Below are 229,026 nucleotides of genomic sequence, written 5' to 3' on the forward strand. Positions count from 1 at the left end.
CATTCCGGGAGCAAGTTACCCGCCGGCTCGTTGTCGGAGCTGGCACCTCTGCAGCAATGCGCGAGAGGCCGTCCCAACTCGGGACACTGGAACGCCCCAGCGGAAGGGAATATGCCATGCCATGCCATGCCATGCCGGGCATGGCGCAGCCGGAGCGAGCGACTGGCGACGAGGCCAGCGGGGACCACCTGTCGACATGTGGGGCCGACTGAAGAGCTGGTTTGCGCTGTGCTGTGTTCCAAGGTGGGACGCCAAATCGGAAGGCTCGCCGTCGTTGCCAGCCTCCGCGGTAGGACACGCGGTGCCGTCCCAAGTTGGGACACTCGACGTCACGAACGCGAGCCCAGCCACCGGTTGTAATCGTGACCCTCCTGTCGGCTTCGATCGCTGCGCGAAGCCCAGCACTTGCTTTCCAGATCCGGCACATGACGGTGAAGAGATTGGCGATAGCCAGGACAGCGGTGCCCCGGGAGCGTGCCCGGCAGCTCAGGTCTGTCGGAGCTAGCGGGCCGAGGCCGGCAGCGGCAATGGCAGCGAAGCCATGGCGGCAAAGGAGAAGGCGCACGCGCCAGCAACCGGGTAAGGGCTGGCTGCCTTGCGGCAGTTCGCTAACTTGGGTCGCCGTAGAGCTTCGCGACCGCTGCGATGCCGCGCGCGCGCTCCGCGCGGACATACAGCGATGTCGTTTGCAGCGAGGCATGGCCCAACAGCCGTTGGAGGACGTCCACGGGCATCTCGTTGGCCACCGCATGCGTGGCGAACGTATGCCGCAGCGCATGGGGCGCGACGTGGCGCAGCAGACCCCGCTCTGCCTCGGCCAGGGGTAGTGTAGCGTCGTCGGCGATGCGCAGCAGCGCCGTCGTCAGCAGCTGGTACAGCCCATCCGGTGAGAAGCCCCTGCCGGTCAGCACAGGTGCGTCGTCCCCCGGGCTGAGGTGCTTCGCCTGGGCCGTGCGCGTGGACGGCACTACTACCGGGGAGAGCAACGCCAGCGCCTGATCGGCGTTCTCGAAATCGTGGCCGCGATCGGCCCAGTGCGCGCGCAACGCCGCAATGACCCGTGGCGGCAGGAACACGGTGCGCCACTTGTTGCGCTTACCGAGCAGCGCCAGTTCCCACAGGCCAGCGGGAATGCCGGCCTGCTCCGGCACCGGCTGGAGGTGGCAGCGCAGTGCGCGGGCCGCCTCCTCGCGCCGCGCGCCACTGCACCCCAACAGCAGGACGGTCGCACGCGCCAGACGGTACTGCGCCCCCGGAGTGTCGGCATTTTTCGCGCCCAGCGGCGCCTCCAGTGACGACACGGGCCACTTCGCACAGAGCAGATCGAGGATGCCATTGGGCCGCACCAGCGCTTCCCACAGTCGCGCCGGCAAGGCTTTCTCGACCGCGAGCGGCACTTCGCGCTGCGTCGTCACGGGATCCGGAACCAGCAGCCACGGGTTGCCGCCGAGGTAGCGCACGCCCACCAGCCAGGCAAAAAAGCCCCGGAGCACCAGCACCGCATAGCGCTGGGATTCCGGCTTCAGCGCGCCGGCGAAGGGGCGCCAGCGGGTCGAGGTGCGTGGCGCCTTGGGGCCGATCCAGGACGGATCCGGCTGCGCCAGGAACTCCTTGTAGCGCTCGCAATCGTCGGCGCCCACGTTGGACAGCGCGATGCGGCGCACGCCCACGCACCAGAGCAGGAAGCGCTCCAGCTCCTTCTGGTAGGCGCGCGCGGTCTTGTCCCGGTCCCGGAAGCGGGAGAGGTAAGCGCGGATGGCCTCCAGATCATCGCGCGCGGCAATCAAGCAATAGCCTGGCACCCGGTTGCGGCCCTGGCTGCCGTCGAGCGCGCGCATGACCCGCCCTACCTGCTCCAGCGGTACCAGCTGGCGCGCGAGCTCCGGGCCCAGCTCGACCAACGCCGTCTGCGGCGTCTCGTCGGGCAGCACGAGCGGACCCAGCGTGGCCGCATGGGCTTGCAGCCAGCGTTCGATGGCGCGCGCCTTGCCGGCGCCGAGCCGCGGCACGGGCAGATACCAGCGCCGGCCCCGCAGCGCGATATAGGCGTGCAGCTGGGCCATTGTCAGGATGTGCTCGTGCCGCAGCGCCCGGAACACGATCGGACGTAGCCAGGCCGACACCGGGTCGTCGGGTTCCGGCGCCGAGAAATCCTGGTCGGCCGCGCGCACCAGGTAGTCGATGGCGGTCTTGGGCCAGCGATTGAAACGGCGCGCGTCCGCGAGGCTCGCCGACAGATACGGATTGCTCAGGCAGACGCGCTCGACCAGATGGTCGCGCATGGCATCGAGCCGGGCTTCCAGTTGCGCCGGGGTGTCAATGCCGGCGGCGTGCAGCGCGTCTTCGTCATAGACACGCGACAGGATCTGCTCGGTCGGAATCCGGTTGAGGCGGAAGCGTAGTGCGGTGAAGTCGGCCCGGGTGTAACGCGGGGTGTCGGCAGCGACGCGGTTGTGTTGGGCCATGGCAGGGAAGGTGGGCGGCTGCAGTGACCGGCATCTTACCTGATAATAATAGATGGATGGCGCTTCCCGCGCGGCGCGTGCGTGGACGGGAAGACCGACACGGAAGCGGCGAGGTGGCGTCGCGGGCAGGGCAGCGAAGTCATTTTCGGCTACACTGTAGCGAACATGCCGCGCCCGTGGCGGGTTTCAAGCGGTGTCAGCGCCGCGTCCGCCGGCCTCTTGGCGCCGGTTCCGGCACCTCCGCCGTCCCCGATCTCCCCAAGTGCATTTGGAAAAACCCGGCAAATCCCCTAAAAATTCAAGCCTGATAATGGGGATTATCAGGTAAGGCTGAATGCCCTTGGGAATATGTAGTAAACATCACATTTCACCCTTGGGGTTCGGGACACGCGGCTGGCGATCGCGCCCGCGACGCCGCCGACCGACGGACGCCCGAACCCTCCATTAATATAGACGGCCGCCGGCCTCGGGGCCACCGCCGCTGGGTGTTGCCCGGCCCGTGACTTCCGCCGTCTCGTTGGGGCAGGTCCCCCACCCACGCCCCTTGGCGCTAATGGAGCGTCGCTTCATCATCGCCCCGTGCTGCTCAACGGCGCCGGCGCGTCACCCCGCCCGCGCAGGCGTACGGGCAGTCCGGGCCGGTGCCAGGCCAGCGCCTGCGCGATGTGGTGCCAGGCCCGCGCCCGTACTGCCGCCAAGTGCGGAAGACTTGTTGGACTAATCTAAGTAAAATTTACGGCTAATATTTTATTAGCGATTGACGGTAGTTAAGTCGCCCTTACTTAGGCGAAGCCTGCCGACGACTTGTCGGCCTAAGGCGGCGGCTAAGATTGCTACCGCCCCCTCGGGGAAGCGACTTGCTGTCTCGGGACAAGCCTCTGAGTAAAATTGGAGGCCAAGAATTTTATTAATTCGCACCGCTCGTTAAGCAACCTTTACTAGCCAAGCGCCATGCCAACAGACGACACCGCCCTGGTCCCCGCACCGCCGAACCCAAGAATCGGCCGCTACGTGTCGACCGTGGCCTTCGACGAGACGGTGAATGCCTACGTCCCGCCGCCGCTGCCGCCTGAGCCACCGCTGACGCTCGCGCCGCAACTGCTCCAGCGACTGAGTGAGGCGGACCGAGCCATCGGCCGTCTCGATGGCGTGGCGATGCTGCTGCCGGACAAGGCGTTGTTCCTCTACATGTATGTCCGCAAGGAAGCGGTGTTGTCCTCGCAGATCGAGGGAACGCAATCGACGCTCGATGATTTGCTGCAGTATGAGAACGCGGCGCTGGCCGGGAAGCCGCTCGACGACATCACCGAGGTCTCGAACTACGTCGATGCGATGATGTACGGGCTGAGCGTCCTGCGCGATCCGAAAGGGCTGCCGCTCTGCCTGCGTTTGCTTCGGGACATGCATGCCCGCCTGCTGCAGAAAGGCCGAGGCGAAGCCAAGAATCCCGGCGAGTTCCGACGCTCGCAAAACTGGCTCGGCGGGACCCGGCCGGGGAACGCCCATTACGTACCGCCCCCCGTCAATGAAATGCAGGCGTGCCTCAGCGACCTCGAACGCTTTCTGCAGGACGACTCCGCCCAGATCCCGCCGCTCATCAAGGCCGGATTTCTGCATGTGCAATTTGAATCGATTCATCCGTTTCTGGATGGCAATGGCCGCCTCGGCCGGCTGTTGATCGCCCTGTTCCTGGTGGAAAAGAAGGTCCTCCAAGAACCACTGTTGTACCTCAGCCTCTACCTGAAGACGCACCGAGAGCAGTACTACCGCCTCCTTCAAGACGTCCGGCTGCGCGGAGACTGGGAAGTCTGGACAGAGTTCTTCCTCACCGGTGTCGCTGAAACCGCAAACAACGCGCATGAAAGTGCCATGCGTATCGTCACCCTGTTCCAGGCCGACAGAGAACGCATCTCCGCGAGCGGCGAACAGATCAATTCCATGCTGCGGATTCACGAATTGCTCCGGACGCACCCGTTCCTCAACGCCGCACAAACGCAGCAGAAGACCGGACTCAGCGCCCCCACCGTTAATAAAGCGTTCGAGGCATTGGAGAAGCTGCAGATTGTCAAGGAAGTCACCGGGAAGCAACGCGGGCGAGTGTTCGCTTATACCGAGTTCCTTAGCATTCTGGACAGCGGAACGGAGGTGCAGGCACCGCCGCGGCAATGATCGAACCAGCAAACGGCAGCGACGACAAGCGAAGCGGCCCCCAGTCTTCAAGGCCCTTTGGCGCGGTGCCATGTCGCTAGCGGTCGGAGCGGTGTCGACGTTGCTGCCATGCGAGGGCGCGGGGCGCCACCGCTGCTTGACTGGGTAGTCGAACCGGCCCCACCTACTGATCCTATGCAAATGAACACCTCCTATTCATACCCTGTCAGCCAGCTTCTTACCCTGGGCCAATCGTTCGAGGAGGTCGACGGGAGACCTGAAACGTGGAAGGGGTATGCAAGGCTCGGCATTGACCACCGCCACATCCCCGAGTTGATTGCGGTCGTCGCTGACGAAGCGCTACACACCGGATACGGGCTTGTGCCATTCGCCCCCGTACATGCCTGGCGAATACTGGCGGCACTCAAAGCGACCGAAGCCTTGCCTGCCTTGGCTTCGCTGTTGCGCCGTATTGACGATGACTTTGACGATTGGATTTCCACCGAATTGCCGTGCGTCTTCGGCCAGATGGGCGGCCAGTCAGTGGATGTGCTCGCGCCATTCGCAGCGGAAGGTCATAACGGGAGTTATGCCAGGGGTGGTGCATGCCGGGCAATGGGGGAGGTCGCGTCCGCCCATCCCGATCAGCGTGGGCGTTGCCTGCAGATACTGATGACCCTTCTCCGATCCTTCGAGGACAACGAGCAGACGCTCAACACGGAGATTGTGTCCGTGCTCCTCGATTTGAATGCGGTGGAGTCCATCGACCTGATCCGCGAGGCCTATGCCAAGGATTGTGTCGATCTCGACTGTGTTGGCGACGTTGAAGACGTCGAGATCGCGCTTGGCTTGCGCACCGAACGCGATACGGCACCCAAGAGAGGAAAGCTCTTTCAGCGGCTGCTCGAGCTGTCCCAGCTTCAGGAGGCGACGCGCCCCCGTACCGCTGGGCCAAAGACCGGAAGAAATGACCCTTGCCCGTGCGGAAGCGGGAAGAAGTACAAGAAATGCTGCCTGGAGGTGTGACCGGGAGTCAGGATGCCCCCCGGCGTTGGCAGGCTTCATTAAGACCCGGAGGTCGAGGTGATGGAGCACCGTGGCCGCATTTTTGACGTGCCATGGGTCGCGCGCGGCTTGCGTCCAACGTTATCCCAAAACACTGCCACCACCTGCGGTGGGATTGCCGATCGTCACGTGCCACGGCTAGCTTTGCCGGTTGCACTGCCACCACAACGTCGCCTGCGTCCATGGCAAATCCTCGAGTGGGGCCGTTGAAACCACGAGAGGATCACAATGAACGATAGCGCAGCGTCGGCAGAGAGCAAGGCAGCGACTGGCCGATGCGTTGGGAAAGGAACAAAATTGCTTCAATCGTCGGGCGAAGGAACAATATCCTGCAAAATTTGTTGAAGCAATATTGTTCCCGGTGCCTCGCAAACGGCGAGCTGGCGGGGGGGCAGCAGGAACAAATTTGTGCAAACCAACGGTAGAGCGACATACGGTGTGCGCCGCTACGCTGGCGATCTTGCCCCACCCCACAGGACAGCCGCCGACCGCGCAAGCTGAGCACCGCAACTCATAGAGGGCCACCGCAGCTTGGCTGCGAGCGACACGTCACCAGGGGCACTCCGCCCTACCTGGGCCACCGGGCCCGGGGAGCGCAGACCCCGGCGCTTGGCGGGTCGTCGCTGGCAATCCGAGAGCCGCGACGGCCTTGCCACCCGCGGCAATTGCGCCTGTAATGAGGGCGTAGCGGCCCACCGCTGCCAAGGGGACGAGATGCGCTGCACCCATTGCCAGGCGGAGAACCCCGCAGGCGTCCGGTTCTGCGAGACCTGTGGGCAACGGCTGGCGCAGCGCTGCCCGCAATGCGGCTACGCCGCGAGCGCCGACGCGACCTTCTGCGGCGCCTGTGGGGTGCGCCTGGCCACCACGGCTTCCGCGGCACCGCCGCCGCCGGTTGCGCCCCCGGTGCCGGCGCCCATTCTCTACACGCCCCCACACCTGGCCGAGCGCATCCGTGCCGAGCGGGCCGCCATGGAAGCCAAGGGCGCCGACGCCGGCGGCGAGCGGAAAACGATCACCGCGTTGTTTGCGGACATGGCCGGCTCGACCGCGTTGATCCAGGACCTGGATCCCGAGGAGGCCCGCAGCCTGATCGATCCGGTGGTGGCGCTGATGATGGAAGCCGTGCACCACTACGAGGGCTACGTGGCCAAGTCGCTCGGCGACGGCATTCTCGCGTTGTTCGGCGCGCCGATCGCCCACGAGGATCATGCGCTGCGCGCCCTCTTTGCGGCGCTGCGGATGCAGCAGGCCATGCGTGTGCATAGCGACAAGGTCCGCCTGGAGCAGGGCATCCCGTTGCAAATCCGGGTCGGTGTGCATACGGGAGAAGTGGTGGTCCGCTCGATCCGCAAGGACGACCTGCGCACCGACTACGATCCGGTGGGCCATACGATGCACATCGCGGCGCGGATGGAAGGCGTCGCGACGCCTTCCTCCATCCTCGTCAGCGAATCGACCCACCGGCTGGCGGAAGGGTATTTCGAGTTCAAGGCGCTCGGGCGCACTCAAATAAAAGGCCTGCGCGAGCCGTTGGCGGTGTATGAGGTGCTTGGCCTCGGGGCATTACGCACACGGCTGCAGGTGGGCGCGCACCGCGGCCTGGCCCGATTTGTCGGCCGCGAGGCCGAACTCGAACGCCTCGGCGCGGCGCTGGCCATGGCCAAGGAAGGTCGTGGGCAGATCGTTGGCGTGGTGGGGGAGGCGGGCGTTGGCAAATCGCGTCTGTTCCATGAGTTCAAGGCGCGCTCGGGGCAAGGCTGCCTGGTGCTCGAGACCTTCTCGGTGTCGCATGGCAAGGCCTTTCCTTACTTGCCGCTGATCGACCTGCTGCGGAATTATTTTCAGATTACGGCACAGGATGACGAACGCCGGTATCGCGAGAAGGCCACCGGCAAGGTGCTGATCCTGGATCGCTCACTGGAGGAGCCTCTGCCCTACCTGCTTTATCTGCTCGGTATTGTCGAACCAGGTTCGGCCTTGCCGACGATGGATCCTGCGATCCGACGCCAGCGCACCTTTGAGGCGATCGCCCGGCTGCTGGTGCGCGAAAGCCAGAACCAGACCCTGATGGTCCTGTTCGAAGATCTGCAATGGCTGGACAGTGAGACCGAGGCGTTCCTCAATGTCCTGATCGAGGCGGTGCCGACCGCCAGTGTTCTTCTGCTCGTCAACTATCGTCCCGAGTACCGGCATGAGTGGGGCCGCCAGTCCTGCTATACCCAACTGCACCTGGAGCCGCTGGGACAGGCCGAAGCCGAAGGTCTGCTGTCGGCCCTGCTGGGCGATGATCCCTCCCTGGCGCCGTTGAAACCACTGATCCTGTCCAAGACCGAAGGGAACCCGTTCTTCATGGAGGAAGTGGTCCAGACCCTGGCCGAGGAGAATGCGTTGGTTGGCCAGCCCGGCCGCTACCGGGTCGAGCAGGCCCCGCAGACGCTCCATCTTCCGACCACCGTACAGGGGGTGCTGGCCGCCCGGATCGACCGCTTGCCGCTTCTCCAGAAGGAACTGCTGCAGACGCTGGCGATTATCGGAAAGGAGTTTCCTTCCAGCTTAATTCGGCGCGTCACAGGGCAGGCCGAGGATTCCCTACACCCCCTGTTGGCGGATCTCCAGGCGGGGGACTTTATCTATGAGCGTCCCGCATTTCCTGAAGTGGAGTACGCGTTCAAGCATGCGCTCACACAGGAGGTAGCGGGCAACTCGCTGCTTTCGGGGCAGCGTAGTGTTCTGCACGAGCGCACGGCCCAGGCCATCGAGGCCCTGTTTCCGGACCGGCTGAACGAGTACGGCAGCGAGCTGGCGCACCACTACAGTCAGAGCGGCAATGTACCGAAGGCGGTCGAGTACCTGCAGCTGGTCGGCAAGCAGGCCATGCAGCGTTCGGCGCAACGCGAAGCCATCGGGCATCTCAGTCTGGCCCTGGATCTGTTGAAGACGCTGCCGGACACGCGGGAGCGCCTGCGTGAAGAGCTGACGCTGCGCCTGACCCTGGGTCCGGCTTTGATTGCCGCGCGCGGCCACGGGGCACCAGAGGTCGAGGCCAACTACACCCGGGCCCTCGCGCTCGGCGAGCAAGGGGGAGACGCGCCGCAATTCTTTTCCGCGCAACTCGGCCTGTGGTCCTTCTACCTGTTGCGTGCCCAACTCCACACGGCGCAAGCCGTGGGGGAGCGGTTGCTCAGCCTCGCGCAGGGCGGGCAAGACCCGGAGCAGCTCGCCGAGGCGCATCGTGTGCTGGGGGCGACCCTGTTTCGTCTGGGCGAAATCAATCAGGCCCGTACCCATCTGGAGCAGGCGCTGGCTTTGCACCGACCCGACCGCCAGTCATACGGCCACTTTCTACGTTATGCGCGAAACCCGGCCGTCAACATGCGCAGCACCTTGAGTTGGATCCTCTGGTATCAAGGCTTGCCGACGCAGTCCCTACACCGCTGCGAAGAGGCACTGGCTCTGGCCAGGGAGGCTTCGGATCCCTTCGCCCTGGCCCTGGGCCTGATCTTCGCAGCCGAACTGCATCAGCGACGAGGCGAGGTGGAACAGGCGCTGGAGTATGCCAACGCTGCGCTCGCACTGTCGAGTGAGCAGGGGTTCCCGCTCTACATAGGCTGGGCGACGATCCTGCGCGGTTGGGGGCTCGCCAGGCAAGGCAGCCCCGAAGAGGGGATTGCACTGATCCATCAGGGCCTTCGCGCCCACGAAGCCACCGGAGCCGCGCTGGGACGACCCTCCCTCCTGGGACTGCTCGCCGACGCCTATGGAAGGGCAGGGCAGCGGGAAGCAGGGCTGCGCGTGCTGGGTGACGCGCTGGCGCTGGTGGACGTTACCGGCGAGTGCTTCGATGAGGCGACGCTGCATCGACTCAAGGGAGAGTTGATGCTGGAGTGGCCTGGCGAGCGTGATCATTCCTCTGCCATGGAGGAAGCTGCGCAGGCGTGTTTCCAGAAGGCAATCCTCCTTGCCCGTCGGCACGGCGCCAAATCCATGGAATGGCAGGGCGTGCTAAGCCTCGCGAGGCTTTGGCACCGGCAAGGCAAGCACGACGCTGCGCGGCAAACGTTGATCGAGATCCAGGACGCCTTCCCCGAAGGGACTGACACCGTCGAATTTCGTCAGGTAAGCGCGCTGCTGGAGCATTTGTCGTAGGACACGGAGCGGTTGGCCATCGTGATGGCGAGCGTGCAAAATCTATGGTCCACCGCCATTTTTGCCACCCTGGTCTTCGATGTCGAGTTGGCTTGCCAAAATCTATTCGGCGTCGTTGTGGGGGACTGCTCCCCCGCGCCACGATGAGATTCGCGCCTGACGGTTCTTAACACTTGGTCGGCTTCGTGAAGATTAAAGATGGGTCTTCCGCACTTTGTGTGACGAAGATGTCCTGGCGTGGAAGATGTTTTTGCGTAGAACGCCACCGCTCACCACCACGCTTCTTTCTGTGAATGAAACGCGTGCGAGCCAGCCTCGTGCCGGCCGCCCGAGCTTGCCCGCATGGGATGGCGATTTTCAACAGTGCGCGACAACGTTGGCCCTGCTCGATTGCAACCACGAGCGCGTACCCGCACAGCGAGGAGGATGCGCGTCACCAGGCGACGCATGAGCCACATCAAATTGGATGGAGCCGACAAGCCATCAGGAGGCCAACGTATCTACTTGTTGAAACAATTGATGGGCACGTTTAAACTTGTATCAACATAGCGAGGAGTATCCATCATGCGCAAAAGTGCAACCCTGACGATTCAAATGTGGGGCAACAGCCTGGCCGTCCGCATCCCCGCGGCGGTGGCTCGTTCCGCGCACTTTGCTGAAGGACAGCAAGTCGAGGTGTCGGTCGACGAGATCGGTGTCACGGTCAGGCCTGTCGGCCGCCGTGCTCTCACGCTCGCGGAAAAGCTGGCGCTATTCGACCCGAATCAGCACGGTGGGGAAGCCATGGTCACGCAGCGTGTCGGTGCGGAGGCCATGTAATGGCGGGTAAGCTGTGGGTGCCGGAACGACGTGACATTATTTGGATCGACTGCAATCCGCAAGCTGGCCGGGAGATGAAGGACATGCATCCCATGCTGGTGCTCTCACCGCGGCCGTTTAATGAACGGACCAGTATCGTCATTGGCTTGCCAATGACAACGGCAGCCTATAACGAGACCAATCCATTTGCCATCAAGTTTCAGGGGCCGAAGGGAAAGAACAGCTACGTCTTGGCTCACCAACCGAAGTCGTTCGACTGGCGAGCCCGCAATGCCAAGGCCCACGCTTGGAAGCAGGCTCCCTTGGACGTCTTTGCCGCTGCTTGTGAGCAACTGAACCAGATCATCGCCATTGCAGAGTAAGGGCGTGCCTGGCGGTACAAGCACCTCAAGCGCCAAATGTATGGCCGCGCGAATATCGAGCTTCTGCGACTGCGGGTGTTGAAGCCGAACTAAATGACCGGCCTGCTTGTACTGCTGGACCCGCAAGTCCAGTCGCCATCGCAGGCGCGTGAGTTCGTGTGGCCGGGACCAGCTGTGGGGCTCGCCCAAGTCTATAAGAAGTATGGTGGTAGTGGGTCGGCAAAGACGACGGCAACGGTCCTCCACGCGAATTCGCCGTCGTCACACAAATTGCGGAAGACCCGGTGTTACTACACTTCACGACACTCGAAGCAATTTCCTTCGTTCTACGCGATCTGGTATGCGAACTCACGCACGCGGCGCACGCCACGCGGCCTGGTCATGGGCTTCGCGAACGTCACCGATGCGAGGGAAGCGTCCCGTCTCGCGCGAACCTTGCGCGGGTGCCTCGACGGCTAGGCTGGCGCCGAACTGAAGAAGCGCACCGACACTGCGCGGCCGGGCGTCGGCGTGAACTGCGCGTCGCTGAACACGCGCGCCACACCGTCCGCATCCCCCAGTTGCACGAGCGCTGGGCGCCAGTGCGGGGTACCCGTCTGAGCGCGGACGGCGCCAGCGTATTGCCCCACAGGCGGCACGCAGATGCCCTGCGGGAGGCGAATCTCTGCCGCGCCGCTGGCTCTGGCAGGCGCCTTGGTGACTACCATCGCGTGGATCTCATGCGGGCGCTCGAGCAGCGCGGCCGCGGCGCGCACGTCGCCACTCTGGATCAGGCGGCGGGCTTCCGTGGACGAACAGCGTACATCGGTCCCGCTTGCATTGGTGGCATGCAGCTGCACGGGCTCGACGGCATAGCCCTGCGCCTTGCCAAGCTGGCCGAGATAATCGACGTCGCCCTGGCGTCCCCGACCGCAGCGGAAATTCGCGCCGACCACCAGCCGCCGCATGCCCAGACGCGCCAGCAGCAAACCACGGACGAAGTCATCTGCACTGGCTTCACTGAGGGCACGGTCAAAAGGCAGCACCAGGCAGTGGTCGACGGCGCCGCTTTCAGCCAGCAGCGCGATACGGTCATCGACCGTGGAAATCATGCGCGGCGCGTTCTGCGGCTGCAGGAACGCGCGCGGATGCGGGTCGAAGGTCAGCAATACGGTCGGCAGCCCGAGCGCACGCCCGCTAGTGCGTAATGCGGCCAGGACGGCGCGGTGCCCGCGGTGCACGCCATCGAAAGTGCCGATCGAAACGACGGATGCTGCCAGACGCAGCGCGTCTGCTTGCCTTGTCACCTGCATGGTGCTCTCCTCCTCTTGTCATGCACCGCATGCTAGGAGGCGATGGCGCAGGACGCCAATCCTTTGCCTTCATGGTGACTATAACCAGCGCTCATTGCTCCATGTCCGCCCCGGCAGCCGCGCCCGCCACGGCATCGTGCCGGGCAAACAGCCTGTGCACCAGCGCGCGGATCCACTGATTGCCGGCCTCACGATGCACGCGGTCGTGCCAGTGCTGGGCGATGTCCATGCCGGGCAGCGTCAGCGGTGGCGTTACCACGGTGAGATCGAGGTCCTTGCAGAGCGCACGGGCGAGTGTCAGCGGCAAGACCGCTACGGCGTCCGAGTGCTTGGCGATCAGGCCCGCGGTGGCGAAGCTCGGCACGCGGCAGATGATGTTGGTATGCGGCACGGCGGCTTCGATCGCGCGTTCAATGCTCAGGTGCTGGTGGCCGGTACCGACCGCGGAAACCAGCACATGCTTCTCGGCGACGAAGGCATCCAGATCGCCCAGCTGTGCGAGCCGCGGATGGTCCTTGCGCACGACGGCGCCGTAGGTTTCGTGCCATAGCAGTTGCCGGCGGATGCTCTGCGTCAGTCCCGGGAACGAGCCGATGGCCAGGTCGACGAGGCCGTTCTCCAGCCAGATGTCGAGATGCGTGGCATCGGCGTTGACCGCCTGCACCAGGATGCCCGGCGCTTCTTCCGCCAGCCAGCTCAGCAGCGGCGGCAGCATTTGCGAGGCGCCGGCATCGAGCAGGAAGAAGCTGAAGCTGCGCTGGCTGGTGCGCGGGTCAAAGCCGACATGGTCCGAGCGCAGCGCACGCACGCTCTGGAGAATGCCCCGCACCGGCTCGGCAAGCTCCAGTGCCTTGGGTGTCGGCTCCATGCGCAGGCCGACGCGGACGAACAGCGGATCGCCGAAATACTGGCGCAGTCGCGCCAACGTCTTGCTCAACGCAGGCTGCGTCAGGTTGAGCACGCGCGCCGCCTTGGTCAGGCTGCGCTCGCTCAGCAGTACATCCAGCACCAGCAGTTGATTCAGGCTGAGTTCGTCTTCATGACGCTGGGGAATAGTGTCCATGATGCGAGGTGATTAGCAAACGGGCCGGCTCGGCTGTAGTCTAGTTTCACACAGCTGACACAGATCAGAAAGCAGGTTTCCAGAGACAAAGCTTCATCCAAGCCCTGTCGCAGGGCAACGAAGAAGGCCCCCAACAAGGAGGAGATCGCCATGTCGTCCGCAGTCTTCATCGAAGCCGGTGCGAGCCGCATTACCGACGCCGCCATCGACGCCACCCGCTTCCGCGACGCCTTGTCGCGTGCGGTCACCGCCGTGACCGTCATTGCCACCGACGGCGCCGGAGGCCGCGCTGGCGTCACGTGCTCGGCCGTCTGTTCCGTGAGCGATTCGCCGCCCACCGTGCTGTTCTGCATCAATCGCCGCAGCGCCGCAAACAGCGTGATCAAGTCCAACGGCGTGGTCAGCATCAACTGGCTGCACGCCAGCCAGACTGCGGTGTCCCAGCTGTTCGCCGGGGCCGGCGCGGTGCCGATGGCCCAGCGCTTCGACGGGGACGGCTGGGGCGTGTTCGGCACCGGCGCGCCATACAGCAAGTCCGCCATGGTCGCGCTCGACTGCAAGGTCGTCGACCAGCTCGAGATCGGCACCCACAGCGTCTTCGTCGCGCAGGTGCTCGGCAGTTCCGGCGCTGAGAGTAGCAACAACACGCCGCTGGTCTACTGCCGCCGCAGCTACGCCACTACGCAGCCGGTCGCGGCTTAGCACGACTTGAAGCGGCCTGGCCGGCGCCAGGCGAAACCCCAAATTCGTATCAGTGTCCGTATGCCCTTCTCCAGGGCAGGGACTGTCACACCCCGAAAACCCACCAAGGAGACCTCGCGATGATTCGCACTGGCAAGCAGTACCTGGAATCGCTCAACGACGGCCGCAACGTATGGGTCGGCAACGAGAAGATCGACAACGTCGCGACGCACCCCAAGACGCGGGACTACGCGCAGCGCCACGCCGATTTCTACGACCTGCACCATCGTCCCGACTTGCAGGACGTGATGACCTTCGTCGACAAGGATGGCGAGCGCCGCACCATGCAGTGGTTCGGCCACTTCGACAAGGAACAGCTGCGCCGCAAGCGCAAGTACCACGAGACGATCATGCGCGAAATGGCAGGCGCGTCGTTTCCGCGCACCCCGGACGTCAACAACTACGTGCTGCAGACCTATATCGACGATCCATCGCCGTGGGAAACGCAGACCATCGGCGCTGAAGGCAAGGTCAAGGCAAAGAACATCGTCGACTTCGTCAACTTCGCCAAGAAGCACGACCTGAACTGCGCGCCACAGTTCGTCGATCCGCAGATGGATCGCTCCAACCCCGATGCCCAGCAGCGTTCGCCTGGGCTGCGCGTGATCGAGAAGAACGAGAAGGGCATCATCGTGTCAGGGGTCAAGGCGATCGGCACCGGCGTTGCCTTTGCCGACTGGATCCATATCGGGGTGTTCTTCCGCCCCGGTATCCCGGGCGACCAGATCATCTTCGCGGCCACGCCGGTCAACACCCCGGGCGTGACCATCGTCTGTCGCGAGAGCGTGGTCAAGGAAGATCCCATCGAACACCCGCTGGCCTCGCAGGGCGATGAGCTGGACGGCATGACGGTATTCGACAACGTCTTCATCCCGTGGTCGCACGTGTTCCACCTGGGCAACCCCGAGCACGCCAAGCTCTACCCGCAGCGGGTGTTCGACTGGCTGCACTATCACGCGCTGATCCGCCAGTCGGTGCGCGCCGAGCTGATGGCTGGCCTGGCAATCCTGATCACCGAGCATATTGGCACCAACAAGATCCCCGCGGTGCAGACGCGGGTAGCCAAGCTGATCGGGTTCCACCAGGCCATGCTCGCGCACATTGTCGCGAGCGAAGAGCTGGGCTTCCATACGCCAGGCGGTGCCTACAAGCCGAACATCCTGATCTACGACTTCGGCCGCGCGCTTTACCTCGAAAACTTCTCGCAGATGATCTACGAGCTGGTCGATCTCTCCGGGCGCAGCGCGCTGATCTTCGCGAGCGAAGACCAGTGGAACGATGAGGCGCTCAACGGCTGGTTCGAACGCATGAACAACGGTCCGGTGGGCCAGCCACACGACCGCGTCAAGATCGGCCGCGTGATCCGCGACCTGTTCCTGACCGACTGGGGCAACCGCCTGTTCGTCTTCGAGAACTTCAACGGCACGCCACTGCAGGCCATCCGCATGCTGACCATGCAGCGCGCCGAGTTCTCCGCCGCTGGCCCCTATGGCACCCTGGCCCGCAAGGTCTGCGGCATCGAACTGAGCGAAGGCCACGAGAGCGAATACAAGGCCACCGCCGGCTACGCCCAGGCACTCGATTCCGCGCGTTACCAGGAAAAGCTTGCCCTGAGTGGCACGATGACTGTGTGACCGGCAGACATCCGGCCAGCCTCGTCTGGCCGGAACACCCGAAACATGCAAGGAGTGAACGATGCAAACCAATGAACTGCTCGATAAGATTTTCCGCGGCGCGCGCAGCCAGAACGGCTGGCTGCCCACGCTGGTGCCCGACAGTAAGCTTCGGGAACTGTATGACCTGATGAAGTTCGGCCCGACCTCGGTCAACTGCTCGCCGGCCCGGCTGGTGTTCGTGCGCACGGAGGAGGGCAGGGCCAAACTGCGCCCGGCACTGGCGCCGGGCAACGTCGAAAAGACCATGGCAGCGCCGGTCGTCGCGATCGTCGGCTACGACACGCGCTTCTACGAGCAACTGCCGGCGCTGTTTCCGCACAACCCCGCAGTCAAGGCATGGTTCGAGGGCGACGAAAAGGTGGATTTCGCCAACACCACGGCGTTTCGCAACGGCACGCTGCAAGGCGGCTATCTCATCGCCGCGGCGCGCGCGCTGGGCCTGGATTGCGGCCCGATGTCCGGCTTCAACAACCAGGCCGTCGACCAGGCCTTTTTCGCCGGCACGAGCATCCGCTCGAACTTTATCTGCGGCCTTGGCCACGGCGACCCCGAAAAGGTGTTCGCTCGCAGTCCGCGCCTGTCGTTCGAGCAGGCCTGCCAACTCGCCTAGCGGCCGGGAGTCCAGCGATGCAAGAGTATGACCAGCATAACCTGACCAGGGCCGTCATCGCGCGCCTGGCCGATACGCCCAATGCGCGCACCAAAGAGATCATGACCAGCCTGGTGCGGCACCTGCACGACTTCGCGCGTGAGGTCAGGCTGACCGAGGCCGAATGGAAGCACGGGATCGACTACCTGACCGCCACCGGCCAGATGTGCGACGACAAGCGCCAGGAGTTCATCCTGCTCAGCGACGTGCTGGGCCTGTCGATGCTGACGGTGGCCATGAACCAGGAGAAGCCGGAAGGCTGTACCGAGGCTACCGTGTTCGGTCCCTTCCACGTCGAAGGCGCGCCGTACTACGAGCATGGCGCGGACGTGGCGAACGGCGCCAAAGGCGAACCCTGCATGGTCTATGGGCGGGTCACGGGCGTGGATGGCCGGCCGGTTGCCGATGCCGTGGTGGAAACCTGGCAGGCGGACGCTGATGGCCACTATGACGTGCAGTACGAAGGGCTTGAAGTGGCGCAGGGCCGCGGCGTGCTGAAGTCGGGCGAGGATGGCCGCTTCCATTTCCGCACCATCGTCGCGCAGGCCTATCCGATTCCTGACGACGGCCCGGTCGGCGAGCTGCTTCGCGCCACCGGCCGCCATTCATGGCGGCCCGCGCACCTGCACTTCATGATCAAGGCGCCTGGCTACGAGACGCTGGTTACGCACGTGTTCCGGCGCGGCGACAAGTATCTCGACTCCGATGCCGTGTTCGGCGTGCGCAAGTCCCTGATCGGCGACTGGGTCCGCCAGACTGACGGCACTTACCGGCTCGACTTCGACTTCGTGCTTAATCCAACCCGCTAGCGCTGGAAAGCGCCGCGCGGCCCTTTGGGGGCGGCGCGGCTGCAACCACGCACCGCGCCAGCCGGCCCGGTGTTCCACGCGGTATTTCGGAGTGGCAAATGGGTTCGACAGATGGCATGAAGGTCCGGCGGGCGCGCGCAGCGCTGCCGGTTCAGTTTGGGCGGCTGGCGCTCGCCGCCGCATGCGCGGCGGGCAGCATGCCGGCACGCGCCACGGAGGGTGGCGGCAATTCCTACCCCATCGGGGTCGACAATCTGTATTCCGGCCTGATGCTGCCCGAGGGCGCAAACTGGCTGCTGTTTTACCAGCATTACGATGCGGGCAGTTCCAAGGACAATGCCGGCAACGACAATCCCAAGCTGGCCAGTTTCCATCTGCGCCTTGATGCGCTTGCGCCGCGGCTGTCGTATGTCTGGCCCGGCGTCAGGGTGTTCGGCGCCAATCTGGAAACGCGCATCGTGGTGCCGATCGTGTCGGCGAACCTCGACATGCCGGTTGCCAGACCGGTACCGCTGCCGCCGCTCGACAAGGGCGGCAACAAGACCGGCCTGGCCGACATGACGTTCGCGCCGGTGATCCTCGGCTGGCACAACGGCGCATTTCACCAGATGGCAGGCGTCGAGTTCCATCTCAAGACTGGTGCCTACGATGTCCATGACCCGGTCAATATCGGTCGCAACTACTACCAGATAGCCCCCAGTTACGCCTTCACCTGGTTCCCGACACCTCATGTCGATATCAGTGCCAAGTTCCGTTACGGTTTTAACACGCGTAACGAAGCCACCCAGTACCAGTCGGGTGACGAAGCCACCATCGAGTTCAGTGCCGGCTATCACGTCACGCCGAGGCTGACGCTGGGCCTGAACGGCTATTACTACGTGCAGACCACCGACGACACGCAGAACGGCGTGCGCGTCAACGGCAATGGCAACCGTGGTCGCGTCACTGCGCTGGGACCGGACATCTGCTTCCAGCTCAACGACAAGGTCAGCTTCTCGCTCAAAGGGCAGTTCGAGTTCGGCGCCCGCAATCGGCCGGAAGGCAACCGGATCTGGGCCATGGGCCGCATATCGTTCTGACGGTTCCGAACCGTCCCGAGCAGCATGGAGACTCTACGATGAAAGCATTCCAGTACGCCGCCCGTGCCCAGCGCATCGTCTTCGGCGCGGGCACGATCCGGCAGGTTGGCACGGAAATCGATGCGCTCGGCGCATCCAGTGTCCTGGTGCTCAGTACTCCGGAGCAGCGACAGCTGGCCGAGCAGGTGACGGACCTGCTCGGCGCCCGCGCGATCGGCATCTTCGATCGAGCCGTGATGCACGTACCGGTCGAGACGGCGCGCGCGGCCTGCGCGATGGCATTCGAGTTGGGCGCCGACAGCGTGGTGGCGATTGGCGGCGGCTCGACAACGGGTCTTGCCAAGGCCATCGCCCTCGAGATGAGCCTGCCCGTGCTGGCGATTCCCACCACCTATGCCGGCTCGGAGATGACCACGATCTACGGCCTCACCGATGCGGGCCTGAAGCGCACGGGCACGGACGTGCGGGTGTTGCCGCGCACCGTCATCTACGACCCTGAACTGTCGTACTTGCTGCCGGTGGCGACAAGTGTGACCAGCGGCATCAACGCGCTGGCGCACGCGGCCGAAGGCTTGTACGCCCATGACCGCAGCCCGATTTCTGACCTAATGGCAAAGGAAGGCATACAGGCCATGGCGGCGGCGCTGCCGGCGCTCGTCAGCGAACGGGATACGGCCAGGTTGCGCGAGGCGCGCGCGCAAGCGTTGTATGGAGCGTGGTTGTGCGGAGCAGTGCTTGGCAGTGTGGGCGTAGCGTTGCATCACAAGCTTTGCCACACGCTTGGGGGCAGCTTCAACCTGCCGCATGCCGAAACGCACACCATCATCCTGCCGCACGCGCTGGCCTACAACGCGAAGGCGGCGCCGGGCGCCATGGCCTCCATTGCGCAGTCCCTGGGCACAGACAATGCGGCACACGGGGCTTTCGATCTGGCGCGTACGACCGGTGCGCCTTTGGGGTTGCACCAGATCGGCATGCGCGAGGACGAACTTGACAAGGCGTGCGAGATTGCCCTGCAGAACCAGTATCCGAATCCGCGCCCACTCGAATCCGGCGCGATCCGCGAACTGCTGCAGAACGCCTGGGAGGGCCGCCGGCCCGTCTAATGCGGTTGGGGTTCCTGCTGGCGCGGGTTCGGGCCGCGCCCATCGCTACTACAAATCGGAAGGCACAAGATGTGGAAGATTCCAAGGCAATACAGCCATTTTGCATTCGGCGCGATACAGGCTGGCGTAACGTGCGCGGTGGCATCGGCCATCGCAAGCATGCAGTTTGTCGCCGAGGGGACGTTCGTTTCGCACTGGCTGCGTGCGTATTTGTTTTCCTGGGCTGCAATGTTGCCCGTTGTCATGGTCGCGGCACCGGTCATTCACTGGCTTGCAAACCGGATCACGCGTTGAACGTGATCGGCTCAGGGCCGATTGTGACTATGTTCTTGCGGTGACCATGTCATAGAGCAGTTGAGCCGCTGGCGCCAGCGGGCGTCCGCGCCGTGATATCAGTCCGAGGGTGCGGGTGATGGCCGGTGCCTCAAGCGGAACCGCGGCCAGTCCGCCCCGATTGTCCGGGGGTAGCGCCATGCGTGGCACTACGCCAATGCCCAGGCCGGCCTGCACGAGGCTTACCAGGGCAGGGACGTGATGGACCTCGCAATACCAGCGAGGCCGCGAGGCCAGGCGCGCCAGTGCCTGGTCGATCAAGAACCGGTTGCCACTACCTTGGGCGAGCGTGATGTAGTCGTACTCGCCCAGTTCTTCCCACTTGATGTGCGCACGTCCGGCCAGCCGTGCAGTGAAGTAAAACTTCCTTTCGCTCTGACTACGCGGCTCCTCATGCGCCTGGCCTCCGGCAGAATGCGGTACAACGCACTGAAGCGCCAGCTTGGCGGCATCTCGCAGCGGATGCTGACACTGACGTTAAGGGGATTGGAACGGGATGGACTCGTCGCCCGAACCGTATATGGTATGGTCCCGCCTCGCGTCGACTACGCGTTGACCTCGCTCGGTCACTCGCTGACGGTACCCTTGGCGGAGCTTGGCCTTTGGGCCGTCACGCATCTCCCGGACATTGAACAGGCAAGGCAGGAGTTTGACCTCCGTAGCCATGCAAACCCAGAATGGAAGCATGGCTGAACACAACCGGGCGCTCCTCCCGGACCGGCCCGCGTAGGGCAGGGGGCGACCCTTCTGCACCGTTCGAGTCTTCTTCAACACGATGACGGCTATCCGAGTCCAACGGTCATCCGCCCCAATGCTGCTTCGGCAGATGGTCGCCATTTCAGTCATTCGGTAATCCGCGCGCCAACGGCAGAAAAGGATCGGCGCAACTGTCACAGGTTGCCATGCTTACGGCCGCTTACCACCGCGGATTCAGCCGACCATGATCCGAAATTACCCTGTTCTCATACTTGTCCGGCGCCATCACCCGGCCACTAGCTCCATTTCCGCCCTGCGCCCCTCCGTAAGGCCGCCCAATACATGACCCGAAGTTCCGAAGACAACTCTGCATCTTCGATCCTGCATCCAGGTGGGAAGCCGCTCAAGTCAATGCCAATTTCCACCGCCGCAGCTAGACAGATCACCATGCGCCTCGGGCACGCTGAACGCATCTCCGCGCGATAGAGGAAGAGCAGCGCGGCCTGGTAGCCGATACCGTGACGCCTGGACAGATGCCGTGCCTGCCGTGCGGTAGCACCGCGCCAGTCACGCATCTCGCGCAAGATGTCGCCAAGGCGGTCGATCAACCGGTCTTCGCTGCCAATGCGATGCCGGACACGAGTCTTCTGCTCCGCCACGGCCGGGCGCTCACCGATACCCCGAATGTGAAGAGCAGGCTCGGCGGGCCACCGAAACACATTCACGGGCGAACTCACGCCGGTACGTGGCCGGGCCAGGAAGCGTCGGAGCTTGCTCGTTGCCTGAGGAGGAACTTCTGGATCTTGCCGGTCGACGTCCTGGGAAGGGGGCCGATGACCACCTTCCTCGGCGCCTTGAAGTGCGCCAAGTGGGCGCGGCAATGTTCGATCAGTTCGCGCTCGCCAACCCTCGCGCCATCGACGACTTCGACAAAGGCGCATGGCGTCTCCCCCCAACGCTCGTCCGGCTGGGCGACGACTGCTGCCACGCACACCGCAGGGTGCCGGTAGAGCACCTCCTCCACCTCCAGCGAGTTGATATTCTCTCCGCCCGAAATGATGACGTCCTTGGAACGGTCCCGGATCTGTACATAGCCATCCGGGCAGACGACTGCGAGGTCACCCGAGTGGAACCAGCCGCCGGCAAAAGCTTCCGCCGTGGCCTCGGGGTTCTTCAGGTAGCCCTTCATCGTCATGTTTCCGCGGAACATGACTTCACCGATGGTCTTCCCGTCCCACGGCACCGGCACAAGGGTTTCGGGATGCAGCACGGCCATGCCTTCCTGCGCGGTGTAGCGAACGCCCTGCCGTCCTTTCCGTTCCGCCAGCGCAGCGATGCCGAGGTCGTCCCATTCGGGCTGCTCCACGCAAACCGCCGCGGGGCCGTAGACCTCGGTCAGCCCGTAGATCTGGGTGATCCTGATCCCCATGCGCAGCAGGCCCTCGATCACCGGCATCGGCGGCGGCGCGCCGCCGATGAGTCCGTAGACCGGATGGTCGATGCCCGCCCTCCACGCTTCGGGTGCGTGGGCAAGCATCGCATGCACGATCGGCGCCCCGCAGTAGTGCGTGACCTGGTGCTCGCGAATCGCATCGAGCACGGCGGCAGCATCCACCCCCCGCAGGCAAACGCTGGTACCGGCGTTGGCCGCCAGCGTCCAGGCGAAGCACCAGCCATTGCAGTGGAACAGCGGCAGCGTCCACAGGAAGACGGCGTGCCGGGGCATGCCCCAGTCCAGCATGTTCGACAGCGCAGCCAGATAGGCACCGCGATGGTGGTAGACCACGCCCTTTGGGTTGCCCGTGGTGCCGGAGGTGTAGTTGAGGGCGATGGCCTGCCATTCGTCGGCGGGCTCGCCGCCCTCCCAGTGCGGATCGCCCCCGGCCAGGAAGCCCTCGTATTCGATCTCAGCCAGCCTGCGGCCCCCTTCGACGGCGGGATCGACGATGTCGATCACCAGCGGCTTGTCGTCGAGCAGCGCCAGTGCGGCTTCAACTACGTCCGCGTACTCCGTGTCGGTGACCAGCACCTTCGCATCCGCGTGCCTGAGCATGAAGGCGATGGCGGCCGCGTCCAGGCGCACGTTAAGCGTGTTCAGCATGGCGCCGCTCATGGGCACGCCGAAATGCATCTCCAGCATCTCCGGCGTGTTGGCGGCCATCACGGCCACCGTATCGCCAGTCCTGACGCCGGCGGCCGCCAGCGCCGACGCGAGGCGGCGGCTGCGGTCCAGCATTGCCCGCCAGCTCGTGCGGCGCTCGCCGTAGACGATGGCTGTACGCTCAGGGTAGACCTCGGCCGTCCTGCGCAGGAAGGAGATCGGCGTCAGGGGCACGAAGTTGACCGGGCTACGCTCCAGCCCATCCGCGTTGTGTTCGACCTGTTCCATGGATTGCCTCACTGGCTGCAGCCGTGCGTCAGTGCATTACGTCGCGGGAGATGATCATCCGCTGGATCTCGGAGGTCCCCTCAACGATCTCGAGCACCTTGGCATCCCCGAACGCGCGCGATACCGCGTACTCCGTCATGATCCCGTTGCCGCCGTGGATCTGCACGGCCTGGTGAGCCGCCTCCATGGCCTTCTCGGTTGCGAAGAGCTTTGCCATCGAGGCCTGCCGATCGTAGGGCCGGCCCTCGTCCTTGGCCACTGCGGCGTCGTACAGCATCAGGCGGGCAGCGTGCGCGTGGGTCGCCATGTCGGCCAGCTTGAACTGCAGCGACTGGAACTGGTTGAGCGTCTTGCCGAACGCTGTGCGCTCGCTCATGTAGCGGACGGAGCGTTCCAGCGAGCCCTGCAGGATGCCCAGGCCCAGCGTTCCGATCAGGATGCGGCCGGTACTCACCTGTGACAGGGTCTGCCTGAGGCCGGCCCCGACCTCGCCGAGCAGGTGGTCGGCAGGAATGGCGCAGTCCTCGAAGAACAGCTCGAATGTGGTCGATCCGCGCCAGCCGATCTTGTGCAGCTTCTTGCCATCGCTGAAGCCGGGCGTGCCGTTCGGCACGATGAAGTTCGAAATCTCCTTGCGGCCATCGGGCCGGGTTCCCGTCACCGCCGCAATGACGATCGGGCCGGTGATCTCGGAACCCGAGTTGCTGATGAAGGTCTTGGCGCCATTGATGACCCAGCAGCCATCCTTCAGCACGGCGCGGGTCTGGATATTGGCGGCGTCGGAGCCGGCGTTCGGCTCTGTCAGGCCGATGCAGCCGACCTGCGCGCCCGCCAGGATCGGCCGCAGGAACCGCGCCTTCTGGCCGTCGGTGCCGTAGTTGTTGAGCAGGCTGGCCGCCGTCGAGTTGGCCATGATGGCCACCGCCACGGCGCAATCGACGCGGGCGATCTCTTCCAGCGCAATGGCGAAGCCAAGCCAGTCGCCGCCGCTGCCTCCCCAGGCTTCGGGGTACGGCAGCCCGATATAGCCCAGTTCGCCGGCCCGGCGCCAGATCTCGTAGGGAAAACTCTCCTCTTCCCACAACCGGTGGGCGACCGGTGCGATCTCTTCCTCGGCGAAGCGGCGCACCGCCTCGCGGATCATCTCGTGGTGTTCTGCGACGTATGACATCGTCTTCCTCCTCAATACGATTCCTGCAGCATCGCCAAGTAATCGTCGACCGTGGCAATGCGGGGATTGGTGGCGTGGCAGTGGTCCTTCGTGGCGGCGACAGCGATGTCTTCCAACACGTCACGCGGCACGCCCATGGCGCCGAGACCGGCCGGCAAGCCGAGACGGGCGTTGAGGTCGCTGATGGCCTGAACCGGGTCCCCGCCGGCGGGCAGGCCCATGGCCTGCACCAGTGCGGCCTGCTTGGCTTCGGTCGCCGGCTTGTTGAAGCGCAGCACGACCGGCAGCAGCACGGCGTTAAGCGTGCCGTGGTGCAACGAGACGTCCGGCACCGCGCCCAGCGGGTGCGACAGGGCATGCACCGCGCCCAGCCCCTTCTGGAAGGCCAGCGCACCTTCCATGGCGGCCATCATCATGTTCCAGCGCGCGTCGCGGTCGTGGCCGTCGGCGGTGGCCTTGCCGATATTGGCCATGCCGCGGCGCAGGCCGTCCAAGGCGATCGCCTCGGCGGGCGGGTTGATGGCCGGCGCCAGGAAGGTCTCGATGCAGTGAGCGAGGGCATCCATGCCTGTCGCGGCGGTCAGGGCCGGAGGCAAGCCCAGCGTCAGTTCGGGGTCGCAGATGGCGAGCTTCGGCAGCAGGAACGGACTCAGCAGGCCGAGCTTGCGGCCGGACTCCATGACGATGACCGCGCCCCGGCCCACTTCGCTGCCGGTACCGGCGGTCGTCGGGATGGCCACCAGCGGGGCGACACGGCTGGTGATCAGGCTCGCGCCGCCCTCCACCGCCGCGTAGGTCTGCAGCGGTGCCGGGTGGGTTGCCAGCAGCGCAGTGGCCTTGCCCAGGTCGATGGGCGACCCGCCGCCCACGGCCACGATGCCGTCGCAGCCATTGCCGAGGTAAAGGCCGGTCGCGGCGGACACGGCGGCTTCCGTCGGGTTGGATGGGGTGTCCTCGAAGACGGTGGGCGTGCAATCCGGGCCCAGGGCGTCGAGCACCTTGTCGGCGATACCGGCGGCGCGGATGCCGCGGTCGGTGACGATCAGCGGTCGCTGGATGCCCAGGCGCTGCAGCTCGACCCCCAGCATCCGGATGGCGCCGAAGTCGATGTGAACGGTAGTCAGGTAGTTGATGACAGCCATGTTTTCCTCGTAGATATGTCGATGCGTCAGGCGCGGAATAGCGTCGGGTCCATGCGCGGAAGCGGCTCCGCCACGCGCACCGGCGGGAAGGCCATCAGGTCTAGCACCTGCGACCTGATGTCAATACCGGGCGCAACCTCCTCCAGCACCAGTCCGTCGGGCGCCACCGAGAAGACTGCGCGCTCGGTGATGACCTTGGCCTCCTGGCCGCGCTCGGCCACGTTGCGCCCGAGCGGATAGGTGATCTCATCCACGCGCTCGACGAACTTGCGCACGCTCCCCTCACGCCCGACCGACAGGAAACCGTCGGTGGTGTCGGCGGCGAGGCCGCCGGTGGTGAAGGTGCCGGTGAACAGCAGCTTGCGCGCGTTGTAGGCGATGTCGATGAAGCCGCCCGGCCCCGGATTGGCCGCGCCGAAGCGGCTGACGTTGATGTTCCCGGCCCGGTCGAACTGGGCAAAGGCCAGCGCCGCCATCGGGCAGTTGCCGCCGTCAATGAAGTCGAACTGCGAGGGGCCGTCGATCAAGGCCTCCGGATACTTGTTGGCGGAGAATTGCCAACCGCTCATCACGACGCCGCCGAAGGGGCCGTGCTCGGTGGTAAAGCTGTAGCGATGCAGGCCGCCGTCGGCGAACAGGCCGTCTTCCATCATCACCGTGGGCACGTCGGACGAAGCGCCGAAGCCGAAGATGCTGACCTCGCCGGGCCTGATTTCCCGGGCCGCCCGCCGAGCGATCACCTTGTCGGCGCCGGGCGTCAGGCGGTCCGAGGCGCGACCGTCGAAAAGCTGGCCGCCGAGATAGGCATCGTCGTACCGGATGTCGGTGGTCATCATGGCGTCGGGTTCCACCACGACGCGATCCACCAGCACGCCGGGAATCCGCACCGCATGCGCCGGCCGGGCGTGGCGCGGCACCAGCTTGCGCACCTGTGCGATCACGGTGCCGCCTGACGCCTTCACCGCCAGCGCCATGGCCAGCGCGCACGACGTGATCGGCTCGTCCTCGAAGCTCAGGTTGCCGTGCTCGTCGGCGCTGGTGGCACGCAGGAACGCCACGTCGAGCGGCCAGCTCGGATAGAAGAGGTATTCCTTGCCGTCCAGCTCCTGCATCCGCACCAGGTCGTCGGTGGCGCGCGCCGTGTACTTGCCACCCTGCTGGCGCGGATCGATGTAGGAGCCGAGGCCGATGCGGGTCAGGTAGCCTGGGCTGCGCCGGGCGACTTCGCGCAGCCAGTGCATGGTGGCGCCGATCGGCCAGCAGTAGGCTTCCACCCGATTCTCGCGGATCAGGCGCATGAACTCGGGGCGCTCGCCGGTGGCCGGATTCACCGCATTGGTAAAGTTGCCCGACACGATCCGCTTCATCAGCCCTTCGACTGCCACGTGATCCATGCCGCGGATGCCCATGCCGTCGCCGACACTGACCGGGAAGAAGAAGGTCAGGTCACGAGGCGATCCAGTCTCATGGAAGCGTTGCGCCAGCGCCTGGAACAACGCGTCCGGCGTCAGCCAGCCGATCACGCCGACGCTGCCCACGCTCTGGCCGGGCCGGATATCCGAAACGGCCTGCGCCGCAGTACAGATCTTGCTCATGCGATCTCTCACCTTTCTCGCCGCTCGCAGCCCGGGCTCAGGCCTGGAAATGGATAATGTGGGTACCGACGCAGACCGTCTCGCCCCGCTGGTTGAGTAGCGTTGCCTCAGCCCACAGGCGCTTCTTCTCGTCGTCGGCGCGGGCAATGCGGTAGTTCACGGTGAGGGTGTCTCCGATGCGAACGGGCTTGGTGAAGCGCACGTTGTCGTAGCCGTAGGAGACCGCCGGGCGCTGGATCATGTCGAGATACTTGGTCACGGCGCCGGCGATGAAACCGACCATCATGGCGCCCTGCGCGATGCGGCCGCCGAAGCCCATGCGCTTGCAGTATTCTTCGTCCATGTGATTGGGGTGGTTGTCACCGCTGATGCCGGCGAAGGCATAGATGTCGTACTCGCCGAGGGTGCGCGTGTAGCTGGTGTGCGTGCCAATAAGGGTGGATACGTTGCCTTCGTGCGGGATCTTGATGTCGGACACTTGGTTTCTCCGGGAGTGGGTTGGGTTCAGACCTGGGTGGCGTCAATCCTGCCCGCGAGGATGAGCAGAGATTCGAAGAGAAAGTAGTCGCCCCAGACCAGTTCGTTATCCATGGCGACGCCATTGCGCTTGTTGAAGCAGCCGCCGGTGAGGATGCCCGCCTGCCGTACATCGCCTGGGCTGACCGGGGTCAGGAAGCGGATCACGAGTTGCTCGATGCTCTCGACGGCGGCCTGGCGGTAGACTTCCGCCCGCTCCGGGATGTGCGCAGCCAGTTTGAACAGGCTGGCGGCGGCGATGGCAGTGGCCGAGGTGTCGCGGTTAGTGTGCGGGATGGCGGGATCGTCGAAATCCCAGAAGGCCACGCAGTCGGCGGGCAGGTGCGCGACCCACCAATCGGCCACGCGGATCGCGTCGGATTTGAACGCCTGCTCGCCGCACGACAGCGCCTGTGCGAGGCCGAGCATGCCCCACGCCTGGGCGCGGGCCCAGGTGCTGCTGTCATGAATGCCCTTGTGCGTGTAGCGCTTCACGAGCGAACCATCGGCAGCATTGAATGTGGCGGACTGGCAAACCGAGCCATCCTCCCGCACGCATAAGGCAATGTGCTGGCGCAGGTGCTGGCGGCCGATCTCGCCCGTGCCGAGCGCGGCGTCGTGCCGCAGCAGCAGCGCCACGGTGCCCGGAATCGCATCGATGTTGACCTCGCACGCCCCCACGCTGGAAGCCTCCTCAGCCTCGGTGCCGAGCGGGATCAGGCGGGCTGCTTCGCTGTACATTTCCGCCAGGCCACGCGAGCCGTCGAGGGCGAGCCCCGCGGCCTGCGGATCGGCCAGCAGCGAGCCGCCGAGTTGCGCGCCGTACCAGAAGAGGAACCCTTTGAACACCGACTTCGACACCACCCGCGGCGCCAGCCGTGCGGACCACATGCGGGCGCTGTCGCGGTACTTCTGCTCGCCAGTGCGCAAGGCAGCCAGCCACAGCATCCCGACCCAGAACCCGCCGGTCCAGTCGCCGGCCGGGGTGCGTGTCCAGGTGCCGTCGGCCGGATTGCCATAGTGCGGAAAGCCCACCTCGTCCTGCGCGATCGTCGCATCGATGCGTTGCAGGATGCGATCGAGCGCATCATCGATCAGTCTGGAATCCATATGTTTGTCTCCATGCGTACATTGGCTTGTCCGGCCTCCGGTGCCAGCCTTGCGGACCGACTGGGGTGGCGTGCGGAGCGGGGTATGCATGGAATCCTAGGGATTGCACAAACTAGTGTCCAATATATAATTAATGGATCTTTGATACTCAATGGATATAGTGATGGACCTTCGCCACCTGCGGTACTTCATCGCCATCGCTGAGGAACTTAATTTCACGAGAGCGGCCGAGCGACTGCACATCGCACAGCCTCCGCTGAGCATGCAGATCCGCCAACTCGAGGAGGAGATGGATGTCACGCTGCTAAATCGCTCGCGTCGGCACGTGGAGTTGACGGAAGCGGGTCGCATTTTCCTTGAGCAAGCGCGGCAGATCCTGCGAGCTACCGAGAGGGCAGTCGTGCAGGCGCAACGCGCGCATCGCGGCGAGACGGGTCGGCTGACGGTCGGCTTCTTCGAACACACGTCCTACACGCTGCTGCCGCCCATTCTGCGCGCCTACCGAGAACGTTTTCCTTCCGTCGAAATCCTGCTGCGCTGGTTTCCGGTCGTCAAACAGGCGGAAGCTCTGCGCCGGGGTGACGCGGATATTTCCTTCATGCGGCCGGTGCCAGACCTTGAGGAAGTGACATGGGAGACCATCCTGGAAGAGCCGTTCGTGCTGGCCGTGCCGGCAAGACACCCGTTGGCGAACGCTGAGTCGATTTCTCTGAAGAAATGTGCGCAGGAGCCCTTCATCATGTACATACCAGAGATGGCGCCGGACTTCCACGCCATGAACATGCGCATGTGCGCGTCGGCGGGTTTTGTACCGAAGGTCATCTCGGAAGTGGGGCAGGTCTATACGCTACTCGGCCTGGTCAGCTCCGGTGCGGGCATCGGCTTCGTGCCAGCGTCAGTCCGGAAGGTGAAGTTCGACCACGTGGTTTACAAGCCGATCGAAGGCCGGCAGCCGACAATCGAGATCATGCTCGGCTATAGCCAGCGCACCCCAACGCCGCTCATGACGGCGTTCATCGAGACGGCCAAAAGCATGCTGTGAGGGTTCCCCCGACCTCGCCCGCTGCAACATGGGCAAGGTGGAGGATGGCGCGGGTGTTCAGTCGCGACGGGAGGTCGGCGACAGGCTACCGTCGACGTGGCGGTCGAGCGCCAGTGGGTTGAAGTCGGCCAGCGCGGCCGGCAACAGGCTGGATGGGAAGTTCTGATAGCACACTGGGCGCAGGAACCGCTCGATGGCGGCACTGCCGACCGACGTGCTGCGCCCATCGGACGTGGCCGGGAACGGTCCGCCGTGGACCATGGCGTGGCTCACTTCCACGCCGGTCGGGAAGCCGTTTACCAGGATTCGGCCCGCCCGGTCTTCCAGCCGCGGCAGCAGTTCGGCCGCGAGAGCTTCGTCCGCCGGCGCCATCTGCAGCGTGGCGGTCAGTTGCCCTTCCAGCCCGTCGAGCACCGCCGCCACATCCGCCGCCGAGCGGCATCTGACGATCAGCGAGCAGGGACCGAATATCTCCTCACCCAGTTCGGGAAAAGCCAGAAAGCTGGCCGCGTCGGTGGCGAACAGATGGGCCGTCGCCGCGCAGGCGCCGCTGCTGCTCTCGCCGGTGGCCACGCTTCGTACTGCCTCATGCGCCCGCAGGCGCGCCACCCCGGCGGCGTAGGCGCGGCCGATGCCGGGCGTCAGCATCGTACCCGCCGGCTTGCCTTGTACGATCCGCCCGGCTTCGGCCTCGAAGCGATCACAGTCGTCCCCTTCCAGCGCGATCACCAAACCGGGGTTGGTGCAAAACTGGCCGACGCCCATCACGAGCGAATCGACAAATTCCCGCGCGATGCCTTCGGCACGATCTGCCAGCGCATGTGGCAGCAGGAGCACCGGGTTGACGCTGCTCATTTCGGCGTAGACCGGAATCGGCAACGGCCTGGCCATCGCCTGCCGCGAGAGCGCGAGGCCACCGGCCCGGGAGCCGGTGAAGCCGACCGCCCGGATGGCGGGATGCCCGACGAGCGCCTGTCCTACGTCATTGCCAACGCCAAAGAGCAGGGAGAACGTCCCCTCCGGCAGCCCGTATTCGGCCACCGCCGCCTGGATGACCCGGCCGACCAGTTCGGAAGTGCCGGGATGCGCTGGGTGGGCCTTGACGACCACCGGGCAGCCCGCCGCGAGGGCCGACGCCGTGTCGCCGCCGGCTACCGAGAACGCCAGCGGGAAATTGCTGGCGCCGAAGACGGCCACCGGGCCCAGCGGGACGTTGCGTCGGCGCAGGTCGGGGCGCGGCAGCGGCGTGCGATAGGGCAAGGGCGTATCCAACGTCGCCCCATGCCAGTGCCCGGCCCGTACAACCCCTGCGAACAGCCGCAACTGGCCCGCCGTGCGCGCCTGCTCGCCCTGCAGACGCGCTCGCGGCAGAGCCGTCTCGGCCATGGCGCGCTCGATGAGGGCGTCGCCGAGGCCTTCGATGCCGGTGGCGATTGCTTCCAGGAAGCTGGCGCGGGTCTCGGGCGTCGTCTCGCGATACCTCGCAAAGCTGCTCGCAGCGAGGCGGCAGGCCTGATCGACGTCGGCGGGGCCGGCGCCGCCGAACGCGGGCTCGATGTCGGCGGCAAGCGCCGGAGAAAACGCCTTGAACGCGCCGGCGGTGCCGCTGACGCTGCTCTGCCCGATCAGCATATGTCCGGTGATCCTCATGACGCCTTCTTCCCAATGAGCGGGCAGCCACCTTCTTCCATCGGCCGGAACGCCTCGTTGGCGGGAATGGTGGCGATGAGCTTGTAGAAGTCGCCCGCGTACTTCGATTCCGACGGCTTCTTCACCTCGAAAAGATAGAGCGGGTGGATCTTCCGGCCGTCTTCGCGGATGCTGCCCTTGCCGAACAGCTTGTCGTCGGTGGGCATCGCCTTCATCTTCGCGACCACGGCAGCGCCGTCGCCGTCCGCCTTCATCGCCGCCATTGCCTTCAGGTAGTGGGTCACCGCCGAGTACGTGCCTGCCTGCGCCATGGTTGGAAACTTGCCGTTGTTCGCGGCGGCGAATTCCTTGCCGAACTTGCGGTTCTCGTCGGTCATGTCCCAGTACCAGGTCTCGCTCAGCAAAAGGCCTTGGGCGGCTTTGAGGCCGAGCGCCTGGACATCGCTGCTGAAGACGAGCAGGCCTGCCAGCTTCTGACCGCCGGCGGTCACGCCGAACTCGGCGGCCTGCTTGACCGCGCCGATGGTGTCCCCCCCGGCGTTGGCCAGGCCCACTACCTGCGCCTTGGAGGCCTGAGCCTGAAGCAGGTAGGAGGAGAAATCGTTGCCCGGGAAAGGATGCCGGACCTTGCCGAGGACCTTGCCACCGTTCTTGACGACAACGGCCTCGGTGTCGCGTTCGAGCGAGTGGCCGAAGGCGTAGTCAGCAGTCACGAAGAACCAAGTCTTGCCACCCGACTTGACAACCGCCTTACCAGTCCCATTCGCCAGTGCCCACGTGTCGTAGGCCCAGTGGATCGCATTGGGCGTGCAGGCCTTGCCGGTGAGGTCGGAGGTGCCGCCGCCGGTGACAATCATCACCTTGTTCTTCTCCTTGGCCACCTGGTTGACCGCCAGGACGACCGACGAGGTCGGCACGTCGACGATAGCGTCCACCTTGTCCACGTCGAACCAGCGGCGGGCGATGCTCGCCCCGACGTCCGGCTTATTCTGGTGGTCGGCGGCCACGATCTCCACCTTCAGACCATGCTTCTCGGGCGCAAAGTCCTGGACTGCCTTCTTCGCGGCCCAGACCGAACCGGGACCAGCCAGCCCGGCATAAACGCCGGTCTGATCGTTGAGCACGCCGATCCGGACCACGCCGTCCGTGATCTCGGCCTGCGCCGTCGAGGCCGTCAGCAGCGCGGCGAGCGAAAGCAGCTTGATGCGATTGTTCATCATGTGTCTCCTCTACTGTGGGGATAGATATGGGGTGTTCCGTTCAGCGCCAGATTTCATGCCTTTCCTTCCACGCGCCGGCCAGGCACGCCTGCTCCGGCGGGCGTTTCGTCATGACTTGGTGCCGGCACGGCAGCGTGGCACGGTGCGGGCCGGCCGCGGCGGTTGCCTACAATGTTCTGGCACGACGCGTTCAACTCGCCGACGATGCCGCGGCGGAACGCCAGCACGCACACGACGAAGATGCTCCCCATGATCACGGTGATCATGGAACCGACCTTGTCGGCCAAGGCGTTCTGGATGGCGACCACGATGCCCGCGCCCACCACCGGGCCGAAGGCCGTGCCAAGGCCGCCCAACAGCGTCATCAGCACGACTTCGCCGGAGGTGTGCCAGTGCGCGTCGGTCAGCGTGGCAAACTGGAAGACCAGGGTCTTGGTGGCCCCGGCAAGGCCGGCCAGGCCCGCCGAGAGGACGAAGGCCAGCAGCTTGTAGCGCGCGACGTCGTAGCCCAGCGAGGTGGTGCGCGCCTCGTTCTCGCGGATCGCCTTCAGGATCTGGCCGAAAGGCGAATGGATGATGCGGTGGATCAGCCAGAAGGCGAACAGGAAGATCGCCAGCACGAAGTAGTACATGCGCAGGTCCGACGCCAGGTCGATCAGGCCGAACAGCCTGCCTCGCGGAATGGCCTGCATGCCGTCCTCGCCGCCGGTGAACGGCGCCTGCAGGAACAGGAAGTAGAACATCTGTGCCAACGCAAGCGTGATCATCGCGAAGTAGATGCCCTGCCGGCGAATAGCGAGCGCCCCGACGACAAAGCCCGCGGCAGCCGAGACGGCCGTGCCGAGCAGCAGGCCGAGTTCCGGGGTCAGCCCCCAGGTCTTCATGCCGTAGCCCGACATATAGGCCGCCGTGCCGAGGAACGCCGCATGGCCGAACGAGAGCAGGCCGGTATAGCCGAGCAGCAGGTTGAAGGCGCAGGCGAACAAGGCGAAGCACAGCACCTTCATCAGCATCACCGGATAGAGCACGGCCGGGGCCGCCAGCGCGCCCAGCAGCAGGACACCGTAGCCAAGATTTCTCATTTTCATACTCGCCTCACTTTTCCTTGCCAAACAGGCCTGCCGGCCGAACCATCAGCACGATGACCATGATCACGAAGACCACCGTGGCCGACGCCTCCGGATAAAACACCTTGGTCAGTCCTTCGACCACGCCCAGCCCCAGCCCGGCGACGATCGCGCCAAGGATGGAACCCATGCCGCCGATCACCACCACCGCGAACACGACGATGATCAGGTTCGACCCCATCAGCGGACTTAGTTGCCCCGTCGGCGCTGCCAGCACGCCGGCCAGCCCGGCCAGGCCCACGCCGAAGGCATAGGTCAGCATCACCATCACCGGCACGTTGATGCCGAAGGCCTGGGTAATGCTCGGGATCTCGGTGGCGGCGCGCAGGTAGGCGCCGAGGCGGGTCTTCTCGATCGTGAACCAAGTCAGCAGGCACACTGTGAGCGAGGCGCCGATGACCCACGCGCGGTATTTCGGCAGGATCATGAAGCCGAGGTTGAAGGCGCCGGCCACCTCGTCGGGAATCGAATAGGGCTGCCCCGAGACGCCGAATTGGAAGCGGAACAGGCCTTCGATAATGAGCGCAAGCCCGAAGGTGAGCAGCAGCCCGTACAGGTGGTCGAGTTTGTACAGCCACCGCAGCAGGCCGCGCTCGATGGCGATACCCGCCAGCCCGACCAACGCCGGCGCCGCCAGCAGCGACCACCAGTAGCTGATGCCGAGATACTCCAGGCCCGCCCAGGCGACGAATGCGCCCACCATGAACAGCGCGCCGTGGGCAAAGTTGATGATGTTGAGCATGCCGAAGATCACGGCAAGCCCGAGGCTGAGAATCGCGTAGAACGAGCCGTTCACCAGCCCGAGCACGAGTTGCCCCAACAGCCCCTGTAGCGGGACTCCCAGAATCGTTGTCATGTTGTCTCCTCCGCAGCGGTCTCAGACACCCAGGAGTTCCTGGAGCAGGTGCTGCTTCTCGTGAATCTCGTGCTGGTGGATCTCCGCGGCGATTTGGCCGTGCTCCACCACGTACATGCGGTCGGCCAGCGGCGCGGCGAACCGGAAGTTCTGCTCCACCAGCACGATCGTGTAGCCCTTCGCCTTGAGGTCGCGGATGACCTGGGCGAGCTTCTGCACGATCACCGGCGCCAGTCCCTCAGAGATTTCGTCCAGCAGCAGCAACCGCGCCCCGGTGCGCAGGATGCGCGCCATCGCCAGCATCTGTTGCTCGCCGCCCGAGAGCCGCGTGCCCTGGCTATGCCGCCGCTCGTAGAGGTTGGGGAACATCGCGTAGATCTCATCGAGGCTCATCCCGCCGCCACCCAACTGCGGCGGCAGCAGGAGGTTCTCCTCGCACGAGAGGCTGGAATAAATCGCCCGCTCTTCCGGGCAAAAGCCGACGCCGAGACGCGCGATGCGATGGGCCGGCATGCCGATTGCCTCGCGGCCGTCGATCATAACCGAGCCGGCGCGCCGCCCCGTCAGGCCCATGATGGCGCGCAGGGTGGTGGTACGGCCTGCCCCGTTGCGGCCGAGCAGGGTCACGCACTCTCCCTCGTTCACCAGCAAGTCGATGCCGTGCAGAATGTGCGATTCGCCGTAGAAGGCATGGAGGTCAGTGACCCGCAGATATTCCGTCGCCATGATCAGTGCCCTCCCGGCGCAGTGAGCGCGGCATCAGCGCTGCCCATATAGGCCTCGATGACCTGCGGGTTGGCGGAGACTTCCGCGTATGTGCCCTCGGCCAGCACGCTGCCGCGCGCCAGCACCGTGATGGCGTCGCAGATGCCGGACACCACTTTCATGTTGTGCTCCACCATCAGGATGCTGCGATTGGCCGAGACCTTCTTGATGAGCTGCATGACGCGGTCAACGTCCTCGTGGCCCATGCCCTGCGTGGGCTCGTCGAGCAGCATCAGCTCGGGGTCGAGGGCCAGCGTGGTGGCGATTTCCAGCGCGCGCTTGCGGCCGTACGGCATCTCGGCGGTCGTCATGTCGGCGAAGTCCTCCAGTCCGACGTCGGCGAGCAATGCCATGGCCCTGTCGTCGAGCGATGCGAGGACTTTCGGTGAGCGCCAGAACTGGAAGGAAGTCCCGAGCCTGCGCTGCAGCGGGATACGTACGTTCTCGAGCACGGTCAGGTGCGGAAACACCGCCGAGATCTGGAAGGAGCGCACCACACCCCTGCGTGCGACCTGCGCCGGCTTCTCGCCGGTGATCTCGGCACCGTTGAACCGTATGGTGCCGCGCGTGGGATCCAGGAACTTGGTAAGGAGGTTGAAGCAGGTGGTCTTGCCTGCACCGTTCGGACCAATCAGCGCGTGGATGTGCCCACGCCTGACCTTGAGACTGACGTCGTTTACGGCGACAAATCCCTTGAATTCTTTCCTCAATCCGACTGTTTCAAGAATGAGATTGCTTGCCATGGTCATTTCCGCGCCCGTTGTTGGGTCTGCTGGAGAATATGGCCGCAGCTAGATCACGTCCAATATATTATTGATTATTCATTGACACTTTTTGTGTATATGACGGATGCGCCAGCCAGTCGGGCGCTACTCGCGAATTGTCGGGGACGTCACAGGACACGAAGGCGTGTCGAAGTGCCACAAGGCGACAGAAGCGATTGGTATCTGCACCCGACTTACGCGGTAACGCCAGCGCGCGAACCGCTGGGCATGCTTGACGCCTACATGTGGGCGCGCGAGCCCAAGGGTCCGGATGGCGTGCGGCCCGGCATCAAGGAGAGTACCCGCTGGACCGAAAGGTATGAGCGGGTCGCCGAACAAGCGGCCACACTGCCTGCCACGCGACTCGTCTATCTGGCTGACCGGGAGCCGGACATCATGGCGCTGATGGTCAAGGCAAAGGAGTTGGGCCACCCGGCGGATTGGCTACTGCGCTCGCAGCACAATCGCACCTTGCCTGGCGGCGGCAAGCTGTGGGACCGATCGCGCACTCTCCGCTGCTGAAGCGCTGCGCGCGTTACGTGAGGGACTCCGCTGACTTATGTATAAAGATATGCCCTGAACGGCCTGTCGAATCAACGAATTGAATGGCCGCTTTCCAAAGGCTGACGAGGTCGCTGGCCAACTCACTTTGTTGACTCTCAACGCACAGACAGCGCGCGAGCGTCATTTCCGTTTGGCGCCTTCACAAACGCAGCATAAATTCAGCAAAGGCTTCTGAGTTAAGCGGGCGGCTGATCAGATAACCCTGAATGGAGTCGCATCCGGCGTCCTTCAACTCTGCGGCCTGGCGCTGGCCGCGAGTCCTTCTTACCTTTGAGGGCGGGCAGTTCAGCCCCGCCCGCGCATACGGTCAGCTACCGCGAAATGCAGGTTTGCGCTTCTCGTGGAACGCTTCCACGCCCTCGCGAAAGTCGTCCGAGCTACGCAGACGGCTGTAGCAGTGCCCTTCGAGTTCGATGGCGATCGACAGCGGCGCGTCCTCGGTGTCATTCAGCAGCTTCTTGGCGGTGCGCTGGGCCAGCGGCGAGAATGCACGCAGTTCGTCGGCCAGCGCGTCGGTGGCCGCTTCCAGTTCGGCGTCAGCCACGCAGTCCACAACGATGCCCCAGTCGTACGCCTGTCGGCCGGGAATGCGGCGCGAGCGCATGACGATGTCCTTGGTGCGGCCGACGCCCACCATCTTCTGCAGCCGCGCGGAGCCGCCCGAGCCCGGAATCTGGCCGAGCTTCTGTTCCGGCAGCGCGTACTGGGTGGTGTGGGTGGCGATGCGGAAGTCGCACGCCAGCGAGAGTTCGAAGCCAACGCCGAAGCAGTAGCCCCGGTTGGCGGCAATCACCGGCTTGCTGCAACGCGCCGGCGCCGCAATGTTCCCCGCCAGCTTCGATACGTGCTCGGGCGATGCCTCCAGCAATCCCTTGATATCGCCCCCGCTTGAGAAATGTTCACCTAGCGAGCGCAGGACGATGACGCGCACGCGGTCGTCGGCGTCCAGCGTCTCGAACACGGCGCGAATCTGGTCGCGGGCAGCCATCGAGATCACGTTGTAGGGCGGGCGGTGCAGGATGATGTCGGCCCGCTCGCGCGCAGGGTCGATCTCGACGGAAAAGCCGTCGAGGTTCTGGAGTCGCTGCTGGTCGGGATGGGTCAATGCGAAGGCTTGTGTCACGTCGTTACTCCTTGGTCGGGACGTTGGAAGAAGGGCTGGAAAGCGAGGTGTATTCACCGGCCGACAGTTTGCGGCGCAGGATCTTGCCGACCGGCGACTTCGGGAGGTCGGCCACGAACACGTAGTCGCGCGGGCGCTTGAAATTGACGAGGTCGGAGCCGCGGCAGAAGGTGTCGAGCGCCTGGGCGTCGACGCAGCCGCGTGGCTTGACGAAGGCCACTACCTTCTGACCCCAGCGGAGATCCGGCAGGCCGGCCACGGCCACCTCATCCACGGCCGGATGCAGGGAGAGAACCGACTCGATGTCGGCGGGCGAGATGTTCTCGCCGCCGCTGATGATCATGTCATCCACTCTCCCCGTTACGAAGAGATCGCCGTCGGCGTCGAAGTAGCCGATGTCGCCCGTGAAGTACCAACCCTCGTGCAGCGACTTTGCATTGGCGTCGTCGCGGTTCCAGTAGCCTTCGAACGCTTCATCGCCGCGCAGGTCGGCGATGATCTGACCCTCTTCGCCGGGAGTGGTCACCGCCTCAGGCGAAGTGGCGTCCAGCCGTACCACGCGCAGCCGTGTATTGAGGCCGGCGCGACCGGCGCTGCCCGGCTTGCGCCCCGCGCGCTGCTCGATGCTGAATGTGTACACCTCGGATGAACCGTAGTGATTGACGAACAACTCCGGGCGGAATGCTTGTTCGAGCCGTGACAGCAAACCGTCGCTCATCGCCGCGCCGGCGAAGCCAAGCTTGGTGACCGTGCGGACACCCATGCTGTCGAAGCCCGGGTCGGCCAGCAGGTCGTGGTACAGCGTAGGTACAAGATAAAGGCAGCTCACGTGATAGTCGGTGATGGCCTGCTGCGCCTGCGATGGGCTCCAGCGCCGCACGCAGACGAACAGGCCGTCCACCAGCGCCATGGCAAGCAGCGAGCGCGCGCCCATCGTGTGGTACAGCGGCATCACGCCGAGCGTGCGCTCGCCGCGCCGATACAGGTTCTGCGCGACGTGAGCCAGGGCGGCGGCGCGCTCCTGCCGGTGGCGGCGCGGCACGCCCTTCGGCCTGCCGGTGGTGCCGGAGGTGTACAGCATCAGCGAGATGTCGTCGGCTGCGGCCAATGTGCTGTCGAGCCGGGGTGTGACGTCGAGCAGGGTGTCGAATGACAGCGAGCCGCCTGGCGCATGGTCCAGTGCGAAGCAGGGTATCTCCTGCGCGGCGGAGCTCTCCAGCACGGCGTCGGCGCTGACGGGCTCGAACACCAGTGCCCTGGCGCCGGCATCGCGCACGCAATAGTCCAGCTCGTCCGGCTTGGCGCGCCAGTTCAGCGGGACGATGACCACACCGGCGAACTGGCAGGCCCAGTGCAGCGTAGCCGCTTCCCAGCGGTTCTGCAGGATGGCCAGGAGGCGATCGCCGGGGCGCAGGCCGAGGTCGTGCAGGCCGGCGGCCACGCAGCGGATGCGCGCGAGCCATTGCTCGTAGGTCAGCAGCAGGTCGCCGTCGACGATGGCGGGGGCGCTGGGGCTGCGCTCCACGCTTTGCAGGAAAGTGCGGCCGAGATCAAGCATCGCAGGTCTCCCCGACTGTCGTCGCTTCGACGTGGCGTGCCCGCGCCCGGCTGGCCGCGACATCAAGGACCGCGGCGACGATCGGCGTGTAGCCCGTACAGCGGCACAGGTGGCCGGACAGCATGTCGCGCACCTGCGCCTCAGTCGGCTCGGGCACCCGTTCCAGGTAGTCCGCGCACGACATCAGGATGCCTGCCGTGCAGAAGCCGCACTGCAGGGCGTGGTGGCGTCGGAAGGCTTCCTGCAGGTCGCCCAGGCCTTCGCGCGGCGCGAGGCCCTCGACGGTGTCGATGGCGCGGCCGTCGGCCTGTACGGCCAGCATCAGGCAGGATCGCGCGGCTACGCCGTCCACGCGCACCGTGCAGGCGCCGCAGACGCCGTGCTCGCAGCCGACGTGCGTGCCGGTGGCGCCGAGTTCATGACGCAGGAAGTCGGACAGCAGCTCGCGCGGAGCGCACAGGCCGCTGCGCTCGCTGCCGTTCAGGGTCAGGGCGACGCGATGGCGCTCGTCGCGCCGCATCACTGAGAGCGTGCCGGCTGGCGCGCCACGTATGGTCTTGCTCATCTTGCCTCCTCGATTACGCGCATGCCCAATTGCCGCACCAAGTGGCGGCGGTACTGCGCGCTAACATGGGCGTCGTCCTGCGCGCCCAGCTTCCAACTGAAATCGTTGATGGCCTCGGCCAGCGCCTTGCCTTGCAGGCGTGGCCAGCTCTCCAGTACTGGCCGGTCGGCCACGCCGCCCACGGCCAGTGAGATGGCGTCGTCGGTGACGATCGCAGCGCACGCGACCAGCGCGAAGTCGCCATGCCGGGCCGAGAACTCCATGAAGCCGTAGCGCGCGCCAGGCCGCCTCAGCGGGAAGCGCACGGCTTCCACCAGTTCGTCTGGCTCGCGCGCGGTCATCAGCATTCCCTGGAAGTACCCGGCGGCCGGCAGCACGCGGCGGCGGCGCAAGGAGCGCAGCACGACTTGGCCACCGAGCGCCGTGAGCACCAGCGGCAGTTCTGCGCTGGGGTCGGCGTGCGCGACGGAGCCGCACACCGTGCCCCGGTTGCGGATCTGGAAATGCGAGATGTGCGGGAAGGCGAGCGCGAGCAGCGGTACCTCGTCGGAGAGCGATGCGCGCCATTCGACGCTGCCCTGCGTCACGGCGGCGCCCACCACGAGATGGCCGTATTCTACGCGCACGGTATTGAGGTCGGCGGTGCGAGAGATGTCGACCAGCAGTTGCGGCTGCGCGAGCCGCATGTTGAGGACGGCCATCAGCGACTGGCCGCCGGCCAGAATGCGGGCGTCCTCGCCGGCACGGGCCAGTGTCTCCAGCGCGTGCTGTGTGGATTCGGCGCGCAGGTAGTCGAACGCGGCGGGATTCATCGACGGACTCCCAGGAGCGCCAGCAGGCGAGCGATCCAGCCGGGACTGCGCACCGGCTTGCCGCCTGCCTGCCGGCCGAGCGATTCGAACAACTGGCGCAGCACCACTTTGGCCGCGCCTTCGAGCATGCGGCCGCCGACGGCCGCCACCTTGCCGGACACCTCGGCCTCGTAGTCGTACGCGAGACGGGTGCCGTCGCCGTGCGGGGTCAGCTCTACCATTCCGGAGCCGCGTGCGCTGCCGAGCGAGGACAGGCCGGCGCCTGCCAGCCGTAGCCGGTGCGGCGGCTCCAGGTCGGACAGCGCGATCTCGGCTTCGTAGCGCGCCTTGATCATGCCCACGCCCACGGTTACGTCCGCGCGGTAACGGTTCTCGCCGATGCGTTCGAGCGCGTGGCAGCCGGGCACGACCTGGGCCAGCGCCTTCGGGTCGAGCAGGACGGCGAAGACGGCTTCCGGTGTGGCGTCGAGATCGACCGTCCCGCGTGCGCTCAGGGCCTTCGCGGCCTTGCCGCCTTTGCCGTTTGCAGGTGCTGCCTCTTTCGCCGCTTCGGCCAGTTCGGGGCGCGACGGCGGCGGATCGTCAAAGCCGATCATCGCCATCACCCTGGCGGGCGTAAGTGGCAGGCGAATGTCGCGCACGCCGAGTGCGTCCGCCACGGCGTTTGCGACGCACGGCGGTGTGCTCATGCTGTTGCCCTCGCCGAGCCCCTTGGCCCCGAGCGGCGTGAACGGGCTCGGCGTTTCCAGATGGACGATGACCGGGTCGGGCATTTCGCACGTGGTGGGCAGCAGGTAGTCGGCCAGCGTGCCGGACTGGAAGCTGCCATCGGGGCCATAGCGGAACTCCTCCATCAGCGCCGCGCCGAGTCCCTGCGCGAAGGCGCCGCGGATCTGGCCGTCGGCCAGTGCCGGATTGAGCAGCTTGCCGGCATCGTGCGCGGTGATGTAGCGGTCGATGCGCACGCGGCCGGTGGCACGGTCGATCTCCACGCCGCACAGGTCAAAGGCGAAGCCGTAACAGGCGGACGTGTTGACGCGATCCTGTTCGTCCGGCGCGTCGAGGTTGGGCGGTGACCAGAACACGGTCTCACGCAGGCCGGGTTCCTCACCGGCTGGCAGGAGTTGCGGCGACCGACCAGTGCGGCGCGTTGCTGGCGGCGCGGGCGAAGTGCTCTTGCGGGCAATGCGGCCGTTGGTGAAGACCAGTTCGGCCGGGTCGCAACGGAGGTGGGAAGCCACGATGCGCGCCAGCTTGTCGCGCACACGCGTAGCGGCCAGGTGCACGGTTCCGGCCACGGCGCCGGCAAACCGACTGGAGTAGTTGCCCGCAGCGACGGACCACGCGTCCTTGTGGGTATCAAATTCGACGTTGACTGCCACGTCCGCGGGGTCGATGCCGAGTACATCGGCCACGACCTGTGCACATACGGTCATGTGGCCCTGTCCTGCTGGCGTGGAGGCGACGGTCACTACCACGCCGCCGAGCAGGTCGACGCTGACTGTAGCGCTGGCGATAGCGCCGTTCTTTGGCCCAGCCTTGCGGCGTGCCTCGGCCGGTGTGGCGGTGGTGATGTAGCCCATGTTCGACACCGACGGCTCGACGATGGCAGCAATGCCAATGCCGTACAGCCGGCCCTCGGCGCGCGCGGCATCGCGACGGCGCTTCAGTTCATCGTAAGCCCCCGCTTCCAGGGCGCGAGACATCGCCAATTGGTAGTTGCCGGAATCGAGCAACGCGCCGGCCGCCGCGCGATACGGAAAGGCGTCGGCGGGCACGAAGTTACGGCGGTAGACGTCGAGCGGATCGAGGCCGAGTTCCACAGAGATTCGCTGTACCAGCCGCTCCAGCGCGAAGTACACTTGCGGCCCGCCGAAGCCGCGCACAAGGCCAGTCGGTGTCTTGTTGGTCAACACCACGCGGTTGCGCACCAGCAGGTTGGGGATCGCGTAGGCGCCGGTCAACAGGCCATGCATGCGGTAGAAGGTAGCGGGCTCCGGCGCGCGCAGGTAGCCGCCGCAGTCCTCGAGCTGATCGTACGATAGGGCAACGATGCGGCCATCGGCCTCGACGGCAGCTTCCAGGGTGGAGAGCCGCGCGGTGGCCGAGGTGGCGGCGCTCAGATGCTCGAGCCGGTCCTCCACCCACTTCACCGGCGCGCCGGCCTTGCGCGAAGCGAGGCACATCAGCACCACGTAGGGAAACACCGCCTGCTTGACGCCGAAGCTGCCGCCCGAGTCGCGCGGAGCGACGTGGCGCAGGCGGTTGGCGGGCACCTGCAGGGCCATCGCCATGACGGCGTGCAGCGAGAACGGCCCCATGAAGTTGGAGGTGACCTGGTAGCCCTCGTCGCCCGGCAAGTGTTCGGCAATTACCACGCCACACTCGATAGGTGTGCAGGTGTTGCGCGGGTAGTGCGCGGTCAGCGTCACGCGGTGCGGCGCGGCGGCGAATGCGGCCTCGGGGTCGCCGTAGCAGAAATGGCGGTCGCTGGCGACGTTGCTGCCGAGGCCGGAGTGCAGCACGGGGGCGTCGCCTGCCACGGCAGCCTCGATCGACACCACCGGTGGCAGCGCGCGGTAATCCACGCGCACGAGGTCGAGCGCATCCTCGGCCAGCGCGCGGCTTTCGGCCACGACTACGGCCACTGGTTCCCCTACGTAGCGCACGCGATCCATCGCCAGCGCCCACTGCTCCATCGGCGCCTTCACGCCGACAACGAAGGGCCGGGACCAGGCGGGCAGGTCAGCGGCCGTCAGCACCGCGCGCACGCCCGGTACCTTCAGTGCCGCCGCGAAGTCGATGGCGCCGAGCTCGGCGTGCGCGTGCGGCGAGCGGAGGATGGCGGCGTGCAGCGTACCGGGCCTGACGCCGAGGTCGTCGGCATAGCGGCCGCGGCCGGTCAGGATGGCGGCGTCCTCGACGCGCGCCATTGGGCGACCGACGTGGGGTGCCTGCCGGGTCTCCTGTGTCTCCTGTACCGTGCCGGTCGTTTCGCCGGCATCGAATCTTTTCATATGCGACTCCGTTTCACGCGACGGAACCGGGGCCGGAAGGCGGACAGGACCGTGCGACGTCAAACGGAGATTAGGAGAGATCTACCTATAATTTCTAATGCTGAATTTTGATGCACTCGATCATTAGTTATGATGTGAAGCTTAAGCGCTATTAGCGATTTCTCCATGAAAAGTGATGGAAAACCGTCACTTTAAGAGACTTTCAGTGCACTCCAATGAGGAATGATGCATTACAGAAAATGATGCAAGCATTTGGTGTTATTGATATCTTGAACCCATGGACCTCAAGCAAATCCAGTACTTCATCGCATTGTTCGAGGACGGCTCGGTCACCCGCGCGGCCAAGCGACTCAACATCGTGCAGCCGGCGCTCAGCATGCAGATCGCCCGGCTGGAAGAGGAATTCGGGCAGAAGTTGTTCGAGCGCATTCCGCACGGCTTGGTGCCTACCGCCGCCGGGCGCATGATGTACCGGCTCTTCCTGCCCATCGTGCGCGACCTCACCAACGCGCGGCAGCAGATGTTGCAGCGCGGGAAGAACAGATGGCCGGCCGCATCACGATCGGCATGGTGGCCTCGGAGACGGAGAGCGTGCTGGTGGGGTCGCTGGCGCGCTTCAACGCGCGCTATCCGAACGTTGAGGTCTCTGTGGCGGACGGCTTCAGCGGAATCTCGTGTCCGCCGGCCAGCTCGATGCCGCGGTGGTGCACCGGCAGCGGGGCCGGCTGGCGTTGCAGATGCAGTCGTTGCACGACGAGGAGATGGTCCTCGTGACCAGCGCTGCGCACGGCCCCGAACTGCCGGAGGCCGTGGAATTGGCGAAGCTGCCGGGGGTGGAACTCGTGTTGCCGACCAAGCGGCACGGTTTGCGCGTGGTGCTGGACACGGCCACCCAGATCGAAGACGTTACCCTCGCGCCGAAGTTCGAGATCGACATTCTCGGCACCATCGTCCAGTTTGTGGAAGCTACGCGCTTCGCCACGGTCCTGCCGCGCATCGTCGTGCAGCGTGCCGTGGAGGATGGCCGGTTGCGAACACATGCCATCGTTGCTCCACGCATCGTGCGGCACCTAGTTTGCGTCAGCCATCCACAGCGGCCCTTGAGTACGGCCACGGAAGCGCTGATCGCTATCGTGGCCGAGGAAATCCGGCGGGTTTCGGGGATTGGCCGATTGTGAAGGCAAGGGGAGGGGCACGACTTGCCTCGGTCGGCTGCATGGGCCTTACCTGTCTAAAAAGCGAACAGCCTACGACGCCGAGACCTGGCAACTTGTTCGGAGCGCAGATCGAGACCATTGCAGTGGCAGCGTGGATGCGTGCGTACCCATCGATCGAGATCGTCGCCAGGGACCGGGCCGGGGCCTAATCCGACGCGGTGAACATCGCGCTGTCGGCAGCCCAGCAAGTCTTGGATCGCTGGCATTTGCTGAGCAACCTGCATGACAACGTCGAGAGGCTGCTGTACCGACTCTGGCCGCAACTGCGCCATGCCGCGCAGCAAGTCGAGGTCGCTGGCGTGACCCTGGGCCGGCAGCGAGTGCTGAGCCGCGATTCACTGCAGTCGTGGCAGCGCCAGAGCGATCAGCGACGCGCTGCGCGGCTGGCGCTGTACGAGCGGGTGATGGCGCTACGCGCCCAGGGCGGCTCGATGAAAGGAATCGGGCTCGGGCTCTCAATTGACCAACGCGAACCGTGCGCAACTTCGTCACCGCGGGAGCCTTTCCGGAGCGCGCACCGAGGGCGCGGGGTCCGACGCCTTTGGATCCCTATCTTAGCTATATCGAGGAACGAATCGCCCACGGCTGTCGCTTTCCTGAACTGATCTGGCAAGAACTCATACGGCGAGGCTACATGGGCAGTTGCGCCGCCATGCGGAATTGCGTGATTCGCCTTCTCTTTCCGCAGGGTAAGGAGCCGCTTGTCCACGCATCCGTGCGCACGATGACGGGCGTCTGCTCGGCAAGTATGAGCAGTATCTCAACCCTTGCCTACACTGTTTGATAAGTTGGTGTTCGGAGCAGTGCGGTGAACTCCAGTAGATCGGTAGTGTCACTGGCATGCTTCCTGCTGCCTTGCGGCATCGGCAGGCTGGCTATCGTCCGAAGGAGCATGCGATGAAGAACCCATGGCTCAAGAAGAACCCGATGCTGAGCATGTGGCTCAGCGGCGCCAACGGCGTGATCGGCGCTGCTCGCGAACGCGCGATGGCCGAAGCAGACGTCAGACGGCCACGGCCGCCGCCGTAACCAAGGCGGCGACGGACGTGTGGATTGCTGCGCTGACGTCGCCCTGGCCCGCGCGCAAGCGCACAACCAAACTCCGCGGCAAGTAGCCCAAAGTGCATGGTCTCCGCCAGCAAATTGTGCGAGCGAAGGTGCGTATGAGCGATGATATCCGGCCACGTCGGCGTTTGGACAATGCGGACCGAGAGGCAGAGTCTGCGCCTGCCGAGGTGGACAATTTCGTCCGCGTGCGCGGCGCGCGCGAGCACAACCTCAAGAATGTCGATGTCGATGTCCCGCGCAACGCGTTGGTGGTGTTCACCGGCGTGTCCGGTTCGGGCAAGTCGTCGCTCGCATTCGGCACGCTCTACGCGGAGGCGCAGCGGCGCTATTTCGAATCCGTCGCGCCGTATGCAAGGCGGCTGATTGATCAGGTGGGCGTGCCCGAGGTCGACAGCATCGAGGGCCTGCCACCCGCGGTGGCGCTGCAGCAGCAGCGAGGCACGCCGAACGCCCGGTCGACGGTGGGCAGCGTCACCACACTGTCTAGCCTGGTGCGCATGCTGTACTCCCGCGCCGGCACCTCTCCCGCGCGGCAGCCGATGCTGTACGCCGAGGATTTCTCGCCCAACACCATGGAGGGCGCCTGTCCGGAATGCCATGGGCTCGGGCGAATCTACGATGTCACCGAGCAGTCGATGGTGCCGGACGATACTCTGACCATTCGCGAACGCGCCGTGGCCGCGTGGCCGCCGGCCTGGCATGGGCAGAACCTTCGCGACATCCTCGTCACGCTCGGCTACGACGTCGATACGCCTTGGCGCGACCTGCCAAAAAAGGATCGCGACTGGATACTCTTCACCGAGGAACAGCCCACCGTGCCGGTCTACGCCGGCTTCACGCCGCGCTCTAGCGCAAGGCGGAGCCGAGCTATCAGGGTACTTTTACCGGTGCGCGGCGCTATGTTCTACAGACCTTTGCCACCACGCAGAGCGCGCTGATGAAGAAGCGCGTAGCGCAATACATGATCGGGCGCGATTGCCCGGCATGCAACGGCAAGCGGCTGAAGAAGACGGTGCTGTCGGTGACGTTCGCCGGGCTCGACATCGGCGAATTCACGCACCTGCCGTTGGCCCGCGTGGCCGAGATCATGCGTCCAATCGCGCAAGGCGAATCGCCCGGCCCGGCCGGTGCCGCCGGCGCCGTGCTGAGCCGCAAGGCAGCGCGTGCAGACACGGCGCGGCGCGTGGCGGTCGGCGGCTCGCTGTTTGTGGTGGAGCACGATACGCAGACCATGCGCCAGGCGGACTGGATCGTTGATGTGGGGCCCGCCGCCGGCGAACATGGCGGGCGCGTGCTCTACAGCGGGCCGCCGGACGGCCTCGCCGAGATCGCGGCCTCGCGCACCGCGGCCTACCTGTTCGACGCGCCGGAGCGGCAGCAGCGTGCGCCGCGTGAACCTTCCGGATGGCTCAGGCTGACCCATGTCTCGCGCAACAACCTGCACCGCGTGGATGCGGAAATCCCGCTTGGTTGCTTCACGGCGGTAACGGGGGTTTCGGGTTCGGGCAAGTCGAGCCTGGTCAGTCAGGCACTCCTGTGTGGGCGGGCGACTCAGGAGACTAGGCAAACGGAAAGGGGCGGCGGTCAACGAGCGCAGACCGAATCGATGCGCCATCGGAGTGTTCGTTTAGAATCCGGGGCATTTACAGTAACCTGCGTAGTTCCGACCTCACCATGAGCAAGAGGCTTACCAGCATCGACATTGCCAACTTGGCAGGGGTTTCGCAAACCACCGTCTCCCGTGTGCTTCAGGATTTGCCATCAGTGAAGCCGGAAACCAAGGCGCGGGTCTTAAAGGTCATACAAGACCACGAGTATTCGCCCAGTGCGGCAGCTCGGCAGATGAAGACGCGTCGCAGCGGCACGGTTGCAGTCGTTATCGCGAGCCTGTCCAACCCGTTGTATCCGCTCCTGCTCCAACTTCTGGTCGAGCGACTCGCGAGTCGGGGCTTCCGCACAACGGTCTGGGAGCTTGAAGGAAAGATGGACGAGGCAACGGTGCGCGCGCTTGCCGAAAGCGCAACCGATGGCGTCATCTTTGCCGCTGCGCTGGATGAGTCCAGGGAGATGCTGACACGGGTCGCGGCCGAGAAGCCGATCATCCTGATCAATCGCTCTGTGGGTACCGACTTGTTCGACACGATCGTGAGCGACAACTATGCGGGCGGGCGGCGGGTCGCCGAATATTTCTTGTCTGCGGGCAGAAAGTGCATTGGATTGATCTCCGCCGCCTCCAGCAAGAGTTCCAAGGCAAGCACGATCCGCGAACGCGAGCGAGGCTTTATGGAGGGCCTTGGCGAGTTGAGCCAGGGGAACGCATTTGTGCGGGCTGACGCTGCCGACTTTGGCTACGAGTTCGGCTTTCGGGCGATGCAGACACTGCTCGCAGAACGCCCTGATGTCGATGCAGTGTTTTGCACAAATGACATCGTTGCGATCGGTGTCCTGGATGCCGCCCGTCGCAGTGGCAAGCAAGTCCCGACCGACGTTTGGATCGTCGGCTATGACGATATACCCATGGCGCGGTGGGAGTGCATCAGCTTGAGCACTGTCCAACAGCCCTTGCCGGCTATGGTTGAGCAGGTAGTAGACCGGCTCCAGCGTCGTATGACTTCGCCGGAGCTGGCTCCGCATACATTTGTGCTTCCTAATGACCTCGTATTGCGACGCACAACATCTTGAGCTTTGCAGTTTCTGGATTCTGCATATAATGACTACGTAACCAAATTAGTGAGTAAGCGTGATACGGGTCGGTAGGGGCCCGGCATCGCGCATTTTTTCGGAGACGGAATGACTACGTATTCATTCGGTGCGGTGTCCGAGCCAGCTCGGTCTACATCCGTGTTTCGCACTGCAGATGTCTGCGTCGTTGGAGGTGGCGCGGCCGGGGTGGCCGCCGCCATTGCCGCGGCGCGGACGGGCGCCAAGGTACTGCTGCTGGAGCGCGAGGGCTTTCTTGGCGGCACCCTGACTTCGGTGAGTCTGGGCAGCATCTGCGGGCTGTACGCGGTTACCGATACTGAGGTGCAGCAGATTGTGGGTGGGTTCTGCAACGAGGTCATCGACCGACTGCGGTCCCTTGATGGTCTCGGAGAGACGACTCGATGGCTGGAGACGGCATCGTTGCCCTACGATCTCTTCGCCATGAAGGTCGCCCTCGATCAACTCGTCCAGGAAGCCAAGGTCGAGGTCTTGTTTCACGCGATGGTGGTCGGTGTCGCCATGGAGGGACGCGAACTGGACGCTGTGCTGATAGAGACCAAGGAGGGGCGTCTCGCCATACGCGCAAAATCATTCGTCGACTGTTCTGGCGATGCCGACCTGGTGAGCTTTGCTGGCGCGCCTTGCGAAATTTCGGAAGGCGACCTTCAGTTTCCCACCACCATGGTGCGGTTCGGCGGCGTAGACACGGACTCGCTGGCCCGCCTGAGCCGTCCGGCTCTTCGTGAAAGGCTTGAGCAGGCTGTCGCCGACGGCTACGACCTTCCTCGCACCGCCGGTGGCGTATTTGCCGAACGGCCAGGGCTTGCGCATCTGAACATCACGAAAGTGGCGGTGGACGGCAAATCGCCCAACCCGTTCGACCTCAGCGTCATGTCACGGGCTGAGATTGCGGGGCGGGAACAAGTCTGTACATACCTGAAGGCCTTCCGAAAGTACGTGCCGGGATTCGAATCGGCCTTTGTCATGGACACGGGCGCGGTAATCGGCATCCGTGAAAGTCGGCGTACCGTCGGCAGCTACGTCCTGACTGACAGGGATGTTCTCGAAGGAGCGCGCTTCGACGATGCCATCGCGTGCTGTGCGTGGCCAATGGAAGACCACGCTGCGGGCAGGGCGACCAAATGGATCTGGTTGCCGCCTGGCACGTACTTCCAGATTCCCCTGCGTTCGCTTCTGCTGGAAGGCTTCGACAACCTGATGGTGGCTGGCCGGTGTGCATCTGCCACACATGGCGCACAGGCCTCGATCAGGGTAACCGCGCAATGCTTCGCTATGGGCGAAGCGGCCGGGCATACCGCTGCGACGGCAGCGGCGCGCGGCATTAGCGTTCACCGTGTTCCGGCTTCCGATATCCAGCGGGTGCTGGAAAACAATGGTGCCTTTCTTGGAGCCTTGCAATGAATTCCCCGAAGTACCGTAGCAATTTCGCCCCGGGCACGACTCGTTGGGCACTGCGCAAGGCCCAATGGCAAGCCCTGGGACTGAGCGACGCCGATTTGGACAAGCCGAAGATTGCGGTGGTCAACACCTCGTCGGAGCTGTCGAGCTGCTTCAGTCACCTTGATGGCGTATCCGCCCACGTGAAGGCGGCGATCCGCGCAGCAGGGGGCGTACCTTTCGAGGTCCGCACCGCCGCCCCGAGTGACTTTATTACCAGCGCAGGCAAGCAGGGCCGCTACATCCTGCCGTCCCGCGATTTGATCGTGAACGACATCGAGGTGCAGGTGGAGGGTGCACAACTCGATGGCATGGTCTGCCTGGCGTCCTGCGACAAGACGACGCCGGGGCAAATGATGGCCGCGGCACGGCTGAACATTCCGACACTGGTGGTGATCTGCGGCTATCAGGCCAGTGGTCAGTACAAGGGCGAGCATGTCGACATCGAAGATGTCTTCGAGAAGGTCGGCATGCACGTGACCGGGCAACTCTCCTTCGAGGACCTGGACGGCATGTGCAAGCGCGCCGTGCGCAGCCCAGGTGTGTGCGCCGGTCTTGGGACCGCAAACTCCATGCACATCGTCTGCGAGGCATTGGGCCTGACGCTTCCAGGCGCCAGTCCGGTGCTGGCCAACTCTCCTGCGATGGTCGACCAAGCCCGCGCCGCCGGCGCACGCATTGTCGAGATGGTCAATGAAGGTCTGACGCCCCGGAGCATTCTGACGCCGGCGGCTTTCCGAAACGCCGTGCGCGTTGCATTGGCCCTGTCGACGTCGATCAACGTGCTTCGTCACCTGCAAGGTGTTGCGGAAGAGGCCGGAACGGATGTGGATCTCTACGATCTGTTCGACCGGCTTGGCCGCGAGGTGCCGTTGCTTGCGACCGTCAAGCCCAATGGTCCGCACCGTACGGAGGAGCTCGAAGCGGCAGGTGGCACGCTGGCGACGATCAAACGTCTGACGTCCATGATCGAGCAGGAGTGCGTGACGGCCTCCGGTAAGACGTGGAAGGCAATTCTCGACGAGTACGAGGCGCCGTCGCCGTCCATCCTGCGCACGTTGGACAATCCCGTCTCCACCAAGCCATCGTTGGTCATCCTGAAGGGATCGCTCGCGCCGGAAGGCAGCATTCTGAAGCTCGGCAATGCCGGCGAGAAGGCGGAGAGCTTCCGTGGCAAAGCGATGGTGTTTCACTCTCAGGAAGAAGCCATCGCTGCGTTGGCGGATGGACGTATCGCCGAGGGGACCGTAGCGTGCCTGCGTGGTATGGGGCCGATTGGCGGTCCAGGCATGGCCTTGGCGTCGTCGTTCGTGGCCGCCGTCGAAGGCGCGGGCTTCAATGGTAAGGTGGCCGTAGTGACGGATGGTCAGCTATCTGGTTTGAACCGCGGCGTAGCCGTCGGTCAGGTGTGCCCCGAAGCGGCTGCGGGCGGCCCCTTGGCGCTCGTCAAGGATGGCGACGAGATCGAGATCGACATTCCTGGTCGGCAGATCAACTTGCTTGTCGATGAGAAGGAGATGGCTGCGCGTCGAGTCGACGCAGCACCGATCCAGGGCGCCACGGAGCAAGGCTGGCTGAACATCTATAGCAAGACGGTGAAACCGCTCGCGAGAGGCGCGGTACTGATTCCCATCCATCCTCGATAAACTAGAACTGGAGGAGACACTCATGAATGCACTGATCAAAACTGCGTGGCGTGCGGCCATCGCTGCGTCGGCCTTGGCCTCAGGCATCGCCATGGCAGCCTACCCAGATAAGCCCGTGCGCATTGTCGTGCCGTACCCGCCGGGTGGTGCGTCTGATACGACGGCGCGTGTGCTGACCGAAAAGCTGAAGGAAGTCACCGGTGGCACCTTTGTGGTCGAGAACCGGCCCGGCGCAAACGGAAATATCGCGGCGGAGATGGTGGCCAAGTCGCCGGCAGATGGATATACGCTTCTGATGGCGAACGTCGGCCCGAATGCCATCAGCCAGTCGATTTACCCGCACCTCGGCTACGACGTCAACAAGAGCTTCGCCCCAATCGGCCAAACCACCACGGTGCCGATCGTCCTCGTGGCCGGACCGAAGGTCAAGGCGACGGATATCAAGGGTCTGGTGGCAGAAGTCAAGGCCAATCCGGGGAAGTACACATTTGCCTCGGCCGGCAATGGCTCCTCCAACCACCTGGTTGGCGAGATGTTCAACTCTGGGCTGAAGCTGGACATGATGCACGTGCCCTATAAGGGCGATGGCCCTGCTATGACCGATGTGATGGCCGGCCAGGTATCCATGATGTTCACTACGGCCGTCGCTGCGCGGCCGTTCGTGACTGGAGGCAAGCTCAAGCTCATGGCGGTGGCAAGCAAGAAGCGAGTGCCGGCGTTCCCCAATGCACCAACAATCGATGAATCGGTGCTGAAGGGATTCGACGCCTCCTCCTGGGGCGGTCTCGTTGCACCCGCCGGAACGTCGCCAGAAATCATCAAGCAACTGAGCACCGCCCTGATGAAGGTGCTTGCTATGCCGGAAGTGAAAAGCAAGCTGGCGACGCTTGGTGCCGAAGTGGTGGCAACTAAGCCTGATGAGTTTGCTGGCTATATCAAGAGCGAGGCCGACAAGTGGGGTGCTGTCGCAAAGTCGGCAAACGTTGTTGCTGAATAAGGCACCTCGGTTTGTAATTGGCCATTGAGACATCGTCCGGTCTCAATGGCCGCTGTCTTTGGATCGCCGCGCTGTACCGGACTTCAGCAAACAGTGTGGAAAGTGGAAGTGCAAAGCAAAGGGCCCTGCGATGAAAATCTGCGGGGCCTTTTTCTATGGCTCAGGATCGATGGGCGGTCCATGGATTTTTCTTCGGGCATGCCTGCGCAGAAGGGGATTGGGTCCGACAGCTTGGACGGCATTGCAACGGTTCGCTGCCAACGTCCGCTGACAGGGCGAGGACAAACGAAAATCCCGCCGGACGAACGGCGGGATATTGAGGAATGCTTGGGGATTTGAGCGTGCCCGCTACCGTGCGGATACTTTCCCGACGCCGCGGTTACTCGAGTCGGACGTTCGCATCGCGGACCACGCTCCCCCATTTTTGGATCTCGGCTTCCACGAGTGTGGCGAATTTGGTCGGGGAGCTACCCACGACCTCCACACCTTGTTCGCGGAATCGCTTCACGATTTCCGGATCGGCCAATGCCTTCGCGATTTCCTGGTTGAGCTTCTGGACGACCTCCTTCGGTGTGCCTGCAGGTGCCTGAATGCCGAACCAGACGTTTACCTCGTAGCCCGGCACCCCCGATTCAGCGATAGGCGGCACGTTTGGCAACAGGGTGGATCGCTGCTGACCGGTGACGGCTACGGGCTTGAACTTGCCGGCACGGATCTGGTTCATCACATTGGGCAAGTTGTCGAACAGCACATCGATTTCACCGCTGAGCATGGCGACAACAGCCGGGCCACTGCCCTTATACGGGACGTGCGTCAGCTTTGTACCGGTCATCTTCTCGAAGAGTTCCATCGACAGATGGTTAGAGGAGCCGGATCCGGTGGAGCCGTAGTTCAGCTTGCCGGGATTCTTCTTGGCAAAATCGACGATGTCCTTGATGGTAGCAAGTCCGAGGTCGTTTCGTGCCACCAGCACGTTCTGGGTGCTGGCAGCCCAGATGACCGGCGAAAAATCCTTCGTCGCGTTATAGGGAAGCTTCGTGCCGTACAACGCCGGAAGTGCGGCGAACGGGAGGGGCGTAATCAGCAACGTGTAGCCATCGGGGGCGGCCTTCGCAACCACCGAATTGCCGATCAATGTGTTGCCACCTGGTCGATTGTCAACGACCACCGGCTGCTTCCAGAGCTTGGTCAGCTTCTCGCTCACGGTGCGCGCGAGGGTGTCGTTGAAGCCGCCGGGGGTATATGGCACGACGATGCGAATGGGCTTGTCCGGGTATGCATCGGCCGCAGCGCCAATGGCGCTACCAAACGCGGTCACGCCGGCGGCGCCCGCCAGGGATGACAGAATCCATTTGCACGCGGTTCTTCTGCTAGGCATGTTTGTCTCCTTCACCATCTTTTATATGTGGTGGATCGGTGTCTGCAGAGCTTAGTTGCTCAGAACTTGACGACGTAACCGGGACCGTCAATTGACGGGTACTGCTTGAAGATTTCCTCGTCGACTTCGACGCCCAGGCCCGGTGCTTCCGGCGGGAGGACGCAACCATCACTGCCGATTTCGAAGGTCTTGCCGAACATGTCCCGGAAGGGATTGAAATGCGAAACACAGGCTTCGAAGTAGCCGGCGTTCTCGGTTGCCGCGAGGAAATGCAGCGTCGCGGCATGATTCAGGCCCGTAGCGGAGCTGTGGGCGTTGATTGGGATGCGGAATGCCGAGGCCATAGCGGCGATCCGCATGCCTTCCGTAATGCCGCCCGTCTTGGACAGGTCGGGTTGCCAGACCTGGACTGCACCGGCTTCCAGCAGTTGCGCAAACTCGAATCGCATGAAGTGATTCTCGCCAGCCGCGATCGGAACGACAGGGGAGATCTTGGCGGCCTCGCGATACGAAGCGAAATCGTTGCAGGCGAACGGCTCTTCGAGCCAGCCCGCTTGAATTTCCGCCAGCACAGGCATAACTCGGCGCACGTCGGCGATCGTGTAGGCCGTGTTCGCATCGGTCAGGATGTCGATGTCGTCGCCGACTATGCGGCGCACATGGCGTACCCGCTCGATATCGGCCTTGACCGAGTCACCGATCCGCAATTTGACGGCCTTGTAGCCCTGTTCGATATAGGACTGAGCCTCTTCGGCCAGCGATGCTGCAGGCTGATATCCGAGCGCGATGCCGCCCGCATAGGCCGGAATGCGCCGACGCGAGCCGCCCAGCAGCTTGTAGAGCGGCATGTTTGCCGCCTTGCCGCGGATATCCCAGAGTGCCATGTCGATGCCCGAATGCGCCAGAGCGGCGCCGGCGCCAAGACCGTGACTGGAGAACTGCATGCGGTGCACGCGCTGCCAGGTGCCAATGACGTCCGTGGCGTCCATGCCAACCAGCAGCGGCTGCAGAGTGTTGTGAATGAGGCTCGTGATGGCGCCAGGACTGCGTCCGGGATGCGACTCGCCATAGCCGACGATGCCTTCGGACGTTTCAACGCGGATGATGATCGCGTCACGCTTGAGCGTACTACCCACACCCATGGTGACCGTTTTTCCTTCGGGCAGACGATAGGACAGGGGGATTGCGGTAATGCGGGTGATCTTCATTTGGTTGTCTCCTGATTGACGGCGTTGAATTCGGGGTTGACGATGTTGCGTGGTCGTTCGCCTCGCAGCAGGGCGAGCATCGTGTCGGCAGCGGCCAGGCCCATGGCCATGGAGGCGTCCTGGGTCAGGCCGGCGATATGCGGTGTCAAAAGGACGTTCTGCAGAGCTCGAAGCGGGCTGTCGTCCGGAAGCGGATGTTGTTCAAATACATCGAGTACGGCCCCACCTATGGTGCCGCTGCTCAAAGCGTCGATCAGATCCGCCTGCTGGATGATTGGCCCGCGCGCCACATTGACGAGCACGGTAGTCGGACGCGCATGCGCCAAGAGCGCCTTATTCACCATGTCTCTTGTTGCTTTGGTAAGCGGGCACGCGAGTACGATGTAATCGCTGCGGGCGAACAATTCGGCGAGTTCTGCCGGGGCGACGTGTGGCGGGAGCTTGGATGGTGTCGACGTATTTGCAAGCAGCTTCATTCCGAAACCCGCCCCTGCGATCTCCGCGACCCGGCGGCCGATGGCACCGAAGCCAATGATTCCCAGCGTGGAGCCGCGTAATTCCCTGGATTGCTCTCCCGCGATCATGCGGCGGTTCCAGTCGCCGTCACGCACGGCCTTGTCGAAGGTTGCCAGCCGTCTAGTCATTGCGAGCATGGCAGCTATCGCATATTCGGCGACGGCGTTCGAGTTCGTGTCCGGCGTATTGGCCACTGGGATGCCGTGAGCCGTTGCGCGATCTACCGGGATGAAGTCCACGCCAACACCATGACGAACGACGGCACGAAGACGATGCTCGCGCTCGAACAGATCGCCAGGGAGCTGTCGCCGTACGATCAGACCGTCGACCTTCGCAATACGGTCTCGAAGGGCTTGATCACTTGCCGCGCCGGTCAGTCCCGGGGACAGTAACTCGACGTCAGCGTTAGCCGCCAGTCGAGCATGCGCCTCCGGAACGATGGGATCAGTCAGTAGTACAAGTGCGCGACTCGCTGCCCTGGACGCTTGCGTCATGCGAGCACCGCCCTTGCGATCTCGGCACCCATTTGCTGGGTGCTGGCCCTTCCACCCAGATCAGGCGTATGGACGCGATCGGGATGCATAAGGACAGTTTCGATGGCCTGCATGATCGCGGCCGCTGCCTCAGGCTGTCCGAGATGTTCCAGCATCATGGCCCCCGACCAGATCTGACCGATGGGATTCGCGATGCCTTGTCCGGCGATGTCCGGGGCAGAGCCATGCACCGGTTCAAACATCGACGGATACTTCCGCTCCGGGTTGATGTTTGCGCTCGGCGCTACTGCGATCGTCCCGGTGATACCTGGCCCGAGATCGGAGAGGATGTCGCCGAACAGGTTCGATCCAACCACGACGTCGAAGCGCTCCGGTGACATCGCGAACCGCGCTGCCAGGATATCGATGTGGTACTGGTCGGTGCGGATGTCGGGATACTCGGCACCCACTGCGGCAAAACGCTCGTCCCAGAAGGGCATGGAATGGAAGATGCCATTGGACTTTGTTGCCGACGTCACGTGATTCCTCCCGAGCTTCTTGGCGAGATCAAACGCATAGCGCATGATTCGATCGGTTCCGCGACGGGTGAAGATGGCCTCCTGCGTGACGAATTCATGCTCCGTGCCGGCGAACATGCGTCCGCCAACTTGCGAGTATTCGCCTTCAGTGTTTTCGCGCACGATCCAGAAGTCGATGTCGCCGGGCTTCTTGTTCGCGAGCGGGCACGGAACACCTGGCAGAAGCCGGACCGGTCGCAGGTTCACGTACTGGTCGAATTCGCGGCGGATCGGGATGAGGAGGTTCCACAGGGAGACGTGGTCCGGCACGCCGGGGAAGCCGACCGCGCCGAGAAAGATGGCATCAGAGTCGCGTAGTCGCTCGATGCCGTCGGACGGCATCATGCTTCCTTGGGAATGGTAGCGGGCGCAGCTCCAGTCATAGGTCGTGAAGGCGAGCTTGAAGCCGAACTTGGCGCTGGCGGCTTCCAGGACCCGGATGCCTTCAGGTACCACTTCGTTGCCAATGCCGTCGCCTGGAATGACGGCAATCTTGTATTGCTGGTTTGTAATCATGGTGATGGATTCTGTGGACAATCAGCGAACGGGTGCCGGCTCGGCCAGCAACGCGACAAGCTCCGGCACGGTGCCGTTGGACCGTTGGCCATAGGCGCCGGCATAGGTTTCGCGGATCGCTGATGCAGTCGCATGACTGGCGCCCACTTCGCTCGCCATCGTGTCGTAGTAGGTCATGTCTTTCAGCGCGTTGGAGATGGTGAAGCGGAACCCGGAGCTGTCCCCCCGCTCGATGAAGGGGCGCAGTCGTTCCAAGATGACACCGGCGCCACCGCCCTTGGCCAGCACATCGACGAGGACCTCAGGGCTGACATCAGCGCGTGCTGCACAGGCGGCGGCCTCTGCCAGGACGGCGGAGAAACCCAGAGACACGAAGTTGTGCAGCAGCTTGAGCCGATGTCCTGAGCCGACAGGTCCGGCGAAAGTGATGTTCTCGGCGAAGCTCTGCAGCAGTGGCAGACATTCTTGGTAGAGCGACTCGCCGCCGCCGACGATCAGGTTCAGTCGCCCCTCGGCGGCTTCTTTGGGCGTACGTGTCATCGGCGCGTCGATGAACTTGCCGCCAGCCTTCTGTACGGCGGCGGCGATACGCTCGGTCGAGGAGGGGATCGCCGTCGAGCAGTCGATAACCACGGTGCCCGGCCGCAAGGCGCTGAGGAGGCCTTGGGCGCTGAAAAGCACATCCTCGACCTCGGGGGAGCCGGTAACGCAGAGAATGACGATGTCGGCTTGGCCGGCGAGTTCCGAGATAGTCGGTGCGGTCTTCGCGCCTGCTTTCAGCAGTGCGTCGAGTGGCTGATTACCTGGGTGCTCGAGGACCACCAAAGGATAGCCATGCTTTGCCACATTCGTCGCGATGCCATGGCCCATCATGCCAATGCCAATCATGCCCACTGTTTTCTTCATGATTCTGTCTCCTATTGTTGTCTCGTGGCTCAGCGCAATGCCAGGCCGCCAGCGCAGATGTACTTGACCTCGACGTAGTCCTCGATGCCGTATTTGGATCCCTCCCGGCCGACACCCGACTCCTTCACACCGCCGAACGGTGCGACTTCGGTTGAGATCAGGCCCTCGTTCAGGCCGACGATGCCGCATTCGAGCGCTTCTGCGACGCGCCAGGAGCGGGCGTAGTCGGTGGTGTAGAAATAGGCAGCCAGTCCGAAGGGCGTGTCATTTGCCATTGCGACACCTTCTTCCTCAGTCTTGAAGCGGATGAGGGGAGCCACCGGGCCAAATGTCTCCTCATTCATGAGCTTCGCCTTCGGCGACACGTCCGTGAGGATCGTCGGCTTGAAGAAGCGGCCACCAAGGGCGTGGGCCTTGCCGCCGGTGAACACTTGAGCGCCCAGAGAGACCGCGTCGTCGATGTGTTCGCGAACCTTCTCGATCGCCGCGTCGTCAATCAGCGGTCCGAGATCCACGCCCGGTGCCATGCCATCGCCGACGACTTGAGCTTCCACAGCGATCCTGAGCTTCTCTGCGAACGCGTCGTAGACGCCGTCCTGGACGAAGATGCGGTTCGCACAGACGCAGGTCTGACCGGCATTACGAAATTTCGAGGCCATGACGCCGGTGACGGCGGCGTCGAGGTCGGCGTCGTCGAAAATGAGGAATGGCGCGTTGCCGCCCAATTCCATAGAAACCTTCTTCACCGTACCGGCGCATTGCTCGAGGAGTGTCTTGCCGACATCGGTGGAACCCGTGAACGACAGCTTGCGCACAACAGGGCTCGATGTGAGCTCACCTCCGACAACAGAGGCGGAACCCGTGACTACATTTAGTACGCCATCAGGAATTCCTGCTTCCTTGGCCAGAGCGGCGAGCGCCAGCGCAGAGAAGGGCGTGGCAGAGGCAGGCTTGATCACGATCGTGCAGCCTGCAGCCAAAGCGGCGCTAGCCTTGCGCGTGATCATTGCATTCGGGAAATTCCATGGGGTGATGGCGGCGACGACGCCGACGGGCTGCTTGATGACGATGATGCGGCGGTCCGATGACGGCGCGGGAATCACGTCGCCATAGATCCGGCGTGCCTCTTCCGAGAACCATTCAATAAAGCCAGACCCGTAGGCAATCTCACCCCGGGACTCTTTCAGCGGTTTGCCTTGTTCAAGCGTGAGGATCGTTGCGAGGTCTTCCTGGTGGGCCATGCAGAGATCGAACCATCGACGCAGCAGGCGGCTGCGTTCGCGCGAGCTGGTTGCACGCCATGCCGGAAGGGCGCGGTCCGCGGCGGCGATGGCTGCCTGGACGTCGGCGGCCGTCATGCGCGGCACAGTACCGAGCTGTTGCCCTGTTGCAGGATTTGTGACGGGCACCACTTCGCCGTCAGCAGCGTCTACCCATTGGCCATTCACGTGGCACTGTTGGCGGAAGAGGGAGGGATTTTGGATCTGCATGAAAAGAAACTCCGGTCGCTTTGACTTGAAGGGGGTATCAGGAAAGCCGGTTGGCGGGTCGTTCGCCGCGGCGCAGTGCCTCGATCCCGTCGATCAGAAGCCATCCCATGGCGTTGCGCGTTTCCTCCGTTGCGCTGCCGATATGCGGGCTGAGAAAGACGTTGTCGATGGCGCGGTAGCGCGGATCGACGTTCGGTTCGTTGGCGAAAACGTCGAGGCCAGCAGCAAAGACGTGGCCGTTGTTCAGCGCTTCGATCAGCGCATCGTCATCGACGATGTCGCCGCGGGAAATATTGGCGACGACAGCGCCAGGCGGCAGCGCGCGAATGTGCGCCTGATCGAGCGCTCCTTTGAGCTGTGGTGAACCCGGTGCCGCGACCAGCAGCATGTCGCTGTGTCGACACAGGCCATCTAGGGTCGCGTGGTAGATGGCGCCCTCGGCGTCCTCCGGCCCGAGTTGGGAGCGGTTGTGGTAGTGGATTTGCATGCCGAATGCTCGGGCACGCGTCGCGATGGCTCGGCCGATGCGCCCCATGCCGAAAATGCCGAGCCGCTTGCCGACCAGGCCTTTGCCCAGCAATTGAGTGGGCGCCCAACCCGGCCATTGGCCGCTGCGAACCATACGATCTGCTTCATAGCCGCGTCGTGCGGCATTGAGCAGGAGCATTAGCGCGACTTCGGCACAGGCATCGCTCAGGACGTCAGGCGTATGCAGAACCTCGATGCCGAGTTCGCCAGCCGTGGCCAGGTCGATGTGGTCGTAGCCTACCGAGAGGGTGGCCACCGTCTTGAGGGTGGGCGACAGTGCGCGCAACACGTTGCCGTCGATGCGCTCGGTCGCGGTTACCAGCAGCACGCTCGCACCCTTGGCGCGCTCGATGATGGTGGCGGAATCGGTCAGTTCGTCGCTTTCGTTGAGCTTTACGACGAAGCGCTCTTTCAGTGCAGCTTCGATCTCCGCAGGCATACGTCTGCATACGTAAGCATTTTCGCGCGACTGATTGTGATCCTGGGCCTTCATTGATGCAGTCTCCTCGTTGGTTTGCGACAGCGTCGCACGAAGTCGTTGTGTTCTTGTGATTTGTATTACAAATTCATATGACGAGTATGTCAAGCAAATTTGTTTGGGGTGCTATCATGTGAACTAGTGATGCCGCATCAACAAGCGTGCGGCGTGGCATCGATATGTGGAGCATTACCGTGCAGAGCACGACAGAAAATCTGGCGGAAGCAGAGCAGCTGCCGACAGGGAAAAGCGGCTTTGAGCCTACGTTGGCGGACCGCGTCACCGAACACCTCGCGGGGCAAATCCGGCGCGGCATGTACCCCGTCAATGCGCGCCTGCCGACGGAAAAGTTCATGACCGAGCAGTTTGGCGTGAGCCGCACCGTGATTCGTGAAGCCATTTCCCGCCTTAAGTCCGAGGGACTCGTGGAAAGCCGACAGGGGAGCGGTACGGTTGTGCTCAATCCGGCGACCGCAGAGGTATTTCGCCTTGGACGGGGCGGTTCCGACCCGGCCTTGGGTGTCGTGCGAATCCTGGAACTGCGTCGAGGGATTGAGGCGGAAATGGCCGCATTGGCTGCGGAACGCCGTAGCGAAAGGCAAATGGACGACATCCGGAACGCATTGCACGAGATCGACTCTGCAGTGCGCGCGGGCGGTGACGGCGTCGAAGAAGACCTGGCATTCCATCTTGCGGTGTCCCGTGCCACTGGCAATCCCCATTACACCGAGCTACTCGGCATGCTGACGCGGGCGTTGAGAGACGCCATTCGTCTCACGCGCGGCAATGAAGCCAGGCGAAGTGATCTGGCTGCGCATGTCCGCACCGAGCATGCGGAGATCTGCGCTGCGATCGAAACCCAAGATCCGCAGCGCGCCCGCCAGGCGGCCTTCCTGCACATGCGCAATACAGAGGAGCGGATTCTCACTGCCGAACGGGACTTCTGGACTGGCGATAGCCGGACTGCCGCGCAGAGACTGGCGGGTGCCGACCTTTCGACAGTGATACGGCGCGCTGGGGAAGGGGGCAGGACCGACGCCGAATAGAAGCGGCTTTCGCTTCACGAACCGGATCATTCCACCGGGGGAGCGCCGACGGGCCTCGGGCAGTACTTCTTGGCTGATCCCCCTTAGTTTTCCCCTGCTAACCATCACCGGACCCTCGCTGGCTGGTGCGTCGCACAACAATTGACGCTTCCATTCGACCTTCGCTGACCAGAAAATGAATACGTAGCCATTTTTGTACTGCATCGATTCATGTTGGTCAATACTTTTAATCAATCAAATCATGTTGTGCTGCTCATGCGCGAAGGGTCCGCGGGGTGACCCGAGGCACGCTCGTGAGAGGTGGTGTTTCTGTGAACCAGCACGGTCCAGTGCTGTGAGTGGCCTGCAGCGTCCCTCACGTTACCTTGCAAGGAAGTCCTTAAGCATGTCAAAAATTCGATCGGTAAAGGCCATTCCCCTGTCGTTTCGCTTGCCTGAAGGTAAGACCGTCACGCTCGGCATCGGCAGCACCATCAAGCGCGACACGATCATTATCCGCGTAGAGACCGAGTGCGGTGTTGTCGGGTACGGTGAGGCGCATCCTGGCCGCAGCCCGGGCGCCATCACGAGCCTGATCGCCAACACGGTTGCGCCGCTAGTCGTCGGGATGGATGCCTTTGATACTAATGGCGTCTGGAGCCGAGTCCACAAGATGCAACTCGCCAGTCATGGTACCGGCGCCGCAGCTTCGCTCGCGCTGTCCGGTATCGACATGGCGCTGTGGGATGTGCGAGGCAAACTTTGCAACCAGCCGCTCTATAAGCTGCTGGGTGGCAGCAACAAGGCGATTCCAGCGTACGCAGGCGGAATCGCGCTGGGTTACCAGGCACCGGAATCGCTGGCCGATGAGGCGCAGCAATACATCGACGCGGGATATCGTGCCATCAAGCTACGTCTTGGCGACGGCGTTGCCAACGATTTGGCCCGACTCACTCATGTCCGCTCGCGCGTCGGCGACAACATCGACATCTTGACTGATGTGAATGCCTCATATTCATTGGACGAGGTGCGTCGCTTGATGCCTGTCCTCGAGGACATCCGGGCGGGTTGGCTCGAAGAGCCGTTCGCATGTGACAACTTTGGTGCGTATCGGGCCGCAGCGTCGTTCAGCACGCGGGTGCCTCTGGCCGCCGGCGAGAACCACTACACGCGCTATGCATTTGCTCAGCTTCTCGACGAGGGCGCTGTGCAAGTCTTCCAACCGGACCTTTCGAAAACTGGTGGGCTCACCGAAGCCATGCGCATTGCCGGAATGGTGTCTGCGTGGGGCTATAAGGTACACCCGCACAGTTCTGCCACCGGCATCAATCACGCCGCCTGCGTTCACTACCTTGCCGCGGTCGATAACCCCGGGTACTTCGAGGCTTGTGTGTCGCACTACAACCCATTCCGCGACATGTTCGGTCCAGGTTTTGAGACGGATGCTTCCGGCTGCGTGAAGCCCCTGGAAAAGCCGGGCCTTGGCCTGGAGGTCGATGAATCCGTATTTGAAAGATTTGCGTTCATCGATGGCCCTGGCTACATCGTGAAGTTCTGATCCGAACAGATGTTTTTGCTGTGCACATTACTAGAGGAGACACAGTCATGAAGTTGTTTCGCATTGCCGCCGGGGCGGTCATGGCGTTGGCCACACTCGCCAGCTTCACTGCAAACGCCAAGGATGCGGCGTTTCCGTCCAAGCCCATTTCCCTTATCGTTCCCTGGAACGCCGGCGGTTCCGTCGACCTGACTGCGCGAAAGCTGTCCGAGATTCTGGGTAAGTCGGGTGTGACCGTGGTAGTCGAGAACGTCCCCGGTGGCACCAGCATTATCGGGCTGACCAAGGTGGCGAACGCCCAACCCGACGGCTATACGGTCGGCCTCGCCACCTCGTCTTTGATGGGCATCGTCGCGCAGAATGACACGAAGCTGCGAATCGACCAGTACAAGGCCCTGAACCAGACGACCGTGGAGCAACTTGTCCTGGTGGTGCCGAAGGCCAGCCCTGTCAACAGCATCGAAGACTTTGTCGCGCTGCTCAAGAAGAAGCCGGGCGCGGTGTCGATCGGCACGCCCGGCAACAACAATGTGAACCACACGTTGGCAGCAATGCTGGGGCGTGCGGCGAACGTAGATTTTGTCAATGTGCCCTACACCGGTGGATCGAAAGTACTGACCGATCTCGCAGGAAAGCAAATCGATGCCGGCGTACTGAAGCCTTCGGAGGTGATGGCGCAGATCAAGGGCGATCTGATCAAGCCGATTGGCGTTTTCTCGACGGAACGCGTGGCGATTCTGCCGAACGTCCCAACATTTGCCGAAAAGAAGATCGACGTGTTCCCGTACGGTCCGCTGGAGCAGATGTCCTATCTCGTTGCGCCAAAGGGCATTTCTCCTGAGCGCGCGCAGCAATTGCAGGAGCTGTTCGCCAAGGCCATTGCCAGCGATTCCTATAAGGCGTTTGCCAAGGAATTTGGCATGAAGGTGGCCGATGTCCGGGGCGACGACCTCCAAAAGCAGGCGGTAGCCATCCAGAACACCTTCAATACCGTGGCGCCGAAGATCTTTACCAAGCAATAAGAAGCCCTTATGTGGACGCCTCCCGGATTGCAAGCTTGTTTTGCATGTTGGTTGTCAGGTAAGGCAGCACGCGTATGTCCGGCCTGTTTGCGCAGGCCGGTTGAGCCTGCTGGCCCATATGGATTTCGCTGACGAGGGTCTCAGCTAACAATCGAACTCGACAGTTCAACGGTCTAATCAGACCTTCCTCGTCCCGGTCCAACCTGTTTGCCATCATGCAGTTTTGCTTGCGCTCCTTGGTGAAAGGGTTAAGTGAAGCGGAGCCTCATACAGGCGAGCGGCTACAAAGCCGTGCTCGCCTGTTGGTATCGGGTTCCTCGGTATAGGACAGCCCATATCGTGCGGGCAAGCTTGTTCGCCATGGCCGCCACCACGACGTTGAATGGACGTCGCTGCAGCAGACTGTCAAGCCACGGCGATCGTATGCCACGCGTGATCACGGCTCGGGCGCCGTGCATCAGTAACGTTCGCAAATAGGTGTCGCCGCGCTTACTCAATCCGAGTTGTCGGATCTTGCCGCCTGTCCCAACTTGTCGTGGCACCAAACCGAGCCAGGCAGCGAATTCTCGGCCGGAGCGGAAGGTGGCTGGGTTGCCAATGGTAGCGACAGCGGCCGTTGCGGTCAGCAGGCCAACTCCGGGGATCTCGGCGATCCTTTGACATTGCTGATTCTCGCGAAGGGCGATCTTGAGCCGATGCTCCAGGATGGCAATGTCCTTGTCCGTAGCCTGTACGCGGGCCCACTGTTCACGCAAGCTGTCGACAAGAATGGCCGGCAAGTGCTCCGCTGCAATGGCAAGAGCATCCGGAATCGCTTTTGAGAGCGCTTGATAGCCTTCCGGCAATGTCTGGCCGAACTCATGGAGCAGACCGCGTAGCGCGTTGGTCTGCATGATGCGGAATTTCATTAGTTGAGCGCGCAGGCGGTGTAGTGTGAGGATGGCTTGTTGTGCCTCGCTCTTGATGGCCACGAAGCGGGCGTCAGGTTGCTGGACCGCAGTCCAGATCGCCCGCGCGTCGGTGGCATCGGTCTTGTTGCGCAACACGAACGGTCGGACTGACCGTGCGCAGATCAGCCTGACGTCGTGACCAAGCCCCTGCAGTTGCCTAGCCCAGTGGTGCGCGCTGCCACAGGCTTCCATCGCCACCAGGGAAGGCTCGCGTTTCGTAAAGAACTCCAGGAGTTGGCTGCGCTTGAGTTTGATGCGCTCAGTTTCGCCGGTGGCCGAGTTGACTGCATGTAGTTGGAAGACATGCTTGGCGATGTCCATGCCGATTACGGTAAGCTTCATTTGGGATCCTCCCGTTCAGGTGGTTACTCGACATTTCCACTCTGGCACAACGATGCCGTGGCGGCGAGGATCCCCTTATTCCAACGTCATGGGGAACCCCCGTTGCCGGGGGGAGGCGTCCATACCATCTAACAAAATGATTTCCTGAGATGGCGCCAGCAGATGATGCAACCAGCCATTTTCAGGAAGGCTTCGTGAATGATTGCGAGGCGCTCGAAGCGGACTCGCAATCGCTTGAAGTTGTGCAGCCACGCGATCGTTCGCTCGACAACCCAACGCGTCTTGCCAAGACCGCTGCCGTGAGGCTCGCCGCGACGAGCAATCTCGGTGGCGATGCCGACGGCGTGCAGGGGCTTGCGGTACTTGTCGTGGTCGTAGCCGCGATCACCCTGAACGATGTGCGGTTTGGACAAGGGGCGACCCCGCTTGCCGCGGATCGGGGGAATCGCCTCGATCAGTGGCAGCAGTTGGGTAATGTCGTTGCGGTTGGCGCCCGTGAGTATCAGCGACAGCGGAATGCCTTGGGCGTCGGTCAGGACGTGGTGCTTTGAACCCATGCGGTTTTACACATCTCTGACCTTCCAAAGCGACCAGAGCGCCCGGGAAAAGCGTTTACTTTCAACGAGTTGAAGCGCCCCTTGTAAACTCTCTAAGTCTCGCGTTTACTGTCGCATTTTGGGTGACGCGTTGACGATTGAATCGACACACTGGGCAGCGACTGAGTTTGCCCACCTGGATCTCGGTGATGCGCGCCTCGACAAGCGAGCGAGGATGTTGATGGAGCGATTTGCGGCCGATCCGATGGCCAGCGTACCGAAGGCTTGCCACGGCTGGAGCGAGACCATGGGAGCGTATCGCTTCTTTGGCAACGACAGCGTTGACTGGCGCGATATTCTGGCGCCGCACTGGCAGCAGACCCGGCAGAGAATGGGGGCTGAACCCGTCGTGCTGTGTCTTCAGGATACGACGGAACTTGATTTTAACGGTCAAGGGGCTATCGGTCTGGGGCCGCTGAGCTATGAGGCGCAGCGGGGTATGTATCTCCATCCGACCTACGCCGTCACGCCGCAACGCGAACCGCTTGGTGTGCTGGACGCGTGGATGTGGGCGCGTGAGAAGCGGGATAAATTCGGCAAACGCGGTGGGCCAAAGGAAAGCTTGCGTTGGATTGAAGGTTACGAGCGCATCGCTGAAATGGCCCTGGAGCTCCCCAGCACGCGCTTGGTCTATGTCGCAGACCGCGAAGCCGACTTGATGGCGTTGATGCTGCATGCTCAAGAACTCGGTACGCCCGCCGACTGGCTCATACGTGCGGCCCACAATCGCTGCCTGCCGGATGGCGAGAAGCTGTGGCAGCGCACCATCAGCGGCAAGCCTATTGGCGAGATCGCTTTCACGATGGGATCGCGCCATGGCGTCAAGGCCCGCACCGTGCGTCAGCAACTCTGGGTGCAACGGGTTGATCTGCCAGCAGGTAAGGGCAAGACGGTCGCGGCGACGAGCATCGTCGCACGCGAGTTTGATGCGCCTGCCGGCGTCAAGCCAATCGAGTGGCGCCTCCTGACAAATCGCAGCGCAGCTAGTCTGGACGATGCGATTGAGCTTATTGACTGGTACCGCGCGCGCTGGGAGATAGAGACGCTGTTCAACATCCTGAAGAACGCCTGTCGCGTTGAAGCGCTCCAGTTGTCGGCGATAGAACGCCTTGAGCGCGCTTTGGCACTGTTCATGGTCGTCGCTTGGCGCATAGCGCATCTGATGCGGCTCGGACGCACTTGCCCGGACCTGGACGCTGACTTGTTCTTCGACCCGGATGAAATACGCGGCGCCTATCTGCTGACCCGTGTCAAACAGCCTGCTAAGCCAACGCTGAATGAAGTGCTTCGCCTGATTGCACGCCTTGGCGGCTTCCTCGGCCGGAAGAGCGATGGGGAGCCCGGCGTGAAGACGATTTGGCTTGGCCTGAAAGAAGTTCATGTCGCTGCGAAGACTTTGCGAGGATTACGAGTCGTCGATGATGGGGACAATTGTGTATAACCGCATGCTTTGAACCTGGTCGCGCGCGATCTGTGGGGTTAGGTCCTGTTTTTGACCCGACCCCACTGCCCGGATAGAAGAGGAATCGACGACTACACGAGACCAGTCGATGCGATTGGCCGCACGAAGCTTGGCCGGAAGTACCTCGTGCAGACGGTCCCAGACGCCAGCCTTCTGCCAGGCATGTAGGCGTCGCCAGCAACTCATGCCTGAGCCGCAGCCCATTTCCTGCGGCAGCATTTCCCAAGGGATGCCGGATTGCAGAACGAACAGGATGCCCGTGAGCACGGCACGATCGTCCAGCGGCTTGCGCCCGGGATAGCGGGCGCGCCGAGGCTTCGGTGGCGGCAGCAGTGGCTGGATGATTGCCCACAGTTCGTCGTCGAGTATTGGTTTTGCCATGTCCTTTGCGCAGCGATGACTGCGCAAAGGTTAACAAAAATCACTTGGGGTTAACAGCCCCCGTAAACTCATTTTGTTAGATGGTATGGACGCCTCCCCCCGGCAACGGGGGTTCCCCATGACGTTGGAATAAGGGGATCCTCGCCGCCACGGCATCGTTGTGCCAGAGTGGAAATGTCGAGTAACCACCTGAACGGGAGGATCCCAAATGAAGCTTACCGTAATCGGCATGGACATCGCCAAGCATGTCTTCCAACTACATGCAGTCAACTCGGCCACCGGCGAAACTGAGCGCATCAAACTCAAGCGCAGCCAACTCCTGGAGTTCTTTACGAAACGCGAGCCTTCCCTGGTGGCGATGGAAGCCTGTGGCAGCGCGCACCACTGGGCTAGGCAACTGCAGGGGCTTGGTCACGACGTCAGGCTGATCTGCGCACGGTCAGTCCGACCGTTCGTGTTGCGCAACAAGACCGATGCCACCGACGCGCGGGCGATCTGGACTGCGGTCCAGCAACCTGACGCCCGCTTCGTGGCCATCAAGAGCGAGGCACAACAAGCCATCCTCACACTACACCGCCTGCGCGCTCAACTAATGAAATTCCGCATCATGCAGACCAACGCGCTACGCGGTCTGCTCCATGAGTTCGGCCAGACATTGCCGGAAGGCTATCAAGCGCTCTCAAAAGCGATTCCGGATGCTCTTGCCATTGCAGCGGAGCACTTGCCGGCCATTCTTGTCGACAGCTTGCGTGAACAGTGGGCCCGCGTACAGGCTACGGACAAGGACATTGCCATCCTGGAGCATCGGCTCAAGATCGCCCTTCGCGAGAATCAGCAATGTCAAAGGATCGCCGAGATCCCCGGAGTTGGCCTGCTGACCGCAACGGCCGCTGTCGCTACCATTGGCAACCCAGCCACCTTCCGCTCCGGCCGAGAATTCGCTGCCTGGCTCGGTTTGGTGCCACGACAAGTTGGGACAGGCGGCAAGATCCGACAACTCGGATTGAGTAAGCGCGGCGACACCTATTTGCGAACGTTACTGATGCACGGCGCCCGAGCCGTGATCACGCGTGGCATACGATCGCCGTGGCTTGACAGTCTGCTGCAGCGACGTCCATTCAACGTCGTGGTGGCGGCCATGGCGAACAAGCTTGCCCGCACGATATGGGCTGTCCTATACCGAGGAACCCGATACCAACAGGCGAGCACGGCTTTGTAGCCGCTCGCCTGTATGAGGCTCCGCTTCACTTAACCCTTTCACCAAGGAGCGCAAGCAAAACTGCATGATGGCAAACAGGTTGGACCGGGACGAGGAAGGTCTGATTAGACCGTTGAACTGTCGAGTTCGATTGTTAGCTGAGACCCTCGTCAGCGAAATCCATATGGGCCAGCAGGCTCAACCGGCCTGCGCAAACAGGCCGGACATACGCGTGCTGCCTTACCTGACAACCAACATGCAAAACAAGCTTGCAATCCGGGAGGCGTCCACATAAGAGCTTCTAAGCCGTTCGCAAGTTTGCGTTCCCAGGTTGGGGCGCACACTTGCCCTCCCCCAGGGGCGTTTGCCTCCAGCCATCTTCCTGACGCTTTCCACAGCCCATCATCGCGGGCAGCGCGCAACAGTGGTCAGCGTTGACCCCATACTCTTTATGAACAATCACCGCTTCAACGAGCCGCGTCAGCTATTGCGCTCGATGTTTGATGCTGCTGTCGCTCGTGCCCACCCCTTCCACTGCATCGCACCCTATCCAACAGTTGGAAGCTATCGTCGTCGAGGCCGACGCCGTGATGGTGGCGCGCGGTGACCTCGGCGTTGAGATGCCGGCGGAAATAGTTCCTTCACTGCAGAAGCAAATCATTTGCGCATGCCGTCGGGCAGGGAAGCCCGTAATCGTGGCAACATAGATGTTGGAGTCCATGATCGCGGCGCCCGTACCGACGCGTGCGGAAGCAGCTGACGTCGCCACAGCGGTCCACGACGGTGCCGATACGGTGATGCTCTCTGCCGAGTCTGCCTCGGGAAAGTATCCTGTTGAGGCTGTACTCATGATGGATAGCATCATCTCGCGCACGGAATCGGATGCTCTCTACCATGATGCGATCCAGGCAAGCCATACCGCACCTCGCGCTGAGTCTGCCGATGCCATCGGCTACGCAGTACGTCACGTTGCCGGCCTGCTGAGAGTACCTGCGGTTGTCACATTTAAATGACCGGGCTGCTTGTACTACTGGACCTGGTGGTCCAGTCGCCATCGCAGGCGCGTGAGTTCGTGCGGCCAGGTCGAGGCTGGCGGGCTCGCCCACGTTAATCAGAATGAAGAATGGTGGTAGTGGAGCGGGAAAGACGACGGCAAGGTCCCCAACACGAATTCGCCTTCGTCACACAAATTGCGGAAGACCCAAGTTCACGGAAGCGCAGGGATTGGGCATTCGAGGCGCGTTGCAGAATTGCGTTTGCGCCTCGAGCCCTTGAAGCGAAGATAGCCAGCGTTGGCCGGGACGGGACTAAGGCGCCGCTACGATTTTCACCGCGGCAGCACTTTCCCGAACGATCAGCTCCGGCTCGAATTCGTCCTGCAGATTTTCCCGCCGTGCCGTGCCTTCTATCTGCGCAATGATGTTCCTCGCGGTCAGTTCGCCGATACGCACGGGGTTCGAACGCATGGTTGTCAGGGTGGGCGTGATAAGTTCCGCGACCTGCCAGTCCCCGAAACCGGTCACGGAGATATCGGCCGGAATGGACCGGCCCAGGGCGCGGCACTCGGCGATGGCGGCGACCGCGATGAAGTCGTTTATGCAGATCAGTGCGGTAGGCCGATGTGGACTGGTCAGACAGGCGCGCGCTGCGGCGCGGGCCGGCTCGACCTCATATGGAGTGGGCAGGACCAGCTCCTCGCGCAGTGCGATGCCGTGTTCGCTGAGCACGTCCTTGACGCCTTCCAGCCGCTGGACCGACAGATGCTGGGTGTTCAGCGGGCCAGGGAGGACGGCGAATTCGCGGTGCCCAAGGCCTACCAGATAGGCGGTCAGGCGCCGCATCGCCAGCCGGTTGTCGTAGCCGACCGTCGGATGGCTGCCTTCGCGATCCGTTGCCCACATCAGCACATAGGGGACATTGTGCTTATGGATAAGAGAGAAGACTTCGGGATGGTGCTGCGAGCCGATGATGGCGATGCCGTCCACGCGCCGCTCCAGCAGTTCCCGCGCACAGCGCAACTCGATTTCGCTGTTGTCGCGATGACACGTCAGAACAACGGTATAGCCTAGCGCTTCGAGCTGCTTCTCAAGGGTGTCCACGGCTCTTGCGTACAGTTCGTTCATCAGCGTCGGCGCAATGATGCCGATGGACATGGTCCGTCCCGAACGCAGGATTCGGGCAGCGGCAAAGGGCACATAGTCCAGGCTGGCAATCGCTTCCTGCACGCGCTTCAGGGTCTCTGGCCGCAGCAGTTCCGGTGCCGACAACGCGCGCGATACGGTGGCGGAAGACACGCCGGCAAGGAGAGCGACCTGTTTCACGTTGACCATATTCGGCATGCCTCGAAAACGAAAAAAAGAGCAAGGTTGGAGTGAAGGATGAGCCTGTCCAGGGGTGGCTTGGCGGCCCGGCCTGACGACGCATTGTATCGCTGGGGGCAAGTCCGCTGGTCAGGAACGCCATGCAAGCGCCGGTCGCGGCAATGCGGCCGGCGCTTGCCGCGGCTAGTCGAGCCGCACCTTCGCAGAGTCCGCAACCTTTTTCCATTTGGCGAGTTCGGCGCGAAGGAAGGCGTCGAACGACTCCGGCGTGCCGCCGACGATCTCGGCGCCCTGAGCCAGCAGCTTCTCCCGGATGTCCTGATATTGCAACGCCTTGTTGAACTCAGCATTCATCTTGGTGATGATGGCCGGCGGCGTGCCCGTCGGCACCATGAAGCCGCCCCAGGATACGGCCTCATAGCCGTTAATGCCCAGTGCTTCGTCTACCGTGGGAACATCCGGCAAGGAGGGGAGCCGCTTCTTGCTGGTGACCGCAAGTGCGCGTAGCTTGCCGCTTTTGACCTGCGGCATGCCGGCAGGGGCCGTCGGCAGCGCGACATGGATCTGCCCGCCCAGCACGTCGGTCAAGGAGGGTGCGTCACCCTTGTAAGGGACATGCGCCATCTTGACGCCCGCCATGGTATTGAGCAGCTCGCCCGCGAGGTGGTTGCTCGCCCCGTTGCCTGCCGAGCCGAAGGTGATCTCGCCAGGCTTATCCTTGGCCATGGCGATCAGTTGCCTCAGATCCTTGATGGGTGAGTTCGCTGCCGTGACGATGATCAGCGGAACCGTGGTCACCAGGATCACGGGCGCGAAATCCTTGACCGAGTCATAAGGCAATTTCGAATAAACCGCAGGATTGATCGCATTCGGACCAAGGTTGGCCATCAGCACCGTATGTCCGTCCGCGGCCGATTTCGCCACGAGTTCGTTGGCAATGATGCCGTTGGCGCCCGGCCGATTCTCGATGACGACCGATTCTCCCCAGGCCTGGCTAAGCTTTGTGCTCAGCAGCCTGGCGGTGACATCTGAAGCGCCGCCGGGCGGATAGGGCAAGACCACGCGGACCGGCTGGGCGGGCCAGTCCTTGGCTGCCGCGTGCTGCCACCCGGAGATCGCTGCCAGGCAAAGCAGGGCGGCGGACGCTTGTCGTAGATATCGATGCATGATGGGGTCTCCTGTCTCCTGATGCGATCCTGCTTCGGGATCGCGTTTGTGCTAACTGCAGTTCAAATCGCTCCTCCCTTGCGCAATACCGAAATCCGGTCCGCGGACCAGCCGAGGTCGCGGCTCAGGACGTCGTCCGTATGCTCGCCGAGCACTGGCGGGGCACGCCGATACTCGACGGTGGAGCGGGAAAACTTGATCGGGTTGGCGATCTGCGGCGCGATCGCCCCGCTTCCATGGGGAAGCGAGAACACCATGCCGCGCGAACGCACTTGCGGATCCGACAAGGCCTGCGGAATCGAATGGATCGGTCCGCACGGCACGCCGGCGGCTTCCAGTCCGAGCAGCCAGGCTGCCGTGTCGCGGCCACGAAATCGGTCCGCCAACAAGCACACCAGGCCCTCGCGGTGCTTCAGGCGCGCGGCGTTGGTCGCGTAGCGCTCGTCGCGTGCCAGTTCGCCCAGGTCCAGTGCGGCGCACAGGGCACCGAACTGCCGGTCGTTGCCAACTGCAACGATCAGCGCGCCATTGCTGGTCGCGAACGACTGGTACGGCGCGAGGTTCGGATGGGCGTTACCCCAGCGTCGTGGCTCGGAACCCGCTACCAGGTAGTTGGAAGCCTGGTTCGCAAGCCACGCGACCTGCGTGTCGAGCAGGCTCATGTCGATGTACTGGCCGCGCGCGCTCTCGACCCGTTCGAACAAGGCGCTGACGATGGCCACCGACGCGTACATCCCTGTCATCAGGTCCGAGATAGGTACGCCGCATTTCTGCGGCCCTCCGCCGGGGAGGTCGTCGCACTCGCCGGTGATGCTCATGAGCCCGCCCATGGCCTGCACAACGAAGTCGTAGCCGGCCCGGTGACTGTACGGCCCGGTCTGCCCGAAGCCGGTGATCGAACAGTAGACCAGGCGTGGATTGAGGTCCGTCAACGTGTCGTAGTCCAGGCCATAGCGCCGCATGTCGCCGCATTTATAGTTCTCGACGAAAACGTCGGCCGTTTTCGCCAGTTCGCGGAGCACGGCCTGTCCCGCCTCGCTGCTGACGTCCACGGTGATCGAGCGCTTACCACGATTGGCGCAAAGAAAATAGGCCGACTCAGCCGTCGGGGTGCCGTCTTCCCGGGCAAGGAAGGGCGGCCCCCAGGCGCGCGTATCGTCCCCGCTGCCGGGCCGCTCCACCTTGATCACGTCGGCACCGAGGTCCGACAGCAATTGGGTGCTCCACGGTCCCGCAAGGATGCGGCTCAGGTCGAGCACCCGGATGCCTTCCAAAGGTCCTGCCATGGTCTTGCCTCCTGTGAATGCCAGAGCGCTTCAGCTCGGGTCGAACAGTACGCCGGGATTCAGGATCTGCTTAGGGTCGAGCGCTTGCTTTGCTGCCTTCAGCGCGGTGCAGAACAGCTCGGGCCGCTCCTTGTCATACCAGGGCCGATGGTCCCGTCCGAGCGCGTGGTGGTGCGTGACGGTGCCGCCGGCGTCCACCATGGCCTGTTCCGCCACCCGCTTGATCGCCATGTACTGCTCGGGAATACGGGCCTTGTCCCCATAGGCAAACCAGGTGAAGTAGGGCGCAGGGCCGTCCGGATACAGGTGGGTGAAGCGGCAGGTCACCGAGCCGGGGCGGCCCGTCACTTCGCGGATGATGCGATGCGTCTCGGTCTTGACGTGCTGGTGAAGCGCGGCGAAGCGGTCCCATGTGACGGCTGTTTCCATTGTTTCGCGCATGACGCCGCGTGCAATGGCGTACTCGCGCAGATAGGGTCCGCGCAGGAACTTGTTGCGCCAGCTTGCCGTGGCCGAATCGGCACCTTCCTCCTTGGTTGACGGAGCGGTATCCCAATCGCCGGCGCATGCTGCGCAGATCTCCAGCGCGCGCGCCATCCACGCATCGACCGGGTGGTCCGCCGACTCGAAGCCCAGCACGAGGATGTCGTAGGTGCCGTCGCTGGAGCCGGTGTAGGCTGCCTCCTCGCGCTCGACCAACCGCGCGTTCGCGGGGTTCAGGCCCGACTGTGACAGCAGCCGCGTCGCCTCCACGGCCCGCGCATAATCGCGGAAGCGCACCGTGGCCTGTTTGCGGAAGACCGGGCGGCGGTGCAGCTTGACCCAGGCCTCGGTAATGATGCCAAGCGCGCCCTCCGAGCCCAGGAACAGCCGGTCGGGATTAGGGCCCGCGCCCGATACCGGAAAGCGGCGCGACTCGATATTGCCCGCGGGAGTCACCACCTTGAGGCTTTCGATGTGGTCGTCGATCTGCGTGTATGCGGTGGCGAAATGCCCGGCGGCGCGGGTCGCGATCCAGCCCCCCAGCGACGAGAACTCCCATGCCTGCAGGAAAAAGCGCATGGTCAGCCCGGTCGGCTTGAGTTGACGTTCCAGGCTCGGCCCGAGCACGCCGGCCTGGATGCGCGCGGCTTGCGAAGTCTGGTCGACTTCCAGCACCTTGTCGAAATGTTTCAGGTCGAGTGTGAGGACGCCCCGGTAGCGATCGTGCTCCGGAGGGTTCACCCCGCCGACCACGCTGGAGCCGCCGCCGTAGGGAACGACGGCGAGCTGTTGGCGGCCGCACCAGTCGAAGAGATCCACGATCTCCTGTTCGGTCTTGGGGTATGCGACGACGTCTGGCGGATTCGGGAACTCTTTCCGAATGGCCCGCGCCACGTCCACCGTACCGGCGCCATAGGTGTGATAAAGGCGGTCATAGTGGTCGGTCGTGCAGATCTCGCGCAGCGTTGCAGGCGGCTGAACGCGCGGGGCGCGAAGCTCGATTTCGTCCGCGGTGGGGAAGGGCACGGCCTCGAAGTGCTCGACGCCCAGCAGCCGGCTCCACGCGGCCTCGAACTCCGAGATTTCCTCCGACGTGACGGTGTCCCCTTCGTAGCCCCAGCCATAAAACTTCCGACGGCGTTCCTGCATGTCGATGTCTCCTTCGTGGTTTCCGTTGAATGTAATCGATTACATTTCAGCGCAAAAAATATTGCAAAGCCTCAGAGTGGATGGAAAACTGGCAATGCAATCGATTACATCAGTCTAGGCGAAGGGAGAACGATGTCAAGGACGAAAGGGTGAATTTCAGCAGAAGCGGGACGACGATGGGAGACATGGGCAGAAGCGGGGCAAGGGATTGAGGGCCAGGGGCACGGGTGGGCGGGCGCGCTGCTGTCGTATCCGCAGTCGACGTGCGAACCCGCTTGCCGCGAATCACGCCGCGCAAACTCTGCTGGTTCCTTGCGGCACGCCCGCCTGGATGCAGATGTGCTTCAACTCGGTAAAGTCGGCCAAGGCGTCGTACCCGTGGAGCCGTCCAAGTCCGCTCTGCCGATAGCCGCCCGTCTCCGCTTCGGCGAACAGGCGGTTGTGGTCGTTGACCCAGACGGTGCCGTTTCGCAAGGCCCGCGCAAGCCGCATGGCACGCTCGCCTTGTTGCGTCCACACGCTGGCGGACAGGCCGAAGACGGTGTTGTTGGCTTTTGCCAGTGCCTCGTCTTCGGTCGCGAAGGTCTCGAGCGTGGCGAACGGACCGAAAATCTCCTCTTGGCAGAAGAAGGCATCGGGGTCGCTGTGTTCCACCAGCGTGGGGCTCAGGAAGGCGCCACGCGCGAGCGCGCCGGTTGGCATGGCGCCACGCAGCAGTACCGAGTCAGCCTCGTCGCAGGCGCGCTCGACGAGGGCGCTGATCGCTGCGCGCGTCGGGTAGTCGATCAGCGGGCCGATTTGCGTGTCTGGCTCGATGCCGGGGCCGAGGCGAAACGCGGCAAGGGCCGCAGTCAAGTGCCTGCGCATCTCCGGTGCGATGGCCTCGTGTACCAGTATGCGCCGCGCCGCCGTGCATTGCTGGCCCGAGATGATGGTGGCCGCTAGCGCTAGCCGTTTCGCAACCGCCTCCGTGTCGACGTCATCGAACACCAGGCAGCACGATTTCCCGCCGAGTTCTAGCGAGAGCTTTTTCACACTATCCGCGGCGGCAATCATGATCTTCTTGCCGGTCGCGGTAGATCCGGTAAAGCTCACCACATCCACGTCGTGCGAACGCACCAGGCGGTCCGATGCGGCATAGCCCGTTTCGCAGACGAAATTGACGGCGCCGGCCGGCAGGCCGGTCCGCTCGAACAAGCGCAGCATGGCCGCTGTGAATAGCGTGGTTTGCGCAGCAGCCTTGACCACTGCCGTGCAGCCGGCGGCGAGCGCTGGTGCGAGCGAGCGCACGAGCAGCACCGCCGGCGCGTTCCAGGGGACGATGATGGCGGCGACGCCGGCCGGCTCTCGCAGGATGGTCGATATCGTGCCGGGCTCCGGCTCCAGCACGTGGCCCGGAATGTGCCGCGCCAGCCCGGCGTAATAGCGGACTTCCGAGATGGCGGCGCCGATCTCGCCCCGGGCCTGCGCGATGGGCTTGCCGTTTTCGGCGGTGAGCAGTCGGGCCAAGGCCTCTCGCTCTCCTTCGAGCGCGCCAGCCCAGGCGAGCAGCACATTCTGCCGCAGGCGGGCATCGTGGCCCCACGTCGTGCGTTCAAAGACGTGCCGCGCGGCGGCGATGGCAGCGCCGGCTTCCGTCGTCCCGCCGTCCGGGAATTTGCCGATCAGGGTTCCGTCCGCGGGGTTGATGCTATCGGCACAAGGCTCGCCGGACCAGGTGCCGGAAATCCAGTGTTGCGCGTTCATTCGTTGTTCTCCTTGTTCGAGTCTGGACTGTCGGAAGACGCAGCGGCATGCGACGCGCGCTGGATCTCGCCGGAAATGATGCCGATCAGCGCTTCCGCGGCGGTGCTGGGCGGGCGGCGGGGGTGACTGATGCGCACGATGTGCCGGACAAGACGAGGGGCGAGGATGGAGTGCGCACGCAATGTGCCGTGGCCTACCGCGCGCTGTACCGCTATGCGGGGCAAGATGGTCGCCATGTTCGTCGACTCGACCAGCTTGACGATCGTGCCGAGCGTGTCGACCTCGTATTTCGGTGTGAGCATCATGTCGAACTGGTGCGCCGCGCTGTCGAGAACGCCGCGCAGGCCGTGGCGTTTGGTTGGCAGGACCAGTTCCACCTGGGTAAGACTGGACAACTGGACCGAGGCGGGCAGATCCGGGCCGTGGGCGGCGCTCGTTGCCAGCACCATTTCCTCGTCCAGCAGCGGCCGGGAGTCAAGGGACAATTGGGCGCGGGGCTTGTTGATGATGGCCACATCCAACTGACCGCCCGCTACCCAATCGATCAGCGTCGTGCTGTAGCCGTCGGCCACGGTCACCTCCACTTGCGGGTAACGCGCGCGGAAGCGGGCGAGCGACTCGGCGAGCGCGCCCTCCGCGATCGAGGCTATCAAGCCGATTGTGATACTGCCGGAAATGATCTCCTCACGTTGCACCAGTTGTTCACGCGCATGCGTGATGTCGCGCATGATTGGCAGGAAGAGCCCGTACATCTGGCGGCCTGCCGGGGTCGGCGACATGCCGTGCGCGCCTCTTTCGAATAGCTTTTGATTCAGCTCTTCTTCGAGTTTTGCGATCTGCATGCTCAGTGCAGGCTGCACGATATGCAGTCGCTTGGCCGCTCGCGTGACGGAGCCGTCCTCGAACAGCGCAATAAAGTACTGGATTTGCTTTAAGTCCATGTGCCCGGTGTGCCGCATTAATGCATCATTAATAGTGATAGATGAGATCAATTTATGTGAAGCGGTGATTTCGCGGCGCGGGGCGAGAATGCCGTTAAATGCCGCTCATCGTGCATTTCCTCGCGGCAGCGGAATAAAAAGCGGGGCGCTTCCGGGGGTTCTCTATTAGCGTTGCGCGCTTGCCGCGTGTCATCAGGTCAAATACTTATATCAGTAACGATGATATTTCGAATCAATAAACAGTATTAGACCTGATGTAGCTTCCTGACTAGGCTTGCCTCACCTTGCGTGCGGTGGGCCAGTCAGGACCTGGGCCGCACGCCGACGACTCAGGAGCAATGCAATGTTCAGGCACATGGCCGAATCAACGTACCGCGCGCCGGAACCCATGGCGTTGCCGGAGGAGGCGCTGACCCTGCGCAGCTGGCTGCGCCACCTTGGCAACACCGGCAGGCTGGCGGCAATAGACGAGCCGGTTGCGCTTGAGCACACCCTTGCCGCGGTCGCCAAGCGGCTGGATGGCGAGCGCGCGGCCTTCTTCAACCGGCCCGGTGGCCATGCGATTCCGGTGGTGAGCGGATTCATGTCTCGCCGCTCGTGGATCGCCGAGGCGATGAGGGTGCCCGAAGACGGCTTGCTGGAACGCTTCCGCAGTGCGGCCGCGCAGCCCCTGCCGGTGCGCGAGATCGCCCAGTGCGAGGCAGCGTGCCAGCAGGTCATCCACCTGGACAAGGTGAACCTGCACGAACTGTTGCCCATCCCGACCCACAGCGAGCACGACAACGGTCCCTATATCACGGCCGGCCTGGCCATCGCGCGAAACCCGCGCTCGGGCGTGCAGAACGTCTCGATCCACCGCATCCAGGTGCATGCGCCGGACCGCATGGCCATCCTGATGCTGCCACGCCATCTCGACGCGTTCTACCGTGCGGCCGAAGCATGCGGCGAGGCTCTGCCGATCGCCATCGTCATCGGTGTCGATCCTCTCACCATGCTGGCTTCGCAGGCCATCACACCGATCGACCATGACGAATTGGAGATCGCCGGCGCGCTGCATGGGGCGCCGCTTCCCGTGATCAAGTGCCGCACCAGCGATGTGCGCGTGCCAGCCAATGCCGAGATCGTGATCGAGGGCCGGCTTCTGCCCGGCGAGCGCGAGATGGAAGGACCCTTTGGCGAGTTTCCCAAGTACTACAGCAGCGCCGAGTTGCGCGAGGTCATCCAGGTCGATGCTGTCACGCACCGGCATCGCCCGATCTATCACACCATCGTGCCGGCGGAGATGGAGCACCTGCTGCTTGGGGCGATTCCGCGCGAGGCCACCTTGCTGGCACATCTGCAGCGCAGCCATCCCGGGGTGCAGGATGTGCATCTGTCAGTGGGCGGCGTATGCCGGTATCACTTGTATGTGAAGCTCGACAAGAAGCGCGAGGGCGAGGCGAAGAACGTCATTCTCTCAGCGTTTGGCGCGCATTACGACATCAAGCAGGTGATCGTGGTGGATACCGATGTCGACGTCCACGACCCCGCCGAGGTCGAATGGGCGGTCGCGACGCGCTTCCAGGCGGACCAGGACCTGGTGGTGATCGCGGGGGCGCAGGGCTCGGTGCTCGATCCCTCCACGACCGTCGCGGCCAGCCTGGCCGGTATCGACAACCCGGAGCCGCACCTGCAAGGCATCTGCGCCAAGATGGGGCTCGACGCGACCCGCCCGGTCAAGTACGCGGGGCATGTGTTCACGCGCGTGCGGATTCCAGGCGAGTCAACCATCGATCTGCAGGCGCTGGTGTCGGCCGACTCATCGCGCTGGAAAGCGTATCTCGGCGATGGAGCGTGATGCCATGGCCAGCCAGAAACGCATCATCGTCGGCATCTCCGGCGCCAGCGGCGCCGCCATCGGCGTCAACCTCCTCAAGGCGATACGCAGCCTGGACAACGTCGAGTCGCATCTCATCGTGTCGGCTTCGGGCATGCTCACCGCGACCCAGGAACTCGGCATCAAGCGCAGCGAGCTCGAAGCGCTTGCCGACATCGTGCATAACGTGCGCGATATCGGCGCGACCGTAGCTAGCGGCTCCTTCGTGACCGAGGGCATGGTGGTTGCGCCATGCTCGATGAAGACGCTGGCATCGGTGGCCAACGGGTTCTCCGACAACCTGCTGACGCGTGCCGCGGACGTGGTGCTCAAGGAGCGGCGGCGCCTGGTGCTGGTGGCGCGTGAAACCCCGCTGAACCTGGCCCATCTGCGCAACATGGTGCACGCCACTGAGATGGGCGCGGTCGTGATGCCGCCCGTTCCCGCCTTCTACACGCATCCGGTCAGCATCGAGGACGTGGTCAATCACACCGTGGGTCGCATCCTCGACCTGTTCCAGATCGAGCACGACACACTGGCCAGCCGCTGGTCGGGGCTCGCTCACGATTTCGCCGGCTGAACGCCAGCGCAGCGGACCGGGGCGTCGATCCCGGCCGCGCCTTGAATACTGAACCAGCAGGAGACAGACATGAAAACGTGGCTCGCCCATGCCGGGCTCGCTTTGCTGTTGGCAACGGGACTTGCCCATGCGGACGGCTATCCCGCCAAGCCGATCCGCATCGTGGTGCCGTACCCGCCCGGCGGCTTTAACGATACGCTGGCCCGCATCGTCGGCAGCCGGCTCACCGCAGCCTGGGGCCAGCCCGTGGTGGTGGACAACAAGCCCGGGGCGGGCACGATCATCGGCACCTCGTTCGTGGCCAAGGCCGCGCCCGATGGCTACACCCTGCTGGTGGTGCAGTTCCCCTTCGGTGCCAATCCCTGGCTCTACAAGTCGCTGCCTTACGACACCCTCAAGGACTTCACGCCCGTCATCCTGGCGGGGCAGTCGCCGATGACCCTGGTGGTGACAAGCGGGTCGCCGATCCGGTCCGTGGACGATCTCGTCAAAGCCGCGAAAGGCACGCCCGGCAAGATCAACTATGGCTCGTCGGGCAGCGGTTCATCCAATCACCTTGCCATGGCGCTGTTCGAGCGCAGTGCGGGCGTCTCGCTTGCCCAGGTGCCTTACAAGGGCAGCACGCCCATGCTGACCGACCTGGCCGGCGGGCAGGTCGAAGTGGCCTTCGACGCCTTGCCCCATGTGCTGCCGTTCGTGAAGTCCGGCAAGGTACGCGCGCTCGCCGTGGCGGACCGGAGCCGCTTCGCGTCGCTTGCCACGGTGCCCACCATGGCGGAGAGCGGCCTGCCCGGCTATGACGCGTCCTCGTGGCACGGCATTGTCGCGCCGGCCGGCACGCCCCCGGAGATCGTGCGCAAGCTGAACGCGCAGATCAACGACGCGCTGCGCACGGCGGATGTGCGCAACATCTTCCACGACCAGGGCGTCCGGCCGGCCGGCGGCAGCGCGGCGGACTTCTCGGCGTTCATCGGCAAGGAACTGGCGAAGTGGAAGCAGGTCGTGCATGACGCGGCCATCCCCTCGCAATGACGCAGCAATGACGCAGTAACCACGCACATGATCAGGGGACAACACATGGGTACGCCGAGGGACCGCTTCGACTATGTGATCGTTGGCGGCGGGTCGGCCGGCTGCGTGCTGGCCAATCGCCTGTCGCGGGACCCCGGCATACGCGTCGCGCTGATCGAAGGGGGCGTCGATACGCCACCCGGCGCGGTGCCGGCGGAGATTCTCGACAGCTATCCGATGCCCCTGTTCTTCGGCGACCGGTACCTCTGGCCATCGCTGCAGGCGCGCGCCGTGGCGGGGGGGCGCGCCAGACTCTACGAGCAAGGGCGCGTCATGGGCGGCGGCTCGAGCATCAATGTGCAGGCCGCCAACCGCGGGCTGCCGCGCGACTACGATGAGTGGGCGGCGTCGGGCGCGCCCGGCTGGTCCTGGCAGGAGGTGTTGCCGTATTTCCGCAAGCTCGAACGCGATGTGGATTTCGCCAGCAGCCCGATGCACGGCAGCGACGGCCCGGTGCCGATCCGCCGCATCCTGCCGCCGGCATGGCCGCCATTTTGCACGGCTTTTGCGCAAGCGATGGGCCGCAGCGGATTGTCCGCGCTGGACGACCAGAACGCGGAGTTCGGCGATGGCTGGTTTCCCGCTGCCTTCTCGAACCTCGATGGCAAGCGGGTATCGACCGCCATCGCCTATCTCGATGCGAACACGCGCAAGCGGACCAATCTGCGGATCTTTGCCGAGACAACGGTGAAGGAGCTGGTCGTAACCGGACGCGAAGCGCGCGGCGTGATCGCCGTTCGTGCCGACGGGGCGCGGCTGGCGCTGGAAGCCGCAGAGGTCATCGTGTCAGCGGGCGCGCTGCAGTCTCCTGCCATCCTGATGCGCGCGGGAATTGGCGACGCGGCCGCGCTGCAGGCGCTCGGCATCGAGGTGGTGGCCGACCGGCCCGGCGTTGGCCGCAATCTCCAGGATCATCCTGCGCTGACCTTCTGCCAGTTCCTCGCGCCCGAGTACCGCATGCCGCTCGCGCGCCGGCGCTCCAGCATGACGGCGGCGCGCTTCTCATCCGAAGTGCCGGGCGGCGAAGCGTCGGACATGTATTTGTCCAGCTCGACACGGGCGGGCTGGCATGCGCTCGGTAATCGGCTCGGCCTCTTCTTCCTGTGGTGCAACCGGCCATTCTCGCGTGGGCAGGTGAGCCTTGCGGGCGCCCAGCCGGAGGTGTCGCCACTGGTGGAGCTCAACCTGCTGGATGACGAACGGGATCTGCGACGCATGGTGGCTGGTGTGCGCAGGCTGGTGCGGATCGTCGGTGCGTCGGCTTTGCATCAGCATCCGGATGATTTCTTCCCCGCCATCTTTTCGCCGCGCGTCAGGGCAATGAGCCGCGTGAGCCCCGGCAATGCGCTGCTCACCGCGTTGCTGGGGGCACTGCTGGATGTCTCGGGGCCGCTACGCAGAAGCCTGATCGCGCGCTTTGTCACGGGCGGGGCAAACCTGGCCAGCCTGCTCGCGGATGAGTCCGCGTTGGAGGGCTTCGTGCGCCAGAGCGTCTTCGGGGTCTGGCATGCCAGCGGCACTTGCCGGATGGGCGCGCATGCGGACCGGAGCGCGGTGACGGATACAACGGGCCGCGTCCACGATGTCGGCCGGTTGCGCGTCGTCGACGCGTCGCTGATGCCTCGGCTGCCGACGGCCAATACCAACATTCCCACCATCATGTTCGCGGAAAAGATCGCCGATGCCATGTTGGCCGAGCGCCGCGCAACCCGGCGGGCGTTGAGCGAAGTTGCCGATCCGGGCTGAACACCGAAGCTGAAAACCAAAGGTGAACACCGAAGCTGCACTATGGCGCGCCACCAGCGCCTGGAACGAGGAGACAACGATGAAATACGATGACGAAGTCCGCGCACGCTCTTACCGCTTCCGCGACGAGTATGTCGCGTCCACGCCCGCGTGGTACCGCGGCGAACTGCATCTCGCCTTCACGCTGCTGTTCACGGGTGGGGTGATTGCCTGGTGCGCGATGAAACTGCAAGCACCGACGCTGGCGCAGTGGCTCGCGATCGTGCCGATTTTCCTGTTCGGGAACTGGGCCGAGTGGGCCGCGCACCGCTATGTACTGCATCGGCCGACGCGCTTTTTCAGCATGCTCTACAAACGGCATTGCGCGGTGCATCATCGCTTCTTCACGCACCTTACGCTTGAGTACAAAGGCCAGAAGCACTGGCGCGCCTTGTTGTTCCCGCCCTTTGCGCCGGTGGCTTTCGTGCTTGCCGCAGTGCCGTTCGCACTGGCGATCGGCGCGGTGTTCTCGAAGAACGCGGGGTATATCGCGCTGATGACGATGGCGGCGTACTACCTGATGTACGAAGGACTGCATACGCTATCGCACATCACGGACAGCCCGCTGCTGGACAAGATGCCATTGGTGGGTACCGTGCGGCGCCTGCACGTCACGCATCACGATCCCGAACTGATGGCCATGCAGAACTTCAACCTGACCTTCCCGATCTGCGACACGCTGTTCGGCACGCGCAGCGATGCCCCGCGCGCGGTGCGCAGGCCGGTGGAAGGGCAGGGGTAGTCCAGGGCCGCAGCGCCCGGATCAGGCGGCGGTGCCGGATACCCTCCGGATCTCCTCGGCCACGATCGCGATCAGCGCGTCGGCGGCCGTGCTGAGCGGGTGCTGCGGATGGCTCACGCACACCAGGTGGCGTACGATGCGCGGCGCAAGGATGGGGTACACGCGCAACCGGCCCTCGCCCACGGCGCGTTGCACCACGATGCGCGGCAGCACCGTGGCAAAGCGCGTGGCTTCGACGAACTGGACGATGGTGCCAAGGATGTCGATCTCGAACTTCGGCTGCAAGGTCACGTCTTCCTGTTGCGTGGCCGCATCCAGCACGCCGCGCAAGCCATGGCGCTTGGTGGGCAGCACCAGTTCCAGCCCCGGCAGCTTGGTGAGTTCCACGGCTGCCGGCAGTTCCGGGCCATGTTTGGCACTGGTGACCAGCACCATTTCCTCGTCGTGCAGGGATTGCACATGGAGCGAGAGCTTGCCACGGGGCTTATGTACCACGGCCGCGTCAAGCTGGCCGGCGGAAACCAGGTCGATCAGCGTGGCGCTGAAGCCGTCCGCGACCGATACCTCCACGTTCGGGTAGCGCGCGTTGAAACGCGCCAGCGAACCCACCAGCACGCTCTCCGTCTCCGACGCCACCATGCCGATGGAGATGCTGCCGGCCACTTGCTCGTCGCGTTGCATCAGCTGTTGCCGCGCATTGGCCAGGTCGCGCACGATCGGCAGGAACAGCCGATACATCATGCGGCCGGCGGCGGTCGGCACCATGCCATGCGGGATGCGATCGAACAGCTTCTGTCCAAACTCTTCCTCCAGCTTGGCGATCTGCATGCTCAGCGCCGGCTGCACGATATTCAGCCGTTTCGCCGCGCGCGTGACGGAGCCGTCTTCGAACAGCGCAATGAAATACTGGATCTGTTTGAGGTCCATGCCAAGTGATCGATCAGGTATCAATAATTTTGTACGGCTGGGGCTGAGCTTATCAGCTTTTTTGCCGCCCCATCGCGGGAACGCCTGCCCACTATTTGGGGAAAACACTTACCCCCTGGCGCGTTAGCAGGCCAGATGTGCTCGTCAACGCCCATCCGGACTGGCATCATCGGAATTGATTTAGCGAATCAAAAAACACTATTAGAACTAATACCTCAACATTAGACATGCGAACGGCCGCCTCGCCGGCTGCGATGGTGGTCGTTAACGACGCGATTTGGCAATGGAAACAGCAATGAGACGCCGTCAGAAGCGCGCGCGGGCAGTCCTACGAGGTCGGTCGCGTGTCGTTGCGTGGCGTCGGCCACTGGAATTTCTGGGACTTGCGGTTCAGGCCATCGCGAAACGCAAGTCCAGTAAATTCCATGCGCAGCCACTGCATGACCAGGCCGGCTGTGACGGGCTGATTCACGCGCCATGGTGCGACCGAGTCCATCGGGAAGGTCTCGGCAAGCACCAGACTCAGCAGTTGGTTCAAAGTCCAGGCCATCGAGCGAATTTGCATCCACAACTCCAGCACGGTGCGCGTTTGCTGCCAGAGATTGCTCACGCCGAACCAGCGCTTGAGATTGTGGAACAGCGGTTCTATGCCCCAGCGGCGCGCGTACAACTGCACGACCTCCTCGGCGCTCAAGTCCGTTTCGGTCGCGAGCAGCAGACGGGGCTTGGTCCAGACCTGTTTCTTCGCATCGAAGAACTGGCACCAGACGGCACGCACCAACGCGCCCTTGAGGAAGCGAGCGCGGGCCTCGGCAGAGCGCAGGCGAACCTGCTGGTCTTTGCCATAGAGCGGCATGCGCAGTTCGATCGCGGGCAGTGCTTCGATGGCCTCGGCATTCAGGCGCTCGCCATAGATGCGCTTGCGACCACGTCTGGGTGCGGCGGTTGTCAAGATAGTTGACGCGTCACTTCATGCGGACTGCTTTAGTTCTTGCGGCTGCATCCGTTCCGGATTGAGCCAGACTTCATTCTCCAGCTCCCAATTGCGCGTCGATCGAGACCAACGCTGCGGATTGCGCGCCTTGGCCTCCGCGTACACGGCCTTGCGCTGCGCAAGCACAGCAGCGGCTACACCGTTGTGGCGCTGCGCCGGCGTGACGAATTTCAGGCCGCTGTGTTTGTGCTCGTGGTTGTACCAACGCACGAACTGCTGCGTCCAGGCACGGGCCTCATCGACACTGCCGAACGGCCTGCGTGGGTAGTTGGGCCGGTACTTGCAGGTGCGGAACAGCGACTCGGCGTACGGGTTGTCGTTGCTCACGCGCGGCCGGCTGAACGACGCCGCCACTCCCAGGTTTTCCAGGGTGGCGAGCATCGTCGCGCCTTTCATCGGGCTGCCGTTATCCGAGTGCAGCACCAGCGGACGTCCCGCCAGGCTCTCGGCCAGACTGGCACGCCGCATCAGCAGTGCGGCCAGTTCCGCCGATTCCGCCTCATGCACTTCGTGACCGACAATTTTGCGGCTGAACACGTCCAGCATCATGTACCAGTAGTAATACCGCCCCTTGACCGCCGACGGCAGCCACGTGATGTCCCACGACCAGACCTGGTTCGGCGCCGTCGCACAATGACTGGTCACCACCCGAGCCGAGGGTTGGCGCGCACGACCCCGGTGGTGCTGCTGCGAAACGCTGCGCAGCACACGGTAAAAGCTCGACTCCGACGCGAGGTACACGCCGCGGTCGGCCAGACCCGGCACGATCTGGCTGGGCGGCAGGCTGGCAAACTCCTCACTGATGGCAACCTCAAGAATCTGTTGCCGTTCGGCGTCGCTCAGTTTGTTGCCCGGTTCCGGCCGCACGGTCGTCGTGCGGCGATCGGCCGGCACCGCGTCGCCGTCACCCACCCAGCGCTGGAACGTGCGCAGGCTCAGGCCCAGTTCTTTGCAAGCCTTCTCCAACCGGCAGCCGGACTGCGCTGCCTCGCGGATCAACGATATACATAACAGGCGATCCGGGACGTTGATCAATCGTCCTCTTTGTCTCCCCAGATCGCCTGGGCTTTTTTTCTCAGAATCAGCAGCGCAGCCGCTTCCGCCAGCGCTTTCTCCTTGCGCTGTAATTCCTTCTCGAGCTGGTGGATGCGTTTCCTGTCGTCTTTCGACTGATGCCGCTGCTCCCGCGCCTGCTCCGCAGCGTTCGCATTGGCTGCCAGACAGGCGGCCCGCCAGGCGGCGATCTGTTCGGGATAAAGACCCTTGCGCCGGCAGTACTCGGCCAGCTCCGCTGCATTGAGCGGGGCGGTTTCCAGCACTACCGCAAACTTGTCTTCCGAAGACCATCCTTCGGGATTCTTCCCATCGCCCGGCACGACCAGCCCCTTTCCTTTCGCCTGTCGGCGCCACGTGTACAACGTCTGCTCGGTAATCCCGTTTCCCTGGCCAGCGCTGAAACCAGCACGTTTTCTGGCGGCATCATGCGGCGCACCAGCGCTTCTCTTCTCTCTGCTGAGTAGGCTTTCATTTACCCTGATTTTACCGCCCCCGGACCTCGTCTCTAAGAATCAGGTGACGTGACATCTATCCTGACGCCGGGGGGGTGTAGTTGGCGGTGGCGGGACGAGAAACAGTGCGGTGTCGATGCGCGCCTGTCCAATCACATGCATTTGTCTGCGCAGCAAAGGCAATACCAGGCGGGCGCGCATGAACCACGAATCGAACAGTACGCGCACCGGCTTGTTGGCCACCCCTGCCAGAGAGCGGACCAGCACCAGCGCAATCTTCAGCTTGTTGCGGTTGCCGGCGTTTGGCACCAGCCGCGAGAGAATTGGCAGCACCAGATTTCCCCCTCCGTTGCCCAGCGCGCTCACGCCCAGTGTGACCCAGCACTGGGCCCGCATGAATTGCGGCCGATTGATCTTTCGGCTGTGGTCGTGGCGATACGCGCAACCGGGCGCCTGCTCCGAGGAGCGCGGCACCAGCGTATCGTCGATGACCAATGTCAGCACATCGCATGGCAGCACTGTGAGCACCAGCAAGAACAATCGGCGGGCCAAACGCACGGTGCGCAAGCTGCCGCGCTCGAGAAGCTTGTAGTAGGTCGTCCAGTGCCTGCGTCGCGCGATGGCGCTGATAGCGCGCGTCACCCAGCCTTCTGGCGAAACCATACAGCCGCACAGCAGTTCGATAAAGCTCGCGCGAGAGCGAATCGGCACGGCCAGAAGCAGGAGGTTGATCCATTCGGACAGACACAGTCGTACACGGTTGGACAAAGACATGGGCAATCGCAAGAGGACCGAAAACGATCCTCATTGGCCGCCGCGCTGCTTGCGCTAAAACCCGCGCGCAAGCGCGCGGCGGCCACACGATCATTGCCCCATGTCAAGCATTTTTCGATTTCTTGAATCCGTTTCCAACCCGCTCGTTGAGCGGGCCTGAATGTCTAAAGTTGAGCATAATGGAGAAAATCCTCTCCAAGCGCCCGCACAATGGCCTTGCGCGTCACGCATTCATCGCCACTGGCGAGTGCGTGCAAGACCATGTAATCCTGCGCCGATAGCGGAATGGGTGCGAACCCAGGCGGAATCAGGGTAGGGGGTGCATCCGATAGTCGCCAAGGCGCCTCTGCCGGCGAGCCATCGGACAGCAGCCGCTCCTCCGGCAGCACCTGTGCACGGTCCGAAATATCGCGGGCGACGGCCACCCGCTGGCTCTGGCAGTCGGACAAGCGCGCCGACCACATGATGTGCACGATACTGCCGTCCTTGCGCAAATAGCGGTTCTCGAATTGACGCTGCAGATAACCAGCCTCGATCCGTTCGACAGCCTTCAGCGTTCTCTCCCGATCCTCATGAAAGACGAAGTCAATCATGGGCTTGCCCAGCATTTCCTCCGGTCTGTAGCCAAAGATGCTTTCGCAAGCCCCTGTGATGGACAGGAAACGGCCTTCGCGGTCGACGACGCAGATCGCGTCGAGCAGCAAGTCCATGACGTGCATGGGCGGCAGTGTTGCCATATTTGTTATTTGTTATTAGTGTTGTGGGCGCCCCTCCCTGGACGCCAGTGGTGCTTGCAATTTTACCTCGGGGGATATCTAAGGGCTGACGAGCTTGCGTCATCCGGTTGAGCAGATGACTGCGCTGCAAGTACACGCGGTGGCGGCTACACGATGAGGTGAAGGCGACTCCTTGTCCACGGTGTTACGGGTAAATGTCAAACGGTGGGAGAGCGGTGGGTGGCGTAGCATCGGTGTGCGGGAAGGCGTATCCCCTCGCAGGTTGTAAGCCTGACGGGAATCACCAATGACATGATTGCAGATGCGCTTGCTGCGTCGAAGGTCATGAGTGAAGCGGCCCGGTTTGTCGGCAATCTACTGCATCCGAGTGGTATTGCACGCCAAGATAGACCTCTTTGGGGCGGACACACATACGGTTATACTCCGCGCTTCACAACTAGCGGGTAATCGACAATGGTCGCTGCAACGAAAGCAACGAAGGTCAGGGCAGTCTCGAAGAACAAGCCTGCCGCAAAAAAAGTGGCCGTGCCAACAAAGAAGGCCAGCGTGCTTGCACGTGAGGCTCAGGCAGCGAAAAAGCGATTGCTGAAGCTGCGCACTGACACGAAGAAGGCCATTGAGGCGGCAAAGCGCGAAGTTGCGCAGGCGGTGGAAGCCGCAAGGTCCGCGCTTCGCTTCGAGAAGCAAGCCGCAAAGGACAAGCTGGCGGCGAAGAAGGCAAAGGCTGCGGGCGCCAAGAAGGCCACAGGCAAAGCAGCCGCCACGAAGGCGGCCCCGAAAAAGGCTGTGACCGGTAGCAAAGCCTCCGCGAAAACTGCGCCGAAGAAGGCCGCAGTGAAAGCCGTGACGAAAAAGCGGGCTCCCGCAAAGAAGGTGGTTCCGACCGTAGCGACACCCGAAGTTTCGGCATAATCGTTACCTCGGCTGGTGCGGTACTTCGCCAACCGGTCGATGACGGAAAGGGCGCACCGCTTGCGCCCGGTCTAATCCTCTGCCGACCCGTGCGTCGAGCCAATTATCTTCAGCAAGTATGAGCCGGCATCGATCAACCTCTATTTTGCCGGGGTCATAGTGGATGAGGCACAGAGGTTGGTTCCTCGACCAGTGTGACGAGATTTATGCGTGCCGACGACTCGCTCGCGAACTTCAGGGTAGAATCTCGCGCGTCGCTACAGGGCCGGACGCCGTGTTGGTTGCAGGCAGCGGACTCATAATCCGCCGGAGACATCCCACCGTGGGTTCGAATCCCACCCGGCCCACCAAGCGCGATGTACTGAAAGCTCTTCTAGATTCGACGATTCCAGCCTGAATGCCGTCTTATTTGTCACCACAGGCAGATCCGAGCAAACACCCCGCTTTCGTGTGGGCGCCGATCACCCCTCGGTCACATCAGCCTTCGGTTTCAAGCTGACCCAGAACCCTGTCCCGTTCAACTGGTTCATGACTAAGTCGGGGTAGGTGCGAACCATGTCAGACAGCGCGGCATGGCCGAAAGCCTTCGGGGAGAATCCGGGGTCGGTGCGCTTGAGGTACTGCCCCAGGGCGCCCAAACCTACCCAGCCGTCCGGTGTGTCGCCGGCGAGCAGTTCGACAGCCTTGATTACGGCCTTGGGCCGTCGCATCGCCGGTGGCTTCGCGGGAGCCGCTGTAGCCTTCAGCTTTGCAGGGTCCGCCGGTTCGATGACAGGCTCCGGCGGCAGCCACTCGAAGAACTGATCGCTGGCATTACGTAGCGCATCCGGCGTTTTAGCCTCGCCAACGATATGCACGGTGGCACCGCGTTCGCGGAGCTTGCGGCAGAGGTAGGCGAAATCCGAATCGCTGGTGACAAGGCAGAACGTGTTGGCGCGAGAGTCAAACATGGCCTCCATCGCATCTAGCGCCAAGGCGATATCCGCGGTGTTCTTGCCAGCCGCATACTGATATTGCAGACACGGCGTGAAGGCCAGCTTCACCAAAGCCTCCTGCCATTTGTGGGCAAGTGTGGCGTGATTGCCGTACCCTCTGCGAAGGACCACGCGCCCAAACTGGGCCACGACCCGGAGCGCGTATTCGAGAATCTCTGGAGTAGTGTTGTCGCAGTCGACCAGCACTGCAACCCGGGCGTCTATTCCGACCAATTGACCCGCCATCGCTTCCACCTTTGCATTGTTATTCCCGCATCATATGGACGGGCATGGATAGTTGTCCAGAAGTCGAGCCGATCCAGCAGTACTACGACACGCAAGTGGGACCTCAACGTGCGCGCCACCTCCGGTCTTCATGACACCCCCCACTGGGGGAGGGAACGTTGGACGCGACTTTGGCGGTAAAAAGTTGCCTGGTACCTTTCGGCCTGGCTACGACGAATGCCTATCCCAAGAATCAATTCCTGCGCGGCTGCCCTTGTCCTGCTCCTCGCCGCTGGTGGGACGAATGCCGCCACCTGCTTTCGCGACGCCTACGGCAACTTGGCCTGCCCCAACGGTCCGGGCCAGTGTGTCACCACTCGCACTGGCGAAGTCCGTTGCGCCCAGCCTGGTGGCGGTATCGCGCTTGACCAGTATGGCGACGCCCGCTGCGGGGTAGGCCAGTGCGTGACCGACGGCAGGGGCGCCGTGCAGTGCTCGAGCAGTTCGGGAGGCACGGCAGGCTACGATGCGACCGGCGCTGCTGTTTGCGATGCCGGTTGCCGGCCTGGCAGTGGCACCCTCTGTTCGTTGCCGCGCCGGTAGAGCGAGATGCTCTACCCGATTTCTTTCGTTTGGGTTAGCCAGCCGGTTGGTCGCGCCTTTCTGGCAGTCGCGCGCATTGAGACATTCCAGATACGCTGGCACTGCGCAGACCCACACGCGCTTCACGTCCGGGCAGGCTCAAGCTACCCCGTTTGCCTACTACCGGCGACGCGGTAAACGGACCTCAAACGCCGTCTCTGTCTGGTCGGAGCGGGCGTCGATTGATCCTTGATGGGCCCTGGCAATTTCGCTCGCGATATACAACCCGAGCCCTAGACCGCCCGCATGTTTGTCTGCGTGGTCTGGGCCTCTGCTCAGCGGCTCAAAGATCCGCCCCAGCGTCAGCTGGTCAATGGCGGGGCCGCTGTTCGTCACCTCTAGACGGACTTCCGCGTCAGAGCCAATGACAACGACGCGGACCGGATTGTCCGGCGCGCCATACCTGATCGCATTGAGCACCAGATTAGAAATCAGTTGCTGCAGGCGCGTACCGTCCCAAATACCCTGAACGTTGCCCAGCACCTCAAGATCGATGCGGCGATCCGGATGAGCGGCCCGCAACTGGTCCACGGTATTGCCAACCACATTGGCCAGATCCACGTCAGCAGGAGCAATGTTGATGCCTAAACCGAGTTGCGTCCGATTGAAATCGCACAAATCATCCAGAAGCGAATTCATGCTGGCGCCGCTTCGAATCAGTCGGGCCGCCGCTTCCGTTACCTCTTCCCCGGCGTTCAGCGCCGCCAGATATGCGGCGGTCATCTGGATGGTCTGCAGGGGACTGCGCAGATCGTGCCCTAGCATTCCGAGCAACAGATTGCGCGACTGCTCCACCTCTGCATCGAAAAAATCCACTGATTCCGCGACGGCCTGATCGATCGCCTCGTTGAATCGCATTACGTCATCCAGATCCGCGGCGACCAGCTCAAATTCGTCTATCCACAAACGCAGCACGCTGGCGCGTAGCGCCCGGTACTCAGCGACCAACTGGTTGATGTTGAAACCACTGCGCGCTCGTAGGATGGCGTGTGTTTGTGCAGCAGTCTCCGGCGCACTGGGCAACCCAGGGGCATGCCCCAGGGATTTTTCGCGTTGAGCCTGCCTCGTCTGGGGGGTCGCCAAATCCTTGGCCACGGCCTGCAGGATCTGCGGTGCGTGGTTGCGCAGAGCGAGGGAGTTCAGGTGTCTTGCAGCCGGCAGTAGGGTGGTCGCAAACGCCTCCCATTCCGCCAGAATGCGCCCCATGTCCCGCAAGATGAAGTCAGCTAGACGCATGCCTGTTCCTTTGGCGTGAGCCCGAATGCACTTATTATGCAGAATAGGATCTTACGTTAGCTTTGGATGGTCAAGAGGGCTTGGTGACTCTGTCAGATCCCTTGATCTGCCTGCATGGTGCACTCTTCTGGGGAGGCAGCCAGTCTCCGAGGCATGAAGTACCCGCGCGGCGTGTCTTTCCACGTAGGCGCATCAATGCAAGGCGCGGCAAATACCCCACTTGATTCCCGCCTCAGCAAAGGCGCGAATTTTTGAGCGGACGCAAGCCAAGCCGTGCGTCGTCTGCCGTCTCGCTCCACTGCCATCGGTCTCTTACTCGTCCCACACCGCATCGACTTCCCTGATCAGGTGTCCCGCGAGGACGTAATCGCCGAGCTTCGCTGCCTTTATTTCCAGCCGCTCCAACTCAGCCGCCTCCAGACTGCTGAACTCAAATTGGCAGTAAAGATTGCGCTGACGGAACGTCAACTTCGGACGACTGAGTCCGGCCAGGAGCGCCGCCGGCGAGCGGACGGCAATACTCTCATGGCCTCGATACTGGATCCGTACACCACGCTTGTCGCCCAGCCGGCCAAGTTCGATCGCGTCTTGCCAACCGGACTCATAGTCCAGATCCACGACCGTTACCCCCGCTGTTTCCAGGAGCTTGAGCGCTTCCGCTTTGGTCCCAGCCAGAGCTGTTGCCATTGCCTCCTCCGTTGCTGTCGGGCGTGCGGCTATTCTCCGCATCTCCCCCCATCCTATTGCATAGCAACATTGTAATGGGCGAACAGCCTTCCTGGCTGGGCCTTGCACCGGCACCAGGACTATATGGACTGAGTTCATGAACTTGCGGAAGCCGGATGTCACATCGACCTGAGATGGCGATTTCCGACCCTGACAGGATGGCGTGCCCTGTGTCGACGCCGGGACGCAAGCTGAGCCGGCGCTACAAGGGCTTCGCGCCGAATCGCTTCCGAGTGTCGTTGGGCTGGCAGACCGGCATCGATGATGCGCCAGGCATTTTCTTGACGGCGGCAGCTGGTTCCAGGTCGTCAATCATGCGGCTCGCGAGTTCAAGTGCGGCCTGGGCACTGGTCGATGGGAGTCCCGTGGAAAGCGCTAACCTCACTGCAAGCGCCGCTAGCCGTCCTTCTTCATAGGTAGGCATGTCGGTCTTCGCTCCTTTGTGTCGTCCACGTCATGACGGATCAGCGGCTCCGAAAAACACGGACGGGGAGAAGATTTTTCCAGTATGGGTGATTCGTGCTGAAGGGCAGGGAATTCTTGCCTCAGATTTCGGCGGCGTCCGCTCCAGCATCCGGCACTGGTCGTCTCGTCCGCGCACTGCACCGGTGCAATGTCAGGCCCACTCAGGTAAGCCCGCCATGCAAGTAACTTCGCGCTAATTTCGGTAGAGATCGCGGATAGGTGGCGGATACTGGAACACCAATACGGCTTCCAGCTTCCCGAGAGCATTGACCCTGAAGACCTCGATCAAGACACGTTGCCCGCCACCATTCACGCCACTGACATGATAAAACGCATGTCCCTTCCACTCGACTACGCCGACTTCCAGCGGTGATTCGATACCAAACAGCCGCGCCTGGCCTTGTAGACGCGAATCCAATTCCAGATCAAGGTAGTCCATTTCGCCCGGTGATAGTCAACAGCCACTTCTGGCTCCCAGATCATGAGGAGTCACCATACCCCCACAGCAAATGGAACAGTCGAGCGTGGCTATTGTTAGTCTCTATCGGTTCGCGGTGCCGGCAGGAAGTGAATGCTCCAGATCCAAGCCGCCAGGCATCCCAATGTGCATACCAGGATTGGTGGCAACGCGACCAAACGCTCACGCTGTCTCAGTGTCGAGACGAATAGCAGGGTAGTCCAATCAATGCCAGTTTTCTAGGCGAAAAACCGTGCGTAGCGCAGCCGATTCCGGCGCGTCATAGGGCTGAAGCATTGACTGATGGCGCCAGTCATCTGGAACACGTCTAGTGTCCGCCGTGCGCTGGTGGGTACGGTAGGCAGGCAGGTCTGCGCTCGCCTAAAAATCCAAAGGAGGATGCCGCGGCTTTCGCGGTCCGTCTGCTCGCTGACCGATGGCTTATCGGATGCGGCGCACCGCGTCGAGAACGGAATGTCCCTGAGGGGTCAGGCGCGGATAGGCATTGCCGCTGTCATGACCATGTTCCATCGTGACCAGTTTGTGTACCAACAACGTATCCAATTGCTCGGGCTCGAGGTCGTCGATCTCGTGCGCATCGCCAAGCAGCAGTAGTGCGGCGATTTCGTGTGGACTTAGCATGTCGGCCTCTTTGTCAGGATCAAAAGGGAACTACGACCGCTGGTCCGTGGATATGTTCCACGGCGGAAGTTGGAAAGGCAGTGGGGCATCGGTGCGAGGACGCGCGAAAGCGCACACCGACCATTGAAAGTAAGCCGTTTTGCTCGACGAATCAAGCTATGTCTCTGCTGCGGCGCAGCGATCCCATCACGCGGATGATTTTGGATCGCGTCTGAGGCGCACTCTGTGAGTCGCAACGTGGTTTCGAGCTCCTCCTTTCACGAATCGCAACCCCAGGTGCTTATGAAACCCTTAATCAAGATAACGTGGCCGGGAGCCGGGCGCGTTGCGGCGCAGCTGGCGAGCCGGTGCAAGGGCGCTTGCCCAGCCACACTCTTCGCATCGTTTATTTTCTTCGTCGGCGCTTGAGGCCAGGAAAAATGATCGCAGCAAGTAATAAGCCGCCGCCGGTGAGAATGAGGATGTCCTGCATATCTTTCCCTCCAACAGATCGTATGAATCCAGGGCTTACCTAGTTTGATCGCTGTCCGCTTTTTGTCGAACAAGGGATACGATATCAGACCGAAGTCGAACTCCGGTTCAAAAGTTACGGACAATTGCACGACGGGGTGACAGCCTGCCGATCTAAGTGCCTTTGGTGATGATTCAGAGCCTTCAGGCGAGCTTTCTCACTGTTCATGTGCCGATATGGCAGAAGTTATCGTATGCCAGAGGGGAAAATGCCTATAAACTAGCTTCCATCTGCATCCCTCGACCGGAAAGGAAAACAGCAAATGGCAACTTACAAAGAACTGATGGCTCAGAAGGCCGCTCTGGAAGCGCATCTGGAAGAGGTACGTGCCAATGAAGTTTCATCGGTCATCGAACAGATTCAGACCCTGATGGCAGAATACGGGCTGACTGTCGAAGACATTGCCAAGCGCCGTCGTGGCCGTCCTGCCGGGAGTGGCGCAGGCAAGGCGAAATCGGCACTGCCGCCGAAGTATCGGGACCCGAAGACTGGCATGACGTGGTCTGGTCGCGGCCGCAAACCGGCCTGGCTTGGCAGGAACCCCAACAAGTTCCTGATCCAGGAAGAGGCGTAAGCCAGCCTTCGCAAGTCACGTCAGCATCGATTACGACCCCTGCATGCAGGGGTCTTTCTTTTCTGAGCACATGCGCCATGTCCTTTGAAGCGATTCACGCCGACATCATGCTCGCCCGGCCATACCTGATTCCCCGCGAACGTACAGAGCAGGGAATCCGGAATGGGTATTCTTATTGGCTGCGGCTACCGCCCAGCACGGAGCGGAGAGTCATCCGTCTTTCGCAAAAGTCGGGGACAGTTATGAACTCGTTCGTTCGGCCAGCGAGCGCAGAATGCGCAAGAATATGCGTCAGGGCTTCTCCGGAGCCTGCCCGAGCTTTTAGCCATCATTGACGAAGAAGTCGATATCATCCGCAAAGATGAGCGTTTAGTCCTGAAACCTGGTTGGTAAGCAATCAGCGAGCGTGCCTAGACCAAGCATAAAAAAAGCTCTCAAGCCGGTAAGGAGAGAGCCCGTCGAACGTCCACGAAGAAATCGGGCAGCCGTCGCGCGCTGCTCGCGTTCGTTGTCCGCGCCGCCGTCCCGCGGCGCAAGTGCCGCCGCGCGTCGTGCACGCCATGGCGTCCCAAAAAAAAGCTCTCAACCCGATAAGTGAGAGCCCGCGAACGTCCAGGGCCACAGCGAGAGTTGGGGCGTCTACTGAAAGCAGATCTAGGCGTCGTCAGCGGGAACCGCATGACCTTGGTCCCGCAAGGCCTTCATCCAGCGCTTGATGCGTGCACGCAGCCGTCCCTGTGCAGCTCTTTCTATCGGCATGTCGTCGACGCGGCTGATCGCTGTGCGCGGCAAAACATAGCCGTGCTGAATTAGGGCCATACAGAAGACGCGGTCCTTGTCGCGATCCGCTGCCGCCTTCGCCATAAAGAGGTCAACGACGTCCAAGCAATAGCCAACCCGCCCATTCGTGCCCGCCGTCTGGATGCGCTGCAAGCGGCTTTGCCATCCGGCTGGGAGGCATGCAGTTTCTGGCCCGACGCCCTGCGCGTAGTAACCATACGTCTCATGAAAGCGCGAGCCTTCTCCGATAGCCGCATCAATTGCATCCGCCTTGTCGGTGGCATTGAGCGGGTAGATGTCGGCCTCCGCGGACATCGTGAAGACCGCCGGCGGATTGGGGATCGGCCCTAGGATCGATTGGCTGCCAACGACAACGAACTCGTACTCGTTTGTGATGTCGGCCGCCGCCCGAATGATGTGTTCCAAATTTTCCCGATTCATTCCTGGTCCCCGAGGACAACGCCTTTCTTCAACGCCTGGATCTGTGCAAGCACGTCATGCCGAAGGGCTTCTGGTAGAACCGTCGGCAGGGGAGAGGCCTGGCGAAGCTCTTGAGAATGGCGAGTCCGGCCAAGCGCTTTGCGCCACGACCGGTTCGCAAGAATTGTTTCCCACTCGGACCAGAGTGAATCAGACCGTGAGTCTCCCTGCGAGCGCCATCGCCTGAGGACCTCTTGTGCCCGGTCCAGTAGCGCAGGGTCTTCATGAATCATGCGAATCGCCTCCTTGTGGAGCGCCATGCTTTGTAAATCCTGAGCCTCATGGCGGCCTGGATCAGTCCTGACCATAACCTGCACCTGCGGTCTGGCACGCTTGGACGAAGCGGCCGCAGAATTCGCTGGCGGCGGCTGGAAAGTGTCGCTGACCAACAGGGCGAGGTCACCGGCAACGCCCAGGACGGACATGACGCGCAGGTATGTGCCCATCGTCGGCGCGGGGTCGCCTGCCTCAACGGCAGCGAGGGTCGTCCGGGAGATGCCAACGCGCTTGGCCATCTCGACCGTGCTGATGTCCTGCGCCTTCCGCAGGCGTTTGATGCGGTCGCCGAGTTGCAGAAGCAAGTGACGCTCTAGGACTGAGGTGGTATCAGTAAAGGCTGGCATATGTCCAGTATTCTAGGCAAAAAATGCATATTCGACCAGTATACTGAACAGATGAATCGCATTCCGTTCGCGCAGGTAAATGGAGGCTTGGCCCGGCGACCGCGCGCCGACGCAGTTTTCGATCCGCAGTCGGTTGGGTGAACGGTGGCTCGCGACAGGCTTTGGAGAGGCGCCGTCGCCAGAAGTGCCGGCCCGCAAGCACATGAATATGTGCCGTGTGGCGCATAGTCCATTTGATGACTTGCTTCTCTCCGGTTACTCGGATGCTTACGAACGATAGAAATCCTAATAAACTTAGCCAGTTAGGAAAGACACTTCTATTTGACGGTCATTTGATGCGCAAGGCAGTAGGTGCTTCTTACGCATCTTTTCGTGTATGGGGCTACGTGACTTCGCCCCACACAGGCGCCATGGGATAGCCTGACCGCCCGACCACTGGGCAACCGCAGCACTGGCTCCCAAGGCCGGCTGATGCGGCTTATCCTAGCGCCTAGTCGTTTGTTATACGCCACAACAATTCAACATAAATCTTTTTATGCGAAAGCGATGTATGAATCACTTTTGGCAGGAAGCGGCATGCGCTGAACCCGCCGGTCCCTCAGCCGCCACCACCGATCGGGCTAGACCTCACGTCGCTGCCCCGCCTTGCGCCAGCGCCTGTTGCACCGCTTGCACTTGCTGATACAGACCGGGCAGGTCATGCCGCAAGGTCTTCCAGACAATCTCCAGATCCACCTTGAAATACCCGTGCGCCACGGCGTTGCGCATTTGATAGGCGAAGGCAAGGGGCAGCTCGGGATGGGCTGCCGCAAAGTCGGGATAGTGCCCTTCGATATTGTGGCTGGCTTCCCCAATGATCTCGAGGTTGCGAATCACCGCGTCCTGCGCCATCTCGTTGCCCAGGAACGCTATCGCGTCCAAGTCTTCCGTGTACCGCCCAATGCGTTCGATCGCTTCAAGAATGTGCGCCAGATAATCGGTCAGGCGCTGCTGATCTCGACTCATACCGGCACCGCTTCGGCCAGCACGGTGGCGCGGAACTTTTCTGGTAAGGCCTTTGGCGTCAGCACATCGACGGGCACCCCCAGCAACTGAAGCAGTTCGTGGCGGATCGCGCCGATGTCGAACAACGTCGTGTCTGGCGTCGGATCAATGAGGAGGTCCAAATCGCTGCCCTCAGTGTCATCGCCATGAACGACCGAACCAAAGACGCGCGGATTGCTGGCCCGGTGCGCCGACACGACGCGCCGAATGGCCTCCCGATGCGATGCGAGCGCAAGAGACGGTTTCATGCTGCGTGACTCCTTTAGGTGCGTCTATTTTATCTCGCTTGTCTTGCCGACGCGCACTCAGCGCTCCCGTGGCTGTCAGCCTCAACGCGGTCACCGACACCGGCAGCGACATTGCCCTCCCTCCGCACGCCGTCTTGTCGCATTGGGAACCATAGCGGCGACAGCCCGAAACTGCCAGGGCATGAATTGATCATCACATTGTAGTCAGCCCTGCCGATCGTGAGAAACCCGCGCCGACTTGGTGGCTGCGGTACGCGCAGGCCTGCCCGAGACGGCCCGGGCGGGATGGTCGCCCCCACATCGTGCATGCTTTTACCACGGTGAATGTCGTCTGGGACGTAGCGCGTGCGCCGTCCGATACAATGTTTGAGATGCTCCTGAACCGTTTCCCGATTGCCGTCCATGCTGAAGCCTGCCGCCACCCTGCGCATCGAACTGCTGGACGTGACACCCCTCGTCTGGCGAAGGTTTGTGGTGCCCGCGCATGTGCAACTGCCCAAGCTGCACAAGATCATCCAGACGGTGATGGGCTGGGAAGACAGTCACCTCCATCTGTTCGACTTTGGCGGCACGGCATACGGTGTGCTGGACGACGAGTTTCCGGACGACCACACTCGGTCCGAAAAGGCCGTGCGGCTGGATAAGGCGCTTGGCTCTGCCACCCAGTTCCAATATCGCTACGATTTCGGGGACAACTGGCGGCATCGTCTCGTGGTCGAGGCGCTGGGCGCACCAGACCTGTGTTTCACCCTTCCGATTTGCTTGGCCGGAGAGAACGCCTGCCCACCAGAAGACGTGGGTAGCATCGCCGGCTATGCTGAGTTTCTGCAAGCCTTGGCGGATCCGGAACATCGCCAGCACAGCGACTACCGAACCTGGGTCGGTGGGATATTCGACCCGGCGGGATTCGACGTGAATGCAGTCAATGCCAGTTTGCGTACCCTGCGATAAGGGATGCGGTTGATTGGGCGGGCCCCATGCTCTGCTGACGTGAAGAGCGGCGCCACCTCTCTACGACGCACGGTTGGCGATCTCAGCCATCCTGCAAAGATGCTCGATGACTTCGAGCTTTGTCAGCTTCGGCATCATATTGCTCATACCCGTCCGTTCGTCACGAGGAAGCCATAGCTCAAACGTCGGATCTCCCATCCACGAAAGAAAGCTGCGCTTTACGGTAACCTCTGTGCTGTCGCGATACCGAACGATCATCGCGCCGTCTTCCCCGGCGATTGCTTCAACGCCTGCAGGAAGCGATGCCGAGAGCAGTTGATGTGCAGATTCCTTGGTCCATGCTTTTCTATGTCAAATCGCGTGGTTCGTCACAAAATCCATGAAAAACTCGAACCATAGCCCCTCCTGCCCATCCGGCAACGTTACCGGATACTGATCAGGCTTCTCAGCCATGCGCGTTCGGTAAGCTTGCTCGAATCGCTCTACGTCGCCGCGGAGTTCCGCGATGAATGCATCAAGACTTTGTGCCATGTATTCTTTCTCCGTTATCGATTTAGTCCCGGCACGGTGCCAGCACGGGATCATCTGGCGCTACGCCGTTTGCGACCGCCATTGCGCGATAGCTCTCGTGCAACTGGTGACCACCGTCGGTGACGTCCTCGAAGTGGTCTCCCTGGATAAGCTTGAGCCGCACTGACAAGTTGTGGTTAGCACCGCGTAGCAGGAATCCGGCACACATTGCCGGCCTGTGCGCGCCGGATTCGTGGCAAGCAAACGTGTGCGACGCCATATCGTAAGACGTCTCCGCCGAGTGCCGAAACGCCTCAGCCGGAAATGCGCCCACTGCGTCCACCCGCCACGGGCACTTAGGACCCTAGCAAAAATAACTTGAACAGTTGTCCTCGCGTCTATACGATGCGCACATGGATATCAGCGAGGCAGTCGAAGCGAAGTTTCGGGCCCTGCAGGCGCGCCTTGATGAGGCGACGTTGCGCCTATGGGCCGCCGCCGAAGCGCGCAGCCTGGGGCGTGGGGGCGTGAGTCTGGTGGCCAAAGCGATAGGCATCTCGCGCACCACGATCTATGCGGGACTGGCCGAACTCGAAGCGGCCGGTGGAGCGACGCGGGACATGACGGCCAAGCGCATTCGTGCCCCGGGAGGCGGGCGCAAGAGGCTAACTGAGCTCGATGCGAGGTTGTTGGAGCACCTGGATGCACTGGTGGAGCCGACCAGCCGGGGTGACCCGATGTCAGCACTACGATGGACGTGCAAGAGCACCACCCGTCTGGCCGAAGAGCTCAACCGGCTGGGGCATCGCGTGAGTCAGCGCACGATCTGCGATCTGCTGACGCAGACGGGCTACAGCTTGCAATCGGTGCGCAAGACACGCGAAGGCGCGCAGCACCCCGACCGCGACGCGCAGTTCCACTACATCGCCGACAAGGTGGCGCAGTATCAGCGCCAGCGTCAGCCGGTCATCTCGGTGGACACGAAAAAGAAGGAGCTGATCGGCGATTTCAAGAACGCTGGCCGCGAATGGCAGCCCAAGGGCCAACCCGAGCAGGCGCGTGTGCACGATTTCATCGACGATGAACTGGGCAAGGTTGCCCCGTATGGCGTCTATGATGTGACGGCCAACGAGGGCTGGGTCAGCGTGGGCATCAACCACGACACCGCCGAGTTCGCGGTTCAAAGCATCCGTCGCTGGTGGCTGGAGATGGGCCGTCCGTTGTATCCGAAAGCCAGGCGACTGCTGGTCACCGCCGACTGCGGTGGCAGCAACGGGTATCGTGTGCGGCTGTGGCGGGTGCAGTTGCAGCGACTGGCCGACGAACTCGGTTTCGCTGTGCAGGTGTGCCACTTTCCGCCGGGTACGAGCAAGTGGAACAAGATCGAGCATCGCCTGTTCTGCCATATCACGAACAACTGGCGCGGCCGACCGCTGTTGACGCGTCAGGTGGTAGTGAACCTCATCGGCAGCGTGAGTACCGCTGAAGGGCTGAAAGTGCGTGCGGAACTGGACGAGAACATGTACGACGCAGGTATCAAGGTCAGCGACGCCGAACTCGCTGCCGTGGCCATTGAGCGCGACGAATTTCATGGCGAGTGGAACTACCGCATCAAACCTCGAACATCTCGTCGCAAGACGTAATTGTTCAAGTTATTTTTGCTAGGATCCTTAGGACACGGTTCCCGGCGGTAGCTACCCTTGCCGCCCTCGACTGTGACAACTTGGTGATCCGAGCCAGCCGCTCGGATACGCGTAATCGCAGGTGCGTTGCGTTTCATCGCCGAATGGCAGCATCAGTGTGGGCCAGCTCAGCCTCGCTCTCGAAAATTCGCACACCGGTTTCGGCATGCTCTACCCATACGCGCCAGCCGTTTAGAGCGACTTTTGACGCGTCTGCCAAAGCGTCTGCCCGGGTTTTTGGATTATCCGCATCGCTCGTCACCTTGGTGAACATCGTAGGATTGCCGACCACGTATTTAAGATTCCAGATGCGCTTGCTCATGTTTTTTATCGTTCCCAGACGTTCCTCGGCGTTAAGCCTGTCGATAGAGTGTCCAACCTCCAAGCAAACCGACCTCAATTAATTCGGTGCGGCCGTAGTTCCTCGTGGATCTACGAACCTCATAGCCTGTCTGGTCGTGGCTCAAGCGTGCAATGTGCTCCGCAACAGTGCATACAGGATCTCTGACCGCCGACAGGTCCTTTATGACTAGGTCACTATCAAGTGAGCGAAGACATTCCAGTAACGTTGCCATAAGCCTCTTCCCTTGGTTCAGGCACTGAGCCGAGAACTGCTTTGCTTCGCTTTGTATGTACCGCCGCACTGGCTCAAACTGGTAGTGCCACGGCGCTTAATTTTGGCAACGGCCTTCTTGAGCCTGCTTATGCCGATCACATCGAGCGCGGCGTCGGGATTGCCTTCGCCACGCCGGGTAGCTTCGCGCCTGACACAACGTCCGAGACAACCCATCGAGGCCATAGAGCGCTGTCGCCGACCGCGCTATGAGCGGCCCACAGCCGACCATGGTGCTCGAAGGGCACGCCGAGCGAATGTCCAGTGCACCCACGCGATCGCTACCCGCATGCAGCAGGTACTGCGACTCCGGCAGGCTGTTCGCCGGCACCTTGAGCTTGGCTTCAATCACCCGGCGCCCCCACGAATCCGGCGCCGCGTCGCGTATACCACCGAAGCCCGTCAGCGCGTTCACGGGCAGCAGGCGCCGGCCCTTCACCGGCTCTCCGTGGATGCCGAGGCTCACGGGGTCAACTTCGATCGCATCCGGACGATCCAGATATCGGAGGCCGTAGGCAAAGCTCGAGGCCAGCAGCGCCGCGCCCTCCTCCGTCATGGTGAGTTGGCCACACGGCGCCCAGGCTTCGCCCAGGTAGGCGAAGATCATCAGCTGCTGGTCTTTTGCCATCGGAGTAAGTCGTCAGAAGTCGAGGCTCTGGAGCTCTGAGGCGGACAGATCCCGGACGCGCCGAGTTGCTTCACGCGACTGCAGCGCCTTGAGTGCGGGATCGGTCTCCGCCAGAAGGCTCGCGAAGGTTGCCCCTGGAGAGATAGCGTCCAGATAGCGGAGCATCTGGCCGAATGCGAGGCCTGGATCCCCCTTCTCGATTCGATAGGCCGTGTTGCGAGAAAGCCCCGCGCGTACGGCAGCATCGGCTTGCTTGATGTGGCGAGCCTGACGTAGCCGGGCCAGCAACCTGCCGACTTCGGCGGCTTGCTGAGCGAGCGGTGGAGAGAGGACAGAGGACTGGGAAACTTTCATGTTCGAAAAATCGCTCGCAAAAGATGTATTGCTCGATTTCACGAACATTATAGACGAGCAGCTCATAGCTATCGATATGCTCGTAAAATCGAGCAGTCGCTGATTTATGCTCGATTTTAGAGACCTGGCCGGTAAAAGCCTCTGCAGGGCGGTAAAGCTCACGCTTCCAGCCAATTTGGCATCACAAACACAAAAAGCGTCGAGTCCAACACGACCTCCACGAAGGCACGTGTCGTCACTTCGGCAATAAAGACTGCACCTCGGGAGGCGGCGAAAGCGTCAGGGCGCCGTACCTGTCCTGCAGCCCCACGTCTTCGCGCATGCATCGGTCAGCCGCTGGCCCGGATCTGCCGAAGGCCGGCACCATCCTTGCGGACAGAAGAGATTACCGTCGCTCAGTCGGCGTTCTCATTGTCAGAGCTTTGCGAATTAGCACGATGTCCTTGACCTCAAAGTGAGAGGGTTCTGCTAGACAAAGATCTTCATATTCCCGCATCGTCTTCGTGTCGATCCCATTCGACTTGCGAAGACCGGAAGCAGCGCTGTGGATTGCCTCGAAGGCGTCGCTCTTGAATCGTTTAGCAGACACGGCAAATCTCCAGTAATTGTCCCGGTCCTTCTTGGCGAACAAGAACGTGAATATCCCTCGGAGCTCAGAGGCGCGGCACCCAGCCCGCCGACTGCGGTCCGCTATCCATCCAGCCCCTATTCATGGTGGGGTTCCCATGCTGCCTCGTCGCCGCGCTTGGCCGCATGGGCAGCGGCCTGCTCGAGCCAAGGGCCATGCACCTTCGGAACGACCAACATCGTCAAACCCAAACCGTCCAGCACACGCAGGACCTGCTCAAGATTGACGCCCTTGCCGTTCTCGAGCTTGGACAGCATGCCCACAGACACACCGCAACCCCTTGCTGCCTGGTCAATGGGCATTCCTTCCCCTGCTCGGGTGGCGCGAATGCGGTCACCCAGTTGCAGAATGGTACGAATGGTTGCGCGCGAGGGCGGTGTCGGATCCGGGAGTGGTCGTGGCATGAGGCACGTTCCGTGCGGAAGGGAAGCCCGCATGAAGGCGGGCCTCTGGTTTCTTTCACTATGGTGAAATTATACTTGGAGCCGGATGACGGTCGCATGCGAACACGATCCGCCTGGTCGAGAACGCTGCGGGGCTGGCGCCTCTCTACTGGCAGGGCTAAGCTGTCGGCTCCCATCGGCGGCTCCCCCCAGAAGCATCGTAATGCGAAGACAGTGCACAAGGCATGTACAACACCGCTGACAGGCACACCCCGGACGACTGGTCGATCCGATAATTCGGTCGGCCCAGACCCAAACGGAGATTCGCCCGGTCCCACCTAGACTGGCTGGCCTGCAGCTTGATGCCGCAGCTGCTTACCTTGACATGCGGCTTCAGCGCTGGCGGCAACCGTGTGATTGGGACGAGCGCCTTTGACTGCTGCCGACATGCTCGCACCACACCTGACGCCCGGCGGACACCTGCTTGCACACCAAGCAAGACAAGCTGCCAGCACACGCTTGAAGAACCGTTTCGCAGCGCCTTGTTCCGGGCGCTTCTGCAGCAAGATGTCGAGTTCGGCGCCATGCTGATGGACGAACAGCAATTCTTCGATATCGCGCAGGCTCAGTTGAAAGCGAAAGTACCAGCGTACCGCTTGGCTGATGACCGCCGCCGGGAACCGATGGCCGTGATAGTTCTTACGCTATGCACTGGTCAACGTGACAAAGCCGGTGGCGCGGTATTGCGGAAGCGGTGTAGCGCGCAGCGCTCGAGTGGCCAGGACAGCCTGGGCGACGGGCCGAGCTGATAGCCGCTATTTGCTACTTCAAAAGTGTCTTGGCGATGCGCATCTGCTCGTTCTCGAAAGCAGGCGCAAAGTCTTCCAGGTCATGGCCTGACATGCCAACCGCTGCCGATATTGCTACGGTTGCCCAACTGCCAATGGCGGTACAAATTTCGCCCAGCACGCGCTGGACCGCTGCGGCATCCAGTCGAAAATAGCCCGCCACGCTGACCACCGCCTCAATGGAATCGACAGGGCCATAGGCCTCATCGAGCCACAGCTTCAGTTCCTGGTCCTTGTCCGGGAACGGATTGATATCGAAGGCGGGTGCCAGGCGCCACTGGCCGTGCGCGACATGCAGGAAGCCATGGTTCTGCACGTGGTCGTCGACGTTCGTGATGAGCAGATTGAAGGCGAGCCGGCGCCACAGCTCTTCGAGGTCCTGGCCCGGGTTAACGCTGTTAGCGATGATGGTGTCCGCAATCTGCGTGTAGGCGTGGTCCTCCTGCCTGGAAGCCTGCATCATCGAGCCCGCAGACAGGTAGGGAATCCGACCGCCGCCTTCGACCCGGTCGAACCGGCGAATGAGCGCGACAGGAGTGTCCTCAGACATCACGATGCGCGAGTCGGCGACGGAGATGCCGGCTGCTGCTGCCAGGTGCAGCGCGAGGACTTCCCCACGGGTCACACTGCGGTCATCCTTCACGCTGGGGAACTTGCCGATGGCCAGGTGCCCGTCTTCGTCGACGACCGTGCATTTCGGTCGCATGCCACCGACCGAGGTGCCGCGGCCGCGAAGGTATCGCAGGTCGGCCTCGGTTTCCTTGTTCATCTCCACCGCGCGCGACGCAGCCATCAGATGCGCGAGCTCGAGCAAGGGCGGTGTGCCGCGCGCGCCGTCTTCGATGACGCGGAGGAAAGCCTGGGTGTCCGGGTCCAGGAGCCGGATAGCGCCGATTCGACTCATATCATCGACGCCGAGCAGGTAGTCCATCTCGCTGAGCTCAGCATTCGGCACGGGCTTGCCGTCCTGCTGCGCGGCTTTACGACGCTTGGCATGGTCGCGCGCGATGACCCGGCAGCCCCAGCCGTCCGGCTCGGTGTCCGCGAATGCGAAGTGGAAGATGGAGTCCTCTTTGGAGGGCGCCTTGCGAAACTGATTTCCGTCTACGAGGGAGAGGTCCGGGGAGATAGCAAACTTCGCCGCGTTGGACAGCCAGGTGGCAGCGTAGGCGAACGTCGAATGTTCGCGCCGTCCGTCCTTGGTGTAGGCGAGCTCGCCGAGGGGTATGGCACCCTGGCCTAGTGCGACACCCACTTTCTTCTGAGTCAGAGCCATGGGTCAGAGGGCTCCCGAAGGGGGTTTGCGGTTTTTCCCGCGCACGCGCTGCGGCAGCTGCTCGTTCATGAGTGTCAGCCCAATGTCGTCGGAGGCCGTGTCGAGCATGCCGGTGATTTTGTTCAGCTCACCCAGGACGAAGAAGGCCTGCGCAATGGTGCCGATGGGGATGCGAGGGTCGCCTTTCTCCAGCCTGCGCAGCGTGGCCACGGATGTCTGGATGCGTTCAGCCATGGACTCCTGCGTCAGCATCCGCCGGCGGCGGGCCAGCGACAGGTCGTGACCGAGCTTCACCAGCGCACGAGTCACCGGTGTCGGCAGGGTGACGTCCTTTTTAGCACTCATGTATGAGCGCTTATTAATGTTAGAGTGTTCCATGTGAGCGATTACGGCTTTGGATGCTCGAGCCTCTATTATTGAGCCCGAAAGAGCATGCGTCAACCGCCGAGGCACGATACCGCTCACAGGTAAGCGATTAAGTTGTTTTTTCGCCCGCATATGAGCGATAAGAGGATTGTGGCGCATACGCCGTGTTGAAAGCCGGCAGTTCCGCCTGCGCGCTGGACTTCAGTCGGCCGGCGTCAGTGATTCGCCACCATTGGTGGAGGAAACCAAGGGTGGCATCGGTACACAGCGATCCCAACTCAGCGCATTCCTGGACGGCCTCGGGTCGCCTTTCATCGAACCGTTCGGCGAGTACCCCAATGACACGCCGCTCTATCGCCGCTATGGCTGCGTCGAAATGGGGGCCATCACCAGCCTCGCCTATCGCGCCACCCCCTGCCGCCCTGCCTTGAAGGCGCGCGTGCTCGCTCTCTTCGCGGGTCCGAGCGGCCCGACGGCCGATGTGGAGGTTGAGGAGATTGTTCGTGCCCGCGCGAAGATTTCTGCGCGATGGGTCAGCGTGAACGATCAACACCCGCTGACCCAGGTGGTTGCATGACCGACTTCGACCGAACGCTGCAGCAAGAGGCGAAGACTCTGTTCCAGCCATTCCACGGCACGCCGGGAGCGCTGCTCGCGCTGACCCATGCCGGCTTCCGTGCTTGGGCCAAGGCAGGCAATCTGAACTTCCCGGACGAGATGCGCTACGCCCTCCTCCAAGAAATCCTGCGCTTCTGCGCCGCGGAGTGCCTGCTTGCTTGTTGCTTCTCGCAAGAGCGCCGCTTGCGCGAGATCACGGAGATTCTCGACGGGCGCTACCCGCGCTATGCACGCACGCGTGCTCGCCTGACGGCGCGGCGCAACCTCCATGGGCGGCCTCGCTTCTGACCCCTCTTCTGCAAGCCTATCCGCCTCTGCGAGGCGGCAGGCTGTTGGGGGAAAGCCAAATTCAGTATATAACAATGGCATGACTGGAATGGTTACCCTCTGGCTCTCAAATGCCACCCTTGCCTACCGCGACTGGCAGGCCCGCGAGGCGGCCGGCGCTGACCAGCGGCCCTTCTCCGTGCGTTCCATCGTGCAGCACCAGGCGATGTTCGAGCACTTCCGGCGCCATCTGTTGGCCAGGGGCACATCGGTCATTGCCTTTGGCGCCGACGACATCGAGGCGTTTTGGCGCACTCCCGAGGCGAGCACCTACTCCCAGGCCACCCGCATGCGGTACGTGAAGCTACTGGATCGGCTGTGCCGGCACCTGGTCTTCGCCGGCGTGCGCGAGCACAACCCCGCTGCGAGCCTGCTAACGTCGGAGCGCTGGCCAGACGAGGAGCCCACGCCGCAATACCTGGATGCGGCCTCCGACCAGCGGCTACAGGTCTACCTCGGATCGCCAGTCGATGACCTGGCCAGCCTGCGCAGCCGTGCCATCGTGGCCACCTTTCTCGGGACAGGCATCACCGCGGCCGAGGCTCGTTCGGCCCGCATGGGCGATCTCCACCCCGACGCAGCACCGCCCTACCTTCTCGTCCGAGCACATAAACCGCGAGACGCGCGCACCGTGCATCTTTCTGACTTTGCCGTGCCACTCCTGCATGATTGGCTGACGTGCCGAAAGACACTGCCGATCGAGGGCGATCGACTCTTTACCCTGCGCCCCAACGGCCAACCGATCACCGACATGAGCTTCGGCCGCATCGTGTCCGAGATCCTCGACGCCATCGGTGCCACAGACGTCGAGATGAGCCCGCGCACGCTGCGCAATACGCTCTGCAGGCGCCAGCTGCTGGCTGGCCGCTCGCGCGACGAAGTCAGCAAGATGCTCGGTCTTGTCAGCAATCGCACCTGTGACCGCATCGCAGCCACAATTCCGCAGAACGAAGCGTTGCGGCCGCGCAGCAACGGGTGAAAAGCAAGTGTTTACGGGCCTTGCAGAGATGGCCGCATTTGCTATGCTTCGGCGGTGCGCTGCACGCTAAATCCGGCCTGCAGGCGTGCACTTTCAACCAGACACGACTATGGCCACGAAAGCAAAACCTGTAGCAAAGACTGCAACGAAGACCGCTGCGAAGAAGGCAGCCCCGGCAAAGAAGGCCGCTCCGGCCAAGAAAGCTGCCGCCGCTGCCCCCGTCGCCAAGCCCCTGAAGGACACCTTCAACAAGTCCACCCTGCTGGCACACCTGGTCGAGCAGACTGAACTGGACAAAAAGACGGTGCAAACGGTGCTCACCCATCTTGAGAACACCATGGTGAGCGCGATTCACAAGAAGGGCGCCGGCGAGTTCACCCTCCCAGGTCTGTTCAAGGTTCAGGCCATCCAGGTCCCGGCCACCAAGAAGCGCTTTGGCAAGAACCCGTTCACCGGTCAGGAGCAATGGTTTGCGGCAAAGCCGGCCAGCGTCAAGGTGAAGGGGCGTGTGATGAAGAAGCTGAAGGACGCTGCACTGTAATCGCCGAAAGCGCAAACGGAAAAGGCCCGACATCGCAAGATGTCGGGCCTTTTTGCATCAAGTTACAGCGAATGCTGCTGCGTTACTACCTGCCGCCACGCAGCCAGTCCAACAGGCGACAGGTGCTCATGCGGGCACCGCTTGCGGAACCAGCTTGTGCAGTGCCTTCTGGTTGGTAGCAATGTAGGTGCGCATTCCGTCCAACTGCACGGCCAGCTGATGATCAAAGCACGCCGCATCGGGCGAGACTTCGACCCGCCGGGCCGACTCGAAAGCCGCCAACACCTTGGCGCGGTCCACGTCGGCGCCCATCCAGCCGAAGACTTTGAAGAACGTGTGCACCTTCTTGCCGCGCGGCAACAGCTTGGCCGCCTGCTCAGGAGAGATATAGGTAGTGGTCATGGTCGGGATGAAAGTAGGCCTGCCCCTTACGGGAACAGGCCTCAGTTTGAGAATAAAAGAGAGTTGGTTACGCGGCGGCTAGCGCTGCGACGTCGATGACGCCATCGGCTTCGTCGACCAGGTCAGGCGTGTGCGAGATAAAGAACTCTCGCTCATACCCGCCTTGGCGCAGCACCTCGCGCTTCATGCGCATGAACGCGCGCTTGCGCTCGGGATCCAACGGGCCGTCGGCTTCGTCGGTGAACAGTGTCTGGAAAGACTGCCCCGTGTCCTGCGCCCGGTAGAGTGCTATTCCACGGGTCAGGCACTCATTGATCCAGATTTTTTGCCCCCCGGACATCACGGCGAAATCTTTCCTGGAGTCGTTTTCCCCATCATTGACGGCGATCTCGAACCCCTCTCGCTTCTCGCCGTTTGCCAACGTCGTCTGCGTCTGGATCGCGATGGTGAATCGCGGTCCATAGCAGGCAAGCAGCAGCTCATTGACGATCCGCGTGAGCGCAGGCCCTGCGTCATCGATGGACAACGCGATGACGCCGTCGTTGCCCAACGCCTTGGCCAACAGCTTCCACTGCGCGATCTCGTCGGAGAGCCGGTCGGCCTTGCCCTGTACTGCAGGCAGGCCGGCCAGCACCGTCTCGACGCCCTCGCGCTCAGTCGCCAGGCTGGTTTGCTGGCGGATCAATACCTCGATCCGGGCATCCAGCGCCACCACCGCCTCGCGGCTTTGGCGGATGCGCAGGTCCAAGGTAGACAGCATGCCGGTCACGTCCTCGGTGGCCAGCCCCGACAGCTCCCGCTGCACGGCAGACAACTGCGCGTCCGTTTCCGCGACGTCCCGCGCATGACGCGCATTGCCGGCAGCCTCCTCCTCAGCCAGGGCGACGACATCACGCTCCGCCTGCGCGAGGCCTTCCTGCGCCACGTCCAGCATGGGCTTTCGGGCCGCGAGCGCCGTGAGGCGCTGCAACTCCTGCTGGTCACGCGTCAGCGCCGCCTGCAGGGCCGCCAGTGCCGCGCGTTGACCGGGCAGCACCGCCAGCGCATCCGCCATCGGCTTTATCGCCAGCTGCTTGGCCTGGTAGCTCGCGCGCAGATCCCGCACTGCGATAACCTGCTCGCCGAGCTTGCCTTTGGCCTCGCGCGCTTGCGCGAGCAAGGGGCAGGTGTTGTGCATGGGATCGGCCCGGCAAGGCACCGTGTCGATGACGTCGGCCTGGGCTTTGAGCGAGCCTGCAAACTGCGCCGCCGACTTGCCACGGGCTTCCAGCCCCTGCAACTCGGTGGAGAGCGCCGCATACTGGGCACGCTGCGCTTCCAACGCAGTCACGGCTTGCTGCAGCGTGGCAAACTCGCCCTGCCTCTGGCCAATGGCCATCTGCAAGGCGTCGCGCTGCTCGGCGGCTGCCAGAATCGCCGGCCCTTCGGCCAGGGTGATCCTGCGACTGGCCACCAGCTGCCCCAGCTCCCGGCGCCGTGTGGCGGTACGGGTAACGGCAGCACGCTGATCGGCCTCCAGTTGGCGTCGACGCGTCCCCAGTTCGGTCTCCCGTTGCCTGAGTTCACGCAGACGCGCCTCGGTCGCGGCGCTTGCACTTTGCTTCGCGGCCAGCGTCGCGCGCTCCTGGAGGAGCTTCGCGCCGTTGGCCGCTTCCGCATCGCGATCTCGCCGCGCGGCGGCCAGCGCCTGGTCAGTCAGACCGATTTCTCGGTTCAACTGCCCGGCCCGTTCACGCTGAGCGGACAAGCCAATTAGGTCGCGCTGCAGGGTATCCAGATGCCGGCCCAGCCCCTTGGCCACCTCACCGGCCTTGGCCGACAGCTCGCGCAGGTGGTCGATACCGAGCAGTTCGGCAAGTAGCCGCTTGATTTCGCCGGCCTGGTAGCTGGCAATGGGGCGGCGGTTCTGCGCGGAAAACACGCTGGTAAAGAACGCTTCCGGCGACCCCAGCACCGCCTCGATGCAGCGGTTGTACGTATCAGCCTTGCCGTCCGACAACGTGCCGTCCGGCAATTGCACTGGCACCCAGTCGCCCGCGGCTCCCTTCTCGAACAGGTAGTACTCGGCCTTGCGGCTCTTGCCCGGATTGCGGAATGCGAACGCCGAACGGTACCGCTTGCCGGCGTGCTCCCATTCCAGATCCTTTTCGCCACGGGTGCCACAGAGATGATCCCAGTAGGAGAACGCATCCGCGGACATTTTCGAGGCATGGCTCGGCATGATCGGATACGGGTGCAGGTTGTCCATCAGCGTGGTCTTGCCCGCGCCGTTGGGGCCAACTAGTGCAACCAGGCCGGGCGGCAGGTGCGTCAGGTCCAGCGTCACGCTGTCACGGCGCATGCCATCGCGCACGCCATGAAAGCCCGAAAGGGTCAGTTTCAGTGGGCGCATTCGACCACCTCCGCACCAGTCATGGAAGTCAGGTAGTCGGCGGGCAGCGCCATCACATTGCCCAGATACATGGGCATGTCCGGTACCGCCACCGGCGCGTCCTGCTCAGGCAACCCGCTCAGCGCACGCTCCATGGAGCGCACGGCAGCCGCAAATTGCTGGCGGGCCAGCGCGATCACGTCCGGCCATGCCGTGCAGCCGCACAGTGCCTTGAGTTCCAGCGCGCTCCACTGGCTGGCATAGCCGTGGGAGAACGACCAGATCAGGTTCTGCAATTCCAGCGACGGCGTCACTTCGTACCAGTGCTTGTCGTCGGTGGCATGCACTGCCAGGACCAGCAAATGGTCGCGCCGCGCAATCGCCGCGCCGCGCCCCGCCCCAAACGGCTGGAACAAGGTGCTGCGGGTGAAGCCGTGCGTATCCGTCAGGCGAGCAGCCAGGTCGGACGCGGGGATGGTGGTTTCAAAGGTTTGGGCCCAATCCGGGCCAGCAGGGTAAAGCATCATGGTGCACTCCAGGGAGGACGGAGTGCATTCCCGGACGGGAAGCACCCGTCTGGGGTCAATGGGATGAAACAACGGTCGATGCGTCCTGGGGACGCGGGGTAAAACGATGTTTCGACAGCCCCGGAGGGCTCTCGGAACATGGCTTTCGGCCAGATTCAAAGGTTAGGCGGCAACTTCCGCAAACAAGTCTTCGGAGAGCCAGTCCATCGGCGTGGGCGGTGCACTGGGTTTCAGCATGACGGGTGGGGTTGGTGCCGGCATGACTGCCACAACCGGTTCCACGGGCTTCTGCGGCCCGGCTGCAACCTCAACCCGTGGGGGCTCGCCTACGCTTTCCAGCTGCTGCAGCACGAGGTCCGCGATGGCCTGCGGCTCCGCCTGATCGAGCATCGCCAGGCGATCCAGCAACGGATTGGGGTCGACTTTCGTCAACTCGCCCCAGCGCGTGATCTTCTCCGACAGGCTGGCGGCACGGCTGATACCCTCGGCGCGGCTGCGCACGGCGGGCAACACCCTCCCCTCCAGCTTGACCTCGGCAGCCCCGGCAAACAGGGTGCCAATGGCGTCGCGATCGATCACTTGGCGGTGCTCTTCGTCCACGACCCAGCGGATGCGCACGAACTTGTCGGCCGCCTCAGCGGCGACGCGAGTGAGCTTCGCCATGTCGGGCGGCCCGTCGAAGTCGATGCACAGCGTTTCGCGTGCCGGCGTCACGACCGGTGTTGTCTCTGCCTGCCCTGGCGCGACGCGCCATTGCAGATAGGTCTTGTCACCGATCTCGCCGTAGTGGAAACGCCCGATCGAGCCCGGATAGGCCACCAGCCGCCTCTCGCGATCCCATTGCTGGGCGCGGTGGATATGGCCAAGCATGAAGCCGTCGCATTCGGCGTCGAATAGCGCTCCAATGGTGAATTCATGATCGAATCCGGCCATCGGCACGCCATGCTCCGTCTGGCAACCGTTGACAGTACCGTGTGAGATACCCATCGTGCGGATGCCGCGCGCGCGCAACGAGCGGTTGACGGAGCCCGCCGCGTGCAGATAGGCGGCCAGATGGTCCCCTACCGCAGTCGCCGCATCGGATGTCCCGACGGCGGCGGCGAGCATCGCCTTGTTCACGGTCGGCACGCAGGTGAAGACCACCTCCGGCATGCCGTCGTCCAGCAGCGCCTCGATCTCGACGGGGGTGAAGAGCGCACCTGCCGAGGCGGTGAAGCTGCCTTCGTGCAGGGCGACCTGGTGGATGCGGTCGGCGATATAGACCGGATACCGGCTGCCAACGAGGCGAAACAGGTCCAGCGTGCCGGGCGGCTCGTGCGAGAACGTGCCCTGCAGCATCACCACCGGCATGTGATCGGAGAGCTGACGGATACGCTCGGCCAGCACGCGCAGCGCTGGCGTGTGGGCGTCCAGTCGATGGTCAGTCGAATCGCCGGAGACGACGCAAACCCGGCTGCCCGCGGCGATTGCGTGTTCGACGGCAAAGCCGAAGCAGCAGTCCGCCTCGGCCAGATGCCCGGTCGAGTAATGCAGATCAGAAAAATGAGCCAACAGCAGGCTCTCACTGGGATTGAGCATGATGTGATTTTCCAAAAGGGAAATGCGCCGAGACGGCGCACAAGGGAAAGCGTGGCCCGCGTGGGCCACAGGTGAACAGGGTTGAGATAGAAGAAGAGCGACGGGGTGAATGGCACGCGATGTGCCGTTCAACTTGCAGCGCCGTCAGACCGGCAGGGTTGCTTCGCGCACTTGGGCGCGCACCTGCTCACGGAAGGCCAACGGGTTGGCCAGCGCGGTTTGCATCTCGCTGATCATGCTGTCAACATCATTGGGCCGCTTGGTCCAGCCCGGGCCATATGAGAGGCGGGCGAAGGTGAGCAAATCCACCCGCTCCTGCCCGTTCGACATGCCCAGGCGAGCGGCAAGGTCGGCGAGTTTGCTTTCGCGGTCCTCCGGATCCTCCGAGTACGCCATTGGCATAGGAATTGGCGTCGCGTCGGGCTCGTCAATCACCGGCATCGACATTGTCGCGCCAGCATCGGACGAGGTCCCTTCCAGCAGCGAGACCGCCTGGCCAGCGGCTTCCAGTGCCGGGGCCATCTGGTCGGCGCCATCCAGCAGCGCGCCCAAGTCGATCTCGGCATCCAGCATCGTGAGCATCTGTTCCTGCCGCATGGGCAGGCCGTCCTCTCCGATGCGCGTGATCTCGACCGCCTTCTTGGATATCCAGAAATGCAGGCCCGCCAAGCGACCACCGCGCGCCAACGCCACCGTCTGCATCGCGGCATGGGCCTTCTGCAACACATAGATGGAGTTGGTCGGCAGCTCGATCAGGCCGAGGCCCTTGATCTCCGGAATCGCGAAGACGAAATTCGCGCTCAGATTGCACTTGCGCTCCTGATACTGCGGGCAGTGATGCGGATCGCAGACGCCATCGGGAATGGCGTCGTCTTGGCGCAGGATGATGGTGCGGCCGCCAAACAGGCGTTTGGCGCGCTGGGCGCGCTGATCGACTTCCGGCGCCGCGTACATCTTGCAGTACCGCTTGCCGTCGGCGCCGTACTCCGAGAAATACTGCAGGCCCCGTGCACCCCACACCTTCAACTGGTTGGGCAGATTTGCCAGCCAGTCGTCGAAGGCGAAGACCACCGGAAAGCGCCACAGCTTCAGGCCATCGCCGCGATCCTCGCCATACTTCTGGAGGATTTCGTCGACGGTGGCCGGGTTGGTGAAGTCCGAAGCCCGGCAGGTGAACCAGCCGGTGTTCTTGGGCACCAGCGCGTTGCGCAGCTTGGTCTTGCGCTCGATCTCGTTGCCGATCGCCTCGAAAGACTCGCCGAGGGCGAGCATGGCGTCGTGGATCTTGACCGCCTCCGGGTTGGCCTTGGCGGCCTTGGTGAGAACCTTGATACCCGGGCGGATCCTGCCAATGATGGGCGGCCGCGCGGGCCGTTCTTCTATGAGACTGCGGGGATGCCCGAAGTCGGTGTAGCCAATGGTTCGTTGCATAGTGCGCTTCTCCTGCGTTCAAGGACTTGAACGACGGCGACGCGGATGGACGCAGCATGCTCCCGAAGACGCAGGGCTGTGTCGGCCCCGCGCTGGGTCGTTACTTGGGAAAGGAACGCCGCTCGGGCGGGCTCCGCTAGACCGGCCACATGGGCGGCCTCACACAAACTGAGCCACGCACTGGGCTGGCCGACATAGTCGGACCGCCGGCGGGCGAGCATGGCCGCAATCGCGGCACGAATTTCGGAATTCTGGTCGATGGCAGACAGCATGCTCGGCTCCTGTGTCGTGGGTTCCTACAAACAAAAAAAGCCCGCTCCGGCAATGCGGAAGCGAGCTTGTTCGCAGGAAAACCCGTTGCCACGCCCCTTCCGGGGGCGTGGCAAACAGGGAGCTGTGCGCCAATGCGCATGCTCTACGTGAGGACGTAAAGTCGTCCTCGTGCAGCAGGGTCACGCTGCACTTCAACCCATTTAGAACACGTGGTTCGCCGCAGGTTCACGGATCAGCCGACGACGGCCGTTCTGCCCAGGAGGGGCCAAGAGAGAGACGCCACATGGTCCCGAGCTCGAACGGTGTCCACAGCGCATGCAGGAAGCAGCACTGATGCAGGACGCGTATTACGGATGATAGATGGGGAGCAGACGGCGAAGTTGCTCATCACAATGGAATGTCCACACCGGTAGCCAACCGGTCGGCGCATGCTCGAGGGCACGACTTGAGAAATGCAGTGGACTCGCGGTGGAGTCAGGTCGATGCGTCGGAGACGCGAGGTGTGATTGGATTATGCATCGACGCCACAATTTGCATACCCCGAAAAGCTTGCGAATTTCGTATAGCTTTTACGGCAAGCGTCCATGCGGTCCTGGCTGACAATTTGCGGCGAGAGAGTAAACGCCGAAATGGATATGGCCACGCCTGACTATGATGGGAGCGTCCCGGGTCCGGACGAGAACAGCAACGACAACAGCAACGATGACGCAGCCCGCCGCAAAGCCGCCGGCTTGCGCCCTATCCTGCGCCTTGGCAGCGATGGCCGCCTCGCGAAGATCGTGCCTGAGACGGACTCCCGCGCCGTCGTCATCTACTGTTCCACCTTCGTTCGGGATTTTGTCGCGCGGGACTTCAATTTTTGCGCGGCCAAGTTCACCGTCGCGCGTGGCGGCAAGCTCCGCGCGCTGGATTCGGTGTTTCGCGAGGCGGAAGATGGCTTCGCCAAGGCCCTGGGTTGGCTGGAACACCGGCCCAGCCTCGATCTCCCGCTGGTAACCGACCGACAGGACATTGAGATCAAGCACCCCCTCGCAGGTCGATTGGTGCGACTGCTGAACCAGCACGACCGGATATTCACGTCTTCGCTGTTCGCCATGGCGGCGCGCTCGATCTCGCCAGCCGACCGAAGCAACGCGATCGAGCATGCTTCGCGCCGCCTATCGCTGATCCACGCGATCTGCATGCCGGACAACGACCAGTTCGCTGAAGACGGCTCTCGCCTGAACGCGCCCGGCCGATAGGCCGCATCCCATTACGCTCTGAAGGACGACAACTATGGATTTGCTAGAGATCCAACAGCTGCACGCGCAGTACATCCGCAAGCCACTGACGATTGATATGCCGGCCAGCGCGGGCCTTGGCGTTCCGCTGTCTCTGCCATCGCCGAGCGAGGCGGCCACGGCTACTCGCACGCAATGGAAGGCGCTCGCAGGCAGAGGCCGCAGCCTTCTGCTGGTGTTTGGGGGACTTGGCGTGGCGGCAGCCATTGGCATGAGCGCCGCATCCTGGATGTCTCGCGGCGCGACGACGAATGACCAACGGGACTCCTCGGTAGCCACCGGCGGTCAGACGGCCGCTGACACACCGACATTGGCCGCTACGCCAGATGCGGCCACTCCAGTCACGCAATCACAGGCCCCGTCCGGTGCAAATCTGACTGCGGATCTCCCGACTCCGGCCACGCCGAGATTGGCCCAGTGGCCGGATGAGCCACGCTCGGTTCAGCCGCAACCGGCCTCCGCGTCGCCGGCCACGGCGCAACCGCCCGCTCGCCGCCCGGCGGCCGTGACGACGCCCCCAGTCAGTGTCAAGGCGACATCCGGCGCTCCGGATCGAAGCCCCGCGCAGAAGCCGGCAGCCCAGCACGCTGGCGACATCAAGCTCTTCTGAAAGGAGTCACATGGAACAGCCGATCTCAATCAGCGTGCTCAACTATGGCATCTGCATCCATGGGGACGTCGTCGCGGACCACGGCATTTCCTGCGGCGGCTTGATCGAAGGAAATATGACCGTGACCCGCGGGCTCCTACATGTGGCCGCCGGCGCCGTCGTGCGTGGACGGGCGGAAGGCGAGCATGTGCTCGTCGAAGGGACCGTGGAGGGCGGAGTCGCCGCCCGTGAATCGCTCGTGATCAACGGGCGGGTGAAGGGCGACATTGCCTACGCGGGGTCGATCCGCCTGGGCCTGAACGCGGTTCTGGAGGGTAAGGTCACCCGTGCCGCACTGCCGGAGCCAGCAGCACTGTCGTCCGAGCCTGGTGTCCCCACCTCGCCCGCCCAGCCTGAAGACAGACTGGAAACTGCCTGACGGGATCTCGCCGGATGGCTGTCAGTCCAACCGGTTGGACGGCCATTCCGGAAAACACGGCAGAATAGTGTTAGCTTTCCCCGGCAAGTCCCATTGCCGAATGGCCGTTGTTCCCTGTTTGGCGCTCTCGCCTTCGATGTTCTACCAACCGGACCGACGCTCAATGCGGGTGTCTTCGGGAGCCCAGATCTGTCGGCCGCTCTGCTCTGACAGGCCTATCAGGACGATCCTCCGCAAGTCTGTCTGGCTGAGTAGTCCAATCGGGCAGATCCAGGGCCCACGTTTCCTTGTTCGCGAAGCCATGGCTATGAATAACTGGCGATCATGAATCAGACACTCAAATGCGCGGGCTCCGCGAGGCCGATGACTGATTTCATAACGCCAACCATGAGTCAGCGTAAAGCGAAGGTCTTCGCTTTCGAACACCAGTGAGCGCGGCATCGGGTTAGGTACGCCCCAACCGGACAGCTGCTCCAACCACTCGTCATATGAAAGCGCGGTCTGACGAGCCTTGAAGGCCTGACACCATTGCTCGTATAGCGCCGTTGCGCGATAACGCGATATTGCCCCCCATTTTTGTATCTCATTGCTGTTCTGTATCAACTGCTAACCCCTGTTGCTCTGAATTCATCGCGCTCTTTGTCGCTTGTTACTCCCCTGCGGAAGCGCTATTTGTTAGTGGGCACTTCCGGTCTACTGTCTATTTCGGCTGATTTGCGTGCAGTCTTGAGCACATTTATGACGGGCACCGGGAAAATACCCCGGGACATTGGCTGGGTGATAAGAGGATTCGCGAGGCCACTGCCACCAGGCCTGCCCCTCCCCCGCTCGCAAAAACCCTGCAGGGCCCGCGGCCTCGTACAGCGTGGCGAAACGCGAGACCGACGTGCGCTGTCTGCTGTGTTCAAGCGGGTTCCTACCGCGGGACGGCCGGATTGCCATGGGAAGGTGTTGCCGGTGGACACCATGCTTAAATTCCATCATAATGACCATATCAATCAATATGATCATGGGGGCATGATGATTACCGAAGTCAGTGCCGTGAACTTTCGGCAAAACCTAGGCGAAATGCTCAACCAGGTGCAGTATCGCCACGACAGCATCGTCATCAACAAAGATGGAAAGCCAGTCGCGGCCCTAGTCGATGCTGAACTGTTCGCCCGCATCCGGCGTATGCAGGAGCGTTTCGACGCCCTGAACAATCGCATCACCGAAGCCTATGCCGGCGTGCCGGCCGAGGAAGGTCTAGCCGAGATCGACGCCGCGGTGACGGCGGTGCGGAAACAGCGCTGATGCCTGGATTGCGCGTTGTGCTCGATACCAATGTCCTCGTATCGGGTCTGGCCTATCCGGGCAGTGTGCCGGGACGCATCGTCGCCGCTTGGCGGCAAGGCGGTCTGGACGTGGTGCTATCGCGTTACATCCTGGATGAGATGATTCGGGTGCTACCACGCTTGCCCAGAGTCCAGATGACCGCGACGGAAATACGCGACCTGGCTGACAGCCTCATGTTCTTGGCTGAGATAGTCGAGCCGAGCGGCACGCCAGACGAGGCGCTGCGCGACCCTGCCGATCAGCCTATATTGTTGACGCTGCTGGCGGCAAAGGCCCAGTACCTGGTCACGGGCGACAAGGACCTGTTGGCGCTGGCGGATCGCTATCCCATCGTGACGCCCACGGATTTCTGGGCACGCCATGGAATTTGATTACTTGCACGGCAATACTCATCTTGCTTGGAAAAACAATCGGCGTGGCATCGGGTTAGGTACGCCCCAACCGGACAGCATCGCCGTTCTGTATCAACTGCTAACCCCTGTTTCTCTGAATTCGTCGCGCTCTCCGTCGCTTGTTGCTCCCTGCCGAGGCGCCATTGTTAGCGGACACTCCCGGTCTACTGTCTATTTCGGTTGATTGACGCGCAATCTTGTCTATGAATAGGTTCCGGCAATAAAAAACCCGGAGCAAGCCCCGGGGTTGGTTCAAACGATGACCTCCACCGCCTCGCCAAACGGCGGCGGGGCAATCCGATCGAGCGGCTTAGTTGAGGCCCACAACGTGGGATACGCCGGTGGGGCAGCCGGGAATTTCCCGTCCATATCGGTCAGGTAGACAAGGAAGGCGGGGTGAACCCCCTGCTCCTCCAGCCAGGCAAACGGCGCCACGAAGCTCGTGCCACCGCCGCCCCGCACAGAGCCCAGCTCAATAGCCTGACCATGTTCGAAGCACTGCGCCTGCGCCACGCGTGTGTCGCAGTCCAGCACGAAGAGGCGCCGCGGCTGAAGCGTGGTGAAGACCGCTTCGATCTCCGCCCCGAACTGTCGCTGCGTCTCGTCGAACACCGATCCGCTGGAGTCGCGCACAAACACCGCGTCGCCCACGGACTGGTCATGCAGCGCCGGCAGGTACAGCCCCATGTGGGTGTACCGCCGGTTCGGCAAGGCCCAGCTGTAGTCATTCCGGATCTGCTCGCACGCGAAGCGGTGCAGCAAGGCGCGCCAGTCCACGGACGGCCGCGTGGCGGAATCCACCATCGCGCTCAGGTTACCCGGAAGCTTCCCGCGCATGGCGGCCGCCTTCGCTGCCTGCATGGTGGCCACCTTCCACTCGTTGGCCAGCGTCTGTTGCTGGTCCTGCGGCTGCTGGCGCACCTCGCCTGGTGTGTAGTCCGGGGAGGCCTGCGGCGCGCCGTTACCGGCGTGGTTGCGCTGTCCCCCCTTGTCATCAGCCTTGGCAGACGGATCCTTCCCGCTGGCCTGGCCGTCGCCAGCCTGTTGCTGTGGCGACTGCTGCGACTGAGCTTGTGGCTCCTGCTTCTGCTTGTCCGCCGCCTCCTGGCGCAACATGGCATAGATCTCCTCGGCGGACTTGCCGAGGAAGCGACCGTCAATCAGCGCCCCGGCTGGCAACTGCAAGCCGGCATTGAGCACCAACGGATTGATCGCATAGTCACAAGCCCTGTTCCAGCGGTCCGGGTCACGGACGCCTCGGCGCCAGCAATGCCCGTTGGCCGGATGCAGGACTTCATGGGCCAGACAGCCGCGCAGTTCAAGATCGCTCAGGGTGGTGGCGAACGCCGGGTTGTAACCCAGCGACACGCCGTCCACCCAGAATGTCTTGCACGACGGATCCTCGACCAGCTGCAACCGCATCAGCAACGCCCCGAAGAACGGCTGCGACAGAATGAGCTGGGAACGCTGCTTCGAGATTCGATCGCGCATGACGCCCTCACGCGGTGAGCAGGTCGAACATCGGCGAGGCCGGCACTACCGCCACCGGCGAAGGAGGCGGCCCACCCATGAAGGCGGCCATCTGCGCTTCGATCTCCATCGCCTTCTCGGCCACCTGCTTTCGCAGGTCGCTCGAATTGCGCAGGTCCAGCCCACTGTAGGCGGCCAGATGCTGTCGCGTCTCGTCCAGGATGCGCGTGAGCGCCGGATCCCCGGAGAAGTTCAACTTGGGCAGCAACGCGCTCAGCTCACGCACCTTGTCGGCCACGTCCAGTCGCACGTTCGTCGCCCCGTACAGGCGGTTGGCGAAGTGCTGCACAGCCTCGAAAAGCCGACCGACCAGGTCGTCGTTCGCGGTTTTCACCGCACCGAGCACGCGCGAGTCGATATCGGCCTTGAGCCCGTCCAGCACGTTGGCCGGCAGCGCAATATCAAACTGGCTCGCGTCGGGGAACGGCAGTACCGCGAGACGCATGCCGAACTTCTTAGCCAGCTCCGCCTGGGTCGGATAGTCCGCCTCATCGAAGAGACCATTCAGCGCGTCCCTTGCCTCCTCCTTCAGGCGCGGGTAGTCGGCAATAAACACGGCCGTCGCCGCGTTGAACTCGTCCTGGAACTGACGCTGGCGGTCGGCGACCTCCATGTAAATGTCGGTCGGCAACAGGCGCACGCCCAGCTGGTCGTAGTCCAGGCTGTGCGCATCGAAGTAGGCGCGAGCACGGTTGGCGATCGCGCACACCTCCTTGTAGGACGTGGCTCCTTCGGTCAGCAGCTTCTTGTTGAAACGGCCGATGTCTTTCGTGTCATGGTTGGCTTCGACTTCCTCGGTGGCCCGGGTGTCGAACTTGCGTGCGCGCCACACCGAAGTGTTGAAGGTGGCGAGCATTACGCGCTTGGTAAGGTCTTGTATGTTCATGATGAGTCCTGAAAATGGGATGGATGAGGCAGAGAAAAGACACGACGAACCAGGTGGCTCGCCGTCACGGGATGAAGAGAAAAGAGATTGGATCAGTTGCCGAGCAGCAGCTCACCGAGCTTGCCACCCTGCGCGTTGATCCAGGCAGGGGTTGAGCAGATACGCGTGTCGCGGCGCGCGGCGTCGGTGGCGAGCATCACAGCAAACTCGCCGAGATGGGCATCGAACAGGCGATTGGCATACACCATCACCCGATCGAAGTTGTTCTCATTGGAGACCGCGGCCAGCGCCGAGCTGATGGCGTACTGCGAGGCCACGTTGTCCGGGATCCGGGCGGATTCCGGCGCAGCCAGGACCGAGTCCACGCTGGGTAGCTCACGATAGATCTGGCGGAACGACTGGAACTCGAGCGCTGCGCCCTCGCCCACCGCGCCGGCGGAAGCAATGATCTCCATGCCTTTCGGCACCACCGGCATCTGCCGCGCCACGTGCCCCCAGCCGCGCGGCGAGGGCAGGTTCTCCGTCTCCTTGCTGCGCTCCGACGAAATCAGCAAGTCAGGGCGGAAGCGCAGAAAGGCGATCAGCTCGGGCGGCACGCTCTTCGCGACCGCCCAACGCGTCCAATGCTCGATGCTTGCCTCCAGCTCCACGATGGTGCTGAAGCGGGACTTCAACGGATCAAGGATATTGGACACCGCTGCATTGTCGATACGCCGGTTGGTCGCAGCGACGAAGGTGACGTGGTCAGGCAGGACATGCTCACCGATGCGGCGTGCGAGCAGCAGCTGCATCTTGGCGGCCTGGACGGCCGGCGAGGCCTGCCCGAGGTCGTCGATGAACCAGACCAGCGGGCGCTTGCTGTTGAGCGCCGTGGCCAGATCCCCGAACGGCAGGAAGCGGGCACCGGCTCCATCAGCCGCCGGGAATGGCAGACCCTTGGAGTCGGTCGGATCCTCCACCACGGGGTGCGAGATCAGCAGGTCGTAGCCGGCAGCCTGCGCGGCTTCGGCAACGATATCGCTCTTGCCGATGCCAGGGGCCCCGGTGATGAGGACTGGCAGGCATGCGGGGATGAAGGCCGCGAGCAGGGATTGCAGTTGAAACGGATTCACTTTCATGGGATTTCCTGAATCGGAGTCCCACAAAGTCACCGGCCCCACAGGGACGGTGTCCCTGTGGGAAGTTCATGAGTGCGCCAGCGGTGCTGGCAGGGGTCGATGCGTCCAAGGACGCGGGTAAAACGCTGTTTGGACTGATCCTTACCAGTGCGAACAATGCTCTATCGGAAAGCCTACAGGCAATGCCGTGCCTACTGCACGCCGAAACACGACGAATTCGGTGTCTCTTTCGGGGGAGAAGACGTCCCCCGGCGCGGCCGGGGGAATGCATGAATGGGTCAGGCAGCCATGGCCAGCGCCGGACGCGCCGTGGCCAGTCGCGACCGTGCATAAGCCAGCGTCCCATCTTTGACCTGCAAGCGCCGGATGGTGCGCGTAGCGGGCTGCTCGATGTAGTAGACCCGCGCGCTGCCACGTGGGAAATGACGGATCTGGCTGAAGCCCTCACGGATGCACAGATCGACGTACTCGCGACCATTCATGAACTGGCCATCGAGCTTCCAGCGCGACGCTTCGGCACGCCTGCACGCCCCCTCTGCATCTGCTGCCTGCAGGCGTTCCGATCGCGCAGCCAGCGCCTGCGCCTCCCATTGCTGCTGCTCGGATTCGGAGAAGCCGCACATCTCGAAGATGCGACGGCGCCGCGTGGCGGCCGGCACGCCGGTCAGCACCACGCCGCACTCCTCGCGCAGGGCACGCTTGGACGACGTGTTGCGGTCGTTCGGCGTGTCGAGCGTTTGCAGCAGCGTCGCGATGTCGCGTTGCAGGACAGCCAGCGCGAATCGGTTGGGCCAGCTGAAGCTGCCGTGATCGCGTTCGACGGCGGCCATGGCGAGTTCGCCTTGATACCGGCGCTCGCTCAAATTGCCCTTGGCCCGCTCAGCGTGTACCCGCTCCGTGCGTTCCGCATAGCGCTTTGCACCAATCAGGGCGTGCAGGCGAGCGGACAGCGGCGACACCGGATTGGCGTAATCCCCGGTCGGCGCCTTCCCCAACGGCGCGGACAGCGGCGGAATTACCTGAGCGGCAAACAGTGCATCCTCGACGTCGACATAGCTGCAGTCGTCTCGCAAAGGCTTCACCAGTGCGATGAGGCGGGCGGCATTGCGCGCCGTGATCGCCAGCTTGTCGTGACGCATCACCGAGCACAGCGCCCGCAGCTTGTTTGCCGACAGGGCACCACGCAGCGCGGGCACCGCAATCAATGTTGGCAGCCAGTGCAGGTCATGGCGGCCCGCGTCAGAGACGTCCCCTCCGCCGCGATAGGCGTTCAGGATGCAGTCGCGCACGGGTTCGCCGCGCTGCAAGGCGTAGGCGACGTGCACCTCGTGGCGACAGTTGATGCCAGCACCCGGCGAGTACTCCGGACCGTTGGTCCCGTAGCCGAAGCGCCGATCGAACTCGGTACACACGAACGTATAGGCGTCGAAGGGCTCGGCCACGTCAAATAGATCGAGGTTTTCAGAGCCGGGGTTCGCAACCTGGTCGGGGTCGACCGCCTCGTTGGTGAAGACGGCCAGTCGGCCAGCGGCAGCGACTGCTTGCCACGACGTGCGGCTCATCTCATGCGGGTGCAGCACCTTGCCGCCCGGACGGATGACGAAGCGCTCCACCTCATCCAGGATGGACGTGAGGACCGCCTTGGTGTCGCCGGCGGGCCGCACCGCGAACTGGCCCGACGGCAGCTGCACAACGGGAATCGAGCCACGCTCGACATGGCGCACGCCAATGTCTTCGGCACGCAGGCCCCGCTTCGGGCCGGGTTCGAGGTTCAGGAACGCCAGCACGCCGGCAAGCGTCGTGCGGGTTTCGACCCGTTCCGGGCCAGTGGTAATAACGTACATGGAATGCTCCGGGAGCGAACGGAGCACACCCATCGGGGCGTTGCCCCGTCTGGGTGGAAAGGAAATGGCGGTGCGAGGCTCAGCTCGCGTTGACAGTCAGGCCATTGCCGGCGCATCCGCAGCGGCTTCGGCGCGGGCGTCGACAATCCATGCAAGCAGCTCGGCCGACTGGATCTTCCAGACCGGGCCGCGCGTGTGACCTGCGGCGATGGTGCGCACCGGCACGAACCAGTCCGTCACCAGCAGCGCCTCAAGCACGTCTTCTGGAACGTTCCAGGACGCCACGAACACCTCGTCGTCCGCCAGATGCTCCTGCGGAACATTGACCGTGAGATCGGCAAAGGGCACGAAATCGTCGGCGCAGATCAGTGACAGCGCCGGGCGAAGGTTGCTTTGGTAGACATGGACGCGCAGGTGCACGCCGGCGGGGTAGCTGGCCATGCCAGCGCCGATGATGAGGTCTTCCATGTGGGAGACTCCTGAGTGCGGAGCCGCCCCACCGGGACATGCCCCGCGTGGGTAGAAAAGAAAACGCACCCGCAAGGGGGTGCATCAGAGCAGACGTCCAAGGAATCCGGACACCTGAGAGGATCGATGGGGCTAGCCCTTGTGAGGACCGCGCATCGCTTAATCCTTGTGAACGCGCTTCCCGTTTTGGCCCGCCCACAGGAGCAGGCCAGCAATGGCACCGCCAAGAATCACGACGAAGTGGTCTCCTCGCCCGAGGTGGACGTGAAGGTGACTTTGATGAGGGTCGTCATGGGTACCCCCTCAACCGCGCCGTCCCGCCACCACGCGCAGCGTGGCAACGAGCGAGGCATAGCCTTCGGGCGAGCCGATCGACTGCAGGCAGACCGCATTGTCGCGCCCACCGGTGTGGTCATCGCGCCCGCGGCATGTGCGAAAGCTCAGGCGGGCCGCGTTCTGCTGCGGCGCGTGGGCAATCTGCACGTACAGCGTGTCGGTATGCAGAGCATACAGATCTGTCTGGTGGCGGCGGCGTCGGCGTTCGCGGACGGTGAAGTCGCGCTGACGCAGGCCGATATCGCTCGCCAGGCGGCGAATGATGCGGGAAGCATCGCGTTTGAGGGTTGCACAGGCTGCGGCATTGCCGGGCTGATGCGGTTGGTTAAAGGATTTGGGGATTTTCATGGACAGTCTCAGGAAAGCACGGGACAGCCATCCCCAGCGGGACAGTGTCCCGCGATGGGTAGGGTCTGGGCAAACCAGACGAGGGTTCGATGCGTCGAGGACGCGATCAAAGAGTGTTTGTGAATCGCCTTTCGATTGAGCAAGCGCTCTCTTGCGCGGCATGCGCAGCGGCCAAGGGCGCCACGCATCCCCGCACAGACGGATCAATCGAGGTCGAGGGCGCGGTTGATGACGCGCGCCGTCTGCCATGCCTGATCGCGGTTGAACATCTTGGCCGTAACCAGTTTGCGCAGAATTGCGCTGCCGGTAGGCCCTTCCACGGCGGTCGCGATGTGATCGACATGCACGCGCCAGCCTTCCGATATGCCGCGCTCCACCGAGACGGCAAAGCGGTGGCGGGCATGCTCTGCAGGCCAGTCCGCACCGGGCAACAGGCCATATCGCGCCTCGTTAGCATCGGCAAGGAAGTTCGCGGCGACGATCCACTCGGGTTCGAGTTCGATCGCGCGCAGCGTGCGCGCCAGCAGGTTGGTGACCTGGTCGACGGTCATACCTTCGGTTGAAATCGGGGTTACCGTTTGCATAAGCGGCTCCAGAAATGGGACGCCGCTCACGGAGGCGGTGCCCCGTGGGTGCAAGGGATGATCCTGGCAGTACCAGGCATGGATTTCGATGCGTCAGGGACGCCATCAAAAGCGCAGGCCCCAAGCGAGACCGCTTGGGGCTTGCAGGAAAAGGGAGGGCCAGCAACTCGGCCCTCTCGATCAACGCGTCAGGCGATAGCCGCTGCCCGACGACACCAGAAACAGCCGCTCGCCAGTGACGAACTGCTGTTCCGAGCCCTGCGCCACGACGATCTGGCGGCCGCTGTCCGTGCGGACAATAACCTCCACACCGTCGCGCTGCGACAGGTGCGTCGCCGTAACCTGGCCGATGACACCCGCTGCCGTGCCCGAGAGCGCGCCAGCGATGTAACGACCGTCGCCGTTGCCTATCACACGTGCACCAAGTACCGCGCCAACCACCGTGCTGAGGATGGCCGGTACTCCGGAACTGGCCGACAGCATGCTGTCGCCGGCGACGGTGACATTGCGCACGCGCACGACCGTCACCTGCTCCGCAGATCCGGCGCGCATGGCGTCGGATCTGCGATAGACGTTAGGCGACGACTGTGCAGCGCAGCCGGTGAACAGGTACAGGCTGACAATGGCAACGAACAGGAAGAAACGCTTGAACATGATGGCCTCGCAAGAAAATGGGCCAACATGCCCACGGGCAGGAAGGCCCGTGGTGGGAGAGAAAAGCTGTGCCGGCACAAAATGCTGGCGAGGTCGATGCGTCGAAGACGCGAGAAGTGCTGCTATGTTAGCAGGGCGTGCACGGATTGTGGAGCCACTCAGGCGTACCCATCGATCCGGATAGAACGGGCGGTAACAGTGATCCGGACGCTCTTGCACTGCTCGTTGGCCAAGACCTCCTTGAGACCGGTCAACGACAGGCGCTCACCGAAGTCGTCACCACCGAAGCCGCGGTGGGAGTTCTCATAGAAATCGGCATCGGTCGCGGGGTTGCACCCCTTAAAGTAGTACAGGCATTGCTGCTCCGGCTTGCTGCCGGTGCTGTATCCCACATAGGCGCCATGGTCCTTCGCGATGAAAAACCGCTCGGACTTCGCCGCGTCGCAAAAGGCGACAAGGGACTCAACCTGAGAACGGGAAAGCGTAATTTGAGGCATGGATTGCTCCTGAAAGGGTGAACGGAGCGAGCCCCCGAGGGGCTGTGCCCCGCAAGGAAAGAAGACAGACGGTCAGGGGTTAAGCAGGTTCTGCCAGGACAGCGGCGTCCACGCGTGCGACGGGGGCCGGCGAATCCGCCCAAGAGAGCAGTGCCGGGCCGTCACCCTTGCGTGGTCGCACGGTGCCGACAAAGTCTTCGCGCCCGTGGAGGCTGACGCGTGTATTGTCGGAACCGTTGTGATGGAGAAAGACGCCGCCGCGGTCAGTGGCGAACCTGCCCTCCAGCGCCTGGAAGACGCGGTGGAAGTCATAGAGGTGGCGCGGGTCGCACTGCCCCGGTTCACCGCTCCCCCGATGGGGACCGATGGCACGGCGGTAGATGGGATAGCCCGCATCGGGCCGCACAAACTCGAATGGCGTGCCGCCGTGCGTCAGTTCGGCCCAGCCGAGCCGCTCTGTATCGAGGCGCAGCTCCAAGCAGCCGAACTTGCCGCGCACCGGCTTCACGCATTCGATGACATTGTGAGGAAGGATGCAGCCTACGCAGATGGCGTCGCCAAGCTGGTTGGCCTTCTCTGCGCGGAACACGCCCATGCGTTGGCCGTCCATGGCAACGAGTCGTGTCTCCCGTGGCATGGCCTCGACGAAAACGCCGTTGAGCCAGTACCGCTGGTCCTGTTTGGGCGCAAGCAAGGCGATGGCCTTGAGCTGGCACGGGTCAATCTGGATAGTCTGAATCACGTGTGTGCTCCAAAAAAATACAGGAGCACAGCCGCAAGGGACAATGCCCCTGCGGGTGATGAAGGCCTGACGGCAGTCAGGATTGAAAAAATCGATGCGCCAGAGACGCGAGAAGTGCAGTGATGGTATCAGCCTGGACACGCGCCTTGCAATTGCGCAGTTGAAAAAAACCCCCGAGCATCAGTCCTGAGCTTTACCCACAAGTTATGGGCCTGAATTAAAGATGCGGAACATCTCGGTGATTTCGTGCAAAACGAGGAAGCCTCGCCAGATGACCGTGGCGCCAGGTGGTGGATCATGACGGCGATTCAGGTAGCCGCCCAGGGTCGCAATCCATCGTATCGCCTGATGCAGCGACGGCACCGTGTCCGGCGGCCGGGTGGTTCGATGCACGCGACAATACAGGGCTTGCCATTCGACGGGTTGGAGGACCACTTCACAAGGCAGGTCACCGTCCAGCCGTGCCAGCAGCGTGGTGTAGAGGATACGCCAGGCAATGACCGCGAACAGGGAGGTGGCCCGAACAAAGCGCTCGAGCGTGCCGAACTGGCGGGCCTCGATGCGGCAGCCGCTCTTGAGCACCCGGTGCCAGGTCTCGATCGTCCAGCGCCGCGCATACCATTGCAGCCGCTCAAGCGCTTGCGCGGGCGAGTGTGTGGGCACCGAGGTGAGCAGCATCCATTCGATTGGCTCGATATTGGCCGGCGGTTCGTCCTCGATGACATGCACGGCGAAGACGTCCAGCTCGGGCAAACGGGTTCGTGTCTGAGGCGGTCGCAAACGTACGCATGCGTATCGCAATGTCAGGCGTGCGGTGCGCTGGGGACGAGTCCCTCTGGCTGGCACCTGCAACTCGGTCTGACCTGCTGCGGGGGTGTCCAGCACCGCTTGCCACAGATAGCGCTGGGGATGGCGGGCGCAGCGGTTCCATGCCGCGCGCACCAGCCAGTCCACCCCGTCCGCGCGTTGCGCAGCAAACAGTTCATAGACATCGCTTTCGCGATCGCCGATGCCAATGAGTTGCGTGTGCTCACAGCGCGACTTCAGCGCCGAGAGGTGCGCAAGCCCCTCGATCCACTTGATGCTTTCCTTCTCATGGATGGGTCGGGATTTGCGCCGCGCGGCGCTGCCCTCGGTTCCTTCAGGACGTGCCCACGTCTTCATGCCCAGTACGCCGAGCGGCAAACCTTCCGGACTGACCGCCAGCAGGCTGTGCATCAAGAACCCACGCTCATTGCCACCGTTACCGCGCCCCAGACCCTCTGTGGCAGGCAAATGCGTCAGGTTGAATTCGGTTGTGTCCTGTATCGCCAGCACCACCGGGATCTGCTCCATACGGTGCAGCGTCTGCGCGATATGCGGCGCCAGTACACCGTCGGTGTCGACCTGGTCGTTGTCAAAGAATCGGTAGGCCGCCTTCAGTTCAGCAGGCGACAGAGCCTGCGGCAGCGACGTGTGGGGACTGGCCGACAGTTGTCGGGCCAGTGCCACCAGCCGGTACGACAGGCGTGCGTCACCGAGATTCGCCGCTGCGAATTCCTCGCTCGCCCAGTCCTCCGTGTCGTTCCCGATCGCCAATCCGCTGCCGCTGCATCAACAGAATGGACGAAAGTTAACACCGTCCGATCCGGTTTACAACCGGACTTGTGGGTAAAGCTCAGAGCATCAGTCCGGGGGTGGGGTGCATGGAATCGCGACGCGCCGTCATACAGCCTTGGCACGCTTGCGCGCGGGCTTGGAGGCCACCGCGTAGCCAAATCTGGCCCATGCGACGGGATCGATCGGCAGCGGATTGGTACGCCCGGCTTCCAGGTTGACGAACACGCCCGAGTACTTCAGCGTGCCGGTTCTGAAGAGCGTCCACAGCAAGTTGAAGGCCTGCACCGCGATCGCCTGATTGATGACCAGCGACTGCTTGCGCAGCGCGTCGGCCATCGAGCAGGACGGCGTCGTGTCCGCCTTGTCGCCCTTGGGATCGATCAGTTCCGGGAATAAGTCGCCCACGTGGGGCAGGCGGGTTTCCCGCTTGCCGCGCACCTGGCCAAGAATGACCTGCCCGCGGTCAGTCTCGTTGCCGCAATCCAGGTAGTAGCCACCGGCGCCACGCTCGAGCGCGCCAAGAATGGCCTTGCGCGCCGCCCGTGAGTCCACGCAACCGATAGCCATGTCGCAGACAAAGCGATCCTGACTGCCGATCCGTCGCGGGCGGGCTTCCCAGCGGGTGCCCATCAGCAGGTTCAGCCGGTTCACCAGCAAGGTCGCCTTGTGCTGGCCGACGTCGTTCGGGTAGAAGCCCTGGCGGCCGACGTTGGTCGCGCTCACCGTGTCGTCATCGTAGACCGTGCACTCGATACCGCCGGGGTGGCCGATTTCGAGCATGGCGTGGTGCAGACGCGCCAGCGCTGGCAACAAGGCGCTGCCGGTACCGCCAGCGCCCACCACCACGACTTTCCACGCATTGATGCGCATCGTTTCGGGAATATGGTGTTCGAACGTCATCACACCACCTCCTGGGCCCGCGCCGCCGCGTACCAGTCGCTCGGTACACGCTCGACAGCCTCGAAGATTCCCTTGGCGCAGAGCCGCAAGCTTAGCGACGGCGTCGCAGCGAGGCAATTTCCCATCACGAACGCGAACTTCACGTCATGCTGGTCGTCCCCGTTGTCGGTCGATGAAAAGAACGCCGGAAAGTTGCCGTGCGAATGGCAGTCCACCACCAACACCTCGCCGTCAGCCAGCGCCGGTCGTTCGTACTGCAAATGGCCGTGTCCGTGCGACAGGATCGTGACCGGCACCAGCCGGAATTCGCTGGTAGTCGAATTCCAGACGATCCAGCCGCCGGTCTCGTTGGGCATGGCCGCACGCGCCATCTCGGCAAACTGCCCGATCAGGGTCGCAGGCAGCCTGCCGCAGCGCAGGTCCGTCGTCTCGGCCGCGACGCCATACGGCACGGCGGTCTTGACCTCGAACTGGGCCACGCAGCGCACGAGTCGCAGCCACGACCGCGACACTTCCAGCAATACGCCGTTGGCGGCGATGAGAAGGCGCTCTCCCGTGGTTTCCAACGGCGCCAGATCGCCGAAGCGCGGCACCATCACGCTCGGAAAGGATCGCTGCAGGGTTATGTCCATCGGATGCATGTTCAGTCTCAGAATTGCCCGGCGATTAGCTTGCCGAGTGATTGGTTCATCGGGATGAGGGCGGCTTTCGGGAAGGTTGAAAACCTTCCGTCCAGCATGTCGCGCCAGAAGGCATAGAAGCCATCAGCATGATCGACACGCCTGCCACCGTGATTAGGATGTGTGAAGGCCGAGGCAAAGAACGCCTCTTCCCAGCCCGCTATAGACGCTGCGTCGATCTGCTTGGGCACGTGTGCCGTGCCGATACAGATCTTCCCGTGGTCCCAGGTATTGAAGTAAGGCGGCTCGTACAGCATCGAATCTGGCGTCGGACGCTCGTCCTCGATCAGGGCAAACACACGAAAGCCGGCGGGCGACGCGTGAAAGACCAGACCGGGATGAGGCGTCACGGCACTGCGATCGCCCAGCTCCTCACAGTTGAAGAACACACGGCGATTGCCGGGCGGACACCACCAGGTGATGGCATCCGGGCCGATCGACAGCACGTTGGGCGTCAGGAACTCGCCCTTGGGCAGCGATGCCTCTGCGACCTGACGCACAGCCTGGATCAGCGCGGGCCGGTTCAGTGGCGTGCCCGCGCCGATCACGGGTCGCCCCGTCTGACCGTCGGTGACGATGCGGTGAGCGGTGGCATACGAAAACGCACTGAGGCCGCTCCCATAAAGCAGAATGGCCCCTTGCAGGGCCACGTCATGGTCGCGTGAAGCACTATGAATTTTGGCCATGTAGCCCCTCCTATTCGGAAATCAATGTGAGAACGCGGTCGAGCGCGGCGATGACGTCCATCATGTCGGCCAGCTGCTTGAACTGGCGCCGGATGGCGCGCGGCGTATCTGCCAGCGGGATCAGCGACTGGTACATCGTGGCCTCGCCGCCGCAGTTCAGAGAATCAAAGTGGTCATCGAGGATCTGACCGACCCAGTGCTCCTTCCACATGCAGAGCGTCGCCGCCGAGTAGGCCGGCTCCGCCCATTGCGCGTGGTTGAGCGCCCGGCTGCGCCGGGTGCGGGCGAGTACCGCTTGCAGATCCAGCAGCGCCAGGCAAATGCGGCGTGGTAGGCCGCGGTTGCGCCCCGCCAGCGCCTCCAGCTGCGGGGCGCGCAGGCAGTCGATGCGCCGCTTCTTGTCGCGGCGCGCGAACGCCGGCACCGCGTCGTCCGGGGCCAGCACTGGCAGTACCGTGGACGGCAGGTAGCGCTCGATCTCGCAACCGTCGTCACCAAAGCGCTCGGCGAGAAACTCCCGCGCGTCCTCATCGCTCATGGTCGGATCACACTCCCACCACCAACGGGCGAACATGTCCGCCAGTTCGTCAGGGGCGCGCACGAAGAGCGATCGGCCCGCCGCCTCGTTGACGAGGTGAATGGCTGTGTACAGCAAGGCCGGATCGGCGCGGCGCATTACGTCGGCACGCTCCCCGATCTCGAACACGTTCTCTCCCTCCAGCTCGATCGCCAAGTACAGCGGCGCATGGAGCTCGTCGTCGTGGTCGAACTGATCGACCTGCTCCCTTGCGGCAGCCAAGTCGAGCAACGCGAACGAGAAGTTCAGCCGCTTGCACTTGGGCGTGCGCCGGCGCAGCCAGGCAAACATGGCCTGCGCGAACGCGTCACCGGCACTGGCCGCACCCTTCACGTCCCGGGCCGCGAGGACGCCGGTTTCGAACTGCTTGCGAATCAGCCTGAATGTGTCAGCGCCCTCGCCGTACTGGAGCTTCCCGCTGGCGGGAATGTCCGCCGCCAGCGTGGGCAGCGTCAGAAAGCCATGGGCAGGTCGACGTCGGGCAGCAGGAGGCTGTCGCGATGGCGTCCAGCCGGGTCCTGATTCAATGAAGCATTCATTAGTCGGGCGAGGATCGAACAGCACGATTCCATCTCCTCAGTATGTAAAAAAGCCGCCTGTGGCGGCTTCTGGTTGGAACGCAGGCAAAAGTCCGGGCTGGACAGTGCCTGCATCAATTCACACTTACGCATGGCAACCCTTGGCGCCGGCGGCTCGCACGAACGTGTAGCGCATGACGGTGCCGTTGTGCTCCGGGCCGTCCACCGTGGCGGTGGTCAGCTCGGGGTACTGGGCGGTGTACATGTCGCGCACCTGGTCGGGCGTGAATGCCAGGCCAGGATCCATCAGGGTCATGCCGTTGTAGCTGAACTCACGGGTCAGTTGCTGGACGGTCAGGCTCATGGTGTGGCTCCTTTTCCGTTACAGCAGGTCAGCGAGGTTGGTGCCGCTCGGCTCGGGCGACAAGGCCTGGGGCGCGGAAGCCTTGGCCTTGCCCTCGCCTTCCTCGTCGTCGTTCGTGCCATCAGCCCCGCCCCCGTCATCCGAAGATGATGCAGACGGCTTGCTGTTGGCCTTACTAAGTGCCTTCTGTGCCTTGGTGGACTGCGCGCTGGTCGCGGCGTTCAGGATCGAGGCCGTGGCTTCGACCTGTTCTGCCAATGAACGATGCGAGACAGACACCGAGGCGATCGCCTGGGCAAAGCCCTCGTCCAGTTCCGCCGGCGAGGCAGTCAGGGCGAGAGGGGTGGCCAGCGCGGCATCAGCGGCCTTGGAAACCACCGGTGCAACAACGACAGCCATCGCGTCACCCTTCATGGTGAGCGTGAGCACAACCTTGTCGCACGCGGCGACGAGCGGAACGAGTTCCTGAAACATGGGATAGATCCTTGGAAAGATGGAATAGACAGGGAGAACCGACCGCCGGGAGGTGGTCGGTTACGATCAAAACCGCAGGACCTTGGGCAGCTTGCCCGCGTAGTCGAAGCCATCGACATTGAGCAATGCCTCGATCAGATCCGGCTTGGACTTGTTGAAGACCTTGGCGAAGTTCTCACCGAGCGCAGCGCGCAGGCCAAGCTCGTCGGCCAGCACCTTCATTTCCGACTTGGTGAGCAGTTCCAGGAAGTCCTTGGACTTCTGCAGGTTCCAGTGCTGGCGCAGGTCCAGCTTGTGGTGCTGGCACAGCGTGACGAGGTGGGGAACTTCTATCCCCTCGATGGCTGCGACGCTGAGCCCGATCGTCAGGTTTTGACGCTTGCTCGCATCCATTTCGTGCACGGCGGACAGGTTCTTCTTGAAGTCGGTGGTCGACACCTTGTCGTCCGTCAGCTTCTCGAAGATTTTGCCCATGGTGTCGCCACCGATATTGCGCGAGAGGCCGGTCAGCGCCATCGCCAGCAGGTAGCTGTTGGCGGTGTCGGCATTGCTGGCGGCTTCGCGTCGCAAGGCCCTGCGCCACAATGCGGCCCGGTAGGTTTTCACCTTCTCGGTCTCGCTGATGTGGGTGACGGCCTTTTCCTCGGCGGGCACCTTAGTTGTGCCTTTGGCAGTTGCGGTCGCATCGGCAGCCGTCGTGGCCGGCCTCTGCGCAGCCGCCTTGGCGTCGCGCTCCGCCTTGATGCGTGCGGCGATCTTCTTGCTGTTGCAAGCCGTATCGAAGCATTGGCCGCGGTAGACCTTGCCCAGGCTATCGGGCAGCGCACTCACGGCCGCCCCATAGTGCTCGCAGGCGTGGCAGGCTTTCGCCTGTTCCTCGCCAACGCCGGTCGGACCGTCTACCACCAGTTGCGCACGCGTGTGGTTGTCACCAGCACGCACAATCCGGATCACCGGGTACTCGTCCTTGAGACCATAGGCAACCGCTTCCAGTTGCTTGTCGGTCTTTTGGTTGTAGCACACACGGTTGGTGCAGTTGCCAGTCGCAATGGCCTCGCCGAACATTTCCGTCTGCAACGACGAGTTGTGCGGGCAGGCAGCACAGTCGGCCTTCTCGAAGATCGCCGTGGCAAGACAGCACGCGGCGGCCTCGATGGTCTTCTTCAGTTCGGCTACCGACTTCTTCTCGCTCACAATGACGGGCAGGAGCTTGTCCTGCTTGTCCTTGGCGAGCGTTGCCAGCAGTTCGGCGTGGCCGAGTTGGATGGTGCGGGTGTTGAGCGCATCCAGGACGGACGTGCTGCAGTTCATGAGCGCCAGGCGCTTGTCCAGGGTGGCGCGGGACCAGCCCAGGATCTTGGCGGCCTCCTCGCGGTCGCCCTTGAGCTGGCCAACGATCCGGGCGGCAGCCACGGCTTCTTCGGAGGGAGCCATGTCCGCACGCTGGACATTCTCGATGAGGGAGAGCCGGTCGGCCTCCTCTTCGGACATCTCGCGGATGGTGACAGGGATGGGATAGTCGTCGCCGTGCGCCGCTTTCGCGGCACGCAAGCGGCGTTCACCGGCCACCAGCTCGTAGGCGTCCTCGCCCAACGGACGAATCAGGATCGGCTGGATGACACCGTTCTCGCGAACGGAATCGGTGAGTTCCGCCATTTCGGCAGGATCGAAGTACTTGCGCGGGTTGCGGCCAGGATGGATCTTGCCAACGACGATGGTGGGATTCAGCATGATGGGGTTCTCCGGAACGAAAATGGGAACCCGTAGCCGCACCGGGAACAGGTTCCCGATGGGATAACAAAAGAGAGATTGGCAGCCCGGCGAAGCGGGAGGCCAACTTACTGCAAAAAGCTGTGCACCGGGTGGTGCGGGGTCGATGCGTCAGGGACGCGGAAGTAGCCGTAAGGATAAACCAATCGTGCTTGCCACGCCAGATGCCGCGACCCAACGCCATTGCGCCAGACTAAAGAAACCCTGTGCAACGGGAGGGTAAGTTCTGCGAGGTCTTGGGTCCATAGCGGGGGCTACGGGAAATCATCTTATCGCCAAACCGAAGCAATACAACCGGCAAAAGCCCACCATTTTGCAATCTGTTTTTTGGAATCCCGCAGCAAGCGCAAATAAAAACGCCCTCCAATCATCGGAGGGCGGACAAGTACAGGAAGGGACATCGGCAATGGTACCCCCGCGACCGCGTGGCGATCGGGAGGGGCGGCTAGCGGCTCGCCGGCTGGCGCGGCCCGATCGGGCGCGACAGCAGCGTGGTCACCGCGCCACCAACGCACCAGCCGTCCAGCTTGTCCTCAAAGATGCCGTGGACAAGCCGGTCCAGGCAGATCACCTCAAGGCCATCCGCTTCGACGGTGCCGAGGATATTTGCCACGGTCGTGCCACGGGTACTGCGGCGCTTCACGGTGGCTACGCCCTCGCCAATGGCGATCGTGCAATCGTCAGTTTTCATGCTGCTTCCTTTAGAAGTTCTCGATGATCCCGGGCCTCGCGACCATGCAGCAATGCGAGATCTTCCACAAATTCATCCAACAGCGTGTCCATGTGCAGGAACGCCTCGTCGTCTAGTTCCGGTGTCGCCCAGTCCAGACCCGCCTCCATGGCGTCCCGCTTGTGCGCAACCATCTGGTCCTGGTAGGTGTCGATGCTGCCCGGCAGGTGGAAGTAAACGACCTTCAACTGCCCCTTCCGGTTCCACCGCAGCGCGCGCCGCATCGCCTGATACTCGATGCGCCACGTCCACGAGCGGTCATAGAAGAGCACATAGTCCGCATTGGGCAGGTTGTAGCCCGCGCGGCCCGACGCCTTGGTGCATAGGAGCCCCGTGGCGTTGCCGGCCACGAATCGCTTGTCCTTGTCGGCCACGCGCTTCATGATCGGAATGCCGCCATGGAACGGGACCGATTCCACTCCTCTCGTCTTCAACTGACTGGCGATGAGGTTGATGACGCCTGGGTTCTCCGCAAACAGGATGGCCTGCTTGCCTTCTGCCGCGATAGCCTCCAGCCGCTCGATGACGGCACGTTGCTTGCTCGTGATCTGCGCCAGCATGCCGACGCCCTCTACCCCGTGCTGCGGGTAATTAGCGGCGAAATGCACGGCCCGGATGCGGGCAAGAATCGCAATCAAGTTGTTCGGGCGACCGTCCTTGCGGATATCCCGGTACCAGTTGGCGAACTCGTCGGCGGTGCGCAGGTAGAGCGACAGGTGGGCAGGATCCCATTCCGTCTCGACCACCTCGACTGCCGGCGCCTCGATACGGATATACCTGGCCACGTCGGGCTCACACACCAGCCGGCGCTTCACATGCGGCGCCAGCATCTGGCGGTACCGCGGCAGGTTGCCGATCTTGGGTACTTCGCGCTTGGCCCCGTCCTGCAGGCTTTCCGCGAATTCCCAGGTCACCCATTCCAGCACGACGAAGTCGCTGCGGAAGCGATCAATGCCACGCTCAGCGTGCTGCACCGTGGCAAGCCAGTTGGACTCCAGATAGCCGCGGCGGTAGCCGTAGGGCTGTGCTGCCGTGCCATCACCGCCCGTGAAGGCGATCAGTCCAAAAATATCGCGCGGGTAGTTGGCGATGGGGCTGCCTGTCAGCACGTAGCGACGCTTGGCCGAGAGCTGCCACAGCGCACGGCTCTGGTCACTCGTCGGGTTGGACAGGCGCTCGCCCTCGTCGGCCACCAACAGGCCGATACGACGGCGCAGCCGGTGGGCATACGTGACGCGCTGGGAAGCCTCCCGGCACACCGGCATGCGCAGGCGCTCATAGGCGATTAGGTTGACGCGTCTGAGCGTACCCAGATCTTCAGGCGATTCGATCACATGCACGTCCGAGGACGGCATGATCTGCGCCAGTTCCGCGCGCATCTCCGAGATCAGCCGGGCCTCGACGACGATCAGGCCGCGCTTGACCCCAGACAACAGGATCAGCGCCGCGGCCAGCCGCGACTTCCCGCACCCCTGCTCCCATGCCGCGACAGCACCGCAAGGCTTCATCAGGAGCTCAATTAGGTCCTCCTGTTGGAATTCCCAGTCCAGCCAGGCGTCGATCCCCAGCGCGAGCACGCGCTTGTGCAGCCGGCTCGCTTGACCCGGATAGCGCTTGGCCAGTCCTTCGTGCACAATCTCCCACACCTGCGCCGATTTCTCGACGCTATAACGGCTGGTGATCTCATCCAACGAGACGGCATACTGCTTGCCGCGCATGTCGTACTGATAGCGGCCATCGGGCTGCCGATCGAAGCGGACTTCCTGGCCCGCCTTGATGACCGGGCTGCCCCACACGGCCGGATCCACCACGTGCGTCTTTGTCGCCACACCGGTGAGGGTATCCGCGGCGCCGACGCCCGTCGTCCAGACTGCATGGCGCAGCGGGAGGATCTGTCGCGCACTGCGTCGCAAGCGCCGGCCGAAGTGCTCGAGGAATCCCGGTGCGAACTCCGGCTCACCGCCTGCAGCCTTCACCATGTCGACCAGGTCGCCCAGCGCCGCAATGGGATCAGGCTGCATCAGATAGGCCTCCAGATCCAGCCGGCCCGTGCCCGCGTAGCGAAATCCGCGCGGCAGGCGCTGGCCTTCCAGCGGTACGATGCGACGCTCCAGCACGCGGTTGAGCACCATCGCCTCGACGAACCCACAGTCGAAGCCAAACACGATGCGCCGCCCGTCATGCGCGATGCGTACCCGTTTCTGCGAGGTCACTGACCGCGTGATGGCCGGCCCCTCGTCGTCCAACAATTGGTGGCCGAGGCGTGCTTCACCAAAGTAACGCTCGTCCGTCTGCAGCGCCAACGCCGGCAACGGCTGTGTCAGATCCGTGAGGGATTGACGCACATAGTCGCCTTGCCGCGCCCGGTACCGCGCGAATACCGCGATTGACGTGCGCACCTCAGCGCCCTCCTCGCGGAAGGCACTGGATGGCAGGTCGAACACGCCAACCACTCGCCGCGCAGCCTCATTGAACGGCTCACCGTGCGGGATGGAGAGCCCGGCGAACTTTTCGACGAAGCTCGTAGGCAACAAGGCCACCACAATCTGTGCCGCGTCCAGTGCCTGTGCCAGCGCATACTCGTGGCTCAACGCGCTGGTGCTGGCCCCGAACCGGCCCCAGCTTGTGCAGTCGTAGGGCTTCAGGTGCGGCGACTCAAGATGAATCGAAAACGGCGGATTGATGAGGGCGATATCGAAGTGGCGCGGATGGATCTCTTCCATGCCGGCGTGCCGGAAGCTGCCATCGAAGCCTGCGGCTTCCACGGACGCCTGCACCGCCTCGATTGTTGGCGCGTGAACGTCCACACCGTACAGGCTGTACACAGTCGGATCGGCGAACTGGAGCAGGCGGGCCGAGCCCACCGAGTTGTCGAGGATCGACACCTTGCGCGCCGGCAACCAAGCGGCAACCACGCCCCACATGAGGCGGGCAATCGATTCGGGGGTGAAAAACTGCGAGAGGTGGCGCTGACGCGCCGCGTGCAATTCGCCCATGTGGGCGATCTTCTCGGCTTGTGAGCCAAGACTGACAATGGCCCGCAAGGGGTCGTACCAAGATGACATTGTAGCTTCCAGAATAGAAAAGGCCCCGCCTTGTGCGGGGTATGGGTGAAGGCAAATCAGATCCACCGCGGCGCAGCGCCGCACGGCCGTGCTGCTGGCCAGCCCGAAGGCGCGGCACAGCGTCGCCGCCGTGTGTTGCTCCCGCGATGGCGGGGCTGTTGGCCTCGTAGGTCGCGCGCAGGACTTCCCAGAAGTTGTCAAGATCCGGCAAGCCGCGATCGCGTCCCAGATGTTGGAATGGCCGTCAACGGGGATACTGAGAGGTGCGGAACGCCTCAATGCGTGTGTTGTACTTGGTCAACTACATGACCTCCTGCATGAACGCTTCGCCGTACTCGCCGATGAACAACATCAGATCGTCCGCCACCTGGTGCGAAAACTTGAACTCCCACGCGTCCTTGAAGAAGACGATGTCGAGGCCCGGATAGCATTCCTTCTCGCGATAGTGGTACTCGAGCTGGTGGAGATTGAAGCGATTGAGGCAATTCGCCAGCACGTGATGACCGGCCTTCGCCGCGAAAGTCGCCAGCCCGGTCAAACAATCCGCAGTGCTCTGCTGGCTGTAGTAGCCCACCCTGCGCGCGGAGCGACCGAAGCAAGCCTCGGAACCGACATGCTTGCGCAGAATGACCGCCGAGGCGCTCTTCTTGATCTCGCGCTTGCGATTCAGGCCGAACCCGTTGACGATGCGCTGGGCCGCCTGCTGGTAGGCCAGATCCGCCCCGCCGTTGCCGCCATAGCGTGCGGTAAGCGAAGCCCACAGGCCATCAATATCGGGGATGCGGCCGGCCTTCAGGTCAGCGTCGATATCCAGCCCGGTGCGCTCATGCTCGTCGTGGTCTTGGATATCCAGTCGGCTGCCCTGCGGGGCAAACTCGCGGCGCGCGCGATTGACGACGCCACTCGCCAGTGAGCGGCAGAAACTTTGCAACTCCCTCGTCGTGGCGAATTCGCTACGAACGTCGACCGCATGGTAGTGGTCGGCGATGCCAGCAACGGTCTCACGCTCGAAGGCAGCGGCAGCAACATACGCCGCATGGGCCGCTTGCTGGGCGGCAATAAACTGCTCGATGATTTGCTTGTACATGGTGTCTCTCGAAAGAACTGCCGGGAGACGCCCCATCGGGATGTCTCCCCGATCGGGTCAAATGTTGGAAACGGCGCTCAGCTATGCGCTGGCGTCGTCATCCTCGTTGTCAATGCTTGCCATCTGCGCTCCAGGTCCAGGTAGTCCTGCAACCATTACTCGCGCACGGCCGGTGAAGCCCTTATCCAAGTCGACTCGTTCTTCTCGTCGCCGCTGAAGAACACCCCGGCAATGTCGCCGGCGTCGATACCGGCAGCACGCTGCAAGGGATAGGGCCTCATTGAGGTCATCGACCAGGGCGGCTGCTTCGATCATCGCCTGCGTAACGGCGGAAAGAGATGGCGTTGTCATGGCCTCTCCCGATCAGTGCAGGGCGAGGGCCGGGCCGGTGGGCATCGGCACAACGCCAAGCGCCAGCCAGTGCGCGACCGGATGATCCGGAAAGTCCGGGATCGAACCGAGGCGGTAGAGCATCGGCACGTCCTGCGGCTCGCGCTCGCCGTCCTGCAGCTGACGCAGGTAGCGGTAGCTCAGCGACAGCCAGGTGAGTTCGGCGCGGGCGATGTGATCCCACTGGGCCGGCAGGCGGGACTCGTCAAATAGCGCTGCGCCTGCCGCATTCATGCGCGCCACCACTTCGTGGTAGCGACCGAACTCGTGAGCGAAGCCACGGCGCACAAACGTGAGCACGTCGGGCGCTTGCACGCCGAAGATTCGGCCTAGTTGGCGGATATACACCGCGCACTCAAGGCGAGAGCGTTCCGCGTAGTCATCCGCGCCGACTTGGGCGCAGGCCTCGTCGTACGGTGCGGGACCGACTTCGATTTCGAGGAATTTCTGGAACATGGCGTTTCCTTGGATAAGCCGGGAAACGCTCCACAGGCGCGCGTTTCCCTGTGGGTAGATGATGGGCTGCGTCGTGCGACGGTCAGCCGGAGGTTGATGAGTCAGTTTGATGCAGCGGCCGCAGCAAGCTGCCTTCACGCCGCATCGCGTCGCTGATGGCAAGCAGCCAACCAACGAAAAGCAGCGCGGTGAGCAGCACGCAGATACTGAGCTGGAAGCTCATCACCCAGGCGTCCTCGGTATTCATCGAGAATGCAAAGGCCAGGGAAAGAATGACCCCGAGGCAGGACAGAGCAAGTGCGGACAGACGATCGTGCGTGGGCATGAGACAGACTCCAATGGTAAGCACGGAGCCTGCCCAGCGGGGACAAGGCCCCAATGGGAGAGACCGGCAACGCAAGCGCGCAGGTCGAGAAGGAGGGCCGCAAAGGCGGCCCGAGGCGTCAGCCCAATGCTTGGACGTGACGCATATGCGAGGAATAGGCAACCAACCAGGCCAAGACGATCAGACTACCGATCATGAAGCAGCAGGTCAGTTGCACGGACAACAAACCTGGGTCGACGGTGGTGAGCGTGAAACCCAGTGCGGCGAACAGGTCGAAGATCATGGCCAGAACAGCCATGGCGGTGCCGCGATAGTGAATAAACATGATGGCTCCAACGAAAGGTGGAGCCATGCCCATGGGGACAATGCCCCGGTGGGTGAGAAAAGCAGAGTGCCGAAGAATCGGCAGAGTCGATGCGTCAGAGACGCGGAAGTAGCGCGCAGGATACCGCAAAGCGTGCCACCGATAAAGCCCCCGACACTACGGCAGGTCCAATCCAGCCTTACGTAGCCGGTTGACGACGTGCCAGCGGTAGTGCGCCCCCTCTGCCGGGTCCTGGACAGACGAATAGTCCGGCAAGCGCTCGATGCCCGGCTTGCCCCCTGGCTTCTCGAAGCCAACGGGGTCGAGGCCGTGCTGCGCGGCTTGCAACTGCGACAGAGCCCACGATAACTCGAACGTGGCGATCGCATCCCAACGAGCGGGAATGGTATCGGCATCGAACCAGATCTCGCCGACGCCATCCATGATCGCAGTAACCGTGTAGTTACTGCCCTGCGCAGAGGGGATGGCACGCACCTCGAAGCGCAGGACTTCGGCGGGCGGATGCCAGAACACCCGATCCAGCATCCGTCGATAGGCCAGCGCGGCGATCGTGGCCAATTCGCGGTAATACGGCTCGCCCGGTGCGGCGAGCGCCCGCTCGTCGCAAGGACAGGTACCGAGGTCGATATCGGTCATGAGGCAGTTCAGGGAACGGATTTGCCCGTCATCCTGCGAAGGAGGAGCCAAATGATACGTCATTCAACGGATGAACTCCTTCCAATTCGCGCCGACAATGATTGCTGCCGCAATGGGCCCCGCACGCCGTCTTGACTTCGCGTGGGGCCGGATATGCTGGATTCATACCCCTATCCGCCTACGACAAACCATGCGCTTCACCCGCTACGAACGCCATAACCCGATCGACTTCAATGCGCGCCGCCAAGCGGCTTTTGCCCGCAAACAGGCGCGCGAACGGGAACACTATCCGCTGCTGGCCGAGCATGTGGCTGCCGAGCAGCATTCGGTGGACGAAGAGCTGGCGCGGCGCAACGCCCGTTCGGACGCCTGCGAAGCGAATATGCGCGCCCACTACGCGCGTAGCTGGCGTGATGCGCGCCGTATCTATTTTTCTCAACCGGAGGCCATGCGGGCCATCATCCGCGCCAAGTGGAGAGCCTGGGTTGGTCCGACCACCTCGACGTACTTCTCATGGATGGTCGACGTGGAGAGCGGCAATCAGGCATGCCGCGTCGCCGACTACCGGGTGCGTGATGCCGCCGCACGTGCTGCCCGCGCAGCGCTGCCGGTACAAGAACAGCTGGCAATCTGAACATGTGTCTACCGGAGAGCAACAACACGCGACAGACGCGCTCATCGTCGGCGGGCCGGTCAAGGTCAAGGTCAAAGCCTATGCAGGCGCGGGCAAGACCACGCTTCTGCGCATGGCGTCCGAGGCGTGCGCCAGCTGCTGGCCCGCATGGCTCGAGTAGCCACCGTCGTGCGCCCGATGCTGTGGGGCCTATATATGTATGCGCCCGAGCCACTGGCCCACGAGCTGAAGGCGCTGCATGGCTTCATCAACGACGTGGTGGCCTGTAGTGCGCAAGGCCCGCTTGACGCCGGCGCAATACGGACGCGTGGTGTCAGGCATGCCTTGACGGACTTCGTGCGTACCGGCGACGAAAGCGGCGACCTGCAGCCACCCTCACCCGCGACGAGCACGTGAATCCTATACCCCCATTCCACCATACCGAAAGATGAAGACGCTTCCGAAGATCTTCCGCAACCCGAGACCGTGCTGGCGATCCGCGGCGCCATTGCGATTGGCCTCCAGGGCGGGGTTCGCCCTGCCGATGACTCGTGGCTCACCGAGTTCTGGGAGGTCGGCCACACCGCCCGCAACGCTACCGAAGCGATCCACGAGGCGATCCCGCCGTTCCAGGGCATGGTCGGCGACACCACCGTGCACCTGCAGGATCACGTCAATGCGCTCGAGCAGGCCGCACATGCCATCGACGCTGTCTATCCGGCACGCCTTGAGGAGCAGCCTGCGTCTGCCGATAACCACGGCTGACATGCAACACGGCACATCAACTCAGCAACAGTTACCCGTTTCCATGCAACACGCCATCGCCGAACTGCTCGCCAAGACTGAACAGTATCTCCAACTCCAAGGACCCGCCGCCTAGCATCGGCGGCCGGGCGGGTCGGGATCTTGGCATAATGCGCGCCACACTCCCGCGAACCCGCCCAACCATGTCAGACGGTCTTCTCTCCTGCGCGCATTGCGACAGCCAGCCTCGATTCATCGCCAACCGCTTCGAGGCGGTCATTGTCTGCACCGGCTGCGGCATGTCCACCCCGCCCCAGTCCCTTGACGCTGGCCGCGATCGTGCCTTTGCCATTCTCAGCGGCGTGTGGAATCCCCGTGTCCGCCCCCGCACGACCGAACAGCACGAGCTTGCCGTCATCGTCCGTAAGGAGTTGAGCAGCTCTGACCTGGGCACAGTGCTGGCACTCATCGCCCGCAACGAAGACGACTGGGCGGAGCGCGGACCGCTGTTCGCCGCCATGGCCGAAAAGCTATTGCAGCCCGAGCCATTCCTGCAGGCGCTGGTGCCGGCCGAGGCCTTGCTGAAGGATGCCAGCCGCTACCGCAAACTCATGCGCCGCGCCAAGCTGATCCAGATCGACGGCCGCCCATGGGTGCATATCGAGCCAATCGATGCCCTGCCAGGGTCCGTCCACGAGGAGCTGTTCGGCGGCACGGTCATGCTGGAGGAGTTCCTCGCGCGCGCGCTTGACTGCACTGATGAAAATGGGATCCCCATCTCGCCCACCCTTGGGAGGCCGCCGAGCCCTTGACTTTGCGCCCGGCTTGGCAAGATAGGGGTACATCGTTGTAGAACAAGAACCATGCACAAGCCTCCGTTCCTTGCCGCGGCCGTCGCCGCCGCCATCTGCGCTTCCGTCAGCAACGCTGTCAGCACTGCTGCCTACGCCAAAGCCCCGTCCACCGACTGCCCGCATATCTTCGGCACCAACAGCCAGCCGCGTGTCACGGTCACGGCCGCCACGGGCCGCACGCAATCCCTGTGCTTCCGTGGCTATGCCGTGCAAACGTCGACCGCCACTCGCACCGCGTTGTGGTCGGCCGAGAACCTGACGGCCCAAGCCGTTCTGGCTGCCCGTTCCGTACCGCGTGACAGCGATTTTTATGAGGAAGCGGAGATTCCTACCCCCGACCGTGCCCGCCTGTCCGACTACGGTCGCGGTAGCAGCCTCGATCGCGGTCACCTTGCCCCATCGGGCGACTTCCCTGATCTGGCGTCACAGGCCGAGAGCTTCAGTCTCGCCAACGTCGTGCCGCAGGCCTCGGCCAGCAATCGACGGATGTGGAGCCATATCGAAACCTCGACCCGGCGCATGGCGCGCGAGTACGGCCAGGTCTTCGTGGTGACCGGCCCGGCGTTCGATGCCGCGCAGGCCACGCGCCTCAACGGCCGGATTTCCATCCCGACGTATTTGTGGAAAGCGGTCTACGTGCCCGGGGTCGGGGCTGCCGCCTATGTGGCTCGCAACGACGCGACCCCCTGGTACGCGGTTGTGAGCATCGCCGAACTGGCCGCGTTCGCTGGCGTCGATCCGTTCCCACGCCTCGACAAGGTGTACCGGGATGCGCCGATGACGCTGCTCGCGCCGACGCCGCACCCGGGCGAGAAGGCCGGTCGCAAGGTCAACCTAGCCACCCTCACGGCCACCGCTGTCGAACGGTCGGCGCTGCCCGAGGCGCAGGAGCCCCGCCATGCCTTCCGGCAGTCCAGCGTCCTGCCGTTCGTTGGCGCCGTCCTCGCCCACTGAATCGGAGACAAGCATGAAACGCCTCAAGCAGATCATCCACACCTTCCGCACCGACAGGGAAGCGCGCTTTTACATCCTGGGCGCAATCGCCTTAGTCCTGTTCTTCTGCTGGTGGGGTGCAACCGGGCACTGGGACGATTCGCCGTACCTGCCGAACTTTCTGCGCTGAGACCTCAGACGGGCTCGTTCAACCGGTTAAATTGTCCGGGTTCCGGCTGCCGATTCCTTTCGGCGCCGGCTGCCAGCTGTCCCAGGTACGCCCCAAAGCCCGCGCTGCCCTCCCTGACGCACTCTCCAACACACTCCCTCCCGCGCTCGCCGGTGTGCCTTTGCGTCGCGTCTTCGAACGGCACCGAGCGATCTCCGATCCTTCCTTTAGTGCAGCACGGCCCTTGTGATTGGAAGCGCGCAATCTTCGGTCACAGTGCGCAGGGCCTCCATCATGCGCACTGTACTGGCAACCCGACCGACGTCCGATTTGCCCAGCCAGTGGGGAAGCAACCCACCAAGCCGTGGGAGATTCAGCGGCTGACTCGGCTCGCTGGAGCCTATTAGGGCGAAGACCTGGCCGGTCCTGTCGTTGTCTGTCCATTCCAGCCCCATCTCCGACAGCCCCTCCAAGAGGGACCCTCCTGGACCATTCTCGATGGCGCCGTTCACCAAGTCGCTCAGATAGATCCCCACGGTCTCGCCCGGCTCCCGTCTCAAGTGGGGAAGCTCGAGGTAGGGGTCTTCCTCTAGGAAGGCCTCCACTTGCAGCACCCAGCCTGATAGATCCCCCGGTTCCGACTCTTCCAGATCGATCACAAGGATTCCCCACTCGGTTCGCAACACGCGCCGCGGCCTTTGCGCTTCCTTCAGTTCCTCTAGCTCAAGGGGATCCGCCTCGGCAGCACGCGCACGCGCCACCGCAATCACATATTCCGGCAAGGTCACGTTGGGCCAGGCTGCCAGCCTCTCCGGGTCGATCCCGAGCTCCAATATCTTGCAAACGTCGACCGTGGTGTACACGCGATCTTCGTAATGTTGGATGTCCGTCATGGGTAGTTCCTAATTGGGTTCAGTTCGTGGCCGGAAGCTTTGCCAATAGCCGGTACAGCGCCTGCCGGGAGATTCCCAACGCCTGAGCGGCCTTGGCCTTGTTGTCGTTGGCGGCCGCGAGCGCCTCCAACACCTGATTCGTTGTAATCTGCGGCTTCTCCTGCCGCGCCATCGCAGTGAAGGTCGACAGGTACGCGCCGGATTTCGACGCCTTGCTATGCCCAGCCGCTTCGACAACCGCCAGGATCGCCTGACGGTGCAACTCAAGTGCCGGCGCCTCCCCGCCTTTCACTGGCGCATCCACGCCGGTCAACGTGCTGTAGTACTCCTGCATCCACTGATGGCGCAACCCGTGACTGGTCACACCCAGCCCCTTCTTATAAATCCCGTGTTTGCGCAATACCGCGTTGTAATGGTGGCGCCATGCTTTGAGGGAATATGACGAGGGAGTTGTCGACCCGCTCATCGGGTCAACAAGCCCCGCCGCCTCTTCCAATACGGCCAGCCGTAGCTGCACCGGCACCTCGCGCTTGCGCCCGCCCTTCGTCCCATCGACGACTCGTAGCGTGTCCAGGTTACGCAAGGCCGTGCTGATCTTCAGCGCAAAGCTTTCCTCGATGCGCAGACCGAATGCTGCCTGCAACTTCAGTTGCACCGCCACGTGCGGGTCTTCTGCAGCAATCTCCTCGATCTTCGCAGTGGCATCGATACCATTTCCCGCCCAGGACTTGTCCATCGTCGTCACGTAGCTTCGCACCAGACCGTGTTCCTTGCGGTCAACGTATTCACCCAGTGTCCGGATCAAGTTGTGCTTGCCGATCCACTGACAAAACGCCTTCATGTACGAAAGCTTGTTCTCAATCGTCCCGCCTGATTGCTTTTGCGATACCCAGTGTTCCACCAGCGCCCGCACGTGCTTGTGCCGTAGCGTATGCGGGCTCTCAATAAGGAATCCGCATGCCCGCAGTTCGACAAACGAACGGCACACCGTGTACATCCGTCGTTCCTGCGTCTTGAGCGACGCGTTCTTGTGGCTGATCCGTGTCTGACTCAGGATTCTCTTTACATTGCCGGCCACCGCAACCTCTATCTCCGACTTCATCCTCGTCGGGAGGTCGTATCTGGCCAACAGACCGCGCACGTCAAGCACCGTTGACTGCCGCATCCGCTCGTCCTTCTCAATCGCGTTGATATGTGCACCCAACCCTGCGCTCGCGTCCCCCGTGACGCCGCGCGAAGTTCTCTCCAGCGCTTCCTGTTTCGCCGTTTGCCGTCGGCTGCGGTACTGCCTTCCGATCCTTTAGCGATCCCCTTGCTGGTCGGCCCCACACGTGGAAGGACGTGTCATGACCGTCCCGAACCTCCCCGCCAGTCGCGCTTCGCGCAATCCGTACAGGGGAGGGTTCGGGCTACCCGGTTGTCGGGATCGCTCCCGACATGTACGACGACCGGTGCCTATACACCTGCCTTCGCCACCCGCGTAACTCTTGTTGCGCTGTTTCGTTGACGGTCGCGCTCACCGTGCTCGTATCGTTCCAGAGAGTTCACGGCCATGCGCCGTGCTCTCTCCCGCCCCCCAGGTGACGACATCTGGACCGCCGTGTGTCGGGCCCGCAGTGTTCGTCTACCCCGCATCTCGCTGTCGGGCGTGGCTAGGTTCGTGTGTGAAAAATGTGTCCGGGTGTCCGGTCTACACATGTCCTCATCACGTCCAATTCTTCCAAACAACCCGCAAAGCCAAGCGGCATCGCAGTGTCCGGTGTCCTCAGTGTGGGCCAGTATGTACTTGTGGCGAAAGAAAAAATTGCCGCATCAGTTGCGGCTCGGACATAGAGACGACCGACAACCATTTTTCGGGCGGTGTCGGTGCTTGGGATAGCCGCAAACGTGGCGGCGAGGTCGATGCGTCGGGGACGCGAGAAGTACATAAAGGATAACGAGCGTCGCCCACCCGTGCAACCCCGGTGCATTGCGAATCGTGCATGAAATTGGCGAGCTTACGCGGGCTTGACTTCATGGCTTTCCCGGTAGATTCGAAGAGGTTCCAGTCCACGTGCCACGTATGCCTGACTTACGTGGCACACAGGTGCCACGTCCTGGAAAGCGTCACAGGTGTCCGGCCGGGACGTGGGACGTAAGTCCGATTCATGTGGCACGCACGTGCCACTTTGATGGTCGCCACGGATGCTCTCGCGAGCAAGTGGCACTTACGTCTGGCTTACGTGGCGCATGTCCCGCTTGGCTGGAAGCAATCACGAGTAGCGCGAAGGCTGGAACAAATCCACTAATTGCAGACGCGGCAGACGCCGCAAGCACAGGAGCGCAAGATGAGAATGAGTACGGTCGCCGTCGACGTTGGCTATGGCAACACCAAGTATGCCTTCTCCCAAGGGGGGAAATTGGTGACGCAGATGTTTCCCTCACTCGCACCCCCCGCCGTGCGCGCCAATGTCACGGGATACGGCGGGGGATTCTTCAAGGCGCGGGACGTGATTAACGTACAGGTCGAAGGCGCCTCTTACGAAGTCGGCCCCGAGGTCTCCATCAGTTCTGCCTACGGCCAGACCGGCCGCACGCTATCCGAGGACTTCGCGACTACCGCCGAATACGCCGCCCTGCTTGGTGGGGCGCTGCAATACACTGGTGCGACGGAGATCGACCAACTCGTGCTTGGCCTGCCCGTCCATACCGCGCAGAAGTACGCCCAGTATCTACGCGACCGCTTCACAGGAACGCTCAACTTTGGCCATGGCGATATTCGCGTGCGCAGCGTTGCGGGCCTGCCGCAACCTCTTGGTTCACTCGTCACGTTCATGCGGCAATGCGGACAGGACTACGACGGGAGAAACGCGCACTTGGTGATCGACGTCGGCTATTTCACAACGGACTGGGTCCTGGCGCGTGGCTTCACCATGGATGACACGCGCAGCGGCGGCGTCCCTGGCGGCTCGTCTCGCATCTATCAGCAGATCGCGGACCTCATTGCCGAGCAGGAAGGCGAGCCGGTGGCAGGCATCGAGCGAATCGATCAAGCGCTACGCGACGCGACCACGCTGCTCTTCTTCCAGAAAGAAATCAACTTGCAGCCGCTGCTGGAACAGGCGCGTGCGGTCTGCCATGCAGCGGTCAAGGAAGTGCAGACACGCGTCGGTCGCAGTGAAGATATTCGCTCAATCGTTCTCAGCGGCGGCGGCAGCGCGCTCTATGCCCACGCCATCCGCGCCGCATTCCCACGCACGCCGATGAAGGTTTTGGATTCGCCCTGCTTTGCCAACGTCCGCGGCTTTTATGACATCGGCTCGTCGCGCCAGCAGCGCGCCGACGCTTAACGGATGGCCGGCGATGGACAAGATTTCGATACAGATCACGATCAATTCGATCACGTCGCCGGAGCTGCTCCAGTACCTGAAGTCAATCCAGAGCCCGAAGCATCGTGCGGAATTGCTTCGCCGTCTCGCCGAGACTGGACTGGGTGCGATGGGTGCGTCAGGCTCGTTCGCCGCGAGCCAGCAACCCATTGCACAAGCCGCTCCCGCCGTACCCGTGCCGCCATCCCATGAGGGAGCTGATCGACCTGCTCTACGTTCCGAGCAACGACCGGGGCCAAGGCCGGACTTCCGTCCCGAGCCGCCGGCACGGCAACCGGTGGCACTGGCCCACGAGCAAGCGGCCTCCCCGGGGTCCGATGCCCTAACCCCTTCATCCGTGACCGTTGTCGCGGGTGCGCCGGCCGGTGCCGCACCGCCGCCATTTGCCTTAGACATGAATTCGGCCATGGATCGCTTCTTCTGACCACGCATGCCGCGACCTTGACTACCTTCTGCGGCAGCTACAATAGGATCAACTGCAATGAACCAAGGCGGTCTAGCAACATGACAGAATATGAAATCATCCGCTTCTTCAAGTTCCTGCTGACATTCGGTATAGGCTGGGCGCTTTGGGAATGCGCACTGACGCTGATCCAGGCCTTCCGCCGCCAGTGAACGCGGCGCGCAAAACAAATAGCCCGGCAGCGATGCCGGGCTTTTTGTTTTAGGGGATGGGCGCTCAGTGCCGCATCGGGGTCATGCCGGGATAAAGCCGGAAATGACACTTAACACTAAAAGTAATATAGAACGCCGCTCTTATGCGATTAGTTGCGTGGCGTCAACTGCTCCAACGGCTCGATCTGACGGAGCCAGCCTTGCAGCATCGTGACGATTCGCAGCACTTCGGATAGCGTGTCGAACGCCAATTCCGGCAAACTTTCCTCGCCGGTTGCGACCGTCATCCCCGCGCCGTTGATGACGGTATGCGCCATCCCGTGCAGGCGCAGCAGCATATCGCGCAGCCCATCTTCGCCGCGGGCTTCGCTCAACATGGCGTCGAGATCGTCCACCATGCGCAGTAGGCTCGTGGTGTCATAGGTTTGCTGTGCTTGCACCAATGCTGCCCGGTCCAGGCGACCGTAGGCCGTCTCGACCGTATCGTCGGAATCGCTCATATCAAATCCTCCTGATTTGTTGTTGCTGCTCAACCATTGCCGGCGTCGGCGCGCGCTCGTTTCACGGCTTGGCGGAACAAGGATTCCTTGAGCCACGGCTCCGGCGGCCGCTTCAAATCGAGGTGGTAGTTGCCGAACCGCTTGACCCCGGTCGTGCCATACGGGCTCATGAAGGCGGCATCGGCCGCGGAAACCGGTTCGCCGGCGGCGTGAAGGTCTTGCATGATCCGCATCATGTCGACCGTATTCTGCAGAATCACGGCCGAGGCCACCAGATCGATATAGCGCACGCGCTTCTGCTGCTCGTTCGGATCGTTTTCGGTAATGACGTCGCCGCCGAAATCGAGCCATTTGGTGAAGGCGTGATACGACTCGATCTTGTTGGTGGTCGCCGTCACCTCCTGCCGCATGTCCTTCTGCGAGATCCAGCGCAGCAGGTAGACTGTGCGCAGCACGCGACCGAGTTCTCTTGCCGCCGCAAACAGTCGGTTGTGCCGGCCCTCGTGGCTCAGCTTACGCAGCAGCATCGGCGACATGACGCGGCCGGCCTGGATTGAAATCGCCACCTGCATCAGATCCTTCCAATGGCTGCGGATCAGCTGCCAATCGATGACATCGCTGAACAGACGGTCGATGTGCTTGTAGCGGATGCCCTTCTCCGCCTTGTAGAAGCGCAGATCCTTCCAATTGCGGATGCGCGGCATCAACTGGATGCCGTTCAGGTAGGTGAATGCAAAGACGGCTTCGGATTGGCCGTGCGTATCCGAATAGACGGTGTCGGCCTGGACACTCAAGCCGGCTTTCAGCAAGCCCTCGATGACGTAAATGGCCTCCAGCACGCCTGGCGGGATGAAGTGGCGGAACACCGCGATGTAATTGTCGGCCACATGCCGGTAGGCCACGGCGCCCATGCGGCGGTAGCGGAAATGCATGCCGACCAGAAGGTTCTGCTCGTAGAAGTCGTACTGAGTGCCGTCGGCGGCCACCTTCTTGCCTTCGCCCCACAGCTTCGGCAAATCAAGGCGTAGATACAGCTCGGTCAGGTCGCGGCAGGCATTGTCCAACTGCTCGAGGCCCATGTGGCGCTGATTCACGTACGACAACTGATGTGGCGTCACGCCGTTCGACAAGTGCCGCGCCGCCTGGTTGGGGCCGAGGTTGCAACCCATGGCAAAGACGGTAAGCAGATAGCGTTCGCGCGCGTTGCGCAGTTTCGGATCGTCGCCGGATTGCGGGCCAAAATGGCGGGTGAACCCCGTCCAGTGCTCGATGTTGGCGAGGATGTCCAGCAGATTGCGCGGCACGAGCCGGCTGTCGATGGCGGCTTGCAAGGCAATGGCCGACGGCGGGACTTCGCGCGCCGTGACACGCGTGAGCGTAGGCTCGCCGCTGGGGCTGATCGTCACGTCGCCGGCATGCTGTGGGAATTCACTGTCGACCTGTTCGGCCGTCTGGGTCAGCAGCTGCTTGAGGTCGTTGACAAAGCCTTGCGCATCGGACGCCAGGCCGATCCGGTCGCAATAGTCCTGAAGCAACGCCTGACATTCTTCCCACGGCATCAATTGCTGACGAAGGTCGGCAAAGTTACCCGATCCTTCGATGCAAACGTCGCCGCAGCGCAGATCGCCGGCGAGATGGGAAAACACGCACACCTCCAGGTAGCGCCGATTCGTCGGCTTGCCCAAGGTCTGCGAGCGGCGCACCAGCTTGCGCCAGCGCTCGGATGCGAACGACAGGTCCACCTCGTCGGCGAGCCAATCGGTCTTGCGGTGCTCGTTCTGCAGCACGACGTCCAACGCCTTGAGCAGTCGGCGGTCTTCGGTCGCCGCGACAAAGCGCAAGCCCTTCGCCATCTGGAACATCGCCGCACGCCATGATTTGAAAGGCTTCCACAGCAAAGGCAAGTGATTGCCGTCGCTCCAGACGCGGATCGCTTCGCAATCGGCCTGCAGCTTGTCCAGATCGCCATGCGGCGCCAGCAGCTCGCGCACGCGCTGTCCGGTATGGGCATCGTCCAGGTCTTCGGCCAGAATGCCGATGACCAGCTCGAGCGCGGCGACCAGCTCTTCGCTCAATTCGCGCTGGCGCGCCTGGATGATGTCAAGTTCTTCCTTGGCACTCTTGTGGATCGCCCCCATGCGGCGGATGAACATTTCCGCGATGTCGTCGCGCGCGCCGATGCGCATCTGGCGCACCAAGGCCAGGATCAGTGCGTGTCGCTTGGCGGGCCGCAAGTCCTTCATGTCGCCGGCGTCGAGGGCGGATGCCATGTTGGCCAAGTGTTTTAGTTTGGTCGCCGGAACGCTGTCGAGTAGCGTGTCGCTGTCAGGCAGCGATTCGAGCCACTCCAACTGGTCCAGCACCAGGTCGAGGTGTTTGCGCGTCGCCTTCTTTGCGGATCGCTTGATCTGCTGATAGAGCGAGCGCCGCGCCGGCAGCTCGGTTTCCAGCAGTTGATCGAGCCATTGGCGCTGGTCGGCGGACAGGCGCTGCGCGATCTGGCGATGGAGCGCGGCTTCGGCCATGGCATGGGCCTGCTCCGCGATCTCGTCGAGCGTCCTGAAGGCAGGCAGTTCGTAGCCCAGCCGAACCAGTTCCTCGATCGTGATGTTGATGATGTCCACGCGTGTGTCCACCACGCCGGCGGCTTCCTCGGTGAGTCGGATTGCGACGAGGCGCGTCTGGGCATCGGTGTAAGGCTTGATGCCCAACAAGGTGCGGATCACCTTGTGATGCCGATAGCGCGCGGTATGCGCGGCGGGATAGGTGATCTGCCGTACCGGCGCCATGCCCAGGCAGGCCGACACGTGCTCGATGACTTCCGGGGGAACCGCCTCCACCGCCGGAAAGTGGCGCAGGAACTGGAAGCACTTCAGGTTGACCAGAAGCGCGAGGCGCCGCTCCGCGGTGCGGGCGAAGCCTTGCGCCCACTCAATTTCCTCCGGCCGCGGGGTGAACGAGGTCTGCAGATCCTTGAGCGTGAGCGTACGCGGAAAACGCGGATAGGCGGTGCGTTCGATGCTGGCCATGCAAGGGACTCCCCAACATGCGTTCCTTGTTCGCAACGGCTCGTTGCGCGGATCGCGCGCAAAGGCGCCAGCATATTCTGCCGCTGCCTGAATGCCAAGCCTGCTGCCATTACGCGGGGTTGGGGCCTGGTAGCGCGCCCGGCAGCGCCGATTCGATCCGGCGTCGGGCAAACGGGTCGGCCGCTTCGACATAGCGCATGGCCGAGTGGACATCCTTCCAGCCGACATATTCCATCAAGGTTTTGAGGTCCCAACCGTTGGAGGTCGCCCAATTGGCGAACCCGCGCCGCAGCGAATGCCCGCTATACAGCTCAGCCGAGGCGATACCGGCGTGCGCCAGGATCGAGCGCAGCAGCGGCACCAGGCTGTCGGCATGCAGCCCCGCCTCGCCGACATGGCCCCAGCGATCAATCGCGCGAAACACCGGTCCGGACGTCAGCCGCGCCGCTTCCACCCAGGCCGCATAGGCCTCGACCGGGCACAGCCGCGACAGCGCCGGCGCCTTGAAGGTGGTGCCCTGGTAGTGGCGGTCGCCCTTCGTCTGCGGGAAATAGCAGGTCATGCCTTCTCCGGGCGCGATGGCGACATGCTCGACCAGCAGGCGCGTCAACTCGTCGCCACGGAAGCCGCGCCAGAAACCGAGCAGGAGCAGCGCCTTGTCGCGCCGGTGGCGCAACTCGGCGCCGCGGTCACGCTCGGCGCGTGCCGTCTCGCTGGCGGCATCGAGCCAGCGCACGACCTGGTCCAGCTGCGCGAGCTGCAGCGGTTTAGCGCGCTTTTCCTGGGCGGGGTGCAGCGCCTGAATGCCGCGGAACACCTTGCGCACCACCGGCGCCTTGGTGGGATCGGGGAAGCCCTGCTCGAGATGCCATTGCGCCAAGGCGGCCAAGCGCTGCCGTAGCGTGTTGACCGACAGCGTCTCGGCTTGGTCGGCCAGGTAGCGCGCGATGCTGTCGGCGGTCGCCGGCAGGAAGCCGCCCCAACCGACCTCGAAGTGCCGCACGGCCGACTGGTAGCTCTGCCGCGTGTTGTCGCGCGTGGCGGCCCGCAGGTACTGGTCAAGCTTGCTCATCGGGGGGGCTCCTGTCGCTGGGCGAAGGCCGTATTACGGATCAAAGGGGCCAAAGCTGGCCGAATTTGCGCATGATACCGGATAACGCCGCCTTATCCGGTGTGAGTTTCCTCCCAAATCGTCATTGTCATGTGCGGTATTTTGCTATGTAATTACGTGGTATGTAATCTATTACGATATTTCGAGGACGCCCGATGGCCCGCACCGGACTCTACAAATCCGAAGTGAAAAAGGCGCGCGACGCGCTCATCGCGCAAGGCAAGCACCCGTCGGTCGACGCCGTGCGCATCGCGCTCGGTAATACTGGCTCGAAGACGACCATCCACAAGTACCTGCGGGAACTCGAGACCGAGGACGGCGGTGCCGCCGGCCGCAAGGCTTCTATCAGCGAGGCGCTGCAGGATCTGGTGGAGCGGCTGGCCGCGCAATTGCAGGAGGAAGCCAATGCGGGGATCGATGCCGCGCGCGCCGAACACGCGGAACAGGAGCGCCGGCACACGGAGCATCTGGCCGCCGCACACCGCGACGCCGAGCAATTAGGCGGGCACGTGCAGCGCGTCGAGACGGCCCTGCAGCAGGAGCGAGACGCGCACGGCCGCGCCCGCGAGACGCTGCAGCAAGAAACGATCGCGCGCCACACGGCCGAGCAGCAAGTCGCCGACCTCAAGGAGCGGCTGGCCGAGAACGAAGCCCACCGGCGCTCCCTCGAGGAAAAACACCAGCACGCGCGCGAAGCCCTCGATCACTACCGCCAAGCGGTCAAGGACCAGCGCGACCAGGACCAGCGCCGGCACGAGCAGCAACTCCAGCAACTGCAGGCCGAATTACGCCAGGCGCAGCAAACCATCGTCGTCAAGCAGGAGGAAGTCACCCGTCTGAACCAGGACGGCGCGCGCCTGGTGGCCGAACTGTCCCATACGCGCCAGGCTCTTCAGCAGGCTCAAGAATTCAGTCGACGCCAGACGCAAAAGCTCGAAGCGCTGCAGCCGATCGAGCAGCGCAACGGCGTGCTGGCGACGCAGCTCGCCGACAAGGATGCCCACGCCCAAGCGCTGCAGGAACAATTGGCGGCAGCGTTGGCACAAGCTGGCAGCCTGTCGACGCAGGTGCGCGAGCTTGAGCTGGCCTTCGCGCAGTCACAGGCCAAATGCGAGGCGCAGCAAGACATCGTAGCCGAGTTGCGCACCTATCTCGTGGCCAGTGGGCGACCGACATAAAGATGCCGTTCTTTATTACTTTTGGGCTTATGTGTCATTTCCGGCTTTATCCCGGCATGACCCCGTGATGGCATCGCGCAAAAAGCTCGCGCGCGGCGCGCCCGCGTGGCGGCCGTTTGCCGGGCCGCTTTCCCCGGCCAGCGCGCGCCACACCATGGTGATCCTCAATGGCCTGTTCGCCTGGCTGGTCGACGCCGGCTACCTGGCCGGCAACCCGCTCTCGCTGGCGCGCAGCCGGCGCAGCCCGCCCAAGCCGCGCGTCACGCGCTACCTGAGCCACGACCTGTGGCAGGCGGTCAAGGACGCCATCGACGCCATGCCGGGCACGCTCGAACGTGCGACCGAGCGCGAGCGCCTGCACGCGGCGCGCTGCCGCTGGGTGCTGACCGTGCTGTACCTGGGGGGCTTGCGGGCGGCGGAGGTGGCCAGCACGCGCATGGGGGCGTTTTTTTGCCGGCGCGACAGCCAGGGCCTGGAGCGTTGGTGGCTGGAGGTGACGGGCAAGGGCGACAAGACGCGGCTGGTGCCGGCCACGGACGAAATGATGGTGGAGCTGGCGCGCTATCGCAGCGCCCACGGCCTGCCGCCGATGCCATTGCCAGGCGAGGACCGCCCCATCGTGCTACCGGTCATTGGCAAGGAAAAACCCTTGTCGCGCGGCGCGCTGCACCTGGTGCTCAAGGAGATCTTTACGCTGGCGGCCGCGCGCCTGCGCGCGCGCGGACCGGATTGGGCAAGCCGGGCCGCGGTGCTGGCCAGCGCCTCGGCGCACTGGCTGCGCCATACGGCGGGGTCGCATATGACCGACCAGCAGGTGGACCTGCGTTTCGTGCGGGACAATTTCGGGCATGCGTCGATCTCGACCACCAGCGCTTACCTGCATACGGAGGACGATGCGCGGCACGAAGCTACGCAGGAACGTCACCGGATCGGGTGGAAGCGCGAAGGGTGACACGCGCACACCCTGGCCAGCATGCCTGCTTTGGTCAATGCCCCGCCGCGGCGTGGGCGGCAAGGCGAATTGCGACGGACTGCTACAATCTCCGTTCGTTTTTACTGGCTGGGCACGATGGGCTTCGAACAACTGGCGGCATTGAAGGAACAACTGGCAAAGCAAGCCAAGAACGCGCCACAGGCCAAGACGCGTCGCGCACCCCCGAAGGCTTTGGCTCGCCCGGCGAAGCCCGTTAAGCCCGTCGATCCGGTGCTGCAAGCCATCGTGACATTGCAAAAGCGCTTCCCGCAAACCTTTCCGAAGAATCCTGCGCCCAAGGTGCCGCTCAAGATCGGCATCTTTGAGGATCTCGTCCCGCACGTGCAGGAACTTGGCCTGACGGAGTCGGTGTTGCGCGATGCGATCCGCACTTGGTGCCGCGGCACCCGCTACTGGACCTGCCTTGTGGAAGGTGCCGCGCGCGTGGATTTGACGGGGCAGGCGGCGGGACACGTTGCACCGGCCGATGCGACCCGGGCGCAGGGACTGCAAGCACAGCGTGCGGCGCGAGCGCTATCTCGCCCCGCGACCACGCCGAAGCCCAACTGATCTGATCTGTGATGAGGGTGCCGAGCCGTTGGCGCGGGGTTCGTGCGCCGACGAAGCGCCACCACGATAATTGATGACCGCTCGCGGAGCTCCTTGGTTCGATGCAAGGCCGTCGCCGATCAGAGCGTCGGGGCTGGGGTCCGCGTCAGCGGATCTTCTTTGGCCGACTAATGGGTGTCACGTTAGCCGAAGCACGCCCGCAGCCTCGATGAGATGGATCCCCGGGATTCATAAGGCTATGTCTGAATAAACTGTTGAGATCGAGCTCTGCCCAGACTTGTTGCCATAGCGGGCTCCTGCTGGGTTACAGGATGGCCTGTGTAATGTAGGACGGCGGCGGATAACGCCTGCGGGGCGCGATTGCGGCAGGGCTGGCGGTCAGCGATCGCGTGGCACGCGGCGTGGCCGTCATGGCAACCGGCGCATGGTACACGCCCGACGCCGATGGCGAGGATCCCGGGGCAGCCAATACCCTGACGCTCGATATCGGCACGTCGGATCTGACGCAAGGACGGAATGCGATGAGCTGCCTGGTCGAGGTGTCGCGCGAGCCGTAGCGGGCGGCTACTGGCCGCCCTGCGCAAACATCGGCATGTTCCGCAGGATATGTTCGAGCAGCTTGAGCGCCGCCGCCGGTAACGGCCGCCCGGCCTTGGCCAGCAAGCGCGCCTGGGTGCCCCTGAACAGCGGATGATCGATCGGCACCACCGTGAGCGTTCCGGCAGCGATTTCGCGATACGCGGCGAACTTGCCGCCGACCAGCGTCATGTAGTTTTCGTAGGCAACAAACTGCTTGAGCGCCGTCAGTGAATTGGTGACCAGCACCGGCCGGATCCTGATGTTCTCCGCGAATTCGAGCATCTTGGCGGCGTGCCCGACGCCGAATGACGCCGGCATCATGGCCAGCGGCCAGGACAACATGTCCTTGACGCTGGCCGCGCCGCCACGCAATGCCAACGGATGGTCGGGCCGCACCAGCAGGCCGACCGGCTGCGACGAACTCGCCAGATACTCGATGCGCGGATGTGGCGGCGGATTGAAGGCAAGGCCGATGTGCGCGCGACTTTCGGCCACGGCGTCGAGTACCTGATCCACGCCGAGGATCTCCATCTCGATGTCGAGCAGCGGGTACTGCGCGCAGAACGGCGCCAGCACTTCATTGACCTGCGCATCCACGTACCCCTCGCTCAGGACCAGCTGGACCTGCCCCTGCTGCAGGCCCTTGAGGGCATGGAGCTGGTCCTCGAGCTTCTCCTGATGTGACCGGTAGCCGCGCCAGAACTCAAGCAGATGCGCGGCGGCCTCGGTCGGCCTGACGCCACGCGCCTGTCGCTCGAACAGAGTCGTGCCAAGTTCGTCCTCGAGCAGCCGGATCTGCCGGGTGATCACCGATGGCGATGTGTTGAGATTCTCCGCGGCGCCGCGAATGGTGCCTTGCTCGAGCACTTCGCGGAAGTAGCGCAGCCGCTGCTGATTGATTTCACGCATGTCGAACCATCCACTTGGCCGATGACAGACTCACACCATACCCGATACGTTGCCTGGAAGACAACGAAGTGTGGACATAGTTGCTGTTGGCGATTGCCCTTGTCGCTGCCACTATCAGATCCATCAACGCGGTACCCACATAAAAGACATTGGAGACTGGCATGCTGGTGATCCCGAGCGAAAGCGCAGTAGACGACATTTCAACCCTTTACAACAAGATCAACTGGCGACTTCTGCCGTTCCTGCTGATCTGCTACCTGTTCGCCTACCTCGATCGCGTCAACATCGGCTTTGCGAAGCTTCAGATGCAAGGCGACCTCGGCTTATCCGATGCCGCATATGGCGTGGGCGCGGGGATCTTCTTTATCGGCTACGTGCTGTTCGAGATACCGAGCAACCTGATGCTGCCGCGCATCGGCGCACGCAAGACCTTCAGCCGCATCCTCGTGCTCTGGGGCATCACCTCGGCCTGCATGCTGTTCGTGCGCAACGTGCCGATGTTCTACGCCATGCGTTTCCTGCTCGGCATCTTCGAAGCAGGCTTTGCCCCGGGCATGATCTACTACCTGTCCCGCTGGTACGGGCCGCAGCGCATGGCGCGCGCCATTGCGATCGTGTTCCTTGCCGGCCCGCTCGGCGGCATTGTCGGCGGCCCGGTCTCGGCATGGCTGATCACCGCGCTGTCAGGCACCGGTGGCCTGGCCGGCTGGCAATGGATGTTCCTGGTCGAAGGCCTGCCCTGCATCCTGCTCGGCGTGCTCGCCCTGTATTTCGTGCCGAACCGTCCCGCCGACGCCGCCTGGCTGACCGAGCAGGAAAAGCGCCTGCTCGCCAACGAAATCGGATCCAGCGCGGCGCACAATCATTCCTTCCTGGCCGTGGCTCGCGATGTCCGGGTCTATGTGCTGGCCCTGGCGTACTTCTGCCTCATCGCCGCGATCTATGCGATCAGCTTCTGGCTGCCGACCTTTATCAAGGCCCAGGGCGTGAACGACACCGTGCAACTCGGCTGGTACTCGGCCCTGCCCTATGTCGCCGCGGCCTTCGGCATGTACTACATGGGCCGCCGCTCGGACCGGGTCGGCGAGCGCCGTTTCCACTGTGCCGTACCCGCAACCGTCGGCGGATTGCTGCTCGCCGCGTCCATCCTCGTCGACGGCAATCTTGCGGCATCGCTGGTGTTGCTCACGCTCGGCACCTGCGCGCTGTGGATGACCTACACGGTGTTCTGGGCCATGCCTTCCGAATACATCAAGGGCCCGGCGGCCGCAGGCGGCATCGCACTGATCAACACGATCGGGCTATCGGGCGGCTTCTGGGGCCCGGCCATCATCGGATGGGCCAAGACCGCCACCGGCAACCTTCACCTCGGTGTGCTGATCCTGGCCGCGCTGCCAATCATCTCCGCACTGATCATCCTCGCCAACAAGCTGCCCGCGAGGCAGTAACAAGGAGTCGTCATGCTTCTACATCTCTCCACCTGGTCCGAAATCGAGCAGTTCCTCAAGCGCAGCCGCACGATCGTCGTGCCGATCGGCTCCAACGAACAGCACGGTCCCACAGGGCTGCTGGGTACGGACTGGCTGTGTCCCGAAATCATCGCGCGTGAATCGGAGAAAACCGCCGATATCCTCGTGGCGCCCACGTTTAACATCGGCATGGCACAGCATCACCTCGGCTTTCCCGGCACCATCTCGCTGCGCCCGTCCACGTTCATCGCCGCGATCGGCGACTGGACCCGCTCGCTGGTGGTGCATGGTTTCGAAAAGATCCTGTTCCTGAACGGCCATGGCGGCAATGTCTCGTCGATCGATGCCGCGTTCTCCGAGCTGTACGCCGAAGCAAGCTTTGCGCGTCGTCGTGCCGGCTTCGCACTGAAGCTCTGCAACTGGTGGGATCTCGAAGGCGTGGGCGAACTGGCACGAGACCAGTTCCCGACCGGCCACGGCGCGCATGCCACGCCTTCGGAAATTGCGATCACGCAGTACGCCTTCCCCGATTCGATCAAGTCGGCCGACTATGCGCCGCCCATTGCCCCAACCGGCCCGATCCGCGAAGCCCTCGACTTCCGTGCCCGCTTCCCGGACGGACGCATCGGTTCCGATCCAGGCCTGGCAACGCGCGAGAAAGGCCGCGCACTGGTCGAACTGGCCGCGCAGTCCCTGGCGCGCGAACTCGAAGCCTTCGGCCGCGAGCCGATGCCGGACTGAAACCGGTCCGCCGGCGCCACATGACTCGCGATGACTCCCCGTGGCGCCAGCCATCTTGCCCTCCATCGACAAACATCATGCAATCACACGATATCCACCAAAGACTGAAAGCACTCGACATCGAGCTGTCCCCCGCAGGCGCGCCGGCTGCCGCGTACGTAATGAGCGCGCAGAGCGGCAACCTTGTCTACCTATCCGGCCACATTGCGAAGAAGAACGGCAACGTGTGGGTTGGCAAGTTCGGCGCCACGATGTCGACGGACGAGGGACGCGCCGCGTCCCGCGCGGTCGCGATCGATCTGCTGTCGACGCTACAGGCCCACACCGGCGATCTGAATCGCGTCAAACGCATCGTCCAGGTCATGAGCCTGGTCAATTCAACGCCCGACTTCACCGAGCAGCATCTGGTCACCAACGGCGCATCGGAACTGTTCGTCGACGTGTTTGGCGATGCCGGCAAGCATGCGCGGTCGGCATTCGGTGTCGCACAGATTCCGCTGGGGGCCTGCGTGGAGATCGAAGTCTGCGTCGAACTGGACTGAGGCTTCAGATCGAACCAAACCGTGCGGGCGGACGAACTCTCAAGGTCTGCGCGACAAACTTCAGCGCGGCAGCCAGTTGCTCACGCGAAGCGGCACAGGCCAGGTTCATGCGCGCTTGCCGAATACCGGGCAGCGGCGATAGCTTCGGAGCAGTCGGCTGCCACTTCGTTGGCGACGCTCTAGAAGCTCTGCGGAGTATTGACCCACAGCACCCGGGCATCGACGGCGCCGATATTCCTGTAGCCGTGAGGAAGGTGCGAAAGAAAGAAAAAGGAATCGCCTTTCTTCACAATCGTCTTCTGCTGGTCCACCGTCAACTCGAGCTCCCCTTCCAGCACATAGCCCATTTCTTCACCCTGGTGCTCAAGATAACCCTGGGACGAGGTGCCGACCGGAATATGATGAATATTCGCCTCCAGCAACGTGCAGAGGTTATTTGGAAGCAGCGTTTCCAACGCGACGCCATTTCCCGCGCGTTGATGCTCGGTCCGGAGCGTCTGCCGCTGTCCCTCGCGCATTACCGTGACCACGCCGCCCGCATCCGTCTCTTCCGAGAAAAGCCTGGCAACACTGATTCCCAGATTCACAGCGATCTTGTGAATCATCGGGAGCGAAGGGCGTACTTTGTTATTCTCGACTTTCGAAAGGAAACTTTCGGTACATCCGACCTTTTCTGCCAGCTGGCGCAAACTCAATTTGCGATTAAGTCTGGCATGCTTCAACCGGCCACCAATTACAATTTCCTGATTTTGTCCGGTATTTTCCATAAATTACACAACGATTATATCGGGCTCGGCCAAATGTGAAGTATAACCGCATTCGTGTGCGAACATGCCAAATGGTACCCTTGAGTCACAAGTAATGACAGATTGATTCCTGTCGGTCAAGTTACTTGACTAACAGGAATCAACTCGGCAAACTGGCTCGCAACACAACCAGGTAAGCAGCCAGATGAACGCCCCCACTCCTTCCTCCTCTCTCACCCAAATCGGTCCTCGCATCAACAGCCAGCGGCTCTGGGAACATGTCTGCGCCATGGCAAGGATCGGCGCCACGGCCAAAGGCGGTGTCAACCGCCAGGCGCTCACCGCGGAAGACACCCAGGGCAAGATGTTGTTGCTCCAATGGGCATCAAGGCGAGGCTATCAGACCTCGATCGACCCGATCGGCAATCTGTTCATCCGCCGTCCCGGAAAGAATCCGGGTCTCAGGCCGGTATTGACGGGTTCACATCTCGATTCCCAACCGACCGGAGGCAGGTTCGACGGTGTCTACGGCGTGCTCGCAGGTTTCGAGGTCCTCGAGACCCTCGACGATCACGATATGGAGACCGAACGCCCGATCGAGCTCGTTGTGTGGATGAACGAGGAGGGCTCAAGGTTCCCCCCTCCCACGATGGGTTCCGCCGTTGCGGCCGGCGCGCTGCCGCTGGCCGATGCATTGGCGATCAAGGACGTCAACGGTGTCGATGTGGAAAGCGCACTGAAGGCCCAAATCGCGGAGCTGCCGGTTCTGGAGAAGCGCCCGCTTGGCATGAGCGGTTTTGCCTATATCGAAGCCCACATCGAGCAGGGCCCCGTGCTCGAGAACCAGGCATGCGATGTGGGCATTGTCACGGGCATTCAAGGGCTTCATGCCTACGAGATCCAACTGCTAGGGGCTGAGGCCCACGCGGGCACCACGCCGCTGCGGCATCGCAAAGACGCGTTGGTGGCCGCCACCACGCTCATCGGACGCATTCGCGCCGCGATAGACGACCCCGAGGATATCCTGCGCTTCACCGTCGGAAGGCTGGAGGTTTATCCGGGATCGCCTAACACCGTGCCAGGCCGCGTGACATTCAATATCGATTTGCGGCATCCCGACCCCGCCTCCCTGCTACGTGCCGGCGAGACGATCCTTCAGCTTTGCTCCGGCGAGATCGAGGGCTGCCCGGTGTCGGCGAAGGTTCTGTTGAGGTCCACGCCGATAACGTTCGACGATCGCGTGGTGGCAACCGTGCGCAACGCTGCCGCCGGTCGGGCCATGAAATTCCTTGACATCGTATCCGGCGCGACTCACGACGCCAAGTACACCGCACACCATATCCCCACCGGCATGATCTTCGTGCCATGCGAGAAGGGCATCAGCCACAACGAGGCCGAGAACGCGCGCGAAGTCGATGCCGCGGCCGGGGCGCAAGTCCTCTGCGACGCCATGCTGGCGATCATGTCCGAACAACTATAGGCAGTTCCAACTCCCGCATCGAGCCCGGGCCAACCGCACACGGGCAGCCATCGGCCGTACCGCCACCGGGAAGTGTCGGTCGACATGAAGCGAAGTTGCCACGCAATGACGCCAGAACCATTTCGACCACACCTCCCGGCGCCGATGCGCGCCGTGGCGACGCTATACACACCAACCAAAGGAGAGGTCTATGTCTCAGAAAGACCAAATTTCATGGCGCGGGACGGACGGTGCGTCCCTCTATCGAAAGGTAGATCTACGCCTGCTGCCACTGCTGTTCACTGGCTTCATGTTCGCCTATATGGACAGAGTCAACGTAGGCTTTGCAAAGCTTCAGATGCAGAGCGACCTCGGCTTCTCCGACGCCGCCTACGGCATCGGGGCCGGAATATTTTTCGTGGGCTATGTCCTGTTCGAGGTGCCAAGCAATCTCTTGCTGCCCAGGGTTGGCGCCCGACTTAGGATCCTAGCAAAAATAACTTGAACAATTACGTCTTGCGACGAGATGTTCGAGGTTTGATGCGGTAGTTCCACTCGCCATGAAATTCGTCGCGCTCAATGGCCACGGCAGCGAGTTCGGCGTCGCTGACCTTGATACCTGCGTCGTACATGTTCTCGTCCAGTTCCGCACGCACTTTCAGCCCTTCAGCGGTACTCACGCTGCCGATGAGGTTCACTACCACCTGACGCGTCAACAGCGGTCGGCCGCGCCAGTTGTTCGTGATATGGCAGAACAGGCGATGCTCGATCTTGTTCCACTTGCTCGTACCCGGCGGAAAGTGGCACACCTGCACAGCGAAACCGAGTTCGTCGGCCAGTCGCTGCAACTGCACCCGCCACAGCCGCACACGATACCCGTTGCTGCCACCGCAGTCGGCGGTGACCAGCAGTCGCCTGGCTTTCGGATACAACGGACGGCCCATCTCCAGCCACCAGCGACGGATGCTTTGAACCGCGAACTCGGCGGTGTCGTGGTTGATGCCCACGCTGACCCAGCCCTCGTTGGCCGTCACATCATAGACGCCATACGGGGCAACCTTGCCCAGTTCATCGTCGATGAAATCGTGCACACGCGCCTGCTCGGGTTGGCCCTTGGGCTGCCATTCGCGGCCAGCGTTCTTGAAATCGCCGATCAGCTCCTTCTTTTTCGTGTCCACCGAGATGACCGGCTGACGCTGGCGCTGATACTGCGCCACCTTGTCGGCGATGTAGTGGAACTGCGCGTCGCGGTCGGGGTGCTGCGCGCCTTCGCGTGTCTTGCGCACCGATTGCAAGCTGTAGCCCGTCTGCGTCAGCAGATCGCAGATCGTGCGCTGACTCACGCGATGCCCCAGCCGGTTGAGCTCTTCGGCCAGACGGGTGGTGCTCTTGCACGTCCATCGTAGTGCTGACATCGGGTCACCCCGGCTGGTCGGCTCCACCAGTGCATCCAGGTGCTCCAACAACCTCGCATCGAGCTCAGTTAGCCTCTTGCGCCCGCCTCCCGGGGCACGAATGCGCTTGGCCGTCATGTCCCGCGTCGCTCCACCGGCCGCTTCGAGTTCGGCCAGTCCCGCATAGATCGTGGTGCGCGAGATGCCTATCGCTTTGGCCACCAGACTCACGCCCCCACGCCCCAGGCTGCGCGCTTCGGCGGCGGCCCATAGGCGCAACGTCGCCTCATCAAGGCGCGCCTGCAGGGCCCGAAACTTCGCTTCGACTGCCTCGCTGATATCCATGTGCGCATCGTATAGACGCGAGGACAACTGTTCAAGTTATTTTTGCTAGGGTCCTTACCTTCAGCCGCATCATGGTGCTCTGGGGTATTACCTCGATGTGCATGGTGTTCGTCAATAGCGTCCCGGTGTTCTACGCCCTGCGCTTTCTGCTGGGCGTCTTCGAAGCCGGCTTCGCGCCGGGCGTCCTGTTCTACCTGTCGCGCTGGTATGGTCCGAGCCGCATTGCCGGCGCAATTTCGATGGTTTGGCTTGCGGGCCCTTTCAGCGGAATTGTTGGCGGGCCGCTGTCGGCGTGGATCATGACGGCTTTCGCCGGTACGGCCAACCTCGCCGGTTGGCAATGGATGTTTCTCATTGAAGGCGCCCCCACCCTTGTGCTTGGCGTCGCGGCCTACTTCCTGCTTGTCGATGATCCATCCAATGCGAAATGGCTCAACGACGCGGAGAAACGCGCGCTGGCCGCGGAAACGAACACGGCTGCGGACCGGCGGCACGAATCGTTCCTCACGGTGCTGCGTGATCCCAAGGTGTATATCCTGGCGGCTGCCTATCTGTGCATCATCGCGCCGATCTACGCCTTGAGCTTCTGGCTGCCGACGATCATCAGATCCGCCGGTGTCACCAACACACAGACGCTCGGATGGTATGCGGCCATTCCTTATGTGGCTGCGGCGTTTGCCATCTTCTTCGGTGGCCGCAGCTCCGACAGGCGTCAGGAGCGTCGAATTCACATCGCCGTGCCCGCCGCCATAAGCTCTCTTTGCTTCATTGGCTGGTACCTTGCCGACGGCAATCTCGCAGTGACACTGGTATGTGTTACCGTCGCTACCGGCCTGATGTGGATGGCCAACATCGTCTTCTGGGCCGTTCCGCCCGCGTACATCAAGGGCGACGCACGAGCGGGAGCCATCGCCCTGATCAATACGATTGGCCTGTCTGGCGGCTTCTTCGGCCCGAGCATCATCGGTTGGTCGAAATCCGTGACCGGCAGCATCTACCCTGGGTTCCTGCTGATGGCAGCGCTGTTGCCGATGTGCGCGTTCATCATCCTGTTCCTGCGCCTGAAGCCCAAGGCCGATACCGCGCTTCGCCACGAGTCGCCCATGTCGGCCAGCGTGCGTCAAGCGAAGTAAATCTCCTCTGGCCAGTGATCGCGCATGCCAGTAGTCACTCAACTATGAAGCCGCCGGGGAGTGCGATGCGGGACGAACGTCCTTCATTGCCTGCGGTCAGACCAGACAGGCGCGCAGCCCTTGCGATGCGCGCCCTCCCAATGTCTCGCTGTAAGAGAACGTCCAAATGAAGCTCGCCGAATACACCGCCCTTGACGGCATGGGCCTGCATCACCTCATCGCCACGCGAGAAGTGACCGCAATGGAAGTAGCGCAGGCCGCGTTGGCTGCCATCAAGGCGGTCAATCCCCAGGTAAACGCTGTGCTCGATTATTGGCCCGAAGAGGTGGAGATACAGTCAGCCGGCATCATAAGCGCCGATCCGAGACCGCTCGGCGGCGTGCCGTTTCTCCTCAAGGATCTTGGCGTCGCCATGCAGGGGCGCAGGAGCGAAATGTGCAGTCGTTTGGCGATGGGAACCGTCGCAAAAGAAGACTCGTACGTGATGACGAGCTTCCGTCAGGCAGGCCTGATCACGCTCGGGCGAACGACCATGCCGGAACTGGCGGTCAGCACGACGACGGAATCCGTGCTGTACGGCCCGACGAGGAATCCCTGGAGTCTGCAACATGGCGCGGGCGGATCGAGCGGCGGTGCGGGAGCGGCGGTGGCCGCCGGTATCGTTCCCATTGCGCATGCGACGGACGGAGGCGGATCGATACGGGTGCCGGCCTCCTGCAACGGGCTCTTCGGTCTGAAGCCGACCAGGGGACGCGTGTCGAACGGGCCCTACGTGGACGAAGTATGGAATGGTCTGGGCGTGCATTTTGCCGTGAGCCGAACTGTGCGCGACAGTGCGGCGCTGCTTGATGGCATCCACGGCTGCGGCGTGGGCGAGCCCTACTACATTGCCCCACCCGAAGCCAGCTATCTGTCGGAGATCCGGCAGCAGCCGGGAAATCTGAAGATCGGGTTCATGATGCATCCATGCAATGCCGCGCGTACCGACACGGGGGTTGCTGATGCCTTGAGCAAGGTGGCCAGGACACTTGAGTCCCTGGGTCATCATGTCCATGAAGTAGCGCCGGATTTGGGTGTGAGCTGGGACGCCTTTGTGCAATGCAATGCGCAAATCTGGGCTGCCAACGCGGCGCTCCGGATCAACGGCATTGCCGCAGCCACCGGACGAACGGTGGATGAAAAACACCTCGAACCTGCAACGCTCGCGCTCTATCGATACGGCATCGAGATTGGCGCCGTAGACCTCCTGGCGGCATTGCAGGTCAGGAATACGGTCACACGGGCGCTGGGGCGGTTCTTCGGCGACTACGACATTCTGCTGACACCGACGCTACCCGGACTTCCGCCTCGGATTGGTGAATACAACCGGGTAGAGACATCCGTCGATGGGCTTGGCTGGATCGCGCACGTTTTTAGCCAGTCACCGTTTACCGCGTTATCGAACGTGACCGGAACGCCAGCAATGTCAGTGCCGCTTTCCATCGACCCGCAAACGGGTCTGCCAATCGGCTCGCATTTTATGTCTGGCTTCGGGCGGGAGGACACGCTGTTCCGTCTGGCCGCGCAATTGGAAACGGCATGTCCCTGGCGCGAACGGCGGCCACGGGTATGGGCGGGGTCAATCGTCAACGAGATGTCGAAACAGTAGTAGCCGCTATCCGGCAAGTGGCGGGATGACAGTTTTATTGTTGCAGTCGCGACACTTTTAGGGTTGTCGGGAACTGAGGTTGCCGGATCCACAGCCTTTACGAAGCGCAGAAACCCACGCATGGCACTGAGGATATCGGACTGCGTTGGCGGCACACGGTGAACCCGCGTGACCCATTCGAGTACATCATTGGCCTTGATCGACCATAGCCACGCAAATAGGGAACAATCACGCGATAGCCGCGAGCAGCCAGCAGGGGCGCTACGTCGGGGCGCTTCCTCGCCGGATGGGACTATTCCATTGCGAGCCAGGAGGCACTTGCCGTTATGGCCGTGTTGTATGAGCAGTTTTGCGCCAACTCCAAGTAGGAGGCGATATGTGGATTGACCTGGGTAAGTATTCACGAGAAACGGATTTCAAACTTTGAGCCGTAGCCGGAGAGGAGATCCTCGATCTCGGTATCGATGGTTTCTTTGGTCCATGTGATGAAGCGTCGCCAGTGGTACTTGGCATGTTTCCATACGATTTCAATCAGGTTGAGTTCGGGGCTGTAAGGCGGCAGATGAAAGAGAACCATACGGTGCTCGAAGAGCCAGCGATCCAGGATATCCTGCTCGATGGCGTGATGGATCTTCGCGTTGTCGAGCACGACGACCGTGAGCTGACCAGGCGTGGCACTTTGAGCAATCTGTTCCAAGAACTCAATAACGAAGGGACGCTTGATGCTGCCTTTGCTGGTCTGGTGGATAAGCCGGTTGGCTCCGTAATCCAATGCTCCCAAGACTGAACGCCTGCAATGCGGTTGGGGAACCGTGCAGTGAGGTTGGCCAATTGGCGACCAGCCACGCTGCACCGGCGGCGAGGCCGAAAATCCGGCCTCATCAAGATAGACGAGACGACATGCACCATCACGAGCAGCTTGCTGCAATTTCTCGAGCGTGGCAGCCTTCACGGCAAACTCCTGTTCGTCGCGTTTTTTTTGAGCGCGTATCGGCCACGCTTGTACGAAAAGCCTGCCCGTTTCAGTGCCCCGGCCAACGTTTCAAGGCGGCAGGGCAACGGCATGCCATGGGCGGCCTCGATGCACTGCGCAATCTGTTTGAGCGTCATGGACTGCGCACGCGCCGCGGCTACAGCCGTGGCAACCATGTCTTCGCAGAGCGAATGGGGGCGGCCTCCCTTATGACCGTTGAGCAAGCCGCACAGCCCTTTCTCGCGCCAGGCGTTCGTCCAGTTGTACACCGTCTTCTTGCTCACATTCAACTGCTTCGCGATCTCGTGCACTCGTTGACCTGCGCCGAGCAGCAACAAGCCTTGTCCTCTGACCCGGAAGTCTTCATACGGATGCCGCAGCGCAAGCTCTTGCAAGGTTCGTTTCTCCACGTCGTTCAGTTCGATGGTGCACTTCATCGGCGATGCCAGCTCATTCTTCATGTGACTGGCATCTGACTCTCATTCGTGAAATTGGTTTACTCAAAACACTTAACTTCTTGTCGCGACCGTTAAGACCTGAGGGATTGACGCTCGCGTTTTGGAAGATTGACTCGGGGATGGCCACCGCATCGTGTAGTGGCAAAAGCGGTCTTGATTTCAAATTGGGGCGATTCATAAGCACGGTGATATCGCAAGCTTAGTGAAACCTATTATCGGAGCGCGCCAAGTATTGGCCACGATTGCTGAAGCGGAAGATATCAGCAGCACCTCAGAAGCACCCTCGATAAGTCCGCCCCTGCGGTCAGACTCAGCAACGAAACTGACCTGCTATCTGGTCACTTCGGGCCATCGCGACACCTGACAAGGACAGAAGAATAAAGTGCGCCTCCAAGGGTATTTGCTGGACAACGTGACCGTAGGTCCCATCCTCAGATGGATATGGTTTTGGCTAAACAGAACAGCTAGCGCGAGCAGCGAGAGACTCAGGGCTTCCCAATCTCGTATGCTTCGTCGAAGAGGTTCTCGAGTCGAGGATGGACACCTCGGAGCCCGTCAACCACTGCCTTCGTCCACTCAAAGTATTCGCGCTTGCAGTCTAAGGACCAGCCCACGGGAGGGTAAGTCGCAATGTCGCGCAGGTTGCAAATTCAATTCCCGGACCGCCTGATCCAGCAAGGCTTCCGGCCGGATACCGAGTTGACAAAATTATTTTGTACGACGGCCCGGGCTGGACATCAACGCTCATTTGTCGCCAAGGCGTCCTGCCGTCTCCGGAACGATGAGCGCACCCACCAGGTAGATGACGGTGACAACCGCCAGGAAGATGCCCAGCACCATGGGCAGTTCGACCGGGGTGCTGGCGCACAGCGAAGCAAACGTCGGCATCATGCCACCGATGGCAAAGCCGATATTCCATGACAGGCCGGTCCCCGTGGCACGGATGCTGGTGGGGAACCGTTCGTTCAGGAAAATGAGGATCGGGGCGAAGCCGGTGCTGCCCAGCATGGCCAGCGCCATGGCATACAGGCCGAGCGTGGTGGTGTCCGGCGCCGCCGGCATCCATTGGTAGAGCAGCGGCAGCACCACCACGTTCAGCGCGCCGATCAACAGGAAGGCTCGCTTGCGGCCGATCATCGTACTGAGGTGGCCGGCAAGAATCGATGCCACGATCACCCCCAAACTGCTGGCCATCAGGATGGCGGCAGCCTCACCAGCCGGTGCCTTCACCACCACCTTAAGGAAGGTCGGCAGATAGCCGGAGGTCAGGTAGTAGGCGCTGCCACCGCCGACGGTGAGCAGGATGTTGACGAAGAGGACGCCACGGTACTGGCGGGAGAAGATCACGCGCAGCGGGTTCTCAACCGGCGCGGCATGACCCTTGGCCGCCTGCAACTGCTTCCACAGCGGAGACTCCTCCAGCGAGTTGAAGATGAGCAGTCCGAGCACCGAGCTGATGATGCCGGAGAAGAACATGCAGCGCCAACCCCAGGCGTCGAACGCTTCCCCGGGAAACAGCGCGGTCATTGCCATGTAGGTAATGGAAGCCAGCAGTGCCCCGATGCCCGCGCCACCGCCACCGACCAGCCCGGAGACGGCGCCGCGCCAGGACGGGGGCACCGATTCGGTACCGATGGTGTGGGTGGATGCCACCACGCCACCAACGAAGATACCCTGCACCAGCCGGAGCAGGATAAACAAGGCTGGCGCAAGCAGCCCCACCTGACCCACCGTGGGCAGCAGGCCGAACGCCGCCGTGGACAAGCCAACGCCAGTGACGGCAACTACCATCGCCCCCTTGCGGCCGTGGCGGTCGGCATAAGTGCCGAAAATCGCCGAGCCGAGCGGCCGCATCAGCAGCGTCACGGCAAACGACGCGTACACTGCCGCCAGCGACAGCATCGCGTGCTCCGACGGGAAAAACAGCCTGCCGATCACGGGCGCCACGAACAGCAGGATGAACAGGTCGAACAGGTCCAGTGCCCATCCCATGCACGACGCCGTCACGGCACCAAACACCTGGCGATTGCTCGCCGCTGGCAGCGCCTCGCTGATCGTCTCTGTACTCTTCTTTGCTACGGCTTCCATTGTTGTCTCCTTTGATTTGGATCTCTGCTTGGATCATTACGGCAGCGATGACGCGCGGGCGGTGCCTTGCCGCCAAGCAAGCGCTCCCCCCGCGATGCTTGCCCCGTGGCAGCGGGCATCGTTATCCGTCAGTTCGTCCGGGATGCGAGCGGCCTTGCCGGCGCGCCCGCGATTTCCATCAGCTGCCGCGGAACGCCGGCTTGCGCTTGCCGTGGAAGGCTTCCACGCCTTCGCGGAAATCGTCCGAGCTGCGCAGGCGGCTATAGCAATGCCCTTCCAGCTCGATGGCGATCGACAGCGGCGCGTCCTCGGTGTCGTTGAGCAGCTTCTTGGCGGTGCGCTGCGCCAGCGGCGAGAAGCCGCGCAGCTCGTCGACCAGCGCATCGGTGGCGGCTTCCAGCTCGGCGTCTGCCACGCATTCCACGGCGATGCCCCACTCATAGGCCTGCTTGCCCGAGATGCGGCGCGAGCGCATCACGATGTCCTTGGTGCGGCCGATGCCCACCATCTTCTGCAGGCGCGCCGAGCCGCCCGAGCCGGGGATCTGGCCGAGCTTCTGTTCTGGCAGCGCGTACTGCGTGGTCTCGGTGGCGATGCGGAAATCGCACGCCAGCGACAGCTCGAAGCCCACGCCAAAGCAGTAGCCGCGGTTGGCGGCAATCACCGGCTTGCTGCAGCGCGCCGGCGCCGCCACGTTCCAGGCCAGTTGCGAGACATGCTCGGGCGATGCCTCCAGGAAGCCCTTGATATCGCCGCCGCTGGAAAAATGCTCGCCTTGCGAACGCAGCACGATCACGCGCACGCGATCGTCGGCATCCAGAGCTTCAATGACGGCGCGCAACTGGTCGCGCGCTGCCATGGCGATCACGTTGTAGGGTGGACGGTGCAGGATGATGTCCGCACGCTCGCGCCCGGCATCGATCTCCACGGAGAAGCCGTCGAGTTGCTGGAGCCGCTGCTGGTCGGGATGGATCATCTCGATTGCCTGGGTCATGTCTTACTCCTTGATGGTATCGACAGGCGCGGCGTCCGCAGCCTGGTTGGGGTTGGGGTTGGGATTAGGGTCGGGGCTCATGGAATGCGGGGCCAGCGCGTATTCGCCGGCGGACAACTTGCGGCGCAGGATCTTGCCAACCGGCGACTTGGGAATCTCCTCCACGAAGACGTAGTCGCGCGGGCGCTTGAAATTGACCAGGTCGGAGCCGCGGCAGTAGGTATCCAGGGCTTGCGCGTCGATGTTGCCGCGCGGCTTGACGAAAGCCACCACCTTCTGGCCCCAGCGCGGATCCGGCACGCCGGCCACCGCCACCTCATCTACGGCCGGATGCAGCGACAGCACCGATTCGATATCGACCGGGGAGATGTTCTCGCCGCCGCTGATGATCATGTCGTCCACCCGGCCGCTGACGAAGAGGTCGCCCTCGGCATCGAAGTAGCCGGTGTCGCCGGTGAAGTACCAGCCATCGCGCAGCGATTTGGCGTTGGCGTCGTCGCGGTTCCAGTAGCCCTCGAAGGCCTCGTCGCCGCGCAGGTCGGCGATGATCTGGCCTTCCTCGCCGGTAGCCGCCAGATCGTCGGGTGAGCGGGCATCCAGGCGCACCACGCGCAGGCGCGTGTTGATGCCGGCGCGCCCGGCGCTGCCGGGCTTGCGGGTGGCGCGCTGGTCCACGCTGAAGGTGTACACCTCCGACGAGCCGTAGTGGTTCACGAACAGCTCCGGCTCGAAGGCCTGCGCGAGGCGGCGCAGCAGGCCGTCGCTCATCGAGGCGCCGGCAAAGCCGAGCTTGGTCACGCTGCGCACGACGCAGGCATCGAACCCCGGATCGGCCAGCAGGTCGTGGTACAGCGTCGGCACCAGGTACAGGCAGCTGATTCGGTGGGTGGCGATCTCCTTGAGCGCCTGCCCAGCGTTCCAGCGCCGCACGCAGACGAACAGGCCGTCCACCAGCGCCATTGCCAGCAGCGAGCGCACGCCCATGGTGTGGTAGAGCGGCATCACGCCAAGGGTGCGCTCACCATGGCGATACAGGTTCTGCGCCACGTGCGCCAGCGCCGCGGCGCGCTCCTGCTGGTGGCGGCGCGGCACGCCCTTGGGCTTGCCGGTGGTGCCCGAGGTGTAGAGCATCAGCGAGACATCGCCCGCTTCTGCCACCGGGCCGCCATGCAGCGCGGCGCTGTCCAGCAGCGAAGCGAAGGACATCGAGCCGCCAGCCGCGCAGTCCAGCGCAATGCAGGGCACGGCCTGCGCCGCGGGGCTGCCCAGCACCGCATCGGCGCTGACCGGCTCGAACACCAGCGCCTTGACGCCGGCATCCTGCACACAGTAATCGAGCTCCTCCGGCTTGGCGCGCCAGTTCAGCGGCACCATCACGATGCCGGCGAACTGGCAGGCCCAGTGCAGCGTGGCCATTTCCCAGCGGTTTTGCAACACGACCAGCAGGCGATCGCCCGGCGCCAGGCCGATCTCGCGCAGGCCGGACGCCACACACCGGATGCGCTCGTACCATTGCGCATAGGTGAGCATCAGGTCGCCGTCGACAATGGCGGGCGTGTGCGGGCTGCGCTCCACGCTTTGCAAGAAGGTGCGGCCGAGATCAAGCATCGCAGGCCTCCTGGCTGGCTACGCCGATGGCGGCAGCGCGCGCGCGGGCACGACTGGCCGCTACGTCGAGCACGGCCGCCACGATTGGCGTATAGCCCGTACAGCGGCACAGGTGGCCGGACAGCATGTCGCGCACCTGCGCCTCGCTGGGTTCCGGCACGCGCTCCAGGTAGTCCGCGCACGACATCAGGATGCCTGCGGTGCAGAAGCCGCACTGCAGCGCGTGGTGGCGGCGGAAGGCTTCTTGCAGGTCGCCCAGTCCCTCGGCCGGCGCCAGCCCTTCGACGGTATCGATGGCCCGGTGCTCGGCCTGTACCGCCAGCATCAGGCACGAGCGCGCGGCAACGCCGTCAACACGTACCGTGCATGCGCCACAGACGCCGTGCTCGCAACCCACATGGGTGCCGGTGGCGCCGAGCTCGTGGCGCAGGAAGTCCGACAGCAGCTCGCGCGGCTCGCAATGGCCGCTGCGCTCGCGGCCGTTCAGGGTCAGGGTGATGCGGCGTTGCTCCTGGCGCTGCATTACCTCGGCGGGCTTGCCGGAAACGGCGCCCTTGGTGGTCTTGCTCATTTTGCCTCCTCGATCACACGCATGCTCAGTTGCCGCACCAGGTGCCGGCGGTACTGCGCGCTGATATGGGCGTCGTCCTGCGCGCCCAGTTTCCAACTGAAATCGTTGATGGCCTGCTCCAGGTCCTTGCCCTGCAGGCGCGGCCAGGTTTCCAGCACCGGCCGGTCCGCCACGCCGCCAACCGCCAGCGCGATGGCGTCATCGGTCACCGTGGCCGCGCAGGCCACCAGCGCAAAATCGCCGTGGCGCGCGGAGAATTCGGCAAAGCCGTAGCGCGCCCCGGGGCGCCGCAGCGGAAAGCGCACCGCCTCCACCAGCTCGTCGGGCTCGCGCGCCGTCATCAACATGCCCTGGAAGAAGCTGGCCGCAGGCAGCACGCGGCGGCGGCGGGCTGAACGCAGCACCACCTCGCCGCCCAGCGCGGTCAGCACCAGGGGCAATTCCGCGCTCGGGTCGGCATGGGCGACCGAGCCGCACACGGTGCCGCGATTCCGGATCTGGAAATGCGAGATATGCGGAAAGGCCATGGCCAGCAGCGGCACCTCGTCGGCCAGCGAGCCGCGCCATTCGACGCTGCCCTGCGTGGCCGCGGCACCCACCACCAGGTGAGCGTCTTCCACCCGCACCGTGTCCAGCTCGGCGGTGCGCGAGATATCGATCAGCAGTTGCGGCTGCGCCAGGCGCATATTGAGCACCGCCATCAGCGACTGGCCGCCGGCCAGCACGCGCGCGCCCTCGCCGCCACGGGCCAGCGCCTCGAGCGCGTGCTGCGTGGTCTCGGCGCGCAGGTAATCGAAAGCAGACGGTTTCATCGGCGTACTCCCAAGCGGGCCAGCAGTCGGGCAAGCCAGCCTTGCGGCCGTACCGGCTTGCCGGCGGCCTGGCGGCCGAGCGATTCAAACAACTGGCGCAGCACCACCTTGGCAGCGCCCTCCAGCATGCGGCCGCCCACGGCAGCAACCTTTCCGGATACCTCGGCCTCGTAGTCGTAACTCAGGCGCGTGCCGCTGCCATGCGGGACCAACTCCACCAGGCCGGCGCCGCGCGCACTGCCCAGCGAGGACATGCCTGCGCCTGCCAGCCGCAGTCGGCGCGGGGGATCGAGGTCCGACAGTGCGATCTCCGCCTCGAAGCGGGCCTTGATCATGCCAACCCCCACCGTCACATCGGCGCGGTAGTGGTTCTCGGCGGTGCGCTCCAGCGCGTGGCAGCCTGGCACTACCTTGGCCAGCGCCTGCGGATCCACCAGCACGGCGAAGATGGCTTCGGGCGTGGCATCCAGATCCACCGAGCCGCGCGCGGTGAGCGCCTTGCCGCTGCCCTTGCGGGCCGCGGGCACGGCGGCCTCGCGCATCGCTTCGAGCAGCTCGGGGCGCGACGGCGGCGGATCGTCGAAGCCCACCATGGCCATCACCTTGGCCGGGGTCAGCGGCAGGCGGATGTCCTGCTCGCCGAGCGCGTCGGCCACCGCGTTGGCGATGCAGGGCGGCGTGCTCATGTTGTTGCCCTCGCCCAGGCCCTTGGCGCCGAGCGGCGTGAAGGGGCTGGGCGTCTCCAGGTGCACGATCACCGGGTCCGGCACCTCGCAGGTGGTCGGCATCAGGTAATCGGCCAGCGTGCCGGACTGGAAGCTGCCGTCGGCGCCATAGCGAAACTCCTCCATCAGCGCCGCGCCCAGCCCTTGGGCGAAGGCGCCGCGGATCTGGCCATCGGCCAGCGCCGGGTTGAGCAGCGTGCCGGCGTCGTGCGCGGTCACGTAGCGGTCAATGCGCACGCGCCCTGTGGCGCGGTCGATCTCCACGCCGCACATGTCGAAGGCAAAGCCGTAGGCGGCCGAGGTGTTGATGCGGTCGTTCTCATCCGGCGCTTCCAGGTTGGGCGGCGACCAGAACACCGTCTCGCGCAGGCCCGGCTCCTCTCCGGCAGGCAACTGCTGCGGTGACCAGTGCGGCGCATTACTGGCCACGCGCGTGAAGGGCAGGCCGGACTCGGGCGCGCCTTTGTGGGCAATGCGGCCGTCTTCGAACACCACCTCGGCGGGCGTGCAGCCGAACTGCGGCGCCACGATGCGCGCCAACTTGTCGCGCACCCGCTCGGCGGCCAGGTGCACGGTGCCGGCCACGGCGCCGGCGAAACGGCTGGAGTAGTTGCCAGCGGCGACCGACCATGCATCCTTGTGCGTATCGAACTCGACGTTCACGACCACGTCGGCCGGATTCACGCCGAGCACATCGGCCACCACCTGCGCGCACACCGTCATATGGCCTTGCCCGGCCGGCGTCGAGGCAATGGTGACCACCACGCCGCCGAGCAGGTCGACGCTGACCGTGGCGCTGGCGATGGCGCCGTTCTTCGGCCCCGCTTTCTTGCGCGCCTCGGCGGGCATGGCGGTGGTGATATAGCCCATGTTCGACACCGACGGCTCGACGATGGCGGCAAAGCCGATGCCATATAGCCGGCCCTCGGCGCGTGCGGCATCGCGGCGGCACATCAGCTCGTAGTAGCCGCCTTCTTCCAGCGCGCGCGCCAGCGCCAGCTGGTAGTTGCCGGAGTCCAGCAACGCGCCCGCCGCGGCGCGATAGGGAAAGGCATCGGCGGCGACAAAGTTGCGGCGATACACATCGAGTGGATCGAGCCCGAGTTGTGTCGCGATGCGATGCACCAGCCGCTCCAGCGCAAAATACACCTGCGGGCCGCCAAAGCCCCGCACCAGGCCGGTGGGCGTCTTGTTGGTCATCACCACGCGGTTCCGCACCAGCAGGTTGGGGATGTCGTAGGCGCCAGTCAGGCAGCCGTGCATGCGGTAGAAGGTAGCGGGCTCCGGCGCGCGCAGATAGCCGCCGCAGTCTTCGATCTGGTCATAGGCCAGCGCTTTGATGCGGCCGTCTGACTCCACCGCGGCTTCCAGCGTGGACAGCCGCGCGGTGGCGGAGGTGGCCGCGCTGAGATGTTCGAGGCGGTCCTCCACCCACTTCACCGGCGCGCCGGCCTTGCGGGACGCCAGGCACATCAGCACCGCGTAAGGAAACACCGCCTGCTTGACGCCAAAGCTGCCGCCGGAATCGCGCGGGGCCTTGTGGCGCAGCCGGTTGGCCGGCACCTTGAGCGCCATCGCCATCACCGCATGCAGCGAGAACGGCCCCATGAAATTGGAGGTGACGTCATAACCCTCGTCACCAGGCAGGAATTCGGCAACCACCACGCCGCATTCGATCGGCGTGCAGGTGTTGCGCGGATAGTGCGCGGTCAGCGCGACCCGGTGCGGCGCGGCGGCAAAGGCGGCCTCGGGCTCGCCGTAGCGGAAGTGCCGGTCGCTCACCACATTGGCGCCCACGCCGGGATGCAGGATCGGGGCATCGTCTGCCAGCGCGGCCTCGATCGATACCACCGGCGGCAACACGCGATAATTCACCCGCACCAGGTCGAGCGCGTCTTCGGCCAGGGCACGGCTCTCGGCCATGACCACGGCCACCGGCTCGCCCACATAGCGCACGCGGTCCATGGCCAGCGCCCATTGCCCCATCTGCGCCTTCACCCCCACCACGAAGGGGCGCGACCAGGCTGCCAGGTCGGCGCCGGTCAGCACCGCATGCACGCCCGGCGCGGCAAGCGCCGCGCTGGCATCGACGGTGCCGAGTTCGGCATGCGCATGCGGGGACCGCACGATGGCGGCGTGCAGGGTGCCCGGCTTCACGCCCAGGTCGTCGCCAAAGCGGCCACGGCCGGTGAGGATCGCGGCGTCCTCGAGCCGCTCCATCGAGCGGCCGACGTGACGCTGGCGCGCGGCCGCGCCGGCCGCTGCGGATTCAAGGTGGATGGCCGCCGCTGCCGCGGGCAGGCTGCGCTTGTCGCTCATGACCGGCCCTCCCGCGTGGCGGGACTGGGACGGTCCATCTGGTTAGCGGGGATTGCGGGCCGGCACGGGGAGATGCCACGCGGCACGGGGCGAACGCCCGCTACCGCTGTCTCCAGTGTCGTGCCGGTCATGCCGCCAGCATCGTTCTGTCTCATTCCTGACTCCGTTCTGCGCGTCGGCCCCGATAGGCGAATCCGCCGGGGACATGCAACGTTGAACAGGAGCTTAGTGAGATTATGGTATTAGTTCTAATATTGTTTTTTGATCAGTTCAATCAGTTCTACTGATGCCAGTCCAGGTGGACTTTAGCGGGCACATCTGGGCTGCTAACGCGCCACGGATAAGGGTTTTCCCCCAATAGTGGCCAGGCGTTCCGGCAATGTGGCAACAAAAAAGCTGATACGCTCAGTCCAATCTAACAAATTTATTGATACAGAATCGATCACTTGGCATGGACCTCAAACAGATCCAGTACTTCATTGCGCTGTTCGAAGACGGCTCCGTCACGCGCGCGGCCAAGCGGCTGAATATCGTGCAACCGGCGCTGAGCATGCAGATCGCCAAGCTGGAGGAAGAGTTCGGGCAGAAGCTGTTCGATCGCATCCCGCACGGGATGGTGCCGACCGCCGCCGGCCGCATGATGTACCGGCTGTGCCTGCCGATCACGCGGGACCTCGCCAATGCGCGGCAGCAACTGATGCAACGCGAAGAGCAGGTGGCCGGCAGCATCTCCATCGGCATGGTGGCGTCGGAAACGGAAAGCGTGCTGGTGGGGTCGCTGGCGCGCTTCAACGCGCGCTACCCGAATGTGGAGGTATCGGTCGCGGACGGATTCAGCGCCACGCTGATCGACCTGGTCTCCGCCGGCCAGCTCGACGCGGCGGTGGTGCATAAGCCCCGTGGCAAGCTCTCGCTCCATGTGCAATCCCTGCACGACGAGGAAATGGTGCTGGTCACCAGCGCCGAGCATGGCCCGGAACTGCCGGCGGCGGTGGAACTCACCAAGCTGCCGGGGCTGGAGCTGGTGCTGCCCACCAAGCGCCACGGCTTGCGCGGCGTGCTGGACGCCGCGACGCAGATCGAAGACGTCACGCTGCAGCCAAAATTCGAGATCGACATCCTCGGCACCATCGTGCAGTTCGTCGAGGCCACGCGCTTTGCCACGGTGCTGCCACGCATCGTGGTGCAACGCGCGGTGGATGAGGGCCGGCTGCGCATGTACCCGATCCTGGCGCCGCGCATCGTGCGCCACCTGGTGTGCGTGAGCCATCCGCAGCGCCCGCTCAGCACGGCCGCCGACGCGCTGATCGCGATCGTGGCCGAGGAGATCCGCAGGGTATCCGGAACGCCAGCCTGATCCTGGCGCAGTGGCCCTGGCTACCGCCGGCCTTCCACCGGGCTGCGCACCTCGCGCGGCGCATCGCTGCGCGTGCCGAACAGCGTGTCGCAGATCGGGAAGGTCAGGTTGAAGTTCTGCATGGCCATCAGCTCAGGATCGTGATGCGTGACGTGCAGGCGCCGCACGGTCCCCACGAACGGCATCCGGTCCAGCAGCGGGCTATCCGTGATGTGCGACAGCGTATGCAGGCCCTCGTACATCAGGTAGTACGCCGCCATCGTCATCAGCGCGATATAGCCCGCGTTCTTCGAGAACACCACGCCGATCACCAGCGCGAACGGCACGGCCGCCAGCACGAAGGCTACCGGCGCAAAGGGCGGAAACAACAAGGCGCGCCAGTGCTTCTGGCCTTTGTACTCAAGCGTCAGATGTGTGAAGAAGCGATGATGCACCGCGCAATGCCGTTTATAGATCGCGCTGAACAAGCGCGTCGGTCGATGCAATATATAGCGGTGCGCGGCCCACTCGGCCCAGTTCCCGAGCAAGAAGATTGGCACGATCGCGAGCCACTGCGCCAGCGTCGGTGCTTGCAGATTCATCGCGCACCAGGCAATCACCCCGCCGGTGAATAGCAGCGTGAAGGCCAGATGCAGTTCGCCGCGATACCACGCAGGGGTGGCGGCGACATATTCGTCGCGGAAGCGGTAAGAGCGTGCGCGGATTTCGTCATCGTATTTCATCGTTATCTCCTCGTTCCAGCCGCCGGTGGCGCCCCATCGTGCAGCTTCGTTCTTCAGCGTGGATTTGAGCTTCGGTTTTCAACTCGGATGGGCAACTTCGCTCGATGCCAGCGGGACGGCGCGGCGTTCGGCTTGCATGGTGTCGGCAATCTTTTCCGCGAGCATGATGGTGGGGATGTTGGTATTGGCCGTCGGCAGCCGCGGCATCAGCGAAGCGTCAACGACGCGCAGCCTGCCAACATCGTGAACGCGGCCCGCCGCATCCGTCACCGCGCTCCGGTCCGCATGCGCGCCCATCCGGCAAGTGCCGCTGGCATGCCAGACCCCGAAGACGTTCTGGCGCACGAAGCCCTCCAGCGCGGACTCATCCGCCAGCAGGCTGGCCAGGTTTGCCCCGCCCGTGACAAAGCGCGCGATAAGGCTTCTGCGCAGCGGCCCCGAGACATCAAGCAATGCCCCCAGCAACTCTGTGAGCAACGCATTGCCGCGGCTCAAGCGGCTCAGCGCCTTGACGCGCGGCGAAAACGTAGCCGGGAAGAAATCACCCGGATGCTGATGCAAGGCCGACGCACCCACGATCCGCACCAGCTTGCGTACGCCGGCCACCATGCGCCGCAGATCCCGCTCGTCGTCGAGCAGGTTGAGCTCCACCATGGGCGGCACATCCGGCTGGGCTCCCGCAAGGCTCACCTGCCCGCGCGAGAATGGCCGATTGCACCACAGGAAGAAGAGGCCGAGCCGATTACCGAGTGCATGCCAGCCCGCCCGTGTGGAACTGGACAGGTACATGTCCGACGCCTCGCCACCTGGCACCCCCGATGAGAAGCGCGCCGCCGTCATGCTGGCGCGCCGGCGCGAGAGCGGCATGCGGTACTGGGGCGCGAGGAACTGGCAGAACGTCAGCGCCGGATGATCCTGGAGATTGCGGCCAACGCCGGGCCGGTCGGCCACGACCTCGATGCCGAGGGCCTGCAGCGCGCCGGCGTCGCCGATCCCCGCGCGCATCAGGATGGCGGGCGACTGCAAGGCGCCCGCGGACACGATGACCTCCCCGGCGTCCAGCGCCAGCCGCGACCCATCGGCCCGGATGGCGATCACCCCACGCGCTTCCCGGCCGGATACGACGAGCTTGCGCACCGTTGTCTCGGCATAGATCCGCAGATTGGCCCGCCGGCGCGTATCCGCGTCGAGATAGGCGATGGCGGTCGAAACCCGCTTGTCATCCAGGTTCGAGAAGGCGGCGGGAAACCAGCCATCGCCGAACTCCGCGTTCTGGTCGGCCAGCGCGGACAAGCCGCTGCGGCCCATCGCGTGCGCAAACTCCGTGCAGAACGGCGGCCAAGCCTGCGGCAGGATGCGGCGGATCGGCACCGGTCCATGGCTGCCGTGCAGCGGGCTGTTGCCGTAATCCACATCGCGCTCAAGGTTGCGGAAATACGGCAGCACATCCTGCCACGACCAGCCGGGCGCGCCCGACGCGGCCCACTCGTCGTAGTCGCGCGGCAGCCCGCGGTTTGCGGCCTGCACGTTGATGCTGGAGCCGCCGCCCATGACGCGCCCTTGCTCGTAGACCTTGGACCTGCCCCCTGCCACAGCGCGGGCTTGCAGCGATGGCCAGATATACCGGTCACCGAAGAACAAGGGCATCGGATAGCTGTCGAGGATCTCCACCGGCACAGCGTCCGGCGGCGTATCGACGCCCCCCTCGATCAGCGCGACGCGGATGGCCGGGTCCTGCGACAGGCGATTGGCCAGTACGCAACCGGCGGACCCGCCGCCAACAATCACGTAGTCGAAACGCTCCCTCGGCGTATCCATGCGGTCTCCCCTTGTCATGTGCGTCGTTGCTCCGTCATTGCAAGGGGATGGCCGCGTCATGCACCACCTGCTTCCACTTCGCCAGTTCCTTGCCGATAAACGCAGAGAAGTCGGCGGGGCTGCCGCCGTCGGGGCGCACGCCCTGCTCGTGGAAGATATTGCGCACATCCGCCGTGCGCAGCGCGTCGTTGATCTGCGCGTTCAGCTTTCGCACGATCTCCGGAGGCGTGCCGGCCGGCGCGACAATGCCGTGCCAGGATGACGCGTCGTAGCCAGGCAGGCCGCTCTCGGCCATGGTGGGCACCGTGGAAAGCGACGCAAAGCGGCTCCGGTCGGCGACGGCAAGCGCGCGCACCTTGCCGGACTTCACGAAAGGCAGCACATGGGGCAACGCGTCGAAGGCCACTTCGACCTGCCCGCCGGCCAGATCGGTCAGCATGGGCGTGCTGCCCTTGTAGGGAACCTGGGCGAGCGTGACGCCGGCACTGCGCTCGAACAGCGCCATGGCAAGGTGGTTGGACGAGCCGCTGCCCGACGAGCCGTAGTTGATCTTGCCGGGCGTGCCCTTAGCGGATTTGACAAGATCGTCCACGGAGCGGATCGGCGATCCGTTGGTCACCACAAGGGTCATCGGCGACTGGCCTGCCAGGATGACGGGCGTGAAGTCCTTGAGGGTGTCGTACGGCAGCGACTTATAGAGCCAGGGATTGGCACCGAAGGGGAACTGCACCACCAGCAGCGTGTAGCCATCGGGCGCGGCCTTGGCCACGAACGAGGTGCCGATGATGGTGCCCGCGCCGGGCTTGTTGTCCACCACCACGGGCTGGCCCCAGGCTGCGGTGAGCCTGCTGCCGACGATGCGGGCCAGCGTGTCGTTGAAACCGCCTGGTGGGTACGGCACCACGATGCGGATCGGCTTGGTGGGATAGCCTTGTGCATGGGCAAGCCCCGTCAGCAACAGCAAAGCGAGCCCGGCATGGGCGAGCCACGTTTTCATGTCTGTCTCCTGCCTGTTCAGTATTCAAAGTTCGGCCGGAATCAGCGCCCCGGTCCGCAGCGCTGGCCGTCAGCCGGCAAAGTCGTGAGCGAGGCCCGACCAGCGGCTGGCCAGCGTGTCGTGCTCGATCTGGAACAGGTCCAGGATGCGGCCCACGGTGTGATTGACCACGTCCTCGATGCTGGTCGGATGTGCGTAGAAGGCGGGCACGGGCGGCATCACGATCGCGCCCATCTCGGTGGCGTGCAGCATGTTGCGCAGGTGCGCGAGGTTCAGCGGGGTTTCGCGCGTCACCAGCACGAGGCGCCGCCGCTCCTTGAGCACCACGTCCGCGGCGCGGGTCAGCAGGTTGTCGGAAAACCCGTTGGCCACCGACGCTAGTGTCTTCATCGAGCACGGCGCGACCACCATGCCCTCGGTCACGAAAGAGCCGCTGGCCACCGCCGCGCCGATATCGCGCACGTTATGCACTACGTCGGCAAGCGCCTCGAGTTCGCTGCGCTTGATGCCGAGTTCCTGGGTCGCGGTGAGCATGCCGGAAGCCGACACGATGAGGTGCGACTCGACGCCGTCCAGGCTGTGCATCGCCTTGAGGAGATTGACGCCGATGGCCGCGCCGCTGGCGCCGGATATGCCGACAATGATGCGTCTCTGGCTGGCCATGGCATCAAGCTCCATCGCCGAGATACGCTTCCCAGTGCGATGGGTCGACCGACACCAGCGCCTGCACATTGATGGTTGACTCGCCGGGAATCCGCACGCGCGTGAACACATGCGCTGCGTACTTGACCGGGCGGGTCGCGTCCAGCCCCATCTTGGCGCAGATGCCTTGCAGGTGCGGCTCGGGATTGTCGATGCCGGCGAGGCTGGCCGCGACGGTCGTGGAGGGGTCGAGCACCGAGCCCTGCGCCCCGGCGATCACCACCAGGTCCTGATCCGCCTGGAAGCGCGTCGCGACGGCCCATTCCACCTCGGCCGGGTCGTGGACGTCGACATCGGTATCCACCACGACCACCTGCTTGATGTCGTAGTGCGCGCCAAACGCCGAGAGAATGACGTTCTTCGCTTCACCCTCGCGCTTCTTGTCGAGCTTTACATACAAGTGGTACCGGCATACGCCGCCCACCGACAGATGCACATCCTGCACCCCGGGATGGCTGCGCTGCAGGTGTGCCAGCAAGGTGGCCTCACGTGGAATCGCACCGAGCAGCAGGTGCTCCATCTCCGCCGGCACGATGGTGTGATAGATCGGGCGATGACGGTGGGTGACAGCATCCACCTGGATGACCTCGCGCAGCTCGGCGCTGCTGTAGTACTTCGGAAACTCGCCAAAGGGCCCTTCCATCTCGCGCTCGCCGGGCAGAAGCCGGCCCTCGATCACGATCTCGGCATTGGCCGGCACACGCACATCGCTGGTACGGCACTTGACCACGGCAAGCGGCGCGCCATGCAATGCCCCGGCGATCTCCAACTCGTCATGGTCGATCGGCGTGATGGCCTGCGAAGCCAGCATGGTGAGAGGATCGACGCCGATGACGATGGCGATGGATAGCGCCTCGCCGCATTCTTCGGCCGCGCGGTAGAACGCATCGAGATGGCGTGGCAGCATCAGGATGGCCATGCGGTCCGGTGCATGCACCTGGATGCGGTGGATCGAGACGTTCTGCACGCCCGTGCGCGGGTTCCGCGCGATGGCCAGACCAGCCGTGATATAGGGACCATTGTCGTGCTCGCTGTGGGTCGGGATGGGCAACAGTTTGTGCAGGTTCACCTTGTCCATGTGGATGACCTGCTGGCACGCTGCCTCGCCCTGGCCCACCTCGCTCACCGGCAGGGGCTGCGCGGCCGCGCGGCGAAAGCGCTCCAGCAAGCCGGCTTCGGGCACGCCCATCGCCTCGGCGATCCACGCGCGGCGCGACATGAACCCGCTCACGACCGGAACGGCATGGCCGCCAGGCCGGCGGAAGAAGGCCGCGCGCTCGCCATCCAGCCGCTTGGCAATCGCTGCGAGGGTGTGCTCTAGCGCAACCGGCTCATCGATTGCTGCCAGCCGGTCCGTGTCGCCGAGGTGGCGCAGCCAGCTGCGCAGGGTCAGCGCCCCTTCGGGCAAAGGGCCGGCTTGCGGCGCGCGGTTCGTCGTTTCGGCGGGTTGCCTGAGCATTGCATGACTCCTGGGTCGTTGGTGTGCGGTCCAGGCCCTGACCGGTCCTGACTGGCCCCGCCGCACACAATGTGAGGCAAGCCTAGTCAGGAAGATGCATCAGGTCTAATACTGTTTATTGATCCGAAATATCATAGTTACTGATATGCGTAGTTGACCTGATGACAGGCGCCATGCGCTGAACGCTAATAGACCCCTTGGAAGCGACCTTCGCGTTTCATGCAGCGCCCAGTGTATTTTTGCACCTCAGTCTGCACCTCAGGCCCGATTGCCGCTGCCGGCACGCTGCGCCTGGAAAATCACTGATTCCTATGCTTTGATTCCTCAGTATCACTTTTGATGATGAAAAAATGCGGCAACTCGGGCACATGGATTTAAAGCAGATCCAGTACTTCATCGCGCTGTTCGAGGACGGCTCAGTCACTCGTGCAGCCAAGCGGTTGCATATCGTGCAGCCCGCGCTGAGCATGCAGATCGCCAGGCTGGAAGAAGAGCTGAATCAAAAACTGTTCGAGCGGGGCGCGCACGGCATGTCGCCGACCGCCGTGGGCCGCCAGATGTATCGGCTGTTCCTGCCCATCATGCGCGACATCACGCATGCGCGCGAACAACTGCTGCAACGGGACGAGGTCGTCTCCGGCAACATCACGATCGGCCTGATCGCCTCCATCGCCGAGGGCGCGCTCGCCGAAGCACTGACCAGCTTTCGCATGCGCTATCCGCAGGTCGATGTGACCGTGGCCGACGGCTACAGCACCACGCTGATCGACTGGGTGGCGGGCGGCCAGCTGGATGTGGCCATCATCAACAAGCCGCGCGCTCAGTTGTCGCTTGACGCCCGGCCGCTGCTTGATGAGGAAATGGTGCTGGCAACAAGCGCGGCCCACGGCCCGGACCTGCCCGCCTCGGTCCAGTTGTCCAGCCTTCCCGAGGTGGAACTGGTGCTGCCCACCAAACGCCACGGCCTGCGCGGCGTGCTCGACAGCGCGGCGCATCAGCTGGACATGATGCTCACGCCCGAGTACGAGATCGACGCGCTCGGCACCATCGTCAAGCTGGTGGAGTCAACGAACATGGCCACGATCCTGCCGCGCATCGCGGTGCAGCGCGCGGTGGACCGCGGCACGTTACGCGTGCACTCCATCCTGGCGCCACGGCTGATCCGGCACATCGTGCGCATCAGCCACCCGCGCCGCCCCTTGAGCACCGCGGCCGAGGCACTGGTCAACATCATTGCCAGCGAGATCCAGCGTACGTCGGATGCCGCTACGCCCGCTGGAAACCAAGACTAGAAACAAGGAGAAGATGGAATGAACGCGCAACACTGGATTGCCGGCGCCTGGACCGGCGAGCCTTCCGCCGATAGCGTCAACCCCGCCGACGGGTCCCTGGTCGGGCAGTTCGCGGACGGCGGCGCCAGGCAAGCCGAAAGCGCCATCGCCGCCGCGCGCCATGTCTTCGAGCGCACCACCTGGGGTCAGCATGCCCGCCTGCGCCAGGATGTGCTGCTAGCCTGGGCTGGCGCGCTCGAGGCAGAGCGAGAAAGGCTGGCCAGCCTGCTCACCATGGAGAACGGCAAGCCGATAGCGCAGGCCCGGGGCGAAATCGGCGCCGCCATCTCGGAGGTCCGCTACTACGCGGGCCTGGCAAGGCACATCCCGGGCCACGTGCTGGAGCCCGAGCCCGGCACAATATCGACCATCCTGCGCGAGCCGGCCGGCGTCGCCGCCATCATCGTCCCCTGGAACGCACCGGCGGTACTGCTCGTGCGCTCCCTCGCGCCGGCGCTTGCCGCTGGCTGCACGGCCGTAATCAAAGCGGCAGCGCAAACCACGCTGTTCACAGCGGCCATGCTGCGCCTGTTCGAGCGGACAGCGCTGCCGGCCGGCGCCGTCAATCTCGTCTGCGAAACGGGCTATGCGGCAGCGGACCACCTCGTGCGCTCGCACGACGTGGACGTGGTGAGCTTCACCGGATCGACCGCGACCGGCAAGAAGATCATGATTGCCGCCGCGGACAGCGTGAAGAAGCTCTCGCTGGAGCTCGGCGGGAAATCGTGCTGCCTGGTGTTCGACGACGTTGACGCCGAGGCGGTTGCGAAGCGGCTCGCGCTGGCCGCCACCATCATCGCCGGCCAGCAATGCACGGCCGCGCGGCGGGTACTGGTGCACGAAGCCATCGCCCCACAGATGCGCAGGCACCTGAGTGAGGTCCTGGCCGCGCTGCGCCTCGGGCCCGGCATCGAGCCCGGCACGCAGATCGGCCCGCTGATCGACCACCCGACGCGCGCGATGGTCAGCGCGCAAGTCGAGCGCGCCTGCGACGAGGCTGACACGGTCCTGCTGCGCGGCGCCATGCCAGGCGGTGCGCTTGCGCGCGGCGCCTTCCTCAGCCCCACGCTGGTGGAACACAGCGACCCCGATGCGTTTTTCTGCCAGGAGGAGATCTTCGGGCCGTTTGTCACATTCGAGACCTTCGCGACCGAAGGCGAGGCGCTGGCCAAGGCCAACAACACGGTCTTTGGCCTGTCCGCCAGCGTCTGGACGCAGCAAGGCGAGCGCGCCATGCGGCTCGCGCGGGCGCTGCGCAACGGCACGGTCTGGGTCAACGACCACAACCGCCTGTTCGCCGAAGCCGAGACGGGCGGCTACCGGCAGAGCGGGCTTGGACGGCTCCACGGGTACGACGCTTTAGCCGACTTCACCGAAGTGAAGCACATCTGCATCCAAGCGGGCGTGCCACAGGGGATGGCACTGGCCGGCGCTTAAACGCCGTCGCCGTTCAGGTACGCGTCCTTCACCACCTCGCGAACGGCCGATTCCAGGTCCGAGCCGGCAAAGCCTTCCGAGGCCTCGACCAGTTCGGTCGTCATCAGCCAGCCGCCATGGCAACACCCCTCTGTGGTCGGGTGTGACCGGCCTATGCGGCCGCCTCGACCACCGCCACCGCCCTATCCGCAGCCGGGGACAGCGTGCGCTGCGCCAGGTGCACGACCACGAATTCCACGGTCATGGCAGGGCTTCCCACCAGATCCAGCGGCACCAGCGCGCCGGCTTCCAGCTCGGCCTTGAGCGCACGCGAGGGTGCCAGCAGGACCGTATCGGAATGACCTGCCAGGTGCGTCAGCGCACGAAAGTCGTTGCACTCCACCTGAGGGTCGCGCGGGATACGCCCTTATGCTCTGCAGAGCACAAGGCAGCGGGGGGGTTTTTTGTTAGCAGTCGTGGCCGCGTGCGTATGAACTGCACTTGGGGAGAGCAGCCCGCGACCGGTAACTAAAAAACCGTCTGTGCTAAATCGCTCCACGGGCGGTAGCGCGTCCATGTGCATTGAATGGTCGCCGCGATGATCCGGCGCGCTCCACACGCGTAAGACTGAGGTGAAGTGCCGATGGCTTTCGTGCGATGGCGGTGCGAGGGTCGACATGGCGAGGTGAATTGGGCAGCTTTCGGAACATTTGCACGCGGAATGGCCTGGATGGCGCAAGCCCGGGCGCGTTGCCGGCAGGAAGGAATGGCAACGTGGTCGAGGGTAATGCCAACGGATCAGTGAACATGGTGAGGGGGCGGCGCACGCGGAAGTGCACCCGGCAGAAACGTTTCGATGCATACCATGTGACCCTTGTTGCAGACGGGGCAATCGCGTAACGACCTGCCAGTGAGTCGCTGGTATCGGTCACGGTAGTCGTCCATGACGCGGGAAGTTTCTTCCGCGGGGGCAACGACGCCGAGCAGCCGGCGGCCGAATCCGTGGCAGCGTTTGCTCCAGGCCGGATTGCACCAATCCTCTGACGACGAGAAAGCGCAACATCGCGCGCAACGCGACGATGGGGGAATTCGATAGTCGCCGCTTCTTGCTCGAGAGTTCGAGACGCACGTACGCGCGGAGATCTTCAACTGACAGGTCTTGCCAATTCGGCGGACCGTCGCCGCTCAACCCAACCAGGAAGCGTTGAACGAACCGGCCATGCTTCCTGCGGGTGCTCTCCGCCAAGCCCTTGACGGTGCCGAGATTCGCGTCAAATTCGCTAAGAAATTGAGCTGCGGTTGCGCATGATGGTACGAGCGCCGCGAAGCATTCCTTGCCGCGCGACAGATCAGACTGCGTCATCCGGCCACCATGGCCGGTAGGGAAAGTTTAGGTCATTATGCGAACCTTCACCACTCAACTGTTCTCGCGCAATCCCGCGTCGACATGGCGGTGTCGCTATCGGCTCCATGGCGCTTCGCCTAATCCGTCTCTGTGCGTAATCGTAAAAAAAAATCGCCGCATCTCGGCCAAGCTGATGATTTTAAAGTGGAATTTTTTTGTTTCGACGCGTGATGCCGGTCGTGCAAATTCAATAAGAGCGGACACGAAATAAACCTGTCACAGACAGAGAGCCATGAATCGCCTCACTCTGGGGCCTTCCGACAGGGAACTACCGAATCGACGTCGACAAAGGACCCAGTCGGGACAGGTTGCGCCACTCAGATAAGACCGCTCGCAGGCCGACATGAGACGTTAGGCGATGACGCGTTGACCTTCCGCTGCCGGCCATTTCAGTCATTCAGCAATCAGTGCGTCAACGGCAGGGAAGGCCAAGCAGCTACTCACAGGTTGCCATGCCTACGGCCGCTTACCACTGCGGATTCAGCCGACCACCATCCGACATTACCCTGTACTCATACATGTCCGGCGCCATCAACCCGGCCATTGGCTCCACTTCCGCCCCGCGCCTCTCCGTAACGCCACCCAATACATGACCCGGAGTTCCGACGATAACTCTGCCTCCTCAATCCGGCATCCAGCCGGGAAGCCGCTCAAGTCAATGCCAAGTTCCACCGCCGCGGCAAGACAGATCACCATGCGCCTCGGGCACGCTGAACGCATCTCCGCGCGATAGAGGAAGAGCAGCGCGGTCTGGTAGCCGATACCGTGACGCCTGGACAGATACCGTGCCTGCCGTGCGGTGGCAACGCGCCAGTCACGCATCTCGCGCAGGATGTCGCCAAGGCGGTCGATCAACCGGTCTTCGCTGCCAATGCGATGCCGGACACGAGTCTTCTGCTCCGCCACGGCCGGGCGCTTACGGATACCCCGAATGTGGAGAGCAGGCTCGGCGGGCCACCGAAACACATTCACGGGCGAACTCACGCCGGTACGTGGCCGGGCCAGGGAGCGCCGGAACTTGCTCGTTGCCTGAGGAGGAACTTCTGGATCTTGCCGGTCGACGTCCTGGGAAGGTGGCCGATGACCACCTTCTTCGGCGCCTTGAAGTGCGCCAAGTGGGCGCGGCAATGTTCGATCAGTTCGCGCTCGCCGACCCTCGCGCCATCGACGACTTCGACAAAGGCGCATGGCGTCTCCCCCCAACGCTCGTCCGGCTGGGCGACGACGGCTGCCAAGCGCACCGCAGGGTGCCGGTAGAGTACCTCCTCCACCTCCAGCGAGTTGATATTCTCTCCGCCCGAAATGATGACGTCCTTGGAACGGTCCCGGATCTGTACATAGCCATCCGGGCAGACGGCTGCGAGGTCACCCGAGTGGAACCAGCCGCCGGCAAAAGCTTCCGCCGTGGCCTCGGGGTTCTTCAAGTAGCCCTTCATCGTCATGTTGCCGCGGAACATGACTTCGCCGATGGTCTTCCCGTCCCACGGCACCGGCACAAGGGTTTCGGGATGCAGCACGGCCATGCTTTCCTGCGCGGTGTAGCGGACGCCCTGCCGTCTTTTCCGTTCCGCCAGCGCACCGATGCCGAGGTCGTCCCATTCGGGCTGCTCCACGCAAACCGCCGCGGGGCCGTAGACCTCGGTCAGCCCGTAGATCTGGGTGATCCTGATCCCCATGCGCAGCAGGCCCTCGATCACCGGCATCGGCGGCGGCGCGCCGCCGATGAGTCCGTGGACCGGATGGTCGATGCCCGCCCTCCATGCTTCGGGTGCGTGGGCAAGCATCGCATGCACGATCGGCGCCCCGCAATAGTGCGTGACCTGGTGCTCGCGAATCGCATCGAGCACGGCGGCAGCATCCACCCGCCGCAGGCAGACGCTGGTACCGGCGTTGGCCGCCAGCGTCCAGGCGAAGCACCAGCCATTGCAGTGGAACAGCGGCAGCGTCCACAGGAAGACGGCGTGCCGGGGCATGCCCCAGTCGAGCATGTTCGACAGCGCAGCCAGATAGGCGCCGCGATGGTGGTAGACCACGCCCTTTGGGTTGCCCGTGGTGCCGGAGGTGTAGTTGAGGGCGATGGCCTGCCATTCGTCGGCGGGCTCGCCACCCTCCCAGTGCGGATCGCCCCCGGCCAGGAAGCCCTCGTATTCGATCTCCGCCAGCCTGCGGCCCCCTTCGACGGCGGGATCGACGATGTCGATCACCAGCGGCTCGTCGTCGAGCAGCGCCAGTGCGGCTTCAACTACGTCCGCGTACTCCGTGTCGGTGACCAGCACCTTCGCATCCGCGTGCCTGAGCATGAAGGCGATGGCGGCCGCGTCCAGGCGCACGTTCAGCGTGTTCAGCATGGCGCCGCTCATGGGCACGCCGAAATGCATCTCCAGCATCTCCGGCGTGTTGGCGGCCATCACGGCCACCGTATCGCCTGTCCTCACGCCGGCGGCCACCAGCGCCGACGCGAGGCGGCGGCTGCGGTCCAGCATTGCCCGCCAGCTCGTGCGGCGCTCGCCGTAGACGATGGCTGTACGCTCAGGGTAGACCTCGGCCGTCCTGCGCAGGAAGGAGATCGGCGTCAGGGGCACGAAGTTGACCGGGCTACGCTCCAGCCCATCCGCGTTGTGTTCGACCTGTTCCATGGATTGCCTCACTGGCTGCAGCCGTGCGTCAGTGCATTACGTCGCGGGAGATGATCATCCGCTGGATCTCGGAGGTCCCCTCAACGATCTCGAGCACCTTGGCATCCCCGAACGCGCGCGATACCGCGTACTCCGTCATGATCCCGTTGCCGCCGTGGATCTGCACGGCCTGGTGAGCCGCCTCCATGGCCTTCTCGGTTGCGAAGAGCTTTGCCATCGAGGCCTGCCGATCGTAGGGCCGGCCCTCGTCCTTGGCCACTGCGGCGTCGTACAGCATCAGGCGGGCAGCGTGCGCGTGGGTCGCCATGTCGGCCAGCTTGAACTGCAGCGACTGGAACTGGTTGAGCGTCTTGCCGAACGCTGTGCGCTCGCTCATGTAGCGGACGGAGCGTTCCAGCGAGCCCTGCAGGATGCCCAGGCCCAGCGTTCCGATCAGGATCCGGCCGGTGCTCACCTGTGACAGGGTCTGTCTGAGGCCGGCCCCGAGCTCGCCGAGCAAGTGGTCGGCAGGAATGGCGCAGTCCTCAAAGAACAGCTCGAATGTGGTCGATCCGCGCCAGCCGATCTTGTGCAGCTTCTTGCCATGGCTGAAGCCGGGCGTGCCGTTCGGCACGATGAAGTTCGAAATCTCCTTGCGGCCGTCGAGCCGGGTTCCCGTCACCGCCGCAATGACGATCGGGCCGGTGATCTCGGAACCCGAGTTGCTGATGAAGGTCTTGGCGCCACTGATGACCCAGCAGCCATCCTTCAGCACGGCGCGGGTCTGGATATTGGCGGCGTCGGAGCCGGCGTTCGGCTCTGTCAGGCCGATGCAGCCGACCTGCGTGCCCGTCAGGATCGGCCGCAGGAAGCGCGCCTTCTGGCCGTCGGTGCCGTAGTTGTTGAGCAGGCTGGCAGCCGTCGAGTTGGCCATGATGGCCACCGCCACGGCGCAATCGACGCGGGCGATCTCTTCTAGCGCAATGGCGAAGCCAAGCCAGTCGCCGCCGCTGCCCCCCCAGGCTTCGGGGTACGGCAGCCCGATATAGCCCAGTTCGCCGGCCCGGCGCCAGATCTCGTAGGGAAAACTCTCCTCTTCCCACAACCGGTGGGCGACCGGTGCGATCTCTTCCTCGGCGAAGCGGCGCACCGCCTCGCGGATCATCTCGTGATGTTCTGCGATGTATGACATCGTCTTTCTCCTCAATACGATTCCTGCAGCATCGCCAAGTAGTCGTCGACCGTGGCAGTGCGGGGATTGGTGGCGTGGCAGTGGTCCTTCGTGGCGGCGACCGCGATGTCCTTCAACACGTCACGCGGCACGCCCATGGCGCCGAGACCAGCCGGCAAGCCGAGACGGGCGTTGAGTTCGCTGATGGCCTGAGCCGGGTCCCCGCCGGCGGGCAGGCCCATGGCCTGCACCAGTGCGGCCTGCTTGGCTTCGGTCGCCGGCTTGTTGAAGCGCAGCACGACCGGCAGCAGCACGGCGTTAAGCGTGCCGTGGTGCAACGAGACGTCCGGCACCGCGCCCAGCGGGTGCGACAGGGCATGCACCGCGCCCAGCCCCTTCTGGAAGGCCAGCGCGCCTTCCATGGCGGCCATCATCATGTTCCAGCGCGCGTCGCGGTCGCAGCCGTCGGCGGTGGCCTTGCCGATATTGGCCACGCCGCGGCGCAGGCCGTCTAGAGCGATCGCCTCGGCGGGCGGGTTGATGGCCGGCGCCAGGAAGGTCTCGATGCAGTGGGCGATGGCGTCCATGCCGGTCGCGGCGGTCAGGGCCGGAGGCAATCCCAGCGTCAGTTCGGGGTCGCAGATGGCGAGCTTCGGCAGCAGGAACGGACTAAGCAGGCCGAGCTTGCGGCCGGACTCCATGACGATGACCGCGCCCCGGCCCACTTCGCTGCCGGTACCGGCGGTCGTCGGGATGGCCACCAGCGGGGCGACACGGCTGGTGATCAGGCTCGCGCCGCCCTCCACCGCCGCGTAGGTCTGCAGCGGTGCCGGGTGGGTTGCCAGCAGCGCAGTGGCCTTGCCCAGGTCGATGGGCGACCCGCCGCCCACGGCCACGATGCCGTCGCAGCCATTGCCGAGGTAAAGGTCAGTCGCGGCGGACACCGCGGCTTCCGTCGGGTTGGGTGGGGTGTCCTCGAAGACCGTAGGCGTGCAATCCGGGCCCAGGGCCTCGAGCACCTTGTCGGCGATACCGGCGGCGCGGATGCCGCGGTCGGTGACGATCAGCGGTCGCTGGATGCCCAGGCGCTGCAGCTCGACCCCCAGCATCCGGATGGCGCCGAAGTCGATGTGAACGGTAGTCAGGTAGTTGATGACAGCCATGTTTTCCTCGTAGATATGTCGATGCGTCAGGCGCGGAACAGCGTCGGGTCCATGCACGGAAGCGGCTCCGCCACGCGCACCGGCGGGAAGGCCATCAGGTCCAGCACCTGCGACCTGACGTCGATGCCGGGCGCAACCTCCTCCAGCACCAGTCCGTCTGGCGCCACCGAGAAGACTGCGCGCTCGGTGATGACCTTGGCCTCCTGGCCGCGCTCGGCCACGTTGCGCCCGAGCGGATAGGTGATCTCGTCCACGCGCTCGACGAACTTGCGCACTGTCCCCTCACGCCCGACCGAGAGGAAGCCGTCGGTGGCGTCGGCGGCGAGGCCGCCGGTGGTGAAAGTGCCGGTGAACAGCAGCTTGCGCGCGTTGTAGGCGATGTCGATGAAGCCGCCCGGCCCCGGATTGGCCGCGCCGAAGCGGCTGACGTTGATGTTTCCGGCCCGGTCGAACTGGGCAAAGGCCAGCGCCGCCGTCGGGCAGTTGCCGCCGTCGATGAAGTCGAACTGCGAGGGGCCGTCGATCAAGGCCTCCGGATACTTGTTGGCGGAGAATTGCCAGCCGCTCATCACGAGGCCGCCGAAGGGGCCGTGCTCGGTGGTAAAGCTGTAGCGATGCAGGCCGCCGTCGGCGAACAGGCCGTCTTCCATCATCACCGTGGGCACGTCGGACGAAGCGCCGAAGCCAAAGATGCTGACCTCGCCGGGCCTGACCTCCCGGGCCGCCCGCCGGGCGATCACCTTGTCGGCGCCGGGTGGCAGGCGGTCCGAGGCGCGGCCATCGAAAAGCTGGCCGCCGAGATAGGCATCGTCGTACCGGACGTCGGTGGTCATCATGGCGTCGGGTTCCACGACGACGCGATCCACCAGCGCGCCGGGAATCCGCACCGCGTGCGCCGGCCGGGCGTGGCGCGGCACCAGCTTGCGCACCTGTGCGATCACGGTGCCGCCTGACGCCTTCACCGCCAGCGCCATGGCCAGCGCGCACGACGTGATCGGCTCCTCCTCGAAGCTCAGGTTGCCGTGCTCGTCGGCGCTGGTGGCGCGCAGGAACGCCACGTCGAGCGGCCAGCTCGGATAGAACAGGTATTCCTTGCCGTCCAGCTCCTGGATCCGCACCAGGTCGTCGGTGGCGCGCGCCGTGTACTTGCCGCCCTGCTGGCGCGGGTCGATGTAGGAGCCGAGGCCGATGCGGGTCAGGTAGCCTGGGCTGCGCCGGGCGACTTCGCGCAGCCAGTGCATGGTGGCGCCGATCGGCCAGCAGTAGGCTTCCACCCGGTTCTCGCGGATCAGGCGCATGAACTCCGGGCGCTTGCCGGTGGCCGGATTCACCGCATTGGTAAAGTTGCCCGACACGATCCGCTTCATCAGCCCTTCGACGGCCACGTGATCCATGCCGCGGATGCCCATGCCGTCGCCGACACTGACCGGGAAGAAGAACGTCAGGTCACGGGGCGATCCTGTCTCGTGGAAGCGTTGCGCCAGCGCCTGGAACAACGCGTCCGGCGTCAACCAGCCGATCACGCCGACGCTGCCCACGCTCTGGCCTGGCCGGATGTCCAAAACGGCCTGCGCCGCAGTGCAGATCTTGCTCATGCGATCTCTCACCTTTCTCGCCGCTCGCAGCCCGGGCTCAGGCCTGGAAATGGATGATGTGGGTGCCGACGCAGACTGTCTCGCCCCGCTGGTTGAGTAGCGTCGCCTCGGCCCACAGGCGCTTCTTCTCGTCGTCGGCGCGGGCGATGCGGTAGTTGACGGTGAGGGTGTCGCCGATGCGCACGGGCTTGGTGAAGCGCACGTTGTCGTAGCCGTAGGAGACCGCCGGGCGCTGGATCATGTCGAGATACTTGGTCACGGCGCCGGCGATGAAACCGACCATCATGGCGCCCTGCGCGATGCGGCCGCCGAAGCCCATGCGCTTGCAGTACTCGTCGTCCATGTGGTTGGGGTGGTTGTCACCGCTGATGCCGGCGAAGGCATAGATGTCGTACTCGCCGAGGGTGCGGGTGTAGCTGGTGTGCGTGCCAATAAGGGTAGATACGTTGCCTTCGTGCGGGATCTTGATGTCGGACATGTGGGTTCTCCGGAAGTGGGTTGGGTTCAGACCTGGGTGGCATCGATCCTGCTCGCGAGGATGAGCAGGGATTCGAGGAGAAAGTAGTCGCCCCAGACCAGTTCGTTATCCATGGCGACGCCATTGCGCTTGTTAAAGCAGCCGCCGGTGAGGATGCCAGGCTGCCGTACATCGCCTGGGCCGACCGGGGTCAGGAAGCGGGTCACGAGTTGCTCGATGCTGTCGACGGCGGCCTGGCGGTAGACCGCCGCGCGCTCCGGGATAAGCGCGGCCAGTTTAAGCAGGCTGGCGGCGGCGATGGCGGTGGCCGAGGTGTCGCGGTTAGTGTGCGGGATGGCGGGATCGTCGAAATCCCAGAAGGCCACGCGGTCGGCGGGCAGGTGCGCGACCCACCAATCGGCCACGCGGATCGCGTCGGACGTGAACGCCTGCTCGCCGCACGACAGCGCCTGCGCGAGGCCGAGCATGCCCCACGCCTGGGCGCGGGCCCAGGTGCTGCTGTCATGGATGCCCTTGTGCGTGTAGCGCTTCACGAGCGAGCCGTCGGTGGCGTTGAATGTGGCGGACTGGCAGACCGAGCCATTCTCCCGCACGCACAGGGCGATGTGCTGGCGCAGGTGCTGGCGGCCGATCTCGCCCGTGCCGAGGGCGGCGTCGTGCCGCAGCAGCAGCGCCACGGTGCCCGGAATCGCATCGATGTTGGCCTCGCTCGTCCCCACGCTGGAGGCCTCCTCGGCCTCGGTGCCGAGCGGGATCAGGCGGGCCGCTTCGCTGTACATCTCCGCCAGGCCACGCGTGCCGTGGAGCGCGAGCCCCGCGGCCTGCGGATCGGCCAGCAGCGAGCCGCCGAGTTGCGCGCCGTACCAGAAGAGGAATCCTTTGAACACTGACTTCGACGCCACCCGCGGCGCTAGCCGTGCGGACCACGTGCGGGCGCTGTCGCGGTACTTCTGCTCGCCGGTGCGCAGGGCAGCCAGCCACAGCATCCCGACCCAGAAGCCCCCGGTCCAGTCGCCGGCCGGCGAGCGTGTCCAGGTGCCGTCGGCCGGGTTGCCATAGTGCGGAAAGCCCACCTCGTCCTGCGCGATCGTCGCATCGATGCGCTGCAGGATGCGGCCGAGCGCGTCAACGACCAGTCTGGAATCCATACGGTTTGTCTCCATGCATACATTGGCTTGTCCGGTCTCCGGTGCCAGCCTTGCGGACTGGCAGGCTGGCGCGCGGAGCGGGTATGCATGGAATCGTAGGGATTGCGCAAATGGGTGTCCAATATATAATTAATCGCTCTTTTATACTCACAGGATATATCTATGGACCTTCGCCATCTCCGGTACTTCATCGCCGTCGCCGAGGAACTCAACTTCACGCGGGCGGCCGAGCGCTTGCACATCGCCCAGCCGCCGCTGAGCCTTCAGATCCGCCAGCTCGAAGAGGAGATGGATGTGACGCTGCTAAACCGGTCGCGCCGGCACGTGGAGCTGACCGAGGCGGGTCGCATTTTCCTGGAGCAGGCGCGGCAGATCCTGCGCGCTACCGAGAGTGCGGTCATCCAGGCGCAACGCGCGCATCGCGGCGAGACTGGCCGGCTGACGGTCGGCTTCTTCGAGCACACGTCCTACACGCTGCTGCCTCCCATCCTGCGCGCCTACCGGGAGCGTTTTCCCTCCGTGGAAATCCTGCTGCGCTGGTTTCCGGTCGTCAAACAGGCGGAGGCGCTGCGCCGGGGTGACGCGGATATCTCCTTCATGCGGCCGGTGCCCGACCTCGAGGACGTGACGTGGGAAACCATCCTCGAAGAGCCGTTCGTGCTGGCCGTGCCGGCAAGGCACCCGTTCGCGAACGCCGAGTCCATCTCGCTGAAGGATTGCGCGCAGGAGCCCTTCATCATGTACACGCCCGAGGTGGCGCCGGACTTCCACGCCATGAACATGCGCATGTGCGCGTCGGCGGGCTTCGTGCCGAAGGTCGCGTCGGAAGTGGGGCAGGTCTACACCCTGGTCGGCCTAGTCAGCTCCGGTGCGGGCATCGGCTTCGTGCCGGCGTCGGTCCGGCAGGTGAAGTTCGACCACGTGGTCTACAAGCCGATCGAAGGCCGGCAGCCGACAGTCGAGATCATGCTCGGCTATAGCCAGCGCACCCCAACGCCGCTGATGACCGCGTTCATCGAGACGGCGAAAAGCATGCTGTGAAGGTTCCCCCGGCCTCGCCCGCCGTAACGTGGGCGAGGAGAAGGATGGCGCGGACGTTCAGTCGCGCCGGGATGCCGCCAATAGGCAGCCGTCGACGTGGCGGTCGAGCGCCAGCGGGTTGCCGTCGGCCAGGGCGGCCGGCAACAGGCGGGATGGGAAGTTCTGATAACAAACGGGGCGCAGGAACCGCTCGATAGCGGCGCTGCCGACCGACGTGCTGCGCGCATCGGACGTGGCAGGGAACGGGCCGCCATGGACCATGGCATGACTCACTTCCACGCCGCTCGGGAAGCCGTTCACCAGGATACGGCCCGCCCGATCTTCCAGCAGCGGCAGCAGTTCGGCCGCGAGGGCCTCGTCCGCCGGCGCCATCTGCAGCGTGGCGGTCAGTTGCCCCTCCAGCCCGTCGAGCACCGCCGCCATGTCCGCCGCCGAGCGGCACCTGACGATCAGCGAGCAGGGTCCGAAGATCTCCTCACTCAGTTCCGGAAACGCCAGAAAGCTGGCCGCGTCGGTGGCGAACAGATGGGCCGTCGCCGAGCACGCGCCGCTGCCGCTCTCGCCGGTGGCCACGATTCGGACTGCCTCATGCACCTGCAGTCGCGCCACCCCGGCGGCGCAGGCGCGGCCGATGCCGGGGGTCAGCATCGTACCCGCCGGCTTGCCTTGCACAGTCCGCCCGGCTTCGGCCGCTGGCGCGCGCCTCGGGCGTCAACTCGCGATACCTCGCAAAGCCACTGGCAGCGAGGCGGCAGGCCCGGTCGACGTCGTCGGGGCGGCGCCGCCGAACGCGGGTTCGATGTCGGCGGCAAGCGCCGGAGAAAAGGCCCTGAACGCGCCGGCGGTGCCGCTGACGCAGTCCTGCCCGATCAGCATGTGTCCAGTGATCTTCATGACGTCTTCTTCCCAATGAGCGGGCAGCCACCCTCTTCCATCGGGCGGAACGCCTCGTTGGCGGGAATGGTGGCGATGAGCTTGTAGAAGTCGCCCGCATACTTCGATTCCGACGGCTTCTTCACCTCGAACAGATAGAGCGGGTGGATCTTCCGGCCGTCTTCGCGGATGCTGCCCTTGCCGAACAGCTTGTCGTCGGTGGGCATCGCCTTCATCTTCGCGACCACGGCGGCGCCGTCGCCGTCCGCCTTCATCGCCGCCACTGCCTTCAGGTAGTGGATCACCGCCGAGTACGTGCCCGCCTGCGCCATGGTCGGAAACTTGCCGTTGTTGGCGGCGGCGAATTCCTTGCCGAACTTGCGGTTCTCGTCGGTCATGTCCCAGTACCAGGTCTCGCTCAGTAACAGGCCTTGGGCGGCCTTGAGGCCGAGCGCCTGGACGTCGCTGCTGAAGACGAGCAGGCCCGCCAGCTTCTGGCCGCCGGCGGTCACGCCGAACTCGGCGGCCTGCTTGACCGCGCCGATGGTGTCGCCCCCGGCGTTGGCCAGGCCCACTACCTGCGCCTTCGAGGCCTGAGCCTGCAGCAGGTAGGAGGAGAAATCGTTGCCCGGGAACGGATGCCGGACCTTGCCGAGGACCTTGCCACCGTTCTTGACGACAACGGCCTCGGTGTCGCGTTCGAGCGAGTGGCCGAAGGCGTAGTCGGCAGTCACGAAGAACCAACTCTTGCCGCCCGACTTGACAACCGCCTTGCCCGTCCCATTCGCCAGCGCCCACGTGTCGTAGGCCCAGTGGATCGCATTGGGCGTGCAGGCCTTGCCGGTGAGGTCGGAGGTGCCGCCGCCGGTGACGATCATCACCTTGTTCTTCTCCTTGACCACCTGGTTGACCGCCAGGATGACCGACGAGGTCGGCACGTCAACGATGGCGTCCACCTTGTCCACGTCGAACCAGCGGCGGGCGATGCTCGCCCCGACGTCCGGCTTGTTCTGGTGGTCGGCGGCCACGATCTCCACCTTCAGGCCATGCTTCTCGGGCGCGAAGTCCTGGACCGCCTTCTTTGCGGCCCAGACCGAGCCGGGACCAGCCAGCCCGGCATAAACGCCAGTCTGGTCGTTGAGCACGCCGATCCGGACCACGCCATCCGTGATCTCGGCCTGCGCCGTCGAGGCCGCCAGCAGCGCGGCGAGCGAAAACAGCTTGATGCGATTGTTCATCCTGTGTCTCCTCTACTGTGGGGATATATATGGGCTGTTCCGTCCAGCGTTCGATTTCACGCCTTTCCTTCCACGCGCCCGCCATGCACGCCTGCTCCGGCGGGCGTTTCGTCATGACTTGGTGCCGGCACGGCAGCGAGGCACGGTGCGGGCCGGGCGCGGCGGTTGCCGACGATGTTCTGGCACAACGCGTTCAACTCGCCGACGATGCCGCAGCGGAACGCCAGCACGCACACGACGAAGATGCTCCCCATGATCACGGTGATCATGGAACCGACCTTGTCGGCCAAGGCGTTCTGGATGGCGACCACGATGCCCGCGCCGACCACCGGGCCGAAGGCAGTGCCAAGGCCGCCCAACAGCGTCATCAGCACGACTTCGCCGGAGGTGTGCCAGTGCGCGTCGGTCAGCGTGGCAAACTGGAAGACCAGGCTCTTGGTGGCCCCGGCAAGGCCAGCCAGGCCCGCCGAGAGGACGAAGGCCAGCAGCTTGTAGCGCGCAACGTCGTAGCCCAGCGAGGTGGTGCGCGCCTCGTTCTCGCGGATCGCCTTCAAGATCTGGCCGAAGGGCGAATGGATGATGCGGTGGATCAGCCAGAAGGTGAACAGGAAGATCGCCAGCACGAAGTAGTACATGCGCAGGTCCGACGCCAGGTCGATCAGGCCGAACAGCCTGCCTCGCGGAATGGCCTGCATGCCGTCCTCGCCGCCGGTGAACGGCGCCTGCAGGAACAGGAAGTAGAACATCTGTGCCAAAGCCAGCGTGATCATCGCGAAGTAGATGCCCTGCCGGCGGATAGCGAGCGCCCCGACGACAAAGCCCGCGGCAGCCGAGACGGCCGTGCCGAGCAGCAGGCCGAGTTCCGGGGTCAGCCCCCAGGTCTTCATGCCGTAGCCCGATATATAGGCCGCCGTGCCGAGGAACGCCGCATGGCCGAACGACAGCAGGCCGGTATAGCCGAGCAGCAGGTTGAAGGCGCAGGCGAACAGGGCGAAGCACAGCACCTTCATCAGCATCACCGGATAGAGCACCGCCGGGGCCCCCAGCGCGCCCAGCAGCAGGACACCGTAGCCAAGATTTCTCATTTTCATACTCGCCTCACTTTTCCTTGCCAAACAGGCCTGCCGGCCGAACCATCAGCACGATGACCATGATCACGAAGACCACCGTGGCCGACGCCTCCGGATAAAACACCTTGGTCAGTCCTTCGACCACGCCCAGCCCCAGCCCGGCGACGATCGCGCCAAGGATGGAACCCATGCCGCCGATCACCACCACCGCGAACACGACGATGATCAGGTTCGACCCCATCAGCGGACTTAGTTGCCCCGTCGGCGCTGCCAGCACGCCGGCCAGCCCGGCCAGGCCCACGCCGAAGGCATAGGTCAGCATCACCATCACCGGCACGTTGATGCCGAAGGCCTGGGTAATGCTCGGGATCTCGGTGGCGGCGCGCAGGTAGGCGCCGAGGCGGGTCTTCTCGATCGTGAACCAAGTCAGCAGGCACACTGTGAGCGAGGCGCCGATGACCCACGCGCGGTATTTCGGCAGGATCATGAAGCCGAGGTTGAAGGCGCCGGCCACCTCGTCGGGAATCGAATAGGGCTGCCCCGAGACGCCGAATTGGAAGCGGAACAGGCCTTCGATAATGAGCGCAAGCCCGAAGGTGAGCAGCAGCCCGTACAGGTGGTCGAGTTTGTACAGCCACCGCAGCAGGCCGCGCTCGATGGCGATACCCGCCAGCCCGACCAACGCCGGCGCCGCCAGCAGCGACCACCAGTAGCTGATGCCGAGATACTCCAGGCCCGCCCAGGCGACGAATGCGCCCACCATGAACAGCGCGCCGTGGGCAAAGTTGATGATGTTGAGCATGCCGAAGATCACGGCAAGCCCGAGGCTGAGAATCGCGTAGAACGAGCCGTTCACCAGCCCGAGCACGAGTTGCCCCAACAGCCCCTGTAGCGGGACTCCCAGAATCGTTGTCATGTTGTCTCCTCCGCAGCGGTCTCAGACACCCAGGAGTTCCTGGAGCAGGTGCTGCTTCTCGTGAATCTCGTGCTGGTGGATCTCCGCGGCGATTTGGCCGTGCTCCACCACGTACATGCGGTCGGCCAGCGGCGCGGCGAACCGGAAGTTCTGCTCCACCAGCACGATCGTGTAGCCCTTCGCCTTGAGGTCGCGGATGACCTGGGCGAGCTTCTGCACGATCACCGGCGCCAGTCCCTCAGAGATTTCGTCCAGCAGCAGCAACCGCGCCCCGGTGCGCAGGATGCGCGCCATCGCCAGCATCTGTTGCTCGCCGCCCGAGAGCCGCGTGCCCTGGCTATGCCGCCGCTCGTAGAGGTTGGGGAACATCGCGTAGATCTCATCGAGGCTCATCCCGCCGCCACCCAACTGCGGCGGCAGCAGGAGGTTCTCCTCGCACGAGAGGCTGGAATAAATCGCCCGCTCTTCCGGGCAAAAGCCGACGCCGAGACGCGCGATGCGATGGGCCGGCATGCCGATTGCCTCGCGGCCGTCGATCATAACCGAGCCGGCGCGCCGCCCCGTCAGGCCCATGATGGCGCGCAGGGTGGTGGTACGGCCTGCCCCGTTGCGGCCGAGCAGGGTCACGCACTCTCCCTCGTTCACCAGCAAGTCGATGCCGTGCAGAATGTGCGATTCGCCGTAGAAGGCATGGAGGTCAGTGACCCGCAGATATTCCGTCGCCATGATCAGTGCCCTCCCGGCGCAGTGAGCGCGGCATCAGCGCTGCCCATATAGGCCTTGATGACCTGCGGGTTCGCGGAGACTTCCGCGTATGTGCCCTCGGCCAGCATGCTGCCGCGCGCCAGCACCGTGATGGCGTCGCAGATACCGGACACCACTTTCATGTTGTGCTCCACCATCAGGATGCTGCGATTGGCCGAGACCTTCTTGATGAGCTGCATAACGCGGTCGACGTCTTCGTGGCCCATGCCCTGCGTGGGCTCGTCGAGCAGCATCAGCTCGGGGTCGAGGGCCAGCGTGGTGGCGATTTCCAGCGCGCGCTTGCGGCCGTAGGGCATCTCGGCGGTCGTCATGTCGGCGAAGTCCTCCAGTCCGACGTCGGCGAGCAATGCCATGGCCCTGTCATCGAGCGATGCGAGGACTTTCGGCGAGCGCCAGAACTGGAAGGAAATCCCGAGCCTGCGCTGCAGCGGGATACGCACGTTCTCAAGCACGGTCAGGTGCGGAAACACCGCCGAGATCTGGAAGGAGCGCACCACGCCCCGGCGTGCGACCTGCGCCGGCTTCTCGCCGGTGATCTCGGCACCGTTGAACCGGATGGTGCCGCGCGTGGGATCCAGGAACTTGGTAAGGAGGTTGAAGCAGGTGGTCTTGCCTGCGCCGTTCGGACCAATCAGCGCGTGGATGTGCCCACGCCTGACCTTGAGACTGACGTCGTTTACGGCGACAAATCCCTTGAACTCCTTCCTCAGTCCGACAGTTTCAAGAATGAGATCGTTTGCCATGGTCATTTCCGCGCCCGTTGTTGGGTCTGCTGGAGAATATGGCCGCAGCTAGATCACGTCCAATATATTATTGGTTAGTTCTTGACACTTTTTGGGTATATATATCGGAGGCGCGCAACAGATCACCGCGTCGTGCTTAATCAGTCGTTCGCGGTTCTTGGTGAACACTTTCGGCACCCAGACAGCATCGTCCATGGACAGACCGATAAACCAGCGGAACAGCAAGTTGTATTGCGTCTGCTCCATGAGCTGACGTTCAGAACGGATGCTGTAGAGAACCTCCAGCAACATGGCCCGCAACAGCTTCTCCGGCGCGATGCTGGGTCTGCCGCCCTTGATGTCCGCCTCGTACATGCCGGCGAAGAGCCGGTCCCATCTTCGTGAGCGCTTGATTGGCCATGGCGCGGACCGCGCGAAGTGGATGCGACTGCGGAACGAAATCTTCCAGCCGTCGCATCGTGAATAGGCTCTCGGTGAAGGTGTCTGCGCCGCGCATCGAGTGTTCAGGGTCGTGTGGGGTTCTCATTTCAACGCCTCAGCCGGACTCCGCGATGACTTCCGCCGCAGGTATTTCAGCAGCCTGTTAAGCCGTTCGCGGATCGCTGGCGAAGGCTGACCAGAACCATGACGTGGGTGTCCGCTTTCGAGAAGGCCACGAGTCGCTCAGGCATTCGCATCCTGATCGTTGCCGTCCCGTTCCATGCCTCGTTGATGCGCCGCCTTCATAAGCGCAGGTTTGCCTTGCTCAGCCAGCGCGGCATCAACCGGGTCGTCGCGCTGGCGCATCAGCCAGTAAACGATGCCGAGCGCAACCAATGCAGCCGCAAGAGCAGCGATATGCGCGGGCGGCGTGGCCGGGTCGAGAATGATGAATTTGCGCGCTATCGCCAACAGGGCAATGAGGATGACGGTCTTGACCTGGACAATGTGGTCGCGCCGCACCATAACCCTGGTGATTGAATGCTTGAACTCCATTGCGATCAGCAGTGTCATGACCATGCCGAACACCGATTGAAACGTCCCATGATCCAGCGGGTTCAGTGCGCCCGACATAAGCAACATGGCGACCGCGCGTATCAGTTGCCAGAGCGATACGACAATGATCACCGAAACCACTGCGCTCAGGACGTGGGCAACGATCTGCTCGAAGCGCTCATAGAAGCTCAGAACGCGCCACTGCAGCCGATATGCATCGAGATCCTTGCGCAGGCCGCCACTTTCATTCCTCATGGTTCACCCTTCCAGATAGGTTAGACATCGACGGAGCGGATTGAGAGGGAAGCCGGGGGCATGAGCCTCTCCGGGCTGGGCTTAAGGCTTCCTTAACATACTAGGAGTTTGTCGGGCTTTGCAGTCTTCCGCACGATGACGTTGTCCGAGATAATCGCTGGCGCACAACCAAAGACCTACCCGATGAGCCGCTTCGTTCCCGTAGACCGAGATACCGCGTACCTGTTGCCGCCCTCGGTGGACGAATGGCTGCCCGATGATCATTTGGCGCGCTTCGTAGTCGAAGTCATCGAGCAGCTCGATCTGAGCGAACTGACACGCCAATACGCGGGCCGGGGTTCGGCGGCGCACCATCCCGCCGTGTTGCTGGGCTTGCTGATCTACGGCTATGCCAACGGCGTGCACTCGAGCCGCAAGCTCGAACGCGCGACCTACGACTCGGTGGCCTTCCGCTATGTGGCAGCCAACACCCACCCGGATCACGACACGCTGGCGACGTTCCGGCGTCGATTCCTGAAGGAGGTGGAGGCGCTGTTTGTGCAGGTGCTGGTGCTGGCGCGCGAGATGAAACTGCTCAAGCTCGGGCACATTGCGCTGGACGGCACCAAGATCGACGCGAACGCAAGCAAGCACCGCGCCCTATCGTGGGGTCATGCCCAAAAGATCGAGGCGCAGTTACGACAGGAAGTGCAGGCCCTGCTTGCGCTCGCCGAGAACAGCGACCGCGCAGCCATCCCGGATGGCATGGACGTGCCGGCGGAGATCGCGCGACGCGAAGATCGCTTGAGCGCGTTGGCGCTGGCCAAGGCAAAGATCGAGCAGCGCGCCGCCGAGCGTCATCAACTCGAACAGCAGGAGTACGAGGCCAAGACGGCTAAGGATCCTAGCAAAAATAACTTGAACAATTACGTCTTGCGACGAGATGTTCGAGGTTTGATGCGGTAGTTCCACTCGCCATGAAATTCGTCGCGCTCAATGGCCACGGCAGCGAGTTCGGCGTCGCTGACCTTGATACCTGCGTCGTACATGTTCTCGTCCAGTTCCGCACGCACTTTCAGCCCTTCAGCGGTACTCACGCTGCCGATGAGGTTCACTACCACCTGACGCGTCAACAGCGGTCGGCCGCGCCAGTTGTTCGTGATATGGCAGAACAGGCGATGCTCGATCTTGTTCCACTTGCTCGTACCCGGCGGAAAGTGGCACACCTGCACAGCGAAACCGAGTTCGTCGGCCAGTCGCTGCAACTGCACCCGCCACAGCCGCACACGATACCCGTTGCTGCCACCGCAGTCGGCGGTGACCAGCAGTCGCCTGGCTTTCGGATACAACGGACGGCCCATCTCCAGCCACCAGCGACGGATGCTTTGAACCGCGAACTCGGCGGTGTCGTGGTTGATGCCCACGCTGACCCAGCCCTCGTTGGCCGTCACATCATAGACGCCATACGGGGCAACCTTGCCCAGTTCATCGTCGATGAAATCGTGCACACGCGCCTGCTCGGGTTGGCCCTTGGGCTGCCATTCGCGGCCAGCGTTCTTGAAATCGCCGATCAGCTCCTTCTTTTTCGTGTCCACCGAGATGACCGGCTGACGCTGGCGCTGATACTGCGCCACCTTGTCGGCGATGTAGTGGAACTGCGCGTCGCGGTCGGGGTGCTGCGCGCCTTCGCGTGTCTTGCGCACCGATTGCAAGCTGTAGCCCGTCTGCGTCAGCAGATCGCAGATCGTGCGCTGACTCACGCGATGCCCCAGCCGGTTGAGCTCTTCGGCCAGACGGGTGGTGCTCTTGCACGTCCATCGTAGTGCTGACATCGGGTCACCCCGGCTGGTCGGCTCCACCAGTGCATCCAGGTGCTCCAACAACCTCGCATCGAGCTCAGTTAGCCTCTTGCGCCCGCCTCCCGGGGCACGAATGCGCTTGGCCGTCATGTCCCGCGTCGCTCCACCGGCCGCTTCGAGTTCGGCCAGTCCCGCATAGATCGTGGTGCGCGAGATGCCTATCGCTTTGGCCACCAGACTCACGCCCCCACGCCCCAGGCTGCGCGCTTCGGCGGCGGCCCATAGGCGCAACGTCGCCTCATCAAGGCGCGCCTGCAGGGCCCGAAACTTCGCTTCGACTGCCTCGCTGATATCCATGTGCGCATCGTATAGACGCGAGGACAACTGTTCAAGTTATTTTTGCTAGGGTCCTAAGCGCAAGTCTCAGCGGGACGCTGGCAAGAAGCCGCGCGGCAAGGATCCCGAGCCACCAGAGGCGGGTCCCAAGGATGCGGATCAGGTGAACCTCACGGATGAGGAGTCACGCATCATGCCCGTCTCAGGGGGTGGCTTCGAACAAAGCTACAACGCGCAAGCCGGGGTAGACACAGAGACGATGATGGTGGTCACCCAGCACGTGAGCCAGGCGTGCAACGACAAGCGCGAAGTCGTGCCCACGCTGGAGAAGATCGCGGCGTTGCCTGCGGTGCTGGGCGAGGTGCACACGCTGATCACGGACAACGGCTTCTTCAGTCAGGCCAACGTGATCGCCTGCCGCGACGCAGGGGTCGAGCCGCTGCTGGCGCTAAGGAGGGAGCCGCATCATGCCCCTGTGCTGGAGCGCTTTGCCCCCGATGTGCCGCAGCCCCAGACCACGGACCCGGTTGTGCAGATGGCGCACCGTCTGGGCACACAAGCCGGGCGCGCCCTCTACAGCTTGCGCAAGCAGACGGTGGAGCCGGTGTTCGGCATCATCAAACGGGTAATGGGTTGGCGCCAGATGAGCATGCGCGGGCTGGACAAGGCGCAAGGCGAATGGAGTCTTGTGACCATGGCCTGGAACATCAAGCGCATGCACGTGCTGCGCACCGCGTGAGGGGAAAAGTGTGCCCCGGTCACGCCGAAAACGAGTCCTCAGGCGGCCCGATACGCCCTCGCGGAGACTCGCCGACCGCTGAGAGCGCTCGATTAGCGCGACGCTGTCTCAAACAACGCGTCGCACCGATCCATCGGATTCGCTCGGGCTCAAGTCCGACGGACTCCTAGGGTGCGGAATCCCCAAAGTCATTTAAAGTTCCATATCCGGCTTTTGATACCGGCACGCCGTGCACACGCTCGCCTATCCAGCGGCGCAAGGACGAAAGCGCCATCGGCCGGCCGAAGAGATAGCCCTGCGCAAGGCGTACTCCCCGGGCAATAAGCCTAGCCCGCTGGTCCTCGGTTTCCACGCCCTCGGCTATTACCGTCAGGTCCAACGCCCGCGCGAACTCGACCATCACGTCAATGACCTTGGTACTCACTCTATCGCCAGGCCCGGCCTGGACGTAGCTCTGGTCAAGCTTGATGACATCGAGATCGAACGTCTGGAAATACGCGAGGCTGCAGTATCCCGTGCCGAAGTCGTCGATTGCCAGCTTCAGCCCCCGCGCCTTTGCACGCTTGACTTCGCTACGCTGGGGCTCGCTCAGCACAATCGCATTGCGTTCGGTAATCTCGAGTACGGGTGTCACGTTGGCGCTTAGCAGATCGAACACAGGCGAGTCGTCGGCCCAGAACGCACGATCGGCGAAGTGCTCGCCGGTGACGTTGAACGCCACGTGGAATGTCGGCGGGAGCGCCAGTTGCGACAGGTCACGCACAACTTGCGGGATTAGAGTTCGCGTCAGCGCCACCGCCATCCGCCGTTGTTCGATAACGGAGATGAAGGCGCCCGGCTCGAGCAGGCCGCGACGCGGATGCTGCCAGCGGGTCAGCACTTCGACGCCGAGGCACGCCCCCAATTCAAGGTCGATCACCGGCTGATAGTACGGAATGAACTCGCCATTTCGCAGGCCCCGGCGCACATCCGTCGCAGAAAACTTGCGCAGTGCCTGCAGCAACCGTGCCCCATGGCCTCGGAACCCGCCAGCTAAGGTGCGCCTTAGCATCCTTGCCAAGACCGATGCTTCGCCGCGCCCGCTGCTCACGCTGCCGCTGGTAGATGAAGGGTGACTGACGTACCGCGCCCGGACTCGGTATCCAGCACAATCTCGCCGCAGTGCTGCAGTACGATCTGCCGCACGATGGTCAGCCCAAGACCCGTGCCACTCGGTCCGCCAGGCCGGCCGGCCCGGTAGAAACAGTTGAATGCCATGTGTGCTTCTTCCTGCGTCATGCCGATACCCTTGTCAAGGACGCAAATCGAGACCTTGTCGCCGGCATCAGCCGCGGCGATCGCGACTTCGACTGCGCTTTGCGGTTCTGAATACTTGAGGGCGTTGTCGATCAGATTGCGGATGGCGCGTTCAAGCTGCTGCCGATCGCCCCTTGCAATGACCGGCTCACGCGCTGCCACTATCCGGATCCGCCGCTCTTCCGAGAACGCGTTGGCGACCACACTACGGGCGAGCGAGTTCATGTCGACTTTCTGCATCTCGGCTTGTCCCGTGCTACGCGCTTCGATACGTGCCAGGTCAAGCAGGTCGGACAGTATTCCGTTGATCTGCGCCGCGCGGCTGCGCAGCGCCTGGTAGATGCGTGGCCGCTTGTCCTGCGGGACCATGTTTTCCGCCAGCAACTCGGCGTAGCCGGCAACGCTGGCCATGGGTGACTTGAGTTCGTGCGCAACCGTCGACACGAAATGGGATTTCATCCGTTCGTGCCGGATGCGATCGGTCATGTCTCTTAGCACAAGCACCGTGCCATTTCCGTTGGCGGCATGAACCAGGCGAACCTCGTAGGTTGGCGAGTCGGGCACGTCGAACTCGACCAGCGCTGCAAATTCGGTCGCGGCGCCGGGGCGGTCCAGCTCAGCGAGCAGTTCGGCGGCGCTGCAGCCATGCCGCGAAGGCTGCCGCCCGCGATAGAGCAACTGGACGAATTCGCGATGCGTGGCGCCGCGCAGTTGGCTCAGCGATACGCCCAGCATCTCACACAAAGCATCGTTGGCTTCATCAATGACCCGGTCGTGCCGAAGTGCGGCGACGCCGTCGGGCATCGCCTGGAATAACGTGCGCAGCCGTTCCTTCTTTCTCCTCAGTCCGTTGCTGATCACCGCCTCACGCTCGGCCAGAGCCACGAGTTCGCGCATCGTCCGAGCCTGTATAAGGTGCAAGCGCACGATCAGCAGGGAGGAAACCAGTCCGAAAAGCACGATGATCGTCAACGAGCGCTGGCTGGTATTGGAAAGGGATTCGCGAACACCGTCACCTACGGTTGCAAGAATGCGCCACAACGCCACTGCGCCCCAGAGGCAAGTGAGTAGAGCGATCGCCGACCAAGACCGCTGGCTCCTGGAACCTGCCGCTGCTGTCGCAGCCGATCGGTAAAAGTGCAAGTTCATAGGCACCGAAGAAGCAAGGCGGCGCGACCGCCGAGCGATACGCAGGTATGCTGCTGCGGCACACACATCAACAGCACTTCATCTGCCAGGTTCTCTTCCCACACAGTGTTGCCTTTACGGTGCGAGTCGGCGGCTATCCACGTACGGTGCACCGAAGAAAACCTGGCACCGACCCCCAAGTTGTCGAAGGAGTATCATATTTGCGTTTATTCCTGCCAATAAGTTGTGTTTTCTCACCTTCCTATAGAATAATGGGATTCAAGCGCAACTCTTCGCACCACGGTTGCGTCACATGACACGAGCCCGATGACCGATCCGCGCTACTATTCCACCAAGTCCACCGCTGAAAAGCTTGGCGTTTCGCTACGCACGATCCAACTCTGGGTTGCGAACGGGCGCCTCCCGGCATGGAAAACCGACGGGGGTCATCGACGCATACCGGCCGAGGTGGTGGACCGCCTCGTGGCGGACCAACGGGATCAGTCGAGCGGGCGTAGCACCGATCACCACAAAAGAGCATTTCGCGTCCTTTTGGTGGAGGACGACGAACACCTGCTGGAGATATATTCCGCCGCCCTAGCGAACCTGACGCCCCCCATTGAGATTCTCCAAGCCACAAATGGCTACGATGCGCTACTCCAGATTGGCAGGTCAAATCCCGATCTGATCATCCTCGACCTCGTCATGCCGGGCATGGACGGCTTTCGCCTGTGCCGGACACTCGACGCCCGGCCGGAAGGTGCCACGTCGCAAGTTGTGGTCGTGACGTCGCTTGACAAGCACGCGATCGCCGATCTTGGCGGCCTTCCCAAGCGCATCCATGCGTTCTCCAAGCCCATTCCCCTATCAATGCTGCAATCGCTGGTGACAAACCAGCGCGACGCCAACCCAGCCTAAGCCTGCCTATGCATAGATCGCGGGATGCGATGCACCCCGCGAGATCCGTGCGTGCATTGTATATCGTTTTTGCACATATTCAAGTATGTTGGTATCATATTTGCACGTATTGGTGAGAGACGCAACCACGCACCGGCCTTCATAGTGCTCCGGCAGTTGCACCCCTCGCCGTCGACGGCACCTAGCGGCTGTCTGTACCTACTTTTTTTGGGTGGCTAGGATTCATGGGTCTGGAGATATATAGGCCGGTAGCGGCGGAAGGCACCGCGCGCACCATCACCCCGGGCGTTTCAGCATTCTTGCTCGTATTGTCGGTCTGGCTGGGGTTCGCGCTCTGGGCCGGATGGGACAGAGGCAGCGAATTACGCAGGATCCAGGTCGATGCCGACCGGCTTGCCTATACCCTCGGCCAGCACGTCGAGCGCACATTGATGGAGGCGGACCAACTGGCCTCCCTGCTAGGCGGCGCCGTCATCGAACGGGGGCCGGACTTGCCGCTTGCCGAATGGACCCGCAACGGTCATCTCGGTGCCGAACCCTTCCTTCAAACCGCGATTCTGGACGAAAGTGGCGTCCTCAGGGCATCGACTAATCCGACCTTCGAAGCGCTTGACCTAGGCGATAGCGAGCATTTCCGCGTACACGCCGACAATCCCAGGCCAACATTGTTTGTCAGCAAGCCGCTGCGGGGGCGCAGTTCAGGTCGCTGGGTAGTCCTGCTTTCCAAGGGAATCGTGGCACCGACCGGCCGTTTCCTGGGGGTCGTAGTGGTGTCGCTTGACCCACTCTCCCTGACGAACATCTACAAAAGCATCATCTATTTGGGCAGCCGGGGGGCAATCGGTCTGCTGGGTACCAATGACTTCATCTACCGGGTGCGTTGGAGCGGGGCGGCTTCCGACCCTGGGCAGCCGTTGCCGGCGAGCTCCGCGGCCCGGCGAGCCGTAGCTGCCGCGGCCCACGCCGAAGTGGTGGAGAAGAGCCCGCTGGACGGCGTCGAGCGCATTTATGGCGTACATCGGCTCTCGAGAGGAAACGTAGCGGTCGTGGTCGGCTACAACCTCCATGAAGCACTATCAATGTACCGCGGCAGGCTGCTCCTCGTCGCTTGCATCGCAAGCTTCGTATCCGCACTGATCATCCTCGTCCAGATGCGCCAGGCAAAGTCAATCATGAGGATGGCGAAGCTGGCGGATCGCGAGGCAGTGGTCAGCCGCCGGCTACGGGAAAGGAACCAGCACCTGCATGCGCTGTTCTTTGCCGTGCCGGACGGCGTTGCCATTTTCAATAAGGATCGCCAGGTGGAAGACGCCAACGGCGGGCTGTGCGACACCCTGGGCGTTTCGCCCGGGGACTTGCGCGGCGCCACGCCACAACGGTTCGTTGACCTTCTGTATCGAGGCCAACGTCCCACGCGGGACTCAGCCACCCCGTCCGAACTGCTTGCGAAGATCGACCGGACCGCAGTCTCAGACGAATTCAGCGGCGTTATCGAGTTCGATATAGCGGATTCATCCAGCTACGCCATCCGAGTTGTGCATACCAGCGACGGCGCTGGCTGTGTGGTGTCTGTCTGGGACGTAAGCGCAATGCGGCGCGAGGAACGGGCCAAATCGCATTTCATTGCTACCGCAGAAGCTGAAATCAAGATACCCATCGCAAACGTCGTCGGATATGCCGACCTCCTCGCCGCCGACCTGATCCCCCCGGAAAAACGCCTTGGCATCTATCGCACGATTCGTTCGCAAGCCCAGCGTATCAGCCAGTTCGTTTCGAATCATCTTCAACTGACGCGCCTGGAAACACTAGGAGCATCCGAGATGACGTTTCATCGGGTGGATCTCGCAAGGCTCGTGCGAGACGTTGTTGAGGCAGGGTCCGCGGACGATAGCCGGGTGACGCTGGAGTCCGCGCGAGAGCCAGTCTGTGTGATGGGTGACTCCGCCTCCCTCGCCAGCGTGATACGCCATTTGCTGGAGAATGCCGTGAAGTACGGGCTTGGGAGAGAGGTCAACGTCTCGGTCGCTAGAGCGTCGGACGAAAGCGGCAACGCCATGCTGAAAGTGACCGATCGAGGCATGGGGATCAAAGTTGACGAATTCAGGCTGGTGTTCGACAAGTTTTTCCGAGGCAAGCTGCAGCACGGGTCGGCCGGCGATGGTCTGGGCCTTGCCCTCGTGCGTGAGATTGTGCTGCTGCATCGCGGCCATACTTCTCTTGAGAGCGAAGTAGGCAAGGGCACGACCGTTACGCTGCACCTTCCGGCGGTGGAATAACCTGCCAGCCTGCCTGCGGTGGGGCTCTCGCTTGCCTACTACTACGCCGACGTGAAGTCGGCCCGCGCTGCCGTCGGCGCGGCCCAGACCAATCCCGCCAACATGCAGCAATACAGCTTTATCGCCGACTACAACTTCTCCAAGCGCACGCACGTGTACCTGTCAGCTGGTTACGCGCGCAACGGCGGCCTGAGCTTCGATAGCTCAGCGACTGCCTTTGCGTTCAACTATCCGCAGATGACCGGGCAGAAGAGCATGATCGGCGTGACGGTTGGCTTGCGGCATATCTTTTAAGGGGGAGAGGCTCGCGCGGGGGAGTGCGCGGGGCGGCGAAGTCATGAGCGCCCGCCCTCTCCCCGCCCCTCCCGCAAGCAAGGAGAGCGGGGAGCAAGCCAGCGACAGCTCAGCCAGCGCCCGTCTGCTGCCCCTGCCTGCGCGCAGCGAGGATGGCGTCGTAGCGGCGGGAAACGCCGAGCTTGGCAAATATCTGCCTGAGATTCCACTTGACCGTCAGTTCGCTGATATTCAGCGCCAGCGCGATCCGCTTGTTCGACATCGACTGCTCGAGCAAGCCGAGTATCTCCTTCTCGCGCCGGGTCAGCCCTGACAGTGCCACCGATCCCTGCGCGGGCGCCGCCACGGCAACGCGATCACGATTGGCCGTGGGCGCGGCAAGGGGCATCCCCTGCAAGCGGGCAAGATAGGCGTCCTGCGCGTTGTCCTTACGCCGGGCCAGACAGCCCAGCAGCGCGCGAACGCCCTCGCCTTCGTCCAGCAGCGTGCGTACCAGCCCGAGCCGGTAGGCCGTGGCAAAAGCCGACTCCATGCACGCCAGGGCTTCGCCGCGCCGTCCCAGCGCTTCGAGCGCAAGGGCCTGGAGCAGATCGGAAGTGACGATCAGCCCTTCCCTGCCGAATGCGGTGGCCGTGGCGCAGGCGCCTTCCAGGGCCAGCAGCGCGCCCTGCGGCTCGTTCATGGCCAACGCCAGCCTGGCACGCGAGATCGCGGCAACTGCCACGATCTCGGCCGGGCGAACCCCATTGCCATTGCCCGAACCACCCGGTGCCAGGTCATCAAGCGTGGCCTGCAAGGACTGCGCGTAGCGCCAGTCCCCGCCCCTGAGCACGATCCGCTGGCGCTCGGATACGAGATGCGCCACGCCGCGCTCGATGCCGCGGATACGAAACTGCGTTTCCATCTCGCTCAGGTACGCCACGGCATCGTGCGGCAGGTTGCCAAGCACCTGGAGGCGGGTGTTGAAGATCGAGGTTAATGCGTCCCGCGCTCAACGTTCATGCGACTGTTGCTTATTTCCGCTCAGCATTCATGCGACTGTCTTTTCAATGCGAAACAATGGCCCGGTGGGGCATTGCGTACGCTCTTCGAAGCAGCTGATTAAAATTGCGAAGCGTAGAGAGGTTCCAGTGCCAGGTCGTTTCGAGCTTGCCGGGATGTTGCACGCACATTGAAAAGGTCGGATCCAGCCACTCAAGTTTCCAGAATGGCGAACACACATCGGCGCGATTCAGGATCAAACAGGGATAGCAATACAGTAAGCGACGTCGTATATAGATCCAGCCAATTGGAGTCTGCATGGCTCTCAGGCGATCCACGCTTACGTGGGTTAGGACACTAGCAAAAATAACTTGAACAGTTGTCCTCGCGTCTATACGATGCGCACATGGATATCAGCGAGGCAGTCGAAGCGAAGTTTCGGGCCCTGCAGGCGCGCCTTGATGAGGCGACGTTGCGCCTATGGGCCGCCGCCGAAGCGCGCAGCCTGGGGCGTGGGGGCGTGAGTCTGGTGGCCAAAGCGATAGGCATCTCGCGCACCACGATCTATGCGGGACTGGCCGAACTCGAAGCGGCCGGTGGAGCGACGCGGGACATGACGGCCAAGCGCATTCGTGCCCCGGGAGGCGGGCGCAAGAGGCTAACTGAGCTCGATGCGAGGTGTTGGAGCACCTGGATGCACTGGTGGAGCCGACCAGCCGGGGTGACCCGATGTCAGCACTACGATGGACGTGCAAGAGCACCACCCGTCTGGCCGAAGAGCTCAACCGGCTGGGGCATCGCGTGAGTCAGCGCACGATCTGCGATCTGCTGACGCAGACGGGCTACAGCTTGCAATCGGTGCGCAAGACACGCGAAGGCGCGCAGCACCCCGACCGCGACGCGCAGTTCCACTACATCGCCGACAAGGTGGCGCAGTATCAGCGCCAGCGTCAGCCGGTCATCTCGGTGGACACGAAAAAGAAGGAGCTGATCGGCGATTTCAAGAACGCTGGCCGCGAATGGCAGCCCAAGGGCCAACCCGAGCAGGCGCGTGTGCACGATTTCATCGACGATGAACTGGGCAAGGTTGCCCCGTATGGCGTCTATGATGTGACGGCCAACGAGGGCTGGGTCAGCGTGGGCATCAACCACGACACCGCCGAGTTCGCGGTTCAAAGCATCCGTCGCTGGTGGCTGGAGATGGGCCGTCCGTTGTATCCGAAAGCCAGGCGACTGCTGGTCACCGCCGACTGCGGTGGCAGCAACGGGTATCGTGTGCGGCTGTGGCGGGTGCAGTTGCAGCGACTGGCCGACGAACTCGGTTTCGCTGTGCAGGTGTGCCACTTTCCGCCGGGTACGAGCAAGTGGAACAAGATCGAGCATCGCCTGTTCTGCCATATCACGAACAACTGGCGCGGCCGACCGCTGTTGACGCGTCAGGTGGTAGTGAACCTCATCGGCAGCGTGAGTACCGCTGAAGGGCTGAAAGTGCGTGCGGAACTGGACGAGAACATGTACGACGCAGGTATCAAGGTCAGCGACGCCGAACTCGCTGCCGTGGCCATTGAGCGCGACGAATTTCATGGCGAGTGGAACTACCGCATCAAACCTCGAACATCTCGTCGCAAGACGTAATTGTTCAAGTTATTTTTGCTAGGATCCTAACCGCTGCGCACTGCCTTGCACCAGGGCACGAACCAGCCCCGGCTCGGTCCGGCTGAGCTTGTCGTACAGCGCGGTGATGGAAACCGGCAACGCCGGACTGGCCTTGGCCGCCGCATGCACCGACGGGCGCAGCCCCACGGCGACCAGTGACATGATTTCCACCGTCGTCGAGAACAATAACTCCCGCGTGTACTGCGTTTCACGCTCTTGCTCGAACAATTCGTCGATCCAGGCCGGATCAAGGGCGCGTTGCAACCCCAGGCGCGCCATCACGCTAATCGGGCTGAGTTCGAGAAAGCGTTCCACTACTGCGTCCAGTACCACGCCATTGACTCCGGTTTCTGTTCGAGAACACGGAGGGTGCCCTAATTTTCGTCACCTTGAAAGGGGTGGGGCTAAGAACTCCACTTTCTGGGGGCAACATCAACTGCTGGTCGTACAGCAGGTCACGACACGTAGCTGCCGTGCGTGACAAGACAACAACGAGCTTTGCCACCCGCTACAACTTCACTGCCAACACGCCGCGGGCAAGCAGCACGTGTCGCACTCATGACTTCCGTATAAGGAAATGGCTCCAAAGGGCTGGTTCGGTTGTCTCAGGACCAATGTGTTGCAGGTTGCCGAGCTATGCTTGAATTCCACGTCCCAAAGGTGGCGTTGAGGACAGTCAGTCGTGTACGAACCAGAGGAGATTTCGAAAGCACGGTTCGACACGACTAATCACCAGCTCACTAACTAAAAACTGCAACCCACGACCTCGCCGCTCAACGGCTTACTTTGGTTTTCGCAAGTTGCTCAGCATTTAAAATGTCGGACAGCTGAAGGCCCCCACAAAAACAATACTGTTGGGGATGATGGGGGTTGCAACCTCAGGCCGCGCGGCCCGAAGGCGAACGCACGTGCCTTCTCGACTTACAGTTCCGACCTCACGCTAGGCGATCTATGCGTTCGCCGCCCTATATGCCTAGCAACTAGGCGAACCCGAAGGCGACCGCAACTGGGGAAGTTGCTGCCGGCCGAAATTCCTCGGCGCAAGAAAGCGAGGGATGGAAGAAGCGGACCCAAAACAGACTCAAATCAGCGCGTGCAGCTTTTGCAAGAAAGCAGCAATGTTCTTATCATCACGCTTATAGTAGGTCCAAGGGCCAATTCGCCGAGAAGTGACTAACTGAGCACGCTGCAAGGTGGCAAGGTACAAGGACACCGTCGACTGGGACAGGCCCACGCGCTCCTGAATAATACTCACGCAAACTCCGAATTCGTCGGCATCGACATCTTGTTCCGGAAAATTCTTCCCCGGGTCCTTCAACCACGCCAGGATTGCCAAACGGGTTGGATTATCCAGAGCCTTCAGTGCCTCGCTGACATCGACGCTCATAAAATGCACTTTAGCTAAAAAAGTTATGGGATACGCACTACCCCTTCCTGACTACATTTTAACAGGCATTCGCTCGAAGCCGCTCAATGATGGCCACGGGCGATCCGAACGGCCGTTGCTAACTAATCGCTCGACGCCTAGCGGACCGTCCCGGCCGAGCGAACCTGCAGTCTGGACCCAAGAAGACTGCCCGCAGACGGCTTCGATGGTGGGGCTCCTTCGGCTGGACTTGGAGCCCTCGGCCCGGCTGCGCTCGACGCTGACCAGATCAGATAATCCGAGCGTTGAAAAGAAAGTATCAACTTTCCGCCCAGCTATGCTTAATCTTCCTTCAACCACACAACAAACTAGCGCGCAGCATTGTCATTTCTGAAACTAGGCATTATGTAAGAGCCAATCTCCTCAAGAACTTTATCTGCCGGACGGCGGCCATATTTCAAATTTATAATAACGTGATCAACACCGATTTCCTGCAGAGCCTCCAGCAACTCAAATAGATACTGCCTTCCAAGCTTGAACCCTAGATGAATTGCCGTTGGCGGCAGAGAGGGGGAGGCATCCAGGTCAATGTAGAGCGACTGCAGGAAAGGCTTATACACATTTCCGCATTGCTCCAAAACTTCCCGCCGCCAATTCTCTACGATTAACCGCTGGAACTGAGGGGCCCGCGGGTAGGTGATCCATCCGCAGCTATGTCGGGCAATCCAATCCAGAGACTGGCGGCTATGACCGGTCACGAAAAATGGAATCTCCTTCGTCGTGGGCTTTGGAATTAGATCGGCGCCAACTAGTTCCCCACCTTCCCAAATCACCGGCTCGAAACTTGTGCGTTGAACCTTCCGTATGACTTCCAAGCTTTCACGAAAACTTTCGCCGCGCGTTTCAGGATCAATGTTAAACGCGGGAAATTCGGTTGGTCGATCTCCCGAGGCGACCCCCAAGAGCAGCCGACCATTACTTAGCTGATCGACGCTCGCCGCAGCTTTGGCCGTATGCAATGGATGACGCAACGGCAGAGCAATCGAAGCCGTGCCAAGCGCAATCTTTGATGTGTTGGCGGCGATAAATCCCATATAGGCCCACGGATCGAAGACCTGGCCCACATCGCCAAAGGCGGGATCTCTCAGCGGAACGTCACGGAACCAAAGCGCGGAAAAGCCGAGCTCTTCAGCTCGCTTGGCGAGCGTAACCTGATGAAGCATAGTCGGCCTATCTCCATCAAAGGCTTCGATTGGAAAGAACAAGCCCAAGCTAAGACGACCAGCCGAGAATGTGCGCTGAAATCCTTCATGCTGCTGGTAAGAAATAGTACTGGGTTGGTACATCTTCGTTTCCCCTCTGTGAACAGTCGTCCTGCCACAGCCGTAGGCAGGCTCGTGGCATATCAGCCCCCATACGGGCCTTGCCCTGTAATCAGGGCAAGGCCTTGATCGCCTACTTTTGATAGGCGGGATAGGTGATGTAGCCCTTCTCGGTACCGCCGTACATGGTGCTGGGGTCGACGGGATTCAGCGGCCAGTTGTTTGCGATACGCTCGGGGAGGTCCGGGTTCGCAATGAACGGACGGCCAAAAGCGATGAGATCGGCGAGGCCCGCGTCTAACAGCCGAACGCCACGCTCCGCGGTGTAACGGCCGGCGTAGAAGATGCGCCCGCTGAACGTCTGCCGAACTTCGTGTCTAAAGTCCTGGGGCAAATCGGGAGCGTTGTCCCAGTCAGCCTCGGCGAGCGACAGATAGGCAATGCCGGCGTTCTCCAAGACCTTGATAGCCTCGATGTATGTAGTATGGGGATCCTCTTCAACGAGACCGAGGTAGACACGGGCTTCGTCGGTGCTGGCAAACAGCGGTGCGAACCGCACGCCAAGACGGTCCTTGCCAACTACATCGGCAACGGCCTCGACGATCTCGCGTAGGAAGCGCAGCCGATTGTGCAGCGAACCGCCGTATTCGTCTTCGCGCTTGTTGCTATGCGCGGAGATGAACTGATTGACCAGATACCCATTGGCGCAGTGGAGCTCCACACCGTCGAAACCAGCCTCCAGAGCATTGCGCGCGGCTTGCGCGTAGAGCTGGACCAGTTCCTTGACCTCCGCGGTGGTCAGAGCACGGGGCGAAGAAGGCGGTGCCAACGTTCCGGTGCCAGGGCCGGTTTCGATGAACACGCTGACCTGCTGGGCGGGAATTGCCGACGGGGCGACCGGCGCGCCACCACCCGGTTGGAGCGAGGTATGGGAAACCCGGCCGACGTGCCAAAGCTGTGCGAAGATGATGCCACCCTCTTCATGCACCGCATCGGTCACCTTTCGCCACCCTTCAATCTGCTCGGCGCTGTGGATACCCGGCGTCCATGCATAACCTTGGCCGCGCGGCTCGATCTGGGTGCCTTCGGTGACCATGAAGCCGGCGCCGGCACGCTGACGATAGTAAGTCGCCATCAGTTCGTTCGGAATATTGCCTGGCTGCGAACTGCGCGAACGAGTCAGCGGCGGAAGAACAATGCGATTCTTCAGGGTGTATGGCCCCAACTCGGTCTTGGTAAACAATGTCGAATCTTTCATTTTGTCACTCCTATATATTGCGATTTCTAGATATCAACGTTTGAACAAAACCCATGTTCAGAACAGACCAAGCGTGGCCTCGTTCAGGCTCACTAGGATGTTCTTCTTCTGGCTGTATGCTTCCAGCATGGACTTGTGAGTCTCGCGCCCCAGGCCGGATTTCTTGTAACCGCCGAAGGGAGCGTGGGCGGGAATATCGTGGTAGGTATTTACCCACATGCGGCCGGTCTCTACCGCACGGGCGACCCGCAGAGCACGGTTAATGTCCTGAGTCCAAATGCCGCCGGCGAGGCCGTACTCGGAGTCGTTCGCCATCGCGATGACTTCTGCCTCATCCTTGAAGGGGATTACGCAAAGAACCGGGCCAAAGATCTCTTCATATGCAACGCGCATGTCGTTGCGCACGTCTACCAGAATGGTCGGCTCAATGAAGTATCCAGCGTCATAGTCACCGCCGACGAGGCGACCGCCGCCAGTAAGTACCCGAGCACCTTCAGTCTGCGCGATGTCGATGTAGCCGAGAATTCGTTCCATCTGTGTCTTGCTTACCTGGGCACCCATTTGAGTCTCCGAAGACAAGGGGTCGCCGACACGCACTGCCTGGAACTTCTCCTTCAACTCCCCAAGGAACCGCTCATAAATCGACTCATGAACAAACAGCCGCGCTCCAGATTCGCACACCTGGCCCTGGTTCCAGAGAATCGCGAGTGCCGCTCCTTCCACAGCTTTGTCCCAGTTTGCGTCGGGAAACACGATGTTGGCAGACTTGCCACCTAGCTCCAGAGTAGCAGGGATGATCTTCTTGGCCGCTGCGGCAGCAACGACCTCACCAATCCGGGTCGAGCCGGTGAAAGCCAGTTTGCGAATACCAGGGTGGTCCAGAAGCGGCTGACCAGCAGAAACGCCCGTACCAGTCACGATATTCACAACACCGGGGGGTAGAACCTGGGCAAAGATCTTGGCCAATTCAAGGATGGTGACGGGCGTCATTTCTGAAGGCTTGATGACCACCGTGTTGCCCATCGCGATTGCGGGAGCAATCTTCCAAGCTGCCATCAGAAGTGGGAAGTTCCATGGAATGACTTGCCCTACGACCCCGAGAGGCTCACTCAGCACGATGCTAAGTGTCTTCTCATCAAGCATGACTGCCTCGTCAGAATGGCTGCGGATCACACCAGCGAAGTACCGGAAATGATCAATAGCCAGCGGCACATCAATCGCACGGGTTTCTCGGATGGGCTTGCCGACATCGAGCGTCTCCAGCGTGGCGAAACGCTCAGCATCTGCCTCGAGCAAATCGGCGATCTTCAACAGCGCGTTAGAACGCTCAATCGCTGTAGTTGTACGCCACGTGCGGAAGGCACGAGTGGCTGCCTTTACGGCCCGATCCACATCTTCTGCAGATGCGTTCGGAATGTGGGTAAGAAACTCACCGTTGGCAGGATTAATGCTTTCGATAGTTTCGCCGCTCCCACCTTCAACCCACTGGTTGTCGATGAACAATCCATAGCTACTGTCCGGAACGTAGCTCGAAGAGATGTCTTTCAGGCTTTGCACTATGTACTCCAAGAGGTTAGAGAGAGTCACCGACGAAACGCCGTATCGACTCGGGATTTAGCGCCCACCACCGATGCGCCGTACCTCCAATGTAATTTGCATATCGCGATATGTCAATATATAAATTTAACGACTTTGCTGCTTGCTCCCCATAGGAGCATCATTGCGACACCTTCCTGGCCTCATCTTCGGAGCCCCAGGCTCACCCGAAAGACACCACCGTCCCTTCGCCTTCCTTCCCCCCCTCGCGAAGCTCATGCGTTGGCATCGTGTCGGTAGCCATCAACGAGTGAATCCCATCTGAGCGAGCCAACTCGCAAGGCGCCAGCAGTCACAGCGGACAGCACCTGCATGCGATCCTTAGAAGAGAATATCCGTCCGGATGACGTACTTCACACCTGAACGAATCGGCTCGCTAGAATGCATGCAGTGAAGCGGATGAAAGCCGTGCGGGAAGCACAGCACGGCACCCTTCGGTGTACTTACTGACACCACACTTACATCGTTTCCATCCTTGGCTGGCCTGCAGGGGTTCGATCTGCTTACCAGAAACTGCGTCCGCCCGCCCTCGTATCCGTCGTTGAGAAAGATGAGGTAAGTGTACTGACTTACTCGACCAGGATACGCATCGGCCACCAGTTCCCCCGGCGTCAGGATAGATGTCACGTCACCTGATTCTTAGAGACGAGGTCCGGGGGCGGTAAAATCAGGGTAAATGAAAGCCTACTCAGCAGAGAGAAGAGAAGCGCTGGTGCGCCGCATGATGCCGCCAGAAAACGTGCTGGTTTCAGCGCTGGCCAGGGAAACGGGGATTACCGAGCAGACGTTGTACACGTGGCGCCGACAGGCGAAAGGAAAGGGGCTGGTCGTGCCGGGCGATGGGAAGAATCCCGAAGGATGGTCTTCGGAAGACAAGTTTGCGGTAGTGCTGGAAACCGCCCCGCTCAATGCAGCGGAGCTGGCCGAGTACTGCCGGCGCAAGGGTCTTTATCCCGAACAGATCGCCGCCTGGCGGGCCGCCTGTCTGGCAGCCAATGCGAACGCTGCGGAGCAGGCGCGGGAGCAGCGGCATCAGTCGAAAGACGACAGGAAACGCATCCACCAGCTCGAGAAGGAATTACAGCGCAAGGAGAAAGCGCTGGCGGAAGCGGCTGCGCTGCTGATTCTGAGAAAAAAAGCCCAGGCGATCTGGGGAGACAAAGAGGACGATTGATCAACGTCCCGGATCGCCTGTTATGTATATCGTTGATCCGCGAGGCAGCGCAGTCCGGCTGCCGGTTGGAGAAGGCTTGCAAAGAACTGGGCCTGAGCCTGCGCACGTTCCAGCGCTGGGTGGGTGACGGCGACGCGGTGCCGGCCGATCGCCGCACGACGACCGTGCGGCCGGAACCGGGCAACAAACTGAGCGACGCCGAACGGCAACAGATTCTTGAGGTTGCCATCAGTGAGGAGTTTGCCAGCCTGCCGCCCAGCCAGATCGTGCCGGGTCTGGCCGACCGCGGCGTGTACCTCGCGTCGGAGTCGAGCTTTTACCGTGTGCTGCGCAGCGTTTCGCAGCAGCACCACCGGGGTCGTGCGCGCCAACCCTCGGCTCGGGTGGTGACCAGTCATTGTGCGACGGCGCCGAACCAGGTCTGGTCGTGGGACATCACGTGGCTGCCGTCGGCGGTCAAGGGGCGGTATTACTACTGGTACATGATGCTGGACGTGTTCAGCCGCAAAATTGTCGGTCACGAAGTGCATGAGGCGGAATCGGCGGAACTGGCCGCACTGCTGATGCGGCGTGCCAGTCTGGCCGAGAGCCTGGCGGGACGTCCGCTGGTGCTGCACTCGGATAACGGCAGCCCGATGAAAGGCGCGACGATGCTCGCCACCCTGGAAAACCTGGGAGTGGCGGCGTCGTTCAGCCGGCCGCGCGTGAGCAACGACAACCCGTACGCCGAGTCGCTGTTCCGCACCTGCAAGTACCGGCCCAACTACCCACGCAGGCCGTTCGGCAGTGTCGATGAGGCCCGTGCCTGGACGCAGCAGTTCGTGCGTTGGTACAACCACGAGCACAAACACAGCGGCCTGAAATTCGTCACGCCGGCGCAGCGCCACAACGGTGTAGCCGCTGCTGTGCTTGCGCAGCGCAAGGCCGTGTACGCGGAGGCCAAGGCGCGCAATCCGCAGCGTTGGTCTCGATCGACGCGCAATTGGGAGCTGGAGAATGAAGTCTGGCTCAATCCGGAACGGATGCAGCCGCAAGAACTAAAGCAGTCCGCATGAAGTGACGCGTCAACTATCTTGACAACCGCCGCGCCGGGCATTGACGGGGTAACGTTCGAGGTCATCGAGGCGCAAGGCGTGGAGGCGTTCCTCGAGCAGATACGGGGCGAACTGGTTGAACGTACCTACCGGCCACTACCGGCACGGCGGCGGGAAATACCGAAGGATGGGGGGAAATCCCGCGTTCTTTCGATACCTGCTATCCGGGACAGGGTGGTCCAAGGCGCGCTCAAACTCATACTGGAGCCGATCTTCGAGGCAGACTTCCAACCGGGGTCGTACGGTTATCGTCCGAAGCGCACCGCGCATGAAGCGGTGCATCGGGTGGCCACGGCAATTGTTCAGTGCAAGACCCATGTCATAGACCTGGATTTACGCGCCTACTTTGACACCGTGCGGCATCATCTGCTGCTGGAGAAGGTAGCGCGTCGGGTCAATGATGGGGACGTCATGCAACTGCTGAAGCTGATGCTGACGGCATCGGGCAAACAAGGCGTTCCGCAAGGCGGGGTGATTTCGCCACTGCTCAGTAACCTCTATCTCACCGAGGTGGATCGGATGCTGGAGCGCGGCGCGCGTCAAGGTAGATGTCGGTGTGCCAAGAAGGAAAGCGACAGTTTGTCGCCGTACATGCTGTATCCGTGATGAGGGTAGGCCCCTCGGTTTCGCCGATCAGGCGGTGATACCAAACCACCCAGAGCTGCTTCCGTTAAGAGCGGTTGTGGTGAGCGTCTAGGGAAAAGGCGAGATGAATCTCGTCAGGTAGGCAGGAAGGAGGCGAACGAAAGTGAACCATCGAAGAAGTGTCGATAATTGCAATGATGTCAAAACCGAGGATTCGACATCTCCTCGGGATCAGTCAGACGGCGACCTGGAAGTGGGTCTGACGG

195 protein-coding genes, 1 tRNA gene and 23 pseudogenes are annotated in these 229,026 nt (G+C 63.1%); 79 read left to right on the forward strand and 140 right to left on the reverse strand.

Features of this window, described 5'->3' with window-relative positions; translation table 11 throughout:
* Window positions 1–608: 608 nt before the first annotated feature.
* Complete coding sequence (locus tag RS901_RS36510; RefSeq protein WP_316157723.1) at window positions 609–2,465, reverse strand: phage integrase family protein; 1,857 nt, start codon at window positions 2,463–2,465, stop codon at window positions 609–611.
* A 951-nt stretch (window positions 2,466–3,416) separates the two neighbouring features.
* On the opposite strand from RS901_RS36510, the gene RS901_RS36515 reads away from it, so the two are divergent.
* From RS901_RS36515 to RS901_RS36535, 5 genes are all read left to right on the forward strand, one after another.
* Complete coding sequence (locus tag RS901_RS36515; protein WP_316157724.1) at window positions 3,417–4,634, forward strand: Fic family protein; 1,218 nt, start codon at window positions 3,417–3,419, stop codon at window positions 4,632–4,634.
* A gap of 180 nt (window positions 4,635–4,814) precedes the next feature.
* Window positions 4,815–5,639 (forward strand): YecA family protein, encoded by an 825-nt coding sequence (locus RS901_RS36520; protein ID WP_316157725.1) that lies wholly within the window; start codon window positions 4,815–4,817, stop codon window positions 5,637–5,639.
* A gap of 753 nt (window positions 5,640–6,392) precedes the next feature.
* The gene (locus RS901_RS36525) at window positions 6,393–9,827 is read left to right on the forward strand and encodes an adenylate/guanylate cyclase domain-containing protein (protein ID WP_316157726.1); all 3,435 of its coding nucleotides are present in this window, start codon (window positions 6,393–6,395) and stop codon (window positions 9,825–9,827) included.
* Window positions 9,828–10,391: 564 nt separating this feature from the next.
* Window positions 10,392–10,646 carry an AbrB/MazE/SpoVT family DNA-binding domain-containing protein gene (locus RS901_RS36530; RefSeq protein WP_316157727.1) on the forward strand — a complete coding sequence of 85 codons (255 nt, stop codon included), beginning with the start codon at window positions 10,392–10,394 and terminating at the stop codon, window positions 10,644–10,646.
* Window positions 10,646–11,008, forward strand: coding sequence for a type II toxin-antitoxin system PemK/MazF family toxin (locus RS901_RS36535; RefSeq protein WP_316157728.1), 363 nt, complete (start codon window positions 10,646–10,648; stop codon window positions 11,006–11,008). Before RS901_RS36530 ends, RS901_RS36535 begins: the two co-directional genes overlap by 1 nt.
* Window positions 11,009–11,463: 455 nt before the next feature.
* On the opposite strand, the gene RS901_RS36540 is transcribed toward RS901_RS36535, so the two are convergent.
* Together RS901_RS36540 and RS901_RS36545 are read right to left on the reverse strand one after the other, a co-directional pair.
* Window positions 11,464–12,300, reverse strand: a complete 837-nt coding sequence (locus RS901_RS36540) for an FAD synthetase family protein (RefSeq protein ID WP_316157729.1) — start codon at window positions 12,298–12,300, stop codon at window positions 11,464–11,466.
* A 91-nt stretch (window positions 12,301–12,391) separates the two neighbouring features.
* Complete coding sequence (locus RS901_RS36545; protein WP_316157730.1) at window positions 12,392–13,363, reverse strand: LysR family transcriptional regulator; 972 nt, start codon at window positions 13,361–13,363, stop codon at window positions 12,392–12,394.
* A gap of 150 nt (window positions 13,364–13,513) precedes the next feature.
* Here RS901_RS36545 and RS901_RS36550 point away from each other — a divergent pair, with 150 nt between their 5' ends.
* From RS901_RS36550 to RS901_RS36580, 7 genes are all read left to right on the forward strand, one after another.
* Complete coding sequence (locus RS901_RS36550) at window positions 13,514–14,065, forward strand: flavin reductase (protein ID WP_316157731.1); 552 nt, start codon at window positions 13,514–13,516, stop codon at window positions 14,063–14,065.
* A gap of 119 nt (window positions 14,066–14,184) precedes the next feature.
* Window positions 14,185–15,738 carry a 3,5,6-trichloro-2-pyridinol monooxygenase TcpA gene (tcpA, locus tag RS901_RS36555; protein WP_316157732.1) on the forward strand — a complete coding sequence of 518 codons (1,554 nt, stop codon included), beginning with the start codon at window positions 14,185–14,187 and terminating at the stop codon, window positions 15,736–15,738.
* A 61-nt stretch (window positions 15,739–15,799) separates the two neighbouring features.
* Window positions 15,800–16,390, forward strand: a complete 591-nt coding sequence (locus RS901_RS36560; protein ID WP_316157733.1) for a malonic semialdehyde reductase — start codon at window positions 15,800–15,802, stop codon at window positions 16,388–16,390.
* 17 nt (window positions 16,391–16,407) lie between these two features.
* Window positions 16,408–17,238, forward strand: a complete 831-nt coding sequence (locus tag RS901_RS36565; protein WP_316157734.1) for an intradiol ring-cleavage dioxygenase — start codon at window positions 16,408–16,410, stop codon at window positions 17,236–17,238.
* Between the two features lie 116 nt (window positions 17,239–17,354).
* The gene (locus RS901_RS36570; protein ID WP_316157735.1) at window positions 17,355–18,317 is read left to right on the forward strand and encodes a SphA family protein; all 963 of its coding nucleotides are present in this window, start codon (window positions 17,355–17,357) and stop codon (window positions 18,315–18,317) included.
* Window positions 18,318–18,355: 38 nt separating this feature from the next.
* Window positions 18,356–19,423 (forward strand): maleylacetate reductase, encoded by a 1,068-nt coding sequence (locus tag RS901_RS36575; protein WP_316157736.1) that lies wholly within the window; start codon window positions 18,356–18,358, stop codon window positions 19,421–19,423.
* Between the two features lie 69 nt (window positions 19,424–19,492).
* On the forward strand, window positions 19,493–19,717 hold the full coding sequence (locus RS901_RS36580; RefSeq protein ID WP_316157737.1) for a DUF2798 domain-containing protein: 225 nt from the start codon (window positions 19,493–19,495) through the stop codon (window positions 19,715–19,717).
* 27 nt (window positions 19,718–19,744) lie between these two features.
* Here the strand turns inward: RS901_RS36580 and RS901_RS36585 are convergent, their stop codons facing one another.
* Window positions 19,745–20,215 carry a LysR substrate-binding domain-containing protein gene (locus tag RS901_RS36585; RefSeq protein WP_410054270.1) on the reverse strand — a complete coding sequence of 157 codons (471 nt, stop codon included), beginning with the start codon at window positions 20,213–20,215 and terminating at the stop codon, window positions 19,745–19,747.
* Here RS901_RS36585 and RS901_RS36590 point away from each other — a divergent pair.
* Window positions 20,150–20,449 (forward strand): helix-turn-helix domain-containing protein, encoded by a 300-nt coding sequence (locus RS901_RS36590; protein WP_316157738.1) that lies wholly within the window; start codon window positions 20,150–20,152, stop codon window positions 20,447–20,449. The genes RS901_RS36585 and RS901_RS36590 overlap by 66 nt on opposite strands.
* Before the next feature lie 736 nt (window positions 20,450–21,185).
* Here the strand turns inward: RS901_RS36590 and RS901_RS36595 are convergent.
* Genes RS901_RS36595 through RS901_RS36620 form a run of 6 tightly spaced genes read right to left on the reverse strand, consistent with a single transcriptional unit; the run spans window position 21,186 to window position 28,375 of the window.
* Complete coding sequence (locus RS901_RS36595) at window positions 21,186–22,841, reverse strand: acyl-CoA synthetase (RefSeq protein ID WP_316157739.1); 1,656 nt, start codon at window positions 22,839–22,841, stop codon at window positions 21,186–21,188.
* A 28-nt stretch (window positions 22,842–22,869) separates the two neighbouring features.
* On the reverse strand, window positions 22,870–24,012 hold the full coding sequence (locus RS901_RS36600; RefSeq protein ID WP_316157740.1) for an acyl-CoA dehydrogenase family protein: 1,143 nt from the start codon (window positions 24,010–24,012) through the stop codon (window positions 22,870–22,872).
* Window positions 24,013–24,023: 11 nt separating this feature from the next.
* The gene (locus RS901_RS36605; protein ID WP_316157741.1) at window positions 24,024–25,154 is read right to left on the reverse strand and encodes an iron-containing alcohol dehydrogenase; all 1,131 of its coding nucleotides are present in this window, start codon (window positions 25,152–25,154) and stop codon (window positions 24,024–24,026) included.
* A gap of 26 nt (window positions 25,155–25,180) precedes the next feature.
* Window positions 25,181–26,749, reverse strand: coding sequence for an acyl CoA:acetate/3-ketoacid CoA transferase (locus RS901_RS36610; protein ID WP_209761303.1), 1,569 nt, complete (start codon window positions 26,747–26,749; stop codon window positions 25,181–25,183).
* Window positions 26,750–26,786: 37 nt separating this feature from the next.
* On the reverse strand, window positions 26,787–27,227 hold the full coding sequence (locus RS901_RS36615) for a MaoC family dehydratase (protein ID WP_316157742.1): 441 nt from the start codon (window positions 27,225–27,227) through the stop codon (window positions 26,787–26,789).
* A 26-nt stretch (window positions 27,228–27,253) separates the two neighbouring features.
* The gene (locus tag RS901_RS36620; protein ID WP_316157743.1) at window positions 27,254–28,375 is read right to left on the reverse strand and encodes a glycosyl hydrolase; all 1,122 of its coding nucleotides are present in this window, start codon (window positions 28,373–28,375) and stop codon (window positions 27,254–27,256) included.
* Between the two features lie 163 nt (window positions 28,376–28,538).
* Here RS901_RS36620 and RS901_RS36625 point away from each other — a divergent pair, with 163 nt between their 5' ends.
* The gene (locus RS901_RS36625; RefSeq protein WP_209761305.1) at window positions 28,539–29,417 is read left to right on the forward strand and encodes a LysR substrate-binding domain-containing protein; all 879 of its coding nucleotides are present in this window, start codon (window positions 28,539–28,541) and stop codon (window positions 29,415–29,417) included.
* 57 nt (window positions 29,418–29,474) lie between these two features.
* Here RS901_RS36625 and RS901_RS36630 read toward each other — a convergent pair whose 3' ends face one another.
* The 6 genes from RS901_RS36630 to RS901_RS36655 are packed head-to-tail and all read right to left on the reverse strand — an operon-like array spanning window position 29,475 to window position 35,778.
* A complete protein-coding gene (locus RS901_RS36630) occupies window positions 29,475–31,067 on the reverse strand; it encodes an aldehyde dehydrogenase (NADP(+)) (protein WP_316157744.1) in 1,593 nt (530 codons plus the stop codon).
* Window positions 31,064–32,284 carry an ABC transporter substrate-binding protein gene (locus tag RS901_RS36635; RefSeq protein ID WP_316157848.1) on the reverse strand — a complete coding sequence of 407 codons (1,221 nt, stop codon included), beginning with the start codon at window positions 32,282–32,284 and terminating at the stop codon, window positions 31,064–31,066. The genes RS901_RS36630 and RS901_RS36635 overlap by 4 nt, the downstream gene beginning before the upstream one ends.
* Before the next feature lie 56 nt (window positions 32,285–32,340).
* Entirely contained in the window at window positions 32,341–33,369 is a 1,029-nt protein-coding gene (locus tag RS901_RS36640) for a branched-chain amino acid ABC transporter permease (protein WP_316157745.1), read from the reverse strand.
* Between the two features lie 13 nt (window positions 33,370–33,382).
* A complete protein-coding gene (locus RS901_RS36645) occupies window positions 33,383–34,270 on the reverse strand; it encodes a branched-chain amino acid ABC transporter permease (protein WP_316157666.1) in 888 nt (295 codons plus the stop codon).
* A gap of 21 nt (window positions 34,271–34,291) precedes the next feature.
* On the reverse strand, window positions 34,292–34,996 hold the full coding sequence (locus RS901_RS36650) for an ABC transporter ATP-binding protein (RefSeq protein ID WP_316157667.1): 705 nt from the start codon (window positions 34,994–34,996) through the stop codon (window positions 34,292–34,294).
* 2 nt (window positions 34,997–34,998) lie between these two features.
* Window positions 34,999–35,778 carry an ABC transporter ATP-binding protein gene (locus RS901_RS36655; protein WP_316157746.1) on the reverse strand — a complete coding sequence of 260 codons (780 nt, stop codon included), beginning with the start codon at window positions 35,776–35,778 and terminating at the stop codon, window positions 34,999–35,001.
* Window positions 35,779–35,967: 189 nt separating this feature from the next.
* Between RS901_RS36655 and RS901_RS36660 the strand changes: the two are divergent.
* A pseudogene (locus RS901_RS36660) lies at window positions 35,968–36,303 on the forward strand (IS4 family transposase); the annotation flags it as partial.
* Between the two features lie 367 nt (window positions 36,304–36,670).
* On the opposite strand, the gene RS901_RS36665 reads toward RS901_RS36660, so the two are convergent.
* The 5 genes from RS901_RS36665 to RS901_RS36685 are packed head-to-tail and all read right to left on the reverse strand — an operon-like array spanning window position 36,671 to window position 43,438.
* Window positions 36,671–37,486 (reverse strand): enoyl-CoA hydratase/isomerase family protein, encoded by an 816-nt coding sequence (locus RS901_RS36665; protein WP_316157747.1) that lies wholly within the window; start codon window positions 37,484–37,486, stop codon window positions 36,671–36,673.
* Window positions 37,487–37,490: 4 nt separating this feature from the next.
* Window positions 37,491–39,044, reverse strand: coding sequence for an AMP-binding protein (locus RS901_RS36670; RefSeq protein ID WP_316157748.1), 1,554 nt, complete (start codon window positions 39,042–39,044; stop codon window positions 37,491–37,493).
* Window positions 39,037–39,609, reverse strand: coding sequence for a (2Fe-2S)-binding protein (locus RS901_RS36675; RefSeq protein WP_316157749.1), 573 nt, complete (start codon window positions 39,607–39,609; stop codon window positions 39,037–39,039). Before RS901_RS36675 ends, RS901_RS36670 begins: the two co-directional genes overlap by 8 nt.
* On the reverse strand, window positions 39,606–40,421 hold the full coding sequence (locus RS901_RS36680) for an FAD binding domain-containing protein (protein WP_316157750.1): 816 nt from the start codon (window positions 40,419–40,421) through the stop codon (window positions 39,606–39,608). Before RS901_RS36680 ends, RS901_RS36675 begins: the two co-directional genes overlap by 4 nt.
* Window positions 40,418–43,438: a xanthine dehydrogenase family protein molybdopterin-binding subunit gene (locus tag RS901_RS36685; RefSeq protein ID WP_316157751.1), complete on the reverse strand. Its 3,021-nt coding sequence runs from the start codon at window positions 43,436–43,438 to the stop codon at window positions 40,418–40,420. The genes RS901_RS36680 and RS901_RS36685 overlap by 4 nt, the downstream gene beginning before the upstream one ends.
* Before the next feature lie 277 nt (window positions 43,439–43,715).
* Here RS901_RS36685 and RS901_RS36690 point away from each other — a divergent pair.
* From RS901_RS36690 to RS901_RS36720, 7 genes and pseudogenes are all read left to right on the forward strand, one after another.
* A pseudogene (locus RS901_RS36690) lies at window positions 43,716–44,616 on the forward strand (LysR family transcriptional regulator).
* 936 nt (window positions 44,617–45,552) lie between these two features.
* Window positions 45,553–45,684, forward strand: a complete 132-nt coding sequence (locus tag RS901_RS36695; RefSeq protein ID WP_316157752.1) for a hypothetical protein — start codon at window positions 45,553–45,555, stop codon at window positions 45,682–45,684.
* A gap of 134 nt (window positions 45,685–45,818) precedes the next feature.
* Window positions 45,819–47,260 (forward strand): annotated as a pseudogene (locus RS901_RS36700) (excinuclease ABC subunit A); the annotation flags it as partial.
* A gap of 137 nt (window positions 47,261–47,397) precedes the next feature.
* Complete coding sequence (locus RS901_RS36705) at window positions 47,398–48,405, forward strand: LacI family DNA-binding transcriptional regulator (protein ID WP_316157753.1); 1,008 nt, start codon at window positions 47,398–47,400, stop codon at window positions 48,403–48,405.
* Between the two features lie 108 nt (window positions 48,406–48,513).
* Window positions 48,514–49,848: an FAD-dependent oxidoreductase gene (locus RS901_RS36710; RefSeq protein WP_316157754.1), complete on the forward strand. Its 1,335-nt coding sequence runs from the start codon at window positions 48,514–48,516 to the stop codon at window positions 49,846–49,848.
* Window positions 49,845–51,530, forward strand: coding sequence for a dihydroxy-acid dehydratase (locus tag RS901_RS36715; protein ID WP_316157755.1), 1,686 nt, complete (start codon window positions 49,845–49,847; stop codon window positions 51,528–51,530). Before RS901_RS36710 ends, RS901_RS36715 begins: the two co-directional genes overlap by 4 nt.
* 22 nt (window positions 51,531–51,552) lie before the next feature.
* Complete coding sequence (locus RS901_RS36720; protein ID WP_316157756.1) at window positions 51,553–52,527, forward strand: tripartite tricarboxylate transporter substrate binding protein; 975 nt, start codon at window positions 51,553–51,555, stop codon at window positions 52,525–52,527.
* A gap of 379 nt (window positions 52,528–52,906) precedes the next feature.
* Here RS901_RS36720 and RS901_RS36725 read toward each other — a convergent pair whose 3' ends face one another.
* From RS901_RS36725 to RS901_RS36755, 7 genes are read right to left on the reverse strand one after another with little or no spacing between them, the layout of a single operon-like run.
* A complete protein-coding gene (locus tag RS901_RS36725; RefSeq protein WP_316157757.1) occupies window positions 52,907–53,905 on the reverse strand; it encodes a tripartite tricarboxylate transporter substrate binding protein in 999 nt (332 codons plus the stop codon).
* Between the two features lie 59 nt (window positions 53,906–53,964).
* Window positions 53,965–55,113, reverse strand: a complete 1,149-nt coding sequence (locus RS901_RS36730; RefSeq protein WP_316157758.1) for a mandelate racemase/muconate lactonizing enzyme family protein — start codon at window positions 55,111–55,113, stop codon at window positions 53,965–53,967.
* Window positions 55,110–56,123: a hydroxyacid dehydrogenase gene (locus RS901_RS36735; protein WP_316157759.1), complete on the reverse strand. Its 1,014-nt coding sequence runs from the start codon at window positions 56,121–56,123 to the stop codon at window positions 55,110–55,112. Before RS901_RS36735 ends, RS901_RS36730 begins: the two co-directional genes overlap by 4 nt.
* Window positions 56,120–57,196, reverse strand: coding sequence for a tartrate dehydrogenase (locus RS901_RS36740; protein WP_316157760.1), 1,077 nt, complete (start codon window positions 57,194–57,196; stop codon window positions 56,120–56,122). The genes RS901_RS36735 and RS901_RS36740 overlap by 4 nt, the downstream gene beginning before the upstream one ends.
* Window positions 57,197–57,217: 21 nt before the next feature.
* Window positions 57,218–58,102, reverse strand: coding sequence for an NAD(P)-dependent oxidoreductase (locus RS901_RS36745; protein ID WP_316157761.1), 885 nt, complete (start codon window positions 58,100–58,102; stop codon window positions 57,218–57,220).
* A gap of 29 nt (window positions 58,103–58,131) precedes the next feature.
* The gene (locus RS901_RS36750) at window positions 58,132–59,592 is read right to left on the reverse strand and encodes an NAD-dependent succinate-semialdehyde dehydrogenase (protein WP_316157762.1); all 1,461 of its coding nucleotides are present in this window, start codon (window positions 59,590–59,592) and stop codon (window positions 58,132–58,134) included.
* A 37-nt stretch (window positions 59,593–59,629) separates the two neighbouring features.
* Entirely contained in the window at window positions 59,630–60,613 is a 984-nt protein-coding gene (locus tag RS901_RS36755; RefSeq protein WP_316157763.1) for a D-glycerate dehydrogenase, read from the reverse strand.
* Between the two features lie 164 nt (window positions 60,614–60,777).
* On the opposite strand from RS901_RS36755, the gene RS901_RS36760 reads away from it, so the two are divergent.
* The 3 genes from RS901_RS36760 to RS901_RS36770 all read left to right on the forward strand — a co-directional run bounded on the left by RS901_RS36760 (window position 60,778) and on the right by RS901_RS36770 (window position 64,203).
* The gene (locus RS901_RS36760) at window positions 60,778–61,644 is read left to right on the forward strand and encodes a FadR/GntR family transcriptional regulator (protein WP_410054269.1); all 867 of its coding nucleotides are present in this window, start codon (window positions 60,778–60,780) and stop codon (window positions 61,642–61,644) included.
* A 385-nt stretch (window positions 61,645–62,029) separates the two neighbouring features.
* Entirely contained in the window at window positions 62,030–63,181 is a 1,152-nt protein-coding gene (locus RS901_RS36765) for a mandelate racemase/muconate lactonizing enzyme family protein (RefSeq protein ID WP_316157765.1), read from the forward strand.
* Between the two features lie 47 nt (window positions 63,182–63,228).
* Window positions 63,229–64,203 carry a tripartite tricarboxylate transporter substrate binding protein gene (locus RS901_RS36770; RefSeq protein WP_316157766.1) on the forward strand — a complete coding sequence of 325 codons (975 nt, stop codon included), beginning with the start codon at window positions 63,229–63,231 and terminating at the stop codon, window positions 64,201–64,203.
* A gap of 281 nt (window positions 64,204–64,484) precedes the next feature.
* Here RS901_RS36770 and RS901_RS36775 read toward each other — a convergent pair whose 3' ends face one another.
* The gene (locus RS901_RS36775) at window positions 64,485–65,495 is read right to left on the reverse strand and encodes an IS110 family transposase (protein ID WP_316157767.1); all 1,011 of its coding nucleotides are present in this window, start codon (window positions 65,493–65,495) and stop codon (window positions 64,485–64,487) included.
* 128 nt (window positions 65,496–65,623) lie between these two features.
* Window positions 65,624–66,055 (reverse strand): annotated as a pseudogene (locus tag RS901_RS36780) (IS5 family transposase); the annotation flags it as partial.
* A gap of 127 nt (window positions 66,056–66,182) precedes the next feature.
* Here RS901_RS36780 and RS901_RS36785 point away from each other — a divergent pair.
* Window positions 66,183–67,532 carry an IS4 family transposase gene (locus RS901_RS36785; protein ID WP_425476451.1) on the forward strand — a complete coding sequence of 450 codons (1,350 nt, stop codon included), beginning with the start codon at window positions 66,183–66,185 and terminating at the stop codon, window positions 67,530–67,532.
* On the opposite strand, the pseudogene RS901_RS36790 reads toward RS901_RS36785, so the two are convergent.
* Window positions 67,528–67,934 (reverse strand): annotated as a pseudogene (locus RS901_RS36790) (IS5 family transposase); the annotation flags it as partial. The gene RS901_RS36785 and the pseudogene RS901_RS36790 overlap by 5 nt on opposite strands.
* A gap of 208 nt (window positions 67,935–68,142) precedes the next feature.
* Here RS901_RS36790 and RS901_RS36795 point away from each other — a divergent pair.
* A complete protein-coding gene (locus RS901_RS36795; protein WP_316157767.1) occupies window positions 68,143–69,153 on the forward strand; it encodes an IS110 family transposase in 1,011 nt (336 codons plus the stop codon).
* 527 nt (window positions 69,154–69,680) lie between these two features.
* Window positions 69,681–70,139 (forward strand): annotated as a pseudogene (locus RS901_RS36800) (pyruvate kinase); the annotation flags it as partial.
* 300 nt (window positions 70,140–70,439) lie between these two features.
* On the opposite strand, the gene RS901_RS36805 reads toward RS901_RS36800, so the two are convergent.
* The 6 genes from RS901_RS36805 to RS901_RS36830 form a co-directional block, all read right to left on the reverse strand.
* Window positions 70,440–71,462, reverse strand: coding sequence for a substrate-binding domain-containing protein (locus RS901_RS36805; protein ID WP_316157768.1), 1,023 nt, complete (start codon window positions 71,460–71,462; stop codon window positions 70,440–70,442).
* 174 nt (window positions 71,463–71,636) lie between these two features.
* Window positions 71,637–72,620 (reverse strand): tripartite tricarboxylate transporter substrate binding protein, encoded by a 984-nt coding sequence (locus tag RS901_RS36810; RefSeq protein WP_316157769.1) that lies wholly within the window; start codon window positions 72,618–72,620, stop codon window positions 71,637–71,639.
* Between the two features lie 62 nt (window positions 72,621–72,682).
* A complete protein-coding gene (locus RS901_RS36815; protein ID WP_316157770.1) occupies window positions 72,683–73,906 on the reverse strand; it encodes a CaiB/BaiF CoA-transferase family protein in 1,224 nt (407 codons plus the stop codon).
* 30 nt (window positions 73,907–73,936) lie between these two features.
* Entirely contained in the window at window positions 73,937–75,538 is a 1,602-nt protein-coding gene (locus RS901_RS36820; protein WP_316157771.1) for an FAD-binding oxidoreductase, read from the reverse strand.
* A gap of 285 nt (window positions 75,539–75,823) precedes the next feature.
* Window positions 75,824–77,284, reverse strand: a complete 1,461-nt coding sequence (locus tag RS901_RS36825; protein ID WP_316157772.1) for an aldehyde dehydrogenase family protein — start codon at window positions 77,282–77,284, stop codon at window positions 75,824–75,826.
* Window positions 77,281–78,225 (reverse strand): LysR family transcriptional regulator, encoded by a 945-nt coding sequence (locus tag RS901_RS36830; RefSeq protein ID WP_316157773.1) that lies wholly within the window; start codon window positions 78,223–78,225, stop codon window positions 77,281–77,283. The genes RS901_RS36825 and RS901_RS36830 overlap by 4 nt, the downstream gene beginning before the upstream one ends.
* Window positions 78,226–78,580: 355 nt before the next feature.
* Between RS901_RS36830 and RS901_RS36835 the strand changes: the two genes are divergently transcribed.
* The 5 genes from RS901_RS36835 to RS901_RS36855 all read left to right on the forward strand — a co-directional run bounded on the left by RS901_RS36835 (window position 78,581) and on the right by RS901_RS36855 (window position 84,258).
* A complete protein-coding gene (locus RS901_RS36835; protein WP_316157849.1) occupies window positions 78,581–80,062 on the forward strand; it encodes a UbiD family decarboxylase in 1,482 nt (493 codons plus the stop codon).
* A gap of 4 nt (window positions 80,063–80,066) precedes the next feature.
* The gene (locus RS901_RS36840; protein ID WP_140951410.1) at window positions 80,067–80,660 is read left to right on the forward strand and encodes a UbiX family flavin prenyltransferase; all 594 of its coding nucleotides are present in this window, start codon (window positions 80,067–80,069) and stop codon (window positions 80,658–80,660) included.
* Between the two features lie 69 nt (window positions 80,661–80,729).
* Window positions 80,730–81,692, forward strand: coding sequence for a tripartite tricarboxylate transporter substrate binding protein (locus RS901_RS36845; protein WP_316157774.1), 963 nt, complete (start codon window positions 80,730–80,732; stop codon window positions 81,690–81,692).
* 45 nt (window positions 81,693–81,737) lie between these two features.
* Complete coding sequence (locus RS901_RS36850) at window positions 81,738–83,477, forward strand: GMC family oxidoreductase (protein WP_316157775.1); 1,740 nt, start codon at window positions 81,738–81,740, stop codon at window positions 83,475–83,477.
* A gap of 79 nt (window positions 83,478–83,556) precedes the next feature.
* Window positions 83,557–84,258, forward strand: a complete 702-nt coding sequence (locus tag RS901_RS36855) for a sterol desaturase family protein (protein ID WP_316157776.1) — start codon at window positions 83,557–83,559, stop codon at window positions 84,256–84,258.
* A 21-nt stretch (window positions 84,259–84,279) separates the two neighbouring features.
* Here the strand turns inward: RS901_RS36855 and RS901_RS36860 are convergent, their stop codons facing one another.
* The 5 genes and pseudogenes from RS901_RS36860 to RS901_RS36880 form a co-directional block, all read right to left on the reverse strand.
* Window positions 84,280–85,185, reverse strand: coding sequence for a LysR family transcriptional regulator (locus RS901_RS36860; RefSeq protein WP_316157777.1), 906 nt, complete (start codon window positions 85,183–85,185; stop codon window positions 84,280–84,282).
* A gap of 328 nt (window positions 85,186–85,513) precedes the next feature.
* Window positions 85,514–86,122 (reverse strand): annotated as a pseudogene (locus RS901_RS36865) (IS701 family transposase); the annotation flags it as partial.
* 33 nt (window positions 86,123–86,155) lie between these two features.
* Window positions 86,156–87,707, reverse strand: a pseudogene (locus tag RS901_RS36870) (IS3 family transposase).
* Window positions 87,708–87,756: 49 nt separating this feature from the next.
* Window positions 87,757–88,461: pseudogene (locus RS901_RS36875) on the reverse strand (IS701 family transposase); the annotation flags it as partial.
* Between the two features lie 164 nt (window positions 88,462–88,625).
* Window positions 88,626–89,198, reverse strand: a complete 573-nt coding sequence (locus RS901_RS36880; RefSeq protein ID WP_316157780.1) for a PAS domain S-box protein — start codon at window positions 89,196–89,198, stop codon at window positions 88,626–88,628.
* Window positions 89,199–89,435: 237 nt separating this feature from the next.
* Between RS901_RS36880 and RS901_RS36885 the strand changes: the two are divergent.
* The 3 genes and pseudogenes from RS901_RS36885 to RS901_RS36895 form a co-directional block, all read left to right on the forward strand.
* A pseudogene (locus tag RS901_RS36885) lies at window positions 89,436–89,597 on the forward strand (3'-5' exonuclease); the annotation flags it as partial.
* Window positions 89,598–89,651: 54 nt separating this feature from the next.
* On the forward strand, window positions 89,652–90,110 hold the full coding sequence (locus RS901_RS36890) for a fumarate hydratase (protein ID WP_316157781.1): 459 nt from the start codon (window positions 89,652–89,654) through the stop codon (window positions 90,108–90,110).
* Between the two features lie 262 nt (window positions 90,111–90,372).
* Window positions 90,373–90,460, forward strand: a tRNA-Ile gene (locus tag RS901_RS36895).
* A 111-nt stretch (window positions 90,461–90,571) separates the two neighbouring features.
* Here RS901_RS36895 and RS901_RS36900 read toward each other — a convergent pair.
* The 5 genes from RS901_RS36900 to RS901_RS36920 form a co-directional block, all read right to left on the reverse strand.
* Entirely contained in the window at window positions 90,572–91,330 is a 759-nt protein-coding gene (locus RS901_RS36900; protein ID WP_316157782.1) for an NYN domain-containing protein, read from the reverse strand.
* 741 nt (window positions 91,331–92,071) lie between these two features.
* Window positions 92,072–93,187, reverse strand: a complete 1,116-nt coding sequence (locus RS901_RS36905) for a sensor histidine kinase (RefSeq protein WP_316157783.1) — start codon at window positions 93,185–93,187, stop codon at window positions 92,072–92,074.
* Between the two features lie 312 nt (window positions 93,188–93,499).
* Window positions 93,500–93,874 carry a PHA-granule associated protein 4 gene (locus RS901_RS36910; RefSeq protein ID WP_316157784.1) on the reverse strand — a complete coding sequence of 125 codons (375 nt, stop codon included), beginning with the start codon at window positions 93,872–93,874 and terminating at the stop codon, window positions 93,500–93,502.
* Between the two features lie 697 nt (window positions 93,875–94,571).
* Complete coding sequence (locus RS901_RS36915; protein WP_316157785.1) at window positions 94,572–94,817, reverse strand: hypothetical protein; 246 nt, start codon at window positions 94,815–94,817, stop codon at window positions 94,572–94,574.
* A gap of 459 nt (window positions 94,818–95,276) precedes the next feature.
* On the reverse strand, window positions 95,277–95,477 hold the full coding sequence (locus RS901_RS36920) for a hypothetical protein (RefSeq protein WP_316157786.1): 201 nt from the start codon (window positions 95,475–95,477) through the stop codon (window positions 95,277–95,279).
* A gap of 773 nt (window positions 95,478–96,250) precedes the next feature.
* Here RS901_RS36920 and RS901_RS36925 point away from each other — a divergent pair.
* A complete protein-coding gene (locus RS901_RS36925; RefSeq protein ID WP_316157787.1) occupies window positions 96,251–96,562 on the forward strand; it encodes an H-NS histone family protein in 312 nt (103 codons plus the stop codon).
* A gap of 654 nt (window positions 96,563–97,216) precedes the next feature.
* On the opposite strand, the gene RS901_RS36930 is transcribed toward RS901_RS36925, so the two are convergent.
* The 4 genes from RS901_RS36930 to RS901_RS36945 all read right to left on the reverse strand — a co-directional run bounded on the left by RS901_RS36930 (window position 97,217) and on the right by RS901_RS36945 (window position 99,737).
* On the reverse strand, window positions 97,217–97,783 hold the full coding sequence (locus tag RS901_RS36930; RefSeq protein WP_316157788.1) for a DUF6036 family nucleotidyltransferase: 567 nt from the start codon (window positions 97,781–97,783) through the stop codon (window positions 97,217–97,219).
* The gene (locus RS901_RS36935; RefSeq protein ID WP_316157789.1) at window positions 97,780–98,445 is read right to left on the reverse strand and encodes a helix-turn-helix transcriptional regulator; all 666 of its coding nucleotides are present in this window, start codon (window positions 98,443–98,445) and stop codon (window positions 97,780–97,782) included. Before RS901_RS36935 ends, RS901_RS36930 begins: the two co-directional genes overlap by 4 nt.
* A 627-nt stretch (window positions 98,446–99,072) precedes the next feature.
* Entirely contained in the window at window positions 99,073–99,450 is a 378-nt protein-coding gene (locus tag RS901_RS36940) for a DUF86 domain-containing protein (RefSeq protein WP_316157790.1), read from the reverse strand.
* Window positions 99,447–99,737: a nucleotidyltransferase family protein gene (locus RS901_RS36945; RefSeq protein WP_316157791.1), complete on the reverse strand. Its 291-nt coding sequence runs from the start codon at window positions 99,735–99,737 to the stop codon at window positions 99,447–99,449. The genes RS901_RS36940 and RS901_RS36945 overlap by 4 nt, the downstream gene beginning before the upstream one ends.
* A 402-nt stretch (window positions 99,738–100,139) precedes the next feature.
* On the opposite strand from RS901_RS36945, the gene RS901_RS36950 reads away from it, so the two are divergent.
* Window positions 100,140–100,688 (forward strand): plasmid pRiA4b ORF-3 family protein, encoded by a 549-nt coding sequence (locus RS901_RS36950; protein ID WP_316157792.1) that lies wholly within the window; start codon window positions 100,140–100,142, stop codon window positions 100,686–100,688.
* Window positions 100,689–101,039: 351 nt separating this feature from the next.
* Here RS901_RS36950 and RS901_RS36955 read toward each other — a convergent pair whose 3' ends face one another.
* Both RS901_RS36955 and RS901_RS36960 read right to left on the reverse strand, forming a co-directional pair.
* Window positions 101,040–101,219 (reverse strand): hypothetical protein, encoded by a 180-nt coding sequence (locus RS901_RS36955; RefSeq protein WP_316157793.1) that lies wholly within the window; start codon window positions 101,217–101,219, stop codon window positions 101,040–101,042.
* A gap of 22 nt (window positions 101,220–101,241) precedes the next feature.
* Window positions 101,242–101,553, reverse strand: a pseudogene (locus RS901_RS36960) (DUF6283 family protein); the annotation flags it as partial.
* A 58-nt stretch (window positions 101,554–101,611) separates the two neighbouring features.
* Here RS901_RS36960 and RS901_RS36965 point away from each other — a divergent pair.
* Window positions 101,612–102,841, forward strand: coding sequence for an ISAzo13 family transposase (locus tag RS901_RS36965; RefSeq protein WP_316149395.1), 1,230 nt, complete (start codon window positions 101,612–101,614; stop codon window positions 102,839–102,841).
* 133 nt (window positions 102,842–102,974) lie between these two features.
* Here the strand turns inward: RS901_RS36965 and RS901_RS36970 are convergent, their stop codons facing one another.
* The 4 genes from RS901_RS36970 to RS901_RS36985 form a co-directional block, all read right to left on the reverse strand.
* Complete coding sequence (locus RS901_RS36970) at window positions 102,975–103,202, reverse strand: hypothetical protein (protein ID WP_316157795.1); 228 nt, start codon at window positions 103,200–103,202, stop codon at window positions 102,975–102,977.
* A gap of 349 nt (window positions 103,203–103,551) precedes the next feature.
* Complete coding sequence (locus RS901_RS36975) at window positions 103,552–104,121, reverse strand: hypothetical protein (RefSeq protein ID WP_316157796.1); 570 nt, start codon at window positions 104,119–104,121, stop codon at window positions 103,552–103,554.
* Between the two features lie 12 nt (window positions 104,122–104,133).
* Window positions 104,134–104,523 carry a helix-turn-helix transcriptional regulator gene (locus RS901_RS36980; protein WP_316157797.1) on the reverse strand — a complete coding sequence of 130 codons (390 nt, stop codon included), beginning with the start codon at window positions 104,521–104,523 and terminating at the stop codon, window positions 104,134–104,136.
* 657 nt (window positions 104,524–105,180) lie between these two features.
* Complete coding sequence (locus tag RS901_RS36985; RefSeq protein WP_316157798.1) at window positions 105,181–105,540, reverse strand: helix-turn-helix domain-containing protein; 360 nt, start codon at window positions 105,538–105,540, stop codon at window positions 105,181–105,183.
* A 530-nt stretch (window positions 105,541–106,070) separates the two neighbouring features.
* Between RS901_RS36985 and RS901_RS36990 the strand changes: the two genes are divergently transcribed.
* Window positions 106,071–106,295 (forward strand): hypothetical protein, encoded by a 225-nt coding sequence (locus tag RS901_RS36990; RefSeq protein WP_316157799.1) that lies wholly within the window; start codon window positions 106,071–106,073, stop codon window positions 106,293–106,295.
* Window positions 106,296–106,308: 13 nt separating this feature from the next.
* Here RS901_RS36990 and RS901_RS36995 read toward each other — a convergent pair whose 3' ends face one another.
* Together RS901_RS36995 and RS901_RS37000 are read right to left on the reverse strand one after the other, a co-directional pair.
* A complete protein-coding gene (locus RS901_RS36995) occupies window positions 106,309–107,610 on the reverse strand; it encodes a type II toxin-antitoxin system HipA family toxin (protein WP_316157800.1) in 1,302 nt (433 codons plus the stop codon).
* A 3-nt stretch (window positions 107,611–107,613) separates the two neighbouring features.
* Window positions 107,614–107,955 (reverse strand): helix-turn-helix transcriptional regulator, encoded by a 342-nt coding sequence (locus RS901_RS37000; protein WP_316157801.1) that lies wholly within the window; start codon window positions 107,953–107,955, stop codon window positions 107,614–107,616.
* Window positions 107,956–108,124: 169 nt separating this feature from the next.
* Between RS901_RS37000 and RS901_RS37005 the strand changes: the two genes are divergently transcribed.
* From RS901_RS37005 to RS901_RS37020, 4 genes are all read left to right on the forward strand, one after another.
* A complete protein-coding gene (locus RS901_RS37005; RefSeq protein WP_316157802.1) occupies window positions 108,125–108,553 on the forward strand; it encodes a hypothetical protein in 429 nt (142 codons plus the stop codon).
* Window positions 108,550–108,882, forward strand: coding sequence for a hypothetical protein (locus tag RS901_RS37010; protein WP_316157803.1), 333 nt, complete (start codon window positions 108,550–108,552; stop codon window positions 108,880–108,882). The genes RS901_RS37005 and RS901_RS37010 overlap by 4 nt, the downstream gene beginning before the upstream one ends.
* Before the next feature lie 88 nt (window positions 108,883–108,970).
* Window positions 108,971–109,900: a site-specific integrase gene (locus RS901_RS37015; protein WP_316157804.1), complete on the forward strand. Its 930-nt coding sequence runs from the start codon at window positions 108,971–108,973 to the stop codon at window positions 109,898–109,900.
* 109 nt (window positions 109,901–110,009) lie between these two features.
* Window positions 110,010–110,441, forward strand: coding sequence for an HU family DNA-binding protein (locus RS901_RS37020; protein ID WP_316157805.1), 432 nt, complete (start codon window positions 110,010–110,012; stop codon window positions 110,439–110,441).
* 126 nt (window positions 110,442–110,567) lie between these two features.
* On the opposite strand, the gene RS901_RS37025 is transcribed toward RS901_RS37020, so the two are convergent.
* The 6 genes from RS901_RS37025 to RS901_RS39060 all read right to left on the reverse strand — a co-directional run bounded on the left by RS901_RS37025 (window position 110,568) and on the right by RS901_RS39060 (window position 117,022).
* Window positions 110,568–110,843 (reverse strand): hypothetical protein, encoded by a 276-nt coding sequence (locus tag RS901_RS37025; RefSeq protein ID WP_316157806.1) that lies wholly within the window; start codon window positions 110,841–110,843, stop codon window positions 110,568–110,570.
* A gap of 67 nt (window positions 110,844–110,910) precedes the next feature.
* Entirely contained in the window at window positions 110,911–113,235 is a 2,325-nt protein-coding gene (locus RS901_RS37030; RefSeq protein ID WP_316157807.1) for an SMC family ATPase, read from the reverse strand.
* Entirely contained in the window at window positions 113,223–113,741 is a 519-nt protein-coding gene (locus RS901_RS37035; protein WP_316157808.1) for a hypothetical protein, read from the reverse strand. The genes RS901_RS37030 and RS901_RS37035 overlap by 13 nt, the downstream gene beginning before the upstream one ends.
* A 162-nt stretch (window positions 113,742–113,903) precedes the next feature.
* Window positions 113,904–115,319, reverse strand: a complete 1,416-nt coding sequence (locus tag RS901_RS37040) for a metallophosphatase family protein (RefSeq protein ID WP_316157809.1) — start codon at window positions 115,317–115,319, stop codon at window positions 113,904–113,906.
* A gap of 144 nt (window positions 115,320–115,463) precedes the next feature.
* Window positions 115,464–116,750: a hypothetical protein gene (locus RS901_RS37045; protein ID WP_316157810.1), complete on the reverse strand. Its 1,287-nt coding sequence runs from the start codon at window positions 116,748–116,750 to the stop codon at window positions 115,464–115,466.
* Window positions 116,699–117,022, reverse strand: a complete 324-nt coding sequence (locus RS901_RS39060) for a DUF7696 family protein (RefSeq protein ID WP_425476465.1) — start codon at window positions 117,020–117,022, stop codon at window positions 116,699–116,701. The genes RS901_RS37045 and RS901_RS39060 overlap by 52 nt, the downstream gene beginning before the upstream one ends.
* 636 nt (window positions 117,023–117,658) lie before the next feature.
* On the opposite strand from RS901_RS39060, the gene RS901_RS37050 reads away from it, so the two are divergent.
* The 4 genes from RS901_RS37050 (at window position 117,659) to RS901_RS37065 (ending at window position 121,037) form a co-directional block, all read left to right on the forward strand.
* A complete protein-coding gene (locus tag RS901_RS37050) occupies window positions 117,659–118,264 on the forward strand; it encodes a hypothetical protein (RefSeq protein ID WP_316157811.1) in 606 nt (201 codons plus the stop codon).
* Window positions 118,265–118,923: 659 nt separating this feature from the next.
* On the forward strand, window positions 118,924–119,331 hold the full coding sequence (locus RS901_RS37055) for a polymer-forming cytoskeletal protein (protein WP_316157812.1): 408 nt from the start codon (window positions 118,924–118,926) through the stop codon (window positions 119,329–119,331).
* A 1,020-nt stretch (window positions 119,332–120,351) separates the two neighbouring features.
* Window positions 120,352–120,624 (forward strand): type II toxin-antitoxin system Phd/YefM family antitoxin, encoded by a 273-nt coding sequence (locus tag RS901_RS37060; protein WP_316157850.1) that lies wholly within the window; start codon window positions 120,352–120,354, stop codon window positions 120,622–120,624.
* A complete protein-coding gene (locus tag RS901_RS37065) occupies window positions 120,624–121,037 on the forward strand; it encodes a putative toxin-antitoxin system toxin component, PIN family (RefSeq protein WP_316157813.1) in 414 nt (137 codons plus the stop codon). Before RS901_RS37060 ends, RS901_RS37065 begins: the two co-directional genes overlap by 1 nt.
* Before the next feature lie 273 nt (window positions 121,038–121,310).
* Here the strand turns inward: RS901_RS37065 and RS901_RS37070 are convergent, their stop codons facing one another.
* The 26 genes from RS901_RS37070 to RS901_RS37195 form a co-directional block, all read right to left on the reverse strand.
* Window positions 121,311–122,549 carry a vWA domain-containing protein gene (locus RS901_RS37070; RefSeq protein WP_316157814.1) on the reverse strand — a complete coding sequence of 413 codons (1,239 nt, stop codon included), beginning with the start codon at window positions 122,547–122,549 and terminating at the stop codon, window positions 121,311–121,313.
* Between the two features lie 7 nt (window positions 122,550–122,556).
* Window positions 122,557–123,474, reverse strand: coding sequence for a hypothetical protein (locus tag RS901_RS37075; protein ID WP_316157815.1), 918 nt, complete (start codon window positions 123,472–123,474; stop codon window positions 122,557–122,559).
* A gap of 92 nt (window positions 123,475–123,566) precedes the next feature.
* Complete coding sequence (locus tag RS901_RS37080) at window positions 123,567–124,592, reverse strand: ATP-binding protein (RefSeq protein WP_316157816.1); 1,026 nt, start codon at window positions 124,590–124,592, stop codon at window positions 123,567–123,569.
* A gap of 278 nt (window positions 124,593–124,870) precedes the next feature.
* Entirely contained in the window at window positions 124,871–126,436 is a 1,566-nt protein-coding gene (locus RS901_RS37085) for a hypothetical protein (RefSeq protein WP_316157817.1), read from the reverse strand.
* A gap of 96 nt (window positions 126,437–126,532) precedes the next feature.
* Window positions 126,533–126,904 carry a DUF4313 domain-containing protein gene (locus RS901_RS37090; protein WP_316157818.1) on the reverse strand — a complete coding sequence of 124 codons (372 nt, stop codon included), beginning with the start codon at window positions 126,902–126,904 and terminating at the stop codon, window positions 126,533–126,535.
* 303 nt (window positions 126,905–127,207) lie between these two features.
* Window positions 127,208–127,588, reverse strand: coding sequence for a hypothetical protein (locus tag RS901_RS37095; RefSeq protein ID WP_316157819.1), 381 nt, complete (start codon window positions 127,586–127,588; stop codon window positions 127,208–127,210).
* 203 nt (window positions 127,589–127,791) lie between these two features.
* Window positions 127,792–128,172 (reverse strand): hypothetical protein, encoded by a 381-nt coding sequence (locus RS901_RS37100; RefSeq protein ID WP_316157820.1) that lies wholly within the window; start codon window positions 128,170–128,172, stop codon window positions 127,792–127,794.
* Window positions 128,173–128,352: 180 nt separating this feature from the next.
* A complete protein-coding gene (locus RS901_RS37105) occupies window positions 128,353–128,826 on the reverse strand; it encodes a hypothetical protein (protein WP_316157821.1) in 474 nt (157 codons plus the stop codon).
* Window positions 128,827–128,984: 158 nt separating this feature from the next.
* A complete protein-coding gene (locus tag RS901_RS37110; RefSeq protein ID WP_316157822.1) occupies window positions 128,985–129,323 on the reverse strand; it encodes a DUF3085 domain-containing protein in 339 nt (112 codons plus the stop codon).
* Window positions 129,324–129,402: 79 nt separating this feature from the next.
* A complete protein-coding gene (locus RS901_RS37115; RefSeq protein WP_316157823.1) occupies window positions 129,403–130,206 on the reverse strand; it encodes a hypothetical protein in 804 nt (267 codons plus the stop codon).
* A gap of 63 nt (window positions 130,207–130,269) precedes the next feature.
* Complete coding sequence (locus RS901_RS37120; RefSeq protein ID WP_316157824.1) at window positions 130,270–131,643, reverse strand: IS4 family transposase; 1,374 nt, start codon at window positions 131,641–131,643, stop codon at window positions 130,270–130,272.
* Window positions 131,644–131,769: 126 nt separating this feature from the next.
* Window positions 131,770–132,564 (reverse strand): PRTRC system ThiF family protein, encoded by a 795-nt coding sequence (locus RS901_RS37125; RefSeq protein ID WP_316157825.1) that lies wholly within the window; start codon window positions 132,562–132,564, stop codon window positions 131,770–131,772.
* Entirely contained in the window at window positions 132,564–133,205 is a 642-nt protein-coding gene (locus RS901_RS37130; RefSeq protein ID WP_316157826.1) for a PRTRC system protein A, read from the reverse strand. Before RS901_RS37130 ends, RS901_RS37125 begins: the two co-directional genes overlap by 1 nt.
* Window positions 133,206–133,213: 8 nt before the next feature.
* Window positions 133,214–133,930 carry a PRTRC system protein B gene (locus RS901_RS37135; RefSeq protein WP_316157827.1) on the reverse strand — a complete coding sequence of 239 codons (717 nt, stop codon included), beginning with the start codon at window positions 133,928–133,930 and terminating at the stop codon, window positions 133,214–133,216.
* A 10-nt stretch (window positions 133,931–133,940) separates the two neighbouring features.
* Window positions 133,941–135,071 (reverse strand): PRTRC system protein F, encoded by a 1,131-nt coding sequence (locus RS901_RS37140; protein WP_316157828.1) that lies wholly within the window; start codon window positions 135,069–135,071, stop codon window positions 133,941–133,943.
* 99 nt (window positions 135,072–135,170) lie between these two features.
* Window positions 135,171–135,389 carry a PRTRC system protein C gene (locus tag RS901_RS37145; protein ID WP_316157829.1) on the reverse strand — a complete coding sequence of 73 codons (219 nt, stop codon included), beginning with the start codon at window positions 135,387–135,389 and terminating at the stop codon, window positions 135,171–135,173.
* Between the two features lie 18 nt (window positions 135,390–135,407).
* Window positions 135,408–135,863 carry a PRTRC system protein E gene (locus RS901_RS37150; RefSeq protein WP_316157830.1) on the reverse strand — a complete coding sequence of 152 codons (456 nt, stop codon included), beginning with the start codon at window positions 135,861–135,863 and terminating at the stop codon, window positions 135,408–135,410.
* A 66-nt stretch (window positions 135,864–135,929) separates the two neighbouring features.
* Window positions 135,930–137,594, reverse strand: a complete 1,665-nt coding sequence (locus tag RS901_RS37155) for a PRTRC system ParB family protein (RefSeq protein ID WP_316157831.1) — start codon at window positions 137,592–137,594, stop codon at window positions 135,930–135,932.
* A gap of 484 nt (window positions 137,595–138,078) precedes the next feature.
* The gene (locus RS901_RS37160) at window positions 138,079–138,324 is read right to left on the reverse strand and encodes a hypothetical protein (protein ID WP_316157832.1); all 246 of its coding nucleotides are present in this window, start codon (window positions 138,322–138,324) and stop codon (window positions 138,079–138,081) included.
* Window positions 138,321–141,359, reverse strand: a complete 3,039-nt coding sequence (locus tag RS901_RS37165; RefSeq protein ID WP_316157833.1) for an SNF2-related protein — start codon at window positions 141,357–141,359, stop codon at window positions 138,321–138,323. Before RS901_RS37165 ends, RS901_RS37160 begins: the two co-directional genes overlap by 4 nt.
* 370 nt (window positions 141,360–141,729) lie before the next feature.
* A complete protein-coding gene (locus tag RS901_RS37170; RefSeq protein WP_316157834.1) occupies window positions 141,730–142,515 on the reverse strand; it encodes a hypothetical protein in 786 nt (261 codons plus the stop codon).
* 155 nt (window positions 142,516–142,670) lie between these two features.
* Window positions 142,671–142,805, reverse strand: coding sequence for a hypothetical protein (locus RS901_RS37175; RefSeq protein WP_316157835.1), 135 nt, complete (start codon window positions 142,803–142,805; stop codon window positions 142,671–142,673).
* 73 nt (window positions 142,806–142,878) lie between these two features.
* A complete protein-coding gene (locus RS901_RS37180; protein WP_316157836.1) occupies window positions 142,879–143,361 on the reverse strand; it encodes a hypothetical protein in 483 nt (160 codons plus the stop codon).
* An 82-nt stretch (window positions 143,362–143,443) separates the two neighbouring features.
* Entirely contained in the window at window positions 143,444–143,686 is a 243-nt protein-coding gene (locus RS901_RS37185) for a hypothetical protein (RefSeq protein WP_316157837.1), read from the reverse strand.
* Between the two features lie 118 nt (window positions 143,687–143,804).
* Window positions 143,805–144,011 (reverse strand): hypothetical protein, encoded by a 207-nt coding sequence (locus RS901_RS37190; RefSeq protein ID WP_316157838.1) that lies wholly within the window; start codon window positions 144,009–144,011, stop codon window positions 143,805–143,807.
* Between the two features lie 156 nt (window positions 144,012–144,167).
* Window positions 144,168–144,647: a hypothetical protein gene (locus RS901_RS37195; RefSeq protein WP_316157839.1), complete on the reverse strand. Its 480-nt coding sequence runs from the start codon at window positions 144,645–144,647 to the stop codon at window positions 144,168–144,170.
* A gap of 190 nt (window positions 144,648–144,837) precedes the next feature.
* On the opposite strand from RS901_RS37195, the gene RS901_RS37200 reads away from it, so the two are divergent.
* The 6 genes from RS901_RS37200 (at window position 144,838) to RS901_RS37225 (ending at window position 147,981) form a co-directional block, all read left to right on the forward strand.
* A complete protein-coding gene (locus tag RS901_RS37200) occupies window positions 144,838–145,281 on the forward strand; it encodes a hypothetical protein (RefSeq protein ID WP_316157840.1) in 444 nt (147 codons plus the stop codon).
* A gap of 147 nt (window positions 145,282–145,428) precedes the next feature.
* Entirely contained in the window at window positions 145,429–145,677 is a 249-nt protein-coding gene (locus RS901_RS37205) for a hypothetical protein (protein ID WP_316157841.1), read from the forward strand.
* A 69-nt stretch (window positions 145,678–145,746) separates the two neighbouring features.
* Complete coding sequence (locus tag RS901_RS37210) at window positions 145,747–146,025, forward strand: hypothetical protein (protein ID WP_316157842.1); 279 nt, start codon at window positions 145,747–145,749, stop codon at window positions 146,023–146,025.
* Window positions 146,026–146,207: 182 nt separating this feature from the next.
* Window positions 146,208–146,816, forward strand: a complete 609-nt coding sequence (locus tag RS901_RS37215) for a hypothetical protein (protein WP_316157843.1) — start codon at window positions 146,208–146,210, stop codon at window positions 146,814–146,816.
* 51 nt (window positions 146,817–146,867) lie between these two features.
* Window positions 146,868–147,812, forward strand: a complete 945-nt coding sequence (locus tag RS901_RS37220) for a DNA/RNA non-specific endonuclease (protein ID WP_316157844.1) — start codon at window positions 146,868–146,870, stop codon at window positions 147,810–147,812.
* Between the two features lie 13 nt (window positions 147,813–147,825).
* Complete coding sequence (locus RS901_RS37225; RefSeq protein ID WP_316157845.1) at window positions 147,826–147,981, forward strand: hypothetical protein; 156 nt, start codon at window positions 147,826–147,828, stop codon at window positions 147,979–147,981.
* A gap of 206 nt (window positions 147,982–148,187) precedes the next feature.
* Here RS901_RS37225 and RS901_RS37230 read toward each other — a convergent pair whose 3' ends face one another.
* Both RS901_RS37230 and RS901_RS37235 read right to left on the reverse strand, forming a co-directional pair.
* Window positions 148,188–148,853, reverse strand: coding sequence for a hypothetical protein (locus RS901_RS37230; protein WP_316157846.1), 666 nt, complete (start codon window positions 148,851–148,853; stop codon window positions 148,188–148,190).
* A 19-nt stretch (window positions 148,854–148,872) separates the two neighbouring features.
* The gene (locus RS901_RS37235) at window positions 148,873–150,018 is read right to left on the reverse strand and encodes an integrase domain-containing protein (RefSeq protein ID WP_410054271.1); all 1,146 of its coding nucleotides are present in this window, start codon (window positions 150,016–150,018) and stop codon (window positions 148,873–148,875) included.
* Between the two features lie 1,162 nt (window positions 150,019–151,180).
* On the opposite strand from RS901_RS37235, the gene RS901_RS37240 reads away from it, so the two are divergent.
* Window positions 151,181–152,182 carry a PRTRC system protein D gene (locus RS901_RS37240; protein WP_316157632.1) on the forward strand — a complete coding sequence of 334 codons (1,002 nt, stop codon included), beginning with the start codon at window positions 151,181–151,183 and terminating at the stop codon, window positions 152,180–152,182.
* A gap of 13 nt (window positions 152,183–152,195) precedes the next feature.
* A complete protein-coding gene (locus tag RS901_RS37245; RefSeq protein WP_316157633.1) occupies window positions 152,196–152,645 on the forward strand; it encodes a hypothetical protein in 450 nt (149 codons plus the stop codon).
* Between the two features lie 340 nt (window positions 152,646–152,985).
* Here RS901_RS37245 and tnpC read toward each other — a convergent pair whose 3' ends face one another.
* From tnpC to RS901_RS37260, 3 genes and pseudogenes are all read right to left on the reverse strand, one after another.
* A complete protein-coding gene (gene tnpC / locus RS901_RS37250; RefSeq protein WP_316149748.1) occupies window positions 152,986–153,336 on the reverse strand; it encodes a Tn3 family transposase post-transcriptional regulator TnpC in 351 nt (116 codons plus the stop codon).
* Between the two features lie 29 nt (window positions 153,337–153,365).
* Window positions 153,366–156,365: a Tn3 family transposase gene (locus RS901_RS37255; protein WP_316149749.1), complete on the reverse strand. Its 3,000-nt coding sequence runs from the start codon at window positions 156,363–156,365 to the stop codon at window positions 153,366–153,368.
* A gap of 121 nt (window positions 156,366–156,486) precedes the next feature.
* A pseudogene (locus tag RS901_RS37260) lies at window positions 156,487–157,437 on the reverse strand (site-specific integrase); the annotation flags it as partial.
* A gap of 194 nt (window positions 157,438–157,631) precedes the next feature.
* Between RS901_RS37260 and RS901_RS37265 the strand changes: the two are divergent.
* The 4 genes and pseudogenes from RS901_RS37265 to RS901_RS37280 all read left to right on the forward strand — a co-directional run.
* Window positions 157,632–158,654, forward strand: a complete 1,023-nt coding sequence (locus RS901_RS37265) for a DNA-binding protein (protein WP_316149751.1) — start codon at window positions 157,632–157,634, stop codon at window positions 158,652–158,654.
* 64 nt (window positions 158,655–158,718) lie between these two features.
* Window positions 158,719–159,606 (forward strand): annotated as a pseudogene (locus RS901_RS37270) (tyrosine-type recombinase/integrase); the annotation flags it as partial.
* Between the two features lie 117 nt (window positions 159,607–159,723).
* Window positions 159,724–160,197 carry a ProQ/FinO family protein gene (locus tag RS901_RS37275; RefSeq protein ID WP_316157634.1) on the forward strand — a complete coding sequence of 158 codons (474 nt, stop codon included), beginning with the start codon at window positions 159,724–159,726 and terminating at the stop codon, window positions 160,195–160,197.
* Between the two features lie 347 nt (window positions 160,198–160,544).
* Window positions 160,545–160,754 (forward strand): annotated as a pseudogene (locus RS901_RS37280) (molybdopterin dinucleotide binding domain-containing protein); the annotation flags it as partial.
* A 7-nt stretch (window positions 160,755–160,761) separates the two neighbouring features.
* Here the strand turns inward: RS901_RS37280 and RS901_RS37285 are convergent.
* Window positions 160,762–161,685, reverse strand: a complete 924-nt coding sequence (locus RS901_RS37285) for a LysR family transcriptional regulator (protein WP_316157635.1) — start codon at window positions 161,683–161,685, stop codon at window positions 160,762–160,764.
* 161 nt (window positions 161,686–161,846) lie between these two features.
* Between RS901_RS37285 and RS901_RS37290 the strand changes: the two genes are divergently transcribed.
* The 3 genes from RS901_RS37290 (at window position 161,847) to RS901_RS37300 (ending at window position 164,437) form a co-directional block, all read left to right on the forward strand.
* The gene (locus RS901_RS37290; protein WP_316157636.1) at window positions 161,847–163,133 is read left to right on the forward strand and encodes an MFS transporter; all 1,287 of its coding nucleotides are present in this window, start codon (window positions 161,847–161,849) and stop codon (window positions 163,131–163,133) included.
* A gap of 12 nt (window positions 163,134–163,145) precedes the next feature.
* Complete coding sequence (locus RS901_RS37295; RefSeq protein ID WP_316157637.1) at window positions 163,146–163,895, forward strand: creatininase family protein; 750 nt, start codon at window positions 163,146–163,148, stop codon at window positions 163,893–163,895.
* 77 nt (window positions 163,896–163,972) lie between these two features.
* Entirely contained in the window at window positions 163,973–164,437 is a 465-nt protein-coding gene (locus RS901_RS37300; protein ID WP_316157638.1) for a RidA family protein, read from the forward strand.
* Window positions 164,438–164,616: 179 nt separating this feature from the next.
* Here the strand turns inward: RS901_RS37300 and RS901_RS37305 are convergent, their stop codons facing one another.
* Window positions 164,617–165,204: a cupin domain-containing protein gene (locus tag RS901_RS37305; protein ID WP_316157639.1), complete on the reverse strand. Its 588-nt coding sequence runs from the start codon at window positions 165,202–165,204 to the stop codon at window positions 164,617–164,619.
* A 184-nt stretch (window positions 165,205–165,388) separates the two neighbouring features.
* On the opposite strand from RS901_RS37305, the gene RS901_RS37310 reads away from it, so the two are divergent.
* Both RS901_RS37310 and RS901_RS37315 read left to right on the forward strand, forming a co-directional pair.
* Complete coding sequence (locus RS901_RS37310) at window positions 165,389–166,663, forward strand: M20 family metallo-hydrolase (protein WP_316157640.1); 1,275 nt, start codon at window positions 165,389–165,391, stop codon at window positions 166,661–166,663.
* Between the two features lie 190 nt (window positions 166,664–166,853).
* Window positions 166,854–167,120, forward strand: a pseudogene (locus RS901_RS37315) (MFS transporter); the annotation flags it as partial.
* 31 nt (window positions 167,121–167,151) lie between these two features.
* On the opposite strand, the gene RS901_RS37320 reads toward RS901_RS37315, so the two are convergent.
* The gene (locus RS901_RS37320; RefSeq protein WP_316149395.1) at window positions 167,152–168,381 is read right to left on the reverse strand and encodes an ISAzo13 family transposase; all 1,230 of its coding nucleotides are present in this window, start codon (window positions 168,379–168,381) and stop codon (window positions 167,152–167,154) included.
* Between the two features lie 68 nt (window positions 168,382–168,449).
* On the opposite strand from RS901_RS37320, the gene RS901_RS37325 reads away from it, so the two are divergent.
* Both RS901_RS37325 and RS901_RS37330 read left to right on the forward strand, forming a co-directional pair.
* Window positions 168,450–169,514: an MFS transporter gene (locus RS901_RS37325; RefSeq protein ID WP_410054272.1), complete on the forward strand. Its 1,065-nt coding sequence runs from the start codon at window positions 168,450–168,452 to the stop codon at window positions 169,512–169,514.
* Between the two features lie 166 nt (window positions 169,515–169,680).
* Window positions 169,681–171,162, forward strand: coding sequence for an amidase (locus RS901_RS37330; RefSeq protein ID WP_316157641.1), 1,482 nt, complete (start codon window positions 169,681–169,683; stop codon window positions 171,160–171,162).
* Between the two features lie 400 nt (window positions 171,163–171,562).
* Here RS901_RS37330 and RS901_RS37335 read toward each other — a convergent pair whose 3' ends face one another.
* The 8 genes from RS901_RS37335 to RS901_RS37370 all read right to left on the reverse strand — a co-directional run bounded on the left by RS901_RS37335 (window position 171,563) and on the right by RS901_RS37370 (window position 181,710).
* Window positions 171,563–172,114, reverse strand: a complete 552-nt coding sequence (locus tag RS901_RS37335) for an IS630 family transposase (protein ID WP_316154024.1) — start codon at window positions 172,112–172,114, stop codon at window positions 171,563–171,565.
* Window positions 172,111–172,596 carry a helix-turn-helix domain-containing protein gene (locus RS901_RS37340; protein ID WP_316154023.1) on the reverse strand — a complete coding sequence of 162 codons (486 nt, stop codon included), beginning with the start codon at window positions 172,594–172,596 and terminating at the stop codon, window positions 172,111–172,113. Before RS901_RS37340 ends, RS901_RS37335 begins: the two co-directional genes overlap by 4 nt.
* A 741-nt stretch (window positions 172,597–173,337) precedes the next feature.
* The gene (locus RS901_RS37345) at window positions 173,338–174,681 is read right to left on the reverse strand and encodes an MFS transporter (protein ID WP_316157642.1); all 1,344 of its coding nucleotides are present in this window, start codon (window positions 174,679–174,681) and stop codon (window positions 173,338–173,340) included.
* 178 nt (window positions 174,682–174,859) lie between these two features.
* Window positions 174,860–175,675 (reverse strand): enoyl-CoA hydratase/isomerase family protein, encoded by an 816-nt coding sequence (locus RS901_RS37350; protein ID WP_316157643.1) that lies wholly within the window; start codon window positions 175,673–175,675, stop codon window positions 174,860–174,862.
* 3 nt (window positions 175,676–175,678) lie between these two features.
* Entirely contained in the window at window positions 175,679–177,283 is a 1,605-nt protein-coding gene (locus RS901_RS37355; RefSeq protein WP_316157644.1) for an AMP-binding protein, read from the reverse strand.
* Complete coding sequence (locus RS901_RS37360) at window positions 177,276–177,854, reverse strand: (2Fe-2S)-binding protein (RefSeq protein WP_316157645.1); 579 nt, start codon at window positions 177,852–177,854, stop codon at window positions 177,276–177,278. Before RS901_RS37360 ends, RS901_RS37355 begins: the two co-directional genes overlap by 8 nt.
* Entirely contained in the window at window positions 177,851–178,666 is an 816-nt protein-coding gene (locus RS901_RS37365; RefSeq protein WP_316157646.1) for an FAD binding domain-containing protein, read from the reverse strand. Before RS901_RS37365 ends, RS901_RS37360 begins: the two co-directional genes overlap by 4 nt.
* The gene (locus tag RS901_RS37370; protein WP_316157647.1) at window positions 178,663–181,710 is read right to left on the reverse strand and encodes a xanthine dehydrogenase family protein molybdopterin-binding subunit; all 3,048 of its coding nucleotides are present in this window, start codon (window positions 181,708–181,710) and stop codon (window positions 178,663–178,665) included. The genes RS901_RS37365 and RS901_RS37370 overlap by 4 nt, the downstream gene beginning before the upstream one ends.
* Before the next feature lie 451 nt (window positions 181,711–182,161).
* On the opposite strand from RS901_RS37370, the gene RS901_RS37375 reads away from it, so the two are divergent.
* On the forward strand, window positions 182,162–183,067 hold the full coding sequence (locus RS901_RS37375; protein ID WP_316157648.1) for a LysR family transcriptional regulator: 906 nt from the start codon (window positions 182,162–182,164) through the stop codon (window positions 183,065–183,067).
* Between the two features lie 20 nt (window positions 183,068–183,087).
* On the opposite strand, the gene RS901_RS37380 is transcribed toward RS901_RS37375, so the two are convergent.
* The 5 genes from RS901_RS37380 to RS901_RS37400 form a co-directional block, all read right to left on the reverse strand.
* Window positions 183,088–183,789 (reverse strand): sterol desaturase family protein, encoded by a 702-nt coding sequence (locus tag RS901_RS37380; RefSeq protein ID WP_316157649.1) that lies wholly within the window; start codon window positions 183,787–183,789, stop codon window positions 183,088–183,090.
* A 78-nt stretch (window positions 183,790–183,867) separates the two neighbouring features.
* Complete coding sequence (locus RS901_RS37385) at window positions 183,868–185,607, reverse strand: GMC family oxidoreductase (RefSeq protein ID WP_316157650.1); 1,740 nt, start codon at window positions 185,605–185,607, stop codon at window positions 183,868–183,870.
* A gap of 34 nt (window positions 185,608–185,641) precedes the next feature.
* Window positions 185,642–186,604, reverse strand: coding sequence for a tripartite tricarboxylate transporter substrate binding protein (locus RS901_RS37390; protein ID WP_153955549.1), 963 nt, complete (start codon window positions 186,602–186,604; stop codon window positions 185,642–185,644).
* Between the two features lie 69 nt (window positions 186,605–186,673).
* On the reverse strand, window positions 186,674–187,267 hold the full coding sequence (locus RS901_RS37395) for a UbiX family flavin prenyltransferase (RefSeq protein WP_316157651.1): 594 nt from the start codon (window positions 187,265–187,267) through the stop codon (window positions 186,674–186,676).
* A gap of 4 nt (window positions 187,268–187,271) precedes the next feature.
* Window positions 187,272–188,765 carry a UbiD family decarboxylase gene (locus tag RS901_RS37400; protein WP_316157652.1) on the reverse strand — a complete coding sequence of 498 codons (1,494 nt, stop codon included), beginning with the start codon at window positions 188,763–188,765 and terminating at the stop codon, window positions 187,272–187,274.
* Between the two features lie 368 nt (window positions 188,766–189,133).
* Here RS901_RS37400 and RS901_RS37405 point away from each other — a divergent pair, with 368 nt between their 5' ends.
* Together RS901_RS37405 and RS901_RS37410 are read left to right on the forward strand one after the other, a co-directional pair.
* Window positions 189,134–190,057, forward strand: coding sequence for a LysR family transcriptional regulator (locus tag RS901_RS37405; RefSeq protein WP_316157653.1), 924 nt, complete (start codon window positions 189,134–189,136; stop codon window positions 190,055–190,057).
* Window positions 190,058–190,075: 18 nt separating this feature from the next.
* On the forward strand, window positions 190,076–191,533 hold the full coding sequence (locus RS901_RS37410; protein WP_316157654.1) for an aldehyde dehydrogenase family protein: 1,458 nt from the start codon (window positions 190,076–190,078) through the stop codon (window positions 191,531–191,533).
* A gap of 151 nt (window positions 191,534–191,684) precedes the next feature.
* Here the strand turns inward: RS901_RS37410 and RS901_RS37415 are convergent, their stop codons facing one another.
* The 10 genes and pseudogenes from RS901_RS37415 to RS901_RS37455 form a co-directional block, all read right to left on the reverse strand.
* Complete coding sequence (locus RS901_RS37415; RefSeq protein WP_316157851.1) at window positions 191,685–191,933, reverse strand: LysR substrate-binding domain-containing protein; 249 nt, start codon at window positions 191,931–191,933, stop codon at window positions 191,685–191,687.
* 377 nt (window positions 191,934–192,310) lie between these two features.
* A pseudogene (locus RS901_RS37420) lies at window positions 192,311–192,505 on the reverse strand (IS91 family transposase); the annotation flags it as partial.
* Window positions 192,441–192,875, reverse strand: a complete 435-nt coding sequence (locus RS901_RS39010) for a site-specific integrase (RefSeq protein ID WP_410054265.1) — start codon at window positions 192,873–192,875, stop codon at window positions 192,441–192,443. The gene RS901_RS39010 and the pseudogene RS901_RS37420, both read right to left, overlap by 65 nt.
* Window positions 192,876–193,448: 573 nt before the next feature.
* Window positions 193,449–193,823, reverse strand: coding sequence for a hypothetical protein (locus tag RS901_RS37425; RefSeq protein WP_316157655.1), 375 nt, complete (start codon window positions 193,821–193,823; stop codon window positions 193,449–193,451).
* 74 nt (window positions 193,824–193,897) lie between these two features.
* Complete coding sequence (locus tag RS901_RS37430; protein ID WP_316157656.1) at window positions 193,898–195,553, reverse strand: acyl-CoA synthetase; 1,656 nt, start codon at window positions 195,551–195,553, stop codon at window positions 193,898–193,900.
* Window positions 195,554–195,581: 28 nt separating this feature from the next.
* Window positions 195,582–196,724, reverse strand: a complete 1,143-nt coding sequence (locus tag RS901_RS37435) for an acyl-CoA dehydrogenase family protein (RefSeq protein ID WP_316157657.1) — start codon at window positions 196,722–196,724, stop codon at window positions 195,582–195,584.
* Window positions 196,725–196,735: 11 nt separating this feature from the next.
* Window positions 196,736–197,866 carry an iron-containing alcohol dehydrogenase gene (locus RS901_RS37440; protein WP_316157658.1) on the reverse strand — a complete coding sequence of 377 codons (1,131 nt, stop codon included), beginning with the start codon at window positions 197,864–197,866 and terminating at the stop codon, window positions 196,736–196,738.
* A 26-nt stretch (window positions 197,867–197,892) separates the two neighbouring features.
* A complete protein-coding gene (locus tag RS901_RS37445) occupies window positions 197,893–199,461 on the reverse strand; it encodes an acyl CoA:acetate/3-ketoacid CoA transferase (RefSeq protein ID WP_316157659.1) in 1,569 nt (522 codons plus the stop codon).
* Between the two features lie 37 nt (window positions 199,462–199,498).
* A complete protein-coding gene (locus tag RS901_RS37450; RefSeq protein WP_022538176.1) occupies window positions 199,499–199,939 on the reverse strand; it encodes a MaoC family dehydratase in 441 nt (146 codons plus the stop codon).
* A 26-nt stretch (window positions 199,940–199,965) separates the two neighbouring features.
* A complete protein-coding gene (locus RS901_RS37455) occupies window positions 199,966–201,087 on the reverse strand; it encodes a glycosyl hydrolase (protein ID WP_316157660.1) in 1,122 nt (373 codons plus the stop codon).
* 162 nt (window positions 201,088–201,249) lie between these two features.
* Here RS901_RS37455 and RS901_RS37460 point away from each other — a divergent pair, with 162 nt between their 5' ends.
* Window positions 201,250–202,128 carry a LysR family transcriptional regulator gene (locus tag RS901_RS37460; protein WP_316157661.1) on the forward strand — a complete coding sequence of 293 codons (879 nt, stop codon included), beginning with the start codon at window positions 201,250–201,252 and terminating at the stop codon, window positions 202,126–202,128.
* 57 nt (window positions 202,129–202,185) lie between these two features.
* On the opposite strand, the pseudogene RS901_RS37465 reads toward RS901_RS37460, so the two are convergent.
* The 9 genes and pseudogenes from RS901_RS37465 to RS901_RS37505 all read right to left on the reverse strand — a co-directional run.
* A pseudogene (locus RS901_RS37465) lies at window positions 202,186–202,818 on the reverse strand (aldehyde dehydrogenase (NADP(+))); the annotation flags it as partial.
* 21 nt (window positions 202,819–202,839) lie between these two features.
* Window positions 202,840–203,022 (reverse strand): hypothetical protein, encoded by a 183-nt coding sequence (locus RS901_RS37470; RefSeq protein ID WP_316157663.1) that lies wholly within the window; start codon window positions 203,020–203,022, stop codon window positions 202,840–202,842.
* A complete protein-coding gene (locus RS901_RS37475; RefSeq protein WP_316157664.1) occupies window positions 203,019–204,239 on the reverse strand; it encodes an ABC transporter substrate-binding protein in 1,221 nt (406 codons plus the stop codon). Before RS901_RS37475 ends, RS901_RS37470 begins: the two co-directional genes overlap by 4 nt.
* A gap of 56 nt (window positions 204,240–204,295) precedes the next feature.
* Complete coding sequence (locus RS901_RS37480) at window positions 204,296–205,324, reverse strand: branched-chain amino acid ABC transporter permease (RefSeq protein WP_316157665.1); 1,029 nt, start codon at window positions 205,322–205,324, stop codon at window positions 204,296–204,298.
* 13 nt (window positions 205,325–205,337) lie between these two features.
* Window positions 205,338–206,225, reverse strand: coding sequence for a branched-chain amino acid ABC transporter permease (locus tag RS901_RS37485; protein WP_316157666.1), 888 nt, complete (start codon window positions 206,223–206,225; stop codon window positions 205,338–205,340).
* A 21-nt stretch (window positions 206,226–206,246) separates the two neighbouring features.
* A complete protein-coding gene (locus tag RS901_RS37490) occupies window positions 206,247–206,951 on the reverse strand; it encodes an ABC transporter ATP-binding protein (RefSeq protein ID WP_316157667.1) in 705 nt (234 codons plus the stop codon).
* Between the two features lie 2 nt (window positions 206,952–206,953).
* Complete coding sequence (locus tag RS901_RS37495) at window positions 206,954–207,733, reverse strand: ABC transporter ATP-binding protein (protein WP_316157668.1); 780 nt, start codon at window positions 207,731–207,733, stop codon at window positions 206,954–206,956.
* Between the two features lie 120 nt (window positions 207,734–207,853).
* Window positions 207,854–208,229, reverse strand: a pseudogene (locus tag RS901_RS37500) (transposase); the annotation flags it as partial.
* Between the two features lie 167 nt (window positions 208,230–208,396).
* Window positions 208,397–208,963, reverse strand: coding sequence for a phosphate-starvation-inducible PsiE family protein (locus tag RS901_RS37505; protein ID WP_316157669.1), 567 nt, complete (start codon window positions 208,961–208,963; stop codon window positions 208,397–208,399).
* A gap of 183 nt (window positions 208,964–209,146) precedes the next feature.
* Between RS901_RS37505 and RS901_RS37510 the strand changes: the two are divergent.
* Window positions 209,147–209,842: pseudogene (locus RS901_RS37510) on the forward strand (transposase); the annotation flags it as partial.
* Between the two features lie 26 nt (window positions 209,843–209,868).
* Here RS901_RS37510 and RS901_RS37515 read toward each other — a convergent pair.
* Window positions 209,869–211,098 carry an ISAzo13 family transposase gene (locus RS901_RS37515; RefSeq protein WP_316149395.1) on the reverse strand — a complete coding sequence of 410 codons (1,230 nt, stop codon included), beginning with the start codon at window positions 211,096–211,098 and terminating at the stop codon, window positions 209,869–209,871.
* Window positions 211,099–211,153: 55 nt separating this feature from the next.
* Between RS901_RS37515 and RS901_RS37520 the strand changes: the two are divergent.
* A pseudogene (locus RS901_RS37520) lies at window positions 211,154–211,816 on the forward strand (transposase); the annotation flags it as partial.
* A 166-nt stretch (window positions 211,817–211,982) separates the two neighbouring features.
* Here RS901_RS37520 and RS901_RS37525 read toward each other — a convergent pair.
* Both RS901_RS37525 and RS901_RS37530 read right to left on the reverse strand, forming a co-directional pair.
* Window positions 211,983–212,819, reverse strand: a complete 837-nt coding sequence (locus RS901_RS37525; RefSeq protein WP_316157670.1) for an EAL domain-containing protein — start codon at window positions 212,817–212,819, stop codon at window positions 211,983–211,985.
* A gap of 83 nt (window positions 212,820–212,902) precedes the next feature.
* Window positions 212,903–214,153, reverse strand: coding sequence for a PAS domain-containing sensor histidine kinase (locus tag RS901_RS37530; RefSeq protein WP_316157671.1), 1,251 nt, complete (start codon window positions 214,151–214,153; stop codon window positions 212,903–212,905).
* 414 nt (window positions 214,154–214,567) lie between these two features.
* Here RS901_RS37530 and RS901_RS37535 point away from each other — a divergent pair, with 414 nt between their 5' ends.
* The 3 genes from RS901_RS37535 (at window position 214,568) to RS901_RS37545 (ending at window position 217,728) form a co-directional block, all read left to right on the forward strand.
* A complete protein-coding gene (locus tag RS901_RS37535) occupies window positions 214,568–215,158 on the forward strand; it encodes a response regulator (protein ID WP_316157672.1) in 591 nt (196 codons plus the stop codon).
* A gap of 224 nt (window positions 215,159–215,382) precedes the next feature.
* Window positions 215,383–217,434, forward strand: a complete 2,052-nt coding sequence (locus RS901_RS37540) for an ATP-binding protein (RefSeq protein ID WP_316157673.1) — start codon at window positions 215,383–215,385, stop codon at window positions 217,432–217,434.
* Window positions 217,435–217,452: 18 nt separating this feature from the next.
* On the forward strand, window positions 217,453–217,728 hold the full coding sequence (locus tag RS901_RS37545) for a hypothetical protein (RefSeq protein ID WP_316157674.1): 276 nt from the start codon (window positions 217,453–217,455) through the stop codon (window positions 217,726–217,728).
* A gap of 109 nt (window positions 217,729–217,837) precedes the next feature.
* Here the strand turns inward: RS901_RS37545 and RS901_RS37550 are convergent, their stop codons facing one another.
* A complete protein-coding gene (locus RS901_RS37550) occupies window positions 217,838–218,677 on the reverse strand; it encodes a helix-turn-helix transcriptional regulator (RefSeq protein ID WP_316157675.1) in 840 nt (279 codons plus the stop codon).
* Window positions 218,678–219,115: 438 nt separating this feature from the next.
* Between RS901_RS37550 and RS901_RS37555 the strand changes: the two genes are divergently transcribed.
* Window positions 219,116–220,344, forward strand: a protein-coding gene (locus RS901_RS37555) for an ISAzo13 family transposase (protein ID WP_316157676.1) whose coding sequence is annotated in 2 segments (ribosomal slippage) — window positions 219,116–219,386 and window positions 219,386–220,344 — 1,230 coding nt in all. Because the reading frame shifts where the segments join, the coding sequence is not laid out codon by codon here.
* A 27-nt stretch (window positions 220,345–220,371) separates the two neighbouring features.
* Here RS901_RS37555 and RS901_RS37560 read toward each other — a convergent pair.
* The 5 genes and pseudogenes from RS901_RS37560 to RS901_RS37580 all read right to left on the reverse strand — a co-directional run.
* Window positions 220,372–220,644 (reverse strand): annotated as a pseudogene (locus RS901_RS37560) (IS4 family transposase); the annotation flags it as partial.
* A gap of 802 nt (window positions 220,645–221,446) precedes the next feature.
* Window positions 221,447–221,752: a helix-turn-helix transcriptional regulator gene (locus RS901_RS37565; protein WP_316157677.1), complete on the reverse strand. Its 306-nt coding sequence runs from the start codon at window positions 221,750–221,752 to the stop codon at window positions 221,447–221,449.
* Window positions 221,753–222,099: 347 nt separating this feature from the next.
* On the reverse strand, window positions 222,100–223,077 hold the full coding sequence (locus RS901_RS37570; protein WP_316157678.1) for an LLM class oxidoreductase: 978 nt from the start codon (window positions 223,075–223,077) through the stop codon (window positions 222,100–222,102).
* Between the two features lie 109 nt (window positions 223,078–223,186).
* On the reverse strand, window positions 223,187–224,311 hold the full coding sequence (locus RS901_RS37575) for an alkene reductase (protein WP_316157679.1): 1,125 nt from the start codon (window positions 224,309–224,311) through the stop codon (window positions 223,187–223,189).
* Between the two features lie 57 nt (window positions 224,312–224,368).
* Window positions 224,369–225,868: an aldehyde dehydrogenase family protein gene (locus RS901_RS37580; protein ID WP_316157680.1), complete on the reverse strand. Its 1,500-nt coding sequence runs from the start codon at window positions 225,866–225,868 to the stop codon at window positions 224,369–224,371.
* A gap of 715 nt (window positions 225,869–226,583) precedes the next feature.
* Here RS901_RS37580 and RS901_RS37585 point away from each other — a divergent pair.
* Both RS901_RS37585 and RS901_RS37590 read left to right on the forward strand, forming a co-directional pair.
* Window positions 226,584–228,136, forward strand: a pseudogene (locus RS901_RS37585) (IS3 family transposase).
* A gap of 15 nt (window positions 228,137–228,151) precedes the next feature.
* A pseudogene (locus tag RS901_RS37590) lies at window positions 228,152–228,706 on the forward strand (reverse transcriptase domain-containing protein); the annotation flags it as partial.
* Window positions 228,707–229,026 lie beyond the last annotated feature (320 nt).

Origin of the sequence: Cupriavidus sp. BIC8F, assembly GCF_032465815.1 — a bacterium.
Lineage (GTDB): Bacteria > Pseudomonadota > Gammaproteobacteria > Burkholderiales > Burkholderiaceae > Cupriavidus > Cupriavidus necator.

What these genes read in the sequence shown, in the direction of transcription:
- RS901_RS37290 (WP_316157636.1), top strand. Translation starts at nt 161,847, where the DNA reads ATGCTGGTGATCCCGAGCGAAAGCGCAGTAGACGACATTTCAACCCTT.
- RS901_RS36920 (WP_316157786.1), bottom strand. Translation starts at nt 95,477, where the DNA reads ATGCTAAGTCCACACGAAATCGCCGCACTACTGCTGCTTGGCGATGCG.
- RS901_RS37265 (WP_316149751.1), top strand. Translation starts at nt 157,632, where the DNA reads ATGGCCCGCACCGGACTCTACAAATCCGAAGTGAAAAAGGCGCGCGAC.
- RS901_RS36900 (WP_316157782.1), bottom strand. Translation starts at nt 91,330, where the DNA reads ATGGCGGGTCAATTGGTCGGAATAGACGCCCGGGTTGCAGTGCTGGTC.
- RS901_RS37205 (WP_316157841.1), top strand. Translation starts at nt 145,429, where the DNA reads ATGGCTCGAGTAGCCACCGTCGTGCGCCCGATGCTGTGGGGCCTATAT.
- RS901_RS37395 (WP_316157651.1), bottom strand. Translation starts at nt 187,267, where the DNA reads ATGGCCAGCCAGAGACGCATCATTGTCGGCATATCCGGCGCCAGCGGC.
- RS901_RS36850 (WP_316157775.1), top strand. Translation starts at nt 81,738, where the DNA reads ATGGGTACGCCGAGGGACCGCTTCGACTATGTGATCGTTGGCGGCGGG.
- RS901_RS37160 (WP_316157832.1), bottom strand. Translation starts at nt 138,324, where the DNA reads ATGAAAACTGACGATTGCACGATCGCCATTGGCGAGGGCGTAGCCACC.
- RS901_RS37320 (WP_316149395.1), bottom strand. Translation starts at nt 168,381, where the DNA reads ATGGATATCAGCGAGGCAGTCGAAGCGAAGTTTCGGGCCCTGCAGGCG.
- RS901_RS37220 (WP_316157844.1), top strand. Translation starts at nt 146,868, where the DNA reads ATGCACAAGCCTCCGTTCCTTGCCGCGGCCGTCGCCGCCGCCATCTGC.
- RS901_RS36710 (WP_316157754.1), top strand. Translation starts at nt 48,514, where the DNA reads ATGACTACGTATTCATTCGGTGCGGTGTCCGAGCCAGCTCGGTCTACA.
- RS901_RS37375 (WP_316157648.1), top strand. Translation starts at nt 182,162, where the DNA reads ATGGACCTCAAACAGATCCAGTACTTCATTGCGCTGTTCGAAGACGGC.
- RS901_RS37040 (WP_316157809.1), bottom strand. Translation starts at nt 115,319, where the DNA reads ATGCTCAATCCCAGTGAGAGCCTGCTGTTGGCTCATTTTTCTGATCTG.
- RS901_RS36815 (WP_316157770.1), bottom strand. Translation starts at nt 73,906, where the DNA reads ATGGCAGGACCTTTGGAAGGCATCCGGGTGCTCGACCTGAGCCGCATC.
- RS901_RS36890 (WP_316157781.1), top strand. Translation starts at nt 89,652, where the DNA reads ATGGTCGCTGCAACGAAAGCAACGAAGGTCAGGGCAGTCTCGAAGAAC.
- RS901_RS36980 (WP_316157797.1), bottom strand. Translation starts at nt 104,523, where the DNA reads ATGTTCGTGAAATCGAGCAATACATCTTTTGCGAGCGATTTTTCGAAC.
- RS901_RS37460 (WP_316157661.1), top strand. Translation starts at nt 201,250, where the DNA reads ATGGACCTTCGCCATCTCCGGTACTTCATCGCCGTCGCCGAGGAACTC.
- RS901_RS37400 (WP_316157652.1), bottom strand. Translation starts at nt 188,765, where the DNA reads ATGCTCAGGCAACCCGCCGAAACGACGAACCGCGCGCCGCAAGCCGGC.
- RS901_RS37285 (WP_316157635.1), bottom strand. Translation starts at nt 161,685, where the DNA reads ATGCGTGAAATCAATCAGCAGCGGCTGCGCTACTTCCGCGAAGTGCTC.
- RS901_RS37540 (WP_316157673.1), top strand. Translation starts at nt 215,383, where the DNA reads ATGGGTCTGGAGATATATAGGCCGGTAGCGGCGGAAGGCACCGCGCGC.
- RS901_RS36620 (WP_316157743.1), bottom strand. Translation starts at nt 28,375, where the DNA reads ATGGATTCCAGACTGATCGATGATGCGCTCGATCGCATCCTGCAACGC.
- RS901_RS36740 (WP_316157760.1), bottom strand. Translation starts at nt 57,196, where the DNA reads ATGATTACAAACCAGCAATACAAGATTGCCGTCATTCCAGGCGACGGC.
- RS901_RS37190 (WP_316157838.1), bottom strand. Translation starts at nt 144,011, where the DNA reads ATGTTTATTCACTATCGCGGCACCGCCATGGCTGTTCTGGCCATGATC.
- RS901_RS37385 (WP_316157650.1), bottom strand. Translation starts at nt 185,607, where the DNA reads ATGGATACGCCGAGGGAGCGTTTCGACTACGTGATTGTTGGCGGCGGG.
- RS901_RS36945 (WP_316157791.1), bottom strand. Translation starts at nt 99,737, where the DNA reads ATGAAACCGTCTCTTGCGCTCGCATCGCATCGGGAGGCCATTCGGCGC.
- RS901_RS37125 (WP_316157825.1), bottom strand. Translation starts at nt 132,564, where the DNA reads ATGACGTTCGAACACCATATTCCCGAAACGATGCGCATCAATGCGTGG.
- RS901_RS36880 (WP_316157780.1), bottom strand. Translation starts at nt 89,198, where the DNA reads ATGGCAACACTGCCGCCCATGCACGTCATGGACTTGCTGCTCGACGCG.
- RS901_RS36985 (WP_316157798.1), bottom strand. Translation starts at nt 105,540, where the DNA reads ATGCGGGCTTCCCTTCCGCACGGAACGTGCCTCATGCCACGACCACTC.
- RS901_RS37430 (WP_316157656.1), bottom strand. Translation starts at nt 195,553, where the DNA reads ATGGAACAGGTCGAACACAACGCGGATGGGCTGGAGCGTAGCCCGGTC.
- RS901_RS36595 (WP_316157739.1), bottom strand. Translation starts at nt 22,841, where the DNA reads ATGGAACAGGTCGAACACAACGCGGATGGGCTGGAGCGTAGCCCGGTC.
- RS901_RS37455 (WP_316157660.1), bottom strand. Translation starts at nt 201,087, where the DNA reads ATGGATTCCAGACTGGTCGTTGACGCGCTCGGCCGCATCCTGCAGCGC.
- RS901_RS37090 (WP_316157818.1), bottom strand. Translation starts at nt 126,904, where the DNA reads ATGGAAGACCTCATCATCGGCGCTGGCATGGCCAGCTACCCCGCCGGC.
- RS901_RS37060 (WP_316157850.1), top strand. Translation starts at nt 120,352, where the DNA reads ATGATTACCGAAGTCAGTGCCGTGAACTTTCGGCAAAACCTAGGCGAA.
- RS901_RS36950 (WP_316157792.1), top strand. Translation starts at nt 100,140, where the DNA reads ATGCTGAAGCCTGCCGCCACCCTGCGCATCGAACTGCTGGACGTGACA.
- RS901_RS37365 (WP_316157646.1), bottom strand. Translation starts at nt 178,666, where the DNA reads ATGAAACCGTCTGCTTTCGATTACCTGCGCGCCGAGACCACGCAGCAC.
- RS901_RS36970 (WP_316157795.1), bottom strand. Translation starts at nt 103,202, where the DNA reads ATGAGCAAGCGCATCTGGAATCTTAAATACGTGGTCGGCAATCCTACG.
- RS901_RS37450 (WP_022538176.1), bottom strand. Translation starts at nt 199,939, where the DNA reads ATGTCCGACATCAAGATCCCGCACGAAGGCAACGTATCTACCCTTATT.
- RS901_RS37200 (WP_316157840.1), top strand. Translation starts at nt 144,838, where the DNA reads ATGCGCTTCACCCGCTACGAACGCCATAACCCGATCGACTTCAATGCG.
- RS901_RS36995 (WP_316157800.1), bottom strand. Translation starts at nt 107,610, where the DNA reads ATGGCTCTGACTCAGAAGAAAGTGGGTGTCGCACTAGGCCAGGGTGCC.
- RS901_RS36840 (WP_140951410.1), top strand. Translation starts at nt 80,067, where the DNA reads ATGGCCAGCCAGAAACGCATCATCGTCGGCATCTCCGGCGCCAGCGGC.
- RS901_RS36810 (WP_316157769.1), bottom strand. Translation starts at nt 72,620, where the DNA reads ATGCATCGATATCTACGACAAGCGTCCGCCGCCCTGCTTTGCCTGGCA.
- RS901_RS37345 (WP_316157642.1), bottom strand. Translation starts at nt 174,681, where the DNA reads ATGGAAGCCGTAGCAAAGAAGAGTACAGAGACGATCAGCGAGGCGCTG.
- RS901_RS36825 (WP_316157772.1), bottom strand. Translation starts at nt 77,284, where the DNA reads ATGAACGCGCAACACTGGATTTCCGGCACCTGGTCCGGCGAGCCTTGT.
- RS901_RS37020 (WP_316157805.1), top strand. Translation starts at nt 110,010, where the DNA reads ATGGCCACGAAAGCAAAACCTGTAGCAAAGACTGCAACGAAGACCGCT.
- RS901_RS37055 (WP_316157812.1), top strand. Translation starts at nt 118,924, where the DNA reads ATGGAACAGCCGATCTCAATCAGCGTGCTCAACTATGGCATCTGCATC.
- RS901_RS36830 (WP_316157773.1), bottom strand. Translation starts at nt 78,225, where the DNA reads ATGGACTTAAAGCAAATCCAGTACTTTATTGCGCTGTTCGAGGACGGC.
- RS901_RS37445 (WP_316157659.1), bottom strand. Translation starts at nt 199,461, where the DNA reads ATGAGCAAGATCTGCACTGCGGCGCAGGCCGTTTTGGACATCCGGCCA.
- RS901_RS36650 (WP_316157667.1), bottom strand. Translation starts at nt 34,996, where the DNA reads ATGGCGACGGAATATCTGCGGGTCACTGACCTCCATGCCTTCTACGGC.
- RS901_RS36755 (WP_316157763.1), bottom strand. Translation starts at nt 60,613, where the DNA reads ATGAAGGCCCAGGATCACAATCAGTCGCGCGAAAATGCTTACGTATGC.
- RS901_RS37575 (WP_316157679.1), bottom strand. Translation starts at nt 224,311, where the DNA reads ATGAAAGATTCGACATTGTTTACCAAGACCGAGTTGGGGCCATACACC.
- RS901_RS37300 (WP_316157638.1), top strand. Translation starts at nt 163,973, where the DNA reads ATGCAATCACACGATATCCACCAAAGACTGAAAGCACTCGACATCGAG.
- RS901_RS36940 (WP_316157790.1), bottom strand. Translation starts at nt 99,450, where the DNA reads ATGAGTCGAGATCAGCAGCGCCTGACCGATTATCTGGCGCACATTCTT.
- RS901_RS36575 (WP_316157736.1), top strand. Translation starts at nt 18,356, where the DNA reads ATGAAAGCATTCCAGTACGCCGCCCGTGCCCAGCGCATCGTCTTCGGC.
- RS901_RS37075 (WP_316157815.1), bottom strand. Translation starts at nt 123,474, where the DNA reads ATGAACATACAAGACCTTACCAAGCGCGTAATGCTCGCCACCTTCAAC.
- RS901_RS37405 (WP_316157653.1), top strand. Translation starts at nt 189,134, where the DNA reads ATGGATTTAAAGCAGATCCAGTACTTCATCGCGCTGTTCGAGGACGGC.
- RS901_RS36725 (WP_316157757.1), bottom strand. Translation starts at nt 53,905, where the DNA reads ATGCCTAGCAGAAGAACCGCGTGCAAATGGATTCTGTCATCCCTGGCG.
- RS901_RS36965 (WP_316149395.1), top strand. Translation starts at nt 101,612, where the DNA reads ATGGATATCAGCGAGGCAGTCGAAGCGAAGTTTCGGGCCCTGCAGGCG.
- RS901_RS36845 (WP_316157774.1), top strand. Translation starts at nt 80,730, where the DNA reads ATGAAAACGTGGCTCGCCCATGCCGGGCTCGCTTTGCTGTTGGCAACG.
- tnpC (WP_316149748.1), bottom strand. Translation starts at nt 153,336, where the DNA reads ATGAGCGATTCCGACGATACGGTCGAGACGGCCTACGGTCGCCTGGAC.
- RS901_RS36715 (WP_316157755.1), top strand. Translation starts at nt 49,845, where the DNA reads ATGAATTCCCCGAAGTACCGTAGCAATTTCGCCCCGGGCACGACTCGT.
- RS901_RS37355 (WP_316157644.1), bottom strand. Translation starts at nt 177,283, where the DNA reads ATGCTTGATCTCGGCCGCACCTTCTTGCAAAGCGTGGAGCGCAGCCCG.
- RS901_RS36550 (WP_316157731.1), top strand. Translation starts at nt 13,514, where the DNA reads ATGTCGTCCGCAGTCTTCATCGAAGCCGGTGCGAGCCGCATTACCGAC.
- RS901_RS37310 (WP_316157640.1), top strand. Translation starts at nt 165,389, where the DNA reads ATGAACGCCCCCACTCCTTCCTCCTCTCTCACCCAAATCGGTCCTCGC.
- RS901_RS37350 (WP_316157643.1), bottom strand. Translation starts at nt 175,675, where the DNA reads ATGACCCAGGCAATCGAGATGATCCATCCCGACCAGCAGCGGCTCCAG.
- RS901_RS39060 (WP_425476465.1), bottom strand. Translation starts at nt 117,022, where the DNA reads ATGCTGTCTGCCATCGACCAGAATTCCGAAATTCGTGCCGCGATTGCG.
- RS901_RS37155 (WP_316157831.1), bottom strand. Translation starts at nt 137,594, where the DNA reads ATGCTGAATCCCACCATCGTCGTTGGCAAGATCCATCCTGGCCGCAAC.
- RS901_RS37360 (WP_316157645.1), bottom strand. Translation starts at nt 177,854, where the DNA reads ATGAGCAAGACCACCAAGGGCGCCGTTTCCGGCAAGCCCGCCGAGGTA.
- RS901_RS36580 (WP_316157737.1), top strand. Translation starts at nt 19,493, where the DNA reads ATGTGGAAGATTCCAAGGCAATACAGCCATTTTGCATTCGGCGCGATA.
- RS901_RS36670 (WP_316157748.1), bottom strand. Translation starts at nt 39,044, where the DNA reads ATGCTTGATCTCGGCCGCACTTTCCTGCAAAGCGTGGAGCGCAGCCCC.
- RS901_RS37010 (WP_316157803.1), top strand. Translation starts at nt 108,550, where the DNA reads ATGACCGACTTCGACCGAACGCTGCAGCAAGAGGCGAAGACTCTGTTC.
- RS901_RS37185 (WP_316157837.1), bottom strand. Translation starts at nt 143,686, where the DNA reads ATGCCCACGCACGATCGTCTGTCCGCACTTGCTCTGTCCTGCCTCGGG.
- RS901_RS37035 (WP_316157808.1), bottom strand. Translation starts at nt 113,741, where the DNA reads ATGATGCTTTACCCTGCTGGCCCGGATTGGGCCCAAACCTTTGAAACC.
- RS901_RS37240 (WP_316157632.1), top strand. Translation starts at nt 151,181, where the DNA reads ATGAGAATGAGTACGGTCGCCGTCGACGTTGGCTATGGCAACACCAAG.
- RS901_RS37275 (WP_316157634.1), top strand. Translation starts at nt 159,724, where the DNA reads ATGGGCTTCGAACAACTGGCGGCATTGAAGGAACAACTGGCAAAGCAA.
- RS901_RS37480 (WP_316157665.1), bottom strand. Translation starts at nt 205,324, where the DNA reads ATGAGAAATCTTGGCTACGGTGTCCTGCTGCTGGGCGCGCTGGGGGCC.
- RS901_RS37025 (WP_316157806.1), bottom strand. Translation starts at nt 110,843, where the DNA reads ATGACCACTACCTATATCTCTCCTGAGCAGGCGGCCAAGCTGTTGCCG.
- RS901_RS36630 (WP_316157744.1), bottom strand. Translation starts at nt 31,067, where the DNA reads ATGAGGATCACCGGACATATGCTGATCGGGCAGAGCAGCGTCAGCGGC.
- RS901_RS37235 (WP_410054271.1), bottom strand. Translation starts at nt 150,018, where the DNA reads ATGCGGCAGTCAACGGTGCTTGACGTGCGCGGTCTGTTGGCCAGATAC.
- RS901_RS36975 (WP_316157796.1), bottom strand. Translation starts at nt 104,121, where the DNA reads ATGGCAAAAGACCAGCAGCTGATGATCTTCGCCTACCTGGGCGAAGCC.
- RS901_RS36765 (WP_316157765.1), top strand. Translation starts at nt 62,030, where the DNA reads ATGTCAAAAATTCGATCGGTAAAGGCCATTCCCCTGTCGTTTCGCTTG.
- RS901_RS36915 (WP_316157785.1), bottom strand. Translation starts at nt 94,817, where the DNA reads ATGGACTACCTTGATCTGGAATTGGATTCGCGTCTACAAGGCCAGGCG.
- RS901_RS37255 (WP_316149749.1), bottom strand. Translation starts at nt 156,365, where the DNA reads ATGGCCAGCATCGAACGCACCGCCTATCCGCGTTTTCCGCGTACGCTC.
- RS901_RS37225 (WP_316157845.1), top strand. Translation starts at nt 147,826, where the DNA reads ATGAAACGCCTCAAGCAGATCATCCACACCTTCCGCACCGACAGGGAA.
- RS901_RS37175 (WP_316157835.1), bottom strand. Translation starts at nt 142,805, where the DNA reads ATGACCTCAATGAGGCCCTATCCCTTGCAGCGTGCTGCCGGTATCGAC.
- RS901_RS36735 (WP_316157759.1), bottom strand. Translation starts at nt 56,123, where the DNA reads ATGACGCAAGCGTCCAGGGCAGCGAGTCGCGCACTTGTACTACTGACT.
- RS901_RS36570 (WP_316157735.1), top strand. Translation starts at nt 17,355, where the DNA reads ATGAAGGTCCGGCGGGCGCGCGCAGCGCTGCCGGTTCAGTTTGGGCGG.
- RS901_RS36520 (WP_316157725.1), top strand. Translation starts at nt 4,815, where the DNA reads ATGAACACCTCCTATTCATACCCTGTCAGCCAGCTTCTTACCCTGGGC.
- RS901_RS37245 (WP_316157633.1), top strand. Translation starts at nt 152,196, where the DNA reads ATGGACAAGATTTCGATACAGATCACGATCAATTCGATCACGTCGCCG.
- RS901_RS37370 (WP_316157647.1), bottom strand. Translation starts at nt 181,710, where the DNA reads ATGAGCGACAAGCGCAGCCTGCCCGCGGCAGCGGCGGCCATCCACCTT.
- RS901_RS36635 (WP_316157848.1), bottom strand. Translation starts at nt 32,284, where the DNA reads ATGAACAATCGCATCAAGCTGCTTTCGCTCGCCGCGCTGCTGACGGCC.
- RS901_RS36645 (WP_316157666.1), bottom strand. Translation starts at nt 34,270, where the DNA reads ATGACAACGATTCTGGGAGTCCCGCTACAGGGGCTGTTGGGGCAACTC.
- RS901_RS37145 (WP_316157829.1), bottom strand. Translation starts at nt 135,389, where the DNA reads ATGAGCCTGACCGTCCAGCAACTGACCCGTGAGTTCAGCTACAACGGC.
- RS901_RS37295 (WP_316157637.1), top strand. Translation starts at nt 163,146, where the DNA reads ATGCTTCTACATCTCTCCACCTGGTCCGAAATCGAGCAGTTCCTCAAG.
- RS901_RS36760 (WP_410054269.1), top strand. Translation starts at nt 60,778, where the DNA reads ATGTGGAGCATTACCGTGCAGAGCACGACAGAAAATCTGGCGGAAGCA.
- RS901_RS37085 (WP_316157817.1), bottom strand. Translation starts at nt 126,436, where the DNA reads ATGTACGTTATTACCACTGGCCCGGAACGGGTCGAAACCCGCACGACG.
- RS901_RS36855 (WP_316157776.1), top strand. Translation starts at nt 83,557, where the DNA reads ATGAAATACGATGACGAAGTCCGCGCACGCTCTTACCGCTTCCGCGAC.
- RS901_RS36560 (WP_316157733.1), top strand. Translation starts at nt 15,800, where the DNA reads ATGCAAACCAATGAACTGCTCGATAAGATTTTCCGCGGCGCGCGCAGC.
- RS901_RS37495 (WP_316157668.1), bottom strand. Translation starts at nt 207,733, where the DNA reads ATGGCAAACGATCTCATTCTTGAAACTGTCGGACTGAGGAAGGAGTTC.
- RS901_RS37410 (WP_316157654.1), top strand. Translation starts at nt 190,076, where the DNA reads ATGAACGCGCAACACTGGATTGCCGGCGCCTGGACCGGCGAGCCTTCC.
- RS901_RS37170 (WP_316157834.1), bottom strand. Translation starts at nt 142,515, where the DNA reads ATGTACAAGCAAATCATCGAGCAGTTTATTGCCGCCCAGCAAGCGGCC.
- RS901_RS37195 (WP_316157839.1), bottom strand. Translation starts at nt 144,647, where the DNA reads ATGACCGATATCGACCTCGGTACCTGTCCTTGCGACGAGCGGGCGCTC.
- RS901_RS37030 (WP_316157807.1), bottom strand. Translation starts at nt 113,235, where the DNA reads ATGCGCCCACTGAAACTGACCCTTTCGGGCTTTCATGGCGTGCGCGAT.
- RS901_RS37095 (WP_316157819.1), bottom strand. Translation starts at nt 127,588, where the DNA reads ATGAAAATCCCCAAATCCTTTAACCAACCGCATCAGCCCGGCAATGCC.
- RS901_RS39010 (WP_410054265.1), bottom strand. Translation starts at nt 192,875, where the DNA reads ATGACGCAGTCTGATCTGTCGCGCGGCAAGGAATGCTTCGCGGCGCTC.
- RS901_RS37150 (WP_316157830.1), bottom strand. Translation starts at nt 135,863, where the DNA reads ATGTTTCAGGAACTCGTTCCGCTCGTCGCCGCGTGCGACAAGGTTGTG.
- RS901_RS36905 (WP_316157783.1), bottom strand. Translation starts at nt 93,187, where the DNA reads ATGCGTCTAGCTGACTTCATCTTGCGGGACATGGGGCGCATTCTGGCG.
- RS901_RS36720 (WP_316157756.1), top strand. Translation starts at nt 51,553, where the DNA reads ATGAATGCACTGATCAAAACTGCGTGGCGTGCGGCCATCGCTGCGTCG.
- RS901_RS36770 (WP_316157766.1), top strand. Translation starts at nt 63,229, where the DNA reads ATGAAGTTGTTTCGCATTGCCGCCGGGGCGGTCATGGCGTTGGCCACA.
- RS901_RS37050 (WP_316157811.1), top strand. Translation starts at nt 117,659, where the DNA reads ATGGCCACGCCTGACTATGATGGGAGCGTCCCGGGTCCGGACGAGAAC.
- RS901_RS37015 (WP_316157804.1), top strand. Translation starts at nt 108,971, where the DNA reads ATGGTTACCCTCTGGCTCTCAAATGCCACCCTTGCCTACCGCGACTGG.
- RS901_RS36610 (WP_209761303.1), bottom strand. Translation starts at nt 26,749, where the DNA reads ATGAGCAAGATCTGTACTGCGGCGCAGGCCGTTTCGGATATCCGGCCC.
- RS901_RS37065 (WP_316157813.1), top strand. Translation starts at nt 120,624, where the DNA reads ATGCCTGGATTGCGCGTTGTGCTCGATACCAATGTCCTCGTATCGGGT.
- RS901_RS36860 (WP_316157777.1), bottom strand. Translation starts at nt 85,185, where the DNA reads ATGGACCTCAAACAGATCCAGTATTTCATTGCGCTGTTCGAAGACGGC.
- RS901_RS36990 (WP_316157799.1), top strand. Translation starts at nt 106,071, where the DNA reads ATGCTGATGGACGAACAGCAATTCTTCGATATCGCGCAGGCTCAGTTG.
- RS901_RS36605 (WP_316157741.1), bottom strand. Translation starts at nt 25,154, where the DNA reads ATGGCTGTCATCAACTACCTGACTACCGTTCACATCGACTTCGGCGCC.
- RS901_RS36820 (WP_316157771.1), bottom strand. Translation starts at nt 75,538, where the DNA reads ATGCAGGAACGCCGTCGGAAGTTTTATGGCTGGGGCTACGAAGGGGAC.
- RS901_RS36955 (WP_316157793.1), bottom strand. Translation starts at nt 101,219, where the DNA reads ATGGCACAAAGTCTTGATGCATTCATCGCGGAACTCCGCGGCGACGTA.
- RS901_RS36565 (WP_316157734.1), top strand. Translation starts at nt 16,408, where the DNA reads ATGCAAGAGTATGACCAGCATAACCTGACCAGGGCCGTCATCGCGCGC.
- RS901_RS37340 (WP_316154023.1), bottom strand. Translation starts at nt 172,596, where the DNA reads ATGAAGAATGAGCTGGCATCGCCGATGAAGTGCACCATCGAACTGAAC.
- RS901_RS36655 (WP_316157746.1), bottom strand. Translation starts at nt 35,778, where the DNA reads ATGGCAAGCAATCTCATTCTTGAAACAGTCGGATTGAGGAAAGAATTC.
- RS901_RS37070 (WP_316157814.1), bottom strand. Translation starts at nt 122,549, where the DNA reads ATGCGCGATCGAATCTCGAAGCAGCGTTCCCAGCTCATTCTGTCGCAG.
- RS901_RS36705 (WP_316157753.1), top strand. Translation starts at nt 47,398, where the DNA reads ATGAGCAAGAGGCTTACCAGCATCGACATTGCCAACTTGGCAGGGGTT.
- RS901_RS37000 (WP_316157801.1), bottom strand. Translation starts at nt 107,955, where the DNA reads ATGAGTGCTAAAAAGGACGTCACCCTGCCGACACCGGTGACTCGTGCG.
- RS901_RS37440 (WP_316157658.1), bottom strand. Translation starts at nt 197,866, where the DNA reads ATGGCTGTCATCAACTACCTGACTACCGTTCACATCGACTTCGGCGCC.
- RS901_RS36730 (WP_316157758.1), bottom strand. Translation starts at nt 55,113, where the DNA reads ATGAAGATCACCCGCATTACCGCAATCCCCCTGTCCTATCGTCTGCCC.
- RS901_RS37390 (WP_153955549.1), bottom strand. Translation starts at nt 186,604, where the DNA reads ATGAAAACGTGGCTCGCCCATGCCGGGCTCGCTTTGCTGTTGCTGACG.
- RS901_RS37380 (WP_316157649.1), bottom strand. Translation starts at nt 183,789, where the DNA reads ATGAAATACGATGACGAAATCCGCGCACGCTCTTACCGCTTCCGCGAC.
- RS901_RS36805 (WP_316157768.1), bottom strand. Translation starts at nt 71,462, where the DNA reads ATGGTCAACGTGAAACAGGTCGCTCTCCTTGCCGGCGTGTCTTCCGCC.
- RS901_RS37490 (WP_316157667.1), bottom strand. Translation starts at nt 206,951, where the DNA reads ATGGCGACGGAATATCTGCGGGTCACTGACCTCCATGCCTTCTACGGC.
- RS901_RS37080 (WP_316157816.1), bottom strand. Translation starts at nt 124,592, where the DNA reads ATGAAAGTGAATCCGTTTCAACTGCAATCCCTGCTCGCGGCCTTCATC.
- RS901_RS36795 (WP_316157767.1), top strand. Translation starts at nt 68,143, where the DNA reads ATGAAGCTTACCGTAATCGGCATGGACATCGCCAAGCATGTCTTCCAA.
- RS901_RS36835 (WP_316157849.1), top strand. Translation starts at nt 78,581, where the DNA reads ATGGCCGAATCAACGTACCGCGCGCCGGAACCCATGGCGTTGCCGGAG.
- RS901_RS36685 (WP_316157751.1), bottom strand. Translation starts at nt 43,438, where the DNA reads ATGAAAAGATTCGATGCCGGCGAAACGACCGGCACGGTACAGGAGACA.
- RS901_RS36530 (WP_316157727.1), top strand. Translation starts at nt 10,392, where the DNA reads ATGCGCAAAAGTGCAACCCTGACGATTCAAATGTGGGGCAACAGCCTG.
- RS901_RS37110 (WP_316157822.1), bottom strand. Translation starts at nt 129,323, where the DNA reads ATGCCTCAAATTACGCTTTCCCGTTCTCAGGTTGAGTCCCTTGTCGCC.
- RS901_RS37485 (WP_316157666.1), bottom strand. Translation starts at nt 206,225, where the DNA reads ATGACAACGATTCTGGGAGTCCCGCTACAGGGGCTGTTGGGGCAACTC.
- RS901_RS37165 (WP_316157833.1), bottom strand. Translation starts at nt 141,359, where the DNA reads ATGGGCGAATTGCACGCGGCGCGTCAGCGCCACCTCTCGCAGTTTTTC.
- RS901_RS37230 (WP_316157846.1), bottom strand. Translation starts at nt 148,853, where the DNA reads ATGACGGACATCCAACATTACGAAGATCGCGTGTACACCACGGTCGAC.
- RS901_RS37535 (WP_316157672.1), top strand. Translation starts at nt 214,568, where the DNA reads ATGACCGATCCGCGCTACTATTCCACCAAGTCCACCGCTGAAAAGCTT.
- RS901_RS37045 (WP_316157810.1), bottom strand. Translation starts at nt 116,750, where the DNA reads ATGCAACGAACCATTGGCTACACCGACTTCGGGCATCCCCGCAGTCTC.
- RS901_RS37130 (WP_316157826.1), bottom strand. Translation starts at nt 133,205, where the DNA reads ATGCATCCGATGGACATAACCCTGCAGCGATCCTTTCCGAGCGTGATG.
- RS901_RS36540 (WP_316157729.1), bottom strand. Translation starts at nt 12,300, where the DNA reads ATGCAGGTGACAAGGCAAGCAGACGCGCTGCGTCTGGCAGCATCCGTC.
- RS901_RS37215 (WP_316157843.1), top strand. Translation starts at nt 146,208, where the DNA reads ATGTCAGACGGTCTTCTCTCCTGCGCGCATTGCGACAGCCAGCCTCGA.
- RS901_RS37305 (WP_316157639.1), bottom strand. Translation starts at nt 165,204, where the DNA reads ATGGAAAATACCGGACAAAATCAGGAAATTGTAATTGGTGGCCGGTTG.
- RS901_RS36745 (WP_316157761.1), bottom strand. Translation starts at nt 58,102, where the DNA reads ATGAAGAAAACAGTGGGCATGATTGGCATTGGCATGATGGGCCATGGC.
- RS901_RS36525 (WP_316157726.1), top strand. Translation starts at nt 6,393, where the DNA reads ATGCGCTGCACCCATTGCCAGGCGGAGAACCCCGCAGGCGTCCGGTTC.
- RS901_RS37105 (WP_316157821.1), bottom strand. Translation starts at nt 128,826, where the DNA reads ATGTTCAAGCGTTTCTTCCTGTTCGTTGCCATTGTCAGCCTGTACCTG.
- RS901_RS37330 (WP_316157641.1), top strand. Translation starts at nt 169,681, where the DNA reads ATGAAGCTCGCCGAATACACCGCCCTTGACGGCATGGGCCTGCATCAC.
- RS901_RS36680 (WP_316157750.1), bottom strand. Translation starts at nt 40,421, where the DNA reads ATGAATCCCGCCGCGTTCGACTACCTGCGCGCCGAATCCACACAGCAC.
- RS901_RS36930 (WP_316157788.1), bottom strand. Translation starts at nt 97,783, where the DNA reads ATGAATCGGGAAAATTTGGAACACATCATTCGGGCGGCGGCCGACATC.
- RS901_RS36935 (WP_316157789.1), bottom strand. Translation starts at nt 98,445, where the DNA reads ATGCCAGCCTTTACTGATACCACCTCAGTCCTAGAGCGTCACTTGCTT.
- RS901_RS37470 (WP_316157663.1), bottom strand. Translation starts at nt 203,022, where the DNA reads ATGAAGATCACTGGACACATGCTGATCGGGCAGGACTGCGTCAGCGGC.
- RS901_RS36600 (WP_316157740.1), bottom strand. Translation starts at nt 24,012, where the DNA reads ATGTCATACGTCGCAGAACACCACGAGATGATCCGCGAGGCGGTGCGC.
- RS901_RS36675 (WP_316157749.1), bottom strand. Translation starts at nt 39,609, where the DNA reads ATGAGCAAGACCATACGTGGCGCGCCAGCCGGCACGCTCTCAGTGATG.
- RS901_RS36640 (WP_316157745.1), bottom strand. Translation starts at nt 33,369, where the DNA reads ATGAGAAATCTTGGCTACGGTGTCCTGCTGCTGGGCGCGCTGGCGGCC.
- RS901_RS37570 (WP_316157678.1), bottom strand. Translation starts at nt 223,077, where the DNA reads ATGTACCAACCCAGTACTATTTCTTACCAGCAGCATGAAGGATTTCAG.
- RS901_RS36545 (WP_316157730.1), bottom strand. Translation starts at nt 13,363, where the DNA reads ATGGACACTATTCCCCAGCGTCATGAAGACGAACTCAGCCTGAATCAA.
- RS901_RS37180 (WP_316157836.1), bottom strand. Translation starts at nt 143,361, where the DNA reads ATGTTCCAGAAATTCCTCGAAATCGAAGTCGGTCCCGCACCGTACGAC.
- RS901_RS36775 (WP_316157767.1), bottom strand. Translation starts at nt 65,495, where the DNA reads ATGAAGCTTACCGTAATCGGCATGGACATCGCCAAGCATGTCTTCCAA.
- RS901_RS37505 (WP_316157669.1), bottom strand. Translation starts at nt 208,963, where the DNA reads ATGAGGAATGAAAGTGGCGGCCTGCGCAAGGATCTCGATGCATATCGG.
- RS901_RS36750 (WP_316157762.1), bottom strand. Translation starts at nt 59,592, where the DNA reads ATGCAGATCCAAAATCCCTCCCTCTTCCGCCAACAGTGCCACGTGAAT.
- RS901_RS36625 (WP_209761305.1), top strand. Translation starts at nt 28,539, where the DNA reads ATGGACCTTCGCCACCTGCGGTACTTCATCGCCATCGCTGAGGAACTT.
- RS901_RS36590 (WP_316157738.1), top strand. Translation starts at nt 20,150, where the DNA reads ATGCGCCTGGCCTCCGGCAGAATGCGGTACAACGCACTGAAGCGCCAG.
- RS901_RS37475 (WP_316157664.1), bottom strand. Translation starts at nt 204,239, where the DNA reads ATGAACAATCGCATCAAGCTGTTTTCGCTCGCCGCGCTGCTGGCGGCC.
- RS901_RS36535 (WP_316157728.1), top strand. Translation starts at nt 10,646, where the DNA reads ATGGCGGGTAAGCTGTGGGTGCCGGAACGACGTGACATTATTTGGATC.
- RS901_RS37565 (WP_316157677.1), bottom strand. Translation starts at nt 221,752, where the DNA reads ATGAGCGTCGATGTCAGCGAGGCACTGAAGGCTCTGGATAATCCAACC.
- tcpA (WP_316157732.1), top strand. Translation starts at nt 14,185, where the DNA reads ATGATTCGCACTGGCAAGCAGTACCTGGAATCGCTCAACGACGGCCGC.
- RS901_RS36925 (WP_316157787.1), top strand. Translation starts at nt 96,251, where the DNA reads ATGGCAACTTACAAAGAACTGATGGCTCAGAAGGCCGCTCTGGAAGCG.
- RS901_RS37135 (WP_316157827.1), bottom strand. Translation starts at nt 133,930, where the DNA reads ATGGCCAAAATTCATAGTGCTTCACGCGACCATGACGTGGCCCTGCAA.
- RS901_RS36515 (WP_316157724.1), top strand. Translation starts at nt 3,417, where the DNA reads ATGCCAACAGACGACACCGCCCTGGTCCCCGCACCGCCGAACCCAAGA.
- RS901_RS37515 (WP_316149395.1), bottom strand. Translation starts at nt 211,098, where the DNA reads ATGGATATCAGCGAGGCAGTCGAAGCGAAGTTTCGGGCCCTGCAGGCG.
- RS901_RS37435 (WP_316157657.1), bottom strand. Translation starts at nt 196,724, where the DNA reads ATGTCATACATCGCAGAACATCACGAGATGATCCGCGAGGCGGTGCGC.
- RS901_RS36695 (WP_316157752.1), top strand. Translation starts at nt 45,553, where the DNA reads ATGAAGAACCCATGGCTCAAGAAGAACCCGATGCTGAGCATGTGGCTC.
- RS901_RS37100 (WP_316157820.1), bottom strand. Translation starts at nt 128,172, where the DNA reads ATGCAAACGGTAACCCCGATTTCAACCGAAGGTATGACCGTCGACCAG.
- RS901_RS36910 (WP_316157784.1), bottom strand. Translation starts at nt 93,874, where the DNA reads ATGGCAACAGCTCTGGCTGGGACCAAAGCGGAAGCGCTCAAGCTCCTG.
- RS901_RS36510 (WP_316157723.1), bottom strand. Translation starts at nt 2,465, where the DNA reads ATGGCCCAACACAACCGCGTCGCTGCCGACACCCCGCGTTACACCCGG.